Source organism: Streptomyces sp. NPDC042002 (assembly GCF_055588305.1).
This window is the reverse complement of record NZ_JBVJCT010000004.1, coordinates 152,692-381,937: the sequence shown is the minus strand read 5'-3', so window position 1 is coordinate 381,937 and position 229,246 is coordinate 152,692. Positions and strand designations below refer to the sequence as shown.

At 70.9% G+C, this 229,246-nt stretch carries 196 protein-coding genes, 1 tRNA gene and 4 pseudogenes (2 of these 201 running past the window's edge); 81 read left to right on the top strand and 120 right to left on the bottom strand.

The window, feature by feature from the left end; translation table 11 throughout:
• Together ACZ6KY_RS09370 and ACZ6KY_RS09365 are read left to right on the top strand one after the other, a co-directional pair.
• Positions 1-202, top strand: partial view of an ATP-binding cassette domain-containing protein gene (locus ACZ6KY_RS09370; RefSeq protein WP_469309695.1) — the 3' end only. The gene continues 824 nt to the left of window position 1, outside the view; only the last 202 of its 1,026 coding nucleotides appear in the window; the start codon falls outside the window, past its left edge; its stop codon occupies positions 200-202.
• On the top strand, positions 199-981 hold the full coding sequence (locus ACZ6KY_RS09365; RefSeq protein WP_469309694.1) for an ABC transporter permease: 783 nt from the start codon (positions 199-201) through the stop codon (positions 979-981). The genes ACZ6KY_RS09370 and ACZ6KY_RS09365 overlap by 4 nt, the downstream gene beginning before the upstream one ends.
• A gap of 105 nt (positions 982-1,086) precedes the next feature.
• Here ACZ6KY_RS09365 and ACZ6KY_RS09360 read toward each other — a convergent pair whose 3' ends face one another.
• From ACZ6KY_RS09360 to ACZ6KY_RS09345, 4 genes are read right to left on the bottom strand one after another with little or no spacing between them, the layout of a single operon-like run.
• Positions 1,087-1,902 (bottom strand): ABC transporter permease, encoded by an 816-nt coding sequence (locus ACZ6KY_RS09360; RefSeq protein ID WP_469309693.1) that lies wholly within the window; start codon positions 1,900-1,902, stop codon positions 1,087-1,089.
• A gap of 10 nt (positions 1,903-1,912) precedes the next feature.
• Positions 1,913-2,803: an ABC transporter permease gene (locus ACZ6KY_RS09355; protein ID WP_469309692.1), complete on the bottom strand. Its 891-nt coding sequence runs from the start codon at positions 2,801-2,803 to the stop codon at positions 1,913-1,915.
• 7 nt (positions 2,804-2,810) lie between these two features.
• A complete protein-coding gene (locus tag ACZ6KY_RS09350; RefSeq protein WP_469309691.1) occupies positions 2,811-4,019 on the bottom strand; it encodes an ABC transporter substrate-binding protein in 1,209 nt (402 codons plus the stop codon).
• A gap of 26 nt (positions 4,020-4,045) precedes the next feature.
• Positions 4,046-5,110: an ABC transporter ATP-binding protein gene (locus ACZ6KY_RS09345; RefSeq protein WP_469309690.1), complete on the bottom strand. Its 1,065-nt coding sequence runs from the start codon at positions 5,108-5,110 to the stop codon at positions 4,046-4,048.
• 122 nt (positions 5,111-5,232) lie between these two features.
• Here ACZ6KY_RS09345 and ACZ6KY_RS09340 point away from each other — a divergent pair, with 122 nt between their 5' ends.
• The gene (locus ACZ6KY_RS09340) at positions 5,233-6,051 is read left to right on the top strand and encodes a FadR/GntR family transcriptional regulator (protein ID WP_469309689.1); all 819 of its coding nucleotides are present in this window, start codon (positions 5,233-5,235) and stop codon (positions 6,049-6,051) included.
• Complete coding sequence (locus ACZ6KY_RS09335; RefSeq protein WP_469309688.1) at positions 6,008-6,787, top strand: PDC sensor domain-containing protein; 780 nt, start codon at positions 6,008-6,010, stop codon at positions 6,785-6,787. The genes ACZ6KY_RS09340 and ACZ6KY_RS09335 overlap by 44 nt, the downstream gene beginning before the upstream one ends.
• A 217-nt stretch (positions 6,788-7,004) precedes the next feature.
• Here ACZ6KY_RS09335 and ACZ6KY_RS09330 read toward each other — a convergent pair whose 3' ends face one another.
• A complete protein-coding gene (locus ACZ6KY_RS09330; RefSeq protein ID WP_469309687.1) occupies positions 7,005-7,664 on the bottom strand; it encodes an MmyB family transcriptional regulator in 660 nt (219 codons plus the stop codon).
• Positions 7,665-7,933: 269 nt separating this feature from the next.
• Between ACZ6KY_RS09330 and ACZ6KY_RS09325 the strand changes: the two genes are divergently transcribed.
• The 3 genes from ACZ6KY_RS09325 to ACZ6KY_RS09315 are packed head-to-tail and all read left to right on the top strand — an operon-like array spanning position 7,934 to position 10,393.
• The gene (locus ACZ6KY_RS09325) at positions 7,934-8,590 is read left to right on the top strand and encodes a helix-turn-helix domain-containing protein (RefSeq protein ID WP_469309686.1); all 657 of its coding nucleotides are present in this window, start codon (positions 7,934-7,936) and stop codon (positions 8,588-8,590) included.
• Positions 8,591-8,622: 32 nt separating this feature from the next.
• The gene (locus tag ACZ6KY_RS09320; protein WP_469309823.1) at positions 8,623-9,153 is read left to right on the top strand and encodes a toxin-antitoxin system, toxin component; all 531 of its coding nucleotides are present in this window, start codon (positions 8,623-8,625) and stop codon (positions 9,151-9,153) included.
• 13 nt (positions 9,154-9,166) lie between these two features.
• Positions 9,167-10,393: an MAB_1171c family putative transporter gene (locus tag ACZ6KY_RS09315; protein WP_469309685.1), complete on the top strand. Its 1,227-nt coding sequence runs from the start codon at positions 9,167-9,169 to the stop codon at positions 10,391-10,393.
• 112 nt (positions 10,394-10,505) lie between these two features.
• On the opposite strand, the gene ACZ6KY_RS09310 is transcribed toward ACZ6KY_RS09315, so the two are convergent.
• A complete protein-coding gene (locus ACZ6KY_RS09310) occupies positions 10,506-11,549 on the bottom strand; it encodes an alpha/beta fold hydrolase (protein ID WP_469309684.1) in 1,044 nt (347 codons plus the stop codon).
• 253 nt (positions 11,550-11,802) lie between these two features.
• On the opposite strand from ACZ6KY_RS09310, the gene ACZ6KY_RS09305 reads away from it, so the two are divergent.
• Positions 11,803-12,039 (top strand): hypothetical protein, encoded by a 237-nt coding sequence (locus ACZ6KY_RS09305; RefSeq protein WP_469309683.1) that lies wholly within the window; start codon positions 11,803-11,805, stop codon positions 12,037-12,039.
• Between the two features lie 456 nt (positions 12,040-12,495).
• Here ACZ6KY_RS09305 and ACZ6KY_RS09300 read toward each other — a convergent pair whose 3' ends face one another.
• The 4 genes from ACZ6KY_RS09300 to ACZ6KY_RS09285 all read right to left on the bottom strand — a co-directional run bounded on the left by ACZ6KY_RS09300 (position 12,496) and on the right by ACZ6KY_RS09285 (position 16,792).
• A complete protein-coding gene (locus ACZ6KY_RS09300) occupies positions 12,496-13,989 on the bottom strand; it encodes an FAD-binding oxidoreductase (RefSeq protein WP_469309682.1) in 1,494 nt (497 codons plus the stop codon).
• A gap of 323 nt (positions 13,990-14,312) precedes the next feature.
• Entirely contained in the window at positions 14,313-15,062 is a 750-nt protein-coding gene (locus ACZ6KY_RS09295; RefSeq protein WP_469309822.1) for a GNAT family N-acetyltransferase, read from the bottom strand.
• A 163-nt stretch (positions 15,063-15,225) separates the two neighbouring features.
• Positions 15,226-15,936 carry a 4'-phosphopantetheinyl transferase family protein gene (locus ACZ6KY_RS09290; RefSeq protein WP_469309681.1) on the bottom strand — a complete coding sequence of 237 codons (711 nt, stop codon included), beginning with the start codon at positions 15,934-15,936 and terminating at the stop codon, positions 15,226-15,228.
• Positions 15,884-16,792 (bottom strand): metallophosphoesterase family protein, encoded by a 909-nt coding sequence (locus ACZ6KY_RS09285; protein WP_469309680.1) that lies wholly within the window; start codon positions 16,790-16,792, stop codon positions 15,884-15,886. The genes ACZ6KY_RS09290 and ACZ6KY_RS09285 overlap by 53 nt, the downstream gene beginning before the upstream one ends.
• Before the next feature lie 252 nt (positions 16,793-17,044).
• Here ACZ6KY_RS09285 and ACZ6KY_RS09280 point away from each other — a divergent pair, with 252 nt between their 5' ends.
• Positions 17,045-18,232, top strand: coding sequence for an ATP-grasp domain-containing protein (locus tag ACZ6KY_RS09280; RefSeq protein WP_469309679.1), 1,188 nt, complete (start codon positions 17,045-17,047; stop codon positions 18,230-18,232).
• 134 nt (positions 18,233-18,366) lie between these two features.
• Complete coding sequence (locus tag ACZ6KY_RS09275; protein ID WP_469309678.1) at positions 18,367-20,055, top strand: carbohydrate binding domain-containing protein; 1,689 nt, start codon at positions 18,367-18,369, stop codon at positions 20,053-20,055.
• A gap of 112 nt (positions 20,056-20,167) precedes the next feature.
• Here ACZ6KY_RS09275 and ACZ6KY_RS09270 read toward each other — a convergent pair whose 3' ends face one another.
• From ACZ6KY_RS09270 to ACZ6KY_RS09255, 4 genes are all read right to left on the bottom strand, one after another.
• Positions 20,168-22,924: an alkaline phosphatase family protein gene (locus tag ACZ6KY_RS09270; protein WP_469309677.1), complete on the bottom strand. Its 2,757-nt coding sequence runs from the start codon at positions 22,922-22,924 to the stop codon at positions 20,168-20,170.
• Positions 22,925-22,928: 4 nt separating this feature from the next.
• Complete coding sequence (locus ACZ6KY_RS09265) at positions 22,929-24,314, bottom strand: ABC transporter permease (RefSeq protein WP_469309676.1); 1,386 nt, start codon at positions 24,312-24,314, stop codon at positions 22,929-22,931.
• Complete coding sequence (locus ACZ6KY_RS09260; RefSeq protein ID WP_469309675.1) at positions 24,311-25,252, bottom strand: ABC transporter ATP-binding protein; 942 nt, start codon at positions 25,250-25,252, stop codon at positions 24,311-24,313. The genes ACZ6KY_RS09265 and ACZ6KY_RS09260 overlap by 4 nt, the downstream gene beginning before the upstream one ends.
• Positions 25,253-25,614: 362 nt before the next feature.
• On the bottom strand, positions 25,615-26,952 hold the full coding sequence (locus ACZ6KY_RS09255; RefSeq protein ID WP_469309674.1) for a 6-phospho-beta-glucosidase: 1,338 nt from the start codon (positions 26,950-26,952) through the stop codon (positions 25,615-25,617).
• 372 nt (positions 26,953-27,324) lie between these two features.
• Between ACZ6KY_RS09255 and ACZ6KY_RS09250 the strand changes: the two genes are divergently transcribed.
• Positions 27,325-27,492 carry a hypothetical protein gene (locus ACZ6KY_RS09250; RefSeq protein WP_469309673.1) on the top strand — a complete coding sequence of 56 codons (168 nt, stop codon included), beginning with the start codon at positions 27,325-27,327 and terminating at the stop codon, positions 27,490-27,492.
• A gap of 49 nt (positions 27,493-27,541) precedes the next feature.
• On the opposite strand, the gene ACZ6KY_RS09245 is transcribed toward ACZ6KY_RS09250, so the two are convergent.
• Genes ACZ6KY_RS09245 through ACZ6KY_RS09230 form a run of 4 tightly spaced genes read right to left on the bottom strand, consistent with a single transcriptional unit; the run spans position 27,542 to position 31,332 of the window.
• A complete protein-coding gene (locus tag ACZ6KY_RS09245; RefSeq protein ID WP_469309672.1) occupies positions 27,542-27,997 on the bottom strand; it encodes a MaoC family dehydratase in 456 nt (151 codons plus the stop codon).
• The gene (gene menE / locus ACZ6KY_RS09240) at positions 27,994-29,520 is read right to left on the bottom strand and encodes an o-succinylbenzoate--CoA ligase (protein WP_469309671.1); all 1,527 of its coding nucleotides are present in this window, start codon (positions 29,518-29,520) and stop codon (positions 27,994-27,996) included. Before menE ends, ACZ6KY_RS09245 begins: the two co-directional genes overlap by 4 nt.
• Before the next feature lie 10 nt (positions 29,521-29,530).
• Positions 29,531-30,403: an amidohydrolase family protein gene (locus ACZ6KY_RS09235; RefSeq protein WP_469309821.1), complete on the bottom strand. Its 873-nt coding sequence runs from the start codon at positions 30,401-30,403 to the stop codon at positions 29,531-29,533.
• Between the two features lie 11 nt (positions 30,404-30,414).
• Complete coding sequence (locus tag ACZ6KY_RS09230; protein WP_469309670.1) at positions 30,415-31,332, bottom strand: SDR family NAD(P)-dependent oxidoreductase; 918 nt, start codon at positions 31,330-31,332, stop codon at positions 30,415-30,417.
• 256 nt (positions 31,333-31,588) lie between these two features.
• On the opposite strand from ACZ6KY_RS09230, the gene ACZ6KY_RS09225 reads away from it, so the two are divergent.
• Positions 31,589-32,017, top strand: a complete 429-nt coding sequence (locus ACZ6KY_RS09225; protein ID WP_469309669.1) for a MarR family winged helix-turn-helix transcriptional regulator — start codon at positions 31,589-31,591, stop codon at positions 32,015-32,017.
• On the top strand, positions 32,014-32,781 hold the full coding sequence (locus tag ACZ6KY_RS09220; RefSeq protein ID WP_469309668.1) for an IclR family transcriptional regulator: 768 nt from the start codon (positions 32,014-32,016) through the stop codon (positions 32,779-32,781). The genes ACZ6KY_RS09225 and ACZ6KY_RS09220 overlap by 4 nt, the downstream gene beginning before the upstream one ends.
• A 100-nt stretch (positions 32,782-32,881) precedes the next feature.
• Here the strand turns inward: ACZ6KY_RS09220 and ACZ6KY_RS09215 are convergent.
• Positions 32,882-35,645: pseudogene (locus ACZ6KY_RS09215) on the bottom strand (FAD/NAD(P)-binding protein).
• Positions 35,646-35,976: 331 nt separating this feature from the next.
• Between ACZ6KY_RS09215 and ACZ6KY_RS09210 the strand changes: the two are divergent.
• Together ACZ6KY_RS09210 and ACZ6KY_RS09205 are read left to right on the top strand one after the other, a co-directional pair.
• A complete protein-coding gene (locus ACZ6KY_RS09210; protein WP_469309667.1) occupies positions 35,977-37,272 on the top strand; it encodes a L,D-transpeptidase in 1,296 nt (431 codons plus the stop codon).
• Positions 37,273-37,513: 241 nt separating this feature from the next.
• Positions 37,514-38,914, top strand: a complete 1,401-nt coding sequence (locus ACZ6KY_RS09205; RefSeq protein ID WP_469309666.1) for a glycoside hydrolase family 16 protein — start codon at positions 37,514-37,516, stop codon at positions 38,912-38,914.
• A gap of 91 nt (positions 38,915-39,005) precedes the next feature.
• Here ACZ6KY_RS09205 and ACZ6KY_RS09200 read toward each other — a convergent pair whose 3' ends face one another.
• The gene (locus tag ACZ6KY_RS09200; RefSeq protein ID WP_469309665.1) at positions 39,006-39,914 is read right to left on the bottom strand and encodes a helix-turn-helix domain-containing protein; all 909 of its coding nucleotides are present in this window, start codon (positions 39,912-39,914) and stop codon (positions 39,006-39,008) included.
• Positions 39,915-40,060: 146 nt separating this feature from the next.
• Here ACZ6KY_RS09200 and tkt point away from each other — a divergent pair, with 146 nt between their 5' ends.
• From tkt to ACZ6KY_RS09160, 8 genes are all read left to right on the top strand, one after another.
• Positions 40,061-42,136: a transketolase gene (gene tkt, locus ACZ6KY_RS09195; RefSeq protein WP_469309664.1), complete on the top strand. Its 2,076-nt coding sequence runs from the start codon at positions 40,061-40,063 to the stop codon at positions 42,134-42,136.
• A gap of 19 nt (positions 42,137-42,155) precedes the next feature.
• Positions 42,156-43,325 carry a transaldolase gene (gene tal / locus ACZ6KY_RS09190; RefSeq protein ID WP_469309663.1) on the top strand — a complete coding sequence of 390 codons (1,170 nt, stop codon included), beginning with the start codon at positions 42,156-42,158 and terminating at the stop codon, positions 43,323-43,325.
• Positions 43,322-44,980: a glucose-6-phosphate dehydrogenase gene (gene zwf, locus ACZ6KY_RS09185; protein WP_469309662.1), complete on the top strand. Its 1,659-nt coding sequence runs from the start codon at positions 43,322-43,324 to the stop codon at positions 44,978-44,980. The genes tal and zwf overlap by 4 nt, the downstream gene beginning before the upstream one ends.
• Positions 44,977-45,912, top strand: a complete 936-nt coding sequence (gene opcA, locus ACZ6KY_RS09180; RefSeq protein WP_469309661.1) for a glucose-6-phosphate dehydrogenase assembly protein OpcA — start codon at positions 44,977-44,979, stop codon at positions 45,910-45,912. Before zwf ends, opcA begins: the two co-directional genes overlap by 4 nt.
• Complete coding sequence (gene pgi / locus ACZ6KY_RS09175; RefSeq protein ID WP_469309660.1) at positions 45,905-47,551, top strand: glucose-6-phosphate isomerase; 1,647 nt, start codon at positions 45,905-45,907, stop codon at positions 47,549-47,551. Before opcA ends, pgi begins: the two co-directional genes overlap by 8 nt.
• 7 nt (positions 47,552-47,558) lie before the next feature.
• On the top strand, positions 47,559-48,437 hold the full coding sequence (gnd, locus tag ACZ6KY_RS09170; protein WP_469309659.1) for a phosphogluconate dehydrogenase (NAD(+)-dependent, decarboxylating): 879 nt from the start codon (positions 47,559-47,561) through the stop codon (positions 48,435-48,437).
• 8 nt (positions 48,438-48,445) lie between these two features.
• The gene (locus ACZ6KY_RS09165; protein ID WP_469309658.1) at positions 48,446-49,057 is read left to right on the top strand and encodes a histidine phosphatase family protein; all 612 of its coding nucleotides are present in this window, start codon (positions 48,446-48,448) and stop codon (positions 49,055-49,057) included.
• Positions 49,058-49,263: 206 nt separating this feature from the next.
• Entirely contained in the window at positions 49,264-49,929 is a 666-nt protein-coding gene (locus tag ACZ6KY_RS09160) for a TetR/AcrR family transcriptional regulator (RefSeq protein ID WP_469309657.1), read from the top strand.
• 284 nt (positions 49,930-50,213) lie between these two features.
• On the opposite strand, the gene ACZ6KY_RS09155 is transcribed toward ACZ6KY_RS09160, so the two are convergent.
• Positions 50,214-50,663 carry a PPOX class F420-dependent oxidoreductase gene (locus tag ACZ6KY_RS09155; RefSeq protein ID WP_469309656.1) on the bottom strand — a complete coding sequence of 150 codons (450 nt, stop codon included), beginning with the start codon at positions 50,661-50,663 and terminating at the stop codon, positions 50,214-50,216.
• Positions 50,664-50,790: 127 nt separating this feature from the next.
• Between ACZ6KY_RS09155 and ACZ6KY_RS09150 the strand changes: the two genes are divergently transcribed.
• The 3 genes from ACZ6KY_RS09150 to ACZ6KY_RS09140 all read left to right on the top strand — a co-directional run bounded on the left by ACZ6KY_RS09150 (position 50,791) and on the right by ACZ6KY_RS09140 (position 54,116).
• Positions 50,791-51,372, top strand: coding sequence for a TetR/AcrR family transcriptional regulator (locus ACZ6KY_RS09150; protein ID WP_469309655.1), 582 nt, complete (start codon positions 50,791-50,793; stop codon positions 51,370-51,372).
• A gap of 92 nt (positions 51,373-51,464) precedes the next feature.
• Positions 51,465-52,859, top strand: coding sequence for an MFS transporter (locus ACZ6KY_RS09145; protein ID WP_469309820.1), 1,395 nt, complete (start codon positions 51,465-51,467; stop codon positions 52,857-52,859).
• A gap of 30 nt (positions 52,860-52,889) precedes the next feature.
• Positions 52,890-54,116: a serine hydrolase domain-containing protein gene (locus ACZ6KY_RS09140; protein ID WP_469309654.1), complete on the top strand. Its 1,227-nt coding sequence runs from the start codon at positions 52,890-52,892 to the stop codon at positions 54,114-54,116.
• A gap of 12 nt (positions 54,117-54,128) precedes the next feature.
• Here ACZ6KY_RS09140 and ACZ6KY_RS09135 read toward each other — a convergent pair whose 3' ends face one another.
• From ACZ6KY_RS09135 to ribA, 3 genes are all read right to left on the bottom strand, one after another.
• Positions 54,129-55,364: an MFS transporter gene (locus tag ACZ6KY_RS09135; protein ID WP_469309653.1), complete on the bottom strand. Its 1,236-nt coding sequence runs from the start codon at positions 55,362-55,364 to the stop codon at positions 54,129-54,131.
• Between the two features lie 247 nt (positions 55,365-55,611).
• Complete coding sequence (locus tag ACZ6KY_RS09130) at positions 55,612-55,746, bottom strand: hypothetical protein (RefSeq protein ID WP_469309652.1); 135 nt, start codon at positions 55,744-55,746, stop codon at positions 55,612-55,614.
• A complete protein-coding gene (ribA, locus tag ACZ6KY_RS09125; protein WP_469309651.1) occupies positions 55,743-56,450 on the bottom strand; it encodes a GTP cyclohydrolase II in 708 nt (235 codons plus the stop codon). Before ribA ends, ACZ6KY_RS09130 begins: the two co-directional genes overlap by 4 nt.
• Positions 56,451-56,489: 39 nt before the next feature.
• Here ribA and ACZ6KY_RS09120 point away from each other — a divergent pair, with 39 nt between their 5' ends.
• Positions 56,490-57,251 carry a creatininase family protein gene (locus ACZ6KY_RS09120; RefSeq protein WP_469309819.1) on the top strand — a complete coding sequence of 254 codons (762 nt, stop codon included), beginning with the start codon at positions 56,490-56,492 and terminating at the stop codon, positions 57,249-57,251.
• Between the two features lie 140 nt (positions 57,252-57,391).
• On the opposite strand, the pseudogene ACZ6KY_RS09115 reads toward ACZ6KY_RS09120, so the two are convergent.
• The 5 genes and pseudogenes from ACZ6KY_RS09115 to ACZ6KY_RS09095 form a co-directional block, all read right to left on the bottom strand.
• Positions 57,392-58,114 (bottom strand): annotated as a pseudogene (locus ACZ6KY_RS09115) (lysylphosphatidylglycerol synthase transmembrane domain-containing protein); the annotation flags it as partial.
• Between the two features lie 296 nt (positions 58,115-58,410).
• Positions 58,411-59,346: a class I SAM-dependent methyltransferase gene (locus ACZ6KY_RS09110; RefSeq protein WP_469309650.1), complete on the bottom strand. Its 936-nt coding sequence runs from the start codon at positions 59,344-59,346 to the stop codon at positions 58,411-58,413.
• Entirely contained in the window at positions 59,343-60,566 is a 1,224-nt protein-coding gene (locus ACZ6KY_RS09105) for a glycosyltransferase family 4 protein (RefSeq protein WP_469309649.1), read from the bottom strand. Before ACZ6KY_RS09105 ends, ACZ6KY_RS09110 begins: the two co-directional genes overlap by 4 nt.
• Entirely contained in the window at positions 60,563-60,961 is a 399-nt protein-coding gene (locus ACZ6KY_RS09100) for a 6-pyruvoyl trahydropterin synthase family protein (RefSeq protein ID WP_469309648.1), read from the bottom strand. Before ACZ6KY_RS09100 ends, ACZ6KY_RS09105 begins: the two co-directional genes overlap by 4 nt.
• A 137-nt stretch (positions 60,962-61,098) precedes the next feature.
• Positions 61,099-62,079, bottom strand: a complete 981-nt coding sequence (locus ACZ6KY_RS09095) for a zinc-dependent alcohol dehydrogenase (RefSeq protein ID WP_469309647.1) — start codon at positions 62,077-62,079, stop codon at positions 61,099-61,101.
• A gap of 108 nt (positions 62,080-62,187) precedes the next feature.
• Between ACZ6KY_RS09095 and ACZ6KY_RS09090 the strand changes: the two genes are divergently transcribed.
• The 5 genes from ACZ6KY_RS09090 to ACZ6KY_RS09070 all read left to right on the top strand — a co-directional run bounded on the left by ACZ6KY_RS09090 (position 62,188) and on the right by ACZ6KY_RS09070 (position 66,783).
• Positions 62,188-62,985 carry a CDP-alcohol phosphatidyltransferase family protein gene (locus tag ACZ6KY_RS09090; RefSeq protein WP_469309646.1) on the top strand — a complete coding sequence of 266 codons (798 nt, stop codon included), beginning with the start codon at positions 62,188-62,190 and terminating at the stop codon, positions 62,983-62,985.
• 213 nt (positions 62,986-63,198) lie between these two features.
• Positions 63,199-64,080, top strand: coding sequence for a DNA-3-methyladenine glycosylase family protein (locus tag ACZ6KY_RS09085; protein WP_469309645.1), 882 nt, complete (start codon positions 63,199-63,201; stop codon positions 64,078-64,080).
• Positions 64,081-64,241: 161 nt separating this feature from the next.
• Positions 64,242-65,417, top strand: a complete 1,176-nt coding sequence (locus ACZ6KY_RS09080) for an ABC transporter ATP-binding protein (protein WP_469309644.1) — start codon at positions 64,242-64,244, stop codon at positions 65,415-65,417.
• Positions 65,414-66,112 (top strand): ABC transporter permease, encoded by a 699-nt coding sequence (locus ACZ6KY_RS09075; RefSeq protein ID WP_469309643.1) that lies wholly within the window; start codon positions 65,414-65,416, stop codon positions 66,110-66,112. The genes ACZ6KY_RS09080 and ACZ6KY_RS09075 overlap by 4 nt, the downstream gene beginning before the upstream one ends.
• Positions 66,109-66,783: an ABC transporter permease gene (locus ACZ6KY_RS09070; protein ID WP_469309642.1), complete on the top strand. Its 675-nt coding sequence runs from the start codon at positions 66,109-66,111 to the stop codon at positions 66,781-66,783. The genes ACZ6KY_RS09075 and ACZ6KY_RS09070 overlap by 4 nt, the downstream gene beginning before the upstream one ends.
• Positions 66,784-66,930: 147 nt before the next feature.
• On the opposite strand, the gene ACZ6KY_RS09065 is transcribed toward ACZ6KY_RS09070, so the two are convergent.
• Genes ACZ6KY_RS09065 through ACZ6KY_RS09050 form a run of 4 tightly spaced genes read right to left on the bottom strand, consistent with a single transcriptional unit; the run spans position 66,931 to position 71,017 of the window.
• Positions 66,931-67,548 (bottom strand): GTP-binding protein, encoded by a 618-nt coding sequence (locus ACZ6KY_RS09065; protein ID WP_469309641.1) that lies wholly within the window; start codon positions 67,546-67,548, stop codon positions 66,931-66,933.
• A complete protein-coding gene (locus tag ACZ6KY_RS09060) occupies positions 67,499-67,930 on the bottom strand; it encodes a DUF742 domain-containing protein (protein WP_469309640.1) in 432 nt (143 codons plus the stop codon). Before ACZ6KY_RS09060 ends, ACZ6KY_RS09065 begins: the two co-directional genes overlap by 50 nt.
• Before the next feature lie 58 nt (positions 67,931-67,988).
• The gene (locus tag ACZ6KY_RS09055) at positions 67,989-68,462 is read right to left on the bottom strand and encodes a roadblock/LC7 domain-containing protein (RefSeq protein WP_469309818.1); all 474 of its coding nucleotides are present in this window, start codon (positions 68,460-68,462) and stop codon (positions 67,989-67,991) included.
• Positions 68,463-68,464: 2 nt separating this feature from the next.
• Complete coding sequence (locus ACZ6KY_RS09050; protein WP_469309639.1) at positions 68,465-71,017, bottom strand: ATP-binding protein; 2,553 nt, start codon at positions 71,015-71,017, stop codon at positions 68,465-68,467.
• 344 nt (positions 71,018-71,361) lie between these two features.
• On the opposite strand from ACZ6KY_RS09050, the gene ACZ6KY_RS09045 reads away from it, so the two are divergent.
• On the top strand, positions 71,362-72,321 hold the full coding sequence (locus ACZ6KY_RS09045) for an ABC transporter substrate-binding protein (protein WP_469309638.1): 960 nt from the start codon (positions 71,362-71,364) through the stop codon (positions 72,319-72,321).
• 100 nt (positions 72,322-72,421) lie between these two features.
• Positions 72,422-74,071 carry an aromatic amino acid ammonia-lyase gene (locus ACZ6KY_RS09040; RefSeq protein ID WP_469309637.1) on the top strand — a complete coding sequence of 550 codons (1,650 nt, stop codon included), beginning with the start codon at positions 72,422-72,424 and terminating at the stop codon, positions 74,069-74,071.
• Between the two features lie 154 nt (positions 74,072-74,225).
• On the opposite strand, the gene ACZ6KY_RS09035 is transcribed toward ACZ6KY_RS09040, so the two are convergent.
• Positions 74,226-75,743 (bottom strand): MFS transporter, encoded by a 1,518-nt coding sequence (locus tag ACZ6KY_RS09035; RefSeq protein WP_469309636.1) that lies wholly within the window; start codon positions 75,741-75,743, stop codon positions 74,226-74,228.
• Between the two features lie 380 nt (positions 75,744-76,123).
• Between ACZ6KY_RS09035 and ACZ6KY_RS09030 the strand changes: the two genes are divergently transcribed.
• Complete coding sequence (locus ACZ6KY_RS09030) at positions 76,124-76,702, top strand: TetR/AcrR family transcriptional regulator (RefSeq protein ID WP_469309635.1); 579 nt, start codon at positions 76,124-76,126, stop codon at positions 76,700-76,702.
• A 204-nt stretch (positions 76,703-76,906) separates the two neighbouring features.
• Here the strand turns inward: ACZ6KY_RS09030 and frc (ACZ6KY_RS09025) are convergent, their stop codons facing one another.
• Positions 76,907-78,163 carry a formyl-CoA transferase gene (gene frc / locus ACZ6KY_RS09025; RefSeq protein ID WP_469309634.1) on the bottom strand — a complete coding sequence of 419 codons (1,257 nt, stop codon included), beginning with the start codon at positions 78,161-78,163 and terminating at the stop codon, positions 76,907-76,909.
• Between the two features lie 65 nt (positions 78,164-78,228).
• Positions 78,229-79,980: an oxalyl-CoA decarboxylase gene (gene oxc, locus ACZ6KY_RS09020; protein WP_469309633.1), complete on the bottom strand. Its 1,752-nt coding sequence runs from the start codon at positions 79,978-79,980 to the stop codon at positions 78,229-78,231.
• 178 nt (positions 79,981-80,158) lie between these two features.
• On the opposite strand from oxc, the gene ACZ6KY_RS09015 reads away from it, so the two are divergent.
• Positions 80,159-80,797, top strand: a complete 639-nt coding sequence (locus tag ACZ6KY_RS09015) for an AMP-binding protein (protein WP_469309632.1) — start codon at positions 80,159-80,161, stop codon at positions 80,795-80,797.
• 127 nt (positions 80,798-80,924) lie between these two features.
• Here ACZ6KY_RS09015 and ACZ6KY_RS09010 read toward each other — a convergent pair whose 3' ends face one another.
• Positions 80,925-81,857 (bottom strand): LysR family transcriptional regulator, encoded by a 933-nt coding sequence (locus ACZ6KY_RS09010; RefSeq protein WP_469309631.1) that lies wholly within the window; start codon positions 81,855-81,857, stop codon positions 80,925-80,927.
• Positions 81,858-82,354: 497 nt separating this feature from the next.
• Here ACZ6KY_RS09010 and ACZ6KY_RS09005 point away from each other — a divergent pair, with 497 nt between their 5' ends.
• Positions 82,355-83,044: a GntR family transcriptional regulator gene (locus ACZ6KY_RS09005; RefSeq protein WP_469309630.1), complete on the top strand. Its 690-nt coding sequence runs from the start codon at positions 82,355-82,357 to the stop codon at positions 83,042-83,044.
• Positions 83,045-83,416: 372 nt separating this feature from the next.
• On the opposite strand, the gene ACZ6KY_RS09000 is transcribed toward ACZ6KY_RS09005, so the two are convergent.
• From ACZ6KY_RS09000 to ACZ6KY_RS08870, 27 genes are all read right to left on the bottom strand, one after another.
• Complete coding sequence (locus ACZ6KY_RS09000) at positions 83,417-83,968, bottom strand: beta-class carbonic anhydrase (protein ID WP_469309629.1); 552 nt, start codon at positions 83,966-83,968, stop codon at positions 83,417-83,419.
• A 323-nt stretch (positions 83,969-84,291) separates the two neighbouring features.
• A complete protein-coding gene (locus ACZ6KY_RS08995) occupies positions 84,292-85,806 on the bottom strand; it encodes a DUF885 family protein (protein ID WP_469309628.1) in 1,515 nt (504 codons plus the stop codon).
• Entirely contained in the window at positions 85,799-87,007 is a 1,209-nt protein-coding gene (locus ACZ6KY_RS08990; protein WP_469309627.1) for an ATP-grasp domain-containing protein, read from the bottom strand. The genes ACZ6KY_RS08995 and ACZ6KY_RS08990 overlap by 8 nt, the downstream gene beginning before the upstream one ends.
• A 3-nt stretch (positions 87,008-87,010) precedes the next feature.
• A complete protein-coding gene (locus ACZ6KY_RS08985) occupies positions 87,011-88,312 on the bottom strand; it encodes an MFS transporter (protein ID WP_469309626.1) in 1,302 nt (433 codons plus the stop codon).
• 48 nt (positions 88,313-88,360) lie between these two features.
• Complete coding sequence (locus tag ACZ6KY_RS08980) at positions 88,361-88,906, bottom strand: cupin domain-containing protein (protein ID WP_469309625.1); 546 nt, start codon at positions 88,904-88,906, stop codon at positions 88,361-88,363.
• Positions 88,903-90,114 carry an ATP-grasp domain-containing protein gene (locus ACZ6KY_RS08975; RefSeq protein WP_469309624.1) on the bottom strand — a complete coding sequence of 404 codons (1,212 nt, stop codon included), beginning with the start codon at positions 90,112-90,114 and terminating at the stop codon, positions 88,903-88,905. The genes ACZ6KY_RS08980 and ACZ6KY_RS08975 overlap by 4 nt, the downstream gene beginning before the upstream one ends.
• Positions 90,115-90,126: 12 nt before the next feature.
• Complete coding sequence (locus ACZ6KY_RS08970) at positions 90,127-91,392, bottom strand: ATP-grasp domain-containing protein (protein ID WP_469309623.1); 1,266 nt, start codon at positions 91,390-91,392, stop codon at positions 90,127-90,129.
• A gap of 67 nt (positions 91,393-91,459) precedes the next feature.
• Positions 91,460-92,638 (bottom strand): aminotransferase class I/II-fold pyridoxal phosphate-dependent enzyme, encoded by a 1,179-nt coding sequence (locus tag ACZ6KY_RS08965; protein ID WP_469309622.1) that lies wholly within the window; start codon positions 92,636-92,638, stop codon positions 91,460-91,462.
• Positions 92,639-92,641: 3 nt separating this feature from the next.
• Positions 92,642-93,463: a 2,3,4,5-tetrahydropyridine-2,6-dicarboxylate N-succinyltransferase gene (locus ACZ6KY_RS08960; protein WP_469309621.1), complete on the bottom strand. Its 822-nt coding sequence runs from the start codon at positions 93,461-93,463 to the stop codon at positions 92,642-92,644.
• An 8-nt stretch (positions 93,464-93,471) separates the two neighbouring features.
• Entirely contained in the window at positions 93,472-94,785 is a 1,314-nt protein-coding gene (locus tag ACZ6KY_RS08955) for a diaminopimelate decarboxylase (protein WP_469309620.1), read from the bottom strand.
• A 44-nt stretch (positions 94,786-94,829) separates the two neighbouring features.
• A complete protein-coding gene (locus ACZ6KY_RS08950; protein ID WP_469309619.1) occupies positions 94,830-95,528 on the bottom strand; it encodes a class I SAM-dependent methyltransferase in 699 nt (232 codons plus the stop codon).
• A 12-nt stretch (positions 95,529-95,540) separates the two neighbouring features.
• Positions 95,541-96,923 carry a hypothetical protein gene (locus ACZ6KY_RS08945; protein ID WP_469309618.1) on the bottom strand — a complete coding sequence of 461 codons (1,383 nt, stop codon included), beginning with the start codon at positions 96,921-96,923 and terminating at the stop codon, positions 95,541-95,543.
• A gap of 54 nt (positions 96,924-96,977) precedes the next feature.
• The gene (locus ACZ6KY_RS08940) at positions 96,978-98,585 is read right to left on the bottom strand and encodes a GMC family oxidoreductase (protein ID WP_469309617.1); all 1,608 of its coding nucleotides are present in this window, start codon (positions 98,583-98,585) and stop codon (positions 96,978-96,980) included.
• Entirely contained in the window at positions 98,585-99,463 is an 879-nt protein-coding gene (locus ACZ6KY_RS08935; RefSeq protein ID WP_469309616.1) for a TauD/TfdA dioxygenase family protein, read from the bottom strand. The genes ACZ6KY_RS08940 and ACZ6KY_RS08935 overlap by 1 nt, the downstream gene beginning before the upstream one ends.
• Positions 99,464-99,510: 47 nt before the next feature.
• The gene (gene asnB, locus ACZ6KY_RS08930) at positions 99,511-101,352 is read right to left on the bottom strand and encodes an asparagine synthase (glutamine-hydrolyzing) (protein ID WP_469309615.1); all 1,842 of its coding nucleotides are present in this window, start codon (positions 101,350-101,352) and stop codon (positions 99,511-99,513) included.
• Positions 101,353-101,620: 268 nt separating this feature from the next.
• Positions 101,621-102,331, bottom strand: coding sequence for a 4'-phosphopantetheinyl transferase family protein (locus ACZ6KY_RS08925; RefSeq protein ID WP_469309614.1), 711 nt, complete (start codon positions 102,329-102,331; stop codon positions 101,621-101,623).
• 13 nt (positions 102,332-102,344) lie between these two features.
• The gene (locus tag ACZ6KY_RS08920; RefSeq protein WP_469309613.1) at positions 102,345-103,625 is read right to left on the bottom strand and encodes a cation:proton antiporter domain-containing protein; all 1,281 of its coding nucleotides are present in this window, start codon (positions 103,623-103,625) and stop codon (positions 102,345-102,347) included.
• Positions 103,622-104,545, bottom strand: a complete 924-nt coding sequence (locus ACZ6KY_RS08915; protein ID WP_469309612.1) for a hypothetical protein — start codon at positions 104,543-104,545, stop codon at positions 103,622-103,624. Before ACZ6KY_RS08915 ends, ACZ6KY_RS08920 begins: the two co-directional genes overlap by 4 nt.
• Positions 104,546-104,604: 59 nt before the next feature.
• Positions 104,605-105,060, bottom strand: a complete 456-nt coding sequence (locus tag ACZ6KY_RS08910; protein ID WP_469309611.1) for a GNAT family N-acetyltransferase — start codon at positions 105,058-105,060, stop codon at positions 104,605-104,607.
• A 33-nt stretch (positions 105,061-105,093) separates the two neighbouring features.
• On the bottom strand, positions 105,094-106,020 hold the full coding sequence (locus ACZ6KY_RS08905; RefSeq protein ID WP_469309610.1) for a beta-ketoacyl-[acyl-carrier-protein] synthase family protein: 927 nt from the start codon (positions 106,018-106,020) through the stop codon (positions 105,094-105,096).
• Between the two features lie 75 nt (positions 106,021-106,095).
• Positions 106,096-106,377: a hypothetical protein gene (locus ACZ6KY_RS08900; protein ID WP_469309609.1), complete on the bottom strand. Its 282-nt coding sequence runs from the start codon at positions 106,375-106,377 to the stop codon at positions 106,096-106,098.
• Positions 106,367-107,281 carry a chlorinating enzyme gene (locus tag ACZ6KY_RS08895; RefSeq protein WP_469309608.1) on the bottom strand — a complete coding sequence of 305 codons (915 nt, stop codon included), beginning with the start codon at positions 107,279-107,281 and terminating at the stop codon, positions 106,367-106,369. Before ACZ6KY_RS08895 ends, ACZ6KY_RS08900 begins: the two co-directional genes overlap by 11 nt.
• Positions 107,282-107,345: 64 nt before the next feature.
• On the bottom strand, positions 107,346-108,302 hold the full coding sequence (locus tag ACZ6KY_RS08890) for an amidohydrolase family protein (protein WP_469309607.1): 957 nt from the start codon (positions 108,300-108,302) through the stop codon (positions 107,346-107,348).
• Positions 108,303-108,314: 12 nt separating this feature from the next.
• A complete protein-coding gene (locus ACZ6KY_RS08885) occupies positions 108,315-108,569 on the bottom strand; it encodes an acyl carrier protein (protein ID WP_469309606.1) in 255 nt (84 codons plus the stop codon).
• Complete coding sequence (locus ACZ6KY_RS08880) at positions 108,566-110,152, bottom strand: AMP-binding protein (RefSeq protein ID WP_469309605.1); 1,587 nt, start codon at positions 110,150-110,152, stop codon at positions 108,566-108,568. The genes ACZ6KY_RS08885 and ACZ6KY_RS08880 overlap by 4 nt, the downstream gene beginning before the upstream one ends.
• Before the next feature lie 547 nt (positions 110,153-110,699).
• Entirely contained in the window at positions 110,700-111,737 is a 1,038-nt protein-coding gene (locus tag ACZ6KY_RS08875) for a LuxR C-terminal-related transcriptional regulator (protein WP_469309604.1), read from the bottom strand.
• A 407-nt stretch (positions 111,738-112,144) separates the two neighbouring features.
• Positions 112,145-112,229 (bottom strand) — tRNA-Leu (locus ACZ6KY_RS08870).
• Positions 112,230-112,370: 141 nt separating this feature from the next.
• Between ACZ6KY_RS08870 and ACZ6KY_RS08865 the strand changes: the two genes are divergently transcribed.
• Complete coding sequence (locus tag ACZ6KY_RS08865; protein ID WP_469309603.1) at positions 112,371-113,702, top strand: DUF2254 domain-containing protein; 1,332 nt, start codon at positions 112,371-112,373, stop codon at positions 113,700-113,702.
• Positions 113,703-113,855: 153 nt separating this feature from the next.
• On the opposite strand, the gene ACZ6KY_RS08860 is transcribed toward ACZ6KY_RS08865, so the two are convergent.
• The 3 genes from ACZ6KY_RS08860 to sucC all read right to left on the bottom strand — a co-directional run bounded on the left by ACZ6KY_RS08860 (position 113,856) and on the right by sucC (position 117,681).
• Positions 113,856-115,454, bottom strand: coding sequence for an aldehyde dehydrogenase family protein (locus tag ACZ6KY_RS08860; RefSeq protein WP_469309602.1), 1,599 nt, complete (start codon positions 115,452-115,454; stop codon positions 113,856-113,858).
• Positions 115,455-115,597: 143 nt separating this feature from the next.
• The gene (gene sucD, locus ACZ6KY_RS08855; RefSeq protein WP_469309601.1) at positions 115,598-116,539 is read right to left on the bottom strand and encodes a succinate--CoA ligase subunit alpha; all 942 of its coding nucleotides are present in this window, start codon (positions 116,537-116,539) and stop codon (positions 115,598-115,600) included.
• A gap of 11 nt (positions 116,540-116,550) precedes the next feature.
• A complete protein-coding gene (gene sucC / locus ACZ6KY_RS08850; RefSeq protein ID WP_469309600.1) occupies positions 116,551-117,681 on the bottom strand; it encodes an ADP-forming succinate--CoA ligase subunit beta in 1,131 nt (376 codons plus the stop codon).
• A 166-nt stretch (positions 117,682-117,847) separates the two neighbouring features.
• Between sucC and frc (ACZ6KY_RS08845) the strand changes: the two genes are divergently transcribed.
• From frc (ACZ6KY_RS08845) to ACZ6KY_RS08835, 3 genes are all read left to right on the top strand, one after another.
• Positions 117,848-119,080, top strand: a complete 1,233-nt coding sequence (gene frc / locus ACZ6KY_RS08845) for a formyl-CoA transferase (RefSeq protein WP_469309599.1) — start codon at positions 117,848-117,850, stop codon at positions 119,078-119,080.
• A gap of 527 nt (positions 119,081-119,607) precedes the next feature.
• On the top strand, positions 119,608-120,996 hold the full coding sequence (locus ACZ6KY_RS08840) for an OFA family MFS transporter (protein WP_469309598.1): 1,389 nt from the start codon (positions 119,608-119,610) through the stop codon (positions 120,994-120,996).
• Entirely contained in the window at positions 120,996-122,402 is a 1,407-nt protein-coding gene (locus ACZ6KY_RS08835; protein ID WP_469309597.1) for an OFA family MFS transporter, read from the top strand. The genes ACZ6KY_RS08840 and ACZ6KY_RS08835 overlap by 1 nt, the downstream gene beginning before the upstream one ends.
• Positions 122,403-122,550: 148 nt before the next feature.
• Here ACZ6KY_RS08835 and ACZ6KY_RS08830 read toward each other — a convergent pair whose 3' ends face one another.
• The 4 genes from ACZ6KY_RS08830 to ACZ6KY_RS08815 all read right to left on the bottom strand — a co-directional run bounded on the left by ACZ6KY_RS08830 (position 122,551) and on the right by ACZ6KY_RS08815 (position 125,900).
• The gene (locus ACZ6KY_RS08830; protein WP_469309596.1) at positions 122,551-123,225 is read right to left on the bottom strand and encodes a GntR family transcriptional regulator; all 675 of its coding nucleotides are present in this window, start codon (positions 123,223-123,225) and stop codon (positions 122,551-122,553) included.
• 156 nt (positions 123,226-123,381) lie between these two features.
• Positions 123,382-124,329: a beta-ketoacyl-ACP synthase III gene (locus ACZ6KY_RS08825; protein WP_469309595.1), complete on the bottom strand. Its 948-nt coding sequence runs from the start codon at positions 124,327-124,329 to the stop codon at positions 123,382-123,384.
• A gap of 136 nt (positions 124,330-124,465) precedes the next feature.
• Positions 124,466-124,600, bottom strand: coding sequence for an MFS transporter small subunit (locus tag ACZ6KY_RS08820; RefSeq protein WP_453281428.1), 135 nt, complete (start codon positions 124,598-124,600; stop codon positions 124,466-124,468).
• On the bottom strand, positions 124,569-125,900 hold the full coding sequence (locus ACZ6KY_RS08815) for an OFA family MFS transporter (protein ID WP_469309594.1): 1,332 nt from the start codon (positions 125,898-125,900) through the stop codon (positions 124,569-124,571). The genes ACZ6KY_RS08820 and ACZ6KY_RS08815 overlap by 32 nt, the downstream gene beginning before the upstream one ends.
• A gap of 154 nt (positions 125,901-126,054) precedes the next feature.
• Here ACZ6KY_RS08815 and ACZ6KY_RS08810 point away from each other — a divergent pair, with 154 nt between their 5' ends.
• Positions 126,055-127,305 carry a 2-dehydropantoate 2-reductase gene (locus ACZ6KY_RS08810; RefSeq protein WP_469309593.1) on the top strand — a complete coding sequence of 417 codons (1,251 nt, stop codon included), beginning with the start codon at positions 126,055-126,057 and terminating at the stop codon, positions 127,303-127,305.
• Between the two features lie 248 nt (positions 127,306-127,553).
• Positions 127,554-128,417: a formate dehydrogenase accessory sulfurtransferase FdhD gene (fdhD, locus tag ACZ6KY_RS08805; protein WP_469309592.1), complete on the top strand. Its 864-nt coding sequence runs from the start codon at positions 127,554-127,556 to the stop codon at positions 128,415-128,417.
• 73 nt (positions 128,418-128,490) lie between these two features.
• Here fdhD and ACZ6KY_RS08800 read toward each other — a convergent pair whose 3' ends face one another.
• Positions 128,491-129,306, bottom strand: coding sequence for a LysR family transcriptional regulator (locus ACZ6KY_RS08800; RefSeq protein WP_469309591.1), 816 nt, complete (start codon positions 129,304-129,306; stop codon positions 128,491-128,493).
• A gap of 139 nt (positions 129,307-129,445) precedes the next feature.
• Between ACZ6KY_RS08800 and ACZ6KY_RS08795 the strand changes: the two genes are divergently transcribed.
• Complete coding sequence (locus tag ACZ6KY_RS08795; protein ID WP_469309590.1) at positions 129,446-130,174, top strand: SDR family oxidoreductase; 729 nt, start codon at positions 129,446-129,448, stop codon at positions 130,172-130,174.
• 51 nt (positions 130,175-130,225) lie between these two features.
• Here the strand turns inward: ACZ6KY_RS08795 and ACZ6KY_RS08790 are convergent, their stop codons facing one another.
• The gene (locus tag ACZ6KY_RS08790) at positions 130,226-130,768 is read right to left on the bottom strand and encodes an isochorismatase family protein (protein WP_469309589.1); all 543 of its coding nucleotides are present in this window, start codon (positions 130,766-130,768) and stop codon (positions 130,226-130,228) included.
• A gap of 461 nt (positions 130,769-131,229) precedes the next feature.
• Here ACZ6KY_RS08790 and ACZ6KY_RS08785 point away from each other — a divergent pair, with 461 nt between their 5' ends.
• Positions 131,230-133,065, top strand: coding sequence for an exo-alpha-sialidase (locus ACZ6KY_RS08785; RefSeq protein ID WP_469309817.1), 1,836 nt, complete (start codon positions 131,230-131,232; stop codon positions 133,063-133,065).
• Positions 133,066-133,208: 143 nt separating this feature from the next.
• Here the strand turns inward: ACZ6KY_RS08785 and ACZ6KY_RS08780 are convergent, their stop codons facing one another.
• Positions 133,209-134,315 carry a bile acid:sodium symporter family protein gene (locus ACZ6KY_RS08780; protein ID WP_469309816.1) on the bottom strand — a complete coding sequence of 369 codons (1,107 nt, stop codon included), beginning with the start codon at positions 134,313-134,315 and terminating at the stop codon, positions 133,209-133,211.
• Positions 134,316-134,486: 171 nt separating this feature from the next.
• Here ACZ6KY_RS08780 and ACZ6KY_RS08775 point away from each other — a divergent pair, with 171 nt between their 5' ends.
• The 4 genes from ACZ6KY_RS08775 to ACZ6KY_RS08760 all read left to right on the top strand — a co-directional run bounded on the left by ACZ6KY_RS08775 (position 134,487) and on the right by ACZ6KY_RS08760 (position 139,424).
• Positions 134,487-135,359, top strand: coding sequence for a LysR substrate-binding domain-containing protein (locus ACZ6KY_RS08775; RefSeq protein ID WP_469309588.1), 873 nt, complete (start codon positions 134,487-134,489; stop codon positions 135,357-135,359).
• A gap of 309 nt (positions 135,360-135,668) precedes the next feature.
• Positions 135,669-137,495: an AMP-dependent synthetase/ligase gene (locus ACZ6KY_RS08770; RefSeq protein ID WP_469309587.1), complete on the top strand. Its 1,827-nt coding sequence runs from the start codon at positions 135,669-135,671 to the stop codon at positions 137,493-137,495.
• Positions 137,496-137,764: 269 nt separating this feature from the next.
• Entirely contained in the window at positions 137,765-138,550 is a 786-nt protein-coding gene (locus tag ACZ6KY_RS08765) for an aldo/keto reductase (protein ID WP_469309815.1), read from the top strand.
• Between the two features lie 178 nt (positions 138,551-138,728).
• Positions 138,729-139,424, top strand: a complete 696-nt coding sequence (locus ACZ6KY_RS08760; RefSeq protein ID WP_469309586.1) for a glycoside hydrolase family 75 protein — start codon at positions 138,729-138,731, stop codon at positions 139,422-139,424.
• Between the two features lie 42 nt (positions 139,425-139,466).
• Here ACZ6KY_RS08760 and ACZ6KY_RS08755 read toward each other — a convergent pair whose 3' ends face one another.
• Both ACZ6KY_RS08755 and ACZ6KY_RS08750 read right to left on the bottom strand, forming a co-directional pair.
• On the bottom strand, positions 139,467-140,168 hold the full coding sequence (locus ACZ6KY_RS08755) for an SDR family oxidoreductase (RefSeq protein ID WP_469309585.1): 702 nt from the start codon (positions 140,166-140,168) through the stop codon (positions 139,467-139,469).
• A gap of 130 nt (positions 140,169-140,298) precedes the next feature.
• A complete protein-coding gene (locus ACZ6KY_RS08750) occupies positions 140,299-141,258 on the bottom strand; it encodes a class I SAM-dependent methyltransferase (RefSeq protein ID WP_469309584.1) in 960 nt (319 codons plus the stop codon).
• Positions 141,259-141,399: 141 nt separating this feature from the next.
• Between ACZ6KY_RS08750 and ACZ6KY_RS08745 the strand changes: the two genes are divergently transcribed.
• Positions 141,400-142,170 (top strand): phytanoyl-CoA dioxygenase family protein, encoded by a 771-nt coding sequence (locus ACZ6KY_RS08745; RefSeq protein WP_469309583.1) that lies wholly within the window; start codon positions 141,400-141,402, stop codon positions 142,168-142,170.
• A gap of 28 nt (positions 142,171-142,198) precedes the next feature.
• On the opposite strand, the gene ACZ6KY_RS08740 is transcribed toward ACZ6KY_RS08745, so the two are convergent.
• Positions 142,199-143,920 (bottom strand): glycoside hydrolase family 6 protein, encoded by a 1,722-nt coding sequence (locus tag ACZ6KY_RS08740; RefSeq protein WP_469309582.1) that lies wholly within the window; start codon positions 143,918-143,920, stop codon positions 142,199-142,201.
• Positions 143,921-143,930: 10 nt separating this feature from the next.
• Complete coding sequence (locus tag ACZ6KY_RS08735; RefSeq protein WP_469309581.1) at positions 143,931-145,415, bottom strand: cellulase family glycosylhydrolase; 1,485 nt, start codon at positions 145,413-145,415, stop codon at positions 143,931-143,933.
• Positions 145,416-145,670: 255 nt separating this feature from the next.
• Here ACZ6KY_RS08735 and ACZ6KY_RS08730 point away from each other — a divergent pair, with 255 nt between their 5' ends.
• The 4 genes from ACZ6KY_RS08730 to ACZ6KY_RS08715 all read left to right on the top strand — a co-directional run bounded on the left by ACZ6KY_RS08730 (position 145,671) and on the right by ACZ6KY_RS08715 (position 154,003).
• Positions 145,671-148,595 (top strand): glycoside hydrolase family 48 protein, encoded by a 2,925-nt coding sequence (locus tag ACZ6KY_RS08730; RefSeq protein ID WP_469309580.1) that lies wholly within the window; start codon positions 145,671-145,673, stop codon positions 148,593-148,595.
• Positions 148,596-148,759: 164 nt separating this feature from the next.
• Positions 148,760-151,420: a cellulose binding domain-containing protein gene (locus ACZ6KY_RS08725; RefSeq protein ID WP_469309579.1), complete on the top strand. Its 2,661-nt coding sequence runs from the start codon at positions 148,760-148,762 to the stop codon at positions 151,418-151,420.
• Between the two features lie 226 nt (positions 151,421-151,646).
• Entirely contained in the window at positions 151,647-152,198 is a 552-nt protein-coding gene (locus ACZ6KY_RS08720; protein WP_469309578.1) for a hypothetical protein, read from the top strand.
• Positions 152,199-152,551: 353 nt separating this feature from the next.
• Positions 152,552-154,003: an amidase gene (locus ACZ6KY_RS08715; protein WP_469309577.1), complete on the top strand. Its 1,452-nt coding sequence runs from the start codon at positions 152,552-152,554 to the stop codon at positions 154,001-154,003.
• A 222-nt stretch (positions 154,004-154,225) separates the two neighbouring features.
• On the opposite strand, the gene ACZ6KY_RS08710 is transcribed toward ACZ6KY_RS08715, so the two are convergent.
• A complete protein-coding gene (locus ACZ6KY_RS08710) occupies positions 154,226-155,170 on the bottom strand; it encodes a helix-turn-helix transcriptional regulator (RefSeq protein ID WP_469309576.1) in 945 nt (314 codons plus the stop codon).
• Positions 155,171-155,407: 237 nt separating this feature from the next.
• On the opposite strand from ACZ6KY_RS08710, the gene ACZ6KY_RS08705 reads away from it, so the two are divergent.
• Positions 155,408-155,860 (top strand): hypothetical protein, encoded by a 453-nt coding sequence (locus ACZ6KY_RS08705; protein ID WP_469309814.1) that lies wholly within the window; start codon positions 155,408-155,410, stop codon positions 155,858-155,860.
• Positions 155,857-156,348 carry a hypothetical protein gene (locus tag ACZ6KY_RS08700; RefSeq protein ID WP_469309575.1) on the top strand — a complete coding sequence of 164 codons (492 nt, stop codon included), beginning with the start codon at positions 155,857-155,859 and terminating at the stop codon, positions 156,346-156,348. The genes ACZ6KY_RS08705 and ACZ6KY_RS08700 overlap by 4 nt, the downstream gene beginning before the upstream one ends.
• Before the next feature lie 112 nt (positions 156,349-156,460).
• Here the strand turns inward: ACZ6KY_RS08700 and ACZ6KY_RS08695 are convergent, their stop codons facing one another.
• Complete coding sequence (locus ACZ6KY_RS08695) at positions 156,461-156,766, bottom strand: 4a-hydroxytetrahydrobiopterin dehydratase (protein ID WP_469309574.1); 306 nt, start codon at positions 156,764-156,766, stop codon at positions 156,461-156,463.
• Positions 156,767-157,266: 500 nt separating this feature from the next.
• Entirely contained in the window at positions 157,267-158,337 is a 1,071-nt protein-coding gene (locus ACZ6KY_RS08690) for an ADP-ribosylglycohydrolase family protein (protein ID WP_469309573.1), read from the bottom strand.
• A gap of 27 nt (positions 158,338-158,364) precedes the next feature.
• Here ACZ6KY_RS08690 and ACZ6KY_RS08685 point away from each other — a divergent pair, with 27 nt between their 5' ends.
• Positions 158,365-159,201, top strand: coding sequence for a helix-turn-helix domain-containing protein (locus tag ACZ6KY_RS08685; protein ID WP_469309572.1), 837 nt, complete (start codon positions 158,365-158,367; stop codon positions 159,199-159,201).
• 169 nt (positions 159,202-159,370) lie between these two features.
• The gene (locus ACZ6KY_RS08680) at positions 159,371-160,234 is read left to right on the top strand and encodes a helix-turn-helix domain-containing protein (RefSeq protein WP_469309571.1); all 864 of its coding nucleotides are present in this window, start codon (positions 159,371-159,373) and stop codon (positions 160,232-160,234) included.
• Between the two features lie 44 nt (positions 160,235-160,278).
• Here ACZ6KY_RS08680 and dnaK read toward each other — a convergent pair whose 3' ends face one another.
• The 6 genes from dnaK to ACZ6KY_RS08650 all read right to left on the bottom strand — a co-directional run bounded on the left by dnaK (position 160,279) and on the right by ACZ6KY_RS08650 (position 168,819).
• Positions 160,279-162,156, bottom strand: a complete 1,878-nt coding sequence (gene dnaK / locus ACZ6KY_RS08675; RefSeq protein ID WP_469309570.1) for a molecular chaperone DnaK — start codon at positions 162,154-162,156, stop codon at positions 160,279-160,281.
• Between the two features lie 142 nt (positions 162,157-162,298).
• Entirely contained in the window at positions 162,299-162,724 is a 426-nt protein-coding gene (locus ACZ6KY_RS08670) for an OsmC family protein (protein ID WP_469309569.1), read from the bottom strand.
• 176 nt (positions 162,725-162,900) lie between these two features.
• On the bottom strand, positions 162,901-164,637 hold the full coding sequence (locus tag ACZ6KY_RS08665; RefSeq protein ID WP_469309813.1) for a vWA domain-containing protein: 1,737 nt from the start codon (positions 164,635-164,637) through the stop codon (positions 162,901-162,903).
• A gap of 184 nt (positions 164,638-164,821) precedes the next feature.
• Positions 164,822-165,883, bottom strand: a complete 1,062-nt coding sequence (locus tag ACZ6KY_RS08660; RefSeq protein WP_469309568.1) for an ATP-binding protein — start codon at positions 165,881-165,883, stop codon at positions 164,822-164,824.
• Positions 165,884-166,055: 172 nt separating this feature from the next.
• Positions 166,056-168,173 carry a phage holin family protein gene (locus tag ACZ6KY_RS08655; RefSeq protein WP_469309567.1) on the bottom strand — a complete coding sequence of 706 codons (2,118 nt, stop codon included), beginning with the start codon at positions 168,171-168,173 and terminating at the stop codon, positions 166,056-166,058.
• A gap of 166 nt (positions 168,174-168,339) precedes the next feature.
• Complete coding sequence (locus tag ACZ6KY_RS08650; protein ID WP_469309566.1) at positions 168,340-168,819, bottom strand: recombinase family protein; 480 nt, start codon at positions 168,817-168,819, stop codon at positions 168,340-168,342.
• Between the two features lie 84 nt (positions 168,820-168,903).
• On the opposite strand from ACZ6KY_RS08650, the gene ACZ6KY_RS08645 reads away from it, so the two are divergent.
• Both ACZ6KY_RS08645 and ACZ6KY_RS08640 read left to right on the top strand, forming a co-directional pair.
• Entirely contained in the window at positions 168,904-169,677 is a 774-nt protein-coding gene (locus ACZ6KY_RS08645; protein ID WP_469309565.1) for an MBL fold metallo-hydrolase, read from the top strand.
• Positions 169,678-169,742: 65 nt separating this feature from the next.
• Positions 169,743-170,375 (top strand): DedA family protein, encoded by a 633-nt coding sequence (locus tag ACZ6KY_RS08640; protein ID WP_469309812.1) that lies wholly within the window; start codon positions 169,743-169,745, stop codon positions 170,373-170,375.
• A 122-nt stretch (positions 170,376-170,497) separates the two neighbouring features.
• On the opposite strand, the pseudogene ACZ6KY_RS08635 reads toward ACZ6KY_RS08640, so the two are convergent.
• The 4 genes and pseudogenes from ACZ6KY_RS08635 to ACZ6KY_RS08620 form a co-directional block, all read right to left on the bottom strand.
• A pseudogene (locus ACZ6KY_RS08635) lies at positions 170,498-170,764 on the bottom strand (MBL fold metallo-hydrolase); the annotation flags it as partial.
• Between the two features lie 68 nt (positions 170,765-170,832).
• Entirely contained in the window at positions 170,833-172,080 is a 1,248-nt protein-coding gene (locus ACZ6KY_RS08630; protein ID WP_469309564.1) for an aminotransferase class I/II-fold pyridoxal phosphate-dependent enzyme, read from the bottom strand.
• Between the two features lie 298 nt (positions 172,081-172,378).
• Complete coding sequence (locus ACZ6KY_RS08625; RefSeq protein ID WP_469309563.1) at positions 172,379-173,428, bottom strand: hypothetical protein; 1,050 nt, start codon at positions 173,426-173,428, stop codon at positions 172,379-172,381.
• A gap of 307 nt (positions 173,429-173,735) precedes the next feature.
• A complete protein-coding gene (locus ACZ6KY_RS08620) occupies positions 173,736-174,458 on the bottom strand; it encodes an ANTAR domain-containing response regulator (protein WP_469309562.1) in 723 nt (240 codons plus the stop codon).
• A gap of 158 nt (positions 174,459-174,616) precedes the next feature.
• Between ACZ6KY_RS08620 and ACZ6KY_RS08615 the strand changes: the two genes are divergently transcribed.
• Positions 174,617-175,762, top strand: coding sequence for a PAS domain-containing protein (locus ACZ6KY_RS08615; protein WP_469309561.1), 1,146 nt, complete (start codon positions 174,617-174,619; stop codon positions 175,760-175,762).
• 64 nt (positions 175,763-175,826) lie between these two features.
• Here the strand turns inward: ACZ6KY_RS08615 and ACZ6KY_RS08610 are convergent, their stop codons facing one another.
• The 4 genes from ACZ6KY_RS08610 to ACZ6KY_RS08595 form a co-directional block, all read right to left on the bottom strand.
• A complete protein-coding gene (locus tag ACZ6KY_RS08610) occupies positions 175,827-176,621 on the bottom strand; it encodes an RNA polymerase sigma factor SigF (protein WP_469309560.1) in 795 nt (264 codons plus the stop codon).
• Between the two features lie 346 nt (positions 176,622-176,967).
• Positions 176,968-177,546 (bottom strand): TIGR03086 family metal-binding protein, encoded by a 579-nt coding sequence (locus tag ACZ6KY_RS08605; protein WP_469309559.1) that lies wholly within the window; start codon positions 177,544-177,546, stop codon positions 176,968-176,970.
• Positions 177,543-177,785, bottom strand: coding sequence for a DUF6158 family protein (locus ACZ6KY_RS08600; protein ID WP_469309558.1), 243 nt, complete (start codon positions 177,783-177,785; stop codon positions 177,543-177,545). Before ACZ6KY_RS08600 ends, ACZ6KY_RS08605 begins: the two co-directional genes overlap by 4 nt.
• Positions 177,786-177,994: 209 nt before the next feature.
• Positions 177,995-179,614 (bottom strand): ABC-F family ATP-binding cassette domain-containing protein, encoded by a 1,620-nt coding sequence (locus tag ACZ6KY_RS08595; RefSeq protein WP_469309557.1) that lies wholly within the window; start codon positions 179,612-179,614, stop codon positions 177,995-177,997.
• Between the two features lie 103 nt (positions 179,615-179,717).
• Here ACZ6KY_RS08595 and ACZ6KY_RS08590 point away from each other — a divergent pair, with 103 nt between their 5' ends.
• From ACZ6KY_RS08590 to ACZ6KY_RS08580, 3 genes are all read left to right on the top strand, one after another.
• Positions 179,718-181,217: a phosphatase PAP2 family protein gene (locus ACZ6KY_RS08590; protein WP_469309556.1), complete on the top strand. Its 1,500-nt coding sequence runs from the start codon at positions 179,718-179,720 to the stop codon at positions 181,215-181,217.
• A 220-nt stretch (positions 181,218-181,437) separates the two neighbouring features.
• Positions 181,438-182,259, top strand: coding sequence for a class I SAM-dependent methyltransferase (locus tag ACZ6KY_RS08585; protein WP_469309555.1), 822 nt, complete (start codon positions 181,438-181,440; stop codon positions 182,257-182,259).
• Positions 182,260-182,302: 43 nt separating this feature from the next.
• Positions 182,303-182,473: a hydrophobic protein gene (locus ACZ6KY_RS08580; RefSeq protein ID WP_401330973.1), complete on the top strand. Its 171-nt coding sequence runs from the start codon at positions 182,303-182,305 to the stop codon at positions 182,471-182,473.
• 101 nt (positions 182,474-182,574) lie between these two features.
• Here ACZ6KY_RS08580 and ACZ6KY_RS08575 read toward each other — a convergent pair whose 3' ends face one another.
• From ACZ6KY_RS08575 to ACZ6KY_RS08560, 4 genes and pseudogenes are all read right to left on the bottom strand, one after another.
• Positions 182,575-183,303, bottom strand: a complete 729-nt coding sequence (locus ACZ6KY_RS08575; RefSeq protein ID WP_469309554.1) for a GvpL/GvpF family gas vesicle protein — start codon at positions 183,301-183,303, stop codon at positions 182,575-182,577.
• A 156-nt stretch (positions 183,304-183,459) separates the two neighbouring features.
• Positions 183,460-183,969 (bottom strand): annotated as a pseudogene (locus tag ACZ6KY_RS08570) (transketolase C-terminal domain-containing protein); the annotation flags it as partial.
• Positions 183,970-184,136: 167 nt separating this feature from the next.
• Positions 184,137-185,666, bottom strand: coding sequence for an NAD(P)/FAD-dependent oxidoreductase (locus ACZ6KY_RS08565; protein WP_469309553.1), 1,530 nt, complete (start codon positions 185,664-185,666; stop codon positions 184,137-184,139).
• Positions 185,667-185,775: 109 nt separating this feature from the next.
• Positions 185,776-186,285 carry a phage holin family protein gene (locus tag ACZ6KY_RS08560; RefSeq protein ID WP_469309811.1) on the bottom strand — a complete coding sequence of 170 codons (510 nt, stop codon included), beginning with the start codon at positions 186,283-186,285 and terminating at the stop codon, positions 185,776-185,778.
• Between the two features lie 154 nt (positions 186,286-186,439).
• Between ACZ6KY_RS08560 and ACZ6KY_RS08555 the strand changes: the two genes are divergently transcribed.
• Entirely contained in the window at positions 186,440-186,787 is a 348-nt protein-coding gene (locus ACZ6KY_RS08555) for a VOC family protein (protein WP_469309552.1), read from the top strand.
• Positions 186,788-186,922: 135 nt separating this feature from the next.
• Here ACZ6KY_RS08555 and ACZ6KY_RS08550 read toward each other — a convergent pair whose 3' ends face one another.
• The 11 genes from ACZ6KY_RS08550 to ACZ6KY_RS08500 form a co-directional block, all read right to left on the bottom strand.
• The gene (locus tag ACZ6KY_RS08550; RefSeq protein WP_469309551.1) at positions 186,923-188,899 is read right to left on the bottom strand and encodes a DUF5107 domain-containing protein; all 1,977 of its coding nucleotides are present in this window, start codon (positions 188,897-188,899) and stop codon (positions 186,923-186,925) included.
• A 140-nt stretch (positions 188,900-189,039) separates the two neighbouring features.
• Positions 189,040-189,588, bottom strand: a complete 549-nt coding sequence (locus ACZ6KY_RS08545) for a GNAT family N-acetyltransferase (protein WP_469309550.1) — start codon at positions 189,586-189,588, stop codon at positions 189,040-189,042.
• A 26-nt stretch (positions 189,589-189,614) separates the two neighbouring features.
• A complete protein-coding gene (locus ACZ6KY_RS08540; RefSeq protein ID WP_469309549.1) occupies positions 189,615-189,866 on the bottom strand; it encodes a LapA family protein in 252 nt (83 codons plus the stop codon).
• Between the two features lie 316 nt (positions 189,867-190,182).
• Positions 190,183-191,109 carry a S66 peptidase family protein gene (locus ACZ6KY_RS08535; RefSeq protein WP_469309810.1) on the bottom strand — a complete coding sequence of 309 codons (927 nt, stop codon included), beginning with the start codon at positions 191,107-191,109 and terminating at the stop codon, positions 190,183-190,185.
• A 121-nt stretch (positions 191,110-191,230) separates the two neighbouring features.
• Positions 191,231-193,204, bottom strand: coding sequence for a prolyl oligopeptidase family serine peptidase (locus tag ACZ6KY_RS08530; protein WP_469309548.1), 1,974 nt, complete (start codon positions 193,202-193,204; stop codon positions 191,231-191,233).
• 9 nt (positions 193,205-193,213) lie between these two features.
• Positions 193,214-194,518, bottom strand: coding sequence for a M20/M25/M40 family metallo-hydrolase (locus ACZ6KY_RS08525; RefSeq protein WP_469309547.1), 1,305 nt, complete (start codon positions 194,516-194,518; stop codon positions 193,214-193,216).
• Positions 194,511-195,344, bottom strand: a complete 834-nt coding sequence (locus ACZ6KY_RS08520) for a M55 family metallopeptidase (protein WP_469309546.1) — start codon at positions 195,342-195,344, stop codon at positions 194,511-194,513. The genes ACZ6KY_RS08525 and ACZ6KY_RS08520 overlap by 8 nt, the downstream gene beginning before the upstream one ends.
• Before the next feature lie 75 nt (positions 195,345-195,419).
• Positions 195,420-196,145 carry a class I SAM-dependent methyltransferase gene (locus ACZ6KY_RS08515; protein ID WP_469309545.1) on the bottom strand — a complete coding sequence of 242 codons (726 nt, stop codon included), beginning with the start codon at positions 196,143-196,145 and terminating at the stop codon, positions 195,420-195,422.
• A gap of 267 nt (positions 196,146-196,412) precedes the next feature.
• A complete protein-coding gene (locus ACZ6KY_RS08510) occupies positions 196,413-198,869 on the bottom strand; it encodes an ATP-binding SpoIIE family protein phosphatase (RefSeq protein WP_469309544.1) in 2,457 nt (818 codons plus the stop codon).
• A 224-nt stretch (positions 198,870-199,093) separates the two neighbouring features.
• Positions 199,094-201,484, bottom strand: a complete 2,391-nt coding sequence (locus tag ACZ6KY_RS08505; protein WP_469309543.1) for an MFS transporter — start codon at positions 201,482-201,484, stop codon at positions 199,094-199,096.
• Positions 201,485-201,708: 224 nt separating this feature from the next.
• Positions 201,709-202,152: an SRPBCC family protein gene (locus tag ACZ6KY_RS08500; protein WP_401331001.1), complete on the bottom strand. Its 444-nt coding sequence runs from the start codon at positions 202,150-202,152 to the stop codon at positions 201,709-201,711.
• A gap of 184 nt (positions 202,153-202,336) precedes the next feature.
• On the opposite strand from ACZ6KY_RS08500, the gene ACZ6KY_RS08495 reads away from it, so the two are divergent.
• The 3 genes from ACZ6KY_RS08495 to ACZ6KY_RS08485 all read left to right on the top strand — a co-directional run bounded on the left by ACZ6KY_RS08495 (position 202,337) and on the right by ACZ6KY_RS08485 (position 205,861).
• Positions 202,337-203,395: an Rv2578c family radical SAM protein gene (locus ACZ6KY_RS08495; protein WP_469309542.1), complete on the top strand. Its 1,059-nt coding sequence runs from the start codon at positions 202,337-202,339 to the stop codon at positions 203,393-203,395.
• A gap of 210 nt (positions 203,396-203,605) precedes the next feature.
• Entirely contained in the window at positions 203,606-205,195 is a 1,590-nt protein-coding gene (locus ACZ6KY_RS08490) for an alpha/beta hydrolase (protein WP_469309541.1), read from the top strand.
• Between the two features lie 153 nt (positions 205,196-205,348).
• Complete coding sequence (locus ACZ6KY_RS08485) at positions 205,349-205,861, top strand: GNAT family N-acetyltransferase (RefSeq protein ID WP_469309809.1); 513 nt, start codon at positions 205,349-205,351, stop codon at positions 205,859-205,861.
• A 172-nt stretch (positions 205,862-206,033) separates the two neighbouring features.
• Here the strand turns inward: ACZ6KY_RS08485 and ACZ6KY_RS08480 are convergent, their stop codons facing one another.
• Entirely contained in the window at positions 206,034-206,618 is a 585-nt protein-coding gene (locus tag ACZ6KY_RS08480) for an adenylosuccinate lyase (RefSeq protein ID WP_469309540.1), read from the bottom strand.
• Positions 206,619-206,987: 369 nt separating this feature from the next.
• On the opposite strand from ACZ6KY_RS08480, the gene ACZ6KY_RS08475 reads away from it, so the two are divergent.
• The 9 genes from ACZ6KY_RS08475 to pssA all read left to right on the top strand — a co-directional run bounded on the left by ACZ6KY_RS08475 (position 206,988) and on the right by pssA (position 217,936).
• Positions 206,988-208,793, top strand: coding sequence for a 3-hydroxyacyl-CoA dehydrogenase family protein (locus ACZ6KY_RS08475; protein ID WP_469309539.1), 1,806 nt, complete (start codon positions 206,988-206,990; stop codon positions 208,791-208,793).
• Positions 208,794-208,929: 136 nt separating this feature from the next.
• A complete protein-coding gene (locus ACZ6KY_RS08470; RefSeq protein WP_469309538.1) occupies positions 208,930-209,742 on the top strand; it encodes a TetR family transcriptional regulator in 813 nt (270 codons plus the stop codon).
• Positions 209,743-210,169: 427 nt separating this feature from the next.
• Positions 210,170-211,507 (top strand): crotonyl-CoA carboxylase/reductase, encoded by a 1,338-nt coding sequence (ccrA, locus tag ACZ6KY_RS08465; RefSeq protein WP_469309537.1) that lies wholly within the window; start codon positions 210,170-210,172, stop codon positions 211,505-211,507.
• Positions 211,508-211,516: 9 nt separating this feature from the next.
• On the top strand, positions 211,517-213,565 hold the full coding sequence (locus ACZ6KY_RS08460; RefSeq protein ID WP_469309536.1) for a protein meaA: 2,049 nt from the start codon (positions 211,517-211,519) through the stop codon (positions 213,563-213,565).
• A complete protein-coding gene (locus tag ACZ6KY_RS08455) occupies positions 213,562-214,536 on the top strand; it encodes an HpcH/HpaI aldolase/citrate lyase family protein (protein ID WP_365882031.1) in 975 nt (324 codons plus the stop codon). Before ACZ6KY_RS08460 ends, ACZ6KY_RS08455 begins: the two co-directional genes overlap by 4 nt.
• Before the next feature lie 5 nt (positions 214,537-214,541).
• On the top strand, positions 214,542-215,069 hold the full coding sequence (locus ACZ6KY_RS08450; RefSeq protein ID WP_469309535.1) for a MaoC family dehydratase: 528 nt from the start codon (positions 214,542-214,544) through the stop codon (positions 215,067-215,069).
• A gap of 2 nt (positions 215,070-215,071) precedes the next feature.
• The gene (locus ACZ6KY_RS08445) at positions 215,072-216,277 is read left to right on the top strand and encodes an acyl-CoA dehydrogenase family protein (RefSeq protein WP_469309534.1); all 1,206 of its coding nucleotides are present in this window, start codon (positions 215,072-215,074) and stop codon (positions 216,275-216,277) included.
• Between the two features lie 170 nt (positions 216,278-216,447).
• Positions 216,448-217,095, top strand: a complete 648-nt coding sequence (locus ACZ6KY_RS08440; protein WP_328552592.1) for a phosphatidylserine decarboxylase — start codon at positions 216,448-216,450, stop codon at positions 217,093-217,095.
• Positions 217,096-217,117: 22 nt separating this feature from the next.
• Complete coding sequence (pssA, locus tag ACZ6KY_RS08435) at positions 217,118-217,936, top strand: CDP-diacylglycerol--serine O-phosphatidyltransferase (RefSeq protein WP_339135874.1); 819 nt, start codon at positions 217,118-217,120, stop codon at positions 217,934-217,936.
• Positions 217,937-218,049: 113 nt separating this feature from the next.
• Here the strand turns inward: pssA and ACZ6KY_RS08430 are convergent, their stop codons facing one another.
• From ACZ6KY_RS08430 to ACZ6KY_RS08410, 5 genes are read right to left on the bottom strand one after another with little or no spacing between them, the layout of a single operon-like run.
• Positions 218,050-219,312 carry an ABC transporter substrate-binding protein gene (locus tag ACZ6KY_RS08430; protein WP_469309533.1) on the bottom strand — a complete coding sequence of 421 codons (1,263 nt, stop codon included), beginning with the start codon at positions 219,310-219,312 and terminating at the stop codon, positions 218,050-218,052.
• Entirely contained in the window at positions 219,309-220,382 is a 1,074-nt protein-coding gene (locus tag ACZ6KY_RS08425) for a branched-chain amino acid ABC transporter permease (protein WP_469309808.1), read from the bottom strand. Before ACZ6KY_RS08425 ends, ACZ6KY_RS08430 begins: the two co-directional genes overlap by 4 nt.
• A gap of 52 nt (positions 220,383-220,434) precedes the next feature.
• Positions 220,435-221,325 (bottom strand): branched-chain amino acid ABC transporter permease, encoded by an 891-nt coding sequence (locus tag ACZ6KY_RS08420; RefSeq protein ID WP_469309532.1) that lies wholly within the window; start codon positions 221,323-221,325, stop codon positions 220,435-220,437.
• Positions 221,322-222,185 carry an ABC transporter ATP-binding protein gene (locus ACZ6KY_RS08415; RefSeq protein WP_469309531.1) on the bottom strand — a complete coding sequence of 288 codons (864 nt, stop codon included), beginning with the start codon at positions 222,183-222,185 and terminating at the stop codon, positions 221,322-221,324. The genes ACZ6KY_RS08420 and ACZ6KY_RS08415 overlap by 4 nt, the downstream gene beginning before the upstream one ends.
• Before the next feature lie 7 nt (positions 222,186-222,192).
• Positions 222,193-222,999, bottom strand: a complete 807-nt coding sequence (locus ACZ6KY_RS08410) for an ABC transporter ATP-binding protein (protein WP_469309530.1) — start codon at positions 222,997-222,999, stop codon at positions 222,193-222,195.
• A gap of 180 nt (positions 223,000-223,179) precedes the next feature.
• Between ACZ6KY_RS08410 and ACZ6KY_RS08405 the strand changes: the two genes are divergently transcribed.
• Positions 223,180-224,403, top strand: coding sequence for a PucR family transcriptional regulator (locus ACZ6KY_RS08405; protein WP_469309529.1), 1,224 nt, complete (start codon positions 223,180-223,182; stop codon positions 224,401-224,403).
• 117 nt (positions 224,404-224,520) lie between these two features.
• Here ACZ6KY_RS08405 and ACZ6KY_RS08400 read toward each other — a convergent pair whose 3' ends face one another.
• Positions 224,521-225,672: a glycerate kinase gene (locus tag ACZ6KY_RS08400; RefSeq protein WP_469309528.1), complete on the bottom strand. Its 1,152-nt coding sequence runs from the start codon at positions 225,670-225,672 to the stop codon at positions 224,521-224,523.
• Between the two features lie 257 nt (positions 225,673-225,929).
• Between ACZ6KY_RS08400 and ACZ6KY_RS08395 the strand changes: the two genes are divergently transcribed.
• Positions 225,930-226,997 carry an ADP-ribosylglycohydrolase family protein gene (locus ACZ6KY_RS08395; protein ID WP_469309527.1) on the top strand — a complete coding sequence of 356 codons (1,068 nt, stop codon included), beginning with the start codon at positions 225,930-225,932 and terminating at the stop codon, positions 226,995-226,997.
• Between the two features lie 44 nt (positions 226,998-227,041).
• Complete coding sequence (locus ACZ6KY_RS08390) at positions 227,042-227,533, top strand: NUDIX domain-containing protein (RefSeq protein ID WP_469309526.1); 492 nt, start codon at positions 227,042-227,044, stop codon at positions 227,531-227,533.
• A gap of 110 nt (positions 227,534-227,643) precedes the next feature.
• Here ACZ6KY_RS08390 and ACZ6KY_RS08385 read toward each other — a convergent pair whose 3' ends face one another.
• A complete protein-coding gene (locus tag ACZ6KY_RS08385; protein ID WP_469309525.1) occupies positions 227,644-227,931 on the bottom strand; it encodes an SHOCT domain-containing protein in 288 nt (95 codons plus the stop codon).
• Positions 227,932-228,184: 253 nt separating this feature from the next.
• Between ACZ6KY_RS08385 and ACZ6KY_RS08380 the strand changes: the two genes are divergently transcribed.
• Entirely contained in the window at positions 228,185-228,613 is a 429-nt protein-coding gene (locus ACZ6KY_RS08380) for a DUF7144 family membrane protein (RefSeq protein ID WP_469309524.1), read from the top strand.
• A gap of 33 nt (positions 228,614-228,646) precedes the next feature.
• Here ACZ6KY_RS08380 and ACZ6KY_RS08375 read toward each other — a convergent pair whose 3' ends face one another.
• Positions 228,647-229,066: a DUF6325 family protein gene (locus ACZ6KY_RS08375; protein ID WP_469309807.1), complete on the bottom strand. Its 420-nt coding sequence runs from the start codon at positions 229,064-229,066 to the stop codon at positions 228,647-228,649.
• Between the two features lie 165 nt (positions 229,067-229,231).
• Positions 229,232-229,246, bottom strand: the 3' end of a protein-coding gene (locus ACZ6KY_RS08370; RefSeq protein ID WP_469309806.1) for a GAP family protein. Its footprint extends 630 nt past the window's final position; 15 of the gene's 645 nt are visible here — the last part of the coding sequence; the start codon falls outside the window, past its right edge — the gene reads right to left on this strand; it ends in the stop codon at positions 229,232-229,234.

Here is a 229,246-nt window from a genome sequence, read left to right as displayed (position 1 = left end):
CCTCGCGCTGCGCGTGGCGGGCGACGGCGGCCTCGACGCGCTGCGCGCCCTGATCGACCGGCTCGACACCGCCGGCATCCGGGCCGCCGACTTCTCCGTGCACACCCCCGACCTCGACGACGTGTTCCTCGCCCTGACCGGCGACGGCGCCACCAGGACCGGCACCAGCACCCCGTTTCACGTCAAGGAGACCCTGCGATGAGCACCCTCACCTACGCCGTGCACGACTCGATGACGATGCTGCGGCGCAACCTCAAGCACGCGCTCCGCTATCCGAGCGTGTCGCTCGGCTCCGCCATGATGCCGATCCTGATGCTGCTGCTGTTCGTGTACGCCTTCGGGGACTCGATCGGCGCCGGAATGGGCGGCGGCCGGGACGCCTACCTGGAGTATCTGACGCCCGGCATCATCGTCATGGGCGTGGCTGCCGGGGCGATGTCGACCTCGATCGCGGTCTGCTCCGACATGACCGAGGGCATCATCAACCGCTTCCGCACCATGAACATCACCCGCTCGTCGTTCATGACGGGCCACGTCGTCGGCAGCGTCATCCAGACCATGGTGAGCATCGTCCTGGTCGTGGGGTTCGCACTCGCCGTCGGTTTCCGCTCGGACGCGAGCCCGCTCGAATGGCTTGCCGCCACGGGCCTGCTCGCGGCCATCGCGTTCGCGGTGACCTGGCTGTCGGCGGCGCTCGGCCTGATCTCCAAGACCGTCGAGTCCGCCAGCAACAAGCCGCTGCTGGTCCAGTTCCTGCCGTTCCTCGGCTCCGCGTTCGTACCGGCCGACTCGATGTCTCCGGGCCTGCGCTGGTTCGCGGAGAACCAGCCCTTCACACCGATGACCGAGACGCTGCGCGGCCTGCTCTCCGGATCGGCGATCGGCGACAACGGCTGGATCTCGCTCGCCTGGTGCGCCGGCATCAGCCTGGTCGGCTATGTCTGGTCGCGCTCGCTGTTCAACAGCACCACCAAGCGCTGAGAGCCCGCCGTTCGACCTGCCCGCGAGGGGCGGCCGGAGTCCGTGCGCGACGGACCCCGACCGCCTCTTACTCGCATCAACCAGTGATCCAGCACAGGCAGTTCGTCAGCTCCGGCTCTCGGTGGCCGTGTCCGCGGACAGCCGCTGCGCCGCGTAGATCGGGATCACCGAGAGCAGGACGAGCACGGCGGCCACCACGTTCACGACCGGCGCCTGCCGGGGTCTGGTCATGTTGTTGAAGATCCAGATCGGCAGGGTCTCGATGCCGGGCCCGGCCGTGAACGTCGTCACGACGATCTCGTCGAAGGACAGCGCGAAGGCGAGCAGTCCGCCGGCCAGCAGTGCCGAGCGCACCAGCGGGAAGGTGACGTCGACGAAGGCCCGGAAGGTGTCCGCGCCGAGATCCATCGCGGCTTCCTCGTACGTGCCGGACGTACGGCGCAGTCGCGCGACCACGTTGTTGAAGACGACGACGATGCAGAAGGTCGCGTGGCCGACGATCACGGTGAACATGCCGAGTCCGACGCCGAGCGGTTCGAGCACCGTGCTGAACGCCGAGTTGAGCGCGATGCCCGTGACGATGCCGGGCAGCGCGATCGGCAGGACGACCACGAAGGAGATGGCGTCCCGGCCGAAGAACCGGTGGCGGGCGACCGCGAAGGCGATCAGCGTGCCCAGCACCAGCGCGATGGCCGTGGCGCCGAGACCGGCCTTGACCGAGACCCACAGCGCCGCGCGGGCGCCCTCGTTCTCCCAGGCGGTCGACCACCAGTGGAAGGTGAGCCCGGACGGCGGCCAACTGGCGCTGCGGTCCCGGTTGAAGGAGTTGACCAGGACGAGCGCGAGCGGCACGTAGATGAACGCGAAGCCGAGCCCGGCGGCGGCGCGCAGCGCGATGCGCGCGGAGCGGGAGAGTTGCACAGCGGGCTCCTCAGAGACTGCTCAGGGCGCCCGTGCGGCGCATCGCGAGGAGGTACACCACGATGACCACGACGGGGACCGTGCCGAGCGCGGCGGCCATGGGCAGGTTCAGTTCGATGTTGGAGTAGACGACGTTGCCGATGAGCTGGGTCTTGCCGCCGACGATCTGCACGGTGATGTAGTCGCCGAGGCTGAGCGAGAAGGTGAAGACCGAGCCGGCGGCCACGGACGGCAGGACCATCGGCAGCACCACCGATCGGAAGGTGCGGCTCGCCCCGGCCCCCAAGTCCGCTGACGCGTCGAGCAGGTTGGCGGGAAGCTGCTCCAGCGCGGTGTGGATCGGCAGGATCATGTACGGCAGCCAGAGGTAGGTCAGCGCGATGATCGCCGCCACCAGTCCGTACCCGGGTCCGCTCAGCCCGAACGGCTTCAACACCCAGTCCGCGAGGCCGCCTTGGGAGAGGATCAGCCGCCAGGCGTACACCTTGACGAGGTAACTCGCCCACAACGGCGTGAGGATGGCGACGACGAGCAGCGGGCGCCGTCCGGGCCTGGCGATGCGAGCGGTGTAGAAGGCGACCGGGAAGGCGATCACCGCGCACAGGGCGGTGACCGCGAGGGCGACGCCGACGCTGCGCAGGATCACCTGCCGGTACACGGGCGTGGTGAACAGCGTGTGGAAGTTGTCGGTCGACCAGACCTTCACGACCTCGGAAGTGAAGGAGTTCGTCGTCCAGAACGCCGAGACGAACAGCACGGAAAGCGAGCCCAGATAGAGCACCCCCAGCCAGAGCAGGGGTGCGGTCAGCAGCAGGGACAGCCGCAGCCGGGAGTGTCGGTGCAGTGTCCCCGCGAGCCGCCGGACGGGGGAGCGTCCGGCGGCCTGCGAGGTGGAGGTCATCGATCGATCAGCCCTTGATCTCGGTCCAGGCCTGGACCCACTTCGCGTACGGGACGCACTTGACGTCGGTGCGGCCGTCGAGGCACTGCTCGATGGGCGTGTTCCAGAACGCGATGTTCTTCCAGTAGCTCTCGTCGGTGGCGTGGAAGGTGTCGCAGAAGGTCTTGTCGCTGGTGTACTGGCAGGCCTCGGAGTTGGCGGGCGCCTCACCGAAGTACTCGGCCACCTGGGCGTTCACCTTCGGCGAGATGATCCAGTCCATCCACTTGTAGGCACAGTTGGGGTGCTTGGCCCTGGCGGAGATCATCCAGGTGTCGGACCAGCCCGTGGAACCCTCCTTGGGCACGAAGGCCTTCACCTTGGCGCCCTCGTCGGCCGTGAGGTTCGCGATGACCTGCCAGGTGGTGCCGACCACGGAGTCACCGCTCTTGAAGGCGGAGATCTCCTTGAGGTAGTCGCTCCAGTACTCCCCCACGTTCGCGCTCTGCTTCTTCAGCAGGGCGACGGCCGCGTCGAACTGCTTCTGGTCGAGCGCGTAGGGGTCCTTGATCTTCAACTCGGGCCTGGCCGACTTCAGATAGAGGGCCGCGTCGGCGATGTAGATCGGCGAGTCGTACGCGGTGACGTGACCCTTGTTCGCCGAGGCGTCGTCGAAGACCGCGGACCAGGACGTGGGGGCGGGGGTGACCTTCTGGGTGTTGTACATCAGGAGGTTGGCGCCCCGGCCGTGCGGGATGCCGTACATCTGGCCGTGGACGGAGTTCCAGGCGCCCTTCTTCAGGCCGCTGAAGACGTTCTTGTAGTTCGGTACGAGGCCGGTGTTGACCGGGGCCGCGTCACCCGACGCGATGAGGCGCAGGGAGGCGTCCCCGGAGGCGGAGACCGCGTCGTACTGGCCGGTCTTCATCAGCTTGACCATCTCGTCGGAGCTGGCGGCCACCTTGGAGTTGACCTGGCAGCCGGTCTGCTTCTCGAAGTCGCTGACCCAGTCGACCTTGGGGTCGTTGGAACCGTCCTCGACATAGCCGGCCCAGGCGATCAGGTTGACCTGTCCCTCGGTCTTGCCGAGCTTGGACTGCGCCTTGAGGTCGGGCGGGTTGAGGCCGGTGGCCCCGGAGGAGCCCGTGCCGGACGATCCGCAGGCGGTGGCCGCGAGGAGCACCGCGACGGCGGCGGCGGCCTTGAGGGTTGGGGTGAGGCGCACGGCGTACTCCATACGTGACGGGTGACTGAGCGGGAGAGTCAGCGGGGGTCGGGGACCTGGAAGGTGTGGCGGCGCTGCCACTGGAGCCGGACCCGCGTGCCGCGGAGGGCGGCGACGTCCTCGGAGGAGGTCTCCAGGTTCTGCTGGAGCGCGGTGAGGCGGCCGCCGACGTCGAGGTCCACCAGGAAGCGGGTGGCGTCGCCCAGATAGACGACTTCGGCGACGGTGCCGGTGGCGGTGGAGTGCTCCGGCCCGTCGGCGTCGACAGCCTCGGCGGGCTCCGCGGACTCGGCGGGCTCCTTGAGGACCCGGATCTTCTCGGGCCGGATGCTGTACGTGCCCGGGGCGCCGACGACCTGCTGCGCCGACTGCCCGTCGAGCAGGTTGGAGGTGCCGACGAAGCCCGCGACGAACCGGGTGGCGGGGCGTTCGTAGATCTCGGCCGGGGTGCCGACCTGTTCGATGCGGCCCTGGTGGAAGACGGCGATGCGGTCGCTCATCGTCAGGGCCTCCTCCTGGTCGTGGGTGACGAACACGAAGGTGATGCCGACCTCGCGCTGGATCGCCTTGAGTTCGACCTGCATCTGCTCGCGCAGCTTGAGGTCGAGGGCGCCGAGGGGTTCGTCGAGGAGCAGGACGCGGGGGCGGCCCACCAGGGCCCTGGCGAGGGCGACGCGCTGGCGCTGGCCTCCGGAGAGCCGGCCGGGGCGGCGTCGGCCGAACCCTTCCAGACGTACGTCGGCGAGCGCCTTGCGGGCCCGGACGAGCCGCTCGGCCTTCTTCACCTTGCGGACCTTGAGGCCGTAGGCGACGTTCTCCTCGACGGTCATGTGCGGGAACAGGGCGTAGTCCTGGAAGACGGTGTGGACGTCCCGTTCGAAGGGGGCGAGGCCGGTGACGTCCTGGCCGGCCAGTTCGATCCGGCCTTCGGTCGGGCTCTCGAACCCGGCGATCATCCGCAGCACGGTCGTCTTGCCCGAGCCCGAGGGGCCGAGCATCGAGAAGAACTCGCCGTCGGCTATCTCCAGATCGACTCCGGCCACGGCGGTCGTCTCACCGAACGCCTTTCGCAGGCCCTGGAGCCGGATCGCCTTTGCCTCCATGGGCGGGGAACCTTTCTGGTGCGGAGGTGCGTTGCAACACTGACCGGAAAGATATGAAGTCATAGTTCAAATCTCAAGACCCCATTAGAGTAAAGGTTGAGTCAACGCACAAGGTGGTGACCGTGAAGCAACACAGGGGCGACGGCGTTCGCAGAGCCGTCTTCACTCCCGTGGACAACCGCGCGCGCGTCGAGACGGTCGTACACCGGATCGGCGACGCCATCGAACTCGGGCTGCTCGCCGACGGTGAGCAGCTCCCCGGAGAGATGGAGCTGGCCGGGCAGCTCGGCGTGTCCACGGTCACCCTGCGCGAGGCCCTCATGGCCCTGCGGCAGCAGGGGCTGGTCACCACGCGGCGGGGTCGCGGCGGCGGCAGCTTCGTGTCGCTGCCCGAAGTACCGGGCGAGGAGCGTCTGTTGGCCCGGCTGGCCGACTGGAGCACAGAGGAACTGCGCGACCTGGGCGACCACTGGGCGGCCCTGTCCGGAGCGGCCGCGCGGCTCGCCGCGCAGCGGACGGAACCGGACGACCTCAAGGCGCTGCGGCGCACCCTGGACGACCTGGCGTCGGCCGAGGACGCCGCCGCCCGCAGCCGGGTCTACGGCCGCTTCCACGTCGAGCTCGCCGCGGCGGCGCAGTCCGCCCGGCTGACCCGTGAACAGGTCGTGCTCCAGACCGAGGTGGGCGCCCTGATGTGCCTCGTGCTCGGGGACGACGAATATCGCGAAGAAGTCGCCGACCGTCACCGCTCCGTAATCTCGGCCGTGCAAGATGGGGCCCACGATTCGGCCAGAGCACTGGCCGAGCGGTGCGTACAGGACTCGACGGCGCGGCTCATCGGCCTTCGCCTCTCGATGCCGCGCACCGTGTCAGGTCCGCGTCCACTGGAGGGCACCCATGAGCAGGAGCCCCGGCGCGGTCGGCGCGACGGCGACGCTTGACGCCACCGCCGAGGCGGCGGTCGCCGCGCAGGTCCGCTGCACGCTGGAAGCCGTCTTCGACGCCGTCGCCGACACGCGGGCCGATACGACCGCGCTGCTCACCCGCGTCGCCGCGCAAGGCCGCCGCCCCGCGACGGTGGATCTGGCGGCACTGCGTCCGGGCCTGCATCTGCGGCTCACCCGGCAGGAGTTGGTGTCGGGCGCCGGCTTCGTGGCGGCACCGGGCCTGCTCGCCGACGTACCGGCGTGGCTGGAGTGGTGGCAGCAGGGCTCCGACGGAGGCGTACGACCGCTGCTGCTCGACCTCGATCCGGCGCACTCCGCGTACTCGGACTACACGCACTGGGACTGGTTCGCCCTCCCCCGCGACAGCGGACAGCGCGCGGTCGCCGGGCCCTACGTCGACTACCTCTGCTCCGACGAGTACAGCCTGACCCTGTCCGCGCCGGTCCATGTCGACGGCCGGTTCGTGGGGGTCGCGGCGGCCGACGTGTATCTGCGGCACTTCGAGGGCGCGGTCGTCCCGCTCCTCCAACGGCTTCCCGGAGCCGCCTACTTGGTGAACGCGCGGGGGCGGGTCGCCGCGTCCGCCGACCCGGCCCATCTGACCGGATCACTCACCAAGGGACCGGACTTCGCGGCCGTGCTGGCGGCGGCCCGGCCCACGCGCTACGAGGACCTGCGGCTCGTCCCCTGCGACAGCGTGCCCCTCGTCCTCGTGATGCCGGCCGACTGAACGGTCCCTTCCCCGGGATCCCCGAGGTCCCCGGGAGGTCGCGGGAGCCTTCAGCGACGCGGGGCAAGAGGCGGGCGGGGCGTGCGCCAGCGACACAGCAGGGCGATTCAGCCCGGGCGCGGGCGTGCACCAGCGACACTGGCGGGTCGAGCCGGGCGCGGGCTCGCACCAGCGACGCAGGGCGGGTCGGGTCGCCGACTGGCACCTGCGCCGCGGGTCACACCGCTCGCAGCTCCGCCGCGCCGTTGCGTGTCTTGCGGGCCTTGCGCGGTCCGCCCGTGACCGGCCGGGCCTCCTCGCGCAACACCAGCGTCATCCGCGTATAGCCCATGTCCTGAAGGGACTTGGGGGTGTCGTCGACGATCCGGCAGTCCGTCCTGCCCCAGCGCGGATCGGGGTGCACCAGCGGGCGGACGGCGCCGTCGTGCTCGACCGCGCGCGGGCCGACCGCCTGGATCCAGTGCGGCAGGCCGTGTCGGTAGGCGGCGTCCATGATCGGGTCCTGGGCGATGTCCCGGCGGATCGACTGGAGTCCGCGGTCCTGGCCGTTCCGCTCCACCGCCGCCGCGAAGTGCGCGAGCATCGGCAGGCACCAACTCGACTCGTGCTCACCGAGGATCGACCCCGCGTCCGGATGGAACAGGACGAAGCGCAGGAAGTTGTCGCCCGGCATGGCGGTGGGATGCGCGCCGACGCCGGCGAAAAGTGTCTCGAACGCGGTGTTGGACAGAACGACGTCCCAGCGGTGGTCGAAGACGACGGAGGGGAAGGGGACGGCCTCGACCAGCGTGGCGTAGTCCTGGAGGTACGCCTGTGCTTCGAGACTCTCGGGGACAGGTCGCGGCTGGGACCGCTGCCTTCCTGCCTGGTACGCCATCGGGAGGTCACCCCTCTTGCCTCTGCGGCCTTCACGCGGCGCCCCGATCCTGCTGCCCCGGGACGGGCGTGTCAACTATCGTGGCATTTGGCGCTTGTTGACGGCTGAATCTCGCCACAGTTGTGGCGAGACCTGGATGTGAGTTCGAGCGAGGGGCTACGCTCCGGTTGGCTCCCCGGTCTTGCCGCCGGGATGGTTTCTGACCTTCGTGTCCACATGGTTCCCGAACTTCGTGAGAGCCACCTGAGAGAGACGTAGGAGATCTGTCGGTGACGGATGGCTTCGAGGTTCCGTGCGCCACGGCGACGGTTCTGCTGCAGGCCGTCGTGGCCAGGGTCACCGCACTCGCCGACCGGCTCGGCGTCCCGCACGCCGAAGTCTTCGACGTCCGGCGGCTGTCGGCCGAGTCCGGCGTCCCCGAACCCGTGGTGAGGGCCCTGCTCAACGGCCGCCCCGCAGGGGAACCCGACCTACAGGCACGGTTCCTGCAACGGCTGGACCTGCTGCGCCGTACCCGGCTCAAGCCCAACGGCCGCCGCTACACACAGCAGGAGATCGCGGACGGCGCCGGCATGTCGCGCCAGCAGGCGGGCGCCCTCATCAACGGCGACCGGCGTCCCACCATGGAGCACTGCGACGCCATCCAGCGCTTCTTCCGGGTGCACGCCGGGTTCCTCACGGCCGAGGACTCCGAAGCGCTCGTAGGCGCCCTCCAGCGCTCGGAACAGGAACTCCTGCAACGGCTCGCCGACCGCGAACGCGCGGCGGCCTCCGTCGCCCGCGATCCGCTGGAGCGGCTGCTCCTCGACCACGGCGTGCGCGGAATCGCCTGGCGGGCCGCCCAGTTGCCCACGGACCAGCACCGGGACAAGGTCGCGGAATGGCTGGACATGCTCCTGGAGAGCGTCAAGCGGCCAGAGTCGTGAGCCGGGGGAGACCAGTGGGCATCGGAAGGGAAATGCGCCGCCTGTGCGGCGAGTTGGTCTCGGAGCTGTCGCTCCCGGCGCCGGCGGCACCCGCCGACCTGTACACCGCGCTGTGCGGCGCGATGAGCAGACGTCGCGGCCGTCCCGTCCAGTTCCGTACGGCCGCCTTCCCGCCCGGCACCGCCAGCGGACTGTGGCTCGACATGGCCGAACAGGACCTCGTCGTCATCGAGGAACGCACCGCGCCCGACCACCAGTTGGTCATCCTCGGCCACGAGCTGTGGCACATGAAGGCCGGGCACTGCAGCCATCACGTCGACGGCGTGGCCGTCGCGGCACGCTTACTCGGCGACAGGGCGGACCTCCAGGCCACCGTCCTGAAAGTGGCCGCGCGCACCCGCTTCGACCTGTCCGACGAGAAGGAGGCCGAGAGCTTCGGGCTCCTTCTCGCCAGCAAGTGCCGCACCTGGCTGGCCGGTTCCTCGCTGCGCGGCCCGGTGCAGCGGCACGGTCTGGCCGGCCGCATCGAAGCTTCCCTGGGCTGTCGCGGGCCGCGGGGCTGAAGGTCCCGGCGCCATGGACGGATCCAGTTACTACACCCCGGCCGTCGCCATGGGCGCCGCGATCGCCTTCAAGGGGCCCGCGCTGCTGCGCGGCTGGCGCGACCCCCTGCTGCGCTCCGTGGGCGTGCTGCTCGCCCTCGCGGGCCTGGTGTTCCTCTTCGCGGCCCCGCCGACCATCGCCGCCGTCAACGACGTCACCGGGATACCCAACTTCTCCGCCCCGTTGGTCTACTGCCTGTTGAGTGCCTACAGCGCCTCCTGTCTGGTGCTGATCATCAACTGGCGCGGCGGACCACCCGAGGTGACCCGTCGGCTGTCACGCCGCTGGATCCTCGGGTACACCGTGGTCGGCGTGGCGCTGATCGTCCTGTTCGCCCTCGGGGACGCCCCCGAGGAGCGGCTGCGGGACCTCGACACCTACTACGCCAACACCCCGTTCATCCGCGAGATGATCGTGCTCTACCTCACGTCGCTCACCGTCGCCGGTGTCGCGATGAACTTCATGTGCTGGCGCTGGGCGATCCAGGTGCGCGGCCGGCTGCGCGCCGGGCTGGTGATCATCGCTTTCGGCTCCCTGTGCAACATCCCGTACTCCGCCGCCAAGTTCACCGCCGTGGTGGCCCGTTGGAACGGCGCGAACCTCGACGGCCTGAGCACCGACGTGGCGCCCATGCTGGCCTCCACCGGGGCCCAGATCACCGCCGTCGGCTTCTGTCTTCCACTGGCCTGGCGGCGCGTCGAGGACAGCTGGAACACCTGGTCGACCTATCGCAGACTCGGACCGTTGTGGCGCGAGCTGAGACCGGTCTCCGTACCGGAGGACCGCGCGGTGCGGATCTCCTGGTGGTCGCCTGCCGAACTCCAGGTCACCCAGCGGGAGTCCGACATCCATGACGGGATGCTGAGTCTCTACCCCTACTTCGACTCCGAGGTGCGCTCCCGGGCGTACGGCGCCGCGGTCGCGGCGGGCTCGTCCTCCGCCGAGGCGCATGCCCAGGCGGACGCCGCGATGGTGACGGTCGCGGTGCGGGCCCGGGCCGCCGACCCGGAAGGCCGTGTCATCAGCTCGGCGGAGGCGGCGGCCGCGCCGCCCGCGACCGGATCCCTGTTCGCGGGCACCGACGGTCCGCGCGACCTCGTGCGCATGTCCATCGCCCTGCGCCGGTCACCCGTCGTCGCCGCCGCGCGAGGACAGGCGACGACCAGATCGGAGAGCGACGCGCGCGAACCTGCGGGTTAGCCATGACGGGCGCCGCGCCTACCACTTGGCGCCGCCCCGCCGCCGCCCCGCCCGATACCGACGGCGGACGGCAGCACCGCCGGCCGACTTATCCGGCGCCCGCGTCAGAACCTCAGGTCGCGCTGCGTTCGCTCGCCTCGCGCAAGTCCCTTTCCACCGTGCGGTTGTGGACGGTGTCCGGTTGCCCCGCCGCCGAACCCGGGCGCCCGGCGCGCAGCAGCTCCCGCCAGTGCTCGCGGCTCCAGTCGGCCGGACTGGTGGTGGTCGTGAACTCCCTGACCAGGGCGAGGAAGCGCGCCGGATCGCTGTGGAAGGGGAAGTGACCGGCCCCCTCGAAGATCTCCAGGCGGCTGCCCGGCATGGCCTCGTGCGCCCCGTGGGCGTGCCGCACCGGCACCACGCTGTCCCGGTCCCCCCAGAGCAGCATGGTGGGCATGCCCTCGGTGAGATAGCAGCGGTCGAGCATGGTGACCGCCTGGCCGCGCCAGTCGACCACGGCCCGCAGTGTCCGGATGAACGCGCTGCGGGAGGTCGCGTCGGGCAGCGCGTCCACCAGGTTCACCAACTCCGGCGCGTCCTGGGCCAGATCGGTGTCGAGCAGGCGCATCAGACGTAAGAAGAGGCCCACTTGAAAGCGCATTCCGGGCAGTCGCAGGGTGGAGAGCATCAGATGGGCGCCCGGCAGCGACACGGCGCGCAGGACGGGGTTGACCTCACCCCCGACGCCGCCCGCGCTGACCAGGATCAACCGCTCGGTGCGCTCGGGGAACTGGTAGGCGAACTGCATCGCCACTCCCCCGCCCAGCGAGTGCCCGACCAGCGTGGCGGACTCGATGTCGAGCGTGGCCAGCAGATCGCGCACGCCGTTGGCGTAGGCGGCCACCGAGTAGTCGGCGCGCGGTTTGTCGGAGGCGCCGTGGCCGAGCAGGTCGGGGGCGATCACGGTGTGGGTACGGGCGAGGTCGGGGATCAGCTCCGCCCAGGTCGCGGAGGAGTCGCCTATGCCGTGGATCAGGACGAGCGCCGGACCCTCACCGGCCATCCGGTAGGCGCGCCGGTATCCGTGCACTACGCGGTGGTGCAGGCGCAGTTCTCCGTCACCGACCGAACGCAGCCGCGGTGTGCGCCGCGGCTGCCGAGGCTGTACGTCGACCACGGGCTGACCTCCCGTTCCCAGGCCGCCGCGAAGGCGGCTCACGAGCCGCCGGAATGACGGCTTCGGGGCCGTCCGGCAGACGGCCCCAGCTCTCGTCTCCAGCGTAGGGCCCCTGTTCCACAAGGGATTTCCGGGAGGTTTCGCCTCCGCTAAGCGGGCGAACCTCCCCGGACCGGAACTGGATTGTCAGTGGCGGACGGCAAGCTGGGGTCAGCACCAGTGTCACGACAAGCCGACCCGGGAGAGCCGTCCGATGCCGACCGCCGTACTGACCGAACACGAACGCGCCGCCGTGCAGGCCTATCTCCGCCTCCTCCAGACGGTACGAGCGGCCTTCGACGGCCCGCCGGACGGAGGCCGACCGCCCATGGTCCCGCCCACCGTGCTCGCCGAGGCGGAGCGGGCCCTGGAGGCGGCGGGCCTCGCGGGCAACGAGGAGGCGTTCTTCGAACTGCTGCACTACTGGTTCCCGGAACCGGACTGGACGTGAGAGGGGCCCGGGGAGCGGGTTGAGCATGAGCCCCGGTGACCGGGGACCGAGTCGGGCGTGAGCCCCACGGGCCGGTGGGACCGAGCCGGGCCTGCGACCCGTTCGCCGGAGCGGCCGGAGCGGGGTGAGGCGCGGGGCACGGCGTCCGGGCCGAGGCGGCCACGGCCCCCGGCATCCGGGGGCGTCCCGGCCATCGGACCGGGGCTCCGAGGCCGTGCGCGCAGGTTCGGATCCTGCCGGGAGAACCCACCATGTGCCAAAGACCCCGGTGCCGGCGGAAACGCCGAGGCCGGGGCCTTCTGTTTACGACGAGGGCGGGTGCTCAGCTGGTGCCGCACCCGCCGTCGTGGCCGTCCTTCATCCTCGGTCGGTGTCACCTCGTCCCGGCGCCGCCCCTTCGCCGGAATCGACTCGGCGCGGCCGAGCCGGAGTTGGACTTGGCGAGGTCCTCCTCCGTCAGCAGGACGCCGGCGGGATGCTCTGCTCGTACTGGAAGACGTTGCGGGGGTCGTACTTGGCCTTGACCCCGCGCAGCCGGTCGAAGTTGGGGCCCCAGTAGGCGGTTTCCCAGTCCTGCATTCCGATGTTCGGGACGTTGACGTAGGCGCCGTTCACGTAGGGCCGCAGTGCCTGGCTGAACTCGGCGATCCAGGCCTGGGCCTGTGAGGTGAGCTCGTCGCCGCTGCCCGCCTGTCCACGCGTCCCCCAGCCGGCGCCGGGCTCGGAGTAGAAGAGCGCGTCGCGGTGCGGGAATGCCGTGCCGCCGCGGGGGCTCCTGCGGACCGCCCCTCCGAAGGCCTGGGTGAAGAAGTTGCTGTCGTCCGTGGGCGCGTTTCGCATGAATTCGCCGATCAGGCTGATCGCCTTCCTCGGGAACGGCTCGGAGCTGAACTGCGAGAAGAACTTCCAGTTCGCGGGCTCGTCCTCGGTCGGAACCTGGAATCCCGCGAATACGTCGCCCCAGTTGCCGACCTGAGCCGTCACGTCGGGCCTGCCCACCGACAGAATCGGGTCCAGCAGCTCCTTCGCCTCCGCCTCCGTCCCTTCGGCGAGAACCCCGAACAGCAGGATCTGGCCCCGGTGGATCTCGAGCTGGGTTCCGAGCCGGTCGTCGGCGTCCAGCGCCGTGTGCTGCCACGCCTCGAAGACCCTGTGCAGGTCCTTGAGGCCGTCCCAGGTCGCCGTCACATAGGCGACGCTCTTGAGCGGAGCCGCCTTGTAGGTGAGGGACGTGACGATCCCGAAGTTGCCGTTTCCCGCCCCGCGGAGCGCCCAGAGCAGATCCTCGTGGCTCTTCGGATCCACGTTGATCACCCTGGCGCACTCGGCACCCGCCGCGACGACGATCTCGGCGCCCACGAGGCTGTCGCAGGCCATGCCGAGGTAGCGGACGAGGAAGCCGAAGCCGCCGCCGAGCGTCGCGCCGGACAGGCCTACGGTGCCCTCCGTTCCGGTGGTCACCGCGAGGCCCTTTTCCGCGAGCGCGGTCACCGCTTCCGACTGGCTGAGCCCGGCGCCGACCGTCGCGATACGCGTGGCCGAGTCGATGTGGACCGACTTCAGCTCGCTGACGTCGATCACGATGCCGTTGTCCACGTTCGACCAGCCCTCAAGGCTGTGGCCGCCGCTTCGTACCCGCAGCGCGACGTTGTGCTGCCGCGCCCAGGTGAGGGCGTTGACCACGTCCTGGGTCTCCTGGGCGTAGACGATGACCAGCGGGTAGTGCACGAAGAGTTCGTCCCAGCCGAGGCTCGCGTCCGCGTACCCGGGGTCGTTGGGACGCACGATCCGGCCTGTCAGCTTCGCCGGCCCGCACTTCATGCCTTCGGCCACGTCGGGGACAGCGCTCGCACCCGTGGCTTCGGCGGCCGCGACGCCCGGGAGGACGACCGCCCCGGCACCGGCGGCCGCCGTCACCTTGAGCAGTCCACGACGAGAAAAGTCTTGCATGGTCCGTGTCCTCTCGACCGAGCCACGCCAGAATTTCGGCAAAGAAAGCCTTGTCCGCCAACTGGCGCATTCGATCCCTTTTTGGGCAATTTCCGAGAGCCGCACAGTAACAAGAGCGGACCGTGACAGTGTTTGCTGACACGCCAGTTGAGGACGGTGCCGAATCATTGAACAGGGAAATATGTGAATGGCCGCCGATTGGCATCGGCGAACGCCGAACGCCGATCTCCGATCGCCTAATTGATGGTCGCGGATAGTATTTCCGGAAGCAATAACGGGCCGCTTGCTTTACCTGCGACCGCCGCCGTACGAGGCAGGCCGGATCAGGCGCCGCCCGGCGTCCATACGTACGGCGTCGCGGTGGTCGCGGCCCGGAAGCCGAGTCGTTCGAGGGTCGGGGCACTGTCCTCGGACGCGTCGACGTGCAGGTACTCGACTCCCCGGGCCACGGCGATTCGGGCTCGGGCCGCGATCAGTGCCCGGTAGATTCCGCGGCCCCGCCAGGCCGGCACGGTCGTACCGCCCCGGAGCCCGGCGAAGGCCGTTCCGGGGCTGAGGACCAGCCACGCGGCGGAGACGACCTCGCCGTCGGCCTCGGCGGCCAGGACGGCGATGTCGTCCGGTGTCCCCGCGACCTGCCCGCTCAGGAAACCGTGGAGTTGACGCCGGTCCATGCCCCACACGGTGGACTCCATCATCGCGATCCGGCGGATGTCGGCATCCTCCGCCGCCCGACGCAGCACGACGCCGGGCGGTACCACCGGCTCTGTCGCCGTGTCGGCCGCACGTCCGATCAGTACGGTCTCCGGATCCCCGGGAACGAAGCCGGCGGCCCGGAGTCGGTCAGTGAGGTCCGTCGGCATGTCATTGCCGCGGGTCTTCCACACGACCGCCTCACCCCGCCCGGCGAAGTAGTCGCGCTGCCGGACGATCAGCCGGTCCAGGTCGGCGCCGCCCGGTCCGAGGTCGCGCGGGGCGATGATGAACCCGCAGAAGTGCCCGACGACACGCAGGAGCGGTCCGTCCCGTTCGCTTCTGACCCCGGCCGGGAGTGCCGGGAGCACTCCCCGCATCTGCGCGTCGTACGCGGCCAGCAGCTTGTCGAGGTCGTTCGTGCCGCCGCTCGTGTCGTCGTGCGGAATGTGTGCCGTGAGGTCTGCCGCGATGTCGTCCGCCACGGTGTCGAGGGTACGCAACCGGGCGCCAACAGCCTTGATCTCGGGGCCAGTTCAGCGGTCAGAGCCGGACGCCGGACCGGACCGCGCGCGGCACCGTGACCGCCGTCGCGACCAACCCGTGCTGGACGGTCCAGCGTCCGTCGAAGGCCTGGACGGTCACGCCGTCCACCACCGGCCCCGGGACCAGGAGTTGGGCGCGGAAGCTCCCCGAGAGGCTGGGAGCGGCGGGCGTCGGGTCGAGGGAGATGTCGATGTCCGCCTCGGAGAAGTCCAGCCACCTGCCGGTGAGCGGGAACCACGCCTTGTAGACCGACTCCTTCGCGCTGAACAGCAGCCGGTCCCAGTGGACGGCGGGTGCGCCGGCGCCGAGGCGGTCCAGGCGGTCCGACTCGCCGGGCAGGGCGACGGCGTCCAGGACGTCGTCGGGGAGTGCCAGGTGGGGTTCGGCGTCGATGCCGAGGGAGGCCAGATCGGTGGCGCGGGCGAGGGCGGCGGCGCCGTAGCCGTCGCAGTGCGTCATGCTGCCGATGAGGCCCGCCGGCCACTGCGGGGCTCCGCGCTCGCCCGGCAGCACGGGGCCGGGCGTCACCCCCAGCTTCTCCATGGCACGCCGCGCGCAGACCCGCACGGTGGTGAACTCGCGGCGCCGCTTCCCCACGGCGCGCGTCAGGACCGCCAGCTCCTCGGGGTACAGGGTCGCGCCCTCGGCCGCGTCGTCACCGTGGCTCTCCACGGCCACGACCGACTCCGGAAGCAGTTCCTCCATCACCGGTTTTGACCTCCATCGGCAGAATGCGGCGCAGCGTGCCGGGCGGTTCCGGTCGCTTACGCCATTCTCGCGGATAACCCACCGACACCTCTTCGAAGCGGACACCCTCGTGCCAGGTGGTCCGGGGGATGTGCAGATGCCCGTAGACCATGGTCTCGACGCGGAACCTGCGGTGCCAGTCGGCGGTCGCCAGGGTGCCGCACCACATGGCGAACTCGGGGTGCCACAGGACGTCCATCGGGTGACGGTCCAGGGGGTAGTGGTTCACCGGGATGACGGGCAGGTCGTCGGGGAGTTCGGCGAGTCTGCGCTCGGTCTCGGCCACCCGGGCCCGGCACCAGGCCTCGCGGCTCGGATAGGGGTCGGGGTGGAGCAGGTACTCGTCCGCGCACACGATGCCGGTCTCGTGGGCGTACGCCAGCCCCTCGTCCTTGGTGGCGCAGCCCTGCGGCAGGAGCGAGTAGTCGTAGAGCAGGAAGAGCGGCGCGACGACGGCGGGGCCTCCCGGGCCGTTCCAGACGGGGTAGGGGTCCTCGGGCGTCGTGACGCCCAACTCCCGGCACAGGGAGACCAGATGCTCGTAGCGGGCCACACCGCGCAACTCGACGGGGTCCTTGGGGTGGGTCCACAGTTCGTGGTTGCCTGGCACCCAGACGACCTTGCGGAAGCGGGCGCCGAGCGTCTCCAGGGTCCACCGGATGTCGTCGACGATCTCCCCGATGTCACCCGCCACCAGGAGCCAGTCCTCGTCCGTCTCGGGGCGCATGTTCTCGACCAGGGCGCGGTTCTCGGCATAGCCGATGTGCAGGTCGCTGATGGCCAGCAGATTCCCGCCACCGCCGTCTGTCGGCCGCACGCGCCACCCCCGTAGAAAGGCGAATGCCAACACAAGAACACACGCGCCCGGCGCCGGACAAGGAGGCCCGGGCGGGCAGGTCGGTGAATCCGTAACATCCCTGTAGCAGCACCAGGGTCCCGCGACCCTTATGATCGCCCCAACACCACCGCTCGAATCTGCCTTGGCGTGCGACGGCTCGGTGTACCTCCCCTACCCCTGGCCGGGCCCGGCCCGCTCCGCCGTGCCCGCGAACCGTGAAAGGTGGCCTGCATGGGCTCTCGCGTACGCGTCTGGCTCAACCGCACGTACGCGGAGAACGTGTTCTTCATGGATCAGCTGCGGAGTAATCCGCAGCACCGCGCGGTCGAGATCCATGCCACCCACGGCGACGCCGACTCTCCCGTACTGGCCGCCGCCGACACCGCCGAGCCGGAGCCCGAGGGCCTGTCTCCGCGCGCCTATGTCGAGTACGCGCTCGACATGTGCGCACGCCGTTCCATCGACGTGTTCGTGCCGGTCCTGCACCAGGACGCGATCGTGGCGCAGCGCGCCGAGTTCGCGGCGCTCGGTACGGCGCTGCTGGCGCCGCCGACGGAGGCGGTCGCGGTCTTCCACGACAAGGCCACCGCGTACCAGGCCGTCGAGGCCGTGGGCATTCCGGTGCCCCCCTGGTGGCGGGTGCGCACGGAGGAGGAGCTGGTCGCGGCGGTCGAGGAGCTGGAGGCCGCGGGTCAGCGGGCCTGTTTCAAGCCCGCGGCCGGGGCGGGCGGTGTGGGCTTCCGGGTGATCACCCGCACGCCTTTCTCGCTGATGCACCTCAACGGGTTCCCGAGCGCGTACGTGCCGATGGACCTGGTCGTGGAGGCGCTGCGCGCGGCCGACGAACCGGTCGACTGGCTGGTGATGCCACACCTCGGACAGCCGGAGGTGTCGGTGGACTGCCTCACCGGTCCTGACGGCCGGGTGCGCATGGCGATCGGCCGCACCAAGAACGGCCGGCGCCGCGGTTTCACCCTCGACGACGCGTGGATCGAGCCCGCCCGGCTGCTCGCGGAGGCGTTCGGGCTGCACTATCTGTCGAACATCCAGTTCCGCATGTACGGCGACGAGCCGGTCCTGATGGACGTGAACACCCGTCCGGCGGGCGGGCTGCACCAGCTCTCCCAGTGCGGGGTGAACGCCCCTTGGGCGGCGGTGCAGTTGGCGCTCGGCGAGGAGACGGGCGAGGTGGTCCCGCCGTTCCTCGGACAGGACTACACGGTGGTCTCCGGGCTGCGTCCGGTGCGTCCGGTGTCGCTGCCGCCGCAGCGGGCCGACGCGCCCGTGCCGACGCTGTCCGCCGTGCCCGCGCCGATCGTGGAGTCCGCGTCCGTGCTGTCCGCCCCGGTCGAGACGGCCGCCGGCGCCGTTTCCGCCCAGGCCACCACGGCCGCGACAGCGGCCATCGCCCCCGCCTAGCCCGCCCTCACGCATTTACCGGTCTGGACCAATTCCGCTCAGTGTCTTGACAGCGGGATTGGTCCATACCAACTTGGTTGCGCACCTCTCTGCACTCCCGAACACCCCCATATCTCCAGGGAGATCGCGTGCGCATGACCATGCTCAGACGTTCCAGACATCGCCTCCTCGCTCTCCTGGGCACGGCCGCGCTGGCTCTCGCCGGTGCGGTCGCTCTGCCGAGTACGGCCGAGGCGGCCAACATCCTGTCCAACCCCGGCTTCGAGACGGGCAGCCTCTCCCCCTGGTCCTGTTCAGGCAACCTGGGTTCGATCGTCTCCACCCCTGTGCACGGCGGCTCCAAAGCCCTTGCGGGGGCGGCGAGTTCGAGTGACAACGCACAGTGCACCCAGACCGTCTCGGTCCAGCCGAACACGACGTACAGCCTCTCGGGCTGGGTCCGCGGCAGCTACGTCTACCTCGGTGTGGACGGCGGTGCCTCGAACTGGACGACGTCCACGTCGGCGTACAGCCAGCTCACCGTGCCCTTCACCACCGGCGCCTCGCAGACCAGCGTCAAGATCTACGTCCACGGCTGGTACGCGCAGGGCACCTACTACGCCGACGACATCAGCCTGGACGGTCCCGGCGGCGGTGGTGGCGGTTCCGACACCCAGGCGCCGACCGCGCCCACCGGCCTGACCTCCACCGGCAAGAGCTCCTCCAGCGTGTCACTGTCGTGGGGCGCGTCGAGCGACAACGTCGGCGTGACCGCGTACGACATCTACAGCGGCTCCAACCAGCTGCTCAGCGTGTCGGGCACGAGTGCCACGGTGAGCGGGCTGTCCGCGAGCACGGCCTACTCGTTCACCGTCAAGGCGCGGGACGCGGCCGGGAACACCTCCGCGGCCTCCAACTCCGTGAGCGTCACGACGGACGCGGGCGGCGGAGGCGGTGGCACCGGCTTCAAGCAGGCCGCTCCCTATCTGTACGAGGGCTGGGGCGACCCCCCGAACCCGACCACGGTGATGAGCGCGACCGGGATCAAGTGGTTCACGATGGCGTTCGTGCTGGACTCCGGCGGCTGCACCCCGGCCTGGGACGGGAGCCGCGCGCTGACCGGCGGCGTCGACCAGACGGCGATCAACCAGATCCGTTCCGCGGGCGGTGACATCGTTCCGTCGTTCGGTGGCTGGCAGGGCAGCAAGCTCGGCGCCAACTGCTCCTCGGCGAGCGCGCTCGCCGGTGCGCTGCAGAAGGTGATCGACGCCTACGGCCTCAAGGCGATCGACATGGACATCGAGAACACCGACGAATTCGAGAACGAGGCCGTCCAGGCGAAGATCCTGACCGCGCTGAAGACCGTCAAGGCCAACAACCCCGGCCTCAGGACGATCGTCACCTTCGGCACCTCGACGACCGGCCCGACCTACTACGGCAACCGGCTCATCGAGCAGGCGCAGTCCCTGAACGCGGGCATCGACGTCTTCACCATCATGCCGTTCGACTTCGGCGGCGGCTCCGACATGTACGGCAACACGGTCAACGCCGCCGAGGGGCTGAAGACCAAGCTGAAGTCGACCTTCGGCTGGGACGACGCCACGGCCTACTCCCACATCGGCATCTCCGGCATGAACGGTCTGTCCGACCAGCAGGAGAACACCACCCCGGCGATCTGGACCTCGATCCGCGACTGGGCGAACACCCACCACATCGCCCGGCTCGCCTACTGGGCGGTCAACCGTGACCGGTCCTGCCCCGGCGGCGGTGTGGTGAGCAACTGCTCCGGTATCAGCCAGAACACCTGGCAGTTCACGTCGATCACGGCCGGCTTCACGGGCTGAGGACGACGACAGCAGGACAACGCGTGGGACAACACGATGGGCCGTCCGGAGAATCCGGGCGGCCCATCGCGTCACGCACCTGCTTCAGCCGTCGCACGTCGTAAGCCGGCCGTCAGCCGTCGGACTCCGACGACGGGAGGTAGGCGCCCGGCACGTCCTGTGGCGCGAAGATCCGGTGCTCACCGGGGTACGGCTTGGTCCACCCGTGCGTCTGGTACCACGTGAAGTGGTTCATCTGCGCGGGGTTGGCGAAGTCGGGAATGGCGTTGGGCCCGGTCAGCCGCTGGTGCGACTTCCAGGTGTCCCACTTCGCCGCGAGCGCCCGCTCGGCCGCGGGCACCTTCGCCGAGGGCACCGGCGCCGCGCTGGGATCCTGCGGCGCCGGGGTGTCCACACCGCAGGAGGGCGGGGTCTTGAGGCCGTCGGTCAGCGAGGTCCGGTTGGGCAGCGCGGTGAACGGCGTGTAGTCCGCGTGCCGGGTGAACGCCGCGCTCATCGGGGTGGCGGCGCTGTCCTTCTGGTTCATCGGGTGGACCCCGAGGATCTGCTCGATGGTCCGGATCAGCGTGATCTGCGAGTAGTAGTGGCTGTCGACGACGCCGTGCCGGGCCCAGGGGCTGATGATCTGGATCGGGGCACGGTGGCCGTCCACGTGGTCGAGACCGGCCTGGGAGTCGTCCTCGACGACGAAGACCGCCGAGTCCTTCCAGTACTTGCTGTGCGAGATCTCGTCGACGATCCGGCCGGTCGCGAGGTCGTTGTCCGCGACCTGGGCGGCCGCGTTCGCCGGACCGCCGGTGTGGTCGCTGGAGAGCCAGAACATGTTCAGGTCCGCCGGCCCGTTCTTCTCGAAGTCACGCTTCCAGATCTCCTCCCGGTAGATGTCCGGGACGCTGGTGTCGAACTTCGGGAAGCCGTGCACGGACACGTCGTTGAGCGACGGGATCGGCGAGGACGAGTTCAGCGTGTACGCGGTGTCCTGCCCGGTCGACGCCATGTTCCTGGAGTCGCAGTACAGGTTCTGCCAGCTCGCGTCCGCCGGCTTGGTCAGGAACTGCTGGAACTCGCCGAAGTCCCGCGCCGACTTCCCCGTCGCCTGCGTGCCGGTCCACAGGAAGCCGGTCCGCTGGTGGCCGAGAGCGTCGTCCTCGGTGTCGTAACTGCGCAGGTACTCACCGGCCGAGGACTCGGTGTACTCCGGATCGTCCGCCTGCATCAGCCAGTTGTGGCCCTCGGCGGAGTTCGTGCCGATGTCGTACGTGTTGTCGTACAGCCCGAACTGCTTCGCCAGGGCGTGCTGGTTGGGCGTCACGTTCTCGCCGAACTGTGCCAGCGACGGGTCGCCGTCGCCTTCCGGGACATCCCCGAAGACCTGGTCGTAGGTCCGGTTCTCCTTGACGAGGAGGAAGACGTGCTTGATCGTCGAGGGCTCGCCGAGCCGCAGCGGGACGGGCACGGGCTTCGCGTGGCTCCTGCCCCTGGACTGCGTCACCGACCCGTGGGTCCAGCCGTTCTGCCGGAAGACCTTGGCCGTCTGCGCCCTGGTGACGCTGTCGTCCGGCAGCGTGAACCGCTGCACGCTCGACGTCGTGTCGTGGGTGCCGTGCCCGGTGCCGCTGATGGTCCGACGGGCGTCGACACCACGGGTGTTGGAGACGACCACGTCCTTGCCGACGGCGGCGATCTCCGCGGGGAAGTAGTCCGTCGGGAGCAGGCCGATGTACCGGACCGGATCCTGCGGGGCCCGGTACCGGTAGACGGCCACGGCGTCGGCGCGGCCGAGCGTCACCAGCAGATGACCGTCGTCGGTGAGCGTCACCGCGTCGGGCTCGTAGCCGACCGACGCCTCCGGCCACGGCTGGGTCGCGATGGTCTGTACGACCTCGTCCTTGACGGTGTCGATGACGGACACGTCGTTGGTGGCGGTGTCGGTGACGAACAGCGCCTTGTCCTTGGCGTACAGGGCGGTCGGGTGCAGACCGACGGGGATGCTCGCGACGGCGGCGGCCGGGTCCGCCAGGTCGATGACGCTGACGGTGCCGGTGGTGGTGGCCGCGGTGACCGGGTCGGCGGGCACCTGGGTGTTGTAGGAGTTGATCGTGGTGTCGCCGGCCTTCGCCGGACGGCCTCCCTCGTTGCTGACGTAGAGCTTGGTGCCCACCTCGGCCATGTCGCGCGGGGCGTTGCCGACGGTCCAGCTCTGCCGGACGGTCCCGGTCGCCGCGTCGATGGCGACCACCCGGTTCTGTCCGTTGACCGCGGAGTACACGGTGGAGCCGTCGGGCGAGAACACCGCCGCGCCCACCAGCGCGTGCTTGGGCCCGTCCGCCGCGATCGGGACGAACACCGGTTTGGCGACGCTGCCGTCCGGGTTCACGGTGAACCGGGTGTAGCCGTCGGTCTGGCCCAGCCAGAGCTGCGAACCGTCGGGCGAGTACGTGGGCCCTTCCTGGCCCACGCTGTTCCCGCTGATGCGCGGGACCGAGGACGCGGCGTTGCTGACGAGCTGCTGCACCTTCCAGTTCTTCAGGTCCACGATCGACAGGGCGCTCCCGCCGTCGGTGACCGAGGCCGCGAGGTGCGTGCCGTCCGGGCTGACCGAGGACGACATGATCTTTCCGTTGTCGACGACGAGCCGGTCGCCGTACGGGGCGATGTACTGGTCGCTGGAGACGACCTGGCCCCGGTCGGTGACCTGGCCGACCTGGTCGGTGCCGAACTGGCGCGTCTGGGCGAAGGCGGCCCCGGCGGCGACCAGGGCGAGGACGGTGGTGCCTGCCGTCACCAGAGGTATCCGTCTGCCGGTGTGTCTGCCGAGAAGGCCCTTGAGCCCCTTCTCGGCACGCCGGCGGCGGCGCGTTACCTGCATGGAGTCATCCCTTCGAGGTGGCCAGCAGGTCGACATTGCCGTCGAACTGCCACAGCGGGTTCGGTGCGTCCCCGGTCGGTGTGCGGACGAGGAAGTAGCCGTTCACCTCCTTCGGACCGTCGCCGTCGGCCATGTATCGGCCGTCCGGGGTGACATCGAGCTGGTAGACGGCCGTCCCCACCGCGTCGACGCCGGGAAGATGCCAGGAGACGACACAGCGCCAGTCGTTGCCCGGCCCCTCGGCCGCGACCTTGACGCTGCCCTTGTCGCAGCTCGCCGTGACCTTGAGCCGCGCCTCCGTGACGGCGGGGCGGTTGAGCTGCCGGGTCTGCAACCGGTAGAGGTGGGCGAACGCCGTCGCGGCCGACCGCTGCACCTTGTCCTGTTCGATCCCGGAGCCCGTGGCCCCCGTAGCGGCAGCGACGACCGCGACCGTCACGGCGGCCAGTCCGACGAGCGGCAGGACTCCGGCGGTGACCGCGCTGCGGCCCGAGCCGTCGTGCGCCGCGTCGGTGAAGTCGCGCCGCATGAACAGCACATAGGCCGACACGGTCGCGGTCACGGCCCACAGCAGGCTGACCCCGATGCCGATCAGGAGCGGGCCGAGCTGAGCGGGGCTGGTGAACAGACCGCTCCAGGCGATGAAGGCGTAACTGGGCAGCGCGAGGCGCACGGCGACGGGGAGCGGCAGCATCTGGGCGAGCTGCATCGCGAGCGCGACGAGCGCGGGCAGCAGCAGGCCCATCGGGGACCGGCCCAGAGTGATGGACCCGAGCAGGCCGATCGCGGCGAGGGCCAGAGTCGGGGCGAGGACGCAGACCCAGGCGAGCAGGACCTTGCCGGCGGCGTCCGCCGGTGTCAGGAGGTGTCCGTCGAGGCCGACCAGCGGCTGGTCGCCGACCGCCACGGCCCCGCCGGCCGAGCTGGAGGCGACCAGTCCGGCCACGAGCAGCAGGATGACGGTGAGGCCGGCCAGCGCCTTCGCCGCGAAGATCCGGCGCGGCGACCTGACGGCCACGAGCAGATGGCGCCAGGTGCCGAGCCGGTCCTCGGAGGCGAACACGTCGCCGGCGACGACCGAGGTCAGCAGCGGGAGCGCCCAGGTGCCCGCGAAGCCGAGCATCACGAGCGCTCCGGCCCACCCCGTGGCGTGCATCCAGCGGCCGAAGAGGGTGTCGACGGGGAGCGTGCTCTGTTGGCTCACCGCGGCGACGAAGAGCGCCGGCACGATCCAGCAGGCGAGGACCAGCAGCCGGATCCGCCACTGCGAGACGAGTTTGACCAGCTCGAAGCGGTAGACACGCGCGACCGAGACACGGGGGGCGGCGGCGACGGCTTCCTCCAGGCCCGGTGCTCCGAGGTCACCGTCCTCGGCGACGGTCGCTGTCATCTGCCGGTCTCCTTCTGCTCGGTGAGGGCGAGGAACGCGGCTTCGAGGGGCGACACCACGGGGGCGAGCTCGCGCAGCGCGATGCCCGCGCGCACGAGGCCCACGACCAGTTCGTCGACGGCGGGGACCAGCGCGCGTACGACGAGCGCGTCGGCGTCGTGCCGTGGTGCGGCGTCGTCGACGACACGGATCCCGGCCGTGCCGAGGGCCAGCAGGCGGGCGGCCCCGGGGTCGGAGGTCAGGACCCGGTAGTCGAGTTCACGGTTCTCGGAGGCCAGCTTGCCCAGCGGGCCGGTGAAGACGACCCGTCCTGTCGCGAGGATGGTGACCTCGGAGCACAGGGCCTGGAGGTCGTCCATGCGGTGGCTGGAGAGAACGACCGCGGTTCCGTTCGCCGCGAGCCGGTCGAGGACACCGTGCACATGGCGTTTGCCGGCCGGGTCGAGGCCGTTGGACGGTTCGTCGAGCACCAGCAGCCGGGGCTCGGTGAGCAGCGCGGCGGCGAGGCCGAGCCGCTGACGCATGCCGAGGGAGTAGCCGCGGGCCGGTTCGTCGGCGACGTCGGTGAGCCCGACCTGGTCGAGCACGTCGTCGACCCCGGCCGCCCGCGTGCCCTGGCCGCGCAGCGCGGCCAGGGCGGCGAGGTTCTGCCGGGCGGTGAGCGAGGGGTAGAGACCGGGCCCGTCCACGAAGCCGGCGACACCGTCGGGGGCGGCGAGCGCCCGCCGGAGCGGGGTGCCGAGGATCTCCAGGCGGCCTTCGTCGGCGACGGCCAGACCCAGCAGAAGACCCAGCAGGGTCGTCTTGCCGGCGCCGTTCGGTCCGACCAGGCCGTGGATCCGGCCTCGTGCCACATCCAGATCGACGCCGTCGAGTGCGACGACGTCGCCGAAGCACTTGGTGATCCCGCGAGCCCGGACGGCGAGGAGTCTGTCCATTGAGTCCCTTCCTTCGAAGCACTCGACGCACTCGAAGCACTCAGGGACCCTAGGGACGGTACACAACGCGGGCACAGGCACCTGGTTGAACACGCAGGAAACGGATCGTCAAGGCGTCGGCAAGTCCGGTGCGCAAAGCGGGTGTCATCGAGACGGACCGGGCAACGTCTGCGGGCGCCGGGTCCGCGAGGAGACCGGCGGAACCCGTCCGTGACGAGGCCGGCGGAACCCGGGTGGCTCAGCCGTCCGCCGGGCCGGGCACCGGAGGCGGGCATCCCGTGCCCGGGCCTCCCCGGTGCCCCGGACCCTCGCCGATCGCGGGCATACGCGGGTCCCGCACCGTAAGTCCTCGCGATCGAGGCCTACTTCAGGTACGCGAGGCCCGGGTGTACGGCCGTGTAGCCGTCGGCCAGTGCGCGTGCCACGTTCACGGAGTCGACGAGCGGGTGCAGGGCGAAGGCCTTCACCGCCGTCGCACGGGACCCCGACTCGGCGGCCGAGAGCACCTCCCGCTCCACCGCCTTGACCGCGCACACCAGTCCGGTGGCGTGACCGGGCAGCGGGTCGACGGCGACGGGGTGCGCGCCGTTGGCGTCGACCAGGCAGGGCACCTCGATGACGGCCTCGGCGTCGAGGACGCTGAGCGTGCCGCGGTTGCGGACGTTGAGGATCAGGGTGGTTCGTTCGTCACGGGCGATGGCCCGCATCAGGGCGAGCGCCACCTTCTCGTAGCCGCCGGAGAGGTCGTCGTCGTCGCGTTCTCCGGCACCGGCCGCGTCCCGGTTCTCCGCCATGTAGGTGGCCTCGCGCTCGGCCCGGGTACGGTCCCAGGCGGTCAGGGCCGCGGCATCGGGGCGCTTCATCTCGTCGTAGAACCGGGCCTGTTGGTCGCGCAGGAACGCGCCGCGTGTCATGTCGGCCCGCTGGTAGGCGCGGACGGTCTCGCGGTTGAAGTAGTAGTAGTGCAGGTACTCGTTGGGGACGGCGCCCAGCGACTGGAGCCACTCCGGGCCGAAGAGCTTGCCCTCCTCGAAGGAGCCGAGCAGCCCGGGGTCGGCGAGCAGTCGCGGGAGTTCGTCGCGGCCCGCGACGCGCAGGCCGCGTACCCAGCCGAGGTGGTTGAGTCCGACGTAGTCGATCCACGCCTCGCGCGGGTTCGCGCCGAGGACCTTGGCGATCCGGCGTCCGAGGCCGACCGGCGAGTCGCAGATGCCGATCACGCGGTCGCCGAGGTGGCGGGACATGGCCTCGGTGACCAGTCCGGCCGGGTTGGTGAAGTTGATGACCCAGGCGTCGGGGGCGAGCCGGGCCACGCGCCGCGCGATGTCCACGGCGACGGGCACCGTGCGCAGGCCGTACGCGATGCCGCCGGCGCCGACCGTCTCCTGGCCGAGGACGTCCTGGGCGAGGGCGACGCTCTCGTCCGCCGCACGCCCCTCCAGGCCGCCGACGCGGATCGCGGAGAAGACGAAGTCGGCGCCGCGCAGGGCCTCGTCGAGGTCGGTGGTGACGGTCACCTCCGGGGCGTCCGGGTCCCCGGCCGCCTGCTCGGCGAGGACGCGGGCCACGGCGGAGAGCCGTCCGGCGTCCAGGTCGTGCAGCACGACCCGGGTGACGCGGCCCTCGGCGCGGTCCCCGAGGAGCGCCCCGTACACGAGCGGGACGCGGAATCCGCCGCCGCCCAGAATGGTCAGCCTCACGCAAGTACCACCTTCGCAGTTCGTGCGGGGACGCAGGCCGCGCGGCGAGGGAGCACGCCACGACCACCTGTCTCACCCGCGTCTTCCAGGAAGCAGCCTGCCACCGCGGCCACGGGCTCGTCCGTCACCACCCCGTCGAGTCCCCGGGGCGAGGACCCCCGTTCTCGCCGTGTCGCACGCGACGGGCGGCGGTACCGGCGAGCCCGCCGACCACTGGGCCGCCATCGAGCCGGCCCCAGGGCCGCGACTTCGTCGACGACACCCGGCTGCTGTGCGCCTCGGACGACAGCTCTCGCGCACTCCTCCCCGAGGACCGGCCGCTGCTCCGGGTCGGCCTGGAGCGGAAGGTGGACGGCCGGCCGGTCACGGGGCATGTCACCAGATCTCTTCGCCCTGCCGCAGCGCAGCCTGTGCGCGGACGGGACGTACGAGGCTGAGGGCGTCGACTACGACACGGCGAGCGGGACGCCGCGCGCCGCGGTGGTCCAGCCCGGCACGTGCGACGTCGCCACCTCCGTGTACGCGTACCAGCTCAGGTAGAAGGCCGATGCGGAGGGGACCCGGAGCACCGCCGGGACAGCCCTCGGCCTCAGACGTAGAACCGCGACAGGCTCTGCAGGACGGCGGCGGGTTTGCCGCCGCCGTCGATCTCCACCGTGCCGTCGACGGCGATCTGCACTCCGCCCGGCACGTCCTCGACCGAGGCGAGCCGCGCGACCAGCCGGATGCGTGAGCCGGCCTTCACCGGGGCGGGGAAACGCACCTTGTTCAGGCCGTAGTTGACCTTCGTGGTGACGCCCTCCACCTCAAGGAGCTCGGTGAAGAGCGGGATGAAGAGGGAGAGGGTCAGATAGCCGTGGGCGATGGGCGCCCCGAACGGACCCTCGGCCGCGCGCCGCGGGTCGACGTGGATCCACTGGTGGTCGCCCGTGGCGTCGGCGAAGGTGTCGATCCGCTCCTGGGTGACCTCGGTCCACTCACTGGTGCCGAGGTCACCGCCCGCGAGCTTCCTGAGTTCGTCGAGGCCGTTCACGGTGATGGTCATGCGTTTCCCTGCCTGGTGCGGTAGCCGGTGCCGTAGCGCGTACGGACGCGGGATTTGAGGAGCTTTCCGGAGGCGGTGCGCGGCAGTTCGTCCACGACGACCACCGACTTGGGGATCTTGTACTTGGCGAGGCGGCCGGAGAGCGAGGCGAGGACCTCGTCCGGGTCCAGTTCGACGCCCGTACGGGCCACGACGACCGCGCGGGGGACCTCGCCCCATGTGTCGTCGGCGACACCGATCACGGCGCACTCGACGATGCCGGGGTGGGCGAGGAGGAGGTCCTCGATCTCGACGGGATAGATGTTCTCGCCGCCCGAGATGATCATGTCCTTGATGCGGTCCGCGATGAAGACATAGCCGTCGTCGTCGACGCGGGCGGCGTCCCCGCTGCGGAACCAGCCGTCGGTGAAGGCCGCGGCCGTCTCCTCGGGCAGCCCCCAGTAGCCGGGCATGACATGGGGTCCGCGGACGACGACCTCCCCCGTCTCTCCCGCGCCGACCTGGGTGAAGTCCGGCCGCACCACCCGGACATCGCTGAAGAAGTGCGGGACACCCGCCGAACCGGCCTTGGTGACCGCGTGTCCGGCGTCCAGGAAGAGGGTGCCGGGCGCGGCCTCGGTCATCCCGTAGCCCTGGAGGAAGGTGAGCCCGCGTTCCTGGTACGCGGCGATGAGCGGGGTCGGCACGGGTGAGCCGCCGCAGGTGAGGATGCGCAGGGAGGACAGGTCGGCGTCGGCCCAGCGGGAGTGGCGGGCCACCCGGTCGAACATCGTGGGAACGCCGAACATGAAGGTGATCCGGTGCCGTTCGATCAGGTCGAAGGTGGCCGCCGGGTCGAAGGACTCGGTCAGGACGCAGGTGCCGCCCTTGAGGAACACCGGCAGGGTGAGCATGTTCAGGCCCGCGGTGTGGAACAACGGGGCCGAGACCAGGGCGCGTTCGTCGGATGTCAGGTCGTGGTCGACGAGGACGTTGACGGCGTTCCAGGCGAGGTTGCCGTGGGTGAGCATCGCTCCCTTGGGGCGGCCCGTGGTGCCCGAGGTGTACATGATGATGCAGAGGTCATCGGCGGTGACCGGCTGGTCGATCGGCTCGTCGGGCGCGTCGGCGATCAACTCCTCGTAGGAACTCCCCACTTCGACGGACGTGCGCACATCGGTGCCGTCCGGCGGCCCGGCGGCGAGCCCGGTCGGGGCCGGTGCGTGGACCAGGGCCCTGGCACCCGAATCGGCGAGCTGGTAGGCGATTTCGGGACCGGCGAGGCGCGGGTTGAGCGGCACGAAGACGGCGCCGAGCAGGCCCGCGGCGAACAACGTCTCCAGGTATGAGGGGTGGTTGGGGCCCAGATAGGCGATCCGGTCCCCGCGCCGGACGCCCTGGGCCCGCAGGGCGTGCGCGAGTCTCGTGGTCCGGGTGTGCAGTTCGGCGTAGCCGATCGCGCCGTCGCCGTGGATCAGGGCGGTGCGGTGCGGGGTCTTGCGGGCCCGGCGTGCGGGCCACGACCCCAGTCCCTCGTTGCGCATCGGACGCCCCTTACGGTGTGAGCCCGAGGAGCCGGGCGGCGTTCTCCTTGAGGATCTTCGGCCGGACCTCGTCCTTGATCGGAAGCTTCTCGAAGTCGGCGAGCCAGCGGTCCGGGGTGAGGACGGGGTAGTCGGAGCCGAAGAGGACCTTGTCCTTGAGCAAGGTGTTGGCGTACTGCACCAGTTGGGGCGGGAAGTACTTCGGCGACCAGCCCGACAGGTCGATGTGCACGCCCGGCTTGTGCGTGGCCACGGCGAGGGCCTCGTCCTGCCAGGGGAAGGACGGGTGCGCCAGGATGATCTTCAGGTGCGGGAAGTCCGCGGCCACGTCGTCCACATGGAGCGGATTCGAGTACTTGAGCCGGATCCCGCCGCCGCCCGGCACTCCGGCGCCGATGCCCGTCTGCCCGGTGTGGAAGAGGGCGATGGTGCCGGTCTCCTCGATGACCTCGTAGAGGCCGTACGCCACGGAGCGGTCGTCGGGGAAGAAGCCCTGGATGCTGGGGTGGAACTTGAAGCCCTTCACCCCGAACTCCTCGACCAGCCGCCGGGCCTGGCGTACCCCCGCCTTTCCCCGGAAGGGGTCGATGGAGGCGAAGGGGATCAGCACGTCCGGGTTGGCGGCGGCCGCTTCGGCGACCTCCTCGTTCGGGACGGGCTCGGTGCCGGTGGCGGACTCGGCGTCCACGGTGAAGATCACGGCGGCCATCCTCCGCTCGCGGTAGTACGCCGCCGTCTCCTCCAGGGTCGGCTTCCGCTTGCCCTCGACCTTGAAGTAGGCGCTGGAGGCGTCGTGCAGACGGTCGTCGAGCGAGGAGCGGCCCTTGGAGGACACCTCGGCGTGGGTGTGGACGTCGATCGCGACGAGCTCGTCCGGGTTCATGGGAGGAGTCATCACGCCTCCGCCGTCTTCGGCGCGGGTATCCCGACGGTCTGCGGTTCGGCGCCGAGGGAGCCGGCCCAGACGTCGGCGAGCGCCTCGGGGGTCCAACCACCGTCCGCGTAGGCCGACTTGATCTCCTGCGGATGCGACCACAGGGCGACCTTGTCGCCGCCGATGCCGATGGCCTGGCCGGTGATCCCGCGGGCGGCCCCGGAGGCGAGGAAGGCGACCAGCGCCGCGCAGTCCTCGGGGGTGCCGAAGCCCTCGCCCTTGCGCAGGAAGTCCGGAAACGGCGTGCCGTCGCGCAGGGCCTCGACGTACGGGGCGAACGCCGGGATCGTCTCGGTCATCGCGGTGGCCGCGACGGGCACGATCGCGTTGACGGTGACGCCCGCGCGGGCCAGCTCCATCGACCAGGTGCGGGCCATGGCGGCGATGCCCGCCTTCGCGGCGGCGTAGTTCGTCTGCCCGAAGTTGCCGCGCTGTCCGGCGGGCGAGCCGACCAGGATCAGGCTGCCGCCCTCGCCCTGTTCGCGCATCCGCACGGCGGCGGCGCGGGCGCAGGTGAAGGTGCCCCGCAGATGCGTGGTGATCACCGCGTCGAAGTCGTCGTCGGTCATCTTCCACAGGACCTTGTCGCGCAGGATGCCCGCGTTGGTGACGAGGATATCGAGCCGGCCGAACTCCCGTACGGCGCGGGCGACGAGCCGGTCGGCGGCCTCGGCCGTGCCGACCGCGACAACCTCCGCGACGGCCTGGCCACCGGCCTCGGCGATGGACTTCACGGCCTGCTCGGCGACGTCCTCGTCGATGTCGTTGACGACGACGCGGGCGCCGACCGCCGCGAGGGCACGGGCGTAGGCCAGTCCGAGGCCACGGCCGCCGCCGGTGACGACGGCGGCCTTGCCGGTGAGATCGATGGGAGGCAACGAGGGGTCCCTTCACGTGGTGCGGGCGCTCGCCCGGAGCGCGGCTGCCCGCAGGAGGTGACGTCGAGATCGAAGCTAAGAGCAATAGTTGTCGACGTCAATAGTTGTTGCCATCCGGTCCATACGGCATGCTGAGTCCGTACGTCCGAACCGCCCCCGCCCGGGGCCAGGCCCCAGGGAGCCCGTCATCGCAGGTCAGCAGCGCGCCGCAGAACACCCCCGAGGCCCTGTCCGCATCGACGCCGAGGAGCCGTGGATGCGCGGCCTGCACGCGGACACCGGCTATCTGCTGTACCGGCTGGGCCTGCGCTCGGGCCAGTTGTTCAACGCGTTCCTCCAGGAGTCCGGGCTGCGGCTGCGCCACTACGCGCTGCTGCGGTTCCTCGCCACCTCCAAGGGCGCCTTGCAGCGGGAGCTGAGTTCGCGGCTCGGCTACGACCCGAGCGCGATCGTCGGACTCGTCGACGATCTGGAGAAGCTCGGCTTCGCGGAGCGCAGGCCCTCTCCCGATGACCGCCGCAGCCGGATCGTCGTTCTGACCGCGGGCGGCCGTGCCTTCCTGCGCGACACGGACGAGGCCGGGCTGCGCGTGACGAACGACCTGCTCCAGCCGCTGGATCCCGCCGAGCGGGAGACCCTGCACGCGCTGCTCCAACGGATCGCGGACGCCGAACTGAACTCATGACCCCCCTGTCCGCCCCCGGTCGCCTGCTCGCCGTGCTCGCCGCCTTCGACCACGAGCACACGGCGCTGTCCCTGACGGACATCAGCCGCCGGGCCGGCCTCAGCCTCACCACCGCCCACCGGCTGGTGGCCGCGCTCACCGAGTGGGGCGCGCTGGAACGGGACGCGGACGGCGTGTACCACGTGGGCCTGCGCCTGTGGGAGGTCGCGGCGCTCGCCCCGCGCGGTCTCGCGCTGCGGCAGATCGCCCTGCCGTACCTGGAGGACCTGTACGAAGCGACGCACGAGAACGTGCAGTTGGCGGTCCGTGACGGCGCCGAGGTCGTCTACATCGAGTGGATCGCCGGGCGTTCGTCGGTCGGTGTACGCATTCAGGTGGGCGCCCGCTGGCCGCTGCACGCGACGGGCGTCGGCCTCGCGCTGCTCGCGCACGCGCGGCCCGCGTTCCAGGACGCCTACTGCGCGGGTCCGTTGACCGCCTACACGCCGTACACGATCACCGATCCCGCCCGTCTGCGGCGCGCTCTGGCCGAAGTCCGGCGTACCGGCGTCGCCGTGAGCACCCGTCAGGTGACCGACGACGCCCTGTCGGTGGCCGCGCCGGTGCGCGGTCCGGACGGCTCGGTCGTCGCGGCCGTGTCGCTCGTCGTGCCCGAGGCCCACGCGCAGGTACCGGCGTTGATCCCGGCGATACGGCTGGCGGCCCGCGGAGTCTCCCGGGCCCTCGGCTGGCGCCCGACGGCCGGGACGGAACCGCACGCCTGACCCGGACGCGGGCGCGGACGCACCCGGCGGGAACGCGGGCACGGGCGGTGTCGCCGTCACGCGACGGCAACACCGCTGGGCAGGCCACGCGTGCCTTGCCTCAGTCGGGCAGCGCGGCCAGCAGGCGGCGGTCACGGGGTGCGTGGCCGCGGTCGAGGCGGGTGTCCAGGAGGCGGGGGGGGGGCGCCCCCCACACCCCCCCCCCCCCAAACCCCCCCACAAGCCCCCCCCCCCCCCCCCCCCCCCCCCCCCCCCCCCCCCCCCCCCCCCCCGACCAGGGCGTACAGCAGGGTCTCCTCGACGACCTCGCGCTGGGCCGCGCTGCCGCCGACCCTGCCGAGAACGGGGAGGAGCGCGGCCAGACCCCGGGCGGCTTCGTGGAAGCGTTCCTCGACGAGGGCGGCGAACGCCTCGCAGAGGGGGACGACGACCTCGCGCTGCACGGGGTCGGCCCCGGCGGCGTGGTCGCGCAGCCGGCGCAGCGCCGCGAGGTCACCGGCGGTGGTGAGGGCGACCGCCGCGTGCAGAGCGGTGAAGGCGGTCGCGGGCCGTTCCACGATCTCGCGGGCGACGCTGTCGAGGACGTCCGCCGCCGGTACCCGCCCCCGCCAGCTGTCGCTGAGCCGGGCCCGCCAGAGCAGCGACCCCGAGTCGACCAGGGCGCGTACGCCGGTCACCCGCCCCGGCGCGAGCTGGGCGAACCAGCGTCTGCGGACGGCGGCGGGGTCGTCCAGGGCCAGTTCGTGCAGCGCGATGTGCCAGGAGAAGTGGGCCCGGTGGACGGCGCCCCGTCCCTGCCCCGACACCCAGGCGTCCAGCCAGTCGCGGCCCGACTCGTGGGCCCCGGACTCGTAGTGGACGTGGGCGAGTGCGTGCACGGCGTGTCCGGAGGCGGGCTCGACGGCCAGCGCCCGCCCGGCCAGCTCGGCGGCCTCGTCGTGGCGGCCCTGCTCCTGGCGCAGGAAGGCGAGCAGCGAGGCCGGGAACCAGTGGCCGTCGTAGGCGGGCGAGGCTCGCTCGACCAGGCTCGACGCGTGGGCCGTGCCGAGGTCGTTGACGCCGGAGAAGGCGATGGTGGGCACGGCGGCGGCGAGCGCCAGCGCGTCGGCGGGGTACGCGGCGAGGTGCCCGAGCAGGGCGCCGGTGCCTCCGTCCGGGGAGTCGCCGTGCACGCGGCGGGTCACCACGTCGACGAACGAGCGCTCGCGTTCGTCGGCCCGTTCCCGCGCGCAGCGCTGCGCGTCGGCCAGCGCCCTCGGTACGTCGACGTCGGCGCCGCACTCATGGCCGAGCAGGGCGAGGGCCGCGTGCCCGAGGGCGAAGCCGGGGTCGAGCGCGACGGCGCGCGCGAAGGCGTCCTCGGCGCCGGCCCTGACCTTGAGGACCCGTTCGAGGCCGGTGCGGTGGGCTGCCGCCGCCTCGGCGTGAGTGGACAGATGAAGCCCGTGCGCGTCGAGGGGCCGGCGGCGGGCGGGGCGTCGCAGCGGAGTCAGTGGCGCGAGCAACTGCTCGGCCAGGTCGGCGGCTTGGACGCGGATCTCGGGGACGGCGGTCGTCTCCCACAGTTCGCCGCGGCGCGGGGCACCGAGGGTGAAGACGGGCAGAACGGTCCGGCCCTCGGCGTCGAGGAGTCGCCCGTCACGGGTCGCGACGCCCAGGCCGAGCGGGCCGGGCACGGCGGCCCCCGTGTCGAACAGCGAGCGCCACAAGGGGTCTTCGGGGCGCGGTCCGGGTCCGGTGCAGTCGATCACCCAACCGGCCGTGAGGTGAAGGCCGTTGGAGAGCGTGACCAGCACGGATCCGTCGGGCCGCGCGACGGCGTCGGTGATCCCGCCCGTGTGCACACACAGCCGCCTGGCCGTACGGGCGCGGGCCAGCGACTCGGCCGTCGTCGGTGCCATCCGGTGGCGGTGGGTGTTCCAGAGCGCGCCCTCGTGCCGCAGGAACGCGGCACGTTCCTCGGGTGTGAGGCTGCGCCACAGGCGCGCGGTGTGCGGGCGCAGGCTGTCGAGCGCGGGACGCCAGTCACCATGGGCGCGCACGGCGCGGCCGATGTGGCGGTAGACGGTCCGGCGCAGCGTGGACAGGGTCGGCGCGTCGAGCCCTTCGGGCGCGGCCATCGCCGGGGCGGGGCTCAGGGCGTGCGGCTGTGGCAGCAGACCGGTGCGGGACAGGGCGTGCACGGTGCGTCCGGGACGGTCGAGGCTCAGCGCGAGGTCGACCGCGGTGAGCCCGGTGCCCACCAGCAGGACGTCCGCGCTCGCACCGTCGCCCGCGCCGCCCTCCGCGCGGGCGGCCGGTTCGGCGAGCGGTCCGTCGAGGGCTCCCGGTGCCCAGGGTGACCCGATGAACCGTTCGGAGGTACGGAGTCCGGGCGGCGCCCAGTCGCCGGTCGTGGCCGCCGGTCCGGTGGCGAGGACCACGCTGTCGGCCGACAGGCTTCCCCCGTCGGCGAGTCGGAGCTCCAGCCTGCCGTCCGGAGTGCGCGCGCAACCCTCCCCCCTGGTCCGCAGCCGGTGTACGGCGACGGTGCCGTGCGCGTGGACGATGGCCCGGGCCAGGGTGTCGGCGAGGTAGGCGCCGTAGCGGTAGCGGGTGGCGAAGTCGGTTCCCCTGACGGTTGGTTCGCCGTGCCGGCACAGCCAGCGGGTGAAGTGGCCGGGGTCGTCGGGGTAGCAACTCATTCCGCCGGCGGGCACGTTCAGCCGGTGCCGGGGGTCGGTGGTGGCGTACGCGGTGCCGCGTCCGGCCTCCGGGGCCGGGTCGACCAGGACGAGGTCGAGGGGTGTGCGGCGGCGGGCGGCCGTCTCGCACAGCTGCACGGCGGTGAGCGTGCCGGCGGCGCCCGCTCCGACGATGGCCACGGTGTGCCGCTCACGGGCTGGACTCACGGATACCTCCGGCGTGGTCTGTCGCGGAACCGGCAAGCGGAACTTCTCCTTCGCTCGTGCGGCCGGAGAGGCCCCGAAAGGGCTCCCGGAAGGGGGATCTCACGGAGAACTCAGGGATCCGGTAGGGCGCTTCATACTCTGTTCACAATCCGGGGCGGCCCGGCAACCGTGGATTCAGGCCGTCTCTCCAGACGTCTTCACCGAAATCTCAGGTGGGGGCAGCCGGATTCAAAGAATCAACCCATGGAAGTCGCGCAGGATGCACCCTCGGTGGTGGTGAGCGAAGACCGAGGAAAGGTGTTCCGTGGGCGTCCCTGAGATATCGAACCGGCCCGAGTCCGTACCGGGGGACCCGGGACGGGCGCGGCCACGTCCGGGGCGTCCGGCCTGGTCACGGCGGGGAGTCCTCGCGGCCGTGAGCGCGGCCGTACCGGCTCTCGCGCTGAGCGGGTGCGGCGACGCGGCGGACGCCGCCGATGGGAAGGGTGCGACGGCGACCAGCGGCACCGGGACGGGAACGAAGACGAAGACCCAGGTCAGGACGCCGACCGTCACCGTCTCCCCCGCCGACGGCACGAAGAGGGCCGACTTCACCCGCCCGGTCGAGGTCTCCGTGGCGGACGGCACGCTGTCGACGGTCGAGGTGTCCGGCAATGACGGTTCCGCACTGGCCGGATCCTTCGACGACGACCGTACGCGGTGGACCTCCGCCAGGAATCCGTACTCGGGCACCAAATACACGGTGACGGCGAAAGCGGCGGGCGCCCCGGAACACACCGCGTCCTTCGTCACGAAGTCCCCGGGCGAGACATTCGCGGGCTATTTCACGCCGGAGGCGAATTCGACCTCCGGCGTCGGCATGCCCGTGTCGATCAGCTTCACGAACCCCGTGACGGACCGGGCGGCCGTCGAAAAGGCCATCACGGTGACAGCGGAGCCCGCGGTCGAGGTGGTCGGCCACTGGTTCGGGAACACCCGGCTCGACTTCCGTCCCGAGCGGTACTGGACGGCCGGCACGAAGATCACACTGAGCCTGCGCCTCAAGGACGTCGAGGGCGGAGACGGCGTCTACGGCGTCCAGTCCAAGGACGTCACCTTCCACATCGGCCGCCGCCAGGTGAGCACCGTCGACCTCGCGAAGAAGACCATGACGGTCGAGCGGGACGGGGCGACCCTCGCCCGCTATCCGGTCAGCGGCGGCGCGGCCGACCACACCACCTGGTCCGGGATCATGGTGATCAGCGAGCGGTTCGAGGAGACCCGGATGGAGTCCTCGACGGTCGGACTCGGCGACGAGTACGACATCGCGGACGTACCGCACGCCCAGCGCCTGACCACCTCCGGCACCTTCATCCACGGCAACTACTGGGCCTCGCCCTCGGTCTTCGGCAACGGCAACACCAGCCACGGCTGCGTCGGCCTGCACGACACGAAGGGCGCGGACGACAGCTCCGTGCCGGGCTACAGGTTCTACGAGAGCTCGATGCTCGGTGACGTGGTGATCGTCGAGAACTCGGGCGAGCGGACCGTCGAAGCGTCGAACGGCCTGAACGGCTGGAACCTGTCATGGGCCGACTGGAGGGCCGGGAGCGCCCTTTGACAGCCGCACCCCAGGGACGGTCCTCAACTGGCCGTACCAGCAAGCCACTTCGAAGCGCCCCCTTCTTTCACGGCGTGAACTCCCTTACGGCGAAAGGACTTTCTCGGCTTCACCTCTTGACGACCGGAGTGACAGAGAGCACATTGGCCGCGCAGCTGCTGTGAGAGCGCTCTCAATGGCCATGGGAGCGCTCTCACACCCCCACCCGCGCACCCCACACTCCGTACGCGAAGAGGCACCCATGAGTGAAACTTCCGGCACACCCAGACGCGGCTCCGTCCGGCGCGTGCTCATCGCCGTGTTCGGCACGCTGAGCCTGGCGGCGGCCGCCGCCACCGCGGCCACCCTCCCCGCGAACGCGTCAGCCCCCACACCCCCCACCGGCTGGTCCCAGGTCTTCCTCGACGACTTCAACGGGGCCGCGGGAAGTGGCGTCAACACCGCCAACTGGCAGTACACGACGGGCACCAGCTACCCGGGCGGGCCCGCCAACTTCGGTACCGGCGAGGTCGAGACGATGACCTCCAGCACCAACAACGTCGCCCTGGACGGCAGCGGCAACCTGCTGATCACCCCGCGCCGCGACGCCTCGGGCAACTGGACCTCGGGCCGCATCGAGACCACGCGCACCGACTTCCAGCCGCCCGCCGGGGGCAAGCTGCGCATCGAGTCCCGGCTGCAGATGCCGAACGTGACCGGCGCCGCCGCCAAGGGCTACTGGCCCGCCTTCTGGGCGCTGGGCGCGCCCTACCGCGGCAACTACCAGAACTGGCCGAGCGTCGGTGAACTGGACATCATGGAGAACGTCCAGGGCCTCAACACCGAGTGGGCCACGATGCACTGCGGCACCAGCCCGGGCGGTCCGTGCAACGAGACCACCGGCATCGGCAACAACACCCCTTGTACCGGGACGACTTGTCAGGCCGGTTTCCACACGTACGCGATGGAGTGGGACAAGTCGACGAGCCCCGAGGAGATCCGCTTCTACCTCGACGGTGTCAACTTCCACACGGTGAAGGCCAACCAGGTCGACGCGACCACCTGGGCGAACGCCACCAACCACGGCTACTTCATGATCCTGAACGTCGCCATGGGCGGCGGCTTCCCTGGCGCCTTCGGCGGCGGTCCGGACAGCGGCACGGTCCCCGGCCACCCGCTCGTCGTCGACTACGTGCAGGTTCTCCAGTCGGCCGGCAGCGGCGGTGGCACCACTCCGCCGCCCACCGGCAACCGTGACGCGTACAGCTCCATCCAGGCGGAGTCGTACGACGGGCAGTCGGGCGTCGTCGGTGAGACCACCACGGACAGCGGCGGCGGCCAGGACATCGGCACGATCGCCAACGGCGACTACGCGCTCTACAAGGGGGTCAACTTCGGCTCCACGGCGGCCACCCAGTTCTACGGCCGGGTCGCGAGCGGCGCGGCGAGCGGGGTCAGCGGCCTGGTCGAGGTGCGCCTCGACAGCCGTACGAGCACTCCGGTCGCCAGCTTCGCGCTGGGCAACACCGGTGGCTGGCAGTCCTGGAGGACCGTGCCGGCGAACATGAGCTCCGTCACCGGGACCCACGACGTCTATCTGACCTTCACCAGCGGCCAGCCCGCGGACTTCGTGAACGTCAACTGGTTCGACTTCGGGCACTGAGGGTTCGGACCCCGTCCGCCCGGCACCGGGCGGCGGTGAGCCCCGGCCGCACGGCCGGCTGAGCGGGGCGGACCCACAAGGTCCGCCCCGCTCAGCGCAGTTCGGCCCGGAAGGCCACCGGGGTCGCCCCCGTGTGCTGGTGGAAGAACTTCGAGAAGTTGGCCGCGTCCGGGAAGCCCACCGCGACCCCGATCCGTCCGATCGGCATGTCCGTGTGGGCGAGGAGCCGCTTGGCCTCCAGGACGACCCGCTTGTCGATGAACCCCTTGGGCGTCTCGCCGGTGGCGGCGCGCACCGCGCGGACCAGGGTGCGGCGCGAGTATCCGAGGGTGTCGGCGTAGGCGCTGACGCTGTGGTTGACGGCGAAGTCCTTCTCGAGCGCGTCACGGAACCGGGTGAAGGTGGTGTCCGTGTGATCGCGGGCCGCCTCGGCCGAGCTCGCCGCGAGATGGGCGAGGCGCAGCAGGAACGCGGTGAGCGAGTGCCGCAGCACCGAGGTGTGCAGGCTGAGCGGCAGCGTGGTCGTGTCGACGTACTCGCGCTCCAGCTGGGTGAGCGCGTGCTCCAGGGCGGCCAGCCGGGCGGAGTCGGGGCGCAGCAGCGGGGGCAGGTCGTAGCGGTAGAGGCCGGTCGCCTCGACGGTCGCGCGGGGAAGGAAGCCGGGCTGCATGGTCAGCACGGTGCCGCGGTAGCGGTCGGTGCTGGAGAAGCGGTGCACCTGACCGGGCCGGATCCACAGGATGTCGCCCGCACGGGCCTCGTGCTCGGCGAAGTCGATCATGTGCCGGACGGGTCCCTCGTGGAAGAGCATCACGACGTGGAAGTCGATGCGGTGCACGCGTTCCAGCGGGGCGTCGGCGTGCCAGGTGCGCCCGGTCCCCATCGCGCCGACCTGCATGCCTACCCCGGACAGGCTCAGATCGGCCGGGAAGGGGAAGGTCCTGATCCCGTCCTGGCCGCCTTCGCTCCCGGTACCGCCTTGGGTGGTTCTGTCTGCCATGTCCTTCTCGCGTCGGCTCGCCACGACTCTGCGTGTCCCACTTTCACCGAAGGCTGACACACGGGCACCTTCCCCAGCAAAAGTCTGACTTTTAGGTTTGAACGCGCAGACCTACTTGCAGCCCATTCCGTGAGGACTTCTTGAAGATGAGTACGCAGAGCTCCGACGGAGTCACCTGGACCGAGCTCGACCGCCGCGCCGTCGACACCGCCCGCGTTCTGGCCGCCGACGCCGTGCAGAAGGTCGGCAACGGTCACCCCGGGACCGCGATGAGCCTGGCCCCGGCGGCGTACACGCTCTTTCAGAAGGTGATGCGTCACGACCCGGCCGACCCGGAGTGGACCGGCCGCGACCGCTTCGTCCTCTCCCCCGGCCACACCTCGCTGACCCTCTACACCCAGCTCTTCCTGTCGGGTTATGAACTCGGCCTCGACGATCTGAAGGCGTTCCGCACCCACGGGTCCAAGACGCCCGGACACCCCGAGTACGGGCACACCGCGGGCGTGGAGACGACGACAGGGCCGCTCGGCCAGGGTGCCGCGAACGCGGTGGGCATGGCGATGGCCGCCCGCTACGAGCGCGGCCTGTTCGACCCCGAGGCCCCCGAGGGCGAGTCCCCCTTCGACCACACCATCTGGGCGATCGTCTCGGACGGCGACCTGGAGGAGGGCATCTCCGCCGAGGCATCCTCGCTCGCCGGCCACCAGAAGCTCGGCAACCTCGTCTTCGTCTACGACGACAACCACATCTCCATCGAGGGCGACACGGCGACGGCCTTCTCCGAGGACGTGCTGGGGCGCTACGAGTCGTACGGCTGGCACACGCAGCGCATCGAGCCCGCCGCCGACGGCGACATCGACGTGCACGCCCTGTACGCGGCGCTCGAAGCGGCGCGGGCCGAGACCGGGCGCCCCTCCATCATCGCGATGCGCACGATCATCGCCTGGCCCGCCCCGAACGCGAAGAACACCGAGGCCTCGCACGGCTCGGCGCTGGGCGCCGAGGAGATCGCCGCCACCAAGCGGATCCTGGGCTTCGACCCGGAGCGGACCTTCCAGGTCGACGCCGAGGTGCTGGCACACGCCCGTCAGGCACTCGACCGGGGCGCCGAGGCGCACGCCGCCTGGGACAAGCGGATCGGCGTCTGGCGCACCGAGCGGCCCGAGAACGCGAAGCTCTTCGACCGGATCGTCGCGGGCCAGCTGCCCGAGGGCTGGGAGACCGCGCTGCCGGTGTTCGACGAGGGCACGTCCGTCGCCACCCGCGCCGCCTCCGGCAAGGTCCTCCAGGCGCTCGGCGGTGTGCTCCCCGAACTGTGGGGCGGCTCCGCCGACCTGGCCGGCTCGAACAACACCACGATCGACAAGACGTCCTCCTTCCTCCCGAGGGGCAACCCGCTGCCGGAGGCCGACCCGTACGGCCGCACGATCCACTTCGGCATCCGCGAGCACTCCATGGCCGCGGAGATGAACGGCATCGCGCTGCACGGCAACACCCGTATCTACGGCGGCACCTTCCTGGTCTTCTCCGACTACATGCGCAACGCCGTGCGTCTCTCCGCGCTGATGCAGCTCCCGGTGACGTACGTCTGGACACACGACTCCATCGGTCTCGGCGAGGACGGCCCGACACACCAGCCGGTCGAGCACCTCGCCTCGCTGCGCGCCATCCCCGGCCTGAACATCGTCCGCCCGGCCGACGCCAACGAGACGGCCGTCGCCTGGGCCGAGATCCTCAAGCGGCACGCCACGAACCCGGCCCCGCACGGCCTGGCGCTGACCCGTCAGGGCGTGCCGACCTACCCGGCCAACTCCGACGCCGCGCGCGGCGGTTACGTCCTGCGGGACTCCTCCACCGGGACCCCGGACGTCCTGCTGATCGCGACCGGCTCCGAGGTGCGGCTCGCCGTCGCGGCGCGCGAGCTGCTGGAGGCCGAGGGGGTGGGCACCCGAGTGGTGTCGATGCCGTCGGTCGAGTGGTTCGAGGAGCAGTCCCCGGAGTACCGGGCGAGTGTCCTTCCGCCGTCCGTGAAGGCCCGCGTGGCGGTCGAGGCCGGGATCGGTCTGACCTGGTACCGGTACGTCGGTGACGCGGGACGCATCGTCTCGCTGGAGCACTTCGGCGCCTCGGCCGACGCCGGGACGCTGTTCGCCGAGTTCGGCTTCACCGCCGAGAACGTCGCCGCCGCCGCGCGGGAATCCATAGCCGCCCTGCGCGGTTGATCCGTTCGCACGAAGGAAGATGATCACTGTGACCGAAGCGACCGCGCCCGCGGTAACCCTGAAGCGCCTCTCCGACGAAGGCGTCTCCATCTGGCTCGACGACCTCTCCCGCAAGCGGATCGAGTCCGGCAACCTGGCCGAACTCGTCGCCACCCGCCATGTGGTGGGCGTGACCACCAACCCGTCCATCTTCCAGGCCGCCATCGGCTCCGGCGAGGGATACGAGCGGCAGCTCGCCGACCTCGCCGTGCGCGGAGTGACCGTCGAGGAGGCCGTCCGCATGATGACGACCGCCGACGTGCGGGCCGCCGCCGACATCCTGCGCCCTGTGTTCGAGGCGACCGGCGGCCGTGACGGCCGGGTCTCCATCGAGGTCGACCCCCGACTGGCCCACCGCACCGCCGCGACGATCGCCGAGGCCAAGCAGCTCTCCTGGCTGGTCGACCGCCCGAACGTGATGATCAAGATCCCGGCGACGAAGGCCGGACTCCCGGCGATCACCGAGGTCATCGGCCTCGGCATCAGCGTCAACGTCACGCTGATCTTCTCCCTGGAGCGCTACCGCGAGGTCATGGACGCCTACCTCGCGGGCCTGGAGCGGGCGCGGGCCGCGGGCATCGACCTCGCCGGCATCCACTCCGTCGCCTCCTTCTTCGTCTCCCGGGTCGACAGCGAGATCGACAAGCGGCTCGCGAAGGCCGGCACGGACGAGGCCCTCGCGCTCAAGGGCCGGGCGGCGCTCGCCAACGCCCGTCTCGCCTACCAGGCGTACGAGCATGTGTTCGGCTCCGCCGACGGCTCGGCGGAGGGCGGCGCCCGCTGGACCGCCCTCGCCTCCTCCGGCGCCCAGAAGCAGCGCCCCCTGTGGGCCTCCACGGGTGTCAAGGACCCCTCGTACAAGGACACCCTGTACGTCGACGAGCTGGTCGCGCCGGGCACGGTCAACACCATGCCGGAGGGGACGCTGAACGCCACCGCCGACCACGGCGACATCCACGGCGACGCGGTGACCGGCGGCTACGCCGAGGCCCGTGCCGACCTGGCCGCGGTCGAGGCGCTCGGGATCTCCTACGACGAGGTCGTCGGGCAGCTGGAGGACGAAGGCGTCTCCAAGTTCGAGGCGGCCTGGGAAGATCTTCTCGACGCGGTGGCGACCTCGCTGCGCGGCAAGGGAGTCGAGGGGGAATGACCAAGGGTGAGGCACTTTCCGACGGCAGCCCGCAGGGTGCGGCCACCGCGCCGCAGGGATCTGGTGACGCGTCCGTGGAACCGGGCGGCCTGACGCCCGAGGCCCTCGCCGAGGCGCTCGGCGTCCCGGCGGCCGACTGGGACAACCCGCTGCGCGACCCCCGCGACCGCCGGCTCCCCCTGATCGCGGGCCCCTCCGGTCTGGTCATCTTCGGTGTCACCGGCGACCTGTCCCGCAAGAAGCTGATGCCGGCCGTGTACGACCTCGCCAACCGGGGTCTGCTGCCGCCGGGCTTCTCGCTCCTCGGGTTCGCCCGCCGTGAGTGGGAGGACCAGGACTTCGCGCAGGTGGTGCACGACTCGGTGCGCGAGCACGCGCGGACCGAGTTCCGCGAGGAGGTCTGGCAGCAGCTCGCCGAGGGCATGCGGTTCATCCCGGGCGACTTCGACGACGACGCGGCGTTCAAGCAACTGCGGGCTTCCGTCGAGGAGCTGGACGCTTCCCGGGGCACCAGCGGCAACTACGCCTTCTATCTCTCCGTACCGCCGAAGTTCTTCCCGAAGGTCGTCCAGCAGCTCAAGAAGCACGGTCTCGCCGACGCTCCCGAGGGTTCCTGGCGGCGCGCGGTCATCGAGAAGCCCTTCGGCCGCGACCTGGCGAGCGCGCGCGAGCTGAACCGGATCGTGCACGACGTGTTCGACCCGGACCAGGTGTTCCGGATCGACCACTACCTCGGCAAGGAGACCGTCCAGAACATCCTGGCGCTCCGCTTCGCCAACCAGATGTACGAGCCCGTCTGGAACCGGTCGTACGTCGACCACGTCCAGATCACGATGGCCGAGGACATCGGCATCGGCGGCCGGGCCGGCTACTACGACGGCATCGGCTCCGCCCGGGACGTGATCCAGAACCACCTCCTCCAGCTCATGGCGCTGACCGCCATGGAGGAACCGGCCGCCTTCGACGCCGAGTCGCTGCTCGCCGAGAAGCTCAAGGTCCTCAGGGCGGTGAAGCTGCCGGAGAACCTGGGCGAGCACACCGTGCGCGGCCAGTACGCGGCGAGCTGGCAGGGCGGCGAGAAGGTGCGCGGCTACCTGGAGGAGGACGGCATCGACCCCCGGTCGACGACCGACACCTACGCGGCCGTCAAACTCCAGGTGGACAACCGCCGTTGGGCGGGCGTCCCGTTCTATCTCAGGACCGGCAAGCGCCTCGGCCGGCGGGTCACGGAGATCGCGGTGGTCTTCCAGCGCGCCCCGCACTCCCCGTTCGACTCCACCGCCACGGAGGAACTCGGCGCGAACGCGATCGTCATCCGCGTCCAGCCCGACGAGGGCATGACGGTGCGCTTCGGATCGAAGGTGCCGGGTACCTCGATGGAGATCCGGGACGTCACCATGGACTTCGCGTACGGCGAGTCGTTCACCGAGTCCAGCCCGGAGGCGTACGAGCGGCTGATCCTGGATGTCCTGCTCGGCGACGCCAATCTCTTCCCCCGTCACCAGGAGGTGGAAGAGTCCTGGAAGATCCTCGACCCGATCGAGGGGTACTGGGACACGCACGGCAAGCCCGCGCAGTACCCCTCGGGCGGTTGGGGCCCGAAGGAAGCCGACGAGATGCTCGCACGAGATGGACGGAGCTGGCGCAGGCCATGAAGATCGACCTGACCGACACCACGGCAAGCAAGATCAACAAGGCACTCGTACGGGGGCGCCGGGCCATCGGCACCCCCGCCGTGGGCATGGTCCTGACGATGGTCATCGTCACCGACGAGGAGAACGCGTACGACGCGATCAAGGCGGCCGAGGAGGCCTCCCGCGAACACCCCTCGCGCACCCTGGTGGTCATCAGGCGCGTCGCCCGCACCCCGCGCGACCGCACCAACTCCCGTCTGGACGCCGAGGTGCGCGTCGGTTCCGACGCGGGCACCGGCGAGACGGTCGTCCTGCGGACGTACGGCGACGTGTCCGACCACGCCGACTCGGTGGTCCTGCCGCTGCTGCTGCCGGACGCCCCGGTCGTCGTCTGGTGGCCGGTGGACGCGCCCGACAACCCGGTCAAGGACCCGCTGGGCGCCCTCGCGCAGCGCCGGATCACCGACATGTACGCCGTCGAGGCCCCGCTCCAGGCGCTGGACGCCCGCGCCGCCTCCTACGCGCCGGGCGACACCGACCTGGCGTGGACCCGGCTCACGCCGTGGCGCTCGATGCTGGCGGCGGCCCTCGACCAGGCCCGTACGAAGGTGATCTCGGCGACCGTCGAGAGCGAGGCGCAGAACCCGAGCGCCGAACTGCTGGCCCGCTGGCTGGAGGCCCGCCTCCGGGTCAAGGCCGAGCGCGTCGTCACCGCCGGCCCCGTGGTGACCGCCGTCCGGCTCGGCACCGGGAACGGCGAGATCGTGATCGACCGCCCCGAAGGCCCGCTGGCGACCCTGACCCTGCCCGGTCAGCCCTCGCGCACCCTCGCGCTGAAGGTGCGCTCCACCTCCGAGCTGATCGCCGAGGAACTGCGCCGCCTCGACGCGGACGAGATGTACGCCATCGCCCTGCGCGGCGAGGCCCACAAGGAGACCCCCCGTCATGTCTGACTACCCCAAGCCCACCCGGCGTCCGGAGTGGGTGGCCCTGGAGGACCACCGCGCGACCGCGCTGCTCCACCCGCGGCTGCGTGACCTGTTCGCCGCCGACCCCGCCCGCGCCGAGCGCTATGCCGTACAGGTCGGCGACCTGCGGATCGACTACTCCAAGCACCTGGTCACCGACGAGACGCTGGCGCTGCTCCAGGAACTGGCCACCGCCACCGACGTGTTCGGGCTGCGGGACGCGATGTTCCGGGGCGAGAAGATCAACGTGACCGAGGACCGCGCGGTGCTGCACACCGCGCTGCGCGCGCCGCGGGACGCGGTCGTCGAGGTCGACGGGGAGAACGTCGTGCCGGCCGTGCACGCCGTGCTCGACAAGATGGCCGACTTCGCCGAGCGGGTCCGCTCGGGCGAGTGGACCGGACACACCGGCAAGCGCATCAAGAACATCGTCAACATCGGCATCGGCGGCTCCGACCTCGGCCCGGCGATGGCGTACGAGGTGCTGCGCCCGTTCACCGACCGCTCGCTGACCGTGCGGTTCGTGTCGAACGTGGACGGCGCTGATCTGCACGAGGCCGTGCGGGACCTGGACCCGGCGGAGACGCTGTTCGTCATCGCCTCGAAGACGTTCACCACCATCGAGACGATCAGCAACGCCACCTCGGCGCGCGCCTGGCTGCTGGCCGGACTCGGTGAGGAGAAGGCGGTGGCGCGGCACTTCGTGGCGCTGTCGACGAACTCCGAGAAGGTCTCCGGCTTCGGGATCGACACGGCCAACATGTTCGAGTTCTGGGACTGGGTCGGCGGCCGTTACTCCTACGACTCGGCGATCGGTCTCTCGCTGATGATCGCGATCGGCCCGGACCGCTTCCGCGAGATGCTCGACGGTTTCCATCTCGTCGACGAGCACTTCCGCACGGCTCCCGCGGAGTCCAACGTCCCGTTGCTGCTTGGCCTGTTGGGCGTCTGGTACGGCAACTTCCACGACGCGCAGTCGCACGCCGTGCTGCCGTACTCGCACTACCTGTCGAAGTTCACGGCCTATCTCCAGCAGCTCGACATGGAGTCCAACGGCAAGTCCGTGGACCGTGACGGGCGTCCGGTCGAGTGGCAGACCGGTCCGGTGGTGTGGGGCACGCCCGGCACCAACGGGCAGCACGCGTACTACCAGTTGATCCACCAGGGCACGAAGCTGATCCCCGCCGACTTCATCGGTTTCGTCAACCCGGTCGCTGAGCTCAGCGACGAACTGGCGGCGCAGCACGACCTGTTGATGGCGAACTTCTTCGCGCAGACGCAGGCGCTGGCCTTCGGCAAGACCCCGGACGAGGTACGCGCCGAGGGGGTGCCCGAGGAGCTGGTGCCGCACAAGACGTTCGAGGGCAACCACCCCACGACCACCATCCTCGCGGCTGAACTCACCCCTTCGGTCCTCGGCCAGCTCATCGCCCTCTACGAGCACAAGGTGTTCGTCCAGGGCGCGATCTGGAACATCGACTCCTTCGACCAGTGGGGCGTCGAACTCGGCAAGGTGCTCGCCAAGCGCGTCGAACCCGCCCTCACCGAGGGCGCCGACGTACCCGGTCTCGACCCCTCCACGGCCGCCCTGGTGGCCGCTTACCGCTCCCTCCGAAAGAAGTGAACTGACAATGCAGCTCGGACTCATCGGTCTCGGCAAGATGGGTGGCAACATGCGCGAGCGCATACGCCGCGCGGGACACACCGTCATCGGCTACGACCGCAATCCGGACCTCGCCGACGTGCACAGCCTCCCCGAACTCGTGAGCAAGCTCGAAGGCCCGCGCGTGGTCTGGGTGATGGTGCCGGCCGGCGCCCCCACCCAGTCCGTCATCGACGAACTCGGTGACCTGCTGGAGGCCGGCGACACGGTCGTGGACGGCGGCAACTCCCGCTGGACGGACGACGAGAAGCACGCCGAGGAGCTGGCGGCCAAGGGCATCGGCTTCGTCGACGCGGGCGTCTCGGGCGGTGTCTGGGGCCTGGAGAACGGCTACGCGCTGATGGTCGGCGGCGACGCCGAGACCGTCGAGAAGGTGCGGCCGGTCTTCGACGCGCTCAAGCCGGAGGGCGACTTCGGCTTCGTGCACGCCGGCAAGGTGGGCGCGGGCCACTTCTCCAAGATGGTCCACAACGGCATCGAGTACGCCATGATGCAGGCCTACGCCGAGGGCTGGGAGCTCCTGGAGAAGGTCGACTCCGTCACCGACGTACGTGAGGTGTTCCGCTCCTGGCAGGAGGGCACCGTCATCCGCTCCTGGCTGCTCGACCTCGCCGTGAACGCCCTGGACGGCGACGAGCACCTGGACAAGCTGCGCGGCCACGCGGAGGACTCCGGCGAGGGCCGCTGGACCGTCGAGGCGGCCATCGACAACGCCGTTCCGCTGCCCGCCATCACGGCGTCCCTCTTCGCGCGCTTCGCGTCCCGCCAGGACGACTCGCCGCAGATGAAGATGATCGCGGCCCTGCGCAACCAGTTCGGCGGCCACGCCGTCGAGTCGGCGAAGTAGGCCGGACCATGGGCGATCTCATCCTGGTCCGCCACGGAGAGACCGAGTGGACCCTGACGGGACAGCACACCAGCTGGACCGATCTTCCGCTCACCGGGCACGGTGAGGAGCAGGCCAAGTCCCTTGCGCCGTTCTTCGCCGGGCACTCCTTCGCCCAGGTCCTCACCAGTCCGCTGGGCCGCGCGGTCCGGACCGCCGAACTCGCGGGTCTGTCCGGCGCGCGGATCGACCCCGATCTGCACGAGTGGGACTACGGCGGCTACGAGGGGACCACCACCATCGCCATCCACCGGGCCCGGCCCGACTGGGTGCTGTGGGACGACGGGGTGCCGCCCGGACCGGACGGCCATCCCGGCGAGTCGCCCCGCGAAGTGGGAGTGCGCGCCGACCGGGTGCTCTCCCGCGTGGACGCCGCGCTCTGCGACCACCCCGGTGATGTGGTGCTGGTGGCGCACGCGCACTTCCTGCGTGTCCTCACGGCCCGCCGGCTGGGGCTGCCGCCCGAGTCGGGGCGGCTGTTCCAGCTCTCGACCGGGACCGTCAGCCGGCTCTCCACCGAGCACGGCGATCCGGTGATCGCCACGTGGAACGAACCGGGAACTTCCGTCACAGTCCGCTAGTTTCTGCGGCGCTGTTCGAAGACGCTGTTCGAAGGCACTGTCAGAAGGTGCTGTCAGAGAGCCGAAGAGTTTTCCGGTCCGCCCGCTCGGGCGGACCGGGACTCCTGACCACGCGACGCCCCGCTCGTCCCGCCGCGCGAAAGTCCATGTCGGCACGCCCTGCTTCTAGAATCGCGGACACCGACCGTCTCGCCCGAAGGAACCCGATGACCAGCGTCGAAGAGCCGGCACGACCCAGCGGGCGGGTCCGCGACGCCGCCCGCACCAAGGCCGAGATTCTCGACGTGGCGACCCAGGAGTTCTCCCGCGCCGGCTTCGCGGGCGCCCGGGTCGACGAGATCGCCGCCCGCACCAGCACCACGAAGCGGATGATCTATTACTACTTCGGCGGCAAGGAGCAGCTCTTCACGGCCGTCCTGGAACGCGCCTACTCGGTGATCCGGCAGGCCGAACAGGAACTGGACGTCGAGCATCTGGACCCGGTCGCGGCCATCCGCCGGCTCGCCGAGCTGACCTTCGACCACCACGAGGCACACCCCGACTTCATCCGCCTGGTGACCATCGAGAACATCCACGAGGGCGAACACCTCGCCGCCTCCGAGGAGTTGGGCACGATCGGCTCGCCCGCGCTCGACGTGATCGGCCGGATCCTGGCGACCGGCCGTAAGTCGGGCCTGTTCACCGCCGATGTCGACGCCGTGGACCTGCACGCGATGATCAGCGCCTTCTGCTTCTTCCGGGTCTCCAACCGCCATACGTTCGGCGCCCTGTTCGGCCGCGATCTGATCGCACCCGACCAGCGGGAGCACTATCGCGCGATGCTCGGCGACATGGTCATCGCCTATCTGACCGCGGACCGCGCGGCGGACTGAGCGCGGGAAGATCCTTCGGCGCGACCCCTTCGCACCCGGGAAACACGGGCGCGCCATCCCCGGCCACCGGCTACGACGGGAACATCCGCACCCTGTAGGACATTTGGTACGACGTCACACCGGGCCCGACGATCACCATCCCCGAAACGCTCGCGTCTGCGGCACCCTTGGGAGTGAGACTCCGCGCACCCCGGCCGGATTCAGGGGCGGCCGGTGTGCGCGGAGCCCTCGCCGGACGCCTGAGCCCGGCACGCGGACCGCGGATCGGCGCGGGGAACCAGGGATCAGCGCCCGGGAATCCCGTACGCCCGCTCCACGTGCAGCCGCAGGACGAGCCGGCCGTCGCGGACCATGGCGGCACGGTATTCGTCCCAGTCGGGGTGTTCGCCGAGGACGTCCCGGTAGACCCGGATGAGTTCCTCGACGGTCTCGTCGTGCGGATCCCCGGCGACGGGGGTCAGGTCGGCCGTGCCCTCGACGACCGTGTACGCCCACCGGTCCGCGCTGGTCACGTGGTACGAGGCCCGCGGGTCCCGGCGCAGGTTGCGGGTCTTGGCGCGGTCGTCGGTGAGCGAGACGCGGATGACCCCCTCGTCGGGGTAGTAGACGTGGCTGACGTTCGACAGCTGCGGCCGGCCGTCCTTCTTGAGGGTGACGAGCACCCCGCCCTTGTACTCGGAGAGCAGCTTGAGCAGTGCGTCCTGCGTGGCGTCCTGGGTCGCTTCCTCAGTCATACGAGTGTCAACGCTCCGGATCCGGCACGTCATTCCGCGCCCGCGGGCTCCCTTGCTCGATTCGTCACCCGGCCCGTCGACGGACACGTCGGTAGACAGTGTCCACTCCGCCTGGTAGACACTGTCTATGAGTGAGCTGGAGGCCCCTGGCCTGAGGACGCGCCTGATCGACGTCGGAGTCGGTCTCGTGACGACGGAGGGCGCGCAGGCGCTGACGCTGCGGGAGATCGCCCGGCGGGCGGGGGTCTCGCACGGCGCCCCGCGCCGCTACTTCCCGACCCACCTCGAACTACTGTCCGAGATCGCGCGCCGCGGCTTCACCGACCTCCAGGACCGGGCGGCACAGGCCGCCGGTGTCAGCGGGACCGGCCCCCGTGCCCGGCTCACCGCCCTGGCGAAGGTCTACCTGGACTTCGCGCTGTCCCAGCGCGGCATGTACGAGCTGATGTTCCGTCACGACCTGTTGGAGAGCGACCGGTTGGGGCTCCGCGAGACCAGCCTGCCCCTGTTCGGGGTGCTGGTGGACCTCGTCGGCCGGGTGCGCCCGGAGGCCGACGCCCAGGTCCTCGCGGGTGCCCTGTGGGCGAACCTGCACGGCATCGCCCAACTCTGGGGCTGGGGAAGCCTGAAGCTCACCACGGGTGCCGACGACTACGTACCGCTGCTGCACGCGGCGCTCGACGCGCACCTCGGACCGGAGGAGCGGTGAACACATCCGGCTCGGGCGGCACGGCCCACCGTCCCGGCACGGCGACCACAACGGCCACGCAGCATCCCGCTCCCTCGGTCGCGCACCGCCGGATCACCCTCGCGAGCAGTGTCGTCGGGGCCGTGATCGTCGCCCTCGACGGCACGGTCCTCACCGTCGCGCAGCCCACGCTGCAACGCGACCTCAACGCCTCGTTCGCGCGGGTCCAGTGGACCAGCACCGGGTATCTCATCGCGGTGGCGGGCCTGTTGGTGTTCTCGGGACGCCTCGGGGACCGCTACGGGCATCAACGGGTCTTCGCCCTCGGCATCCTGGGCTTCGGGGCGGCGTCGGCGGGGATCGGCCTCGCGCCCGGGATCGGCTGGGTGATCGCGCTGCGGGTCGCCCAGGGCGTCTTCGGCGCGCTCCTGCAACCGGCCACGCTCGGCATGCTGCGCGCCGCGTACCCGCCCGACCGGCTCGGAATGCCCATCGCGCTGCGGACGAGCGCCATCGGTCTCGCCGCGGCCGCCGGTCCACTGGTCGGCGGCGCGCTGGTCGGCCACTTCGGATGGCGGTCCGTCTTCCTCCTCAACGTGCTGCCCGCGCTGGCGATGGGCACGGTAGCGCTCGGCGTCCGGGCGCCGGCCGGCCCGGAGACCGGGACCGTCCGCCCTGCGGCGGCCGACGGCCTCGATGTGCCGGGCGCCTGTCTGCTCATGGTGGCCCTGGTCGCCCTGGTGCACACGCTGGTCGCCGTACCCGACACCGGCTGGACCACGGCGACCGCGGCCGGCCTGGCCGTGGTGGCCGCCTCGGGCGCCGCGTTCGTACGCCGGGAACGCCGTGCCGCGAGCCCTCTGGTGCCGTCCGAGGTCCTGGGCTCGGCGACGATCGGCGCGGCGCTCGGCATTCTGGTGGCCGCGTCGGCCGCCATGCTCGGCACGCTGTTCGTCGCCAGCTGCTTCCTCCAGCGGACCCTGGGTCTCGACCCGCTGGAGACCGGCCTGCGGGCCCTGCCGGGCGGCGTGATGATGGTGCTCGGCGCGCCTGTCGCCGCCGTCCTGCTGCGTAGGCTGGGCCCGCGGCGGACCACCGTGGCCGGAACGCTCGTCCTCACGCTCGGCGTCCTGCTCCTGGCCCGGCTCGACGAGACATCGACGGCCGTGCCCGTCGCAGCCGGCTTCCTGCTGCTGGGCGCCGGTTTCGCCACGGTGATGGTGACCGCGACGGCGGTCGTCGTGCGGCACGCGTCCGTGGCGTCGGCCGGTGTGGCGGGCGGCTTGCAGCAGACGGCGATGAACGTCGGGCCCACGCTGGGGATCGCGGTGGCGGCCACGCTGATGGCCGTGACACCCGGTGCCGCCGTCGGTCCCCCGCTGACCGTGCTCGCGGCGTTCTCCGCGGCGGGAATACCGCTCGCCCTGGGGCTTCCGGGGCACAAGAACACCGTGAGCACCGTCCAGGGGAGCCCGGACGACGCCTCACCAGTCCGTTTGGGACGATGAAGGACACGAGCCGCAGCCCGGAGGAGAGCCATGGGACATCTGCGACAGGAAGTCGAGCCGGAATCGGTGGGCCTCGACGCCGGGGCGCTGGACCGACTCGACGGGCACTTCGCCCGTCTGGTCGACGACGGCCGGCTGCCCGGCTGTCTGGTCGCCGTCTCCCGGCACGGACAGGTCGCCCACCTCACCACGTACGGCCGACGCGACCGTGCGGCCGGACTCCCGGTGGAGAGCGACACGTTGTGGCGGATCTACTCCATGACCAAACCGGTCACCTCGGTCGCCGCGCTGATGCTCCTCGAAGAGGGCCGCCTCGGACTCGACGACCGGGTGGCCGACTTCCTTCCGGCCTTCGCCGAACCACGGGTGTACGTCGGCGGGAAGGGATCCGGCACGAGAACGAGACCGGCCGAACAGCCCCTTCTGATCCGCCACTTGCTGACCCACACCGCGGGCCTGACCTTCGGCTTCTACCACGCGCATCCCGTCGACGAGCTCTACCGGGACGCCGGTCTGGAGTCCTCGGTGGCACCGGGCGCCGACCTGGCCGAGACCTGCGAGGTGTACGCCCGGCTGCCGCTCCAGTTCGAGCCGGGCACGCAGTGGAACTACTCGGTCGCCACCAATGTCCTCGGCCGTGTCATCGAGGTGGTGTCCGGACAGGCCCTCGACGACTTCCTCCACCAGCGCGTCCTCGGCCCGCTCGGGATGACGGACGCCGGTTTCCAGGTCACCGACGAACAGGCGGTCCGACTGGCCGAGTTGTACGGAGAGGACGGCGAGGGAGAGCTCACGCCGATCGCCGGGCTCCCCCTGCGCGGCCGGCCCCGCTTCCTGTCCGGCAGCGGGGGAATGGTCGCCACGGCCCACGACTACCACCGCTTCATGGAGATGCTCAGGCGCCGCGGCGAACTCGACGGAACGCGTCTGCTCCGCCCCGAGACCGTGGACCTGATGGCGTCCAACCACCTGCCAGGCAACGCCGACCGCCGCTCCTTCGGCAGCCCCGTCCACCAGGATCCCGGCAACGCGGGCCTCGGTTTCGGCCTGGGCGTCTCCGTCGTGGTCGACTCCGCGCTCACCCGGGCTCCTTCCAGCGAGGGCGCGTTCGGCTGGAGCGGAGTGGCCACCACGACCTTCTGGGTCGATCCCCGGCGCGACCTGACCGTGCAGTTCCTGAGCCAGCTCCGGCCGACGGCTTCCCACTCGGTCTTCCCCGAGCTCAAGCGGCTGGTGCACGAGGCGGTGCGGGCCTGACCGCCGCCCTGTTCAACCGGGCTTCCGGACGGTCCGGTTGACGCGGTACACGTCCCGTACGCACAGGTTGAGCACCGTGACGGCCACGATCACGCCGGCACACACCAGGAGCACCTCGCGGTCGGACCAGGCGCCCGCGGCCAGGGCGGCCAGCAGGTAGCCGAGCGGAATCGCGCAGCGCTCCCCGACACTGTTGAAGGAGGCGGCCCTGCCCAACTCGTTCTCTGGTATGTGCAGTTGGAAGGCGGTGGTCCACGCGACGATCGCGACGTCGAGACCGACGCCCGCGATGAGCGCGGCGAACAGGAGGGCGGGCAGGGGCAGTCCGAGCCCCATTACCGTCAGCGGCAGAAAGAGCAGGGAGGCGGCACTCACGGCGACGACGAGGAGCCGGTACGGCTTCCACCACAGGCACACCAGCGCGCCCGCGAGCAATCCGAGCGCGAACGCCCCCTGCACCAGGCCCCAGGAGCTCGCGCCGGAGTACAGCCGTGCGGCGAGGACCGGTCCGAGCATCTGGAATCCGGCCAGCCAGGCGGCGACCACGACCATCCCGGCCACCGTGTACGTCCACAGCCAGGTACGGGAACGGAATCCGGCCCAGCCCGTCCGCAGATCGCTCAGGGCGCTGTCCACGGTGACAGGGGCCTCCAGGCGCAGCCCGTACAGCAGCAGGGCCGCGATCAGGAACGTGAGGGCGTCCCAGGCCAGCGCCCATCCCGGTCCGCAGAGCGCGACGACAACACCGCCCAGGACGGGCCCGAGCACCCGTACGGCGTTGCTCGGCAGCCTGACCAGCGCGTTGGCCCGCTGCAGTTGCTCCGGCGCCACGAGCTGGTTCACCACGCCTTGACCTGCGGGGACGGTGAACGCCACGGCGACTCCCGAGAGGAAGCCGCAGGCGGCGATGGAGCCGGTCGAGGCCGTGCCGCTCAGCACGACGACGGCGAGCGCGCCTTGTGCCGCCGCCGCGACCAGGTTGCCCGCCAGCAGGATCCGGCTGCGGGACATCCGGTCCGCGAGCACCCCGCCCACCAGCAGGAAGGCGACCGTCGGCACGGTGTTCACGGCCAGCACCACACCGAGTGATCCGGCTCCGCCGCCCTCCCCGATCACCGCGTAGGCGAGCGCGAGCGGCGCCATCGCCGATCCCGTCGCCGAGACCAGATTGGCCAGCACGAACCGCCGGAAGGCGGCGCTGCGCCAGGGTGCCGTCGGGTCCGTCGGCACCTGCGCCGCCGTCTTCATGGTCCTCCCTCACCGAATCGACGGCCTCGACGGCGACGCCGGGCTCCGCCGCGAGGCCCTGCGCCGCCCGTGCCCGCCGACCGGGGTGCGGACTCCACAGCCGTACGGACTACAGCTCGCGCGCCCGGGCGACGGCCCGCGCCCGGGCGAGGGCCCGCGTGCCGGAGCCGAGCAGGCCCGGTTCCGGCTGTCGGCGCCGGCCGGCGCGTCGAAGCGACCGCGCCGGCCGCGGCGGTGCGCGGGCTCGTCACCGGGGTCCCGCGGTGCCGTCACCGAGCGCGGTGACGGCCACGCGCCGCGAGGCGGTCGCCACGTCGGTGTCCAGCGGTCGCGTCACCTGATCGCGCGAGAGGAACAGCGGGGCCGGGCCGTCCTCCGTCACTCCTCAGTGATGACCGTCTTCGCCGATTCGCAGAAGATCGCCTTGGTCCACTCCTCGCTGTCCAGGTGGGGCAGGTAGTGGTCGAGGCGCTCCCGCTTGGTCAGCAGGTAGGTGAGGTTGTCCTCGCACGGCGGTATCAGGAGCGGCACCTGCTCGGCGACCTTGATGCCGTGGCGCAGCAGCGACTCACGCTTGCGCGGGTTGTTCGACAGCAGCCGTACGGACCGTACGCCGAGGTCGTGCAGCATCTCCGCCGCCACCCGGTAGTCGCGGGCGTCCACCGGCAGTCCGAGGGCGAGGTTCGCCTCGACGGTGTCGAGCCCCTCCGCCTGGAGCTTCATCGCCTTCAGCTTGGCGAGCAGGCCGATGCCCCGGCCCTCGTGGCCCCGGAGGTAGACGAGGACGCCGCGGCCCTCGGCCACGATGGCGCGCAGCGAGGCGGTGAGCTGGGGGCCGCACTCGCAGTGCTGCGATCCGAAGGAGTCGCCGGTGAGGCACTCGGAATGCAGCCGGGTAAGGACGTCCCCTTCCTTGAGGGTGTCCAAGTCGCCGTAGACGAGAACGACTTGTTCCTCGCCCCGGTCGTGGTCGAGGTAGCCGACGGCGTGGAAATCGCCGTACTCGGTGGGCAGGGGGGCAATCACGACTCGTTCGACACCTGTGAGGTGGGCATTCCCGCCGAGTACGCCAAAGTTATCTGTCATGATCTGGTTCCTAAGCAGAGTCGAAAGGGCCGTGAAAACATGAGTAGTTCGGGAACGCGAGCGACGGTGTCCGGTGTGCTGTCACTGGACACCACGGAGGATGTCCGCGAGCGGGGGGCCGGTGTCGCCCGCCAGGTCGCCGTCCTTCCCGTCGGCAGCCTCGAACAGCACGGGGCCTACCTGCCCTTGACGACCGACACCCTGGTGGCGTGCGCCATCGCGCGGGAGATCGCGGACACCTATCCGGTGCATCTTCTTCCTCCGGTGACGATCTCCTGCTCGCACGAGCACGCCGCATGGCCGGGCACCGTCAGCATTTCCTCCGTCACCCTGTACGCCGTGGTCCGGGACATCGCCGCCTCGTTGCGGCGATCGGGCGTCGACACCCTGGTGGTGGTCAACGGACACGGAGGGAATTACGTACTCGGCAACGTGGTCCAGGAATCCGCGGGCACCGGTACGCGTATGGCGCTTTTCCCGGCCATGGAGGACTGGGAAGGCGCGTGTGAACGGGCCGGTGTGCAGACGTCGTTGCTCACTGATATGCACGCGGGAGAAATCGAGACGTCCATTCTCCTGCATGCCCATCCGGAATGCGTCAAAGACGGTTATGAGACCTCCGATTTCGTCGCCGACGACCGTCGGCATCTGCTCACCCTCGGCATGTCGGCCTATACCGAGTCCGGGGTCATCGGCCGTCCCTCGATGGCCGGCGCCGAGAAGGGGAAGGAACTCCTCGCCGGGCTGGCCGAGGCCTTCGGAGCGTATTTCTCCTTGGTGACGTCCGAGACGCTGCACTGATCGGGCCCTCCCGCGCTCTCCTCGCGGGGGCGCCGGAGAGCGGCACCCCACCGGACGACCAGGACCACGGCCCCGGGCAGGCTCGCCGCGAAGCTGAGCACTCCGTAGATCACCGCGACGGTGAGACCCATGCCGGCGCCGAGCCCGGCGGCGCCGAACGCCCAGGCGGTGGCGCCCTCGCGGGGACCCCAGCCGCCGACGTTCAGCGGCAGCCCCATCGCGAGCAGGGCGAGCAGCGCGAGCGGCATCAGCCGGACGACGGACGCGGTGGATCCGGCGGCCCGCGCGGCGAGGACGAACATCGCCAGGTGACCGGCGAGCACCATCACCGACGCGAGCGTCACGCCGGGCCAGCTGCGCCGGGCCAGCAGAGCGCCCCGCGCCTCGACGAGCGCGCCGCGGACCGCGCGGTAGCGGCCGGAGCCGGAGGGGGCCCGGCGCCTGCGGACGACGGCGACGGCCACCGCGCCGCACACCGAGACGATCGCGAGGATCAGCGCGACCTCGCGGGACTGCGTGAGGGCGGGTGACGGCTGGGTGAGCAGCACCGCCGCGCCGACGGCCACCAACACGGCTTGTCCCGCGGTGCGTTCGAGCACCACCGCGCGTACGCCCCGGCCGATGTCACCGGTGCTCTGCCCGTGCCGCACGGCCCGGTGCACATCACCGAGGACTCCGCCGGGCAGCGCGGCGTTCAGGAACAGCGCGCGGTAGTAGTCGGCGACGGCCGCGCCCAGCGGGAGCCTGATGCGCAGCTCGCGTGCGACCAGGCACCAGCGCCAGGCGCTGAACACCGTGGTGAGCAGCCCGATCCCGATCGCCGCCGCGAGTGTGGTCCCGTCGATCCGCCGCAGCCCGTCCACGAACACCCCGGTACCCAGCCGCCAGAACAGCACTCCGAGGATGAGGACGCCGGCGACGGTGCCGAGGTGCTTGCGGACACGACGGAACGCGAGCCGGGCCCGGGAGCCCACGGAGGTCTGGCCTGCGGCGGGGCTCCCGGACTTCCCGGCCGGGGACTCCGGGACGACGCCCGCGGGGTCCGGTGCCCGCGAGGCAGGCGCACCGGACTCCGCGGGGCTGTTCAGGGGCGGGCCGTCGAGGTGCGGGGTCGCGGCCGTCTGCTCGGGGTCCGCGACCACCGTCTCCAGGCCCGCGCTCACACCGCACCCCCGGACGGGTGGGGCAGGGCCAGCACGTCGCTGTGGTGGACGACCACGCGCAACTCGCCCGCGGCGCACGCCGTCAGGCGGGACTCGAGGTACGACTCGGCCCGGGCCGCCAGTTCGGGGCGCTGTTCCACCGCCGCGCCGACCCAGCCGCGCAGCCACTCCGCGGTGAGGGCGGCCTCGTCGGGGCCGAGGCGCCAGGGGCTCGGGTGCACCCGTACGGTGGCGCCGTAGCGGGCGAACGCCTCGCAGGCGGCCGTGATGGCGTCCGGGCCGAGCAGTTCACCGCGCCGCTGGTGGGTGTTGAACGCCTCGGCGATCTCGGCGTCCAGCGGGTCGGCCGGGGTGAGTTCGACCCGGCCGGCGACGGACAGCGTCAGCAGGGCCGGGACACCGGCGCCGGCGCAGGCCGCCGCGAGCCGGTCGATCTCCTCGGTGGTGAGCACGTCGAGCAGTGCCGACGCGGTGACCAGGGCGGCGCCGGCCAGGGCGTCCGCGGTCAGCCTGCCGATGTCACCGCGCTGGGTGGTGACGGCGACGTGGCTGCCGTCGGCCGCCGCCTTGGGCGCCCCGACGGTGGCGAAGTGCAGCAGGTACGGGTCCCGGTCGTGCAGGATCCAGTGCTGGGCGCCGTCGAGCCGGGGCGCCAGCCAGCGGCCCATGGAGCCGGTGCCGCACCCGAGGTCGTGGATGACCAGGTCGCCGCCGCGCACCGGGCGGTTGGCCAGCCGGATGCGCAGCGGGTCGAGCAGGTCGGCCGCCCGCGCGGCGGCGTCGGCGGGTTCGCGCAGCTGGAGCCACTGGGGCGCGTAGCGCACCTCGTCGGCGTCCGGATCCCCGACTCGCTGACCGGGCACGCCGGACCTCACCTTCTCCTCGGGGATGCCGGAGTCCGGCCCGCTCGCGGGAGTCGTCGCGGTACTCACGCCGCCCTCCGGGGTTCCTGGGGCAGTCGGCCGAGCACGCCGGCCAGGCTGCGGGCCGTGGTCGCCCAGCCGTCGAGCGCGGCGCGCCGTCCGCGGGCGGCGGCCTTCAGACGGCGGCGCACGTCGGCCTCGCCGAACCAGCCGCGCAGTTCGGCGGCGAGCGCCGCCGGGTCCTCCGGGGGGACGAGGATGCCGGGCACTCCGCCGTCGGGGGCGCGTCCGACCGCCTCGGGCAGACCGCCGACGTCCGTGGCGAGCACGGGGATGCCGCGGGCCAGGGCCTCGGTGACGGCCATGCCGTAGGTCTCCGCGTACGAGGTGAGGACCATGAGGTCGGCGGCGGCGTAGCTCGCGTCGAGTTCGGCGCCGGCCTGCGGTCCGGCGAGGTGCAGCCGGTCGCCGAGACCGTGCTTCGCGATCAGGGAGCGCAGGTGGTCGACGTAGGCCGGGTCCTGGCCGAGGCCGCCGACGCAGACGCAGCTCCACGGCAGGTCGGTGACGGTGGCGAGGGCTTCGACGAGCCGGTGCTGGCCCTTGCGCGGGGTCACGGCGGCGACGCACAGCAGCCGGGAGACGCCGTCGGTGCCGGAGGCGAGCGGCGCGATGTCGGCGCCGGGCGCGGCGGCATGGACCCGGTCGGGGGCGAGGCCGTGGTGGGCGACGAGCCGGCGGACGGCCCATTCGCTGGTGGCGACGACGGCCGACACGGCCCGCAGGGTCGTACGTTCCAGGGCGTCCAGCTCGGCTGCCACGGCGGGCTCGAGTCCGGTCTCGTCGCCGAGCGGCAGGTGGACGAGGACGACGAGACGCAGCCGGTCGGCCTCGGGGGCGACGATCTCGGGGACTCCGCAGGCGACGATCCCGTCGAGGAGGACGACGGTGCCGTCGGGCAGGTCGGCCAGCGTCCGGGCGAGTTCCGTACGGGCGGCGACGCCGGGGCGGGGCCACTCACCGGGGACGACGTGCCGGTGGACCTGCCAGCCGAAGCCGGGCAGATCCAGGCAGAGCCGGCGGTCGTAGGCGTTGCCGCCGCTCGGCGCGGCCGGGTCGTCGACGCCGCCCGGCATCACGAAGTGCACGGAGCGCAGGGACATGGGAATGATCTCGGCGTTCTTGATGGCCGCGTTCTGTACGGGCACGTAGTTCAGGGCACCCGGTCCGGCGGCCGTGGCGGCACGGCCGGACGATGGGGACGCCTTGTCCAGGGTCACGTCGGTCACAGGGCACGCTCGTAACTCGCCCAGGCGATGTGCGACTCGTGCAGGGTGACGGTGATACCCGTGAGGCCACGGGCACCCTCGCCGAGGGCTCCGGCGTGGACGCGGCTCGCGAGCCGGTCGGCGATGACCTTGGCCAGGAACTCGGTCGAGGTGTTGGTGTCCTTGAAGTCCGGCTCGCTGTCGAGGTTGCGATAGTTCAACTCGCTCACGACGGCGCCGAGCTCCTGCGTGGCCAGTCCGATGTCGACGACGATGTTGTCGTCGTCCAGCTCGGGGCGGCGGAAGGTGGCGTCCACCAGGAACGTCGCCCCGTGCAGGCGCTGCGCGGGTCCGAAGACCTCGCCACGGAAGCTGTGGGCGATCATCAGGTGATCGCGGACGGTGATGCTGAACAACGGACGACCCTCCAGGTGCGGTGCGTCTGATCCCCTGCCGGGATCACGTCGTGTAGTACGGCTGCCCGGTTCACCTTGTTCAGCCGCCTGTCGCCCTTTCTTAGGAGTCCGTAGAGGTCAGGCCGGTTCTCATCGGCTCAAACGTCTTCGTAGGCGACTCGGTGGCACAGGGCGGGTATCGATCCGGAGGCCAGCTTCCCCATCACGTCCGGTAGTTCCCGGAAAGCGCACTCGCCGGTGACCAGGGCGTCGAAGGCCGGTTCGGCGAGGAGTTCGAGGGCGAGCGCGAGACGGTCGGCGTACGTCCTACCGGCCCGGCCCGAGGGGGAAACGGAACCCACCTGGCTGCTGCGCAGGGTCAGCCGACGGGAGTGGAAGGCCTCTCCGAGCGGCAGGCTGACCCGGCGGTCGCCGTACCAGCTCAGCTCGATGACGGTCCCCTCGCGGGCGAGCAGGTCCAGGGAGCGGGTGAGTCCGGCCTCGGTGGCGCTGGCGTGCACGACGAGGTCGAGTTCGCCCTCCGCGTCCTCGGGGAGCGCGAAGTCGATGCCGAGCGCGCTTGCGACGGCCGCGCGCGCCGGGTCGGCGTCGACGAGCTGGACCCGCACTCCGGGGAAGCGGGCGAGCAGCGCGGCGACCGAGCAGCCGACCATGCCGCCGCCGACCACGGCGATCCGGTCGCCGATCAGCGGGGCGGCGTCCCACAGGGCGTTCACGGCGGTCTCGACGGTGCCGGCGAGGATGGCGCGGGAGGCGGGCACGGACTCGGGTACGACCGTCACGGCGCTCACCGGGACGACGTAGCGCGTCTGGTGCGGGTAGAGGCAGAAGACCGTGCGCCCGAGCAGATGCCCGGGTCCTTCCTCCACCCGGCCGACGCTCAGATAGCCGTATTTCACGGGCGCGGGGAAATCCCCGTCCTGGAACGGCGCGCGCATCGAGGCGTGCTGGTTCTCCGGGACTCCCCCGCGGAACACGAGGGTCTCGGTGCCTCTGCTGACTCCTGAGTACAGCGTACGGACCAGTACCTCGCCCTCCGTGGGCGCGGACAGGGTGACATCGCGGATCTCGCCGTGGCCGGGCGACGCGAGCCAGAAGGCGCGAGCTGTGAGTTCCATGAGCGTCCCCCTGAACGATTCAGCAGATCTTCACGTACGGAGCAGTGACAAGTCGCGCACACGGTACGCGGCGTTGATCGAATCTGTCATTCGGCCGGAGGATCTGCGGTGGCCCTGAACAACATGTACGGCGCGAGGCTCCCCCAGCAGGAGACCACGGTGGGAGCCGGCGTGCAGCTCCTGCTACTGGCCCTGCTGGGCACGGCGATCGGGATGGGGCCCGCGGGCTGGCTGACCGGTCTGGCCTTCGCGATCGCCACCTGGGCGGTGCTCACCCGCGCCCTGCGGCGCTCGCAGCCCCGTTCCTTCGGACCCGCCAACCGGGTCACGCTCGGCCGCGCGATCCTGGTGGGCGGCGTCACCGCGCTGGTCGCGGACTCCTTCCAGAGCTCGCCGCCGGTGAGTCTGCTGGTCGGTCTGACGGCGGTCGCCCTGATCCTGGACGGCGTCGACGGCAAGGTCGCCCGGCGGACCGGCACGTCCTCCGCCCTGGGCGCGCGCTTCGACATGGAGGTGGACGCGTTCCTGATCCTCGTGCTGAGCGTGTACGTCGGCATGTCGCTCGGTCCGTGGGTGCTGCTGATCGGCACCATGCGGTACGCGTTCGTCGCGGCGGCCCGGGTGCTGCCGTGGCTGAACGGCGAGCTGCCGCCGAGCATGGCGCGCAAGACGGTGGCGGCCCTCCAGGGAGTCATCCTGCTGGTCGCGGGCGCGGGGATCCTGCCCTACGACGCGCAGCTGACGGCCGTGCTGACGGCCCTCGCGCTGCTCGTGTGGTCGTTCGGCCGGGACATCGCGTGGCTGTGGCGGCAGGGCGGACAGGCGCCCGCGGAGCGGACCCCGGAGAACGAGCGCACGCGGGAACTGGTCGGCGCGGGCTCGGCCCCCGCTGGTTCCGAGAGCTGATCATCGGCCCGTGCGGGTCCCGCCTCGGCGGGGTGACACTCAGCAGCTGATCGCGACGCCCCGCGTCACGCGGTCGTCCCGCTCCCCCTTTCCACCTTCCACGTCGGTCATCCGGACACAGAACCGTCGGAATAGTTGACGGAAATTGTCAGGTATTGCCTCCACCGTGGTGCGCACGGACACGGCGAAGGTGTCCCGAGCGGGAGGTTGGACATGGCGCGGCACATGGTCGAGTTCGAGGTGGCGGGTCCCTGGTCCCTGGAGAACAGCAGGGAGTTCTGGGAGGAGATGGCCCCCGTGCCACCGGCCGGGGCCGGGGGTGAGGGCGCGGCGCTGCGTACGGTCTTCCACACCGACGCCGACTGGCACCAGGTCGCGGCGGAGGTGACGCAGAGCGGGTCCACCGCGCGGGTCGCGGTCGCGGGGGACGGCGACCTGGACGCCGCCGCCGAGCAGGTGCGCCGCTTCCTGTCCCTGGACGTCGACGCCCGCGGCTGGCCCGCCGTCGGCGACCGCGACCCGGTGATCGGCCGGATCCAGGCGCGCAGGCCGGGACTTCGCCCGTGCGGCTTCCATTCTCCGTACGAGGCGGCCGGCTGGGCGGTGCTGACCCAGCGCACCGGGATGAAGGCGGCCCGTGGCATGCGCGACGGCCTCGTCTCCGGCTACGGCGCCGGCGGCGCGTTCCCGGCGCCCGCGGCCCTGCTCCGGCTGGACGCCGAACTGCCCTGGCGCAAGACCGAATACCTGCACGCCGTCGCGCGGGCCGCTCTCGACGGAGTGCTGGACGGCGCCCGACTGCGGTCCCTGGAACCACGGGACGCGATGCGCCAGGTCCAACAGGTCAAGGGCCTGGGCGCCTTCGCCGCCGAACTCGTCGTCGTCCGCGGCGCGAACCACCCCGACGTCCTGCCGACCCGGGAACGCAGGCTCGCCGCGGAGATCACCGAGCAGTACGGGCCGGAGCGCGAACCGGCGGAGATCGCGGAGGACTGGCGGCCGTACCGCACCTGGGCCGCGCTCCATCTGCGGGTCCGGCGCGGCGAACGCCTGGGCGCCGAAAGGACACTTACGACAGAGACGCCCACGGGATGACGGACGTCCGCCGCACCCGGGCGCGCCGAGGGAATTCGGACGTCTGCCCGACTTTCACGAACTGTCATCACCGGGAACGAACATCAACTGGCTAGACTACGCACCCTCGTGCACGTGATCGCGCCACGCGCGAGCAAAGCCGTTCCGAAGGGTTTCGACGCTTGATAGCCATCGAAGATGTCAGCAAGCGATACGCCGACGGCACGGTGGCCGTCGATCGCCTGTCCCTCCAGATACCTGACCACTCCATCACCGTTCTCGTCGGACCTTCGGGCTGCGGCAAGACCACCACGCTCCGCATGATCAACCGCATGGTCGAGCCGAGCGGCGGCACGATCAGCGTCAACGGCGAGGACATCCGGAGCAAGCCGGTCAACGCCCTGCGCCGCTCCATGGGTTACGTCATCCAGAACGCCGGTCTCTTCCAGCACCGGACGATCCTCGACAACATCGCCACGGTGCCCCGGCTGCTCGGCTGGTCCAAGCAGCGCGCCCGGGACCGCGCGGCGGAACTGATGGAACGGGTCGGCCTCGACCCGGCCATGGCCCGCCGCTATCCGTACCAGCTCTCCGGCGGCCAGCAGCAACGGGTGGGCGTAGCGCGAGCGTTGGCGGCGGACCCGCCCATCCTGCTCATGGACGAGCCGTTCTCGGCGGTCGACCCGGTCGTCCGCCGTGGCCTGCAGGAGGAGTTGCTGCGCATCCAGGGCGAACTGGGCAAGGCCATCGTCTTCGTCACCCACGACATGGACGAGGCGATCACCATCGGCGACCGTATCGCCGTACTGCGCACGGGCGGCAGACTCGCCCAGTTCGCCACCCCCGACGAGATCCTCTCGGCGCCGGCCGATCCGTTCGTCGAGCAGTTCCTCGGCGCCGACCGGGGTATCCGCGGTCTGTCGTTCCTCTCCACCCGCGATCTCGAACTCGACCGCTCCCGGGTCTTCCCCGTCGGATCCGACTGGCGGGAGATCGCCGGACGCGACCCGGAGGGAACACCCGTGCTGGTGACCGACGCCGACGGCAAACCGCTCGGCTGGGCCGACCCCGGCGCCTGGGACGGAGACATCAAGGACCTCGAACCGTACGGACCGAGCTTCGAGGCGGGCCGTGACTCGCTGCGGGTCGCCCTGGACCGGGCCGTCCTCTCGCCGACCGGCCGGGCGGTCGCCGTCGACGCCTCCGGAAAGGTGCTCGGGGTCGCCGGACAGGAGACGGTCGCCGCGGCGATCCGGGTGGCCCGGCAGCGACGGGCGGCGGACGTCCCTCAGGACGCGTCGCCGGTCAAGTCCGGAGATGCCTCGCAGGAGACCTCGTCGGCGAAGGCCGGGCGATGAACGGGTTCTTCGACATACCGAGCTCCCTCCAGCACGGCTATGGCGGCCTGATCGCCATCCATCTGCAGGAGGCGCTGGTCCCGGTCCTGGCGGGACTCCTGCTGGCGCTGCCCATCGGCCTGTTGTGCGTCCGGTTCGACTGGCTCTACGGGCCGGTGCTGTGGACCTCGACGGTTCTCTACGCGATCCCGTCGATCGCCTTCTTCGTGGTGCTCATCGACTACACCGGGCTGTCCCAGCTGACCGTGATGATCCCGCTGTCCCTGTACAGCCTCGTCGTGCTCGTACCGGCGGTCGTCGACGGCATCAACTCGGTGCCCGAGGAGACGAACGCCGCCGCCTCGGCCATGGGCATCGGTCTCGCGCGCCGCTACCTCCAGGTCCAACTGCCCATCGCCGTACCGGCGATCATGGCCGGGCTGCGGGTGGCCGTCGCCTCCAGCATCAGCCTGGTGAGCGTCGGCGCGCTGATCGGCAACCAAGGGGCGTTCGGAAACCTGCTGACCATCGCGCAGTTGTACGGCCGTCCCCGGCTCGCCGTGACCGCGGTGGTCACCACCGCCGCCCTCGCGATCGTGATCGACGCCCTGCTGGTCCTGCTGCGCCGGGTCCTCACCCCCTGGCAGCCGCCGTCCGGGGGCGCGGCCGGACGCTCCGGGGCCACCGCCGCCCGTATCCCGGAGGGCGCCTCGTGAACGTACTCAACTTCATGCAGTCCTTCTTCAGCGACGGCTCCCACTGGCACGGCTACGACGGCATCCCGCAGCGCGTGTGGGAGCACGTCCAGTACACGGCCGCGGCCCTCGCGATCGCCGCGGCCATCGGTCTGCCGATCGGCCTGCTCACCGGACACACCGGGCGCGGCGGCAACGCGCTGGCCTTTCTGGCCACCGGCGCCCGCGCGCTGCCGACCTTCGGGCTGCTGGTCCTGATGTTCGTCTGGCTGGGTCTCGGCATCGTGCCCGTGATGATCCCGCTCGTGGTGCTGGCGATCCCGCCGGTCCTCATCACCACCTACGAGGCGATCCGCACCGTGGACCCCTCCCCCGTCGACGCCGCCCGCGGCATGGGCATGCCGGAGACGCGGATCCTGTTCCAGGTCGAGGTCCCGGCGGCGCTGCCGCTGATTCTCAGCGGGCTGCGCTCGGCGACGATCCAGATCGTCTCGACGGCCACGATCGCGGCCTATGTGTCCCTCGGCGGGGTCGGCCGCTACATCCTGGACGGCCTGTACCAGCACAACTACGAGAAGGTCGTCGGCGGAGCGGCCCTCACGGCGCTCCTCGCGCTGCTCGTCCTCGTGCTGTTCTGGGGCGTCGGCAAGGTGACGGTCTCCCCCGGCGTACGCAGACGCCGGGCCGCGTAGCGGTACCGCCAAGCAGCGGTACCACCACAACGGGGACGGCCTCCGGGCCGTCCCCGTCCACGTCCCCGCCCGATCCCGTCTCCGTCTCCGGAACAGGCTCCACAGGGCAGAGTCGGCGAGGCTCAGCCCCGCCGGGTGGCGGGCGGCTCATCGCCGGCGTTCGGCCCTGGCGAGGGCGTGTTCGAGGACGACGAGCAGGGCGTCGCGGACGGATCCGCGGTCGCGGGCGTCGAACACGGTGAGCGGGACGTGGTCGGCGACGTCGAGGGCCCACCGTACGTCGTCCAGGTCGTGTTCGAGCTTGCCGTCGAAGGCGTTGACGGCCACCGCGAAGGGGATCTCGCGGTGCTCGAAGTAGTCGACGGCCGCGTAGCAGTCGTCGAGCCGTCGGGTGTCGACGATGACAAGCCCGCCGAGCGCGCCCTCGACGAGGTCGTCCCACATGAACCCGAACCGCTCCTGGCCGGGGGTGCCGAACAGGTAGAGCTTCAGGGTCGGGTCGAGGGTGACGCAGCCGAAGTCCATGGCGACGGTCGTCGTCACCTTCTCCGGGGTGTGGGTGAGGTCGTCGACGCCGGCGGCGACCGAGGTGATGGACGCCTCGGTGGTCAGCGGCTCGATCTCCGAAATGGCCCCCACCGTCGTGGTCTTGCCCACGCCGAAGCCGCCCGCGATCACCATCTTCACCGGCAGCGGCGGCCTGGGCCGCTCGTCGTCAGCCCTCACGGATCGCGCCCCGGGAGTCGGGGATAGCTCGGAGACCATCGATAACCCTTCGCAGAACAGTGACATCGCGGTTGGAGTGCACCTGCGGTGCGTACAGGGCCAGTTGACCGTCGGCGCGCAGATCGTCGGCGAGTACCCGGATCACATTCAAGTGCATCCGGAGTTTCGCCGCGATCTCCGCGAGCGACTGCGGCTCACGGCAGACCATGATGATGTCGCGGTGCTGGTCGAAGACGAAGGCGTCCAGCGCCGCCAGTCCCACGTCGGTGGCCACCACCTGCGTCTCGATCGGGATCGGCGGTACGAGACTGTCTCCGCCCGCGATCCGCCCCGCGGTCAGCAGGAACGGCCGGACGACCGAGGCGGGGCGTTCCCCTCCCCATTCGGCGTCCCGGCCGGCCGATGGCTCGCCGGACGTCATCACGTCCTCCCCCTTCACCTCGCCGGGCGTCACCGGTCATGTGACGCGCCGTCGGACGTCAACCGGTCGGTGCGATACCCACGGTGTTCTTCAGCTCCATCACCAGCTGCGGGCTCAGCACGGCGCCGGCCCGGTTGGCGAAGAGGGTCATCTCGTACGCGATGTTGCCGAGCTTCGCCTCCTTCGAGGCGACCACCCCGAGCACCGCTCCCGCACCGAGGGCGGACACCAGGACGTGCCCCTCCTCCAGGTCGATGATGACCTTGTTGAGGCTGCCGAGGCCGTAGTTGCCGGAGGCGCCCATGGCGAGGCTGGTGATGCCGGAGACGATCGCCGCGAGCCGCTCGGAGTCGGCCTGGCCGCGCAGTTGGGAGACCGCGATGAGCAGCCCGTCGGAGGAGACACCGATGACGTCGACGACCCCGGCTGTCTCGGTGGCGAATCGATTGAGCAGCCAGTTGAAGTCGGCGGCGGCGGTCCTGACGTCCGTCGTGGGTTCCGCTGTCCGGGACTCCGGCTCGCCTGTCCACATGGTCACGTGCTCATGCCTTCCGGGGAAGAGGGTCTTCTGTTCAGGGTGTTGGGTGCGGCCGGGCCGTCGGGCCTGCCGCCCGGCCGGGTCACCCCGGTCGCGTGGTCCTCGTTCGCGCTCTCGCGCTCGGCCCGCAGGACGGCTGCCTCGAACTCGTCGAGCTCGGAGCGCGCCGCCTCCGCGTCCGTGGGCTGCCAGGAGGGCGGCCTACGGTGGGTGGGCGGCTCCTTGGGCCTGGGCAGCCGGCTCGACGCCGTGCCGGCCGACAGGGTCGCCCCGCGCACCCGGCGGCGCAGCGGCCCGGCGTCGCCGGACCGCGCCGGGCCCGTGGGTCCCTGGTCGGCGCCGGGCCGGGTGCCACCGTGCGTCGTCGCGCGCTCGGCGCCGGTCTCCGTCGCCGGTTCCGAGCGGCGGGCATGGCCGGGGGAATCGTCGGTCTGGGACCACGCGGGCACCCTGCGGGGCAGGCCCACGGGTCCGGGCGGCGCCTCGACCCGCGCCGGGCGCGGCTCGCTCGGGCCGGAACGGCGCGCGGGCGGCTGCATACGCGGGGCGCGCGCCGCGGAGGGGCCCGGGTCGCCGAGCACGAGGTGCGCCGTGGGTACCGCGACGGTGGCGGTGACGCCGCCGCCCGGGGTACGGGACAGGACGACCTCGATGCCCCAGCGCCGGGACAGGCCGCCGACCACGAACAGACCGAGGACCTCCGTCGGCGCCAGGTCGAGGCGTTCGCGCCGGATCAGCCGGGCGTTCTCCTGTTCCAGCCGCTCGGGGCTCATGCCGAGTCCGTGGTCGATGATCTCGACGAGGGCGCCGCCCCCTCCGTGCCGTGGCCGCAGGACCACTTCGACACCGCTGGTCGCCGGGGAGAACATCACGGCGTTCTCCAGGAGTTCGGCGAGCATCAGCGTCAGGTCGCCGACGATGTCGGGGACGACGGTGACATCGCCCTCGGCGTGCGGGGTGACGCGCTGGTAGCCCTCGATCTGGCCGAGCGCGGCCCGGACGATGTTGCTGAGCCGCATCGGTTCGGTGTTGAGGCCGGTCTCACTGATGCCGGCGAGCAGCATGAGGCTGTCGGCGTTGCGCTGGAGACGGACGGCGATGTGGTCGATGCGGTAGAGCCGGTCCAGCACCTCGGGGTCGGTCTCGCCGCGCTCCACGGAGTCGATCAGGGCGAGTTGACGGGCGGTCAGGTTGCTGACCCGGCGGCCGACGTTGCCGAACATCTCGGCGATGTTGCGCCGGCTGACGACCTGGCGTTCCAGCAGCGCGCTCGCGGTGAGCTGAACCTGGTTGAAGGCTTCGGCCAGTTCACCGATCTCGTCGCGCACCGGCACGGGGACGGCTTCCAGTCGCGGCGGGCTCGCGTCGTCGGAGTCGTCGTCGGCGACGCGGGCGAGCTCGCTCTCGGCGGCGCCTGCCACGTGCTGGGCCGCCGCCGTGAGGCTGCGCACGGTCCGCACCACGGAGCGGCGGGTCAGTACGGAGAAGAGCAGCCAGGCGGCGAAGGCGAGGAGGCTGCCGACGATCAGCCAGGCGACCCGCCACCAGGCGGTGTTCGACGCGGACTGGGCGTCCGCGGCGATCCCGCCGATCAGCGACTGGACGATCTTCAGCCGGTTGTCGGCCTGCCGCTCGTAGGTGGGACCGGCGAGCAGCGCCTCGTCGAGCGCGGTGCGCAGCTGCGTCGCGTTCTCGGCGACCAGCGCTCCGGTGTCGACCTGGAGCGCGGCCCAGTGCTGGGTGATGACGCTCTGGTACGGGCTGTGCTCGATCTCGGCGAGGTCGGTGCCCTGTTCCGGGCCGGCGAACCGGGTGAACCGCTCGGCCTGGTAGGTGTACTGGTCGTAGTCGCCGACGGCGCCGGTGAACTCGATGAGCGCGTTGGCGTCGCGGGTGCGGGCGGCGAAGACGCTGGTCTCGAAGGAGGCGTGGGCGGTGTCGGCACGCAGCAGCGCGTCGAGCAGATTGCCCGCGGACGCGGAGGACTCGCTGCCCGACTGGCCGAGACCGAGGCCGTCGATGAGGCCTTCGATCACCGATCCGTACGCCGGGTCGATGTTGTCGGCGGGGATCGGCCCCTGCTCGACGGTCGTGCGGAGGCTGTCCAGGCCTTCCAGTTCCTTCAGCGCCCCCGCCTCGCCCTCGGGCAGCCGGTCGCTGTAGGCGGCCCGGACGGCTTCGATGCGGGTGCCGACCTTGTCCTGCGCGGCGAGATAGGCGGCGGTGTCGGGCGGGCTCTCCCCCGGGCGTGCCGCCTCGTAGCGCAGGGAGACCAGGAGTGCCTGCCGGTGCTCGGTCTGCACGGCGTCGATGAGCTTGGTCACCTGCGCGCTGTCCCGCACGAGTTGGGCGGTATCGGCGGCGGACCGGGCCCGGTCCATTTCACCGGAGACGACATAGGCGAGCATCGCGGAAATGACGGCGAGCGGCACGATCACCAGAACATTGAGTTTCCGGCGGAAAGGCCAACGGTCCAGCAGGGATGGTGTCCGGCCGGTCCGAAGAGCCGTGGACGGCTGCTCCGAGGCGGCTTTTCTGTGCGCGGGCACCCAACCTCCTTGACTTCATTCCCCGTTGGAAGCCCATAGGCAGGCCTGCGTGGATCAATGGTCACGAACAGCGCGATCGGGCCGACAAGTGGAAGGGGGCCCTCGACGCGGCCAACACTAGCGGCTGCCGTAAGAGTACGGCCATGATCAACCGAAAAGTGGCACGCGGGGACGCCTGGTTCGCTCTGGTTTCGGTCACGTTGCGCCTACGGGCTGAAGCTGTACGGTCCCCTTCAGTGATCTATTCGTGTCTTGACGGTAGTTGAGGCGGCTCGATTGGATCGTCAGGACCGTCACCACCCATGCCCTCCGGCCACCACCGCCCCACCGATCGCCAAGTCTGGATGACCAACGTGACCATCGTCAGAAGCACTCGAACCTCCGCAACCTACGCCGTTTCCCTGCTGGTTGTGGCCACGGCCGCGCTGACGGGCTGCGGTTCCTCCAACGACTCAGGCGGCAAGGACCCGTTGAACGGCGACGCCGCCAAGGGCGGGACGGTCGTTGTCGGTTCCAACAACTTCGCCGAGAGCATCCTGCTCGCCGACATCTACGGCGAGGCCCTCAAGTCCAAGGGCATCAAGGTCAGTTACAAGCTGAACATCGGCAGTCGCGAGACCTCGTACGGCCTGATCAAGAACGGTACGATCACGGTCCTTCCGGAGTACAACGGCGCGCTGCTCGCCTACCTGGACGCCAAGGCCGCTCCGACGTCCCTCGACGAGACCAACCAGGCCATATCGGCCAAACTCGACCCGAAGCTCTCCCTGTTGATTCCGTCCGCGGCCCAGGACAAGGACGCGATCGCCGTCAACGAGGCCACGGCCAAGAAGTACAACCTCACGGGCAAGTCGGCCATCACCGACCTGACCAGCGTGGCGAAGGACCTGGTCATCGGGGGGTCCCCGGAGTTCCAGACCCGACAGCAGGGCCTCAAGGGACTGAAGTCCGTATACGGCCTCGATTTCAAGAGCTTCAAGGCACTGGACGCGGGCGGTCCGCTCACCGTGGCGGCCCTGAAGGGCAACAACATCCAGGCCGGGGATCTCTTCACGACGGACCCCGGAATCAGCAAGAACAAGTTTGTCGTGCTGCAGGACCCCAAGAATCTTTTCGGATTCGAGAACGTAACTCCGCTGACATACAAGAGCGATCTGCCGGCGGCCGGAGTTTCCGTTCTCAACGACGTTTCCGCGAAGCTCGACACGGAAACCCTGGTGAAGCTCAACAGCGACGTGCAGGTCGGCAGCAAGGACCCGCTGGACGTGGCGAAGAACTGGCTGGCGTCGGCGGGTCTCAGCTGACGTCGGCGCCGGCAGCCGGCTGACGGGTGCCTGCGGGCCGGGGGGCCTTCCCCCCGGCCCGGCCTTCCGACGGCGTACGGCCAAGGAGTGAACGTCCGTCATGCTCAAGCGCCCGGCCGACGCGGCCACCGGCGGCCCGGCCGGCGGCACCGCACCACCCGGTGCGGCCCTCCACGGCCGGGGTCTCGATGCCGCCACGGTGACCAGGATCGCCGACGGAGCGTCGCCACCCTCCTTGCGTCCGGCGGCACTTGAGGCGATGGAGCGCACCCGGCGCGCGGCACACCGCCTGGCGGCGGAGGGCGCCCGGGTCTACGGGCGCAGCACCGGCGTGGGAGCGCACCGAGGCCTCACCGTCGAGGAACACGACGGCGCGGGCCACGACCTGCGGCTGCTGCTGAGTCACGCGGGCGGTGTCGGCGAGCCGCTGCCCGCGCGCCAGGTCCGCGCGATGATGGTGGTGCGGGTCAACCAACTTCTCGCCGGGGGCTCGGGGTTGGGTCCCGAGATCGCCGTGGCCGTCATGGACGCGCTCCGGGCGGGAGTGCATCCCCTGGTCCCCGAGTACGGGTCCGTCGGCACCGGTGATCTGACGGCACTGGCCCAGTTGGGGCTCGCCCTCTTCGGCCACGGCACCTGGCTACGGGACCGGGCGGGCTCCGAGAATCCCTTTCCTGTGCGTCCCTTCTCCGGGCGCCCGTTCCCCGAGGGTCCGTTCCCCGAGGGTCCGTTCCCCGAGGGTCCGTTCCCCGCGATTCTGTCCATTCAACGCGGGGACGCGCTGGCCCTGTTGAGCAGCAACGCCCTCACCCTCGGACAGTCCTCGCTCGCCTGCCACGACCTCGGCATCCCGCTCCGCGCCGCACATCAGGTGGCCGCGCTCTCCCTGCACGCGGTGAACGGCTCCCTGGAGCCGTACGCGCCCGAGGTCCACGAAGCCCATCCGCACCCGGCGATCGCACGGGTGGCGGCCCGCGTCCTGGAACTGCTCGGCGTGGCTGCCGGGAGCGGCACGGCCGTACCGGGGCTGCCGGGCGGAGCGCCCGCACGCGTGCAGGATCCCTTCGGCTTCCGCTGCTTCCCGCAGGTTCACGGCCCCGCGATGGAGGCGTGGTCGGGCCTGGAGCGGGTGCTGACGATCGATCTCAACTCCGCCACCGAGAACCCCCTCATCGGCTGGGACGAGACCACGGGCGCTCCCGTCGCACGGCATCACGGCGGCTTCTTCACCGCGCCGCTCGTCCTCGCGCTCGACCAACTGGGCCTCGCCGTGCTCGGCACGGCCCGGCTGTCGGCGGCCCGGCTGTCCGCCCTCGGCCGCCCCGAACTGACCGGGCAGCGCTCCTACTTGGCAGACGCCTCCTCGGCCGGGTCGGGAATGATGATCCTGGAGTACAGCGCCGCCTCCGCCCTCGCCGAGATACAGGCGTGCGCCACTCCGGCCGCGCTCGGACATGTGGTGCTGTCCCAGGGCATGGAGGAGGCGGCGACCTTCGCGACCCAGGCGGCCCGCAAGTCGCTGCGGCTGGCAGGGGCCTACCGCCTGGTCCTGGCCTGCGAACTCGTCGCCGCCGTAAGGGCGTTGCGGCTGCGCGGCACTCCGCCCGCACCGGACACGCCGGCGGGCCGCGCCTACGTCCGCGCGGCGGCGGTCCTGGACCCGGACATGCGGGACCGCCCCCTCACGGACGATGTGACGGGGGCGGCTGCGCTGCTGGACGAGTTCGCGGAACCCACCGGCGACGACTGAGGATCCGGTCCCGGCGGCCGGCAGGTCACCCCGGGCCCGGAGCAGCGCCGGGCCCAGGTCACCAGGGCGGCTCCGGCCACGGGTCCTGCACCGGAACACAGCCGGTGCCGGACCCGCCCCGTGCGCTCCCCGCCCCGCGCCGTCCGGGGTGCCGTCAGTTCCGCGTACCCGGCATGACGGCCTCGGCCTCACCGTCGGCCGTCTCGGCGGAATCTGAAGCGAAACCGGAACCGGAAGCAGCACCGGCACCGGCACCGCTGCTCATGGTGCGCCCCGAGGCCCGGGGCGCGCCGGACAGTCGTACCGCCCGCTGGGCGGGGACGAGGAGTGCGGCCAGTGCGGCGGCCAGGCAGAGCAGGGCGAGCAGGGTGAACCCGTGGGTGTACCCGGACTCGTACGGCAGGCCCGAGGACTGGAGCCGGCCGGTCACCAGGACGCTGGTCACCGCGGCGCCGATGGATCCGCCGATGGTGCGGATGTTGGCGTTCATCCCGGTCGCGGCGCCGGTCTGTTCGGGTGGGACGCTGCCGACGATGAGGTTGGCCATGGCGGCGAAGGCTAGTCCGATGCCGAGGCCGAAGACGCCCGCCGCGAAGGCGACCTGCCACGGCCGGTCATGCCAGAGCACGAGGATTCCACAGGCGACCGCGCCGAGCGCCGCACCGGCGACCAGCAGCTTCTTGGCGCCGAGGACGGGCTCCAGCCGGCCGCTCAGCACGCCCGAGCAGAACATCGCGAGCAGCATCGGCAGCATGAGCAGTCCGGCCGAGGTCACGCTCGCGCCGAATCCGTAGCCGGCCGAGCTCGGGGTCTGGACGAACCCGGGGAGGAAGGTCCAGATCGCGTACATGCCCGCGCCGAACAGCAGCGCGGCGGTGTTGGTGGTCCACACGGCGGGCAGCCGCATGATGCGCAGGTCGATGAGCGGGCTGCGGGAGCGCGCCTCGGAGCGCAGCCAGAGCGCGAGGAGCAGCACGGCCACGGCGAACAGACCGATCACCTTGCCCGATCCCCAGCCCCAGTGGCTCGCCTGGCTGAGGGGCAGCAGCAGCGCCACGAGCCAGCCCGACAGGAGGACCGCGCCGAGCCAATTGACGTTCCCCTGGGCTCGGTTGGGCGACTCGGGGACGTAGCGCAGGGCGATCAGCGCGGTGACCGCGACGACGGCGACGGGGATCCAGAACAGCCAGCGGTAGTCGAGCGCGGTCACGATCGGACCGGCCGCCACCATGCCGACTCCCCCTCCGGCGGCGATCACGGCGGACAGGTTGCTGATGCTGCCGCTCACCTGGGACGCGGCGAACTCGTCCCGGATGATGCCGAAGGACAGCGGGAACAGGGCGCCGCCGATGCCCTGCACGACCCGGGCGACGATCAGTACGCCGATGGTGGGCGCGAGCGCGGCGAGCAGACAGCCGGCCAGGACGGCCAGGAGAACGGCGACGAGGGTGCGCTTCTTGCCGATCAGGTCGCCGACCCGCCCCAGGATGGGCGTGAAGATCGAGGCGGACAGCAGATAGGCGGTCATCACCCAGGTCGCGGTGGACTGGGAGGTGTGCATCGCGTGCTGGACGGTCGGCAGGGCCGGCGCGATCAGCGATTGCAGCATCGCGAACACTCCGGCACCGGTCGCGAGGACCGCGAAGGTGAGACGGGTGGACGAGCGGGGCATGAAAAGCCTCTCCGGACAGGAATGCGGCCGAGGTCGTCGGGCCACGGTCGTACGGGACGGACGTGATGGGCGCAGTGCATGGGTGGCGCGGCGCGGCGTCTGGCACACCGACGGCCGCGAGGGCGCTCGCGGAGTGGAAGGTCACCGAGCGGACTGTCACCGAACGGACGGTCGCTGAACGGACGGTCAGGGGGTAGGGCTGTGCGGATCGGTCACCGCGCGGCCCGCCGAAGGTCGAGGACGGGGGTACGAGCGCGTCGGCTGCGCGTGCGGCCGCACGCGTCCACGCCGAACGCACCCCGACTGGTAAAGTGGAGGTACCCCTCCACTGTAGCGGAGGCACACCTCCGCTTCAACCTCGATCCAGCCGGGAGGCAGCAGTGACGGCACAGCCGTTCCCCGTCAGCGAGATCGTCGCGTCCCGGCGCCCGCACCGTAAGGACGCGGCCCGGAACTACGACGCGCTGCTGGCTGCCGCCCGCGAGGCGTTCGCGGAGAGCGGCGCCGAGGCCTCCCTGGAGGACGTGGCCCGCCGCGCGGGCGTCGGCATCGGCACGCTGTACCGGAACTTCCCGACCCGCCGCCATCTCTTCGAGAGCGTCTACGCGGGCGAGGTGGACGATCTGTGCCGGATCGCGGAGGAGGTCGCCGACCAGGAACCATGGGTGGCACTGACGTCATGGCTGCGCCGCTTCGTGGACTACACGGTCACCAAGCGGGCCATCCGCGAGGCCCTCAACGGCGAGTCGGAGATCTTCCTGGCCTGCCGGGAATCGATGTACGCGGCCGGCGGCCCCCTCTTCGAGCGCGCCCAGAAGGCCGGCGAGGCGCGGGCCGACATGGACTTCGACGACCTGCTGCGCATGGTCTCGGGCATCACCGCGACGAACTTCCTCGACGACGCCCAGCGCGACCGCGTCCTCTCGGTGGCACTGGACGGGGTCCACGCCCCCCGCTGACCGGATGGACCTGTCGGGGTCCGCGCCACCGCCTGGACGCACGGGCTCGTGGCCGTGTGACCGGCGGACACCGTGCCGTGGGGCGCGACACCTGACCCCCTTGACGCCCGTGCCCCGCGAACGGATGCCGTTCGCGGGGCACTTGGGTATGCGGAGCACTTGGGTTCGGGGGCACTCGGGCGTGCGGGACGGTTGGGCGCCGGGTCAGGCGACGACCTTCCCCTCGTGCAGCTTCCGGATGGCGTCCGCGTCGTAGCCGAGATCCGCGAGCACCTCGTCGGTGTGCTCCCCGAGCAGTGGCGCGCCGGTGATCTCGGGCTTGAATCCGGAGAACTTGATCGGGCTGCCCACGGTCAGATAGGTGCCGCGCTCCTTCTGCTCGACCTCGACGATCGTGCCGCTCCTGCGCATGTCGGGGTCCTCGGCGAGCTCCTTCATGCTGAGGACGGGCGCGCAGGGCACGTCGAAGGTGCGCAGGATGTCGACGGCCTCGTACTTGGTCTTGTCCGCCAGCCACTTCTCGATCTCGCCGAAGACGCCCATGATGTGCGGCTGACGGGCCACGGCGGTGTCGTACTCGGGATCCTCGGCCCACTCCGGCCGGCCGATGGCCTCGCAGGTGCGGACCCAGTTCTGTTCCTGGACGGTGAAGTAGATGTAGGCGTTGGGGTCGGTCTCCCAGCCCTTGCACTTCAGGACCCAGCCGGGCTGTCCGCCGCCACCGGCGTTCCCCCCGCGCGGTACCGCGTCGCCGAACTCGCCGTTCGGGTACTGCGGGTACTCCTCCAGGTAGCCGACGCGCTCCAGGCGCTGCTGGTCGCGCAGCTTGACCCGGGTCAGGTTGAGCACGGCGTCCTGCATGGACACCGAGACCTTCTGGCCGAGCCCGGTCGCGTCGCGCTGGATGATCGCGGTCAGCAGGCCGATCATCAGGTGCATTCCGCTGTTGCTGTCGCCGAGGGCCGAGCCGCTGATGGTGGGCGGTCCGTCCCAGAACCCGGTGGTGGAAGCGGCGCCGCCGGCGGCCTGGGCGACGTTCTCGTAGACCTTGAGGTCGTTCCACTTGGACTCGTCGTTGAAGCCCTTGACGGAGCCGAAGATCAGGCGCGGGTTGAGCGCGTGGATGTGCTCCCAGCCGAGGCCCATCCGGTCCATGGCGCCCGGCGCGAAGTTCTCCACCAGGAGGTCGGCCTCGCGGATCAGCTTCTCCATGACCTCCTTGCCCTCGGGGGACTTGGTGTCGATGGCCAGGGACCGCTTGTTGCTGTTCAGCATGGTGAAGTAGAGGGCGTCGAGGTCGGGGATGTCACGGAGTTGACGGCGCGTCACATCGCCTCCGGCGACGCGCTCGACCTTGATGACGTCGGCGCCGAACCATGCGAGCAGCTGCGTGCACGCGGGACCGGCCTGGACGCCGGTGAAGTCGATCACCTTGATTCCGGCGAGCGGCTTTTCACTCATGGTGGATTCCTTCTCGTGAATGATCTCGGTGCGTAAGCCGGCTGTGGAGGACGGGAGTTCGGGGATCACTTCCTGGCCGGCGTGATGGTGCCGACGGTGATGCCCTTCGGGTTCAGGTGCGCGATGTGGCCGCTCTCGGTCCCGGCGGAGGGGTCGATCACGCAGTCGATGAGCGCCGGACCGCCGGAGGCCAGCGCCTCGGTGAGCGCGGCGGTCACCTCGGCGGGCGTGGTGGCGCGGTAGCCCTTGCCGCCGAACGCCTCGATCATCCGGTCGTGCCGGGCCGCGAGCATCAGGGTGGTCGGCGCGGGTGCGTCGTCGAGGGGGTTGACGTCGTCGCCGCGGTAGACACCGCCGTTGTTCATGACGACCGTGACGACGGGCAGCCCGTAGCGGCAGATCGTCTCCAGCTCCATGCCGCTGAACCCGAAGGCGCTGTCGCCCTCGACGGCCACGACCGGGGCGCCGCTCTCGACGGCGGCGGCGATCGCGTAGCCCATGCCGATGCCCATGACACCCCAGGTGCCGCTGTCGAGGCGGTGCCGCGGCACGTGCATGTCGATGACGTTGCGCGCGATGTCCAGCGCGTTCGCGCCCTCGTTGACGATGTACGTCTCCGGGCGCCGGCGCACGACGTCCCGTACCGCCTTGAGGGCGCCCATGAACTGCATGGGGTGCGGGTCGGCCTTCAGTCGCTCCGCCATCCTCGCGACGTTCCGCGCCGACCGCGCGCCGAGTTCCTCGCGCCAGGCGGCGGGCGCCACGATCCGGCCGGGCTTGGCGCGCTCGGCGATCACGTCGAGCACCGACTCGATGTCTCCGACGAGGGGGGCCGCGATGGGCTGGTTGCTGTCCATCTCCCTCGCCTCGATGTCGACCTGGATGAACCGGGCGTCGGGGTTCCACTGCGGTGCCTCGCCGTGGTTCAGCAGCCAGTTGAGGCGGGCGCCGACGAGCATGACGACGTCGGCCTTCTTCAGGGCCAGCGAACGGGCGGTGGCCGCCGACTGCGGGTGGTCGTCGGGCAGCAGGCCCTTGGCCATCGACATCGGGAGGTAGGGGATGCCGGTGGACTCGACGAACTCGCGGATGCGGTCGTCGGCCCGCGCGTACGCGGCGCCCTTGCCGAGCACCACCAACGGCCTCTCGGCGCCCGCGAGCAGCTCGATCGCGCGGTCGACCGCCTCGGGTGCCGGCAGCTGGCGCGGCGCGGGGTCGACGAGCCGGCTCAGTGTCCTCGCGCCCGCCTCCGCGTCCATGATGGAGCCGAGCACCGCGGCGGGGATGTCGAGATACACACCGCCGGGGCGCCCGGAGACCGCGGTGCGCAGCGCGCGGGCGATGCCCCGGCCGATGTCCTCCACGCGGCCCACCCGGTAGGCGGCCTTGCAGAACGGCTGCGCGGCGGCGAGCTGGTCCATCTCCTCGTAGTCGCCCTGCCTGAGGTCGACCAGGTGCCGCTCGCTGGAGCCGGAGATCTGGACCATGGGGAAGCAGTTGGTGGTGGCGTTGGCCAGCGCGACCAGACCGTTGAGGAAGCCCGGCGCGGACACGGTCAGGCAGATGCCGGGCTTCTTCGTGAGGTAGCCGGCCGCCGCGGCGGCGTGGCCCGCGTTGCTCTCGTGCCGGAAGCCGAGGTAGCGGATGCCCCGCGCCTGCGCGAGGCGGGCCAGGTCCGTGATCGGAATGCCGACGACCCCGTAGATGGTGTCGACGTCGTTCATCCTCAGCGCGTCGACGACCAGGTGGTACCCGTCGGTGAGCTCGGTCGTCACGTCGGCGTTCGCCGCGGTCTCCGGAGTCGAGGGGGCGGTCATGGTCCGAGGTCCTCCTTGGGCGGGTCCTGCCTCTGCGCCTGCTCCTCCCACCTTCCGCGGCCCGCTCGCCCCCGTCCAAGACCCATCGGCGACCAGCCGATAAACACCGTCTATCGACGGCAGGTCCGGGCCTCGCGACTCCCTTGACAGACCGCTGCTATCGGCCGTTCGCCAGTACGTGTCGGACGTGCGCCGGGTGCCGCCGCAGGCTCGCGGCGGGCCGCTTCGCCGAAGCGGTGAGCCGCCGCGGCGGAGGACGACGCTTCATCGAACTGGCGTGAGGGGGTGGGGTCATGGCAGTTCCGGCCGCGGCATCGGTGCGCGACGCGGACAGGTACCGGCCCCCGGCGGTCACGGGACTCGCCGGTCTCCTGGACCGGCAGGTGCGCGAACGCCCGTACGCCCGTGCCCTGATCGTCACCGGGGACCGGGTGCCTCTCTCGTACCGGGCTCTCGACGCCCTGGCGGACGGCGTGGCGGACGGCTCGGCGCGGCCGGGCTGCGCCGGGACGACGCGATCGGTCCGATCGGTGCCAACACCGCGGAGTTCGTGGTGGCGTTGCCGGGTGCGGCGCGGGCCGGTGCGGTGGTCGCGCCGCCGCACCCCGCGCTCCCGGGACCGGAGTTGTCCGCCCGGCTCGACGCTCTCGGCGCATCCGCCGCTCTGATCGGTCCGCCGGTGGCCGACGGCACCGCGGGTTCCCACCTGGCCGCTGCGGGTGGAGGCCTCCCGGGCGGGGACGGCGTCGGTCGTGCTCGACACCGCCGCCCGGGTACGTCAAGTAAGCCGCTCGGCACGGGAGTTGTCACCGGATGACGCTCCGCCGTGTCACCGCACGCGACGCTCGTGCCGCCGTGTCACCACACACGACACTCGCTCCACCGGGTCAGCCCGAGCACTGCTCGCTCCACCGAGTCAGCCCAGGCGCTGCCCGCTGCCGCCGTCACCGCACGCGACGCTCGTGCGGCAGGGGCTGCCCGAAGAAGTCGTCCAGCGCCAGGCCCGTCGCCGCGTTCACGAAGGCCCGCGCGGCGACCGAACCCGGGGTCGCCGCGTGGATCGCCACCGAGACCTGGGCGCCCGCTTCCGGATCGACCAGCGGCAGCGCGCGCGTCCTGCCGACCACCGGCATCGCGCGCAGCCAGGTGTGCGGAACGATGCTGGCCCAGTCGCCGCCGCCGACATGGGCGTAGAGCGCGGCGATGGAGTCCGTCTCCACCTGGGGCGTCACCACGAAGCCCTTGTCCGCGAAGACGCCGTCGATGATCTGGCGGATGCGCATGTCGGGGGTGAGCAGCGCGAGCGGCAGTTGGGCCGCGTCCGCCCAGGTCATGGCCGAGGTCTGGGACATGAGCTGGTCGTCGGAGACCAGCAGCATGTACCTCTCCTGGTAGAGCGGGACCACCTGAAGGCCCTCCTGGTCGCCCGGATCGAAGTGGGCGATGGCCACATCGAGCTCGAAGTCGCGGAGCTGGCGGTGGAGTTCCTTCGTCGACAGACGCGAGCGGACCTGCACCTTGGCCAGCGGGTGCGCCGCGCAGAACGCGGCCACGGGCATCGCCAGGGTCGTCGAGGCCGTGGGGTCCGTCCCGAGGCGGAGCGTCCCGGTGATGCCCGACTGCACGGCGGCCACCTCGGCCTTGAACGCGTCCTGTTCGGCGAGGATCCGCTTGGCCCATACGACGAGCCGTTCGCCTTCGGGTGTGAGGCCCTGGTAGTTGTGCCCGCGGTTGATGAGCGTGACGTTCAACTCCCGCTCCAGCTTGGCGATCGCAGCCGAGAGCGCGGGCTGCGAGACGTAACAGGATTCCGCGGCCCGCGCGAAGTGCCGCTCCCTGGCCACCGCCACGAAGTACTCGAGCTGCCGGAACAGCATGAACGACTCCTCTCTCACCGGCACCACGCACCGGCACCGCGGACGGACCGAACGCCTGGCCCGTGATCATCCCGAGCGCACCGAGCCTGCCTCGCTCCGCCTTCCGTCACGCGGGTCCCCGGCGACGCTTGCGGGAGACTGGGAGGCTACCCCATACAGGCTTTTGCATACAGAACTCAATCGGACTCAATCCCGTTCAGGAGAAGGCGACTTGGCCGCGCGGGAACGCGACTCGGCTGCGCGGGAGCCGGCACTCGGCCCCGCGGAAACGAGGAGGAACGAGCGGGTCGGCAGGGCCGCGCACGCCTGCGACCTGCCGCAAGACCGGCGTCGGGCGACGCGGACGGCGCGCCCGGCCGACCGGGGACCGCTCCCGAAACAGCCGCCATCTTGCATACCAAAACCTGTATGCTGACGCGGCCGCCGGCAACCCTCTCGGCGGCCACCTCTCGGCAGAGCCGTCGGCCCCGCGGGCGCGGTGGCAGAACGGGGCTCCCATGCGTGAGGCACTCACCGCCGCCGCGTCCCGGCGCGTCACCCGCCCGGCGCCGCTGCGGCAGGCCGTGTACGACGCCCTGACCGAGCTGATCGTCAACGGCTCGCTCAAGCCCGGCCAGCACCTCGTCGAGGCGGAGCTCGCGGAACACCTCGGGGTCAGCCGCCAGCCCGTACGCGAGGCGCTGCAACGACTCCAGACCGACGGGTGGGTCGACCTGCGCCCCGCCCAGGGCGCCTTCGTCCACTCCCCCACCGAGGAGGAGGCCACCCAACTCCTCGGTGTCCGCGCGGTCCTTGAGACCTACTCGGCCCAACTCGCCGCGCAGCACGCCAAGCCCGAGGACGTCGAACGGCTCTGGGAGCTGCACCAGGAAGGCGTCGACGCCCTCGCCGCGGGCGATGTCGAGCGGCTGGTCGCGGCCAACACCGCCTTGCACGCCTTCATCACCTCCATCGCCGACAACGCCGTACTGGCCGAACTGATCGCGGGCGTCAGCCAGAAGGTGCGCTGGTACTACACGCCGATCGCCCGGCCGCGCGGCAAGGAGGCCTGGAACGAGCACGCCCAGCTCATCCGTGCCATCGCCAAGGGCGACGCGGACCGCGCCGGCGAGGTCATGCGCAAGCACACCGAGCGCACCACCGGCTTCTACCGCAAGCAGCTCGCCGCCAGGGCGCCCCGGAGCTGACCGGACGAACCCTCGCGCGGGACTCGTCACGCTGTCCGCCGGTCACCTCGCCGGCCGGGCCGGGGTCACGTCGACGCGAGGGAGTCGGCGAAGCGACGGCCGGCGGCCACCTCGCCACACCCCCAGGAACCTCCGCGCGATTCGATGGCGGCCACCCGGCGAAGTGGGACGCGAGCACGGTGGCGGTCCCGGAGGTGAATCCCAAGAGGGACGGCCCAGGGAGGGGATCGAGACGCGCCTGGGCGTCGGCTACCGGCCCGGTCTCTCACGCGAAGGGAACGGCCGAGGCCGCCGCCCGACGAGCCTTGCGCGCACGGCAGCTGAGGCCCCCTTGCCGCGGACTCCCGCCCGACCGCAAGAGGGCTGGAAACCTCAGGCTCGCGGCTCGATCTCCCGCAGCAGCCCCGTCGTGACGTCGAAGACGAAGCCCCGCACATCGTCGGTGTGCGGCAGGAACGGTGACGTGCGCACCCGCTGCATCGACTGCCGTACGTCCTGATCGACGTCCCGGAAGGCCTCCACCGCCCAGGCCGGCCGCTGCCCGACCTCCATCTCCAGCTCGTGCCGGAAGTCCTCGGTGAGACTCTGCAGGCCGCAGCCGGTGTGGTGGATCAGTATGACGCTGCGGGTGCCGAGCGCGCGCTGGCTGATCGTCAGGGAGCGGATCGTGTCGTCGGTGACGACACCGCCCGCGTTGCGCACGGTGTGGCAGTCGCCCAGTTCGAGACCGAGCGCGGCGTGCAGGTCGATCCGGGCGTCCATGCAGGCCACGACGGCGACCCGCTGGACCGGGCGGGCACCCATGCCGGGGTCCACGAACCCGGCGGCGTACGCGCGGTTGGCCGTCACGAGCCGGTCGATGACCGTCCCGCCGTCCGGAAGACGGTTGTCGGACTGGGCGAGACGGGGAGTTGGAGTCGACATGGTGGGCTACCTCACTCCGGTCGATATCGAAAAGACCACTCGTCACGTCGCGAACACATGATCGCAAGCACGCGGTCTCGCCCACAGACGGAACGCCGTGGACTCGACCGCATCGGTGAGCATTCCCACGGGGTGCCTCATCAGGCACCCATCCGGCGCCCATCGCGGACCGGGGCACCCGGGGGCCCGGGGAGCCACGTAGCGATGCGCGGCACATGATGCATACAGTATGGAAACTGGGCTACGGCCCGGAAGGGCGCACAAGCCGCTGGAGCGGTGAGCCCGGTCGGCTCGGGACCGGCACGCTCCCGAGCCGACCGGGCTCAGGCGGCGAGGTCGCCGACCACCGCCCGTTCGATCAGGCCGATCGGGGGCATGCCGAGCCCGAGCAGGGCGTCGTGGAATCGCCGGTGCGTGTAGGAGTCCCCCCAGCTCCGCCGCGCGAGTCGGCGCACCCGCCGGATCTCCAGCTTCCCCAGCGTGTAGCGGCCGTAGGTCGCCTCGACAGTGCCGCGCCCGGCCTCACCGAGGGCCGCCGTACCGCGCAGGAAGGCGTCCTCCTCGAAGCGGGAGGCGGCATCCGCGACCGAGAGAGCGCCGGTGTGCAGGCCGATCGAGCAGGCGAGACGGGTCACGCGCAGCAGCGCCTCGACGGCCGTCCCGATGACATAGAGCGGGTCGCCCGCCCGGAAGCGCTCCTCGACGAGGAGTTCCTCGGTGTAGTGCGCCCACCCCTCGACGAACGCGGGCGACTCCAGGGAGCGGCGCACATCGCTGGTGAGCGCCCGCAGCGCGCGGCCGTGCGCGTAGTGACCAGGGGTCACCTCGTGCACGGTGATCGCGGGCAGCGAGGTACGGCTGAACACCGCGAGCCAGTCCGCGGCCTCCTCCGCCGACCACGCGGGGTCGGGGGGCACGATGTAGTACCAGCTGGGGGCGTCGGGCTCGTAGGGCGCCGACCACGACATCATCGCCTGGGCGAACGCGCGCGAAGGCGGAGCGGGTCCGACCTCGCAGACCCCGCCGGGATCCCCGATCAGGTTCCTGCCGACGGAGAAGGCCGTGATCTCACCGATGAGGGCCGAGGCTTCCTTGAAAACGCCCTCGGCGGTGTCCGGGTGGTCGCGCAGCAGTGCGGGCACCACCTCGGCGGCCCTCTCCCCGGGAGCGTGCCGCTCGACGGCCTCCGCCAGCAGCGCGCGCAGCCTCGCGCGCTCCCGCTCCGCGGTCTCGGTCAGCTCGGTGAGGTCGAAGGCGACGCCCTCCCCCGCGCCGAGCAGCCGCAGGAACAGGTCGGATCCCAGAGCGGCCGACGGATCGCCGTCCCGCGCGGCCTTCTCGACATGGGCGGTCAGCCGCCGCACCGCCGCGAGCGCCCCCGGGTCCCGCACTCCCGACGCGAGGCCGCGGACCGCGGGCAGCGACGCGGTGGCGACCGGTGCCGACACCCGGTCGAGGGCTTCGAGCGCGTTGTCGACCGCGTCCGGCCAGAGCGCGAGGTGCCGCTCCCTGGCCCGCCGGCGCTCCTCGAAAGGCGCGTACTCCCGGTCGTAGCACGCGAGGTCCATGGCGGCGACGTGCAGGAGCGGGTCCCGGCGGTGCACCTGCGCTTCGGCGAACCGGATGCGCAGGCCCTCCTCGTGGGTCTCGGTCACCGCGGCGTCGAACGCGTCGCCGGGCAACGGGCCGATGCCCAGTTGTGCGAGCGCGGCGGCCACCCCGGCGGGCGACAGGTCCTGGACCCGGGCGTCGTAGGCGTGCGCTCCGACGTACTCGCGGGCCCGTGCGAAGTCGAGGTCCAGAGCGGCGCGGACGCGCCGGTCACCTGGCTCAGCCATGCCGTGCGACCTCTCCGCCGTGCCCGGTCGTCACCACGAGGGTGCGCCGGACGTAGTCGAGTGCGCTCTCCAGTTCCGCCCGGTCCTCGGCGGCGAGCACGACCTGGCCGACCCGCTCGCCCGATGAGCGGGCCGGGGCGATGACGTCGCCGGGACCGACCGTCACCTCGGCGTCCACCACACAGGGGTGAGCGAGGATGCCGTCGAAGCCCTCGACCGCGGTGACCACCCCGGTGTTCCCCGTGGGCAGGTAGCTCGCGGAGTACCGGACCGGCCCCCGAGGCGGCTCCGGCAGCTCCATGCCGAGCGCCATCCGGACCACCATCTCGTACCAGTCCACGTCGTACGCCAGCGCGAGCAGATCCATGAGCCGGTCGCCCGGGGTGCGGACCGCGACCTCCATGACGGCGGGTCCGCGCTCGGTGAGCCTGAACTCCAGATGGACGATGCCGGTCCGCATGCCCAGGGCTTCGACGACGTCCGTGCCGAGTTCGGAGACGGTCACCCGGGTGGCGTCGTCCACCTCGACCGCCGTACGGTGTTGCGTCTCCACGAAGTACGGCGGCCCCGTGGTCTCCTTCGCGGTCAGGTTGGCGAACCAGACCTTTCCGTCCCTTACCAGCGCCTCCCAGCTGAACTCCGGTCCGGACACCGCCTGTTCGACCAGGAGCCTGCCCTCGCAGGCGCGTCGCGCCGCGGTCTCGTCGTACGCCCGGGCGTCCTGGACGAGCTCGACCCCCGCGCTGCCCGCGGAGGACAGCGGCTTGACGACCACGGGGAAGTGCTCCCCGGCCCAGGCGTCGGCGTCGACGAGCCGTTCGGTCACCAGATAGGCGGGCTGGCCAATGCCCGCGGCCGCGAACCGGGCCCGCTGGAGCGCCTTGTTGCGCGACAGCGTCGCCGCCCTCAACGAGGGTCCCGGCAGCCCCAGTTCGTCCTGGATCAGTGCGGCGGCCAGCACATGCGGCTCGCTGAAGGCCACCACCCCGTCCGGCCGGGCGGTACGTACGGCCGCGCTCGCGGCTTCGGCCCACAGTTCGTCCGAACCGCCGCGGCACACGGTGATGTCGTCGACCTCACCGGCGAGCGACTCCGCCCGCTCGGCCGTCTCGACGGCGTGCACCAGGACACCGAGCCGCCGGGCCGCAGCGGCGTAGGGCCGTCCCGTCAGTCCCACTCCGACCAGCAACAGCCTCTGCATGGGTCAACTCTCCTGTGATTGCTTCATCGCGGTGCCGGGCGCCGGATCCCCGGGCGTCGATTCGTCCGCGATGGTGGTGGTCAGAATCCGTCCCGCCCGGCCCGCGATCACCACGACCGCGAGACCGGTGAGGACGAAGCAGGCGGCCAGGCCGGCCCAGCCCGCGTCGCCGGTTCCGATCACCGACCAGGTGAGCAGCGCGGGTCCCGCGGCGGAGATGCCGCTGGTGCCGAGTTCGTAGACCGACAGGTAGTACCCGCGCTGGTCCTCCGGGGCCAGCGCGTAGGACAGCCGCCACGCGCCGACCGACTGCCAGATCTCGCCCAGCGTCAGGGCGACGGTCGCGGCCACGATCAGGACGGTCGCCCACACCGGTCCGGTGCGGGCGCTCAAGGCCAGCAGCAGGCAGCACCCGGCCAGGCACCAGCCCGACCACTGCTGGCGCCTGGCGGCGCTCGGCAGGTCCGAGGAGCCACCGCTCAGCCGGACCTGAAGAACGATGACCAGGACCGTGTTGAGTACGACGACGGCTCCCACCACGACGGAAGGGGCCTCGGTCTTGGTCACGACCCACAGGGGAAGCGCCACGGTGAGCAGGACGGAGTGCAGGAAGAGCACTCCGTTGAGCCCGGCGAGCGCCAGGAACAAGGGGTTGTGCACCTTCATGACGGACGTGCCGGCGCGCTGACGGCCGGTCGTCACGTTCGCCGCCGCGGGCAGCCGGGACAACAGGACCGCGGCCGCGAAGAACGTCGCCGCGTCCGCGAACACGAGACCGGTGAAGGCCGTCGCGCTGTTCGTCACCAACGCCACCGAAGCGAGCACCGCGCCCAGGCTGAAGCCGACGTTGCGGACGGAGGCGATCACCGCCATGGTCCGCACCCGCGTCCGCTCCCCCTCCACGGCGCCGACGATGCCCTGGACGATCGGGCCTCCGCCCCACTCCGCTATGCCGATGAGGAAGGCCACCACGAAGAAGACCCCGGGCTCGCGGGCGAAGGGGTACACGACGAAGCACACCCCCCGCCACGAGTACAGGGCCACGATGGCGCGTTTGCCGCCGATCCGGTCCGCCAGCCGGCCCACCGGGACCATGCCGAGGAATCCGGCGAGACCGGCGAAGGTCAGCCCCAGACCGATCTGAACGGTGGACAGTCCCAGCACCCGGGTGAAGAACAGGGCTGAGCCCGCGATGAACAGACCCGTGCCGACGGAGTCGACGAACGACGCCGCGATGAGCCGCCGGGCGCTGTGTCCGGCGGGCAGCCACGACCGGAAGCGGGCTCCGAGGTTCCTGTTGCTCATGTCGTTGCTCTGCTTCCTCCGCACGGCGTGCGGACGGCCGGGCGGCGGTCAGGAGTCACGGACGGCGCCGATGCCCACGAAGCACATGAGGGCCGCTCTCTCGCCGCGGTTGTGCCAGGCGTGGCGGGTTCCCAGCTGGACGACGCAGGTTCCCGGGGTCACCAGGACCTCGTGGCCGTCGTCCAGTTCCAGGTGCAGCTCGCCCTCCAGGCAGACGGCGTAGTCGAGCGTGTCGGTGGTGTGCATCCCGGTGTCGCCGGGCTCGAACACCTCTCTCAGACCGGGCAGTTTCTCGTCGAGCTCGGCGACCAGCTCGACGGGATCACCGACCGGACCGGAAGTGGTGGACGCGGGCTCGTACCGCGCGAAGAGCAGGCGCGTACCACCGCTGCCCGCGAAGAAGGGCAGGGTCCTGGGCTGCCGGGGTCCGGTGCCGACGGTGGCGCCGCCGTCCTCCGTGCCCCACAGCAGAAAGAACTCCGAGCCCGGATAGGCGCCCACGGTGACCGGCGGGACGGTTTCGTCGGTGAGGACCGCGGAGACGCCGTCGGTGGTGCGGGCGGCGACCACGAGGCGAGGCTGGAGATTCGTCACGGGCCCTCCGCCGGTGCCACGGTCACCGAGGCGAAGAAGTCGGTGAGGAACCGTTCCAGTACGCGTGCGGGCGCGGGCCCGACGACACCGGCGATCGGCACGTCGGAGTCCGCGTACGTGATGACGCCCTTGATCGGCTCGTCGGCTCCCCGCTGGAGCCAGCGCAGGACCACGGGATCGTCCCGGAATGCCTTCTCGCCCTCGATACGGCAGTACCGCGAGCCAAGGGTGTGCCCCGGTACCGCGAACCAGCCGTACCGCTCGTCCGGACCCGCGACCCGTACGGGGGGACGCTCGCCCGGCCCCTCCACCATCAGCCGGACCTGGGCGGACGGCATGTGCACCCCGGTCGCCAGCTCGAACGTGTCGACCACGTCGGCGCCGCCGACCCGTGCCCCCACTTCCAGGAAGGCGAGACCTTCGGGGGTCTCGAACGCCTCCAGGTGGAAGGGGCCGTCGTCGATGCCGACCGCGCGCAGACAGTCGAGGGTCCATTCGACGGTCTCCGGCACCGTGTCGATCTGCACCGAACCCAGCGGTCTGCCCTGCGCGTACTCCAGGCAGGTACCGACGTACCGGCTCGTCTGGACGGCGACGGGCTCGCCCGCCGCCAGCAGTCCGTCGACGTGGATGACGGGCCCCTCGACGAACTCCTCGATCTCGAATGCGTCGAGGTCTCCCGGCAGACCGCCGCCGCGCGCCGCCGCCAGCGCGTCGGCCACCGTCCGGTACGCCGAAACTCCCTCGCTGGACGCGCCGCGGAGCGGCTTGAGGATGGTGCGGCCACTCCAGGGCAGCGCGGTCGCGCCCTCGGCCAGTGCCGTCGTCAGCGGGGCGCAGTGCGGAGTCCGCAGTCCGGCGGCCGCGACCGCCGCCTTCATGACGAGCTTGTCCCGGGCCGGCATCACGTCGGCGACCTTCGGGCCCGCGACTCCCAGCGCCTCGCGCACCTCGGCCGCCGCGAGCAGGTCGTACTCGGACAGTGTGACGACGAGGTCCGGTTTCGGGAGACCGGCGACCGCCGCGAGCACCTCGGTCGCGGTGTCACCGGTGCCGGGACGTTCGATCCGGCGGGCCGGCACGCCCTCGGGGAGGGTGGCCAGCCGGTCGGGGGCACTCACATAGGTGACCTCGTGCGCCGTGTGGTCGATGGTCTCGGCGAAGCGCACGAACGAGTCCGGTATGCGGTGCATGACAAGGATGTGCATGAACAACCTTTCCTACTCGGCGGATTCACGGGCGGCCGAGGGCTCGCCGACGGACAACCGGAGCGCGTTCTGCGCCCGGTCGAGAGCGGCTTCGCAGGCCTCGGCGGTCGAGGCCACCGCCGTCGCCAGCGCGATCCGCCCGTCGATCAGGCCCTTGCGAGGCGGGGAGACCACCTCTCCGCGGCCGACCAGCGGCTCCAGCCGGTCGATCTCCGCGGGCAGCCCGGCCCGGTCGAAGTCCACCGACTCGATCACCGTGTCGTTCCGCTGCGGGTAGAAGAACCGCACCCCGGCGAAGGCGGCTTCCGACGGAGCCGTCACCGGGGGCCTGCCGCAGGCCACATCGGCCGCGGCCAGCCCCGGATCCACGCCCGAGGCGCGCATGCCGAGGTACGGGATGAGGTCGCCGCCCAGCCGCCCGTTGACCTCGATCAGCTTCGGGCCGTCCGGAGTCAGCTTGAGTTCTGTGTGCGTCCACCCGTCCGTGACGCCGAGGGCCAGGTGAATGCCGGTCAGCGTGCGCAACAGGTCCGGGTCCGACAGCAGGGGGTCGGCGCCGCTCACCCGGTGCCCGGTCTCCTCGAAGTACGGCGGGAAGCCGACCTCCTTGCGGCCCACGAAGACCGGAGCGACCCGGCCCTCGAACACGGCCGAGTCGACACTGATCTCCGGCCCCGCCAGGTACTCCTCGACCAGGACCACCCGGTCGAAGTCGGGCGTGTGCGGGACCGGGACGTCACGCGTGGCACTGAACTGGTCGGCCAGTTCGGCGGCGTCCCGCACGAGCACGACCCCTTGACTGCCGCCTGCGGCACGGGGCTTGATCACCACGGGATAGCCGAGGCGGTCCGCCGCGGCCAGCGCCTCCTGGAGATTCCCCACCAGTTCGAACGCCGGCTGGGGGAGCTTCTCGGCCTCCAGCGCGGTCCGGGTCGCGAACTTGTCGCGGCAGCGGTGCACCGCCGCGGCCCGGGTGCCCGGCAGCCCGAGTTCCTCGGCGACCAGGGCCGCCTGCACGATGTGTTCCTCGTGCCAGCTCATCACCCCGGACACCGGCTGCTCGGCGGCGATCCGCCGGGCGGCGGCCAGGACGGACCGCGCGCCCGTGTCCGGCACCACCGTGCCGCCCGCCAGATAGGGGCGCTCCCAGCCGGGCGCGACGGAATCGATGAGGTGAACGCGGTATCGGGTGGCTATCGAACGCAGCAAGTACTCGCGGTAGCGCTGGAGACCGCTGGTGATCACCAGCAGCAGCGGCTTCTCCTCGGGGCGCGTCATGGGGAGGTGTCCTTGGGGTCGAGGATGGATGGTCGGTCCGCGTCGCCGGTACGACGACGAGCCCCGCTCAGGGGGCACCTGCGGCCATGGCGCGGCGAAGGCGCTCCAACGCCTCGCGCATCAGGGGCTGTTCGTGAACGAGGGCGATCCGAAGGCGGCCCGTGCCCGGGTTGGCTCCGTCGCTCCCCTCGGCCCCGAGGTAGCGGCCCGGCATGACCGAGAGGGCACTCTCGCGCCACAGGTGACGGGCGGTGGCCTCGTCGTCCTCCACCGGCAGCCAGAGGAAGAATCCTGCCTCGGCCCGGTGGTAGCCGGGGACGTCCGCCAACCGCGCGTCCGCGAGGTCCCAGTTCCCGGCCAACGCCCGCCGTGTCCGCAGCACATGGGCCTCGTCCCGCCACAGTTGCGCCGCCACGGCACAGACCGGCAGCGGGGTCGACACCCCGCACACCTGGTTGTAGTACCCGTAGTCGGAGACGGTCTGCGGGTCGCCGGCCGCGAATCCGCTGCGCAGCCCCGGCGCGCCGGAGCGCTTGGACAGACTGTGCAGTACGAGGAAGCGCCCCGGCTCCACCATCCTCCGCTCCACGAGGGAGAGGTAGCCGGGCGGAGCAGCCCCGAGGAACAGGTCCGTGTAGCACTCGTCGACGATCAGGAGGGCCCCGGCCGCGGCGGCGGTCTTCGCCACGTCCTGGAGGAAGGACTCCGGGAGGATCTCGCCGCCCGGGTTGCCCGGATTGCACACGAGGATCGCGGCGACGGGGGCACCCGCCGCGGCGACGGCATCCCGGACGGGGCCCGGATCCTTGCCGTCGAGGCCGTAGTACACGGGCCGGGCGCCCGCCGCCACGGCGGCGGCGTGGTACGTCGGGTAGAAGGGGTTCGGCATGACCACCACCGCCTCACCGCCGCCCCGGACCTGCCGCACGGCACGGTCCACGGCGACGGCCACGGCCTGCTTGGTCCCCGGAGTGGGTTCGACCGCGAGGTCCCCGCCCGACAGGATCTCCCGTACGCCGAAACGGCGTTCGAGCCACCCGGTGTACGCCGTCCGCAGCTCGGCGGTACCCCCGAGCTGCGGATAGCGGGTCCACCCCTCGGCTGCGACCAGGGGTGCGACGTCGGCCCCCAGGGCCTCCAGCCGGGACTCGCCCAGGTGGAGCTGGATCGGGTCGAGCCCCGGCGGCGTGGGAATGCCGAGCTGCAGGTCACGCAACCGTGCGAAGGCGCCGCGTACAAGGTTCATCGCTCAGTCCCGCACCAGATCGTTCAGCGCGGTCTTGCCCCGGGTCCGCTCGTCCGCGTACTTCACGATCACCGCGGCGTAGGTCGAGATCTCCGGCCGACCGGGGTCGGTGCGCGCGCCGGCGACGACCACCGCGTCCTTTGGCACCTCGCCCCGGAGCACCTCGCCTGTCGCCCGGTCGACGATGGGCGTGGACGCTCCCAGGTACACGCCCATGCCGATCACGGCTCCCCGGCGGACCCGGACGCCTTCCGCGACCTCGCTGCGCGCGCCGATGAACACGTCGTCCTCGATGACGACGGGGTTGTCGCCGATGGGTTCGAGCACGCCGCCGATGCCCGCGCCTCCGGAGATGTGGCAGCGCTCTCCGATCTGCGCGCAGGAGCCGACGGTGGCCCAGGTGTCGATCATGGTGCCCGCGCCGACGTAGGCACCGATGTTCACGAAGGACGGCATGAGCACGACCCCGGGCGCGACGTACGCGCCGTGCCGGACGACCGCCCCCGGAACCACCCTGATCCGGGACTTCTCGAAGTCGGACTCCTGCCAGGCCTCGAACTTCAGGGGCACCTTGTCGAAGCTCTTGGGCCGGCCCGTACCGGAGTCCGCCAGGGCGTTCCGCTGCGCGGGGAAGGAGAGGAGGATCAGCTTCTTGACGAAGGTGTCGGCGGCCCAGTTCCCGTCCACCGGGTTCGCGGCCCTCAGCTCACCCCGGTCGAGGGCGTCCAGGCCCGCCTCGATGTGCGGTGCGAGCTCCGCGAGATCCGCGCCCGTCAGTTCGCCACGGCGTTCGAAGGCGCTCTCGATCAGTGCTCTGGAATTCATGCTGCCGCTCACCCCTGTGCTCCGTGTTCTGTCCGTGCCGCCTGCGCGTACTGCGCGGCCGGCGCCGCGGAAGGGCCCGTCGCCGTGCTCAGGACCGGCACCGGCCGGGGCCGCACCGTGGCGAGGTAGTCGTCGAAGCTCTCGGCCCGGCGGATCTCGACGACATCGCCGTCCGTGGTCAGCAGGAGCTCCGCCGGCCTCAGCCGCCCGTTGTAGTTGAAGCCCATCGCATGGCCGTGGGCCCCGGTGTCGTGGACGATCGCGATGTCCCCGTCCCGGGGGTCGGGGAGTTCTCTGTCGACCGCGAATTTGTCCATGTTCTCGCAGAGCGCGCCGACCACGTCGAACCGCGATGCGGGGCGTTCGCCCGCGAAGGGAAGGCTCAGGTGGTGGTAGGCCCCGTAGAAGCCGGGGCGCATCAGCGCGGACATCGAGGCGTCCACGCCGACGATCTCCCGGCCCTTGCTGCAGCGGTTGATCACGCTGGTCACCAGCACGCCGTGCGGCCCCGTGACATAGCGCCCGCACTCCATCACGATCCGGGGACTCGACCGCGGGAAGCAGCGGCGGCGCGCCGCGAGGATCGCGTCCGCGTAGACCTTGAAGTCGAGCGCCTGGTCCTGCGGACGGTAGGGGATGCCCAGGCCGCCGCCCACGTTGACGTATTCGAGCTCGATGCCGGCCGACTCCGCGACCCTGGCGCCGAGTTCGATCACGTCCACCGCGGCCCGGACGGCCCGGTCCACGTCCAGCTCGTTGGCGCTGATCATGCCGTGAATCCCGAAGCGGGTGGCGCCGCGCCGCTTCGCCTCTCGGTAGGCGTCGGCCAGTTCGGGGACCGGCACCCCGAACTTGGTCGCCGCCGCGTCCCCCATGAGACGCGAGCCCGCGGCGAGACCGTGCGGCGAGACCCGGAAGGCGACCGTCTCCGGCAGGGTGTCGGCCTTGGCGAGGAACGAGCGGTCGTCGAAGGTGACGAGCGCCCCGGCCTTGAGCGCGAGCTCGTACTCCGCCACCGCGGTGTTGTTGGAGGTGAACACCACGTCGCGGCCTTGCGCACCGACGCTCTGCGCCAGCTCCAACTCGACCGGCGAGGCGCAGTCGAGCCCGCTCCCCTCGGCCAGCAGCAGCGACAGGATGTGCGGGTTAGGCAGTGCCTTGACGGCGAAGTACTGGCGGTAGGGCTCTCCTTCGAAGGCCGCCGCCATGGAGCGGTGGGTGTCGACGATGCCGCGGGCGTCGTAGATGTGGAAAGGAGTGCCGTGACCTGCCACGATCTCCTTGAGCAGCGGTAGCAGACGCCGCGAGAACCCATCCGGCATGGGCAAGGTGGTTCCCCCTCTGATGTGGGACGGGTGTCCCGTCCTTACGGAACGCGCACGATGCAGATCGTGCGGTTGCGCATACCGCTGATGGGCCGCATGTACGGGAAGTAGTAGCTCTCCACCGTCAGGTATCCGAGGTCGGCGAGTCGCGCCTGGAGGTAGTCCTTGGAGATGAACCAGAAGTCCTCCACCCGCTCGTGGGGGGCGAACGCCACCTGGGAGTCCTGGGGCGCGTCGTTGGAGAACACCAGGACGGTGCCGGACTTCAGGCCGAGGTCCGCCAGTTTGGCGAGCGCGGGGGCCATCTCCTTCTCGCTGTCGAAGAGGTGGCCGAGGAAGCCGTCCGCGTAGATGGCGTCGGCGCCGGCGACGTCCGAGGGGAGCAGCGTGTAATAGTCGGCGGCGAACGCGTCGACGCCCTTCTGCCGGGCCAGTTCGACGGCCTCCTCGTTGAAGTCGATGCCGCGGACCACCCGGTTGAGGCCGGCTATCACTCCCTCCACCGCCGCGTTGCCGCAGCCGATCGAGAAGACACTCGCCCCGTCCTCCGTCAGGGAGAGCAGCTTGAGCGCCATGTGCGAGCGGTACTCGGGCACGTAAGTGGACGGGGTGATGGAGTCGTTGAAGGCTCCGCCCTTCTCCCATATGGCGTAGATGCTCGCCTCGTCCTCGCCCACGGAGCGCTGCGCCGTGTAGTAGTCACGGACCCGGTCGAGGTCCTGCTGCGTCTCAGCGATCATCGTGTTCCTCTTTCAGGCAACCGGGGTGGCGGCGGCGTAGACGTGCTCTTGGGTGTATTCGACGGACTTGAGGGGGGTCCGGCCGAGCTCCTCGACCAGGGCCGCCAGCGGAGCGGCCGTGGACGGTCCGAAGGACCGGTGCAGCCGGACGGCCCTCTCGGCCTCTCCGGCGAGCAGGGTGTCGGCCAGGACGCGGGCCAGCGAGCGCAGACCCGCCAGGACGGTGGAGGAGTCACCCACGAGGCGAGGTCCGTTCTCCCGGCTCACCTCAAGGGCCCCCAGCTGGGCGAAGTAGGAGAGCTGGAGGAACATGCCGTCGCTGTCGGGGAAGTGGCCGAGGCCTCGGTCGAGATACCGCAGGCACTCCGCCAGGTAGTACGCGACGCAGTCCGCGGGGTCGATGCCGAGGCGCGGCGCCCACACGTCGGCGAGGATCAGGATGCCGAAGACATCGGCCGCGACCTCCTGGAGGACCACCGAGGCCCAGCGGTCGGACGAGTTCAGTTCCTTGAAGTCGGTGGCCGGCCGGTGGACGAAGTGGCCCAGCTCGTGACTGAGGACGCCCAGGGTGGGAATGGCCGCGAAGCGCGGGTCGGCCGGGTCGAGTTGCGCGTCGGCCGTGAGGAACTTCGCCGCCAGGGGCGCCGAGACGCTCTCCAGCAGCGCCCTGTGGGTGTTGCCGAAGTAGTAGGTCTTCTTGAAGGGCGAGTACTTCACGCCCTCGTCCTCGGGGAGGAAGTACGCGATGTGCTTGGGATGGAGGTTGCCCTCGCCCGCCATGAAGAACAACTCGGCCACCCCGAAGGCCGGCAGATCGCCGATCCGCAGGTCGGCGTGGAGCCGCTTCAGATAGGCGGCCGCCTCGTCCTTCTCCGCCAGGGCTTGCGCGACCAGAAGCCGGCCCTCCTCGACACCCCGGCAGCCGAACGCCGTCGGCAGCCCTCTGGTCTCCTTGCCGTACCAGGTGGAGACCTGGCCGGCGACAACCGTGAACTCCTCTTCCAGGGAGGCGAGTTCCTGAAGGATGGTGTCGTCGTAGCCGTCCTGGACGGCGTTCGCGCGGAGCTCGATCGCCCGCCGGTCGGCCTTGCCCGGCAGGTGCTTCCCGAGGTCGCGCATGGCCTCGGCGACCGGCAGCGGGTCGTTGAAGCGGCGGCGGGCGGGAATGCCGATCTCCTTCACGCGCAGCCACTCTGCCTCGACGGCCGACTTCAGGACCGCCAGGCTCTGACGGAATCCGTCCCCGAGGCGGGGGGTGGCGTCGGCGAGGTCCAGGCAGCTCAGCGTGTAGGCGTCGGCCGGCGGCCAGAAAGCGCTGCGGTGCGCGCGGTACGAGCCGGTCCTGCCGAGGTTGTGTTCGTAGTCGAAGCGATCGGCCGTGCGCTCTTCAGGCATTGAACTCCCCATTCTGGAAACGGGCATGGGCGAAGCGGGGCGGGCGCTTCGCCGCTACGCCCGGGTCTGCTCTCTGAGGTCCTCCAGGACCATGGCGGCCCCTTTTTCGCCGATCATCATGCTCGCGGCGTTCGTATTGCCCGAGACCATGGCGGGCATGACGGACGCGTCGATGACCCTGAGGCCGTCCACACCGTGCACGCGCAGCCGTTCGTCGACCACCGCTCCGGGGTCGTTGCCCATGCGGCAGGTGCCGACCGGGTGGTACGAGGTGTCGCCGTGGGCCCGGGCGTAGGCGAGCAGTTCGTCGTCGGTGCGCACGTCGTTGCCCGGCGTCAGCTCGAACGCCCGGTACTTGTCGAGGCTGGGCTCCTCCATGACGCGTCGGCCGATGCGCATTCCGGCGATCAGCGTGGCGCGGTCGAGTTCCGTGTCCAGGAAGCGCGGCCGGATCGACGGGGGCGTCAGGGCGTTCCGCGAGCGGATGTGGATGGAGCCCTTGGACTCCGGGCGGAGCGGGTAGACGCCCAGCGTCATTCCGGGAGAGGTGTCCAGCCGTCTGCTGGAAGCCTCGCCGTAGCTGGCCGGGGCGAAGTGGAACTGGATGTCGGGGCGGGTCTCGGTCTGCGAGGACCGGACGAACCCGTACCCCAGCGCGATGGGCAGGCTGAGCAGCCCGCGGCGCTCCCGTACGTACTGCGTGATCTCACGGGCCAGTCCCAGTCCCCTGGAACGCTCGTTGAAGGTGATCGGCCGGCGGACCCGCCAGCGCAGCCGGGCCGCGAAGTGGTCGCGGAAGTTCTCGCCGACACCCGGCAGATGGTGCACGACCGGCACCCCGGCCTGGCCGAGGACGTCCGCCGAGCCGACTCCGGAGAGTTCCAGGAGCTGCGGGGACTGGACGGTCCCGGCGCTGACGATCACCTCTCTGCCGCAGTCCGCGGCGCGCTCGGTGCCGCCGGCCCGGAATCTCACACCGGTGCATCGCCGTCCGTCGAACCGCAGGGACGTGACGTGCGCGTCGGTGACCAGGGTGAGGTTCTGCCGCCTCCTGGCCTTCTTCAGGTAGGTGCCGCCGGCTGAGGAGCGCCGGCCCTCCTCGTGGTTGACCTGGTAGTAGCCGAAACCCTCCTGGTCACCGGAGTTGTAGTCCGGGTTCTCCCGGTAGCCGGACTTGACGGCCGCCATGAGGAAGGTGTCGGTCAGCTCGTCGCGGTCACGCGGCGGTCCCACCGAGATCGGGCCGCTCCGGCCGCGGCTCTCGCCTTCGAGGTCGAAGGCGCGCTCCATACCGCGGAAGTAGCCCACCACGCCGTCCCAGGACCAGCCGGGGTTGCCCATGCCTTCCCAGTCGTCGTAGTCCTCGCGCTGCCCCCGTACGAAGATCATTCCGTTGATCGCGTTGGAACCCCCGAGCAGGCGCCCGCGCGGAATGCTCACGCTCCGGCCGTCGATGGTGGGGTCGGCATCGGTCTCGAAGCACCAGTCGTACTTCGGGTTGCCCATCAGGACCGTCTCGGCGGCGGGGATGCCGAGCAGCGGGCTGCGCCGCTCGCTCCCCGATTCGAGCAGCAGCACCCGGACCGACGGGTTCTCGGTCAGCCGTCCGGCCAGCACGCAGCCCGCGGCTCCCGCGCCGACGATGATGTAGTCGTATCGCATCACTTGTCAGCCGCCTGTGGGGCGTGCTCCGGCCCCGCGGGGAGTCGCCGGCCCGCGATGGTCGTCCGGTGCATGAGCCTGCGGTGCTCGACATGGTCGTAGTACGTGGCCCTGTGCATCGCGCTTCGGTTGTCCCACAGGACGATGTCACCGACCTGCCACTGGTGGCGGTACGTGAAGCGCGGCTGCACGGAGAACTCCTGCAAGAAGGTGATGAGCGGCGCGCTCTCGTCCTCGGACAGGCCCTCGATGCGCCACGGCACGTTGCCGCCCGCGTAGAGCGCCTTGCGCCCGCTCACCTCGTGGACGCGGACCAACGGGTGGGTGATGTCGATCCACTCGGCGCGCTCCCGCTCGGTGGGCGCCGGGCGGTCGGGGTAGTTGTACGGCCGGGACCGGACACGGCTGATGACGACCTTGAGGTCCTCGATCCGCTCCTTGACGGCCGCGGGAAGGGCGTCGTACGCGGCGATCATGTTGCCGTACCACGTGTCTCCACCCACCGGGGGAACCTCGCGGGCGTACAGCATGGAGCCGACCGGCGGGTCCGCGAGATAGGCTCCGTCGCTGTGCCACACCCGCCCGCTGTAGGCCGAGCCGATCGGCTTACCGTCCTTGGCGATGTTCGACAGGATGAGGATCTCGGGGTACTCGCTGTCGTTGAACTGCGAGCGGGTGTAGGCGTAGACCTCGCCGAAGCGCCGGGTGAATTCGATGTGTTCGGCGGGCGTCATGTCCTGGCCGCGGAACAGAAGAATCGTCGTATCGATCCAGGCCTGGTAGATCCGGTCGAAGTCCCGGTCGGATATCCGACCTGTCACGTCGACTCCGCGGACTTCCGTACCGATTCCGTCGGTGATGGGGACGAGTTCAAGCATGAAGGGAGACTCCCTGGAGTTTCTACTATGACGTCAGACGATCCCGGTCAGGGCAGAGCCACCTGGTACTCGTCCATCCAGTTGCGCATTTCGACCAGTTGAATGAGCAGGGCTGCCTGGTTGGAACCACCGGGTAGTTCACCGCGTACCGCGTTGGCGCTGATCTGCTGGATCAGACCGCCGAGCCCTTCGCCGTCGAACATCCACGACAGCGGGGAGGCCTTGTCGTTGACGATCCACGACGCCTCACGGATGAGCTCCTGGTCGTACACGGGGTTCTGCACATGCGGATAGGCGCTCTTCTTCCGGTTCACCGTGCTCGCCGGAAGGACGTCCGCCATCGCCGCCTTCAGCAGACCCTTCACCCCGCCCCGGGACTTCAGCTCCCAGGGCACGTTCCACACGTACTCGACGAGCCGGTGGTCGCAGAACGGAACCCGCACGTCGAGTCCGTGGGCCATGCTCATGCGTTCCTTGCGGTCGAGGATCACCGCGAGCGGCCCGGACAGCCCCAGATAGAAGACCTCCCGCAGCCGGGCGTCCTCGGGACTCTCGCCGGCAAGACGCGGAACGTTTCCCAACAGCTCGGAGTAGCGGGCGCGTTCGTCCTCCTCCGGGTCGATCTCGGCCGTCAGCTCGGGCGACAGGAAGCGCGACAGCCGGGGCCCGTCGCCGAGCCAGGGGAAGGTGTCGCGGCCCACCACGTCCTGCTTGAAGAAGTACGGATAGCCGCCGAAGACCTCGTCCGCGGCCTCACCCGTCAGTGCCACCGAGCAGTTGCGCCGGATCTGGTCGAAGATGAGGTACATCGACGCGTCGAACTGGCCCCAGCCCGGCAGGTCGCGGGCGCGTCGCGTCGCGGGGATGACATCCAGCAGGTCCTGCACCGCGGCCGTGAGGGTGGTGTGCCGGGTGCCGATGAACTCGGCGGCCGCAGCGGCGTACGGGGCGTCGATGTCCGGCCGGAGCTCGGTCGACACGAAGTGCGCCGGATCGCTCTCGAACTGGACGCAGAACGTCTCCAGTTCACTGCTCGGATCGTCCTTGCGCAGCGCCCGCATCGCCAGCGCGGCGACGGAGGTCGAGTCGATGCCGCCGGAGAGCATCGCTCCCAGCGGGACGCCCGTGACGAGCTGCCGGCTGACCGTGTCGTCGAGCAGCTCGCGCACCCGGTACGCCGTGCGCTCGAAGGAGTCGCGGTGCGGCTCACTGACGAGCTCCCAGTAGCGGCGCCGGGCGAGTCCTGTCCGCGTGTACGTCAGCACATGCGCGGGCGGCACCTCGTGCAGCCCCTTCAGCGGGGTCTCGCCCGGCAGGCTCAGCCGCGGCTGGAGGACGATGGGGAGCTTGGAGACGTCCAGTCGCGCCTCGAAGCGCGGGTTGGCGATGATCCCCTTGGGTTCCGAGGCGAAGAGAATTCCGCCGGGATATTCGTAGTAGTAGAGCGGCTTGACGCCCATACGGTCGCGGCCCAGGTGCAGCCGGTGGTTCCTGCCGTCCCAGATCGCGAAGGCCAGCGCTCCGTTGAGGCGGTCGGCGAATTCGGCTCCCCAGAGGAGGAACGCCTGGAGGAGGGCCTCGGCGGTGGAACCGTTCCTGAGCTCACCGCCCGCCGCCTCGATGTCCCGCCTGAGCTCGTCGCGGTTGTAGACCTCGCCGGCATGGGCCACGTACACCGTGCCGCGGCCGGTCTCGGCCCGTGCGGGCCGCACGTCTTCGGCCGATCCCGAGGCGGCCAGGCCCCGGTGTCCGATACCGGCCCGCGTGGACAGCCACACGTCCTGGGTGTCCGGTCCCCTGAACCGCATCGCCTCCGTCATCGAATGCAGAATGCGACCCTGTTCACCGAGATCACGCCGGAAATCGATCCAGCCCACCACGCCACTCATCCACTTCACCTCCTGGGTAGTCGAAGAACTCTTCATCGGTGTCAAGAAACGTGCGTGCGTCGGGACGGCGAAGGGTGGAGATCCACCGGAAGGAAAGAGCGGCCCACTACCCGGGTTCTTCTCGGCCAGGAGAATTCGGCACCTGGAATAACGGTGCCAGACGGGCTGCCGGACGAGTTCGTCGTCTTGGTGCATCAAGTTGCCATGCAGCTTGATGCACCAAGGAATCAAGGGCATCAAATCGGACATAGGTCTCTTCGCGGCTGCCTCACACGGCGGGTGTCCTCACGGCCACCGCCGTGCCGACCGTCCCCTGGCCAGGACGGCCGAGGATCCGCCAGCGCCCGGCGAAGCCGTCGATCCGCACGCCGGCCACCACCGGCCCCGGGACCCGCAGGGCGGCGGCGAACGTCCCGCGGTCCGCGTCCAGCGCGATCTCGCAGTCCTCGAACCCCAGCCACCGCCCGGTCAGCGGGAACCACGCCTTGAAGACGCTCTCCTTGGCGCTGAACAGGACCCGGTCCCAGGCCACTTCGGGGTGCGAGCCGGCGAGCCCCGCCAGAGCCCTTCGTTCCTCGGGCGAGGTCACCGCCCGCTGGACGCCCGTGGGCAGCGAGGCGTGTGGTTCCGCGTCGATGCCCACGGACGCGACCGCACCACCGCGCGCCACGGCAGCCGCCCGGTATCCCTGACAGTGGGTCATCGCGCCGACGACGCCCCGCGGCCAGCGCGGCGCGTTCCTGGCCCAGTCGGCCCCCTCCTGACAGGGCAGGACAGGGGCCGACGGCACGCCCAGTCTGAGCATGGCGGTGTGCGCGCACATCCGTACCGTGGCGAACTCCCGTCGTCGTTCCGCGGATCCGGCCCGCTCCATGAGCGCCCGCTCCTCGGGGAACAGTTCGAAGGCCGGCGGATCCGCGAAGGCCTCGACGACCTCGACCGGCGCGGGCAGCAACCCCGCGAGGAGCGTGTGCCGCACCACTCCCACGGTTCTACCGGACCGTCCGCCGCGCCTCGCCCGACTGTTCCGACGGCACCAGGACCTCCGGTTCCAGCTGCGCCTGTACGCCGGTCCCACCGCCCATGAGCCACCTCAGCAGCGGCCCTGTCATGGCCGTCGTCACCACTGCCATGAGCACGAAGAGCGAGTAGAGCCGTTCGTTGATGAGCCCCGCCTCCAGCCCGATGCTCAGCGCTATGAGCTCGGTGAGTCCCCGGGTGTTCATGAGGGTGGCCAGCACAGCGGCGCCACGCGATGAGAGTCCCTGCGACCGGGCGGCGACCCAGGTGCCCGCGAACTTCCCGGTGACCGCGACCAGCATGATCATGCCCAGCTGGAGCAGTCCGGAGGAGCCGATCCGCGAGAGGTCGACCTTCAGCCCGGCGACGATGAAGTAGACCGGCAGAAGCAGGCCGGTGGTGTACCGCGTACGGTGCAGCAGGGCTTCCTGGACGTCGGCGCGCCGGGGACGCGGCATGACGAGACCGAACAGGAACGCCCCGATCACGAAGTGCAGCCCGAACAACTGGGTCACCGCCGCCGACGCCAGCGCACCGGCGACCACGAGGACGAATCCGCCGGGCGAGGTCAGTCCCTCGGGCCCCTGTCCGTCCAGGACCCTCTTCAGCAGGGGGCGCACACAAGTGATCAGCACCAGCGCGTACGGGACCATCAGGAGCACCGTCCAGTGCTCCTGTCCCCGCACACCCGCGAGGGCCTGGATGCCGGCGAGAGCCGTCCATGCGGCGAGATCGCATATCGCCGCGGTGGACAGTGCCATCGCCCCCAGCCATGTGCCGTTCATCCCCCGGTCGTCGAGGATCCGGGCGAGTACCGGGAACGCCGTGACGGACACCGCGACACCGATGAACAGGACGAAGGCCGTCCGGTTGGCGGGCGCGTAGTCGCGGATGAGGAACCAGGCGAGCAGCAGACCGAGGCCGAACGGAACGAGGGTGGAACCGGCGACGGTCGCACCGGCGACCCGCCCGGAGCCGCGCAGCCTTCCGAAGTCGAACTCCAGGCCCACCACGAACATGAACAGCACCAGTCCGAGATTGGCTAGTGCGGTGAGATAGGGCCGCACCTCCACCGGGAAGAGCGTGTCGGCGACAGCGCCGTGGAACAGGGTGGGGCCGAGCAGGACGCCCGCCACGATCTCCCCGATGACCGACGGCTGGCCGAGCGCCTTCGCCAGCCGCCCGACGGCCCGCGCCACCACGATGATCAGGGCGAGATCGGCAAGCAGGATCGCGACATCGATCTCCGTCATACCGGCTCCCGGGCCTCGTCGACGGCCTTGAGCCGGAGCAGCAGCTCCTGCTCGTCCGCCTTCAGTCCGCGGCAGACGTCGGTCAGCCGGCCCGGATCCACGGAGCCCGTCACCTTGCCGAGCAGCAACTGGTTCATCACGTCCTCGGCCTGCCTCACGATGCGGTCGACGACGGCTTCGACGTCGGGGGCCGCGCATGTGCGGCGTATGTACTCGCCCAGCCCGGCGCGCGTTCCCTGGTAGACCGAGAAGGCGTCGTGCAATGCCGCGACGGCCCGCTCCGGCGCGATCCAGGGGCAGGAAACGAGCTCGCCGACGTCCGACAGCAGGGTGTGGCTGTCCTGGTAGCGCTCCAGGAGGCGGGAGAAGGCGTGCCGGGTCTCGATCCCGGCCTCCTGCGCGTCGAAGGGTTTGGTCGTGAAGTACCTGATGCGACGCAGCTCGCCGTTGTCGAAGCCGGCCGCGATCAGTTCCTCGGGGTAGGTGTACGCACAGAGCAGACTCGCCGGGTTGTCGTCGAGGAGCGACCACTCGGCGGCCTTCGGGTCGTACCCCTTCAGCAGAATCGTGTGGACCAGATGCTTCGTGGTGTACTCGGGGCAGTGCGGCCAGTAGAAGACGTCCCCCACGAGGACGGCGTACCCCTCCTGGGACACCACGTCCAGCAGCAGGCTCCGGGCATCGGCGTACGTCTCGAATTCCACTTCCTCGCGGACGATTCCGATTCTCGCCAGATCGTCGCGGTCGAAGAATCCGCTCTCGAAAGAGTACTTGGGACGTTGCTCCCTGATGATTTGCTGGAGGATGTCGTCCGTGCTGATCAGACACCGATGGAACAGCTGGTGCACCTGCGGTTCCCGCTCGGCGAGCATCACGAGCGACTGACGCTGGTAGCAGTTCAGGAACAATCGGCTGTACAACCCTCTGTCATAAGGATACGCAATGCCCTTCACGTACAGCCTCCCCTTCAGGGTTCAAGCTAGATAGGTCTCGTCATGAATGCGCTGTTGGGGTCTTCTTTGTAGTCCGCGAAAGGCTCGCAGTACTCGAACTCGAACTTCTTGTACAGCGCACGGGCCGGGACGAAGAATTCGGTCGAACCGGTCTCCAGGCTGAGCCGGTTGAAGCCCATCCGGCGGGCCTCGGAGATGATGTGGCCCAGCAGTTGAGAGGCGATCCCGCGGCGCTTGCACGCGGGATCGGTGCGCATCGACTTGATTTCCCCGTGGCCGGCGCCGATTCGTTTCACGGCGCCGCAGCCCACCAGGGCGCCGTCGTCCCTGGCCGACCAGAAGGTGACCTCAGGGCTGCGCAGTCCCTCGAGGTCGAGGGCGTGCTTGCTCTCCAGCGGCGTGATGTCCCGCATTTCCTGGACGTGTTGCTCAAGAAAATCGGCGATCTCGCTGCCGGACAGGTCGTCGACCGAAATCTCCATGCCACTCACCTTGTTCCATGTCGTCCCCATGGCTCAGGTCCCCACCAGCAGCCCGCACGCGAAGAATCCGGGTGCCGACGACTGAGCCAGATATGTCTTCCCCGGACGGATCCCCACACGGCCGTGATAGTCGGCGAGGTTGATCATCCAGTCCGAGTTCCCGCAGTGCCCGTACGCGGACAGTGTCCCGGCGAAATGCAGTGACTCCCGGTCGAGACCCGCGATCGCGGAGTTGAACAGCGTCACCGGCGCGTAGAGATTCGTCGGGAACACCTTCGTGACGTCCTCCAGCCGTCGGTCGGCCCGTTGGAGGACCCTGGCCAGCGAGTCCCGCGCCACCTTCTGCCTCGACATGAAGGAATCCCGGCCGAGGAGTCCGGCGTGGTCGACGCCGACGGCGGTCGAGGCCAGCTTCAGCAGGCCCGCGCCGCCCCTGCTGACCAGGCAACTCACGACCGCGTCGCTGAACAGCGCGAAGGATCTGACACGACCGCTGTCCTCGGGGAGGAAGTCCAGCGAGACGAGGACGACGTTGTTCACCTCATCGTCGGAGAACAGCTCCCAGGCCTGCCGCAGAGCCGTCAGCGAACTGCAGCACTGCTGGAAGGAGACGACGGCGGGAACGCAGTTGACCAGGCCCAGGGCATCCAGCACCCGGACGGCGAAGTCAGGACCGAGCGCGCCCAGCCGGACATCACTGGTCGCGAAGACGATACGGTCGACGTCCTCGGGCTGGACGGAACCGTCCCGCAGGGTCTGCCGCACCGCCTCGAGAACATAGTCCTCGACGGGGCCCGACATCGTGCGGAAGGTTCCGCAGCCCATGGCCGCGAACTCCGTGTCGGGCGACTCGGCCCGCCACAGCGCCTCGAAGTCCGTGATGTCCTCGGGCTTGCGCTCCAGGTCGCCGAAAACGCACGCGAACGAGCCGATGCCGACGCCCTCGTGCTCAGTGGCCATGACGCACCGGACCCGCCGGGCCCGGACCGACGGCCGCAAGGACCGTCGGTTCCGGGTCGCGCCGAAGGACGGGGATCACGCGGTCGCCCGCACGGAGCCGAGCTCGTCGATCTCACGTATGACGGAGACGATGCCCTCGATGTCGCCGAGCCTGGACACCCACTCCGGCTGGAGCTGCACGCTGTCGTTCGCGCGCTCCTTGATGTAGTTCACGATCACCAGGATGATGTTCAGCGAGCTGATCCCGAGCTCTTCCCTCGTCGTCGCCCGCGCCACGTCCTCGTATGTCACATCCTTGGTCATCGGCTGTGTCGCGAGGAACTCGGCAAGGTTCTTGCGGTATTCGTCAGCGCTCATCGGATTCGACCTTCTTGAAGGCGAAGCCGTTCAGGTTCTTCTCGTGGATCCGGTTGTGCCCGTACGTGTCCTCGCCGGAGACAAGGACACTGCCGTGGTAGTCGAGGCTGATCGTGTCGCCGAACTCGCTCAGGCTGTCGACGTTCTCGTACACCTTCACCGAGGGCGACACATAGCGTGAGGCGAATCCCAGACGCGTGGTGTCACTGACGTTCGGCAGGGAACCGTGGATGCACTTGGCAAGGAAGATGACGAACTGGCCCGGCTTCATCTCCATTTCGAAGACTTCTTCGTCGTTCGGATCCCAGTCGCTGTCGAGCTTGAGCTCCGCGTAGTCGTATCCGAAGAAGTCGTGGGACTTGCTCTCCACGTTCCGCGAGAGCGGCTTGCTCTCGTCGTAGTACCACCTCTTGTGGCTGCCGGGAATGTAACGCAGACAGCCGTTCTCCTTGCCCGCCGGGGAGAACGCGGTCCAGACAGTCAGCTCCTGTGTCAACATCTCGCTCTCCTCGGTGTACTTGAGGGAGGGAGCGGCCGAGGTGGTGGTCTCACCGACCACGAACGTCTCGACCTGGTGCCAGCCCGTGCCGGCCTCGCCCGGCGCCTTCTTGAAGATGTTCGTCTTCCAGCACAGGATGTCGTCGCCGATGAGGCTGCGGAGCTTGTGGATGATCTCCGGCCGGCCGACGTGCTCGGACAGCGTGTTGCAGTCCAGGTGACGGTCGTAGTTGATGATCGTCGAGTTGTGCGGCTTGTTCTCGGAGGTGACCATCTCGATCATGGCCTGGTTCCACAGCAGCGGAGCCTGGCCCTCCTCGTAGAGGTCGAACGGACCGACGAAGCCGTTCTCCTTGAAGAATTCCACCTGTTCGTCGGTCAGTCCGAGGAACCCGGTTTCCGTCACGCTTTCAGTCACCTTCATACCCTTCGTTGATCGTGCGAGAGGATCGGTGCGGCCGGGCCGGCGGTCAGCCGCCACCCGTGCCGGCCACCGTCGACTTCAGCTTGTTCTTCCCGAGCAACCGCGCCGCGTTCTTGTGGAAGAAGAGGTCCCGGTCGGCAGAGGACATACCCTCCGGGAAGGCGCCTTCCTTTTCGAGCTTCTCGACCAGGCTCAACTGGCGGCCCTGGAGCCGGAACACCGGCCAGTCGGTACCGAAAATGATCTTGTGATTGATTCCCCGCCGGAACAGCTTGTTCAACGCCTCGACGCCGAAGGCCTCATAGCCGCTGACATCCACATAGATATTCGGCCGGTTGTTGCACAGCATGGCCACCTCGTCCGGATAGTGAACGCTTCCGTGCGCCAGCACGAAATCGATACCGGGGAAGTCCCTGGCCGCCTTGTCCACGAAAATGGGCTGCGCGATCTCGAAATCGAGTACGGGCGACGTGGCACCGATGTGCGACAGGACGGGCAGCGCGTACTGCGCGCATATCTCGTAGTACGGGTAGAGGAGTTCGTCCGACAGTTTGTATCCGCACGGCGGGTACAGCTTCATCCCGTCGAAGCGGTAATCGACGATCGCCTTCTCGAAGAGCGCCAGACCGTCCGCACCCCACCTCGGATCCACGCCCACCAGCACACGGAACCGGCCCGGATGGCGTTCGACGACCACCCTGTGGTGCTCGATGAGCTCCTCGATGGTGTGCGTGCTGTCCTTGAGCGCATAGGTGAAGTCCGGCAGCAGCAGAACCGATTCCGCTATCCCGGCCTCGTCCATCTGCCTGACCAGCTCGTCGCAGAGCGGATCCGTCAGCGTTCCCGCGTGCATTCTCGCGACCTTCTCCCGGGTCACGGGCAGGCCACGGCTCTCCAGCGCCACGGTCATGTTCTCGACGACGCCGTCCTGGAACGACTTCGGAAAACACATTTCGGAGGCGATATGACTGTGGAAGTCGATGATCGTTGGGGAGTCGCTCATGGAACCGGCCTCTCAGCTCTGCCGTACGATCTTGATGATGTCCGACACGAATTCGGCTCCCACGAACCGTTCCACCTGGCTGAAGGCGTCGATCCCCGCCTTCTCCTCCAGGACGAAGACGATGCTCATGAGTCCGAGCGAGTCGATGCCCAGGTCGCCGCGCAGACTCTTCTCCGGCGTGACCCCTTTCTTGGCCGCAGCCTTCGAGATCACACTCGCGATGAGCCGGCAGATCTCGTCGTCGCTCACATGGCCCTTGTCCATCATCCCGCCCGGGTGCTCTCGCTGAATATTCTTCGCATGACCGCGCTTCTGTCGACCTTCAGGTTTCTCGTCAACAGACCGTCCTCGACCGTCAATTCGGTCTCCGGCCTGAAGACGACTTCCGCGATCCGGTGGGAGGCTTCCCGCTTCTTGTTCGACTCGCTGACAAACGACTCCACCTCGGCCGTGCGCTCGGTGGACTGCCAGTCGTCGAGCCACACGACGCAGGTCAGCCTCCCCTCCTGGCCAGGCGAAGCCACCATCGCCTTCTTGATCCGGCAGCTCTTCTCCACCGCCAGCTCGAGCTCCTCAGGGTTGATCTTCACCCCGCTCCGCGTGACGATGACGTTCTTCTTCCGGCCCACGAGCCGCAGGAATCCCGAGCGGTCGAACCGGCCCAGGTCCCCGGTGGCCACCCTGCCTCCGGGCAGGAAGACCGAACTCTGGGTCTCCTCCCCCGCGAAGACATAGCCGAGGCACTGCGGTTGCTCCGTGGCCACGACCACTTCGCCGTCGTCGCCGATCTCGACACGAATCCGGTCGACCGGCCGGCCGGCGCTGCGAATCCGGTGCCTCTTCGGCAGGTTGAACGAGATCCAGCCGATCTCGGTGCTCCCGTAGACCTCGAACAGCGGAGCGCCGAGCTGCTGGAAGAGCTTGACCGTCCGGGGCGGAACCGGGGCGGAACCGGTGAGCATGAGACGGACACGCGAGCCGTACATGCCCATCCACTTGCGCCCCAGCCTCACCCGCAGCCGACGGCTCGCCCGGCCCGGGGCGACGCGGTGCAGAGCGGCCGCGAGGAGGTAGGGAATCCTGTCGCGCCCACTGCCGGAGTTGACCCTGTTGTACGCGATCTCGAAGAACGAAGGCGGTCCGAGGATGATCGTCGGCTCGAACTCCTTGAGCTTCTGGAACATCCGCTCCGGAGCGACGACCGTCGCGTCGAGACCGTATCTGACAGCCGTGTACATCAGGTACCGCTGCTGGAAGTTGGAGAACGGCATGACAATGAGCAGGTTGTCGCTCTCGTTGACCTCCCATGCCTCCGCGGACGTCCGCATGGTGTTCTCGACACCCTTCTTGGACATCAGCAGGCCCTTCTTGCTCCCCGAGGTTCCGGAGGAGAAGGCGATGGAGAAGACATCCGCGGCCGGCGCGAGCCGGCCGCCGCCGCTTGACGGGACCCTCTTCACGAAGGACAGAGGCCGCTTCTCCAGCAACCCGACTCCGTCGGGAGGCGGGGAGTCGACGGGCGGCCCCTTGGTGAGCAGCACCGCCGAGAGCTGGTACTTCTCGGCGAGCTCGGCCGCCTCCGCCTGCCGCTCCACGGGCAGCGCGACGACCACGCACTCCAGACCCAGCAGGGCGAGGTCCGCGAGAACCCATTCGTAGGAATTCGGGCCGGCCACTCCTACGAGATCTCCGGCCCCGACACCGCAGTCACGCAGCTCCGACATGAGTCGCAGCACATCGTCGTATACTTCCGGAAAGGTCTTGGTGACCGATTTCCCGTCCACGGAGAAGAAGCGCATCCGCCGGTCCGGGTATGCCGGAAGATTCCTGTAAAGACCGTTTATTGACAATGATGTTCCTTGGCTCGACCGCCCGGCTCCCGGAAGCGGAGTCGACGAGTGACCGGATCGCTCATCCCCAGCCGGTGTCGTTGGCAGCCGCGGCCGCCGCCTCCCGCGCAGGAGGCTGCTGGGCCTCTGCCGTCCCGCCCGCCATCAGAACGGCCAGCGAGGCCGTACAACTCACCACAAGCATCTTGCCGAAGCGCTTCAAAGCCCGCCCCCACGCGTTCCGTTGATCAGCCTTCCTCGACATCCCAGGTCGCTTGCGACGCTGCAACGACCGGGAGTTGACCTGCCCTCAAGGTGCCATCACCGAGGGCTGGTTGGGCTTGTCACAGCCGAGCATCAAGCTGCATGGCAGCATGATGTCTGCCGAACGAAAGCGACATAGTCTGCGATATCTCGCCGCTCGGTACGTGATGTCATGGGCGGAACCGGCGGGCACCGACAAGCCGGTGCCGACAGTTCACGCGAGGTCGGTCGAGCGGCACGGCTCGACTGGGAGCGAGCCTCGGCGGAGGCGACTGCGCTGGCGCGTCCGCCGGAACCGCGCGGACTACTCCTGGACGGCCAGCAGATAGCCGGCCTGAAAACGGCTCGCGGCGCCAAGTCCGGTCATGATCTCGGAGACATGGCGTCGGCAGGTACGCACGGACATGCCCAGTCGACGCGCGACGGCCGCATCCGTCATACCGGCTGTGAGCAGCCTGATGATGGCTTCCTTCAGATCGTCCGTGGTCTCCGGCTGGGTGTCGGAATCGACCGAGAAGGGCTCGGCCGCCAGCCACAGCCGTTCGTACGCCTCGACCATGAAAGCCACGACGTGCGGGTCCCTGATGAAGGCGGCGGAGTCCGGAGCGTCGGAGACCGCGAACATCGCACACTCCCGATCGAAGATCAGGAACCGCATGAACTGGTCGTCGAGTGTGCGCACTTGCGCACCGAGGCGGGTCACTTCCTGGACGTAGGAGTGGGTGCCCCGGCTCGAACGTGCCGTGTGCTGATAGAGGATGCGCATCTTCACCCCCCTTTGGAGAGTGTCGTAGTCGCGCGGCGCGGCCTCATTGAGCACACTCTCCTTTCGCCCACCCCCGGGCTGCGCGGTCAGGATCTCCTTTCTGCACTTCGCCGAGAGCTCGGCGATGGCTACCCGCACGTCGGCGAGGTTGTCGATGAGTTCGACCTGCCGACGGTTGCCGCCCGCGGTCAGATGGGCATCGAACGCCGGAAGGAAGGACATCAGTCGCCGCCGGGTCTCCTCCGCCCGCACCCGCCGGGTACGTATCTCCAGCTCCAGCGGACCGAGCACCCGGCTGACCGCCTCGTCGGGTGCCACCGCGACGAGCCCCCACCCCGGCCGGTCCCGCAGGAGGCCCATCTCGGTCAGCGCGGCCAGTGCGAGGCTGGTGTCCCCGACCGGAAGATTGAGCTGTAGGGCCACCTCCTCGACGTTAATTTCTTCGCTGACGTCCCGACTGAGCACAAATTCATACAGCCTCCGCATGCATTCGTCTTCGAATGAACTCGACTCCAGGTATGCCTTCGATTCCATCTCATCCCCTTCTGCCTGCGTCGCGGATTTGATGCAGGGCACCTCTCACTCGAGGTGAGCGTAGGGGCTGGCAGATGTTCGCGTAAAAGCGGGTCTGTACGATAACTGGCGTAACTCCCGAGCTGGAAGCGAGAGTTGATGACCGACGTGTTACGTGACGTCGGGGCCGGGAGTCGCCGTGGACGGGCTGGACGACGGCCCGGTTGCCGAACTGACGGCCCGAAGCCGGGCCGGCGGCGCGCACCTGGCCACCTTCGTCGACTGCCCGAACGTGAGGGTCGGGACGGCCGGGCCGCCGACCGATTCGGCCGGGCCCCCGCCACGCGAGTGACACACCCGCGGCGCCCCGCTCCCCGAAGGTCCCGGGAACGACGAAAAACCGGTGAGTCATATGACTCGACCGGTTATTCGTGAACGCTTCGGGACGGTCTCGCGAACGTCCCCGTCTGTGTCCGAGGGGGGACTTGAACCCCCACGCCCGATAAAGGGCACTAGCACCTCAAGCTAGCGCGTCTGCCATTCCGCCACCCGGACTAGGTGTCTGCCGCCTGGCCGGGGGTGTTCCCCGCGGCGACATGGACAACAATACCAAGGTTTCGGAGTGCCTTTCACCTGCATATCCGGGCTCCGGAGCGGGTCCGCGGGGCGGCGTGGGGGTGCGCTTACAGTCTCACCATGGGCGACTGGATGACTACCGGGGGTTTGCGGGAAGGGCGGCGGCCGAGGGCGCTGTCGCCGTTGCGGGAGCATCTGAGGGACACGTTCTGGTTCGCGCCCACCATGGCCATGGTGCTGGTCTTCGTGGTGTGGGGGTTGGCCACCGAGCTCGACACCGCGATCGTCGAGGCGCTGCGGAGGGCGCACGACTACGACACGCTGGACGATCTGCTGCGTCTGGCCGACGACGCGAAGACCGTGGTCACCGTGGTCAGCTCGGCGATGATGACCTTCATCGGTGTGGTCTTCAGCATCTCGCTGGTCGCCGTCCAGATGGCGAGCGGGCAGTTCAGTCCCCGCGTGGTGCGGATCTTCGTGCGGAGCCGGATCACCAAGGCCACGTTCGCCGTCTTCCTCGCGACCTTCCTGCTGTCGCTCCTGGTGCTGACCTCGTACGAGGGGCAGGCCGAAGCGCGGAAGGTGACCTCGGTCCCCCTGGTCCAGTCGGTTCTGACGCTCCTGATGCTGGGGCTCAGCCTCCTGCTCTTCGTGCTGTACGTGAACCAGACGCTGCGGCTCATGCGCGTCAGCCATGTCATCGACCGCATCACCCGGGAGGCGTTCAAGGTCGTCGCGCGCATGCCGGTGGCCCGCTCGTCCGGCGAGGAGAACACACTCGGGCCCGAGACCGCCCGGGTCGTCCACCACGGGCGGGCCGGCGTCCTGCGGGACGTGAACATCGCCCGGCTGGTGAAGGCGGCCCGGCAACAGGGTGTCGTCCTGCGGCTGATCCCGCGGATGGGGGACTTCGTCGTACCGGGCACGCCGCTGCTCGCGGTGCACGGAGGTCCCGCCCCCGCGGGGCGGTCGCTCAGCTACACGGTGTCCGTCGGGGTGGAGCGCACCTTCCACCAGGACTTCGCGTTCGGGCTGCGGCAGCTCTCCGACATCGGGCTGCGGGCGCTGTCGGCCGCGGTGAACGACCCGACCACGGCCGTGCAGGCGATCGACCGCATCGTGCAGTTCCTGGCCGCCGTCGCCGGCCGGCCCCTCGACGCGGCGCTCCATCGCGACCGGCGCGGGAGCGTGCGGCTGGTGCAACCCGTACCGGGCTGGACCGAGCTGGTCGATCTCGGGTTCGCCGAGATCCGGGCTTGCGCGATCGGCAGCCCGCAGGTCACCCGGCGCATCATCGCCGGGCTCGACGATCTGGCCGCGATCGCTCCCGCGGACCGCCGCGAGCCACTGCTCCGGCACCGCGCGCTGCTCATCGAGGCCGTGGAGCGGTCGGGCCTGGAGGCGTCGGACCGTGCCTTCGCGCTGCGACCGGACCGGCAGGGCATCGGGTAGCCGACGCGGCGCGTTGGGCGGCCCCGCCCCGGTGGGACCCGGCACACCCGTCCGTCCCGTAGGGCGGCGCCCGATGACGGACGCCGCCCACTCCCACCTCATGAGGCTCACCGGACCCGCCAGGCTCACCCGGCGGCCCTCACCGAGGTGGGCTCACGGCATCAAGTGGTACTCCGGAAAGTTCCCCGGCAGCCGCTCCCCCGCCGGGCCCTGGGTCACCGCCCGTACGAGCAGTTCCCCGCCCACGAACGCGCCGCGCCACGACGCGCCGAAGCCGCCGAAGAGTTCGTCGCGGTCGCCCCGGGACCGGGGCCTGTTGTGTCCGACCTTGAACGCGCGGATCTGCGGGGCCAGTCGGGTGTACGTCGCCTCGTCGTCCGTGGACAGGGTGGCGACCAGCGCTCCGTTCGACGCGTTCATCGCGGCGAGCAGTTCGGCCTCGGTGTCGACCAGGACGATGGTGTCGACCGGGCCGAAGGGTTCCGCGTGGTGCAGCGGCGAGGACGGCGGCGGGTTGAGCAGCGTGACGGGCTGGACGTACGCCGACGTGTCCTGGCCGGGCAGGAAGCGGGTGTCGGACAGCCTGCCGCGGTGCAGCGGGACGGCGCCCCGGTCGATGGCCTCGGCGACCTGGTCGTGCAGTTCCTTGGCCTTGGCCGCGTTGATGACCGGGCCGAAGTCCAGCGACGGGTAGGGGTCGTCGGGGTGCTCGACGGCGAGGGGGTGGCCGGTCCGCAGGGTGCGGACGGCCGGCAGGTACGCGGCGAGGAAGTCGTCGAACAGGTCGCGCTGGACGACGAAGCGCGGGTAGGCGGTGCAGCGCTGCTTGCCGTAGTCGAAGAGCTTGGGGACGACCGCCGTCAGGGCGTCCCAGTCGGTGTGGTTCCAGATGCCCCAGGTGTTGAGCCCCTCCTGTTCGAGGACATGGCGCTTGCCGAGGTCGGCGACGGCGGTGGCCACCGCGGCGCCGGTGTCCCGGCCGCCGACGAAGGAGACACAGCCGATCTCGGGCGCGCGCACGAGCGCCTCCGACAGCTCACCTCCGCTGCCGCTGACCAGGGTGACGGGGACGCCTTCGCGCACGGCGAGCGCGCAGGCCAGCGTGAGACACGCGACGCCGCCGTCGGTCGGGGTCTTGGCGATGACCGCGTTGCCCGCCAGCGCCTGGACCAGCATGGCGTGGACGAGCACGCTCATCGGGTAGTTCCAGCTCGCGATGTTGGACACGGGTCCGTCGAGCGGGGCCCGGCCCTCCACCATGGGCTCGATGCCTTCGACGTACCAGCACACGCCGTCGATCGCCCGGTCGACGTCGGCCTGGGCCAGCCGCCAGGGCTTGCCGATCTCCCAGACCAGCAGGAGGGCGAGCAGTTCACGGTGTTCGGTGAGGGCGTCCAGTGTCGCCGCCACGCGGGCCCGGCGTTCCGCGAGGGGCACATGGCGCCAGGCCCGGTGCTGGTCGAGGGAGGCGCGGACGGCCTGCCGGGCGGTGGCGCCGTCGAGCCGGGGCGGTCCCGCGATGGGGCTGCCGTCGACGGGGCTGGTGGCGGGCAGGGCCCGGCCGTCCGCCTGCCAGCCGGAGTTCCAGAGGTTGAGCACCCGGTCGTCGCGGAACGCCTCGGGGGCGACGGCGAGGCACCGCCGCCAGGCGTCGGTCCAGGACGTACCGGACTTGAGGACGAGGGGGGTGGGGTTGAGGGGGCCGAGATCGAGGGGGGTGGGGGTGACAGGGATGGGGTCGAGGGTTGTCATGGGTGTCTCCGCTCTCGGTGCACAGTCGGGGGCGGGGGGCCCGGCTTCTGCCGATCGGCAGGTCGTACGGGCCCGCGCGAACAGTCGTCGCGTACGTAAGGGGAAGGTAGTGAGGTCGTACGGCTTCCGGCAGTCACCTCACGTCAACTATGAGTGACATCACTCCGGGTCGCCCGCTCCTCCAGCCGGGCCAGGACCAGCCGTGCCGTCTCGGCCGGGGTGCCGCCCACCCGCACCCCGGCCGCCTCCAGGGCCTTCTTCTTGGCCTGGGCGGTGCCCGCGGAGCCGGAGACGATGGCGCCGGCGTGGCCCATGGTGCGGCCCTCGGGGGCGGTGAATCCGGCGATGTAGGCGACGACCGGCTTGGTGATGTGATCGCGCACGAAGGCGGCCGCCCGCTCCTCGGCGTCGCCGCCGATCTCCCCGATGAGAACGATCAGCTCGGTGTCGGGGTCGTCCTGGAAGGCCGCCAGGCAGTCGATGTGAGAGGTGCCGACGACGGGGTCTCCGCCGATGCCCACACAGGTCGAGAAGCCGGTGTCACGGAGTTCGTGCATGAGCTGGTAGGTGAGCGTGCCGGACTTGGAGACCAGGCCGACGCGTCCCGGCTTGGTGATGTCGGCGGGGATGATGCCCGCGTTGGACTGTCCTGGGGTGATGAGGCCGGGACAGTTGGGGCCGATGACACGGGTGCCCCGGCCGGCGGCGTGCGCGCAGAAGGCGACGGAGTCGTGGACGGGGATGCCCTCGGTGATGACGACGGCGAGACCGATCCCGGCGTCGGCGGCCTCCAGCACGGCCGTACGGGCGAAGGCGGGCGGCACGAACACGACGCTCACGTCCGCGCCGGCCGCCTCGATCCCCTCGCGCACCGACCCGAAGACGGGGACGCTCGTGGGGGCGCTCCCCAGGCCCTCGGGGTGCCGGGGGACGTCGAACTCGACCGTCCGTCCGGCCTTGCGCGGGTTGACGCCGCCGACGACGTTCGTGCCGGCCGCGAGCATGCGCCGGGTGTGTCTCATGCCCTCGGCGCCGGTCATGCCCTGGACGAGGACCTTGGACTCCTTGGTGAGAAAGACGGCCATGTCCCGCTCCTTCAGGTGGTGTTGGCGAGCCGGGCCGCGAGCCGGGCGGCTTCGTCCATGGTGGTGGCCTGGTGCACCAAGGGGTGCGCGCGGTCGCCGAGTACGGCGCGGCCCCGAGCCGCGTTGTTGCCGTCGAGCCGGACCACCAGCGGCTTGGTCGGCCGTACGGTGTCCAGGGCCCGCACGATGCCTTCGGCGACCGCGTCGCAGGCGGTGATCCCGCCGAAGACGTTGACGAGGACGGCCCTGACGTCCGGGTCGGACAGCACGACGGAGAGGCCGTCGGACATGATCCGCGCGGACGCCCCGCCGCCGATGTCGAGGAAGTCGGCGGGGCGGGCGCCGCAGCCCGCGACCACGTCGAGGGTCGACATGACGAGGCCCGCGCCGTTGCCGATGACGCCGACCTCGCCGTCCAGCTTCACGTAGTTGAGACCCCTGGCCGCGGCCGCCGCCTCCAGCGGGCCCGCGTGCGGGTCCTCCTGCTCGCCCCAACGCGCTTGCCGGAAACGGGCGTTGTCGTCGAGGGTCACCTTGCCGTCGAGGGCCAGGAGCTGCCCCTGGGTGGTACGGACGAGCGGGTTCACCTCGACGAGGAGTGCGTCCTCGCGCGTGAGCACCTGCCAGAGCCGTATGAGAATGTCGGCGGTCCGCGGTGGCAGGCCGGCCGCCCGTACGATCTCGGTCGCCTTCGCCGAGGTGACTCCCTCCGCCGGGTCGACCGGGACGCGCGTCACCGACTCCGGCCTGGTCGCCGCCACTTCCTCGATCTCCGTGCCGCCCTCGGCGGAGGCGATGGCGACGAAGCGTCCGGCGGCACGGTCGAGGACGTACGAGACGTAGAACTCGCTCTCGATGTCCACGAGTTGGGCCAGCATCACGGTGCGGACCGGGTGGCCCTCGATGTCCATGCCGAGGATCCGGCGCGCTGTCCGCTCGGCGGCGGCGGGGTCCTCGGCGAGCCGCACACCGCCCGCCTTGCCGCGCCCGCCGGTCCTGACCTGGGCCTTGACGACGACCCGGCCGCCGAGCCCGCGGGCGATCACGCGCGCCTCCCCGGGCGAGTCCGTGACCTCGGCGCGCGGCACCGGGATGCCGTACTCCTCGAAGAGTTGCCGCGCCTGATGCTCGTACAGGTCCACGATTCGGCTCCTGTCCTGAAAGTGGTGCACGACCCCTGGACATCACCCGTCGAATGCGGGATAACAACCTTCATACAGTATTCGTCGACTGTATGCAATGTACGAACCTGGGCCCACGGCCGACGGCATCGGGGCGGCTCAAGGCAACGGACAAGTGAGGTGACCTGTGACGACCAAGGCTCTCGAAGGCATCCGCGTCCTGGACATGACGCACGTTCAGTCCGGGCCCTCGGCCACCCAGTTGATGGCCTGGCTCGGCGCCGACGTGGTCAAACTGGAGGCGCCGTCCGGTGACATCACCCGCACCCAGCTGCGGGACATCCCGGACACCGACTCCCTCTACTTCACCATGCTCAACAGCAACAAGCGCAGCATCACCCTCAACGCCAAGACCGAGCGCGGCAAGCAGCTCCTGACCGAACTGATCCGCCGCTCCGATGTCATGGTGGAGAACTTCGGCCCCGGCGCGATCGACCGGATGGGCTTCACCTGGGACCGCGTCCGCGAGATCAACCCGCGGATCGTCTACGCCTCCATCAAGGGCTTCGGGGACGGCCCTTACACCGGCTTCAAGGCGTACGAGGTGGTCGCGCAGGCCATGGGCGGCTCCATGGCCACCACCGGTTTCGAGAACGGTCCGCCGATGGCCACCGGCGCCCAGATCGGTGACTCCGGCACGGGCGTCCACGCCGTCGCCGCGATCCTCGCCGCGCTCCTCCAGCGCACCCGCACCGGACGCGGCCAGCGCGTCAACGTCGCCATGCAGCACGCCGTCCTCAACCTCTGCCGGGTGAAGCTGCGCGACCAGCAGCGGCTCGCGCACGGGCCGCTCGCCGAGTACCCCAACGAGGACTTCGGCGACGAGGTCCCGCGCTCGGGCAACGCCTCCGGCGGCGGCCAGCCCGGCTGGGCCGTCAAGTGCGCGCCCGGCGGCCCCAACGACTACGTCTACGTCATCGTCCAGCCCGGCGGCTGGAAGCCGCTCACGCGGCTGATCGGCCGCCCCGAACTCGCCGAGGACGCCGAATGGGCCACCCCGCAGGCCCGGTTGCCCAAGCTCGCCAAGATGTTCCAGCTCATCGAGGAGTGGACCACCACGCTGCCCAAGTGGCAGGTGCTGGAGCGGCTCAACGCCGAGAGCATCCCGTGCGGACCGATCCTGTCCACCAAGGAGATCATCGAGGACGCGTCGCTCGCCGCCAACGACATGGTCGTCGAGGTCGAGCACCCCGAGCGCGGCTCCTACGTCACCGTCGGCAGCCCGCTCAAACTCTCCGACTCCCCCGTCGACATCACCGCCTCCCCGCTGCTCGGCGAGCACAACGAGGAGATCTACATCGGCGAACTCGGGCTCGGTGACGAGGAATTGCGGCTGCTGAAGGCGGGCGGGGTGATCTGAGACAGCGGCTCAGGACCGGGTGGCGAGGGTGCGGACGCTCCTCGACGGCGCCCGACGCGAAGGGCGCCGCGCGCTGACGGCGCCGACGGCAGGCTGGTCGCCGACGGTCCGGGAGTGGACCTGCACCGGCTGCGGCGCCGTCCACGACCGCGATGTGACGCCGCCCGCCGCACCGTACCGAAGGATCCAAGGTCGCCGCGGGACGTGCGGCGACCCAAACGCCTGCGGAGGGTAAGCAAGACCCTCCGCGCGAGCGAAGGACGTCACCCGATGAAACAGGAACCCGGCTCAAGGCGAGCCGTCCCATCGACGCGCGCGGCAGGGATGTCGGGGGGCCGCTCATGACATGAGTGTGCGCGGGGGGGGGGGGGGGGGGGGGGGGGGGGGGGGGGGGGGGGGGGGGGGGGGGGGGGGGGAGCCCCCCCCCCCCCCCCCCCCCCCCCCCCCCCCGGGACCCGTGAGCGCACGAAAGGCATTTGGCAGGGGGCGCTGACCAGATCTTTCGACGCAAGGGGTGCTCGATCGACATGACAATCACCGACTACTCGACTGCGGTCCCTCATCGGGAGGTGAGGGACCGCCACGGCCGCGTGTACCGGGTCGGCGAGACCGACATCGACATCATGGGCCGCGGACGCGCGTGGATGGTCTTCCTGCCCTGGGTGGGCATGCTGGGCGTCAGCTCCGCCGCGTACGCGTTCACCTCGGCCGAGGACACACTCCACGAGGCCCGTCCGTGGAGCAGCGGACACATCTTCTGGCTGATGGGCGTCTGGATCTTCTTCCAGGCGGCCGTGGCCTTCCCTGCCGGGCGACTGCGTGAGAGCGGCAGGCTCCCCGCCCGTACGGCGATGCTGCTGGGCGCGCTCGGCACCCTGCTCGGCTATCTGTCCCTGGCGTTCGCGCCGCATGTGACGGTCGCCTGTCTCGGCTTCGGCGTGTGCGGCGGCATCGGCGCGGGTCTCGTCTACGCGACCTGCGTGAACACGGTCGGCAAGTGGTATCCGGAGCGCAAGGGCGGCAAGACGGGCTTCGTCAACGGCGGTTTCGCCTACGGGTCCGTGCCCTTCGTCTTCCTGTTCACCTCGTACCTGGATCCGGGCGACTACCGGGGCGTCCTGGTGGGCGTCGGTCTGCTCTGCTGCGCCCTGGTCGCGGTGGCCGGCTGGTTCTTCGAGGACCCGCCGAAGGGCTGGTGGCCGGCCCACGTGGACCCGCTGAAGGTGCCGGACGACCCGAAGATCCGGCGGGCGCTGGAGAAGAACCCGCCGTCGGTGAAGCAGTACACCCCCAGGGAGGCCGCGCGGACCCCCGTGCTCTGGATGATGTGGCTCTGTCTGCTGTGCACGGCCGGGATCAACATCTTCGGCATCGCCTTCCAGGTGCCGTTCGGCAAGGACATGGGCTTCGCGGGCGGGATCGTGGCCACGGCGATGTCCCTGAAGGCCGTCGTCAACGGCACCGGGCGCGGGGTCATCGGCTGGATATCCGACCGCTTCGGGCGGCGCCGAACGCTGATCGTCGTGTGTCTGGTGCTGGGTTCCGCCCAGTTCGGTGTCCTGGTCTCCGGCCGGCTGGGCAGCATGCCGTTCTTCCTGTTCTGCTCCATGGTCTCCGGCTTCGGCGGCGGCGCGATCTTCCCGCTGTTCGCGGCCATGACGGCGGACTACTTCGGCGAGAACAACAACGCCTCCAACTACGGGATGGTCTACAGCTCGAAGCTCGTCTCGGGCCTCGTGGGCTCCGGCATGGGCGCGGTCGTCGTCGGCGCGTGGGACTACCACGGCGCCTTCGTGCTCGCCGGGTCCGTCGGCCTGGCGTCCGCCGTACTGGCCCTGTTCCTCAGGGCACCGGGCCGGCCGCGGGCCCGCGGCATCGTTCCCAATCCGCACCCGCTCGGCGAGGAGATGGCCTGATGACGACGGAACCCATCGCGGAGAAGGACACGCCGGACGACCCCGGCGCCCCGGGGCGCGCGTACCGGGAGGTCACGGACGCCCGGGGCCGTGTCTACCGGGTCGGCGAGACGGACCGGGACATCCTGGGCCACTCACGGAAGTTCATGGTGTACCTGCCGTGGGCCGCCATGATGGCCATCAGCGTCTTCGAGTACGCGTACGGCTCGGCCGAGGACACCCTGTCCCACGCCCACGGCTGGACGCAGAGCAACACCTTCTGGATCCTGAGCATTTGGGTCTTCTTCCAGGCGGGCATAGCCTTCCCCGCCGGCTGGCTGCGGGAGAAGGGCATCCTGACGGCCCGCAAGGCCATGTACACGGGCTCGGTCATGTGCGCGGTCGGCTTCCTCGCGCTCTCGCACCTGAGCAACGTCCTGCTGGCGATCCTGGGTTTCGGGGTCATCGGCGGCGTCGGGTCCGGCCTGGTGTACGCGACCTGCATCAACATGGTCGGCAAGTGGTTCCCCGAACGCCGGGGCGCGCGGACGGGATTCGTCAACGGCGGATTCGCGTACGGCTCCCTGCCGTTCATCTTCATCTTCAACTACGCCTTCGACACGGCCAATTACCACCGCGTACTGGACCTCATCGGCTGCTACGTGATGATCGTGGTGCTGTCCGCCGCGTTCTTCTTCAAGGACCCGCCGAAGAACTGGTGGCCCGCGGACATCGACCCGCTGACGTACGGCGGTTCCGCGAAGGGCGCCGCGAGTCTGTCCAAGAACCCTCCCGCCGTGAAGCAGTTCACCCCCAAGGAGGCCGTCAGGACCGGCATGCTCCCGCTGATGTGGATCGCGCTCGTGATGACGGCGGGTGTGTCGATCTTCGGGATCTCCTTCCAGGTCGACTACGCCAAGGACGTGGGATTCGGCCCGCTGGTGGCGGCCTCGTCGATGGGCGTGATGGCCGTCGTCAACGGCGTCGGCCGGGGCGTGGTGGGCTGGCTGTCCGACACCTGGGGCCGCAAGCGGACCCTGGTCTTCGTCATCCTGGTCCTCGGGCTCGCGCAGTTCGGCGTGATCTGGGCCGGTGACATCCACAGCGAGGCGCTGTTCCTGTTCTTCGCCTTCCTCTCCGGGTTCGGCGGCGGGGCCTTCTACCCGATGTTCGCGGCCCTGACCCCGGACTACTTCGGTGAGAACTACAACGCCACCAACTACGGGCTGGTGTACAGCGGAAAGCTGGTCAGCGGTCTGTTCGGCGGCGGGCTCGGCTCGATGGTGGTCGCCGCCTGGGGCTACGACGGCGCGTACGCGCTGGCCGGCGGCATCTCCATGGTGGCGGCCGCGGTCGCCCTGCTGCTGCGGCAGCCGGGGCGCAGCACGGCGGACACCACGGCACCACGGCCACAACCGGTCGGCTGAGCACGAGCCTTCCTCACGAGGGTGGCCCTCTCCGCGACCTGGCGGAGAGGGCCACCCTCGGATGCGTGCGTGCGCCGGTCCCTGCCGGCGTCCCCGCCCGGCTCGCGCAGCGCCGGACGAAGTGGGTGGGGCGGGTCCGCTCGCGGGACTACTTCTCGCGGTCGTGGTACATCTTCCGCGTGTGCTCCGTGTGGGCCCGCATGACCGCGGTGGCCCGCTGTCCGTCGCGTTCCGCTATCGCGGCGATCAGTTCGCGGTGTTCGGTCCAGGACTGCAGGCCGCGCTGCCGGGCCACCGGCGTGTAGTACCAGCGGACCCGGCGGTCGACCTGCGCGGCGAGCTCGGCGAGGACCGTGTTGCCGGCGAGCTCCATGACCTTGGCGTGCAGCCGCGCGTTCATCGCGACCGCGGCGTCCACGTCGTCCTCGGCGACCGCCCGCTCGCCCTCGGCGCACAGGGCTTCGAGCGCGCCGATGGCGGCGGTGCCCGCGTTGGCGGCGGCGAGCCGGGCCGCTTCGGCCTCCAGGAGCGTACGGACCGTGAGGAGCTGGTCCGCCTCCTCCTCGGTCGGCTCGTGCACGAACGCGCCCTGGGCGGGACGCAGATCGACCCAGCCCTCGGTGCTCAGCCGCTGGAGGGCTTCGCGCACGGGCTGCCGGGACACGCCGAGATGGCCGGCGAGTTCGCTCTCGACGAGGTGCTGGCCCGGCCGGAGGGCGCGGGTGGTGATGAGTTCGAGCAGCGCCTCGTAGACGCGGTCACGGAGCGGACCGGGCCGTTCGAGCTTGGGTACCGCTCCCTGAGGCAGTCCTGTCGACAACATCACGGTCCCTCCTGGGCAGCGCCGTCGCCGCGATAGGAAAGTCGATTGTCCATTGTCTTTCGCCTACAGTCTACGGCGCGCAAACGCATGGCAGGCAGAGGAGTCGGGCTTGTCACACCCGGGGACGCGAGGGCCGGACGAGCGGCTCGGGCCGTCTCACGGGCAGCGGACGACCTGGCCCGCGTAGGAGAGGTTGCCGCCGAAGCCGAACAGCAGGACCGGGTCGCCGGTGGAGATCTCGCCGCGCTCGACGAGCTTGGAGAAGGCGAGCGGGATGCTCGCGGCTGAGGTGTTCCCGGACTCGACGACATCGCGCGCGACGACGGCGTTGACCGCGCCGATCTTCAGGGCGAGGGGTTCGATGATGCGCAGGTTGGCCTGGTGCAGGACGACTCCGGCGAGGTCCTCGGGCACGAGGCCGGCCCGCTCGCAGGCCTTGCGGGCGATCGGCGGGAGCTGGGTGGTGGCCCAGCGGTAGACGCTCTGCCCCTCCTGCGCGAACCGCGAGGGGGTGCCCTCGATGCGTACCGCGTTGCCCATCTCGGGCACCGAGCCCCACAGCACCGGTCCGATGCCGGGCTCCTCGCCCGCGGGGCAGGCCTCGACGACGGCGGCCCCCGCGCCGTCCCCGACGAGGACGCACGTGGTGCGGTCGGTCCAGTCCGCCACGTCGCTCATCTTGTCGGCGCCGATGACCAGCGCCCGGGTCGCGGCACCGGCGCGCACGGCGTGGTCGGCGGTGGCGAGGGCGTGGGTGAAACCGGCGCAGACGACGTTGACGTCCATCGCGGCCGGCGAGGGGATGCCGAGGCGGGCGGCGACCCGGGCGGCCATGTTCGGGGAACGGTCGACGGCCGTGGAGGTGGCCACGAGGACGAGGTCGATGTCGCCGGGCGTCAGACCGGCCGAGGCGAGCGCCTTGGCGGCGGCGTGCGCGGCCAGCTCGTCGACCGGTTCGTCGGGCCCGGCGATGTGGCGGGTCCGGATGCCCACGCGGCTCCTGATCCACTCGTCACTGGTGTCGACCAGGCCCGCCAGGTCCTCGTTGGTGAGTACCTTGGCGGGCTGGTAATGGCCGACGGCGGCGATCCGTGAGCCGTTCATGAGTGGTCCCCCTCGTGCTTCGGGTAGCGGGATCCACCAGTCTGTTCCGTGACTCACGGGTACGACGGCAGGTGATGCCACAGGATTGCGACGCCAGGCTTGTCGGCTTCTGTCAGGCCCTCGGAAGCCCGAACACCTACCCCGAGAACAGTTGCGTCGCCTTCTGTACGAGCTCGTAGAGGCCGTAGCACAGGGGTGCGCCCACCCACAGCCAGGCGAAGGCGATCAGCGCTCGCCGGTCAGGCGGACTCGGGCTGCTGTCGTGCGACATCGGCGGCCTCCCTCGGTGCGGGGATGTGGTGGCGGGCGTGCACGGGCCGTACGAACTCGTTCGCGGCGAAGCCGACGGCGAGCAGCCCGATCATGATCAGGAACGACAGTTCGTACAGGGACGCGCCGTGCTTGCCTGCCGCCTTCTGGTGGTCCGCGATCCGGTTCACGATCAGCGGGCCGAGGACGCCGGCGGTGGACCAGGCGGTGAGCAGCCTGCCGTGGATGGCGCCGACCTGGTAGGTGCCGAACAGGTCCTTCAGATACGCGGGGATCGTGGCGAAGCCTCCGCCGTAGAAGGAGAGGATCACCAGCGCGCTCAGGATGAACAGGGGTTTGGAGGAGTCCCCGAGCCAGGCGATGAGCGCGTACATCAGGGCGCCGACCCCGAGGTAGACGCGGTAGATGTTCTTGCGTCCGATCAGGTCGGAGGTCGAGGACCAGCCGATGCGGCCCGCCATGTTCGCCGCGGACAGCAGGGCGACGAACCCTGCGGCCGCCGAGACGGACACCGGCGTGGAGGTGTCCCCGAAGAAGTCAGTGATCATCGGGGCGGCCTTCTCCAGGATGCCGATGCCCGCGGTCACGTTCATGCAGAGAATGATCCACAGGCACCAGAACTGCGGGGTGCGGACGGCGTTCCGCGCGGAGACCTGGACCCCGTCGAGCGCGCTCGGCCCGGACACGGCCGGTTTCTCGCCGCGCGGCACGCGGACCAGGAGCACACCGAGCGTCATGAACACGGCATACGTCAGCCCGTGCACGAGGAACGCGAGCGCGATCCCCGAGGAGTCCGAACCGAACGACTTCAGCATCTGGGCGGACCACGGCGAGGCGATCAGCGCGCCGCCGCCGAATCCCATGATCGCGATGCCGGTGGCCATCCCGGGCCGGTCCGGGAACCACTTGATCAGCGTGGAGACGGGCGAGATGTAGCCGATGCCGAGACCGGTCCCGCCGACGAAGCCGTAGCCGAGGACGATCAGCCAGTACTGCTCGGTGGCGGCGCCGAGCGCGGAGATGAGGAAGCCGGAGGAGAAGCAGACGAGGGCGACGGTCATCGCCCAGCGCGGACCCTTGCGCTCGACGAGCGTGCCGCCGAACGCGGCCGACAGGCCGAGCATCACGATCGCGAGCTGGAAGGGCAGCGCGCTCTGGGTTCCGCTGAGGCCGAGCGCGGATTCGAGCGGCGGCTTGAAGACGCTCCAGGCGTAGGCCTGGCCGATGGAGAGATGGACCGACAGGGCGGCCGGCGGGACGAGCCAGCGGCTCCAACCGGGCGGTGCGACAGGAGGGCTCATGATCCGGGACGATAGGAAGCGGTCGCTCGGCTGTGAAGCGGCGTGACGCGAACTCGTCGACCGTATGCGATGAGCGGTATCCCTGACGCGACGAACGGTCACGGGGCGGGCCTGAGGGCGAGCCCGGCCGGACACCGCCGGACCCGGGAGGGCCGTGTCGTCGACGGTCCGGCACGCGGTCGTACGGACCGCGGGGCCCGGTCGGACACCGCCGGGCCCGGGATCCGGCCGTGTCGTCGACGGTCCGGCGGGCGGTCGTGACGGTCCGGCGGGCGGTCGTACGGACCGCGCCCCGCGGACACCGTACGAACGGCTCCTGATACCCCTGCCGTCGTCCCACCCCTTGCCCCCGCCCATTCCATCCTGTAGACAATATTTCGTCGACAGAGTTCGGAAGTTCCTCGGTACCCTCGACCGAACGGAGCGCCACACAGTGAGAGTCGCAGTTCTCGGCGCCGGTGCGATCGGCGCCTACGTCGGCGCCGCTCTGCACCGCGCGGGCGCCGACGTGCATCTCGTCGCCCGTGGACCGCATCTGGCGGCCATGAGGCAGCACGGCGTCCACGTCATCAGCCCGCGCGGGGACTTCACCGCGCGCGTCCACGCCACCGACGACCCGGCCGACATCGGCCCGGTCGACTACGTCTTCCTCGGCCTGAAGGCCAACTCGTACGCGGCGTGCGGGCCGCTCATCGAGCCACTGCTGCACGGCACCACGGCGGTGATCGCCGCCCAGAACGGCGTTCCCTGGTGGTACTTCCACCGGCACGGCGGACCCCACGACGGCCATCGCGTGGAGAGCGTGGACCCGGGCGGCGCGGTCAGCGCGGTGCTGGCGCCGGAGCGGGCCGTCGGATGTGTCGTGTACGCCGCCACCGAACTGGAGGGACCGGGCGTCGTCCGTCACCTCGAAGGCACCCGGTTCTCCCTCGGGGAACCGGACCGGTCCGTCTCGGCGCGCTGCCGGGCGTTCAGCGACGCCATGCGGGACGGCGGGCTGAAATGCCCGGTCGAACCGGACCTGCGCAACGACATCTGGCTCAAGCTGCTCGGCAACATCTCCTTCAACCCGATCAGCGCGCTGGCCCGTGCCACGATGCGGCAGATGTGTCTGCACGGCGGAACGCGCAAGGTCATCGAGATCATGATGACCGAGACGCTGGCCGTCTCCGAGGCCCTCGGCTGCGAGGTGGGCGTGTCCATCGAGCGGCGTCTCGCGGGTGCCGAGCGCGTCGGCGACCACCGCACCTCCACGCTCCAGGACCTGGAGCGCGGCAAGCCGCTGGAACTCGACGTGCTGCTCGCGGCCGTCGTGGAACTCGCGGAGATCACCGGGGTACCGGTGCCGACACTGCGTACGGTGTACGCCATCTCGGATCTGCTCGCGCTGCGGACGGCGGCATGAGCGCGGAGCGGGCCGCCGACGGCCGGGGCCGGGGGCGGCCCGCTCCGCGCGTACGGGACCACCGGACCGCGGCGCGTGCAGGTGTCCGGACCGTGGCGCGCATGCGGGTCCGGCCCGCGGCGGGCATGCGGGACAATGAGGACGTGAAGGTCGCCTCCCCGCCCGACGATCCGGTGACCCGCACGGCAACCGCCGCAGGAAGGGCCGATCCGGCCGGCCGCACGTACGGAAGCGGGACTGATCACGTCATGGGACGAGTCACGGAACGACGCAAGGTGATCCGTGTCCGGGACGGTGCCGTGAGCACCCGCCCGGACACGCTCGTCGCCGAGGAACCGCTGGAGATCCGTCTCAACGGCAAGCCTCTGGCGATCACCATGCGCACCCCGGGCGACGACTTCGCGCTGGCCGCGGGCTTCCTGGTGAGCGAGGGGGTGCTGGGCCGGGCCGACGAGCTGCAGAACATCGTGTACTGCGCGGGCGCCACGGTGGACGGCTCCAACTCGTACAACGTCGTCGACGTACGGACGGCGCCCGGTGTCGTCATCCCCGACATCTCGCTCGAACGCAATGTGTACACGACGTCGTCGTGCGGTCTGTGCGGCAAGGCGAGTCTGGACGCGGTCCGTACGACCGCCCGCTGGACCATCGACGACACGGAGGGCGGCACCACTCCCCCGGTGCGGCTGGAGCCCGACCTGCTCGCGGTCCTCCCCGACCGGCTGCGCGCGGCCCAGCGGGTCTTCGACCGGACCGGGGGCCTGCACGCGGCGGCGCTGTTCACCGAGGACGGCGAGCTGGTCGACGTACGGGAGGACGTGGGCCGGCACAACGCGGTCGACAAGCTGGTCGGCCGCGCCCTGCGGAACGGTACGCTCCCGCTCTCCCGGACGGTCCTGCTGGTCTCCGGCCGGGCCTCCTTCGAGCTGGCGCAAAAGGCGGTGATGGCGGGCATCCCGTTGCTCGCGGCGGTCTCCGCTCCGTCGTCGCTGGCCGTCGACCTGGCGGCGGAGACCGGCCTGACCCTGGTCGGCTTCCTGCGCGGCGCCAACATGAACGTGTACGCGGGCGAGCACCGCATCGCCCTGCGGGCCACGGCCGCCCAGGGCTGACACCGGCTCCCCGCGGCACGGCGGCGGGGCCCCGAACGGCGGGGAGCGCCCCCTGCGCCGGCGGGGCCCCGCCTCAGCCCCGAACCTCCGCGACCTCGGCGAACGCGGCGATCAGGGGCGTGCGACGACTGCTGTCCCAGGCCAGGAACACCTGGTCGGGCGGCGCGTCCGTGACCGGTACGTACGTGATGTCCGGGCGTGAGTACTGCTCGGCGACGGACTCCGGCACGAGGGTGATGCCGGCCCCGCCCGCCACGCGCTCGAACTTCTCCTCGATGGTCCGGATCGGCAGATCGTCCGGCCCGGGGTCGGAGTAGCGCAGCCAGGTCTCGCCCTCCAGGTCGGCGAGGGCGAGTTCCTCCTTCCCGGCGAGCCGGTGGACCGCCGGGAGCATCGCGACCCGGGCCTCGTCGAACAGGGGCAGCAGCGCGAGTCCCCGCTCCTGGATCGGCCGGCGGACGTAGGCGAGGTCGACGGTCCCGTCGAGGATCAGCTGTTCCTGGTCGTCCCATTCGACTCGGCGCGCCTGGACGTCGACGTCGGGATGGGCGGCACCGAAGGCCCGCAGGGCGTGGGTGACGACCACTCCTGCCCGGAAGCCGACGACGAGCCGGCTCGGGCCGCGCGCCGCCCGCCGTACCCGGCGTCGGGTCGCATCGGCGGTGGCGAGCAACGGGCGTGCGTCGTCCAGGAGTTGGCGCCCCGCCGAGGTCAGGGCCACACCGCGGCTGTCCCGTTCGAGGAGCACGGCGTCCAAGTCCTTCTCCAGTGCCCTGATCTGACGGCTCAGCACCGGCTGGGCGATGTGCAGCCGCTCCGCCGCGCGCCCGAAGTGCAGCAGTTCGGCCACCGCCACGAAGTAGCGGACCTTGCGCAGGTCGAGATCCATGACCGCCCTTCCGTCGTAGCACCGACGATGCCTTCAGGGTATCGCCGACGCCGAAAGAGGTCTTGGACGGCGGGGCACGGCCACGAGCAGGCTTGGAGGCACCGGGACGGACCCGGGAATTACGCGGAAGGGAACCGACATGGGTCACAGAGGTCTGCGAGGACAGCGGGTCGTCGTGATCGGCGGCACGGCGGGCATCGGGTTCGCGGTGGCGGAGGCGGTCGCCCGCGAGGGGGCCGAGGTGGTGGTCGCCTCGCGGCGCCCGGAGAGTGTGGACGCCGCCCTGGAGCGGCTGCCGTCGGGCGCGCAGGGGCATGCGCTGGACGCGACCGACGAGGACGGCGTCCGCGGCCTCTTCGGCCGGATCGGCGATTTCGACCACCTGGTCTACACGGCCGGTGAGTCGCTGCTGCTGGGGAGTCTCGCCGAGTCCGATCCGGCGCGGGCCAGGCGCTTCCTGGACACCCGGCTGTGGGGCGCGTACACGGCCGTCAAGTACGGTGCCCCGGCGATCCGCGAAGGCGGCTCGGTCGTCCTGACCACCGGCACGGCCGGGCGCCGGCCGATGCCGGGGACCAGCGTCGCGGCGAGCCTGTGCGGGGCGATGGAGTCGCTCACCCGTGCCCTGGCCCTGGAGCTCGCGCCGATCCGGGTGAACGCGGTCTCGCCGGGGGTGGTCCGCACCGGGCTGTGGCGGGACCTGCCGGAGGAGGACCGCGACGGACTGTTCGCGTCCGCCGCGGCGTCACTCCCCGTCGGCCGGGTGGGCGAGCCGGAGGACATCGCCGAGGCCTATCTCTATCTGATGCGCGGGGGCTACAGCACCGGCTCGGTCGTCGTGGCCGACGGGGGCGGCGTACTGGTGTGAGCCCCCGCGCGTCCACCGCGAGGCCCTCGGCCTCGACCGCGCCGGTGCGGCTCATCCCGCGATGAGCCGCACCTCACCGGCGGTCACGACCGTGCCGAGGCGCGGGAAGTCCAGGCGGACGGAGGCGTCGTGCTCGGGAGCGGTGAACGCGGCCATCGCGTCCTCGACGAAGACCAGGTCGTAGCCGAGGTCGCCCGCGGCGCGCGCGGTCGACTCGACGCCGAGGTTGGTGGCGATTCCGCCGAACACCAGGGTGGAGACACCGTGTTCGCGCAGCCTCTCGTCCAGCCCTGTGCCCTGGAAACCGCCGATGGTCCGCTTCACGATCTCCAGATCACCGTCCGCGACCAGTCCGGCGACGAGTCCACTGCCGGGCGGCTGCTCCGGGACCCCGGACCGCTCGACCCGGATGAGCACGACGAGCGCGCCCGCCTTCCGGAAGGAGGCCGCCAACTCCTCGGCGGTGGCGAGGACTTCGGTCCCCTTGTGCGGCGCCAGGGGCAACGCCACGATGCGCTCCATCAGATCGACGAGCACGAGGGCGGTGCGCGCCGGGTCGAGAGCGAGGCGGGGTTCGGCTTCGGGTGCGGTCATGACGGAACGTTAGCCCGCATCAGCCGTCCGTACCGGAAATCCGGATCAACAAGCCAGTGAACTGCTCTTCGCCGAGCGGACACATGAGCGCGGAAATCTGGCGTGGACACAACCGATGCACGCTTCTTGTGGGGTGCGTGAGGGCCCAAGTAGCGTCTGCGGCGCGAACGTTGGACGTGGGATGTCCAGAGAATCCGGATTGCCCAGCCGCCGTACGAAGGGCAGGTCGCACCATGCCGTCACGCCTCCGCACCCGTCTGAGATCCATCTTCGCCGCCCGCCCGGGACCCGGCGCCCGTACTCGCCCGAGCCCCGCCTTACCCACCCGCCGGGGGGACGGCTCCCGCACTCGCCCGGCCCCCGCCTTGTCCCCCCGTCCGGAGGGCCGCTCCCGCACCCGCCCGAGAGCCGTCTTCGACCTCCGTTCCGGGCCCGGCTCCCGCTCCCGCCTCAAAGCCGCCCTGACCGCCGCTCTCAGCATCGCCGCGCTCGTCGCGCTCCCGGGCACCGCACGGGCCGAACCAGCCACTACGGGCGGCGAGTTCGAACAGCAGGTGTTGTTCAAGGCCTCCCAGGATCCGGGCTACGCCTGCTTCCGCATCCCGTCCGTCGTGCGGACGACCGAGGGAACGCTGCTGGCGTTCGCCGAGGGTCGCGTCCTCAACTGCGGCGACGCGACCGACATCGACATCGTGGTGAAGCGCTCCAGCGACGGCGGGCGCACCTGGAGCCCGCTCCAGGTCGTCAACGACGGAGGCGGGAACACCCACGGCAACCCCACACCGATCGTGGACCGCGAGACCGGCCGGATCGTGCTGGCGGAGACGTACAACACGGGCCGTACGGACAGCGCGAGCTGCGCGGTGCCGTGCGACCGCACCCCGCATCTCCAGTACAGCGACGACGACGGACTCAGCTGGTCGCAGCCGCGCGACCTGAGCGACGAGATCCTGCCCGCGAACTGGAACTCCTGGTACGCCACCGGTCCGGTGCACGGCATCCAGCTCACCCGCGGCCGGCACGCGGGACGCCTCGTCTTCGCCGTCAACACCGAGACCTGGAACGGCAGTCGGGTCACCGCCAACAACGCCGCGCTCATCACCAGCGACGACGGCGGCGACCACTGGGACATCGGGGCGACCGACACCTGGCCGATCGCCGACGACGGCACCTACCGGCAGAAGCCGTCGGAGATGACGCTCACCGAGCGCACCGACGGATCGATCCTGGTCAGCGGTCGCGAGCAGGACGGCACCGACCTCGGGCACCGCACCCAGGCGGTCAGCAGGGACGGCGGCGACAGCTTCGTCTCCCCCTTCCGTGACATCCCGGACCTCTACGCGCCCCAGGTGCAGGGCTCGACCCTGCGCGTCGGCGACCGGATCCTGCTGTCCTGCCCCGCCGACCCGGACCGCCGCCGGACCATGATGATCCGCTCCTCCTACGACGGCGGACGCACCTGGGACAGCGTGGACCGCGGAACGGTCGTCACGACCGACTGGTCCGGCTACTCCGACCTGGTGCGCGTCGACGGCGACGCCGTTGGCCTGGTGTACGAGGGCGGCGCGGTCGACGCGCGCGACGAGATCCGCTTCGCCCGCTTCACCGAGGACTGGCTCCAGCCGCGCCGGGGCCCTGACCCGACGACGGCCGACCTCGCGCCGTTCACCCGGCGGGCAGCGGTCCTCGGCGGCGCGGGACGGACGGCGGGCGTCCTCGGGGACGCGATGGAGTTCGACGGCGTCGACGACGCCGTACGGCTGCCGTATCAGGACCGGCTGCCGCTGGGGACGAAGGACTTCACGGCGTCCCTGTGGTTCCGCTACACGGCCACCAGCGGTGAGCAGCCGCTGCTGTGGATGGGCGGGATCGGTACGACGCAGCCGCAGGTGTGGCTGCGCGGGGAGCCCGCGTCCAACCGGATCACCGGGCTCATCACCACCAGAAACGGCGCGGCGGCCCCGGCCACGGCGTTCGTGCGCACCGCGGGCGCGTTCAACGACGGCCAGTGGCACCATCTGGCGCTGCGCCGCGGCGGGGGACAGCTCACGCTGTTCATCGACGGGACGACGGTCAGCACGGCGGACGTGCCCGGATCGGTGAGCCGGAACTCGCCGTTCGGGGTGCACATCGGCCAACGGATGGACAGCCGGGCGTACTTCACCGGCGCGATCGACGACGTTCGGGTCTACGACCGGGCGTTGAGCGACGACGAGCTGTCGGCGCCGCCCTCGCGACAGGTGACCCGGGACACCGTCCTGTGGCTCCCCCTGGACCGGGTGAGCGGGGACCACTGACGTCCCGTCCGTGCCCGACGACGCACGAGCGCGGCGGCGGAACGGGACCGGGCTCGGCATCCCGCCGGCCCTGGTCCCGGCGGCCGTGCCGCTCACCGTCCTCCCGGACCACGACCGGGAGGACGGTGGCCCGTGCCGTGCCCTCAGCCGGAGCGTGTCCCTGTACCGACCGCGGTTCGTGACGTCGCGGCCGGGGAGACCTGGGACCTGGCGGACCCGTCCGTTCCGGCCGCGGGACCGCCCCTGCCCGTCGTCCCCCCGGTCCCGGACCGCTGGTTCGGACCGGCCGGACCGGACTCGCCGGTCACCTCGGGGTCGCGGGCGCGGCGTTTGGCGATCACCGCGCACACCATGAGCTGCATCTGGTGGAAGAGCATCAGCGGAAGCACCGCGAGCGAGGCGTGCGCGCCGAACAGGACGCCGGCCATGGGAAGTCCGGAGGCGAGCGACTTCTTGGACCCGGCGAACTGGATGGCGATCCGGTCCTCCCTGCCGAAGCGCAGGGCCTTCGCGCCGTACCAGGTGAGGAGGAGCATCACGCCGAGCAGCAGCGCCTCGACGACGAGGAGTCCCGCCAGCCGGACGGCGCTCACCTGGTGCCAGACGCCCTGCACCATGCCCTCGCTGAACGCGGTGTACACGACGAGCAGGATCGAGCCGCGGTCGACGTAGCCGAGGACCTTCTTGTGGCGGGTGATGAAGGCGCCGATCCAGGGGCGCAGCAGTTGCCCGGCCATGAACGGCACCAGCAGTTGCAGCACGATCCTGACGACCGAGTCGGCGGAGAACCCGCCGCCGCCGTTGCCGAGGAGGAGCGCCGCCAGCAGCGGGGTGACGACGATGCCCGCGAGCGACGAGAAGGAGCCCGCGCAGATCGCGGCGGGCACGTTGCCGCGGGCGATCGAGGTGAAGGCGATGGACGACTGGATGGTCGACGGGACGAGGGTGAGGAAGAGGAGGCCGGTGTAGAGGTCGGGCGTCAGGAACACCGGCTCCAGTCCGCGGGCGGCGAGGCCGAGCAGCGGGAACGCCACGAAGGTGCAGATCAGCACCGTGCCGTGCAGCCGCCAGTGTTTGAGTCCGTCCACCGCCTCACGGGTGGACAGGCGCGCGCCGTACAGGAAGAAGAGGAAGGCGATGGCGGCCGTGGACGCGCCGGAGGCGACGTCCGCCGCCGTACCGCCGGCCGGGAACAGGGCGGCGAGGCCCACCGTCCCGAGCAGCAGCAGGATGTAGGGGTCGACCGGCATCCAGCTCGGCCACTTCAGGCGTTTCACGGTGCTCCACTGCTCGGTTGCTCGGTTCGGTGCGTCTGATCGTCGTCGGCGGATCGTGCCCTCTCCATCGTCCTCTCCCGGACTGCGATCGGGAATCCGTCATACCGCTCTGACTGTCATCACGTATCGCGATAACGTGGAGGTGTGTACGACCCGTCCCAGCTGCGTACGTTCCTGGCGGTGGCCCAGACGCTGAGCTTCACGCGGGCCGCCCGGCGGCTGGGGGTGCGCCAGTCCACGGTCAGCCAGCATGTGCGCCGGCTGGAGGACGCGGCCGGGCGGCAGTTCTTCTCGCGCGACACGCACTCCGTCGAGCTCACCGAGGACGGCGAGGCGATGCTCGGGTTCGCGCGGCGGATCCTGGAGGTGCAGGAGCAGGCGACGGCGTTCTTCGCCGGGACACGGCTGCGCGGCCGGCTGCGGTTCGGCGCGTCCGAGGACTTCGTACTGACCCGGCTGCCGGAGATCCTGGAGGGGTTCCGCTCCGACCATCCCGAGGTGGACCTGGAGCTGACGGTCGAGCTGTCCGGCACCCTCCACGAACAGCTCGCCGCCGGGCATCTCGACCTGGTGCTGGCGAAGCGGCGGCCACAGGACCCGCGCGGCGAGCTCGTCTGGCACGACCGTCTGGTGTGGATCGGCGCCCAGCGGCTGCGGCTCGACCCGGACCGCCCGGTCCCGCTGATCGTCTACCCTCCCCCGGGCATCACCCGCGCGCTCGCCCTCGAAGCCCTGGAGCGCCAGGGCAGGCCGTGGCGCATCGCCTGCACCAGCGGCAGTCTCAACGGCCTGATCGCGGCGGCCCGCGCCGGTCTCGGCGTGATGGCCCACTCACGGGGACTCGTACCGCCCGGCCTGGTCCGGGTGCCGGAGCGAGCGGGGCTCCCGGAGCTCGGCGAGGTCGACTTCGTACTGCTGCACGGCCACCGGCGGCCGTCCGCGCAGGGAGCCGCGGACGCGCTCGCGACGGCGATCCTCGCGGGCGGGGACCGGCTGCACGGAGGGCCCCGGAGCTAGCCGCTCGACCCTTGTCCGGAGGCGTGGCGAGAGGCGGGGCGGGGTCCGCACCGGCCGCGGAAGCAGATGTTCCGATTCCACTCCCGGCAGCCTCGCGTTCCGGCGCCGGGTCGTAGCGATTCCGTGGAGATTACGGACCCGAAACCTACGGAGCCGTAAGGAGTTCTGTCCTACCCTTCCCCTTGTGCGGGCATTTCCACGGCTGACCTGTGTGGACACCGCGCCCCTCGCCGGTTCGAGCCCCCTCCCGTCCGGTCGAGCGGTGGGGTAGCTTTCACGGCGCTGTGCGGAGCGCCACGAGGAGCGGTATTGCGCGAGTTCACCAACCCCCCGTTGGCGTCGGCGCCGCCGGTGGGCGGCCTGGCCGACGTCGTCTTCGACCATGCCCAGGAAGACCCGCTCCACATCGCGCTCGGCCGCAAGGACGAGCAGGGACAGTGGCGCGACGTCACCTCGGCCGAGTTCCGGGACGAGGTCCTGGCGCTCGCCAAGGGCATGCTCGCCCAGGGCATCCGCTTCGGCGACCGGGTCGCGATCATGTGCCCCACCCGCTACGAGTGGACGCTCTTCGACTTCGCCCTGTGGACGATCGGCGCCCAGGTCGTGCCCGTCTACCCCACCTCCTCCGCCGAGCAGGTCTTCTGGATGCTGCACGACGCGCAGGTGTCGGCGGTCATGGTGGAGCACGAGGACCACGCGATGACCGTCGCCACGGTCGTCGACCGGCTCCCCCAGCTGCACAAGCTGTGGCAGCTCGACGTGGGCGCGGTGCACGAGCTGTACGAGGCGGGCGCGCACCTCGACGACGAGGTGGTCCACCGGCACCGCCGCGCGGTCACCCCCGAATCGATCGCGACGATCATCTACACCTCGGGCACCACCGGACGCCCCAAGGGCTGTGTCATCTCGCACGCGAACTTCATGTTCGAGGCGGACACCGTCATCACCCGCTGGGAACCCGTCTTCCACTCCAAGCGCGGGGACGAAGCGTCGACCCTGCTGTTCCTGCCGCTAGCGCACGTCTTCGGGCGGATGGTGCAGGTCGCCGCGTTCCGCGGGAAGGTGAAGTTCGGGCACCAGCCCCAGCTGAACGCCTCCGCGCTGCTGCCGGACCTGGCCGCCTTCAGACCCACCTTCTTCCTGGCCGTGCCGTACATCTTCGAGAAGGTCTTCAACGCCGCCCGCCGCAAGGCCGAGAAGGAAGGCAGATCCGGCCCCTTCGAGAAGGCCGTCGACGTCGCCGTGCGCTACGCGGACGCGATCGAGTCCAAGGCCTGGGGCATCGGTCCCGGCCCCTCGGCGGCCCTGCGCATGCAGCACCAGGTCTTCGACAAGCTCGTCTACTCCAAGGTGCGGGCCGCGATGGGCGGCCGGGTCAGGCACGCGATGTCGGGCGGCTCGGCGATGGACCGGCGGCTCGGGCTGTTCTTCGCGGGCGCGGGCATCACCATCTACGAGGGGTACGGGCTCACCGAGTCCACGGCCGCCGCGACCGCCAACCCGCCCGAGCTCACCCGGTTCGGCACCGTCGGACAGGCGATCCCCGGTACCACCGTGCACATCGCGGACGACGGCGAGATCTGGCTGCACGGCGGCAATGTGTTCCAGGGCTACCTCAACAACGACAAGGCCACCGACGCCACCCTGCACGACGGCTGGCTGGCCACCGGGGACCTCGGGTCCCTGGACGAGGACGGCTACCTCACGATCACCGGGCGCAAGAAGGAGATCCTGGTGACCTCCGGCGGCAAGAGCGTCTCGCCGGGCGTGCTGGAGGAGCGGGTGCGCGACCACCCGCTGGTCGCGCAGTGCATAGTGGTCGGCAACGACCGGCCGTACATCGCGGCGCTCGTCACCCTCGATTCCGAGGCCGTCGAGCACTGGCTCCAGATGCGCGGCAAACCGCCGCTGTCCGCCGGCGATCTGGTGCGCGACACCGATCTGGAGACCGAGGTGCGGCGCGCCGTGGTCGCCGCGAACACGCTGGTCTCGCAGGCCGAGTCGATCCGTACGTTCCGGATTCTGGCCAACCAGTTCACCGAGGAGCACGGTCTGCTGACGCCGTCGCTGAAGCTGAAGCGCCGGGCGATCGAGAAGGCGTACTCGACGGAGGTCGAGGCGCTCTACCGGACGTAGTCCCGGGCGGGCGGGCCCGGATCCTCGCCGAGGCCGGGCATCACGACGACTTCGCCCCTCCTTCCGCCGGCTCGCCTCCGGCTTCCCTCCGGTGTCTCTGGCGCGATCGATCGGATCATTTCAGCCAATCTTCGATTCCTCGGACCGGGAGCCCGGTCAGGAATGCATCACGGCCCGTGATCGTTAACCATACGAGTACCATCCGACGACTGAAGGATCGAGAGCTCGTGAGCAAGGTCCCCCCGATCATCCTGAACAACGGCGTCGAGATGCCGCAGCTGGGCTTCGGCGTCTGGCAGGTGCCGGACGACGAGGCGGAGCGAGCGGTCGCCACGGCGCTGGAGTCCGGGTACCGCAGCATCGACACAGCGGCGATCTACGGCAACGAAGAGGGCACCGGCAAGGCCGTCATCGGTTCCGGCATCGCCCGCGAGGAGCTCTTCGTCACCACGAAGCTCTGGAACAGCGACCAGGGGTACGACTCCGCGCTGCGCGCCTTCGACACCTCGCTGGCGAAGCTCGGCCTGGACTATGTCGACCTGTACCTGATCCACTGGCCGACGCCGTCCCGGGGCACGTACGTCGACACGTTCAAGGCGTTCGAGAAGATCTACGCGGACGGCCGCGCCAAGGCCATCGGCACCTCGAACTTCCACCCGGAGCACCTGACGAAGCTGATCGACGAGACGTCCGTCATCCCGGCCGTCAACCAGATCGAGCTGCACCCGCACCTCCAGCAGCGCGCGGCCCGCGAGTTCCACGCCGAGCAGGGCATCGCGACCGAGGCCTGGTCGCCGCTGGGCCAGGGCAAGGGCCTCCTGGAGGTCCCGGCGATCGTCGCCATCGCGCAGAAGCACGGCCGCACGCCGGCGCAGATCGTCCTGCGCTGGCACCTCCAGCTGGGCAACATCGTGATCCCGAAGTCCGTGACGCCGGCCCGGATCAAGGAGAACATCGACGTCTTCGACTTCTCCCTGGACACCGAGGACATCGCGGCGATCTCGGCCCTGAACGAGGACCGCCGGCTGGGCCCGGACCCGGCCGCCTTCGGCTGACCGACCCGCCCGCACCACGCGGCCGCCGGCCCGGATGCCCACCGCATCCGGGCCGGCGGCCTTTTCGCGTCCTTGGACCGGACCAACTCGGCCACAGGTCTTGACGCGGTCATGCAAGGAGGGCCACTTTGTACGGCAACCCGGTAAGGAAAGTTTCCTAACAGAAGGGTCCCCCACAGTGCGCACTCGAACACTGACCCTGTCCACGGCCGTCGGCGCGGCGCTGCTCGCCGTCGCCACGCTCCCGGCCAGCGCCTCCGGCACCGCCAGCCCCCGCTCGGCACAGGAGGGTTCGGTCAGCGCGTCCGCCCTCCTCGCCAAGGTGACGTCCTGTTCGCAGATATCGAGCGGCAAGTACAAGACCGACGACGAGACTTCGGCCACCGTCCCGGTCTGCGGCAAGAACGGCGCCGTGTTCTGGAAGGCCGACATGGACATCGACTGCGACGGCCAGATCACCAGCAAGTGCAGTGCCGACACCGACCCCTGGTTCCAGGACGACACCGCCTTCCACCAGTCCAACGGCCAGCCGCTGCGCGCCGACTCGCTGCCCTACGTCGTCGTGCCGAGCACCAGCAGCATCTGGAAGTACACGAGTTCGGGAATCAAGGGTGGCGGTGTGGTCGCCGTCGTCTACAACGGCAAGGTCGAGTACGCGGTGGTCGGCGACACCGGACCGACGAAGATCATCGGTGAGGCGTCGTACGCCACGGCGAACGCGCTGGGCATCGACCCCGACCCGGAGACGGGCGGGGCCGATTCGGGCGTGACGTACATCCTGTTCAAGAACTCGCAGGTGTCCCCCATCGAGAGCCACAGCGCGGCCGTGTCACTCGGGGACTCGCTGGCCGAACAGTTCCTCGCGAACAACTGAGCACCTGTCCGGCGGGACGCCCGTCGCCCCGCCGGGCACGGATCAGACGGGCTGGCCGATCGGGCGGACGACGACCGTGTTCACGTCGACGCCCGTCGGCTGTCCGACCGCCCAGACGATCGAGTCGGCGAGCTGGTCCGCCGTCAGCAGGTGCCCCGGCGGGAGGCTGCCGTAGCTGTCCCAGAACGGCGTCTCCACACGGCCGGGCGAGATCAGGGTCACGCCCACGCCGTACTCGGTGACCTGGCGCCTGGTGTTCTCGGCGAGCCCGGTCACCGCCCACTTGGTCGCGCCGTAGATGTTGCCGGGCGTGTTCACATGCCCGGCGACACTGCCGATCAGCACGATGCGGCCACGGGTCTCCTTCAGCGCGTCGATGGACGCCCTGATGAGCAGCGCGGGCCCCAGCACGTTGGTGAGCACCATCTCGGACCAGCCGGCGGGGTCGCCCTCCGCGACCGTGTCATGGGTGGCGAAACCGGCGTTGGCGACGACGGTGTCGAGCCGCCCGAACTCCTTGAGTGTCGCCTCGACCGCCGCTCGCACCTGGTCGTACTCGGCCGCGTGTCCGACGACCGTCAACAGCCCCCCGGGGTTGCCGAGTTCCTCGGCGAATCCACGCAGCCGCTCCGCACCGCGACCGGTGACGGCCACCCGCTGCCCGGCGTCGAGCAGCCGACGGGCGACCGCGGCCCCGATACCGCTCCCGCCTCCGGTGATGAGCGCGACAGGAGAATCGGTCATGGTGTACCCCCAGAGTCGTCCGGCCGGGCGTGGGCCCGACTGTACGGCGGACTACCGGAGTTCATCACTTGGAGCACGCTCGATGTCAAGGCCCGCCTGGCGTCCCCGCGGCCGGGTGACGCTCACCGGGCTATTCCGGCTTGACTCCCACATACACCGTCATCGCCGTCAGGACGAACACGTCCGAGCGGTGGTGCACGCTCGCCTTGTCGTCCGGGTCGAGGAGCCGGTCGAGCGTGGCGAGGTCCTGCGCGTCGAGCCCTTCGGCGAGGCCGTCCCGGCGGCGGGTGAGGACGGTGACGACGAAGGCACGGGCCTCGTCCGAGAGCGGGGCGGGGAGGTCGAGGAGGAAGGTGCGGGTCGCCGTGTGGCGCAGGCCGACGGCGGTGAGCAGAGCGGGCCAGTCCTCCGTCTCCGCCACCGCTCCGGGCAGCTCGGCCCGCATGCGGGTGAACCACTCGTCGTGCACCGCGTCGATGCGGGCCTCCAGGCCGGGCCGGCCGATACCGGTGTCGCGCGGGAGGAAGCGCGTGGGCAGGCCGCCCTCCAGCAGGGCGAGCATGCCACCGGGCGCCAGGCCCCGGACGAAGCCGGTCAGAGCGGCCCGCTGGTCACCCACGTGATGCAACGACCTGCTGGCCCACAGCAGATCCGCGGGGTACTCCAAGTCGCCCACGCCATCGGAGAGTTCGGCCTCGATCGTGCCGAAGCGGTCGGCGACACCGAGCCGCTCGGCGCGGGCGCGGGCCTCCGCGAGCAGGGGCTCGGCGCCGTCCACGGCGACGACCCGGGCACCAGGGAACTTCTCGGCGAACAGACAGGAGATGACCCCGGGGCCACTGCCCGCGTCCACGATCAGTCCCGGCTCGGGCCGCTGCTCCCGCAGCCACTCGGCCGCCTGGACATACGCCGGGGTGAACAGCTCAGCCTCCTGCACCAGCATGGGCAGCATCTGGGAGAAGTCCATGTGGGTGTGATCGTGACCGTGGTCGTGGCTCCGCGCGGGGCCGTGGTGGTGGCCGCGATCCTGCGCCGGGCCTTGCTGGTGCGCCGGGCCGTGGCCGCTGCCGTGGTCGTGGTCCTGTGCCATGCGACAAGCCTCTCTCTCGGGATGAGGACAGCGTGCGCCGCCGCTCCCGGAAACGGCCAGTCGTGTTGCTCGAACGGCAAAAAGAGAGCGCCGCCGGAAAACCGGATGCGCCCGCGAGGACCCGTCATCGAGCATGGCCGCATGGACGACGTCATGCTGGAGCGCTTCCTGGAGGACGGCTTCGTGCGGATCGAGGGCGCCTTCCCGCCGCGGGTCGCCGCGGACTGCGTCCGGCTGCTGTGGGAGGAGACGGGCTGCTCCCCGGACGATCCCGCCACCTGGACCGAGCCCGTGCGCTGGATCTCCGGGATGGCCCAGGGGCCCTTCGCCGCCGCCGTCAACTCACCCGCCCTGCATGACGCGTTCGACCTGCTGCTCGGGGAGGGCCGCTGGGAGCCGCGTTACTCGCTGGGCAGTTTCCCGCTGCGTTTCCCGCACGAGGAGGAACCGGACGACGCGGGCTGGCACATCGAGGGAAGCTATCTGCCCGAGGGCGCGACCTGGTACCACACCAATCTGCGTTCCAGGGATCGCGCGCTGCTGATGCTGTTCCTGTTCACCGAGGTGGGCCCCGAGGACGCGCCGACCCGGATCCGTGTCGGCTCGCACCTGGACGTGCCGCCGCTCCTGGAGCCCTACGGGGAGGACGGTGTCTCGGGGCTGGACATCGCGCCGCGGCTGGTCGAGGCGTCGGCGCACCGGCCGGTCGCGTACGCCACCGGCCGGCCCGGCGACGTATACCTGTGTCATCCGTTCCTGGTGCACGCGGCACAGCCGCACCACGGGAGCCGGCCGCGGTTCATGGCGCAGCCGCCGCTGTCCCCGGCGGTGCCCCTGGAGCTGGAGCGGGCCGACGGGGACTACTCGGCGGTGGAGTTCGCGATCCGCCAGGGGCTGGGGAAGGGGAACTGACCCCTGGCGGACGCGCGCGGTCAGCCGGTCACAGGGCCGGGTACGCGTTCTTCATGAGCTCCTGGAACTGGGCGGAGAACCAGTGCCCGGAGAGCGGGGCGCCTGGCAGCGCGCCGGAGAGGTTGTTCCCGTTGCGGGCGTTGCCCGTGTACGTCGGGTCGCACATCCGGTCGAAGCCCTTGCCCTCGTCGTTCGCGATCGCCGTGCTGGAGCCGTCGGACTCGCCCGGAGGCTTCATCCAGACATAGGCGTCGATGCCGGCCGCCGGTGCCGCCTGCGGCCGCTCGCCGAGGCCCGCGCCCGACTGGTTGCACCAGTTGCCGATGTGGATACGGCGGTCGTAGCGTCCTCCGTCGACGTAGGTGTCGACGCTGGTCGTCGCGCCGGGTCCGGCGGGCCGGGCGGTGCCGCCCCAGCCGTTCCTGGAGGTGTCGATCAGCATGCCGATACCGGAGTTGAAGCCGACCGAGACGAGTTCGGTGCGGAAGGCCTGCGCGAAGGAGAGCTCGTCGACATAGCGGTTCCAGTCCACCCACTTGGACTGGCGCACCGAGGTGCCGTTCACCGTGTCGTTGATGGTGAAGTTGTTCTCCTTCAGGGCGCTGTAGTTCGCCGTGTTGGTGATGAAGCCCTGGACGTCGTCGACCGTCGCGCCCTCGGCCGTCGCCGCCTGCTTGAAGATGTTGGCGGCGGGGGCGAAGTTGTCGTCCCAGCCGAGCCATCCGTGGTGGCCGGCGTCGAGGTAGTTGTAGACGTTCGGGATCGCGCCGAGTTTGGCGAGCGCGTAGCCGACGCCCTTCACGTAGTTGCCGTTGGCGAGCATGGTGTCGCAGTTCGCGGTGGCGGTGGCGCGGCTGCCGGTGTTGGTGACGAGGTTCGGCAGCGAGTCGATCTCGATGGTGGTGACGATGCGCAGCGAGGCGTACTTGCTGTCGGAGAGGATCGCCGCGATCGGATCGATGAACTGCGTCTTGTACTTGTCGATGTCCGTCGCGCCGAGTTCGCCGTTGGAGGCGAGGGCTGCGCAGTCACGTCCGGGCAGGTCGTAGACCACGAGCTGGACGACCTCTTCGCCGGTGCCCTTCTGGGCGAGCGCCGCGTCGAGGTGGGCGCGCAGGCCCATGCTGGTGGACGAGCCGCTGATCGCGGCGATCCGGTCGAGCCAGACGCCGGTGGGCTGGTTGGAGATCCGGCTGCCGCCGGTCTCGGCGGCGGCCTTCGCCGACCACTCCGGGTTCACGTACACCTTGGCGCCGGCGTACGGGTTGTCGACCTTGCCGGAGGGGTCGGTGCCGCCTCCGCCTCCCCCGCCGCCGCCGCTGCCGTCGTCGACGTTGCAGGTCACGCCGTCGAGCGTGAAGGCGGTGGGCAGGGCGTTGGTGCCGCTGTAGGAGCCGTTGAAGCCGAAGCTGACCGAACCGCCCGTGGCCAGCGTGCCGTTGTAGGTCTCGTTGTTCGCGGTGACGGCGGTGCCGCTCTGGGTGAGTTTGGTGTTCCAGTAGCTGGTGACCTTCTGATTGCCGGCGTAGGCCCACTTCACCGACCAACTGGACTTGGCGGCACTGTTGTTGGTGACGGTGACGGCGGCGGTGAAGCCGGTGTCCCACTGGCTCTGCACCTTGTAGTCGACGGTGCAGGGGATGGAGGCGACGGCGTTGGTGCCGACGTCGGCGGGAACGGCCGAGGCGGCGCCCGTTCCCGCGGCGATCAGGGCGAGTGCCCCGAGAAGTGCTGTTCTTGCACGGCTCATGTGCGGTTCCTTATCCGTTGAGGGCGCGCAGGTGGTCGCGCAGCCCGATGCCGTAGGAGGTCGGAGTGCCGTCGTAGTTCGAGATCAGCGACGGGCCGGAGGAACAGTCCCAGGTGTTCCAGGTCCAGCCGAGGTACGAGAGCCCCCGGTCGTCGAACCACTTCATGACGGTGTCGACGAAGGAGTGGGAGCAGGTGTTCTCCCCGATCTCCCCCGCCACGAGCGGTACTTGGGCCGCGACCGGGGCGAGTGTGGAGGTCCAGCAGCTCTCGCTCGCGCAGGTGTTGAAGTTGTAGCCGTGGTACGCGGCGACGAGATTGCCCGTCGGGTCACTCGGTTCGTACGTCAGCCACTGGCTCAGGTCGTTGGAGTAGGCGAGGCCGCCGGCCAGGATCAGGTTCTTGGCGCCGGTGCCGCGTACCGAGTCGACCAGGCTCTGCATTCCGGCGACCTGGTAGGAGATGCCGGGGCAGGTGCCGCCGTCGCGCCAGCAGGTCCACGCCTGGGTGGTCGTGGAGGTCGCGCGGTCCGGGTAGGGCTCGTTGAACAGGTCGAACGCGACGGCCCGGTCGTCCTTGAAGGTGCTCGCCACCGAGGCCCAGAAGGACGGGGTGTACTGCGCGTCGGGCATCGGCTTCTGGCAGGTGGCGTGCACGTCGGAGCAGCCCGCCGAGTTGCCCGTGTACTGGCCGTACGTCCAGTGCAGATCGAGGACCGGGGTCATGCCGTGCGCCTCGACCTTGGCCACCAGATCCTTGACCGCGGCGATGTAGTTGGCGCCGGCGTACTCCGGCTTGATGTTGGACAGGCCCAGCCAGCACTCCTCGTTCAGCGGGATCCGGACCGTGTTGACCTTCCAGTCGGCGATCGCCTTGACGGAGGCGTCGTCGACGGGACCGTCGAAGAAGCCGTAGCCCTGGACGCACATGAACTCGCCGCCGGAGCGGTTGACTCCGAGCATCCTGCGGGTGGCTCCGGCGGAGTCGACCAGCTTGTTGCCCGAGACGTGCAGTTCCGGCGCCTCACCGCCGGTCGGCGGCGGGTCGGTCGGGGTGGGTGTGGGCGTGGGCGTCGGCTGGGCGTCCACATTGCAGGTGGTGCCGTTGAGCCGGAAGGCCGTCGGCACCGCGTTGCTTCCCGACCAGGAGGCGAGGAACCCGGCGCTGACGCTCGCGCCGGTCGCCAACGAGCCGTTCCAGCTCTCGTTGGACGCGGTCACCGTCGTACCGGACTGGGACCACTTGGCGCTCCAGCCCTGGGTGACCTTCTGGCCGCCGGAGAAGTCGAAGCCGAGACTCCAACCGCTCAGCGCGGCCATGTTGTTGGTGATTTTCACGGCGCCCTGGAAGCCGGTGTCCCACTGGCCGGTGACCGAGTACTCCACCGTGCACGCGGGTGTGGCTCCCGAAGCCGTGACGACCGGCGCGACGGCCGTGCCCACGAGGGCGACCGCGGCGCCGATCACTAAAAGTGACAAACGCGGGGGGTGACGCATGAAGCGACTCCTTGCAGCTCTGACGCGCCTTGATCGACACGTCGACTGATGGAACCGCTCCCACTGGTGCCGATGAAGCTAGCGCCAAGTTCCGTTGTTGGACAGAGGAGTCGCACTGTTGATCAATCGAATCATTTCGACTCTTCAAGCACCTTGACCCCTCACACCCCTCTCTCCAATATGGGAGCGCTCCCACTGGTTCAAGGCTTGTTGCTCCTCCCCCCATTCTCCGAGCCGCAAGGAGGAACCAGCACCATGGATCCCAGCCCTCGATGGAGACGTCGTCGCAGCTCGCGGCGCCTGTGGACCGCCGTAGTGGCGGCTCTCGCCCTGCCGCTCGCGACTCTGGCGACCGGTACGACTCCCGCACACGCGGCCTCGGTTCAGTGCAGTGTCGACTACAAGACCAACGACTGGGGCTCCGGCTTCACGGCGGATCTGACGATCACCAACCGGGGCACGGACGCGATCAACGGCTGGACCCTGACGTACGACTACACGGGCAACCAGGCGCTCACCAACGGCTGGAACGGGACCTGGTCCCAGTCCGGCAAGACGGTCACCGTGAGGAACGCGGCGTGGAACGGGACGATCGCCGCCGGGACCGCCGTGACCGCCGGCGCCCAGTTCACGTACAGCGGCACCAACACCGCCCCCGCCTCCTACGCCGTCAACGGCACCACCTGCGCCGGCGCGCACCAGCCACCGGTCGCCGTGCTGACCAGCCCCGCGGCGGGCGCCGTCTACACCCAGGGCGACGCCGTCCCGCTGGCCGCGACCGCGGCGGCGGCCGACGGGGCGACCGTCTCCAAGGTCGAGTTCTACGACGACACGACCCTGCTCGGCACCGACACCAGCTCGCCGTTCACGCTGTCGGCGTCCGGGCTGGCCGTCGGCAGTCACTCCATCCTCGCGAAGGCGTACGACAGCCTGGGCGCGTCGGCGGAGTCCACGCCGGCCGGCATCACGGTCGCCGCGGGACCCGCGATCGTCGCCTCCCCGACCCAACTCGGCGTCCAGCAGAGCAAGTCGGGCACGTTCACGGTGAAGCTCTCGACCCAGCCGAGCGCGAACGTGACGGTGGCGGTGGCCCGCACGGACGGGAACACCGGGCTGTCCGTCACGGGCGGTTCGAGTCTGGTCTTCACCCCGGCCAACTGGAACACGGCCCAGACGGTGACCGTCACCGCCGACGCCTCGGGCACGGGATCCGCGACCTTCACAGCTTCGGCGACCGGTCAGGCCAAGGCCACCGTCACCGTGACGGAACTGGCCGCGACGAAGGCGTACGACGCGCGTTTCCTGGACCTCTACGGCAAGATCACCAACCCGGCGAACGGCTACTTCTCCCCCGAGGGGATTCCCTATCACTCGGTGGAGACGCTGATCGTCGAGGCGCCTGACCAGGGCCACGAGACGACGTCGGAGGCGTACAGCTACCTGATCTGGCTCCAGGCGATGTACGGGAAGGTCACCGGCGACTGGTCGAAGTTCAACGCCGCGTGGACGACCATGGAGACGTACATGATCCCCACGCACGCCGACCAGCCGACGAACTCCTTCTACAACGCGTCCAAGCCGGCCACCTACGCGCCGGAGCTGGACACCCCGAACGAGTACCCGGCCAAGCTCGACACCGGTGTCTCGGTCGGCCCGGACCCGATCGCCGCCGAGCTGAAGAGCGCGTACGGCACGGACGACGTGTACGGCATGCACTGGCTCCAGGACGTGGACAACACCTACGGCTACGGCGATGAGCCCGGCAAGTGCGAGGCGGGTCCGACCGCCACCGGGCCGTCGTACATCAACACCTTCCAGCGCGGTGCGCAGGAGTCGGTGTGGGAGACGGTGCCGCAGCCGACCTGCGACGCCTTCAAGTACGGCGGGAAGAACGGGTACTTGGACCTCTTCACCGGGGACTCCTCGTACGCGAAGCAGTGGAAGTACACGGACGCTCCGGACGCCGACGCGCGTGCGGTGCAGGCCGCGTACTGGGCCGACGTGTGGGCCAAGGCCCAGGGCAAGAGCGCCGATGTCTCCACCACCGTCGGCAAGGCGGCGAAGATGGGCGACTATCTCCGCTACGCCATGTACGACAAGTACTTCAAGAAAATAGGCAATTGCGTCGGCCCGACGACCTGCCCGGCGGGAACCGGCAAGGACGCCTCGGACTATCTGATCTCCTGGTACTACGCCTGGGGCGGCGCGAACGACACCTCGGCGGGCTGGGCCTGGCGCATCGGCTCCAGCCATGTCCACGGCGGCTACCAGAACCCGCTGGCCGCCTACGCGCTCAGCACCAACGCCGACCTCAAGCCCAAGTCGACGACCGGCGCCTCGGACTGGGCCACCTCACTGACCCGGCAGCTGGAGTTCTACCGCTGGCTCCAGTCGAACGAGGGCGCCATCGCGGGCGGCGCGACCAACAGCTGGGCAGGCCGGTACGCGACGCCTCCGGCAGGGACGCCGACCTTCTACGGCATGTACTACGACCAGCAGCCGGTGTACCACGACCCGCCGTCCAACCAGTGGTTCGGCTTCCAGGCGTGGTCCATGGAGCGGGTCGCCGAGTACTACCAGCAGACGGGGAACGCGAGCGCCAAGGCGGTCCTCGACAAGTGGGTCGCGTGGGCGCTGTCCAAGACCACGATCAACCCGGACGGCACCTACCAGATCCCCTCCACCCTCCAGTGGTCCGGCGCCCCGGACACCTGGAACGCGTCGAGTCCCGGCGCCAACAGCGGACTTCACGTCACCGTCGCCGACTACACGAACGACGTCGGGGTGGCCGCCGCGTACGCCAAGACCCTGTCGTACTACGCCGCCAAGTCCGGCAACACCCAGGCGAAGACGACGGCGAAGGCACTCCTGGACGGCATGTGGAACAACTACCAGGACGGTCTGGGCATAGCCGTCCCGGAGACCCGCGCCGACTACAACCGCTTCAACGACAGCGTGTACGTGCCGAGCGGCTGGACCGGAACGATGCCGAACGGCGACGCCGTCAACTCCTCCTCGACCTTCGCCTCGCTGCGGTCCTTCTACAAGAACGACCCGGCCTGGTCGAAGATCCAGAGCTATCTGGCGGGCGGCGCCGCGCCCTCCTTCACGTACCACCGGTTCTGGGCGCAGGCGGACATCGCCCTCGCCATGGGTTCGTACGCGGAGCTTCTCGAATAGTCCCCGCTGTGGCTCCGGGTACGCGGCCCTGTCCCTGACGGCAGGGCCACCGGCCGGGCGGTCCCTCACCGCACTGAGGGCCGCCCGGCCATCATGCTCTCCCTCCCCGACTCCGGCTCATTTCGCCCTCTTTCCCCCCGATCTTTCCCGGAGAGGACCCCACCGTGCGAAGAACCCGCATCCTCACGGCCGTACTCGCCCTCGCCGCCGGGCTGCTGGCCGGCACCCCGCCCGCACTGGCCGCGAGCACCCCCAGGACGACGGTCGCGGCCGACACGTACACCTGGAAGAACGCCCGGATCGACGGCGGCGGCTTCGTCCCGGGCATCGTCTTCAACCGCACCGAGAAGAACCTCGCCTACGCCCGTACGGACATCGGCGGCGCCTACCGCTGGGTCCAGGCGTCGAAGAGCTGGACCCCACTGCTCGACTCGGTCGGCTGGAACGAGTGGGGCCACTCCGGCGTCGTCAGTCTCGCCTCCGACTCCGTCGACCCGGACAAGGTGTACGCGGCGGTCGGCACGTACACCAACGGCTGGGACCCGACCGACGGCGCCGTCCTGCGCTCCGCCGACCGGGGCGCGAGCTGGCAGAAGGCCGACCTGCCCTTCAAGCTGGGCGGCAACATGCTCGGACGCGGCATGGGCGAGCGGCTGGCCGTCGACCCCAACAGGAACAGCGTGCTGTATCTCGGCGCGCCCAGCGGCAACGGCCTGTGGAAGTCCACTGACTCCGGCGCGAGTTGGTCGCAGGTCACCGGCTTCCCCAACGTCGGCGACTACGTACAGGACGCGACCGACACCAGCGGTTACGCCTCCGACAACCAGGGGATCGTCTGGGTCACCTTCGACGAGTCGACCGGCACCTCGGGAAGCGCCACGCAGACGATCTACGTGGGGGTCGCGGACAAGGACAACGCGGTCTACCGCTCGACGGACGGCGGCGCGACCTGGTCCAGGATCGCGGGCCAGCCCACCGGCTACCTCGCCCACAAGGGCGTTCTCGACGCGGTGAACGGCTACCTCTATCTCGCGTACAGCGACACGGGCGGCCCGTACGACGGCGGCAAGGGCCAGTTGTGGCGGTACGCGACCCGGACCGGGACGTGGACGAACATCAGCCCGGTGGCGGAGGCCGACACCTACTACGGCTTCAGCGGGCTGACCGTGGACCGGCAGCACCCCGGCACCGTGATGGCGACGGCGTACAGCTCCTGGTGGCCCGACACCCAGATATTCCGGTCCACGGACAGCGGCGGCACCTGGACGAAGGCGTGGGACTACACGTCGTACCCGAACCGCTCGAACCGCTACACGATGGACGTCTCGTCCGTCCCCTGGCTGACCTTCGGCGCGAATCCCTCACCGCCCGAGCAGACCCCCAAACTCGGCTGGATGACCGAGGGGTTGGAGATCGACCCGTTCGACTCCGCCCGGATGATGTACGGGACGGGCGCGACGATCTACGGCACCGAGAACCTCACCGACTGGGACAGCGGGAGCCAGTTCACCGTCAAGCCCATGGTCCAGGGCCTGGAGGAGACGGCCGTCAACGACCTCGCCTCTCCCCCGTCGGGCGCTCCCCTGCTCAGCGCCCTCGGTGACATCGGCGGCTTCCGGCACACGGATCTCACCAAGGTCCCCTCGATGATGTACACCTCGCCGAACCTCACCACCACGACCAGCCTCGACTACGCCGAGTCCAATCCGAACACGGTGGTCCGCGTCGGCAACCTCGACTCCGGTCCGCACATCGGCTTCTCGACGGACAACGGCGCCAACTGGTTCGCGGGCAGCGACCCTTCGGGGGTCACCGGCGGCGGGACGGTTGCTTCGGCCGCGGACGGCAGCCGCTTCGTGTGGAGCCCGGCCGGCACCGGGGTGCAGTACACCACCGGGTTCGGTACGTCGTGGTCCGCGTCCAGCGGAATCCCCTCCGGCGCGGTCGTCGAGTCGGACCGGGTCGACCCGAAGACCTTCTACGGCTTCAAGTCGGGCAAGTTCTACGTCAGTTCGGACGGCGGTGCGACCTTCACGGCGTCCTCGGCCGGGAACCTGCCCAGCGGGGACAGCGTGCGCTTCAAGGCGCTGCCCGGCACCAAGGGCGATGTGTGGCTCGCGGGCGGCGCGAGCGACGGCGCGTACGGGCTGTGGCACTCGACTGACGGCGGCGCGAACTTCGCCAAGCTGTCGAACGTCGAGCAGGCCGACACCATCGGCTTCGGCAAGGCGGCGCCCGGCGCCTCGTACCAGACGCTCTACACGAGCGCGAAGATCGGGGGCGTCCGCGGGATCTTCCGCTCCACGGACAAGGGCGCGACCTGGACGCGCATCAACGACGATGCCCATCAGTGGGGTTGGACCGGCGCGGCCATCACCGGGGACCCGCGGGTCTACGGGCGGGTGTACGTCGCGACGAACGGGCGCGGGATCGTCTACGGCGACAGCTCGGACACCGGGGACGGGGGCGGGGGCGGCGGTACGGACCCGACGCCTCCGCCGACGGGGGCCTGCACGGTGACGTACAAGATCACGAACCAGTGGCCGGGCGGTTTCCAGGCCGACGTGTCCCTCGCCAACACCGGTTCCGCCCCCTGGACCGGCTGGACACTGGGCTGGACCTTCCCTGACGGCCAGAAGATCACCCAGCTCTGGAACGCCGACTACACCCAGTCGGGCACGACCGTCACGGCGAAGAACCTGACCTGGAACGCGAACGTGGCACCGGGTTCCACAGTGGGCTTCGGCTTCACGGGGAACTGGACGGGAGCGAACACGAAGCCGGTGTCCTTCAAGCTGGGGGACCAGACCTGCGCGGTGAGTTGACCTTCCGCCCTCCACTCTCAGGGGCGCGTGTCCGCCGGGCACGGGCCCCTGAACGAACAATTCGGGGGGCTGGAGACCGTCGCGGCATGTCACGGGAAAGCCGGATCGGAGCGGCTTCGCCCCACCCAGCATGATCACAACTACGTCACCACCTTCACTTTCCGCTCACACTCTCTTCACATCGCCCGATACCGTCACCCCACCACGAACCATCCCTGGGGGGACCATGTCGTACAACCAGCAGCCGCCGTTCGGATACGGGCGGGCACCCGTGCCGCCCGGGCCCGCACCGCAGCCGGCCAGACCCCGTTGGGCGCGCAAGCGCTACGTGCTGCCCACGATCGCCTTCGCGTTCCTCGTCGGCATCGGCGCCGGCGGCAGTGACAGCAGCGGCAAGGACAGCGGCCAGAAGAACAACACCACGAAGGCCGCGGCCGCCACGGTGCGGCCCGCCCCCACCGTCACCATCACGGCGACGGCGACCGCGACCGCGACCGCGAAGCCGAAACCGGCACCGACGGTGACCGCGACGAAGACGGTCAAGGTGAAGGTCACCGTCACCGCGAGAGCCGCCTCCGGCAGCGGCTCCGGTGGCAGCAGCGGCAGCGGCAGCGGAACCAGCGTCAGCACCTGCTCGATCACCTCCAACGCCGGCAACTGCTACTCGGCGGGCCAGTACTGCCGCAACAGCGACCACGGCGCCAGCACGACCACCGCGGGCGGCACCAGGATCACGTGCTCGTACCGGTCCGGCGGCTGGCGCTGGACGTACAGCTGACGTCGACGCCGTCACCTGCGGACAGCCCGCCCGCACTTCCCGCGCCAGGCCCCTGGAGACCCATGGACAGCGGAGTCGAAGCACCGCGAAGACCATGACGGAACCTCATCGACGGCGGCATCCTTGTCGCCGTCCCGGCCGTCCAGTCAGCGACCTGATGTCCGAGAGCGGCACACCTGGCCCGGCGGGCCCCTCGGGGCCGCCGGGTCCGGTGGGGCATCCCGGTCCTCACGGGGCGCCCGGTCCGGCCGGCGTCTTTGGCCGGAGACGAACATGACGAGTATTGAGACATCCATTCCGTTGCGCGAAGCGACATTTCATGACCTGTTCCAGAGGCCGATACGGTCGGATTCATGGAGTGGAATTTTCAGACGGCCGAAGAACTCACGGCTGCCTTACGTGCCGGTGAAGTGACCTCGACAGAACTGACCGACGCCGCGATCGCCCGTATCGAGCGGGACGACAAGGCGATCAACGCGGTCTGCGTGCCGGACTTCGACCGCGCGCGGGCCGCGGCACGCGGTGCCGACCAGGCGCGCGCCCGCGGCGAGGACCGGCCGCTGCTCGGCATACCGGTGACGGTCAAGGAGTCCTACAACATCGCCGGGCTGCCCACGACCTGGGGCATGCCGGTACACCGGGACCACATGCCGGCCGAGGACGCGGTGCAGGTGTCGCGGCTCAAGGCCGCGGGCGCGGTGGTGCTCGGTAAGACCAATGTCCCCTTCGGGCTGCAAGATGTGCAGAGCTTCAACGACATCTACGGCACCACCAACAACCCCTGGGATCACGGTCGAACGCCGGGTGGTTCCTCCGGCGGATCAGCGGCGGCCCTGGCGTCCGGATTCGGGGCGCTGTCCATCGGCTCCGACCTCGCCGGCTCGTTGCGCACCCCCGCACATTTCTGCGGTGTCTACGCACACAAGCCCACACTCGGGCTGGCGGCGGCCCGCGGCATGGTCCCGCCGCCCGGGCCGGCCCTGCCGGTCGAGCACGACCTCGCCGTCGTCGGCCCGATGGCGCGCACTGCCCGCGACCTCGCGCTCCTGCTCGACGTCATGGCCGGACCTGACCCGCTGACGCTCGGCGTGGCGCACGACTTGACGCTGCCGCCCGCGCGCCACGAGCGGCTCGGGGATTTCCGGGTCCTGGTCCTCGTCGAGCATCCGCTCATTCCGACCGGGGCCGCTGTGCGGGCGGGCGTGAACCGGGTGGCCGACGCCCTTGTCGAGGGCGGCGCGCGCGTCGAACGGCACAGTCCGCTGCTGCCCGATCTGACCGAAGCCGCGACGCTCTACACGCAGTTGCTGTTCTCTAGCTCCGTCGCGCGCTTTCCCGTCGAAGCGTACGAGGAACTGCGGGCCCGCGCCGCCGGACTGAGCGCGGACGACCGGAGTCTCGAAGCGGCACGGCTGCGCGGCATGGTGTTCAGCCACCCCGACTGGATCGAGGCGAACAGCCGTCGCGAACTCCACCGCCACGGCTGGCGGCAGCTCTTCGCCGAGTTCGACGCGGTGGTGTGTCCCATCACTCCCACTCCCGCGTTCCCGCACGACCACAACCCCGATCCGAGGGAACGCCGGATCGACATCGACGGCGTCGAGTACCCGTACTTCGACCAGCTCGTCTGGGCCGGTCTGCCCACCATGCCCGGCCTGCCCGCCACCGCCGTGCCGGCGGGCCCCTCCCCCGAGGGTCTGCCGGTGGGAGTTCAGCTCATCGGTCCGATGTTCGAGGACCGCACCCCGCTGCGGCTGGCCGAACTGCTCGAGCAGAGGATCGGCGGCTTCCAGGCACCGAAGTAGGGCGTGTTACCCGGGTGTCCGCGGATCTCCCCAGAGCGGTCGGACCCTGAATTCGGCGGCCGTCCGGACGAGTCGGACGGCCGCCAGGGCCGAGCCGATCGCGCGCCTGCGGTGCTGCCGTCGCGGGTGCCGCACGATGGATACCTCCTGACAGGACAGACTGCTTCTGCCCTGTCAGTTCCCGCCTACCGCAAGGGAGTCGCCGCTCGCGGCACGTGCTCTCTACGCGTATCTGCGGGCCAGTTCGGCGACGGTTCCGGCGATGCGGGCGCGCAGTTCGGGCGGTTCCAGGACTTCGATCGCCGTCCCGAGCCGCAGGAAGTCGTCGTGGGCCTGGTTCTCGGACTCGATGGGAACCGTGGCGAGCGTCCAACCACCCTTTTCCGTGCGCCCGTTGGCCGCCACCGCCTGCGCGGCGGGACCGCTCAGCCGGGTTCCGGGCGCGATCCGCACGACCGCCTCCGCGCGGTGCAGCCGCTCGTGGAAGTCCCGCTGGTACGCGGTCCAGTGCGCCGCCAGATCGAATTCCTCGGGACGGGTGAACTCCTCCCCGGAGGCGGTGAGTTCGAGGATCTGGTCCACCCGGAAGGTGCGCGGCCCCGGGCCGGCGACGACGTACCAGCGACCCGCCTTCAGGACGAGACCGTACGGCTCCAGGCGCCGCTCCACGTCGGTGGGTTCGCGCCAGCGGCGGTAGAGGATGTGCAGGACACGGCCGTTCCACACGGCGTCGGCGACGGCGGAGAGATACGGGGTCTCGTCGGCGTCCGCGTACCAGCCATACGCGTCAAGGTGGAAGCGGCCGCTGACCCGGTCGGCGTGCACGCGCAGTTCGGCCGGGAGGGCGGCGCGCACCTTGAGCTGGGCCGCGGCGAGCACCGAGCCGAGACCGAGTTCGGCGGCGGGTCCGGGCACCCCGGCGAGGAAGAGCGCCTCGGCCTCCTCCGTGGTGAGGCCGGTGAGGCGGGTGCGGTAGCCGTCGAGCAGCCGGTAGCCGCCCGCGTGTCCCGCGTCGCCGTACAGCGGGACGCCCGCCGCGCTCAGTGCCTCGACGTCCCGGTACACGGTCCGGACCGACACCTCCAGTTCCTCGGCGAGTTGGGCCGCGGTCAGTCTGCCGCGGGTCTGGAGCATCAGCAGGATCGAGATGAGACGGCTGGACTTCACTGACATATGGTGTCAGTGAAGCGGGCTTAGCGTCCTGCCATGGCTTCAGCGAACTCCACGACTTCTCCAGCCGCCGGTACGTCTCCGGACGCCGGCACTTCCACTGACGCGGACACTTCTACGACCGTCGGCACTTCCACGGCCTCGACCGGCTTCGCGACCTCCACAGCGGCGGCGGCCTCGGCGCCTTCCGGGACCTCCGCGGCCTCCGTCGGCTTCAGGGAGAAGTTCCTGACCGTGCCGCCGCCCATCGAGGTGGCGGGGCGGCGGATCAAGCGGTACCACGTCACCGCGGACCCGGCCGGGATCGAGCCCGAGGTCGAGCGGGCGGCGTACGCGATGCTGCCGCGACTGCTCCCCGAGCCGGACGGCACCCCGCCCGCCACGTTCGTCGTCCTGCACCGGGGCGGCGACGACGGCGCCTACTTCAACGCGTACAGCTGGGTGTGGGACAACGTCCTGCACTTCCAGTGCGCCGCCGCGGGCCAGCCGGTGCTGGGCTGCCCCGACCGGGACCCGGCCCGCTTCATCATCCCGGACCTCCCGTGGATCGGCTGCGTCTGGGAACTGCCGCCGATCCTGCACGAGCGGGACGCCTGGGTGCGGCACCTTCTCGCCTCCGAAGTACCCGACCTGGAGGCCTACTTGACCGACTCGCTGCCTGAAGGAACCACGGGAGACCGCGCATGAGCAACGGCCGGGCCAAGGCCGCCGCCCTCCGCGACTTCGACTTCCTCCACGGAGACTGGGACGTCGTCAACCGCCGCCGGACCGACTTCCTCGACCCGGAGAGCGACTGGGAGGAGTTCGCGGCTGTCAGCCACTGCTGGAACCTGTTCGGCGGGGCGGCGAACATCGACGAGATCGACGTACCGAGCCAGGGGTGGACCGGGCTGACCCTGCGGCTCTTCGACGTGGAGACCGAGCAGTGGTCACTGAACTGGTCCTCCAGCCGCAGCGGGAAGCTGTTCCCGCCGGTGCTCGGACGGTTCGGGTCGGACGGGCGGGGCGAGTTCCACGGCGACGACACCCATGACGGGAAGGACGTGCGGGTGCGGTTCGTGTGGTCGGGGATCTCGGAGACGACGGCTCGCTGGGAGCAGGCGTTCTCCCTGGACGGGGAGAACGCCTGGCTGACCAACTGGACCATGGAGTTCACGCGAAGGACGGCCGTCTGACCACGGCCCCGGAAACGGGCCTGGGCCGCACCGCTCGCGGCCTGGCCGTGCTCGGCGGCGTACGCCGTGACGCGTTCCGCCCTGTCCGGGCGTGCGCGGTGCGCCACAGAGGTCAGTTCGCCCCGTGCCCCGGCGCGAGTTCCTCCACTCTGCGGGCGAGATCGAAGTCGAGCGCGGTGACGGCGCCGCCGACGCTGTGCGTGTTCACGGTGAGGGCGATCGTGTTGTAGCCGAGGGTGAGGTCGGAGTGGTGGTCGAGCTCCTCCTGCACCTGGGCGATGTGCACGACCATCGCGGTCGCCGCGAAGTGCGAGCCGAGCCGGTAGGTACGGGCGAGCCGGTCACCCTCCAGCGACCAGCCGGGCAACTCCGCCAGCCGTTCCTCGGTCTCCTTCTGCGCCAGCGCTTCGACGGCCATGGACTGTGTCCCTTCGTACGGCGGGTGAGATGTCCGGGGTGGGGCGATGGGCTCGGGGTCAGGCCTTGCCAGCGTGCCACAGCCGCACCCGGCAGGCAGGGCACGAGCGGCGCGGCTCACCGGCGGGCTGCCCGGTTGCCGCGTCGGCGGCCCCGGCCGGGGTGGCCCGGCGGTGGCCCAGGCCGGGGTGCCTCGACGACGGTCCCGGTCCGGGCGACTCGGCGGTGGCCCAGGCCAGGGTGGCCCGGCGGTGGCCCGTCCCTGGGTCGTTCGCCGGCGGCCCAGTCCAGGGCGGATCGGCGACAGCCGAGCCCACGGAGGCTCGTCGGCGACCCGGCCCAGAACAGTTCGCCGACGACCCGGCCCAGGACGGCTCGCCGGCGGCCGAGCCCAGGGTGGCTCGGCGATGAAGGCCCGGGGCGGATCGCCAGCGGTGGCCGGGCGGTGGACGTCCTTCGTCCGGCGGCGGGGCGCCGGGGCGGTCCCCGCCGGCCCGGGGCTCACCGTCGTACGCACTCCGTCGCGAAGTCGTCCGCCAGGAGCGTGATCGTGGCGCGCCCCTCGATCCGCTCCAGCCACTCCTGGGGGAGCCCGTGGTCGCCGTGCCGGGCGCCGAGGAGGTTGCCGCAGATCGCGCCGGTGGAATCGCTGTCGCCGGAGTGGTTCACGGACAGGAGCAGGGCGTCGGTGACGCGGGGCACGGCGAGGGCGCAGTAGACGGCGATGGCCAGGGCCTCCTCGGCGATCCAGCCGGCGCCGAGGGACTCGGCCTTCTCCGCGGTCGGAGCGCCTTCGGAGGCGAGGTCGAGGGCGCGGTTCAGGGCGGCCGTGGTCTCCTCGTGCCCGGGGTGGCGGGCGAGCAGCCGCAGCGCACGCAGGACGGCGCCCTCCAGGGAGTCCCCGGAGACGAGGTGGGCGACGATCGCCGCGAGGGCTCCTGAGGCGTAGTACCCCGTGGGGTGGCCGTGGGTCATCTGGGCACAGCGGGCGGCCATGCCGAACGCGGTGTCGGCCGGGGCGCGGGTGAGCCCGAACGGCGCCGAGCGCATGACCGCGCCGCACCCCTTGGAATCCGGGTTGACGGGCCCGGGCGGGCCGAGCTCGCTCATCGGGTCGGGACAGTGGTCCCGCTGTCTGAGCCCGGAGAGGCAGGCGTTGCCGGGTGCCCGGCGTGCGTACAGCCAGGTCTGCGCGGCGAGTCCGCCGTGGACGTCCGGGCCGGGTGCCGGCTCGGTCTGTGTGTCCAGCCACCGGCCGTACGCCCAGCGCACCAGCCGGGACCAGCCGCCCCCGATGCCCTTGAGCCGCTCGCGGGCGTGCGCCTGCTGAAGACCCTCCACCGTGAACAGCGTCATCTGGGTGTCGTCGCTGATCCGGCCCACCACCCCGTCGGCGTCGGGGACGGGTCCGGTCACCCCGCGCGGTCCGTGCGCGGCGCGGATCCGGTCAAGGGAGTCGAACTCGACGGGGTAGCCGAGGGCGTCGCCGAGCGCGCCGCCCAGCAGACAGCCGCGGACGCGTGCCCGGTAGAGGGCCTCCGCCTCCCAGGACAGGTTCCACAAGTCGTTCACGTGCCACTCCTCGACTACGGTCCTCGTATGCGCATTGTCCCGTCTCGTCCCGCCGCCGTCTCAAGTGCCTCCGCCGAGAAGGGTGTCGGACCGCTGCTGCGCGGCTGGCGGGAGGAGCGGCGGGTGAGTCAGCTGGAACTGGCGCTGCGGGCGGGCTCCTCGGCCCGGCACATCAGTTTCGTCGAGACGGGCCGCGCCCGCCCCAGCGAGGAGATGGTGCTGCGGCTCGCCGAACACCTCGACGTGCCGGTACGCGAGCGCAACGCGCTGCTGCTCGCGGCCGGTTACGCCCCGCACTATCCGGAGACCCCGCTCGACGACCCCTCGATGGACGCGCTGCGCGAGGGCGTGGAGCGGCTGATCCAGGGCTACGAGCCGTATCCGGCGCTGGTCGTCGACGCGACGTACGACGTTCTCGCCGCGAACCGCGGCATCGCCATGCTGCTGGACGGCGTCCCGGAACGGCTCCTCGTTCCGCCGCTGAACGCGATGCGGCTGACCCTCCACCCGGAGGGCCTGGCGCCGCGCATCCGCAATCTGCGCGCGTGGCGGGACCATCTGCTCGCCCAGATGGACCGGCAGATCGCGCTGCGCCGTTCGCGGCCGCTGCGCGCGCTGTACGAGGAGGTGGCGGCCTATCCGGTCCCGGACCGGGACGCGGCCGAGGACGACGAGCCGTTCGGGCCCGCCCCCCGCTTCGCGCTCCCGATGCGGATCGAGCACGACGGCCGGGTGCTGTCGTTCATCTCGTCCATCTCGACGTTCAACACCCCGATGGACGTGACGGTCGCCGAGCTGGCCATCGAGACGTTCCTCCCGGCGGACCCGGCGACGGTCAAGTACCTTCATTCACGGCATTCGTGATGGTCCATCACCGTCCGTGTGCCGATGATCCAGCAGCCGAGTGCGGTACACGTCAGGATCACCGGCCAGTCAAATCGCCCTGGATGCCGATGTGTTGGGGCCAACCTCCGATGGTTCTCCACGGACATGGCACACTGCACGCATACTTCGGCGCGTGGGGAGGCGTGGCGTGAGTGAGCGGCGACCAGCGCCCACAGTCGGGCAGGTGGTTCTGGGGCGACGGCTGCAGGAGCTGCGCGAGGCCGCGGGCCTGAAACGGGAAGAGGCGGCACGCGTACTGCGGGTCGCCCCGGCGACCGTACGGCGCATGGAGATGGCCGAGGTCGCCCTCAAGATCCCGTACGTGCAGGTGCTGTTGACGACGTACGGTGTGGCCGACGACGAGGCGGACGTCTTCGTGGCGCTGGCCGAGGAGGCGAACGAGCCGGGCTGGTGGCAGCGGTACCACGACGTGCTGCCGGACTGGTTCAGCATGCACGTCAGCCTGGAGGGCGCGGCCCAGCTGATCCGCTCGTACGAACCGCACTTCGTGCCGGGGCTGTTGCAGACCGAGGAGTACGCGCGGGCCGTGCTGGAGGCCGGGACGGTCGGGCAGACGGGCCCCGACGCCATCGACCGGCATGTGGCACTGCGTATGAAGCGGCAGGCACTGCTCACCCGCGAGAACCCTCCCCATCTATGGGTGATCATGGACGAGACGGCGTTGCTGCGCCCGGTGAGCATCCGGGGTGAGGTCATGCGCGAGCAGATGGACCGGCTCCTCGAATGGGTCGAGCTCGATCATGTGACGCTCCAGGTCGCGGAGTTCGCGGCCGGCCCGCACCCGGGGACGTACACCTCCTTCGCGCTGTTCCGCTTCGCCGAGCGGGAGCTGCCGGACATCGTCTACAGCGAGTACGTGACCGGCGCCCTGTATCTCGACGCGCGCGAGGAGGTGGCCCTGCACCTGGAGGTGCTGGACCACATGTCGGCCCACTCCGCCTCCGCCCAGCGCACCAAGGAACTCCTGCGGGAGTGCCGCGAGCGCTACTGAGCGGGCCCCGGACCGGGGGCCGGGCAGGTCACCACTCAACACGCCTAGGCGGCGCCGTCCTTGGCGGTACCGTCCCGCTCCTCGTCCACGATCTCCGCGTCCACCACGCCCTCGTCCTCGCCCGGGGCGTGCTCGGTGGGCGGCTGGTCCTCCGGCGACGACTGCTGCTGGACCCGGGCGTACATGGCCTGGCCCATCTGCTGGCTGACGGTGGCCAGTTTCTCGATGGCGCCGCGCAGGGCCGCGGTGTCGGTGGAGGAGTCCTCCAGGAACTGTTTCAGTTCGGCGGCCGCCGAGGCGACCTCGGCCTTCGTGTCGGCGGGGACGCGCTCGTCGTTCTCGCGGACGAACTTCTCCGTCTGGTAGACGAGTTGCTCGCCGTGGTTGCGGGTCTCGGCGGCCTCCCGGCGGCGGCGGTCCTCCTCGGCGTACTGCTCGGCCTCGCGCACCAGGCGGTCGATGTCGTTCCTGGGCAGCGCCGAGCCGCCGGTCACGGTCATCTTCTGCTCGCGTGCGGTGGCCAGGTCCTTCGCCGAGACGTGCATGATCCCGTTGGCGTCGATGTCGAAGGCGACCTCGATCTGCGGGACCCCGCGCGGCGCGGGCGGCAGACCGGTGAGGTCGAAGACTCCGAGCTTCTTGTTGTACTCGGCGATCTCGCGCTCGCCCTGGTAGACCTGGATGCCGACCGAGGGCTGGTTGTCGGCGGCCGTCGTGAAGATCTCCGAACGCCGGGTGGGAATCGTGGTGTTGCGCTCGATCAGCGTGGTCATGATGCCGCCCTTGGTCTCGATGCCGAGGGACAGCGGGGTGACGTCGAGGAGCAGCACGTCCTTCACGTCTCCCCGGATCACCCCGGCCTGGAGTCCGGCGCCGACGGCCACGACCTCGTCCGGGTTCACGCCCTTGTGCGGGTCCTTGCCGGTGAGTTCCTTCACCAGGTCGGTGACGGCGGGCATCCGGGTGGACCCGCCGACCAGGATGACGTGGTCGACGGCGGACAGCTTCACGCCGGCGTCCTTGACGGCCTGGTGGAAGGGGGTCTTGCAGCGGTCGAGCAAGTCGGCCGTCAGTTCCTGGAACTGGGCCCGCGTCAGTTTCTCGTCGAGGTGCAGCGGGCCTTCGGCGGTGGCGGTGATGTAGGGCAGGTTGACGTTGGTCTCGGTGGCGGAGGACAGCTCGATCTTGGCCTTCTCGGCACCCTCGCGCAGCCGTTGCAGCGCCATCTTGTCGCGTCCGAGATCGATGCCGTGCGCGGCCTTGAAGCGCTGCGCGAGGTGTTCGAGGATCCGCTGGTCCCAGTCGTCGCCGCCGAGCCGGGTGTCCCCGTTGGTCGCCTTGACCTCGATGACACCGTCGCCGATCTCCAGGAGCGAGACGTCGAAGGTGCCGCCGCCCAGGTCGAAGACGAGGACGGTCTGCTCCTCCCCGCGGTCGAGCCCGTACGCCAGGGCGGCGGCCGTCGGCTCGTTGATGATCCGTAAGACCTTCAGGCCCGCGATCTCGCCGGCCTCCTTGGTGGCCTGGCGCTGCGCGTCGTCGAAGTAGGCGGGCACGGTGATCACGGCGTCCGTGACGTCCTCGCCGAGATAGGCCTCGGCATCCCGTTTCAGTTTCTGCAGCACTCGCGCGGACAGTTCCTGCGCGCGGTACCGGGTGCCGTCGATGGTGCCTTTCTCGGGAAACCGCCAGGTCACATCGCCCATGTACCGCTTCACGGACCGCGCGGTGCGGTCCACGTTCGTCACGGCCTGCCGTTTGGCGACCTCGCCGACCAGCACCTCGCCGTTCTTGGCGAAGGCCACCACCGAGGGCGTGGTGCGCGCACCCTCGGCATTGGCGACGACCGTGGCCTCACCCCCTTCCAGGACGGCCACCACCGAGTTCGTCGTACCGAGATCGATTCCGACCGCACGTGCCATGTCCGTCCCCTTCCGCCAGGGCTCTGCCCGCCCTCAAGCACAAGACGCGCGTTCCCGCTTGTCAATGGCGCGGACGGCCTGGCGGGGGCGGACACGCCGATGCCGCGCCCCCACGGGAGGACGCGGCATCGGCGTACGGGCGTCAGGCGAGCTTCGCCGACAGGGTGATCGTCGTGCCGGTCAGGGCCTGGCTGACCGGGCAGTTCTTCTTGGCGTCCTCGGCCGCGGCGACGAAGGCGTCGTTGTCGATGCCCGGAACCGTGCCCTCGACGGTGAGGTGGATGCCGGTGATGCCCTCGCCGGGCTGGAAGGTGACATCGGCGTTGGTGAGGAGCTTGGTGGGCGGGGTGCCGGCACCCGCGAGGGCGTGCGACAGCGCCATGGAGAAGCAGCTGGAGTGGGCGGCCGCGATCAGTTCCTCGGGGCTGGTCCTGCCGTTCGCGTCCTGGGCCCGCGACGCCCACGTCACCGGCTGCTGGCCGATGCCGGAGGAGTCGAAGGTGACGACGCCGTTGCCCTCGAGCAGGTTGCCTTCCCACACGGTGTGTGCGGTGCGCGTGGTTGCCACGATGATTCCTTTCGGGTGTGGTCCCGTTGCCGGGGTCCGTGTCTCCCATCCGATCACACCTGGGCCCGGTACACCCCGCGGATCGGGTGGCGACCTGCCGGGGCGTGTCCGGGATTTCCCCGACGAGGTCCGGGAAAGGGTCTGCTGACGTACCGTCGCCGGGGCGCCGGGGGGGGTCAGGTCACGTGGAAGACCGGTCCGCGCGCGGTGAACGGGAGCCGTGCGCTCTTCGGAATCAGATAGGCGTGCTCGCGCCGCACCCGCAGCACGTCACAGTATCCGTCCGTGATCACCAGGACGGGCGCGCCCGGCGGGAAGTCGTCGGCGCGGTGCAGCAGATCGATGCCCGGTTGCAGCACCGTGCCGCCGCGCCCGTGCACCCGCACGCGTCCGGCGATCTCCGTGACGGGCAGATAGCCCGCGTCGTGCGGGGCGGCGTCGCAGAACACCACGCGGGCGGCCGGTACATCGCGGGCCTCGGCGTACGAGGCGATGGCGCCCAGCGCCTTGCCGAGCAGGGTGCGGTCCATGGAGCCGGAGGTGTCGAGCACGACACCGAAGGTGCAGCGGGCGATCTCCTCGGGCGGGAACCAGCGTCCCGCGCGCGGGATGTCGGGGGTGGCCGCCTGCCGACGGGAGGGACGCGCGTACGACCGCAGGGGCTCGGGGCGGGGCACGAACTCGTCGAACCAGCGGGCGAGCCGGGCGTCCCAGGGCAGCGGCGGATGGCTGAGCGCGCGGATCTCCTCGACCAGGCCGCCGGGCAGGAAGCCGCGCTCCTGCTGCTGGTGCAGATCGAGACCCCGGGCCAGACCGCGGCGGTAGAACTCGTCGAGGTCGACATAGTCGCGCGGCGAGCCGAGCGGGCCGCCCAGGATGTCGCCCGCTCCCTTGCCGCGCAGCGTGGCGAGGCGGCGCATCCGGCGCAGATCGCCGGCGATCCGGTCGTAGACCTCCTCGGCCGAGAGGTCCTTCAACTCCGCGTCGTACAGCAGCCCGTCGGGCATCGTGCCGATCTGCATCTCGCGCAGCCAGCCGTTGATCACATAGTCGGCGGCGATGTTGAAGAGGTACCGGTCACGGGTGCCGGTGCGGTCGCCGTGGCGCAGGGCGGCGTGCAGCATCTCGTGGGCGAGGACGAACCGCCATTCCTCGTCGCTGAATTCGCGCAGCGGATTGACGTAGATCTCGGCCGCGTCCGTGTCGACGGCGGCGACGGAGATGCCGTAGGCGCGGGCGATCTCGGCGTCGGCGACGAGGGTGACGCCCGCCGCGACGCCACCGAGCAGCGGGTAGGACGAGACGAACCAGCTCAGCGCCCGCTCCCAGGGCTGGAGCCGGGTCGGCCCTCCGCGCATGGAATCGCGCCGGCCGCCCGCCACGTCCATCGCGTCGGCCATGGTGCGGGTCAGCGCGTGCGCGAAGGCCACCTGCCAGTCGGGCGGGGTACCGCCCATCCAGGTGTTCCAGGGCACCAGCACCTGGTCCGGGTCGCCGCCCGCCGTACCGCAGTGCTCGTACATGGGCGGGATGCCGTCGCGGCGCCAGCGCGCGGCGAGCCGTTCCTCGTCGCCGTCCGGGTAGGAGGCCGGAAGGTTCTCGGGGGTCAGGCCGACCGGGAAGCCGAGCAGGAAGCGGTTCACCACCACGCAGCGGGCCGCGAGGTCGAAACGGTCCGGCTGCTCGCGCGTCCCGGCGCCGGCCGGGACATGGCCGAAGCCCAGATGGATGACGGCGTGGGCCACGGCCCAGGCCCAGGCGGCGGGTTCGGCGCGGAGGGTGTGGTTGGCGTGCACGGTCCCGTCGGAGTCGACGGCCACCAGTCCGTTCCGGGGAGCTGTGGCGCACGTCTCCTGCCGGCAGGTGCTGAAGCCGATGGCGGCCAGCGCGCGGTTGGCCCGCACGAGCCGCATGCCCTCGGCGAACGCCTCGGCGGCGGGATCGGGCCGGTCCTTGGCCTTGGGGTCGGCCTTGCGGGCGCGGCTCACCGCACGGCCCCCGCCGCCTTGGCCGCCCCGACGACCCCAGCCGCTCCGGTCACTCCGGCAGCCCCGGCCACCTCAACGAACGTACGCGGGTACGGAGTTGTACGGGAACTCACTGGCGCGCCTCCACCAGGCGCGGCATGTCCCGGGCCGCCTCCACCAGGAACCAGGCGGGCAGGACGGGATTGCCGTCGGGGTCGGACACGATGACGCTCTGGGCGACCTCGACGGAGATCTCGGCGAGCTGGACGAGCAGGGACTTGGCGCGGTACGCGGTCTGGCGGGCGTTCGCCGAGAGGTGTTCGCGGCTGGCGGGCAGTTCCTTGACGAGCCGGCCGCGGAAGGACTCCGCGAGGTAGTAGAGGAGGTCGCGGTCCTCCACGCGGGAAGGCCAGCGGGCGTCACCCTTCAGGATGGCCTCGATGCCGAACCGGCTGCGCACGATCTTGACGTAGCCGCAGAAGGCGACGGCGTGCGCGGGCGTCAGCGTGCCATGGGCGATCACCTTCAGGGTCCCCTCGTCGACCTCGGGGCCGAAGGAGCCCAGCGCGTCGGACAGCATGTGCCAGGAGCGCGGCGTGGAGAACGGCTCCTCCGTCTTCGGCGGCCTGGACCACAGATGGTCGGGCCGGTCGGTGAGGTGGTCAAGCACCCAGGGGTGGATGTCGTTCGCGGCCGCCCAGACGAGCCAGTCCTTCGGGGAGGCCTCCAGGTGGACGTGCGTGAGGCGGTTGACCAGGGCCGAGGCGATCGGGCGGGCCAGCGCGTTGTCCGTCGAGCGGTTGCCCGCGCCGATCACGATGGAGCCCTTGGGCAGCTCGTAGTCGCCGATGCGGCGGTCCAGGATCAGCGAGTAGAAGGCCTTCTGCACATCGGGCGTCGCCGCGTTCAGCTCGTCCAGGAACAGGCAGTACGGCTCGTCGCGGGCGATCGCCTGCGGCGGGCAGAAGACGGAGCGTCCGTCGCGGATCTGCGGCACGCCGATCAGGTCCTCCGGCGCCAGCTGCGTGCCCAGCAGGCTCACGCACTCCAGCCCGAGCGATTCGGCGAACTCCCGTACCAGGGAGGATTTTCCGATGCCGGGGGCGCCCCAGAGGAAGACCGGCCGCACGGTGGCGAGACCGAGCAGCAGCTCCGGGATGCGGGCGGGAGTGACGGTGACGGCTGCCTGCACAGGCGAGCTCCTTGGGGGCGTTCGAGAGAGGCGCGCAGAGGCGCGGTGTCCGATACGCACAGTGTGGGCACGGAGGTCCACCCACCGCCTCCCATTTTCGAGGCGCGATCCCGTCGCCCGGCCGCCCCATCAGTCCGCCGCTCGGCCACCGGGGCACAGGAGAGCGTCCCGCTCAGGCGGCCTGCTCGTCCGGGCGGGCCGGCAGCGGCACTTGGGGGCCGTCGCACTCGCGCAGCCAGCGCCGCAGGACGTCGTGCACCCGCTCGGCGCCGACGAGTTCGGTGTCCGCGTCGACGAAGTCGGTGGCCGGGCCGGCGAGTTCGGTGGCCGGGCCGACCGGTGTGGACAGGGCGACCGGCGAGAGCAGGAAGGGTCTCCCCTGGGCGCCGCCGAGTCCGCCGTGCGAGCCGATCTGCTCCTCGAAGGCGAGGACTTCGCCCTCGGCGGGGTCGTACGAGGAGTTGACCATGATGTCCGCGGCGTGCGCGAACGAGTGCGTGCGCCGCACGGCGTCGGCGGCGCCGGGGCCGAAGTCGGCCAGCGGGCCCGGGTGTTCGTCGTCGAGGTGGTCCACGGGCACCTCGACTCCGTGCGCGCCGAGCACGAGGCCGCCGTACTCCTCGCTGCGGACCAGGAGGAAGCCGACGCCGGGGTGGTTGGCGAGCGTGGAGAGCAGCGCGGGGTGGCGGCGGTCGATCTCCTCCCGGCTCATCCGGTGCGGAACGTCGGGGAAGGAGACGAGGCCGAGGTTGCCGGAGGCCAGGACGAGGGGCTCGGAGCGGCGCCCCGCCGGTCCGCGGCGCTCCTCTCGCTCCTCGACCGGCCTGCGCAGCGCGGCTCGTACGGCGGTCCGCGCCTCGGCACCGCTGTGGGTCCGCCGGGCCTTGCGGGGCACGGGCAGCCCGCAGCCGGCCCGGACCAGATTGCCGAGGCTGAGGCCGTAGCGGGTCAGGAAGGTCTCCCCCGGGCTCTGGCCGTGGTCGGAGAGCACGACGATCCGGTACGGCCGCGGGGCGTGCTCGGCGACCTTCTCGATCAGCGCGAGCGACCGGTCGAGCCGCTCCAGGATCTTCCCGGCGTCCCGGCTCCGCGGCCCGGAGTGGTGCGCCACTTCGTCGTACGCCACCAGGTCCGCGTAGACCGCGTTGCGCCCGGCGAGCATGTCTCCGATCACCGCGGCGACCACGACGTCCCGCTCGACGACGGTCGCGAAGGCGCGGATGAACGGGTACAGCCCGCCGCGGTCGACGCGGGGCCGTCGCCGCTCGATGCGGGCCCGGGTGGACTGGCCCGTCTCTCTGAGGACTTCGGCGACGAACGACATCGCCGTACGGACGGCGTTGGCCGGGTCGGAGAAGTACGCGAAGTAGCCCGCCCGTGAGCGGTTGTCCCGTCCCCTGCGCGCCGCCACGGACAGCACGAGGGCGAGCTCGTCGGCGCCGCCGCTGAAGAGGTTGCCGCGGCTCGCGCCGCCGACGGTGAGCAGTCCCCCGTCACCGGTGCGCGCGACGGCCCGGCGCTGCAGCTCCGCGGCGCTGGTCGGCCGGTTGCAGACCATGACCTCCTGGGTGTCCTTCTCGTACCACCGGAAGGCCGGGACGTCGTGGTTGGTGCCGTGCAGGATGCCCAGCTGGCTGGCGCCGGTCTGGCTGGACCAGTCGGTGCGCCACGAGGTGAGCCGGTGGGTGGGGCGGGGCCCGCTCAGCCATCGGGCCGCGGTCGGCATCAGCCCTTTGCCGATCGCCTCGCGCAGCACGTCGTGCCCGACCCCGTCGAGCTGGAGGAAGACGACACCGTGCGTCGAGGGACCGGGCCGCCCGGCCAGGCGTCGGCGGCGACGGTCGGCGAGCCGGTAGAGCCGGCGGCGGTACGCGTCGTCGTCCCGCACGGCGAGGGCGCCGCCGGTGGCCGAGGCGACGGCGGACATCACGGCGGCCACGACCACGGCGGTCTCGGGGGCCGCCTCACCGTGCCCGGAGGGGTTGAGCCGCAGGGCGATCAGCAGCAGCGAGCCGTTCAGGAAGAACACGAGCAGGCCGAGCACCAGGGCGGGCACGAGCAGCAGGGCCCGCACGAGCAGCGGCCACACCAGCGACGACAGGAGGCCGAAGACGCCCGCGCCGGCCGCCGCGGTGACGGCGATCCGGGTCGCGCTGTCCCCGCTGTCCGACTGCAGCCGGAAATCGGGCAGCACACCGGCGAGGACGAGCATCGTGACCGTGGACACGGCCCACACCGTGATACTCCGCCCCGCCGCGCCGGCGACGCGCCGCCAACGTCCTCCGTCCACGCCCAGTCCACCTCACGTCCCGCCCGCCCGGTCCACGCGGCCTGCTCCCACCCTGTCACAACGGCCGGAGATCCCCAGAAGTCCCCAAAAGCCGCAAGGAGTCCCCCCGCGCTTCCCTCAGGGCTCCCCGCAGGACTTCCCTCAGGGCTCTGCCACCGGGGAGAGCTCAGCGGCCGTCGTATCCGGCCGTCGGCATCGACAGGCGGCGGTGGACCCGGGCCTTCATCTGGGCGTCGTACGACGGTTCGGCGGTGCCCACGGTCTCGACGCGCACGCCGCGGCGCACGCACTCTGCGGTGAACTCCTCGACCGAGGCGAGCGCGCGCTCCAGCACCCGGCGGCTGGGCGCGACGAACAGATCCACGAGGCCGGCCTCGACGTCCGCCCACAGGCTGCGGTGGTCGGGGCGCAGACCGCGTACGAGGAGTTCCCGGGTGACGACGTAGCCGTGTTCGGCGGCCCAGCGGGCGCACATCGCGTGCTGGCTGCGGGAGTCGACGAGGAAGGGGTCCGCGTCGAGTTCCTCCAGCGGTGTCAGGCTCGCGATGGCCGTGACGCGAAGCGACGGAGGGCGCGACGCGGGGCCGATCCACTCGTGCGAGCGCTTGAGGGCGGGCGTGCCGGAGGCAGCGCGTGCGTCTCTCATGGCGTCCCCCTCACCTCCGGGTTTCGCCGCAGACCCTACTCCTGCCCGTAGGCTCGGGGGGAGTCGTGCGAAGGAGGCAAAGAGGTGCCGGTGGAGATCACCTGGTGGGGGCACGCCACCTGCACGCTGGAGGACTCCGGGACACGCGTGCTCACCGATCCCCTCTTCGCGCGCCGGCTCGCGCACCTGCGGCGCAGGCGCGGGGCGCCGCCCCCTCCCCCCGCGGCGGTCGCCGACGTGGCACTCGTCTCCCATCTGCACGCCGACCATCTGCATCTGCCGTCGCTGGCGCGGCTGGCCCCGGGTACCCGGCTGCTCGTGCCGCGCGGCGCCCCGCGCTCGGTGCCCGGACTGCGCAGGCTGGACCATCTGCGGCTCACCGAGGTCGCGCCCGGTGATCGCACCCGGGTCGGTGACCTGGTCGTCCGCACGGTTTTGGCGCGGCACGACGGACGGCGGCTGCCGATCGGACCGCACCGCTCCCCCGCCGTGGGGTACGTGGTGGAGGGCGAGTCGCGGACGTACTTCGCCGGGGACACGGGGCTGTTCGCGTCGATGGCCGAAGAGGTCGGGGATGTCGACGTGGCGCTGCTGCCGGTGGGCGGCTGGGGTCCGTATCTCGGGGAGGGGCATCTCGACGCGGGGCGGGCCGCCGAGGCGCTCGCCGCGTTGGGGCCGCGCAGCGCTGTGCCGGTGCACTACGGCACGTTGTGGCCCATCGGGATGGATGCCGTGCGCCCCCATGAATTCCATGCGCCGGGTGAGGAGTTCGTGCGCCTGGCCGCCGAACGTGCGCCCCAGGTGGCCGTGCACCTGCTGGGGCATGGCGAGAGCGTGCGTCCGGAGGCCGCTCGGTGATCCCCTGGCCCGCCGCGGGCGCGGTGGTTCCCGCTTTCCTCCAGTCGGCCAAGGGCGCCGCACCGGTGGTGTTCCTGTCCGCCGCGGCCCCGGCCGTGCCGCCGGATTCCACTCAGCAGGCGATCGGATATCCGTCCCTGTTCCTGCTGGTGCTGATCGGCGCGCTGGTGCCGGTGGTGCCGACGGGTGCGCTGGTCAGTTCGGCTGCGGTGGTGGCCTTCCATCGGACGTCGACGTCGCCCTTCGCGCTGTTGACGGTGTTCCTGGTGTCCTCGGTCGCCGCGTTCCTCGGCGACATATCGCTCTACTGGCTCGGCCGGCGCGGCATGGGCTCGAAGAACGGGTCGCGCTGGCTGGAGGCGATCCGGGAGCGTGCCCCCGAGGACCGGCTCGCCCAGGCGCAGCGGAAGCTCGCCGACCACGGCATCGCGGTCCTCGTCCTGTCCCGCCTCGTGCCGGCGGGCCGCATTCCGGTGATGCTGGCCTGTCTGCTGGCGAAGATGCCCCTGCGCGTCTTCGCCCGCGGGGACATCCCGGCCTGTCTCGCGTGGGCGGCCACCTACCAGATCATCGGCATCCTCGGCGGCTCGCTCTTCCCTGAGCCCTGGGAGGGCGTGGTGGCGGCGGTGGCACTGACCCTGGCGATCGGCGCGGCGCCGAGTGTGTGGCGCAGGTTCCGCGGGACGCCGCCCTCGTAGGGACCCGGCCGCTTCTCCAGGAGGGGGCGCAGTCGCTTCCCGTCAAGGCGACGTGGACGCTTCCGTCCGTCGCCCCCGTCCGGACGGTCTGGGGGATATCCCGTGCTTCCGAAGCGCGGTCGCTCCAGTACCCGGGAGCCTCCCACTGCCAGATCCCAGAGGTTCTCCCGGGCCAGGCCCGCCCGTTCCCAGGCGGCCCGCACTCGCCGCAGGGGCTCCAGTACCGGTTCCGCCGAGAGCACGAACGTGCCCCAGTGCATCGGTGCCATCCGCCGGGCGCGCAGGTCGACAGCCGCTCGCACGGCTTCTTCCGGGTCGCAGTGCACATCGCTCAGCCACCAGCGGGGGTCGTAGGCGCCGATGGGCAGAAGGGCGAGCGCCGATGCCGGGGCGGGTGGGGGCGCGGGATCGCCGGTGTCCTGGGTCGTCGTGCTCGTGGCCGACTCGGACTGCTGCGTCATCGAGGAGACTCCCATCGCTGAGCGTCGTCGCGGAGATCGTCGAAGGCCGACCCCAACAGGGTCAACGCGCTGTGCACATGCGGCAGTTCCAGGGGCGACGGGGAGGTGAGGGATTCCTCCCGCTCCTCGTCGGTGGAGCCGAGCAGCGGCCCGGTGCCCAGGCGGACCCGCAGCGCGGCGAGGTCGTCGCCGAAGCGGTGTCCGCCCGGCGCGGGCATGCCGAGCCGGGCGGAGAGGTAGTCCTCCAGGTCCTGCGCGTCGCCGACGCCGTGCGCGCCGAGGGCGGAGCGGAGCGGGCCGAGGTCGACGTACAGGTGCCGGCCGGCCTGCGGGGGGCGCACGACGGCACCCGCGGCGCCCACCGCGCGCTGCGCGGCGTCGGCCACCCGCGCGTGCAGGCGTACGGCGGCGGTGAGCCGTTCGGTGATCGCGGCGGGCTCGCCGAGCGCGTACGCGGCCGCCGCGGCGACCGGTTCGGCGACGCGCGCGCCGAGCACGGTGAGCACGTCGAGGACGCGGGAACGCAGCAGAGCGCCCGCGTCGTTGCCGGGGAAGCGGGCGACGGCGGCGGGCCAGCCCTGCGGCAGGAAGGCGCCCGCGAGGTCGGTGATCACGGTGACGTCGTCGGGGAGCATCTCGGCGGGGCTGAGCAGCACGGTGTCGTGCGGCCGGTGCAGGGTGTCGCGCCAGGTCTCGTCGCTGACGATGTGCAGTCCCTCGCCCGCCGCGACCTCCACGATCTCGTGCACCACCTCGGGCGGTGCGACGGTGGCGGTCGGATCGTCGGCCACGGACAGCAGGAGCAGGCGCGGGTCGCCGCCCTCCGCTCGCACTCTGCGGACGGTCTCCAGGAGGGCGTACGGATCCGGGACTCCGCCGCACTCCGCGGGCGTCGGGACGTGGAACACGGTTCTGCCGAGCAGGCGTGCCTGCGGCGCCCACCACGCGGCGCACGGGCGGGGCGCGAGGACGTCGCCGCCGAGCGCTCCGGTCAGGGCCAGCAGCAGCGTGGGGGCTCCGGGGGCGGCCACCACCCGGTCGGGTGCGGCGGGCAGTCCGCGCCGGTTCCAGTAGCCGCGGGCGGCGTCGAGGAGCGCGGGGCCGCCGCCGAAGAGGCCGGTGTCCGAGCGGTCCGCGGCGGCGGCCAGCACGGCGCGGAGTTCCGGCAGCACGGGCAGGCCCTGATCGGGCAGCGGTGGCCCGTACCGGACCGGTCCGTGGCCTTCCGGGGCCGTCCGCCGCATACCTGCCTCCGCACCGTGGGTGCTGCCGTTCGCTGTTCCGGAGCCTGCCCGTCCGTACGGTTCCGGGTGCCTTCGTCCCCTCGTACAGCCCACTTCACGCGGATCGCCGGCCCATGCCGTGGACCGCTCAGTACGCAGAGGCATGCCGTCCCATGAACGCTCGCGTCCGTGCTCTGGTCCCTGCCCTCGTCCGTACTCTGCGGAACGCTCCTGCCCGTCCTCTTGTGCGTGGCCTTGCGCATGTGCCCGTCACATCGTCACCTGCCGCGCCGTCGGCCGGCACCGTGCCGCCTCCCGGCTACGCCCGTCGGCGGCGCAGCCGGTGCAGCCTGTACCCGGCCGCGCCCAGGGCCCCGGTGATCAGGGCGCTCCCGACGATCAGAGCCGGCACGGAGTCGGTGAACACACCGCCCTCACCGGCCTGTACGCCACGCTGGACGGTGGGCGGACGCCCACCGTCGCCGGTGCCCGTGCCCGCGCCGGAATCGGAGCCGGTCCCGCTGTCGGGGCCGTGCGTCGCCGTGGCACCCCGGCCCACGGAGTACGAGGCTGTCCACTGTCTCCCCTGACCGCCTGGCGGCGCGGGACAGACGCCGTCCACGTTCCACGGCCCGTCGGCACCCCCGGCATCCGGGCCGGTCTTGTCCGGGCCTGCTTTGTCCGGGCCCAAGGTGTCGGGAGCCGCGGTGTCGGGACCCACCGAGTCCGGGCCCACCGTGTCGGGGCCCACCGTGTCCGGACCCACGTCATCCGGGCCCACGGTGTCCGGACCGACCGTCTCCGGACCTACGGCGTCGGGGGTCAGCGGGTCGGGGACCGCGGGGTCGCCTGCGACGGGAGCGGGTGCCAGGGCGTCGGGGGCGACGGTGTCCGAACCCCCGGAGGCCGGGCCCACCGCGTCCGCGCTCGCGGCGCCGGGATTCTTCGCGTCGGAGCCGCCTGACGCGCCGGGGCCCGCCGCGCCGGGGCTCACCCCGTCGGAGCCGCGCCCCGCGTCGGACCCCGGCGTGACGGAGTCCGCCGCCGTGTCGGGAGCCGCGCCGGACCCGCCGGACGAAATGTGGGCCGTGCCGCTGTAGGAGGCGGCGCCGACGGCGCTCGGGTCGGTGCCCTCGACCCGGTGCAACTGGACCTTGCCCTCCTGGAAACCCCGGGAGCTGGCGTCGATGAAGTCGGGCGGGGTCCCCCCGATCGCGTCGCAGGTGACCGTGATGGTGAGGGTGCCGCCGGGTTCGACGGAGCCCGGGCTGACCTCCGCGGCCGGATCCGCGGACGCGCCCGACGCGGCGGCGCCCAGGGCGGCGCCGGCCAGGGCGGTGGCGTACAGGACACGGGCGGTACGGCGCATGAGCGGGGCTCCTTCGGCGGGGCTGCGGTCCGAGGGCCACGGCCGTCGTGTCCCTCGGGCCCATCAGAGCCCGCCGTCCCGCCGGGCGCGAACGGCCGGGCACCATTCGCGGGAAAACAGGGGCCCGAGCGGGTGACACCGCGGTGCTACGGCGACCGGCCCCCGGCGTACGCCGACGCCGCCGTACAGAACCCACCCCAACCGCGACCCGTACGACACTCGCCTCCGCAGGCCGTACGACAGCCGCCCCCGCAGCCGTACGCCACCCACCGCCGCCGTCCGCACACCGGCCGACGCCCGTCCGCCGTCAGCCGGCCCGGGGCACCAGTTCCTTCTTCAGGTCCAGTCCGTGTCCCCGCTTGTCCACGACGGCCGCGGCGACGTCGGACAGTTTGCGGTTGGTGCCCTGGGAGATCCGGCGCAGGACGGCGAAGGCCCGGTCCGCGTCGCAGCCCAGGACGTGCATGAGCATGCCGCAGGCCTGGTCGACGACGGGCCGGGAGCGCAGCGCGGCCCCCAGTTGGTCGAGTTCGGTGAGCGCCGCGCGGTACGAGCGGTCGCGGACCAGGCAGGTCGCGGTGTGGTCGCCGAGCGTGCGGGCGGCTCCGTGCCTGGCGCCTTCGAGGGCGCCGGGCCGGAAGCTGTAGAGGCTGAGGGTGACGGTCAGCCCGGAACGGCGAAAGGGGATGGTCACGCTGGAGCGCACCCCCGCGTCGAGGGCCACGGCCCGGTAGCCGGGCCAGCGCTCCTCGACCAGCAGGTCCGCCGAGTCGACGGGTTCGCCGCGTTCCAGAGCGGCCGGGATCGGCCCGTCGCCGGAGCGCAGCTGTACCGAGACGAGTCCGGCGAGGTCGGGGTGGGTCACCGCGGCGGGCCGTTCCGTGCCTCCCCCGGACACCAGGCTGCTGGCACCGCAGCAGTCCGTGACGCAGCGCGTGGCCTGCTCGGCGAGTTCCGAGAGCCTCCTCCCGGGAAGGGCCGACTCGGGTGATTCCGGCCCCGGACCGCCCAGTTGATCAGTTTCGGGCATGGCTCACTCCTCCTCTCCCCCCGCCTTCCCGCTCGACCGCGGCGAAAACGAGCACTCTCACCCAGGCCGGAACGGAGTGCCCCCACCTGCGCCGGACAAGTCCCGCGGGTTCCAGCCCCGCTCCCCACGGCACGGCTCGGCCGCGTTACGTTGATCGCATGGCGCAGACGGACGAATTCGGTGAAGAACTCGCGGATTTCGTGCGCCGCGTCTCGGAGTTGAAGGCGGCACGGTCCGTGCCCGCCCAGGAACTGCCGACGGTGCTCGACGCGGCGATCTTCGAACTCGACCATGTGGCGGAGCAGTTGTGGCCGGAGTTCCAGCGGCTGTCCGCGGCCGGTCCCGCCGGGATCGGCTCCGTGGACCGCCAGGAGCAGCAGCTCCTGAAGGCGCTGTTCCAGCGGGTGCCGGTGCCGGTCGTGCTGGTGGACCGCGAGAGCGTGGTGCGCCGGATGAATTTCGCGGCGGCCTCGTTCACCGGTGTCCGGGCCGGTTACGCCACCGGCCGGCCGCTGACCGGGTTCCTCGCGCACGCCGACCGGGCCGCGTTCCGCTCGCAGGCGGCGGCGGTGGCCCGCGGCGAGGGCGACCGCGGGCTCACCGTGCGTCTCCAGCGGGAGCCGTCGGTGCCCGTGCGGGTGACGCTGGCCGCGCTGCGGCCCAGCGGGGAGCCGCGGACCGCCGTACTCGTGGTGCTCCAGCCGGTGGACGAGGCGAACCCGTCGCCCTTCCCGGGCACCTCGGGGCGAGGTGCGCCGGAGCGGACGGTGCCGAGCCTGTCCGCGACCACCCGGCACGCGGCGCTGATGGACCTGCTGGACGCCATGACCACGGCGCTGCTCGGCGGTCCGGACGGCGACCGTTCGGCGGTGCTCGACCGGGCGGCCGGAGTGCTGCACGGGCGGTTCGCGGACTGGGTGGTGGCCGACACCGGGGACGGACGGCTGTCCCGTACGGCGGTCCTCGGCCCGTCCGGGTACGACGAGGAGGCGGCGGCCGTGGCCGCGCAGGATCCCGCCGCGTGCCCCCTCGTCGCCGAGGCGGTACGCGGCGGGTCCACGGCTCTGCAGGTGCGCCCCGAGGATCCGGACGCCTTCGGCCTCGACGCCTCGGGCGCCCCGGTCCTCGTCCGCGCCGACGTGACGTCCCTGCTGTGTGTGCCGCTGCCCGGCGCATCCGGTTCCGTACGTGGGGTGTTGACGCTGTTCCGGACCGGCGGCCGGCTCGCGTTCTCGATGGCCGAGGCGCAGGCGATGGACCTGATGTCCCGTCACATCGCCCTGAGGCTGGGATGGTCGGACTGAACCTGACGGTCCCTGGGCCTCCGGCGGACGTCCGCCGGGCCCCCTGCCGGCGACGGCGTCGCGGCTAGGCCGCGTCGCGCATGATCTGGTCGCGCAGCTGGGTACAGCAGCGGCTGATGAGGCGGGAGACGTGCATCTGGGAGATGCCCAGTTCGTCGGCGATCCGGCTCTGGGTCATGTCGCTGAAGAACCTCATGTAGAGGATGGCGCGTTCCCGCTCGGGCAGGGCCTGGAGCCGGGGCTTGACGGCCTCGCGGTCGATGACGGTGTCGAGGGCCGGGTCGGCCGAACCGAGGGCGTCGCTGAGGGAGTAGCCGTCCTCGCTGCCCGGCAGTTCGGCGTCCAGGGAGAGCGCGGTGAAGCTCTCCAGGGCCTCAAGGCCCGCCAGGACGTCCTCCTCGCTCATGTGGGCGTGCTCGGCGATCTCGGCGACGGTGGGCCGGCGGCCCGAGATGGTCTGGGACAGGTCCTGGCTGGCGAACCTGACCCGGTTGCGCAGGTCCTGGACCCGGCGCGGCACGTGCAGGGTCCACATGTGGTCGCGGAAATGGCGTTTGATCTCGCCGGTGATCGTCGGCACCGCGTAGCTCTCGAAGGCGTTGCCGAGCTCGGGGTCGTAGCGGTCGACGGCCTTGACCAGACCGAGCGCCGCGACCTGGCGCAGGTCCTCGTAGTTCTCGCCGCGGCTGCGGAAGCGTCCCGCGAGCCGATCGGCCATCGGCAGCCAGGACTCGACGATCTCCGCGCGGAGCGTGTCGCGCCGCTGCCCCGGGGGGAGCTCGGCGAGCCTGCGGAATGCCTCGGTGGTGTCGGGGGCGTCGTCGTGCGGATGGTGCGTCGCGCTCGCTTGAGTTCGCATGGTGCGTCGCAACTCCCTTGATGGTGCCGTGTGATGGACAGTCATCGTGGGAACGCACCCGTACGCCGGACGGGTACACCCATGGCGCGGATAGCCGCTCCCACGGACGTGCCTCCTGTCCGAAGCACTGCAACAGCGTCTGCCCCGCGCCATGCGGGACAAACACCTTCCTATTGTCTCCCGCGCCGGACCGCGCGTCCTCTCGGGGCCGGGGACGACCGTGACCTCACCACGTGGCGGTCACCGATGATGACCGCGTACGCACAGTGGGTGCGCGGGCGTCGGCGCGTACCCCGCGTCCGAGCGCGCCCCACCCGTCCCGCGCCGATCCGGACGGCACGCGTGGTCAGGGGCGGCGCCCGACCAGGCAGAGCAGTTTCGTCTGGACGTCGGCGCCGGGCGGTGGTTCCTCCGGGCCCGCGAAGAGTCCGCTCCTCTCCAGTTCCGCCGCGTGCGGGGTGACCTCCCTGACCGCGAAGGAGAGCAGTTCCTCGGGAAGTTGTTCGTCGGCGCCGATGACGCGGGACAGGTCCCAGGTGTGGACCGTCAGGTCGGTGACCAGTTGGGCGCAGTAGTCGGCCGCCTGCATGTCCCCGAACGAGAGATGGACCGTGCGGTCGAGCGCGCCGGGCTCGGCGAACACGGCGCGGGAGGTGTCGGCCACGGTGTCCCAGGCGGCGACCGGGTCGGGGCCGAGCAGGTCGCGCTCCAGGCTGTCGCCGACGGAGTCGACGGTGGCGCCGTCCCGGACCAGTGCGGGCACCCACGCCTGCTCGGAGACGAGGTGGCCGACGAGGTCGCGCACGCTCCAGGCGGTGCACGGCGTGGGGTCGTCCCACTGGTCCGCGCGGATCGCGTGGATACGGCGGCCGAAGAGCTCCAGGGCCTCCGCCTGCCGGGTCAGGACCGGGTCCGGGTCGGTCATGCCGGCGGCACCCCCGCGGGTCCGCGCTCCCGGGCGCCGTCCCGGGTACGGCCCGCCGAGACGGGCCGGCGCGGGTGGCGGCGCAGATACTCGCCCTCCAGCTGGGCCATGCGCACGTTGTGGGTGTGCAGCGCGTCGTTCGAACCGTGCAGCAGCGTGTCGTGGCGGGTGCGGTGGATGGCCTCCAGCTCTCTCATCAGCTGCTGGTCGTCCAGCCGGTCCGGGTCGACTCCGGTCATGGTGCTACCCCGCTCGTCGTGGCCGTCGGTGCGGTCCGGGCACCCGCCCCGGGCAGACACCGCCCCGAGCGGCGTCCGGGAGGGAGCCATGGACCGAGACCTACTCACCCCACTCTACGAACATCCGGGGTGCCGGGCCTCCCCGGGACGAGCCCGGCTGCCGGCCCCCCGGCGGGGCTGCCCCGCGAGAACCCGCCGTTCCAGGCCGTCTACCGGGCCCGCTCCACCCGGCGCTCGTCCCACACCGGTTCCTGCGTCTCCCGTACGCGGCCGTCCGAGCCGAAGACCAGGTAGCGGTCGAAGGAGCGGGCGAACCAGCGGTCGTGGGTGACCGACAGGACCGTCCCCTCGTACGCTTCGAGGCCCTCCTGAAGGGCCTCCGCGGACTCCAGGTCGAGGTTGTCGGTCGGCTCGTCCAGGAGCAGGGCCGTCGAGCCCTCCAGTTCCAGGAGCAGGATCTGGAATCGCGCCTGCTGGCCGCCCGACAGCTTCTCGAAGCGCTGCTCTGCCTGCGCGGTCAGCTCGTAGCGGCGCAGCCGGGACATCGCGGCTCCGCGGTCCTGCGAGTGCTCGGACCACAGGATGTCGAGGAGCGTGCGGCCTTCCAGTTCCGGGTGGGCGTGGGTCTGCGCGAAGTGGCCGGCCACCACGCGGGCGCCGAGCTTCCACTCGCCGGTGTGCGCGACGTCGCCGCCCGCGAGCAGCCGCAGGAAGTGCGACTTCCCCGAGCCGTTGGAGCCGAGGACGGCGACGCGCTCGCCGTAGTAGATCTCCAGGTCGAAGGGCTTCATCAGGCCGGTGAGCTCAAGTCCCTTGCAGGTCACGGCCCGTACTCCGGTGCGCCCGCCGTGCAGCCGCATCCTGATGTCCTGCTCGCGCGGCGGCTCCGGAGGCGGTCCGGCCTCCTCGAACTTCCGCAGCCGGGTCTGCGCCGCCGCGTAGCGGGACGCCAACTCATGGCTGATGGAGGCCGCCTGACGGAGATTCAGCACCAGCTTCTTGAGCTGCGCGTGCTTCTCGTCCCAGCGCCTGCGCAGTTCCTCGAAGCGCGCGAACCGCTCCTTCCTGGCCTCGTGATACGTGGCGAAACCGGCGCCGTGCACCCAGGCGTCCGCGCCGGCCGGGCTGGGCTCGACGCTGATGATCTTCTGGGCGGCGCGGGAGAGGAGTTCACGGTCGTGGGAGACGAACAGCACGGTCTTGCGGGTCTCCTTGAGCCGCTCCTCCAGCCAGCGCTTGCCGGGCACGTCGAGATAGTTGTCCGGTTCGTCGAGGAGCAGCACCTCGTCGGTGCCGCGCAGCAGCGCCTCAAGGACCAGCCGCTTCTGCTCGCCCCCTGACAGGGTCCGGACCAGCCGCCACTGCGCCTTCTCGTAGGGGACGCCGAGGGCGGCCGTCGTGCAGATGTCCCAGAGGGTCTCGGACTCGTAGCCGCGGACCTCGGCCCAGTCGGACAGCGCCTGCGCGTAGCGCAGCTGCGCCGCCTCGTCGTCCACGGTCATCATCGCGTGTTCGGCCGCGTCCACGGCCTTCGCCGCCTCGCGGATCCGGGGCGGGGCCACGGAGACGAGCAGCTCCCGCACGGTCGTCTCGTCGCGTACGGAGCCCACGAACTGGCGCATCACGCCGAGCCCGCCGCCCACGTTGACGGTCCCCCCGTGGGGTTTGAGCTCCCCGGAGATCAGCCGCAGCAGGGTCGTCTTCCCGGCGCCGTTGGGCCCCACCAGGGCGACGACGGCCCCCTCCCCCACCCGAAACGACACATCGCCGAGCAGCGCCCTCCCGTCGGGAAGGTAGTACTCAAGGTGTGCGGCTTCGAGATGTCCCATGGGCAGGCATTCTCCGGGGAGCGGGGGTGCGGGGCAAACGCGTATGTGGCCGAGGGCCCGGCGCGGGGGCGGGAACCGCCTGATCCGGGGTAGACGGACCCGCATGACACCGACCCCAGATGTCGACCTCACCGCCCTCGTGCCGGGCCGGCACGCCCTTCGGGACCGCCTCCTGGCCGTGGACTGCCGGATCTTCGAGGCGGTCGCCGCGCGGCACTGGCCGGGCGGCGACCCCGTGCTGCCGCGGCTGAGCCGCGGGGCGAACCATGGTGTCCTGTGGTTCGCGACGGCCGCCGCCGTGGCGGCGAGCCGCACTCCGCGGGCCCGCCGGGCCGCCGCACGGGGTGTCGCCTCGCTCGCCCTCGCCTCCGCCACCATCAACACGATCGGCAAGCGCTCGGTGCGCCGCACCCGCCCCGGCCTGGACCCGGTCCCCGCCGTCCGGCGGTTGAAGCGGCAGCCGATCACCACGTCGTTCCCGTCGGGGCACGCGGCCTCCGCCGCCGCCTTCGCGACCGGGGTGGCGCTGGAGTCCCGCGGCTGGGGCGCGGCCGTCGCGCCCCTCGCCGCGGCGGTCGCGCTGTCCCGCGTCTACACCGGCGTCCACTTCCCGAGCGACGTCCTGGCCGGCGCGGCCCTGGGCGTCGGTGCCGCGTACGCCGTACGCGCGCTGGTGCCCACCCGGGACCAGGTGACCCCGCCCGGCCGGCCGCGCACCGACGCTCCCGCGCTGGCCGAGGGCGAGGGCCTGGTCATGGTGGCCAACACGGGCTCGGGCAGCTCGGAGCGGGTCGGCGCGCTGGCCGACGCGCTGCCGCGCGCGGAGATCGTGGAGTGCGAACCCTCCGACATACGGGAGGAGTTGGAGAAGGCGGCGGCCCGTGCCCGGGTGCTGGGCGTGTGCGGCGGCGACGGCACGGTGAACACCGCGGCCGAGGTCGCCCTGCGCCACGGCATCCCCCTCGCCGTCCTGCCGGGCGGCACGCTCAACCACTTCGCCCACGACCTCGGCGTGGAGGGCGAACGCGACCTGGTCCGCGCCCTCCAGGAGGGCGACGCGATCCAGGTGGACGTGGGCCGGTTCGCGTCCGGCGGCACGGAGGGCATCTTCCTCAACACGTGCAGCCTGGGCATCTATCCGGAGCTGGTGCGTGAGCGGGAGAACTGGTCCAGCGTGATCGGCAGCTGGCCCGCGGGCGTACTGGGGGCGCTGCGCGTGCTGCGCGCCGACCATCACCCGCTGCGGGCCGAACTGGACGGCCGTACCCACCCGTTGTGGCTGCTGTTCGCCGGCAACGGCACCTATCACCGGATGGGCCTGGCACCCGCCCGCCGCTTCGACCTCGCGGACGGCCGCCTCGACGTACGCATCGTGCACGGTGGCAGCCATCCCGCGGTGCGTCTGCTGGCCGCCGCCTTCGCGGGCCCGCTCACCCGCTCCCCCGCCCACGCGGCCGTACGGGTGGGCCGGCTGCGCATCGAGGGCGTCGCGCCCGGCACCCTGCTCGCCTACGACGGTGAAGTCACCGAGGTGAGCGGCGAGGTGACCCTGCGCAAGAGCCCCGGGGCGCTGACCGTCTACCGCCCCCTTCCCGCGCGCTGACGGCCGTCCACGCCCGCATGCGCCGACGCCGTCCACACGCGCGGTCGGACGCCGGCGCCCCGGCTCCACCGACCTCCTGTCCGCACAACACCCCACCCCCGCTGTCCACATGGCAAGATGCGGGTCTCATCATTCGACATGAGCGCGTACGGTGACGGCATCGCCTCGGGGAGTGCGTACACGCCCGGCGAGGCCTCGTACGACGAGAAGGGGAACGGTCATGTCGAAGGCGCGGGAGACCGCCGTCTACACCCACGGCCACCACGAGTCGGTGATGCGCTCGCACACCTGGCGCACCGCCGCCAACTCGGCGGCGTACCTGCTCGACTCGCTGAAGCCGCACATGAGGATCCTCGACATCGGCTGCGGGCCGGGCACCATCACCGCCGACCTGGCGGAACGGGTACCGGACGGGCAGGTCACCGGCGTCGACCACGCGCCCGGCATCCTGGACCAGGCACGCCAGGTGGCGGCCGGACGCGGCCTGCGCAACGTCGAGTTCGCGGTCGCCGACGTCCACGCGCTCGAGTACCCGGACGACACGTTCTGCGTGGTCCACGCCCACCAGGTGCTCCAGCACGTGGGCGATCCGGTGCAGGCGCTGCGCGAGATGTACCGGGTCACCAGGCCGGGCGGGTTCATCGCCGTCCGCGACGCGGACTACTCGTCCATGACCTGGTACCCGTCCGCGCGGGGCATGGACGACTGGCTGGACCTGTACCTGCGGGTCGCCCGCGCCAACGGAGGTGAGCCCGACGCGGGCCGGCGTCTCAAGTCATGGGCACTGGCAGCCGGGATCCGGGACATCACCGCCACGTCGAGCACCTGGACCTTCGCCACCGAGGACGAGCGGGAGTGGTGGAGCGGTCTGTGGGCGGACCGCACGCTGGCCTCGGCGTACGCGGAGCGCGCGACGGAAGGGGGTCACGCGACCCCGGAGCAGCTGCGGGCGGTGTCGGACGCGTGGCGGCAGTGGGGGCGGCAGGAGGACGGCTGGTTCTCCGTACTGCACGGAGAAATTCTCTGCCGAAAGGAAGTCTGATCCCGCGATATCGGGCAACACGGAACGCAGGAGGTCAAAAACTATGGTTCCCATCCTGCTGGTCCTGTTGCTCGCCCTGGTTCTCTTCGGCGCGGGATTCGCGCTGAAGATTCTGTGGTGGATAGCGCTGGTGGTCATCGTCCTCTGGCTGCTCGGATTCCTGATGCGCGGCACGAGTGCTTCTGGAGGCAGGGGTCGCTGGTACAGGTGGTAGGCCTTCCTCTTTCGGGAGGAGAGGCCGTTGGCGGCCCGAGGTCCAGGACGGTTCTGGACCTCGGGCCGCGCTTCGTGCCGCTCACCGGGTGAGGGACACGGTCACGTCGCACCCCTCGTAAAGCCCGTGAGGCCCGTGAACCCGGTGAGTCCCGTGGAACCCGTGAAGGAGTACGCCGCCCACGGCCCCGTCAGCTCCACCCGTACCCCGGGCTCCGCGCGCGTACTTCCGTTCACCCGCTCCACGAATTCCTCCGACTCCGCGCGCGGCACGAGATAGGCGGCGTCGAACACCTCGGTATCCGCCCCCTCGGAAGGCACCGGACCGCGCGGGGTACGCAGCCGCGTTTCGTCGGAACACCGGGAAAGGGTGCCGTGCAATCGGCGCGTGAATTCATCCGCGCGTTCCAGGGTTTCCCCGGAACGCGCGGAAGTCACGGGAACGTGCACCTTCACGTCCCATTCCACCCGCCCGTCGAGCCGGTCGAGGGTCCGCAGGAAGTCCTCCTCGCGTTCCTCCATCATCACGCGTACGCCGCTGTCGTCCCGGAGCACGGTGGCGAGCCGGAGCGGCAGCGGGCTGGTGACGGCGGTGAGCGCGTCGATGACAGCCTGATGGGCGCGAGCCGTCGCCTCCAGCCACTGGACGTCCTCCAGTCGTCGGCGCAGCGGTTCGGCGGCGAATTCCGGCTCCGGAACCGGTCCGACCACCGCGATCAGGTCGCCGTGCCGCAGCAGCTTGGGCGGGACGCCCGCGACCCCGGTCAGCTCGGCCGACAGCGCCGCCTCGAAGGGGCGGCAGATCGCGTAGACATAGCGCAGAACGCTCATGGATCTCCTCCCGCGGTTCCACTCGCCCCGGCTCCGTGAGCCGGTCGGCTGAGCAACCGGCCGGCTGAGCCCGAAGGCCGGGCTCGCCCCGTCCGCCGGGCGGGAACGCCGGCCCGCACGATCGGCGTACCGACCATGGTGCCCTCCGGTCTCCGGTCAGCGCACCACGGCCGTCTCCACCAGCAGCCGGGCCGCCGCCGCGATCGACTCGGCGTCGATGCCCGCGGCGTGCAGCTGCCCGGCCGGGCTCGCGGAGCCCGGCATCCCACGGACGGCGAGGCGCACCAGGCGGGGCACGGGACGGCCGTCGGTGAAGGCGTCGAGCACCGCGTCCCCGATACCGCCCTCCTCCCGGTGGTCCTCGACGGTGACGAGGCGGCCGGTCTCCTCGGCGGCCTCGCGCAGGGTCGCCCGGTCCACGGGCTTCACCGAATGGAGGTGGATCACGCGGACCTGGACGCCCGCGCGGTCGAGTGCCTCCGCGGCGGCCAGGGTCTCGTGAACGGTGACGCCCGCGGCGACGAGCTTCGCGGTCCGGTTGGCGTCGCACGGGTACGACACGGTCGAGCCGTACACGGCCCGGAACATCACCAGGTCCTCCAGACCCATCCGGGAGGGCCCGTCCCGGCCGATGGAGACGCCCGCGTGCGGGCCGACGAGGTTGACGGGGTGCTGAGGGCGTTCGAAGCCGTGGCGCGGATGGTTGGCCGGCGGGACCGCCATCAGATCGGCGGCGGACATCGACGACGTCGGATGCCCGGAGCCCGCGGCATCGGCGGCTCGAACACTGTCTACGCCCAATTGCTGCGCCAGATCGATGAGTTGGCGCGTATTCATGATTCTTCTTCCGAGCGGCTCGCGGTCCCTGAACGGCTCGGGAGTGCGTCGTCCGCGCCCGGCGCGTCGGGTGCATCCGATGCACCCGGCGTGTGCGGTACATCCGGTGCGTCCGTTGCCACACGTGCCGCAGGCACCGCGGGCGCCGCAGACGCTTCGGGAGTTTCAAGGACTTCGGGGGCTTCGGGGGCTTCATGCGCTTCCCCTGCCGCGGGTGCTCCCGGCACCCGCGCCAGCTCGGGCGAGGCGGTGTCGAGTGGCACCGACCACGAGCGGACCAGGCCCAACTGCACGGCCTGGCGCGGCAGTACGGCGTCCAGGAGCCAGTCGGCCGCGACCCGGACCCGGTTGGCGGGCATGGCGGCGAGGTGGTAGCCGCGGGTGACGGCTGCGGCCGGCAGCCCCGACAGGGGGATGCCCAGCGGATTGGCCGCGGCCTTGACTCCTCCGAGGTCGACGGTGAAACCCAGGTCACGGTGGCGGTAGGCGCGGCGCTCGCCGATTCCGAGCGAGGCGGCGACGTTGCGGCCGGCGATCCTCCCCTGCCGCCAGGCGTGCTGGGCCGTCATCGGCGTGTACTGACCGGGCCGCTCCAGGTCGGGCACCGCCGCCGCGTCCCCGCAGGCGAACACCTCAGGATGGCTCGGTACTTGGAGATGGGGATCGACGAGGAGCCGCCCCCTCTCGAGGGGCCGCCCGAGTCCCTCGACCAGCGGATCGGGCCGTACTCCGACACACCACACGAGCGTCCGGGTGTCGACGAACTCCCCGTCGCTGAGCCGGACTCCGTCGGGGGTGGCCTCCTCGACCGAAGTCTTGGCGCGCACGTCGACGCCACGCCGGCGCAGCACACGAGCGGCGGTGCGCGAGAGCCTCTCGTCCAGTTCGGGCAGCACGCGCGGGGCGACGTCGAGCAGCAGCCAGCGCGGTCGGGTTCCTTCACGCAGTGACTGCTTGCGCGCCAGCGCGTCGGTGAACAGCTTTCCCTGGGCGGCGACTTCGGTCCCGGTGTATCCGGCGCCGACGACCACGAAGGTGCGGCGCGCGGCGCGGATCTTGGGGTCGTCCGAGGCGGCGCCGAGCTCGATCTGCCGGGTCACGTGGTCCCGTAGGTACAGCGCTTCGGGCAGCCCTCGGAAGCCGTGCGCGTGCTCGGCGACACCGGGTACGGGAAGCAGTTTGTTCACGCCGCCGACGGCGACGACGAGACGGTCGTACGTCAGTGTGCCGCTGTCGCCCTCCGGGCCGCTGTAGCGCACGGTGTGCGCGTCGAGGTCGATCCCGTCGGACTGTGCCTCTCCGAGCACGAGGCGTACGTGGGGCAGCGTGCCGGAGAGCGAGACGGTGACGCGGCGCGGCTCCAGGACACCGGCGGCGACCTGGGGCAGCAGCGGGAGGTACAGGAAGTAGTCGGTCGGGTTCAGCAGAGTGATGTCGGCCTCGTGCCGGACCAGCCGCGACAGGACGCGGGCCGTCCGGTAGCCGGCGAAGCCGGCACCGACGATCAGAATGCGGGGTCGACTCACGGTGCTCCTCTGGCGGAATCGCTCGTCGTACGGGGCTTTCCGCGTCCCCCCGGGCGAGGTGCCCAAACGTGGGCACCTCAGACTTTTCGCAAGCCTTCGGGGGTCCGGGTCATCGCGCTCGGCGGAGCCACACCTCGGGGTCGTCCGAGAGACCCGAGCCGGCACCCGAGCCCATGCCGGCGCCCGTGCCAGGGACATCGGGCGTCCCGGACTGGATCGGCGGATACAGCAGGCCCATGCCGCCGGGCGGGGAGGCGGGCGGGCCGCCGCCGATGACCCGGCCGGGCGGGGCGAGCTCGTGCGCGTGTGCGGTCGTCGGCCGGGGCACGGACGGCCGGGCCATGCGCCGCAGCACGTGGGCGACGGTTCCGAGCACCCCGGCGGCGATCAGCGCGGCGGCCCAGCCGGGCAGCACCGACGCGAGCGCCAGACCGAGGGCGAGGACGAGAGCGGCGCCCGCGTACAGCGCGGCGCCTCCCGAAGCGGCGTACAGGGCGGCCGTCCGGCGCTGTTTGCGCGTCTGCTCACGCAGTTCGTCCCGGATGGTCTCGCGGGCCACCATGGTGAGTTCGTCGACGAGTTCCTTGTCCAGATGCTCCAGATGTTCCAGGTGCTCGATGCGCTTCATGGTGTTCGGGTACCCGGCCGACCGGACGAGTAACGAACGGAAGCAGCGAACGGATAGGCCCCGGGAACGAGCGCCGGAACCAGCACCGGCGGCGTTCGGCCGAAAGGGCCTCCCGCTCCGGCCACCCCCAACTAGGCTCGTCCTCATGGAGATTCTGGGAGCCACGCTGCGCGTCTGCGTCGACGACCTGGAGGCCGCGATCCCCTTCTACGAACGGCTCGCGGGCGGCAGAGCGCTCCGCTTCGAGCGCGGCGGTGTGTCGGTCGCCGCGATCGGCTGCTTTCTGCTGATGAGCGGGCCCGAGTCCGAACTCGACGTACTGCGCAAGGTCGCGGCGACCATCGCCGTCAAGGACGTCGAGGAGACCGGCCGGGTCCTCACCGGCCTCGGTGCCCGTGTCGTCGCGGGCCCCTTGGAGACACCCGGGGGCCGCAACCTCATCGCCGTGCATCCGGACGGGTCGGTGTACGAGTACGCGGACCGCCGGGGCTGAGACACGGTCGCACCGGACCTGAGACGCGACGGACCTGACGCGACGGACCTGACGCGAAGGGCCTCGGACGCGAAGGGCCTCGGGTGTCCCACTCCACGGTGGGGTGGGACACCCGAGGTCGTGAGCGGGGCAGGCTCAGATCGTGGACGGTGGCCGCATGCGGAAGTCGTAGCGCGCCGGCAGCGGCTCGTCGCTGAGCCGGGACCACAGCCGGTCGATGGTCTCCGCTCCCTCCCGCAGATCGGCGGCCTCGAAGCCCGCGTCGAAGATCGCCCGCGCGTCCTCGCGACGGCCCTCGGCGAGCAGCAGCCCGGCCTCGACGAGGCGGAACCGGCCGCGGTCCCGGGTGGCGGGGCGCAGCCGTTCCCACACGGCCCGCGCGTCCGCCGGGCGGCGGGCCGTCAGCAGCGCCTCGATGGCCTCGCGGCCGAGGGCGGCGGTCGCCGCGGTCCACCGCTCCCCGTCGTCGCGCCGCTCCCGGCACAGGTCGTCGAAGGCCTCGGAGTAACGGTCGGCGGCGCGCTCGTGGTTGCCGGCCTCCTGGTCGGCGACGGCGAGACAGCGCAGCAACGGCCAGAGCGACGGCGCGAGTTCGAGCGCTCGCTCCCAACTCCGCACGGCCTGGGCGACATCACCGGCATGCCACTGGGCGACTCCGAGGTGGTACTCGGCGATCGGTACGGCGGGCGCCGTCTCCAGCATGTCGCGCCAGTGCGACGCCACCAGTGTCTCGCCGGGCGGCCCGACCCGCCGGGGCTCCGGGAACGCGCCGGAGCGCAGCAGTTCCCGCCACGGCGCCTGGTCCTCGCCGAGCGTGCTCTCGTCGAAGGGCGTACCGGGCAACTTGTGGGCGGCGCGCAGCACTTCGAGCGCTCCCCAGCCGGATCCGACGGCGAGGACCTCACCGGGCTCGGTGTCGGCGTGCGGCAGCCAGGCGGCGTACGCGGCGTCGACCGTGTCCCGGGAGAGGGCGCTCTCCAGCCCGTCCTCGACGTCCGCGCGCGCGGCCTCCCAGTCCGCCCCGTGCGCCGTCTCCGCGCTCACGGACAACGGCCCGTAGGCCTCCAGCCAGGAGACGTCGCTCTCGGCTTCGAGCCGCACGTGTTCGAGCTGGGTGCGGGCGAGTCCGGCCTGGATCTCGCAGTACCCGCCCGTCCCCGGCTCGGTGAGCCACTCCTGCCAGCGCCGCCCGCCGGGCCCCGAGCCCCAGACGAACAGCTTGCGCCCGCGCAGGACGTCGGTGGACGTCTGGACCAGCCCCGCGCCCGCGTCGTCGACCGCGGCGATCCAGCGGCGCCGCCCGTCGGGCACCTCGTAGAAGTAGTCGGCGGGGAAGGTGCTGCCCAGCGGGTACGTACGGTCGATCCCGTCGTACGCCGGCACGGGAACCCGGCGGAGCCGGCGCTCGTAGCCGAAGTGATAGGCCTCCTCGGCCGGGGCGAGCACCCGGCGCTCCTCGGGGACCGCGATGTTGGACCACCAGTACAGCGGGGCGGGCTTCTCGTGCGGGTTGCGGACGCGGACGCCGACGTACAGGAAGTCGGAGCCGTCCGGCAGCCACAGGTCGACCTGGAAGGGGAGGTCGCGCAGCCGTTCCCACTCCCACAGCCGCAGCATCTCGCCGCCACCGGGGGCGGGAACGCGGGCGGCGTGGACGGGTGAGCACGACAGGGTGGTGTGCCCGGTGGCCCCGATGTTCCACTCGATGCCGCCGGAGAACCAGGCGCCGTTGAGGGCGAAGCAGGCCGGCTGGAGCACCGGGTTGCTGTAGAGGAGTTCCGTCGCGGAGGGTTTGTGGAAGAGCGAGACGATACGGCCGCCGAAGCCGGGCAGCACGGTGGCGCGCAGCCGGTCGTTCTCGATCACGATCGTGTCGAGTTCGCGGAGCGGCCGTTCTCGCTCGTACCCGTCCCGTATGCGCTCCGGCAGCACGCTGCGCAGCGGCTCGTACCCGATCTGCCGGGCCATGTCGCGCGGCAGGCCGACGCGGTCGCGGTCGTCGATGGTGTGCGTCTCGTCGAGGGGCCGCAGGGGCGGCAGCGGGTTGCTCGGGCCCAACTCCGCCGCCGGGAGGGTCAGTACGTCACGTCGGATCGTCGTCACGATGACCATGGAACATGGTCATCGGCCTGCTGACCAGGGTATCCGCTCGTCAGGTTCGGGTCAGGATTCCGCAAAGGCGCCGACGACCGGGTCCGCGAGGAACGCTCTTTCCCCGGCGGCGCCCACCCGGACCCGCGCGCGAGCGGTCGTCAGCGGGGTGTGACCATCTCCGATGTGATCGCCCACCGCTCGTGGTCCCGCCAGGCACCGTCGATGTGGATGAAGGCCGGCGAGAAGCCTTCGAGCCGGAAGCCGCAGCTCCGGGCGAGTGCGATCGACGCCGCGTTGCCGGGCTGCACGTTGATCTCCAGCCGGTGCAGGCCCATCTCACCGAAGGCGTGGCGCACGACGAGGCCGAGCCCCTCGGTCATCAGCCCCCGCCCCGCGGCGTGCGCGAAGGCGCCGTAGCCGAGGGCACCGCACAGGAAGCCGCCCTCGACGATGTTGTTGATGTTGATGAAACCGGCGATCCCCCCGCCGTCCCGCTCGCAGACGAGGAACCCGGCCTTGGTCGGGTCCTCGATGAGCCGCCCCGCGTAGACGGCGTAGGCGTCGACGCTGCCGGGCGGGAAGAGCCACGGCTGGTGGAGGCTCTTGCTCTCCCTGGCCCGCGCGGTGAACTCCGCACCGTCCGCGAGGGTGAAATGCCGTATGCCCACGCGGGGACCCTCGGCGAGACAACCGGCGTTCTGAGGCATCCCGTCACCTTACGCGAGCAGGTGTTTCAGCGTCTGCGTCGCGCGGCGTACGCACCGCACACCGCGCCGATCAGCCCGGTGGCGAGCAGCGCCACCCACAGCGGCATGATCACCTCGGGGACGAGAAGCCGGATCCTGGTGCTACGGGTGTTCTCGAAGATGAAGATCAGGCCGAGAGCGGCCAGCACCAGGACGGCGACCCTGGCGGGCGTCAGCGGCCCTTCCCGGGTGCCCTGGCCGCCGCTCGTACCGGCCTTCTTGGAGGTCTTCGGGCTCATGCGCCCAGCCTGATCCAGAAGACGCCGGTACGCGCGGCGAGAGCATCCTCCGGGTGACTACGGTGACCCCGCCGACCACGGCGACCGGCGTGAGCGGGGCCACTCACCCCGGCAACCGAAAGCGCCGGGGTGCCGGTGTCCCCCGAGCCACGCCCCGACTACGCCCGCCGCGACCCGCGAACAGCGAGGATCCTGTCCGGGACGCGACCGTGAGCGAGGCACGACCGCGGAGGGAGTGCGCCCTGGACGAGGCACGGCCGCGGACAAGGCGCGACCGCCAACGGGCCGCGCCACTGAGCGGGGCGCGCCCCTTGCGTCAGAGCAGCGCCGGCTCGTCCAGGGTCAGTGTCCCCGCGTCCGCGTCGAGTTCGGCGCGGAGGCCGAACGGCATCGTCAGCGACCCCTCCGCGTGCCCGAACCCGAAGTGCTCGACGACCGGAACACCGAGCGCGCCGAGCCGGTCGGCGAACACCGCGCGCAGTCCGTCGTACGGTCCGCAGTCCACCCAGGAGCCGAGCGCGACCCCGGCCACCCCGTCGAGCCAGCCGGTGCGCAGCAGTTGCGTCAGGATCCGGTCCAGCCGGTAGGCCTCCTCGCCGACGTCCTCGATCAGGAGCAGCCCGCCCCGGGCGGAGACACGGGCGTGCGGTGTACCGAGTTCAGCGGCCAGCAGACTCGCGCAGCCGCCGAGCGTGACCCCGCGGGCTCGGCCGGGCACCAGCGCGACGGCTTCCGGGGAGGCGATGGTCCGCACCGACTCGGGTTCGAGGAGGGTGGCCCGCAGATGCTCCTGCGACCGGGTGTTCTTCAGGAAGTCGACGGCGGCGACCATCGGCCCGTGCAGGGTCGCGAGCCCCACCCGCGTGGCGAACGCCTCGTGCAGTGCGGTGATGTCGCTGAAGCCGAGGAAGACCTTGGGGCCCGCCGCCCGGATGGCGTCCCAGTCGAGCAGGTCGATCATGCGCTGGGCGCCGTAACCACCACGGGCGCACAGCACCGCGGCCACGTCCGGGTCGCACCAGGCCGCCTGGAAGTCGGCGGCCCGGTCCGCGTCCGTCCCCGCCAGGTAGCCGAACTCGGCGTGCCGGTCCAGGACATGAGGGGCCACGACCGGATCGAGGTCCCAGCCGCGCAGGATGTCGAGGCCGGCCTCCAGCCGCTCCTCGGGGACGGGTCCGCTGGGCGCGACGACCGCGATCCTGGCCCCGGCGGCGAGCCGCGCGGGTCGGGTCAGGGCGGTGATCGGTGCGGTCGTTCGGGTCACTCGCGCTGCTCCAGTTCCTGGTGGTCCATCCGGTCGCGGTCGGGTCGCACCGGGTCCCTCGAAGGGCTCCGCCCGGTCCGCTCCCCGACGGCCGGCGGCCTCACTTGGACAGCTCCAGCGTGGGGATGCCGGGCGGGTTCAACGCGAAGACCTGCGCGTACAGGGAGAGTTCGGACTCCAGGGCGCACACCATCGTCTCGACGCGCCGGAAACCGTGGCCCTCCCCCTCGAAGGCGATGTAGGCGTGCGGGACACGGCGGCCCCGCTCCTCGATCCGGGCCAGGAAGCGCTCGCACTGCACGGGCGGGCAGACGGTGTCCTCGAGTCCCTGGAGCAGCAGGAAGGGCGCGGTGATCCGGTCGGCGTGCGTGGACGGCGACCGCTCCGCGTACCGGCCCGGCACCTCGGCGATCGGACCGACCAGCGATTCCAGGTACTGCGACTCGAAGTCGTGGGTCTCGCCCGAGGCCCATTCGGTGAGGCCGATGACGGGATAGAGGATCGTGCCGCAGGCGTAGACGTCGGTGGTGGCCAGCGAGGCGGCGGCGGTCAGGCCGCCCGCGCTGCCGCCCCGGATCGCGAGCCGGCGCGGGTCGGCGGTGCCCTCTTCGGCGAGCGCGAGCGCGACCGCCGCGCAGTCCTCGACGTCGACGACACCCCACTGTTCGCGCAGCAGGGTGCGGTACTCCCGTCCGTGGCCGGTCGATCCACCGTAGTTGACCTCGGCCACACCGATCCCGCGGGAGGTGAAGTAGGCGATCTCCAGGTCGAGGACGAGGGATGACCGGCTGGTGGGGCCGCCGTGGACCCATACGACGTACGGCGGGAGTTCGTCGCCGAGGCCGACATGGTCGGGGTGGTGCGGCGGGTAGACGTGCGCGTGGACCTCGCGTCCGGCGGGGCCGGTGAAGGTGCGGATCTGGGGTTCCGGATAGTACGCGGGGTCGACCGGGTCGTCGTGCGCGGCGCCGATCACCCGGGCCCGCCCGGTGGCGGCGTCCAGTTCGACGACCTCGGGGGCGCTGCGAGGGCTGGCTCCGACGCCCACGATCCTGCTGCCGTGCACGGCGAGCGTCGACGCGAACTCGGTCCAGGGGCCGGCCGTGTCGACGAGCTCGCCGGTCTCCGGGTCCAGTATCCCGAGCGCGGTGGCACCCCGTCCGTGGACGACGGCGACCAGGCCGGTGTCCAGGGGGGCGAACCAGCGTTGTCCGACCTTCCAGAGGGGACCGCCGAACTCCTCCTCGCGCGGACAGACGGCGACCGCCTCGCCGTCCGCGCCGAGCCGGTGGAGGTTCCACCAGCCACTGCGGTCGCTGACGTAGAGCAGGGTGCCGTCGGCCGCCCAGTCGGCCTGTGCGACGGACTCCTCCGGGCCGCCCGCGACGGGCCGCGCGGCGGACAGTGTGCCGTCCTCGGTGACATCGGCGAGGATCACCTCGGTGCCGTCCCACGGCATCCGCGGGTGGTCCCAGGCGAGCCAGGCCGCCTGCCGCCCGTCGGGCGAGAGCCGGGGCCCGGTGACGAACCGGTGCCGCCCGTCGGACAGCTGCCGCACCGCTTCCCGGTCCTGGGCCGCCGAGCCGTCCAGCGGCACCGCGACGACGGCCCGGCGCAGGTCGGTGGGTCCGTCCCCGGTGAACTCCTCCATGACGCACCACACTTCGCCGCGCTCAGCCCGCAGTTGCGGGTCCACCCAGCGAAGTCCGCCGCCCACCGGCGAGAGGGGGGTCAACGGGCGCGGCTCGGCGCCGGGTTCGCAGCGGTAGAGGCGCTGGTCGTCGAAGTTGACGAAGACGACCAGCGGGCCCTCGGGGCGCATGACCCCCGCCCAGGGGGTGCCGCCGTACTCCATGACGCGACTGCGCACGTTCCAGGGGGCCGGGAGCACCTGCTCCTCGGTGCCGTCCGTCTTCCGCCGGACGAGCGTGCGCCGCCCGCCCTCGGTGGGCCGGGGCTCGGTCCACCATGCCTCGTCGCCGACGAAACCGACGGACTCGGGATGCCCGTCGTGCGCGGCGGCGAGCGTCGCGTCGATCGGCGAGGGCCATGAACCGTATGGCGTGGTCTGCATCTCGTCCCCCTAGGCCGTGCGCAGAAAGCGGTCGAGAACGCGGACGCCGAAGTGGAGCGCTTCGACCGGGACGCGCTCGTCGACTCCGTGGAACAGTGCCTGGTAGTCGAAGCCCTCCGGGAGCTTCAGCGGCGCGAAGCCGTAGCCGGTGATGCCGAGGCGGGAGAACTGCTTGGCGTCCGTGCCGCCCGACATGCAGTACGGCACGACATGGCCCTCGGGTGCGAACTCCTCGACCGCAGCGCGCATCCTCGCGTACGTCGGCGAGTCCAGCGGCGCCTGGAGGGCCACCTCGTGGTGATGGAACTCCCACTCGACGTCGGGTCCGGTGAGCCGGTCCATCGTCGTGCGGAACTCGTCCTCGCCGCCGGGCAGATATCTGCCGTCCACGTAGGCGACGGCCTCTCCCGGAATCACGTTGATCTTGTAACCGGCGCTCAGCATGGTCGGGTTGGCGCTGTTGCGGACGGTCGGCTCGACGAGCGCCGCGGCCGGGCCGAGCTTGCGCAGGAGGGCGTCCACGTCGTCCAGCCCGCCGTCCACGCCGTACAGGGCGGCGAGTTCGGTCAGGGCTGCCCGCACGGTCGGGGTGATGCGCAGCGGCCATTCGTGGGCGCCGATGCGGGCGATCGCGGCGGCGAGGCGGGTCACCGCGTTGCTCCGGTTCACCTTGGAGCCGTGGCCCGCGCGTCCCCGCGCGGTGAGCTTGAGCCAGCCGGTGCCGCGCTCGCCCGCCGCGATGGGATACAGCTGCCGGCCGCTGCCGTCGTGGAAGGTGAACGCCCCCGACTCGCTGATGCCCTCGGTGCAGCCCTCGAAGAGTCCGGAGTGCTTGTCGGCGAGGAAGCCCGAGCCGTCCTCGGCGCTCGCCTCCTCGTCGGCGGTGAAGGCGATGACCAGGTCGCGCCGGGGCCGTACGCCCTCGCGGGCCCAGGCCCGGACGACCGCGAGGATCATCGCGTCCATGTTCTTCATGTCGACCGCGCCGCGTCCCCAGACGACGCCGTCGCGGATCTCTCCGGAGAACGGGTGGACGCTCCAGTCCCCGGCCTCGGCGGGCACCACGTCCAGGTGACCGTGGACGAGCAGCGCGTCGGCGGACGGGTCGGTGCCCTCCAGCCGGGCGACGACGTTCGTACGCCCCTTGGCGCGCTCCAGGAGGGTGGGTTCGAGGCCCGCCTCGGCCAGCCGCTCGGCGGCGTACTCGGCGGCCGGGCGCTCCCGGCAGTCCCCGCCGCCCCGGTTGGTCGTGTCGATCCGGATGAGGTCGGAGGTGAACCGGACGACCTCTTCGAGTGCCCGTGCGTCAGCCATACTGCTCCTCCACCGCGGCCGAGACGATCGTGGTGACCGCCTTGAAGGTCCGAATCCCCTCGTACATCGTGTCGCTGGTGTACGCGATCTTCCGCTCGCCGGTCCTGTCGACACCCGGTACGACGGTGGCGGCCATCGCCAGGTGCTCGGCGTCGAACTCAAGGGCGATCGTGAACGGGCCGCCGACGACCGGCTCGTGCCGCACCGCCAGCGCCGCCGCCTCCTTGGCCGCGGCCCGGATGTCCGCGGCGGTCCTGGCCGGTGTGCGGCACACGGCCGCGTACCGCGAGACATGGTCCTTCACGGCGACCTTCAGCGCCTCGGGCGCGTACCCGAGGGCGTCCTCGCACGCCACGTCGTCGCCGGTGACCAGCACGACCGGCACGCCGTACTCGGCGACGACGTGGGCGTTGAGCAGCCCTTCACTGGCCCGTGTGTCGTTGATCCACACGCCCGTGATGGAGTTCGCCAGATAGGTGTGCGCGAGGACGCCCTCCATGCCCGCACCCGCGTGGTAGCCGACGAACGCGATGCCGTCCACGTCACCGTGCTGCACGCCCTCGACCATGGACAGCGACTTGTGCCGCCCGGTGAGCATCTCCGCTCTCTCGTCGAGCCTCTCCAGCAGCAGGTTCCGCATGGTCCAGTGGGCTTCGTTGATCAGCACCTCGTCGGCGCCGCCGTCGAAGAAGCCGAGCACCGCGGCGTTCACGTCCGAGGTGAACAGCGCGCGGCACCGCTCCCACTGGGGAGTCCCCGGCAGCACGTCGGCCGGCCAGGTCACACCCGTGGCGCCTTCCATGTCGGCGCTGATGAGGATCTTCATGCCCGAAACCGTACGCGCTTCGGCCTGGGCCCGGCAGAGCCTGTGGACAACTCTCACCGGTCCAGACCACTGTTGTCACCCGGAGCGTCCGGCCACCAGCCACCGCGACGGAAGTTCGATGGGGGTGCCCTCGGGCGTGTGCTCGGTCGTGACGAGCGGGAGTCCGCCGCTCGCGAGGACCGTGAGGCCGGCGTGCCGCAGGTACTCGGGGACGGCCGCGTCCGCCACCTCGCCGGGGGCGATGCCGTGCCGGAACACCGGGGCCAGTTTGGCCGGAGGACCGTCCTGGCTCTGGGCCAGCCCGCGCAGGAGCGGACCGGCGGCCTCGGCGAGCTCGACGAGGAAGAGCAGGCCCCGCTCCCCCACCAGAGTGGCCAGGCCGTCCGCCAGCGCCTGCCGGTCGTCCGGCTCGGCCTGGTGGAGCACGCCGCGCATATAGACGTTGGCGTCGCCGAGCTCCGCGTGCAGCGCCTCGGCCTCGGTCTTGTCGGCCGCGTCGAGCAGCCGGTACCGGGCCAGGCCCGCCGGGTCCGCGGTGCGCGCGTGGTCGAGCGCGGCGGGGGCGAGGTCGGTGCCGACGACCTGCGGGAACCGGTCGGCGAGGTAGCGGGTCTGGGTGCCGTTGCCGCAGCCGACGTCCACGAGGGGCAGGTCGGGTGCCGTCAAGTGCGGCTCGAAGAGGGCGAGGTGGACCGCGGCCGTGAGCGCGGGCTCGGCGTCCCAGAAGACCCCGCCCTGTTCGCCGGGGGCCTCGCGCCAGAAGCCCTCCCAGGCCCCTCTGTACCGACTGTTCACGCTCATGCCCGCTCCCGGGGTCGTGATCGCGCCCGCCGGGACCCGGCGGGCCTGATCGGTCTATCGCGCCCGGCGTGCGGCGACAAGCGGACGGCGCGTTCCTTCACCGCTCATTCGAACCCCGTACGCCTTCGCACGCCGGCCCTTCTCCTGGCGCGCGGGCGTCACCGGCGCGTGGCCGCATCGCGGGGGCGTGTCCGTGACGCGGGCGCGTGGCCGCATCGCGGGAACGAACCGTCCGCCGGGGGAACATGGCGGCGGGAGGAAGCCAACTCAGCTGCGCGGAAGGGTCAGTTCGAACCACACGGTCTTGCCCGCGCCGGTGCGGCTGGCTCCCCACTCGCGGGACAGTGCGCTGACGAGCCGTAGACCGCGTCCGAACTCGTCGCCGGGGCCGGCGCTGACCAGCATCGGGAGCGTGTGGTCGTCGTCGTCCACCTCGCACAGCAGGGTGTCGCCGCGAACGAGCCGCAGTTCGATCCGGTGGCTGTGCGCATGGCGTATCGCATTGGTGACCAGCTCGCCGACCATCAGCTCGGCGTTGTCGGCGAGAGCGGGCAGGTCCCAGACGTGCAGCTGTTCGCGGACCACGGAGCGCGCCCGGCCGACCTCGACCGGGTCGAGCATCAGACGCCATTCGGCGACGTCCTCGGACTCGATTCCGTTGAGCCGGGCCATCAGCAGGGCGACATCGTCCTTGCGCCCGCCGCGGGTGTTGAGCGCGCGGATGATGGTGTCGCAGGCGTGGTCCATGGAGGCGGCCGGGTGGGCGGCGGACTCGCAGAGGGTGGCGAGGCCGACACCGATGTCCTCGCCGCGCACCTCGACCAGTCCGTCGGTGCACATCACGAGCCGGTCGCCGGGCTCCACGCTCACACGAACCGTTTCGAAGGGCACTCCGCCGACCCCGATGGGCGCCCCGGTCGGCAGATCGAGCAGCTCGCTGCGGCCGTCCCCGGCACGGACCAGGACCGGCGGGATGTGGCCCGCGTTGGCGAGGTGCAGCTTTCCGGCGATCGGGTCGTAGACGGCGTACAGGCAGGTCGCGAGGTAGTTGTCGCCGAGACGCTGGGCGAGGTCGTCGAGGTTGCGCAGCAGCTGCGCGGGTGGCAGGTCGAGCGCGGCCATGGTCTGTACGGCTGTGCGTAACTGGCCCATCATCGCTGCGGAGTTGAGGCCGTGGCCCATGACGTCCCCGACGACCAGGGCGGTGCGCGAACCGGGCAGTTTCACCGAATCGAACCAGTCGCCGCCGACCCGTCCGAGGAGCGTTCCCGGCAGATAGCGGGTGGCGATGTCGCAGCCGGCCATGCGGGGCGCGATGGTCGGCAGCATGCTGTCCTGGAGGGTCTCGGCGACGCTCTCCTGGTACGTGTACATGCGCGCGTTGTCCAGCACCAGGCCCGCGCGGGCGGCCAGTTCGGCGCCGGTGACCCGGTCCATGTCGTTGAACTCGACGCGCTCCGGGTGACGCAGCAGGACCATGAACCCGAGCACCACGTTGCGGGCCTTGAGCGGCACGACCAGCATGGAGCGGTCGGTGATGAGCGGCCTGATGTCGCGCTTCTCGAACTGCGCGGCGATCATGTGCCCCAGCTGCTCGCTGATGCGTGGCACGAGAACGGGCTCACCGGTGGTCATGCACTGGAAGAACGGTGTGTGCGCCGGGAAGGGCATGGCCTCGCCGACGGGTACGACATCGTCCCAGCGGCCCGGCTCGTCCGTGTGCTCCAGGGCGACCCGGTGCCACATGGTGGTCGTGTCGGGCACGCCTTCGGGAAAGCCCTCACCGGCGACGACCTGCTCACGCAGATACGTTCCCGCCACATCCGTGAAGCGCGGCACGACGGCCCGGCTGACCTCCAGAATGGTCCGCGACAGGTCGAGGGAGGTTCCGATCCGGCCGCTGACCTCGTTCAGGAACTCAAGGCGCTCCCGTACGGCGACGTACTCGAGGTCCTCGCCCTCGTCGTCCCGGAGGTCCGGCGTCACGGGCGTGCCGGAGGCCGCCGCCCGTACCGCCCGCTCGCGACGCGCCTTGCGTTCCGCGCGCCTCGGCACTCCCCAGTCGGGGGTGACGGGCACCCGGTCGTTCTGGCTGAACTCCAGTACGGGATAGCCCAGTTCAAGGACCTGCGAAACGATGCGGGCGCTTTCGCCGACGCTCATGCTGGGCAGGATCTCGGGAAGCCGGCGGGCCAGTTCCTCGGAGCCGGGGAAGTCGGTGTGCAGCGCGAAGCCGGGCGCGATCCGCTCGAAGGAGGCGTCGTCGTCCTCGTGCCGCGTCGCGGTCGCGTCGGCGGCGAGCACGAGCAGCCGCTCCTGGCCAGGTCCCACGAGGGGGTAGGCCCACCACAGGACGTCGGTCCGGCCGGGACCCGTCGTGGTGAGCCGGGCGCGTCCGGCGGCCGGGTAGGAGAGCCGCCCGCCCAGGGAGGACTCCAGGCCGGGGCCGAGTCCGTCGTATGTCGCGTAGGCGCCGAAGGGGGCCGCGTCCGCGTCATCGGGGAGCGCGCCGGAGACGGGGAGCAGGTCGACGGCGTGCCGTCCCAGCGCTTCTTCCTTGGGGGCGCCGAACAAGCGCCGCGCGCCGCTGCTCCAGTGGGAGACGAGCCCGTCGCGGTCCACGACGACCACGGCCAGCGGGATGCGGCCGGCGGCGGCGTGCCCCGTCGCACCGTCCCCAGCTCCGCGGCTGGGAGCTGCGCCCACTTCGGTGCCACGGTCCATGGCCCAGGCCCTCTCTCCCCACGGCTCCGCAAGATCTGTGCCGCCTTCACTACCGTACGGCGGCCGTCCGTCGCGATGTGTGGCAATAGGGGAATTGACCTCCGTGGGGGCGGCTCCGGCGCGCGGCGCGCCCCTCGGGACACCGGCTCACCCGGTCAGCCCGGCCCGCACGCCCTGATCGCGAACCCGGCTGCCCGCGTGCCCGGATCGCGCGTGACCCTGTGTCAGTCCTCGTGCCCCAGTTGCAGGTCCCGTTCCGTCCGGCCGCCGCCGGCGACCTGGAGCACGGTGGCCACCGGCGGATAGCCCGCCGCGATGACGGTGTACTCGCCGGACGACAGGTCGATGAACCGGAACGTTCCGTCAGGGCCGGTGGTGAGGGTGTCCACCACATTGCCCGCGGCGTCGAGCAGCGTCACGCGCGCGTCCTCGACGGGCCGTCCGCCGCCCGCCCGGACGGTGCCGCGCAGCACGGCGCCACCGGCGAGTTCGACGTCCTGGCGGGTCTCCCTGGCCGCCTGGACGGTCACCGGGAGCGCGGCCGGACGGAACGCGGGCGCTCCGGCGGCGAGGGTGTACTCGCCGGCCACCAGTTCCGTGATGACGTAGCCGCCCTCGCGTCCGCTGCGGGTGGTGGCCACCACCTCGCCGTGCACGTTGGTGAGGGTGACGGTGGCCTCCCGGACCGGGGTGCCGTCCGCGGTCAGCACGCTGCCGGCGAGGCGCCCCGCGCCGCCGAGCACGACGTCGAGTTCCACCGGCCGTTCGCCGACGGTCACCGAGACGGCCTGCGGCTGGTGGCCCCCGGCCGCGGCGATCAGCACGTACGAGCCCGCGCCGGGCGTGGACAGCGCGTACCGGCCGTCCTCTCCGCTGGCACCCCGTCCGATCTGCTGCCCCCCGATGTCGATGAGGGTGAGCGCGGCGCGCGCCACGGCGGTGCCGTCGGGGTGCTGCACCGTGCCGCAGACGGGGATCCCCGCGGCGTATCCCGAACGGGCCTGCGGAATCCGGTCGTTCATCTGCCCGGCCTCCGGGCCGGCGGTGGATGCGTTGTGGGACACCAGCGGTTTCTCCTTGAGGAAGAAGGCGATGAACAGGCCGAGGACGAGTACCGGTACGAGGTAGAGGAAGATCCGCGGCATGGCGTCCGCGTAGGCGCCGATGTACTGGTCCCGCAGAGCGGCGGGCATCGCGTGGACGAGCTGTGGCGTGATGGACTCGGAGTCCGGGGTCGCCCCGCCCGCGCGCGTGGGGAGGCGGTCGGCGAGCGCGTCGGCCAGCCGGCCGGCGAAGAGCGTGCCGAAGACGGCGGCTCCGACGCTGCCGCCGATCTGCCGGAAGAAGTTGTTGGCGCTGGTCGCGGTGCCGAGGTCGGCCGGACGCACGGAGTTCTGCACCGCGACCACCAGGACCGGCATCACCATGCCGATGCCGATGCCGAGGACCGCCATCCAGATGCTGTAGTGCAGCCGGGAAGTACCGGCGTCGAGGCGGGACAGCAGCCACATGCCGACGGCCGAGAGGGCGCAGCCGAGAACCGGGAAGACCTTGTAGCGGCCGGTGCGGCTGATGAGCTGCCCGGAGACGACGGAGGCGACGACGATCCCGCCCATCATGGGGAGCATCAGGAGCCCGGACTCGGTGGCACCGGCACCGTCGACCATCTGAAGGAAGGTGGGGAGATATCCGGCGGCTCCGAAGAGCGCGGCCCCGACGACCAGACCGACGAGCGCGGTGACGTTGAAGACGGGGTCCCTGAAGAGCCGCAGTGGGATGAGGGGTTCGACCGCGAAGCGCTCGACGACGAGAAAGAGCACCGTCGTGGCGACCGCGCCCGCCGCGAGTCCGAGGACGACGCCCGAGCCCCAGGCGTACTCGGTGCCGCCCCAACTGGTCAGCAGGACCAGGCAGGTCGACGCGGCGGCGAGGAGCAGCACTCCGAGGACGTCGACCCGTCCACGGACGGCGGGCTTCGGCAGTTTCAGTACGACGGTGACGACGGCCAGCGTGACCAGTCCGAAGGGCACGTTGACGTAGAAGCACCACCGCCAGGACAGATGGTCGGTGAAGTAGCCGCCCAGCAGGGGGCCGGCGACCGAGGCGAGCCCGAACGCGGCGCCGATCAGCCCCATGAACCGGCCGCGTCGGCGCGGCGGCACGATGTCCGCGATGATCGCCTGCACGCCGATCATGAGGCCGCCGGCGCCGATGCCCTGGACCGCGCGGAAGGCGATCAGCTGGTCCATGGTCCGCGCCCGTCCGGCGAGCGCCGAGCCGATGACGAAGACGAGGATGGCGAACTGGAAGACGCCCTTGCGGCCGTAGAGGTCGCCGAGCTTTCCGTAGACCGGGAGTCCGACGGTGGAGGTGAGCAGATAGGCGGTGATCGCCCAGGACATCCGGTCGAGGCCGTGCAGCTCTCCGACGATCTTCGGGAGGGCGGTGGCCACGATCATCTGCTCGAGCGCGGCGAGGAGCAGGGCCGGGATCAGCCCGCAGAAGATCAGCCGCACCTGGCGCGGGGCCGGCCGGACGGGCCCGGCGGCCACCGGAGCGGGCTTCGGCGCGGGTGCGACGACCGGTTCGTCCTGCACCAGAGTGATCCCGCCCACGTACCGCTCCCCTCGTCGCGCACCGCACAATTCTCGCTAATCGCGACAACTGCGAGCAAGCGTGACGAGTTACGGCGTACCGTCGCGCGAGAGGGAGTTCCACTCGAACCGGTGAGGGCACAACACGCCCTCGGGAGCGGCCTCTTGGCGGCCGGACCCGCCAAGTCGCCGTCCGGGAGCCGCGTCCCGGCCCCCGGGAGCCGGGTTCTTCCCGGTCGGCGGCGTTACTTCTCGGTCTGTGTCGCGAGGTTGGCGAGCAGGGCGTCGTAGATGCGGCCGAGGCCCTTGGGCGCGAAGGTCCGCTCGAAGAAGCCGCCGATGCCGCCCGCGCCGTTCCAGACGCTGGTGACCACGACGCGCGACTTGCCCTCGCCGGCCGGGGTGACCCGCCAGGTGGTGACCATGGAGGAGTTGCGGTCCTTCTCGACGAGCTCGCCGTCGGTGGGCTCGCTCACCTCGAGCAGGCAGTCACGGACGCGCTTGCTGGTGGCCTGGAGCTTCCAGTGGACGAGGGTGCCCTCGCCGTCGCCGCCCTCGCGCACCTCGTACTCGCTGAAGTGCTCGGGCAGCAGCTTCGGGCGCGTGCCGCTGTAGTCGGCCAGGGCGTCGAACACCGCCTCCGCGTCCGCCGCGATGACCCGCTCCGTCGTCGCCTCGACCTGCGCCATGGCACTTCCTCCAGCACTTGGTTCCTCGGGGGTGTGCGGTCAGCCAACCACCCGGCGCCCCGGCCGCCCAAATCGGGGTGCCCGTGGGGTGCGGGCGGCAGCGGCGGGGCGCCACGGGAAACAGGGTCGCACGATCAAGGGAACATGTGTTCTATTCTCTGTCCAGTGCTATCGAGGAGGCGCCATGCGCTGGGAGAACCTGACCGCGGACCCCGCCGGGGGCCCCGCCCGGGACGCCGCCCTGTTCGGCGCGGACGCGGTGACGACGCGAACGTTCGACACTCCGGAGTTCAGAGGGATCACGTTCCACGAGGTCCGGGCGCGGTCGATCGTGAACCGGGTGCCGGGGGCGTCCCGCATGCCCTTCGAGTGGACGGTCAACCCGTATCGGGGCTGCACGCACGCGTGCGTCTACTGTTTCGCCCGCAAGACGCACAGCCATCTGGACCTCGACACCGGACTCGACTTCGACTCGCAGATCGTGGTGAAGGTCAACGCCCCGGAGCTGCTGCGCCGTCAGCTCGCCTCGCGCCGCTGGCTCGGCGAGCACATCGCGATGGGCACCAACGTCGACTGCTACCAGCGGGCGGAGGGCCGTTACGCGCTGATGCCGGGCATCATCGCGGCCCTGCGCGACCACGCGAACCCCTTCTCGATCCTGACGAAGGGCACGCTCATCCTGCGCGACCTCGCCCTCCTGAGGCAGGCCTCCGAGGTCACCGACGTCGGGATCTCGGTCTCCGTGGGCTTCACCGACACCGAGCTGTGGCGCACCGTGGAACCGGGCACACCGGCCCCGGAGCGCCGTCTGGACGTCGTCCGCACGCTGACGGACCACGGCATCGGCTGCGGCGTCCTGATGGCCCCCGTGATCCCCTTCCTGGGCGACCACCCCGGCCAGCTCCGCGCCACCGTACGGGCCGTCGCGGCCTCGGGAGCGACCTCGGTGACCCCGCTGGTGCTGCATCTGCGGCCCGGCGCCCGCGAGTGGTTCATGGCCTGGCTGGGGCGCCACCACCCCCACCTCGTGCCGCGCTACGAGCGGCTGTACGCGGAGGGCGCCTACGCCCCGAAGTGGTACCAGCGCCGGATCACCCGTCAGGTCCACGAGCTGGCACAGGAGTACGGCATCGGCCCCACGCGCGCGGGAATGCCGCGCCGGATCACCGCCCCCGAACCCGCGGCCACCACGGTGCCGTCGGCACCCGCGGCACCCGAACCCACCCAGCTGACGCTGCTCTGACGACCCACCACGGCGGGCTGTCGCACGCCTCCCCGAAGGCGTCGGATCCCTGGCGGCTCGCCGGGGCCGCTTCTGACGGCATCCGAGCGCATCCCGCGACCCAATCGGGTCGAGTCTTGCCAGAACGCGTTCTTCCAGGACCCCTTTCCGGGACGATACGGCGAAGGCCGTGGCGTGCACGGCTCAAAATCCTCCGTCCTGGGAGGCCTTGTGAAGAAACGCGCAGCTGCTCTGTGCGGGGCGGCCGCCGTGCTGGCCGGGATGATCACCTCGATCCCCGCCGACGCGAGCGCCGGCTCCGCTGCCGCACCGCGCACCACCTCCACCCCGACCGCGAAGCCCGTCTGGAAGAAGTGCGGTACCAGCGACTACCCGACGCTCCAATGCGCGTCCCTGAAGGTGCCGCTGGACCACACGAACCCCTACAGCGAGCGGATCACCCTCGCCCTGTCCCGCGTCCCGCACACCGCGAAGACGTACCAGGGGCCGCTGCTGGTCAACCCGGGCGGTCCCGGCGGCAGCGGGCTCACGCTGGCCGGATTCGTCGCCTCCGCGCTGCCCAAGGCCGTGGCGGCGCAGTACGACGTCATCGGTTTCGACCCGCGCGGTGTCGGCGCGAGCAAGCCCGCGCTGGACTGCGAACCGGGGCGCTTCAAGCCCGTCCGTCCTGACACCGTCCCGAGCACCCGGGCCATCGAGAAGGCCAACCTCAGCCGCGCCAAGGCCTTCGCCGAGGCGTGCGGCACGAAGTACGCGAAGCTGCTGCCGTACATGGACACGGTGAGCGCGGTCCGCGACATGGACTCGATCCGTGGCGCCCTCGGCGCCAAGAAGATCAACTACTTCGGCTACTCGTACGGCACCTACCTGGGAGCCGTGTACGCCAAGCTCTACCCGCAGCGGGTGCGCCGGCTGGTCCTGGACTCCATCGTCGACCCGACCGGTGTCTGGTACGACGACAACCTCGGCCAGGACTACGCCTTCAACGACCGCCACCTGGCGTTCCTGGCGTGGGTCGCCAAGAACAACGCGGTCTACAAGCTCGGCACCGACCCGGCCAAGGTCGAGGCCAAGTGGTACGCGATGCGCGCGGCGCTCGCCAAGAACCCCGCGCAGAAGAAGGTGGGCGCCTCCGAGCTGGAGGACACCTTCATCCCGGGCGGCTACTACAACGGCTACTGGCCCTACCTCGCCGAGGCGTTCGCCTCCTATGTGAACAGCAAGAACTCGGACGCGCTGGTCGAGGCGTACGACAACTTCGGCGCCGTCGACGCCTCCGGCGACAACGGCTACAGCGTCTACACGTCGGTGCAGTGCCGTGACGCGTCCTGGCCGCGCGACTGGCGCCAGTGGCGCGAGGACAACTGGGCCGTGTACGACAAAGCGCCGTTCATGGCCTGGAACAACGCCTGGTACAACGCGCCGTGCGCGTTCTGGCCCACGGACTCGCTCCGGCCGGTGAACATCTCCAACCGCCACCTGCCGCCGACCCTGCTGTTCCAGGCGACCAACGACGCGGCCACTCCCTACGAGGGGGGCGTCACCGTCCATCACCAGCTGAGCGGCTCCAGCCTGGTGGTCGAGCAGGGCGGCGGGAACCACGGCATCACACTGAGCGGCAACGCCTGCCTGGACAAGTACCTGGCGACGTATCTGACCAACGGCAAGGTGCCGCACGGTACCGGCGAGGCCGACGCGGTGTGCAAGACACTGCCCGACCCGAAACCGCTGACCATGAAGGCCGCGTCCGCCCCCTCGCGGGGTTCGACGCTGCACGGACTGCTCGGCTACCGGGGCTGAACCTCCCCCGCAGCGACGCCCGTCGGGGGCGTTGTCGGACCCATGGTCCACGATGGACCCATGAGCAAGCCGGCACGAATCCCCGCCCCCGACGGGCTCGCCCCCGCCGCCCTCGCGGCGGCGGGCCCCGCGAGCGGGGTCCGGGTCCGTGAGATGACCCTCGACGACTGTCCGCGGGTGGCCGAGATCCGGGTGCGTGGCTGGCAGAGCGCGTACAAGGGGCTGATACCGCAGTCGTATCTGGACGGGCTCGGCGTGGCCGAGGACGCGGCGCGCCGCCGACGCAACCTCGAACAGGGCGACGGCGGCATCGTGAACCTGGTCGCGGAGCGGGACGGCGAAGTGGTCGGCTGGGCCTGTCACGGACCGCACCGGGACGGCGAAGTCCGCGCCGGGGACGTCGAGTTGTACGCCATCTACGTGCATCCCGACGTGCTGGGCCAGGGTGTCGGGCGCGCCCTTCTGCGGGAGTCCGCCGGCCGCTGCGCGGCGGCCGGGCACGAGCGCGTGCTGCTGTGGGTCCTCAAGGAGAACACCCCGGCCCGCAGCTTCTACGAACGGGCCGGCTTCCTCCCCGACGGCGCCGAGGAGCCCTTCGAGGCGGGCGGCGTCGCCGTACCCGAGGTGCGCTACGCGCGCGTGCTGACCGGCACGGGACTCGACTGACGGACCGCCGGTTCGAGTCGAGGCCGGGCTCGGCCGAGGGACAGCCGGTCGGGGCTCGCACCGGGCTCCGCCTGTGGACGCGGGGTGCGGTCTGACGGCGGACCGCGTGGCAGGCACCGGTACACGCGCGCTATCGGCCGACGCGAGCCGAGGGACGTACGAGCGGGTGCGCCTAGACCTGTTCCTTGGGCAGCCGGGCCAGCGCGCGTACGGCCGTCTCCGCGAGTGCCGGGTGGGCCAGCGCTTCGTTCAGGACCGGTCTCGCACGGGCGTCGCCCAGGACGCCCAGACCTTCCGTGCACGCGAGGGCGACCTTGCGGTACGGGTCGTGCGGGCGCAGCCGGCGTTCCAGGGTGGTGATGAGCGCGGGCACGGCCTCGGGCGCGCGGAGTTCGACCAGCAGCCGTACCGGCTGGAGCGCGTAGGCGATCCGCAGTTCGTTCGTGGCGAGTGCCGCGGCGGCGCGGGCCGTACGCGGGTCGCCGAGCCGGGCCAGGGCCTGTGCGGCGGACGCGCAGCGCTGCGGGTCACGGTGGTTGAGCAGCAGGACGAGCGCCTCGAAGGCCCGCCGGTCCCCGGCCGTGCCGAGCCGGAAGGCTGCCAACTCCCGCGCCCAGAGCGGCTGTCCGGGCTCGGTCAGCGCGGCGGCCAGCACGTCGGGATCCTCGGTCGCCGCGAGACGTTCGTACGTCGTCGAGTCCCCGGCCCCGGCCTCGGCCCGCAAACGCTCCGTGAGTGATCGCAACGCTTCGTCCATGGGCCGAGCTTAGGCAAGCCTGTGAGGTGCGGGGACGTACATCACAAAGTCGGGGGCTGGCGCGCTCGTTACTGACGGGTTAAGCTCAGACGAGCGAGTTACCCACTCGCGTCGAACCTCACGGTGGCCTGGTGACGCAGCCACCGCGAGAGCAGTCGGTTCGGTACCTCAGGTACCTCAGTACGACATGGCTCCGGGACAGGGCCGGTCGGCTTTCACCGCCCATGGGCGCCCGTTCTTCGGCGCTCGGGGACGGCACCGGGCGTGTGCGCTCGTCAGCCCGGAAACACCCGCAACCTCCGCACGGCGTGCGCCTGTCGGCGTACCCGCGTGCGCTCCTCAGTCGTCACCACTTCCAGGAGTCCCGCGATGGCCACTCCCCTGTCCGACACCCCTCTGTCCCCGCTGCGGACCGTCGCCGTCATCGGCCTCGGCACCATGGGCACCGGCATCGCCGAAGTCCTGGCCCGCGCCGGCCGTGACGTCATCGGCATCGACATCAGCGAAGCCGCGGCCGCCCAGGCCGTGGCCACCCTCGAAGCCTCCACCGCCCGCGCCGTGCGACGCGAGCACATGAGCGACGCGGAGCGCACGGACGCCCTCGCCCGCTTCCGTACCTTCACCGACCTCGCGGCCGCCGCCGACGCCGACCTCGTCATCGAGGTGACCCCGGAGTCGTACGACATCAAGCAGCAGGTCTTCCGGGCTCTCGACACCATCGTGCGCCCCGAGACGATCCTCGCGACGGGCACCAACGCGCTGTCCGTGACGCGTCTGGCCGCGGACTCGGCCCACCCCGAGCGCGTGCTCGGCCTGCACTTCTTCAACCCGGCGCCCGCGATGAAGCTCGTCGAGGTCGTCTCCTCGGTGCTGACCGCTCCGACGGCCGTCGGAGCGGTCACCGACCTGGCGCTCGAACTCGGCAAGGAGCCCGTCGCGGTCGGCGACCGCCCCGGTTTCGTCGCCGACGGACTGCTGTTCGGCTACCTCAACCAGGCGGCCGCGATGTACGAGGCGAAGTACGCCTCCCGCGAGGACATCGACGCGGCGATGAAGCTCGGCTGCGGGCTGCCCATGGGCCCGCTCGCGCTGCTCGACCTGATCGGCGTGGACACCGCGCGGACCGTCCTGGAGGCGATGTACTCCGAGTCGCACGACCGGCTGCACGCCCCCGCGCCCATCCTCAAGCAGCTCAGCGAGGCGGGCCTGACCGGGCGCAAGTCCGGCCGCGGCTTCTACTCGTACGAGGCCGCGGGCAGCGACGCGGTCGTGCGGGACGCGCTGACGCCGCTGGAGGGGGCCGTCCTGGCACCGGGCCGCACGGTCCGCTCGGTCGGCGTCGCGGGCTCCGGCACGATGGCCTCCGGAATCGCGGAGGTCTTCGCGAAGGCCGGGTACGAGGTCGTCCTCGCGGCCCGCACGGAGGAGAAGGCGGGGACCGCGAAGGCCCGTATCGGCAAGTCGCTGGCCCGCTCCGTCGACAAGGGCCGCATGACGGCCGAGGCGGCGGCGCGGACCCTGGAGCTCATCACGCCGACCGGCAGCTACGACGACTTCGCCGAGGTCGATCTGGCGCTGGAGGCGGTCGCCGAGGACCTGGAGGTCAAGCAGCAGCTCTTCGGCGTCTTCGACAAGGTCTGCAAGCCCGGCGCGATCCTCGCCACCACCACCTCCTCGCTGCCCGTCGTCGCCTGCGCCCGCGCCACCTCGCGCCCGCAGGACGTGATCGGCATGCACTTCTTCAACCCGGCCCCGGCGATGAAGCTCGTCGAGGTCGTGCGGACCGTGCTGACCGCGGACGACGTGCACGCCACCGTGCGCGAGGTCTGCGCGAAGATCCGCAAGCACCCGGTGGACTGCGGTGACCGGGCCGGCTTCATCGTGAACGCGCTGCTGTTCCCGTACCTGAACAACGCGATCAAGATGGTGCAGGAGCACTACGCCTCGCTGGACGACATCGACGCGGCGATGAAGCTGGGCGGCGGCTACCCGATGGGGCCCTTCGAACTGCTCGACGTGGTCGGGCTCGATGTCTCGCTGGCCATCGAGAAGGTCCTGCACCGCGAGTTCCGCGACCCGGGCCTGGCCCCCGCGCCGCTCCTGGAGCACCTGGTGGCCGCGGGCTGCCTTGGCCGCAAGACGGGCCGCGGCTTCCGCGAATATGCCCGCCGCTGAGCGTCCGGGCGACCGGCTCGCGGACGACGCCGACTGGGGCGGCCTGCTCGGCCCCGCCGGACACCCCCCGCCCATCCTGGGCGGGGGGATCCCCGGACATGCACGCTCTCCTGCGCGGATGCAGTACGTTCGGGGCATGCCCCAGCCCGCCAAGTCCTCACGTACGCCAGCCACGCCCGACGCGCCGGAGAGCGCCGCGGGCAGCCGCGCGGCGGCCCAACGGCTCAAGATGCGCCGGGAGCTGGCGGCCGCGGCCATGGAGCTGTTCGCGGCCAAGGGGTACGAGGCGACCACCGTCGACGAGATCGCGGCCCAGGCCGGGGTGGCCCGCCGCACCTTCTTCCGCCACTTCCGCTCCAAGGAAGAGGCGATCTTCCCGGATCACGACGACACCCTGATCCGGGCCGAGGCGGTGCTCAACGCGGCGCCCGCGCACGAGCATCCGCTCGACACCGTGTGCCGCGGCATCAAGGAAGTCATGAGGATGTACGCGGCCCAGCCGGAGATCTCCGTCTCGCGCTACAAGCTGACGCGCGAGGTGCCGACGCTGCGTGAGGCCGAGATCGCCTCGGTGGCCCGCTACGAGCGGCTCTTCACCCGCTACCTGCTGGGCCACTTCGACGAGCACGCGCACGACGACGACGCCAACGACGATCCGCTGCTCGCCGAGGTCGCCGCGTCGGCCGTGGTCACGGCCCACAACCACGTCCTGCGGCGCTGGCTGCGGGCGGGCGGCCAGGGCGATGTGGAGACGCAGCTGGACCACGCGTTCGCCATCGTCCGCAAGACCTTCGGCACCGGGATCGGCGCGGGACGGGAGACCGCGCCGCGATCGGCGCCGGCGTCGTCCTTCACCGAGGGGGACGTGCTGGTGACCGTGGCCCGTGTCGACGCTCCGCTGGACCAGGTGATGCGCACGATCGAGCAGGCGCTCAAGGAACGGTCGTAGCGCCTCGCCGTCCAGGGACGGCCCACTTCTCCGACCACCCGCCGGACACGCTCACTTCGAGCGCGTCCGGCGTTTTTTGTGCCCTGGTTTGAGCGCTTTGCGGCCCGATCTGATCGATCATCGCTCACGTGTTACGTAAAGATTTCATCTGAGCGCAACTAATGGCACTCCGTGCCTTGCCACGTGACACGGCGTGCCATACGTTGAAGGAGTCCGGGCGGCCGGCGTGCAGAGACCATTCGTACGCCGGCTGTCCCCGCAAGCCCCATGGCCTGCGCGCCCGGACGCCTGCGTCACAGGCAACCTCCTGCGCCAACCACAGCGCTGCCACAGCACCACCTCCGCCGAACCGACGGCACACCCCTCAGCAGCACCGACGTAACCCTCAGCGTTCCCCCTCAGAACGCGCATCGCCGGAGGCAACACCGTGAAGGAAATCCTGGACGCGATTCAGTCGCGGACCGCCACGTCCGCCGACTTCGCCGCAATTCCGCTCCCCGAGTCCTACCGCGCGATCACCGTGCACAAGGACGAGACGGAGATGTTCGCCGGGCTCAGCAGCCGCGACAAGGACCCCCGCAAGTCGATCCACCTGGACGACGTGCCGGTGCCGGAGCTCGGCCCCGGCGAGGCCCTGGTCGCCGTCATGGCGTCCTCCGTGAACTACAACTCGGTCTGGACGTCGATCTTCGAGCCGGTGTCGACCTTCGGCTTCCTGGAGCGCTACGGGCGCCTCAGCGAGCTCAGCAAGCGCCACGACCTGCCGTACCACATCATCGGCTCGGACCTCGCGGGCGTCGTCCTGCGCACCGGCCCGGGAGTGAACTCCTGGAAGCCCGGCGACGAGGTCGTCGCGCACTGTCTGTCCGTCGAGCTGGAGTCCTCCGACGGGCACAACGACACGATGCTCGACCCCGAGCAGCGCATCTGGGGCTTCGAGACCAACTTCGGCGGCCTCGCCGAGATCGCGCTCGTCAAGTCCAACCAGCTGATGCCCAAGCCGGACCACCTGAGCTGGGAGGAGGCCGCGGCTCCCGGACTGGTGAACTCCACCGCGTACCGGCAGCTGGTCTCCCGCAACGGCGCCGGCATGAAGCAGGGCGACAACGTGCTCATCTGGGGCGCGAGCGGCGGACTCGGCTCCTACGCCACGCAGTTCGCGCTCGCCGGCGGCGCCAACCCCATCTGTGTCGTCTCCAGCGAGCAGAAGGCGGAGATCTGCCGGAAGATGGGCGCCGACGCGATCATCGACCGCAACGCCGAGGACTACAAGTTCTGGAAGGACGAGCACAACCAGGACCCCAAGGAGTGGAAGCGCTTCGGCAAGCGGATCCGCGAGCTGACCGGCGGCGAGGACGTGGACATCGTCTTCGAGCACCCGGGCCGCGAGACCTTCGGCGCGAGCGTCTACGTCACCCGCAAGGGCGGCACCATCGTCACCTGTGCCTCGACCTCGGGCTACAACCACGAGTACGACAACCGCTACCTGTGGATGTCGCTGAAGCGGATCATCGGCTCGCACTTCGCGAACTACCGCGAGGCCTGGGAGGCCAACCGCCTCGTCGCCAAGGGCAAGATCCACCCGACGCTCTCCAAGGTCTACTCCCTGGAGGACACCGGGCAGGCCGCCTACGACGTGCACCGCAACCTCCACCAGGGCAAGGTCGGCGTGCTCGCGCTGGCGCCCCAGGAGGGCCTGGGCGTGCGCGACGAGGAGAAGCGCGCCCAGCACATCGACGCCATCAACCGCTTCCGGAACATCTGAGGTCCATCCATGACAGAGCGTCAGACCGCAGAGGTGCGACGGGAGAAGGACCGGCCGTGGCTCATGCGCACGTACGCCGGCCACTCCACCGCCGAGGCGTCCAACGAGTTGTACCGGCGCAACCTCGCCAAGGGGCAGACGGGGCTCTCCGTGGCCTTCGACCTGCCGACGCAGACCGGCTACGACCCCGACCACATCCTCGCCCGCGGCGAGGTCGGCCGGGTCGGCGTGCCGGTCTCGCACCTCGGTGACATGCGCCGGCTGTTCCAGGACATCCCCCTGGAGCAGATGAACACCTCGATGACCATCAACGCCACCGCCATGTGGCTGCTGGCGCTCTATCAGGTCGTCGCCGAGGAGCAGGGCGCCGACATCACCAAGCTCCAGGGGACGACCCAGAACGACATCGTGAAGGAGTACCTCTCGCGGGGGACACACGTCTTCCCGCCGGTGCCCTCCCTCCGTCTCACGACGGACATGATCACGTACACGGTCAACCACATCCCCAAGTGGAACCCGATCAACATCTGCAGCTACCACCTGCAGGAGGCGGGCGCCACACCGGTCCAGGAGGTCGCGTACGCGATGTCCACCGCGATCGCCGTCCTGGACGCGGTGTTCGCGTCCGGGCAGATCGCCGAGGACCGCAAGGGCGAGGTCGTGGCCCGTATCTCCTTCTTCGTGAACGCGGGCGTCCGCTTCATCGAGGAGATGTGCAAGATGCGGGCGTTCGGGCGGATCTGGGACAAGATCACGCGCGAGCGGTACGGCATCGAGGACCCCAAGCAGCGGCGCTTCCGGTACGGCGTCCAGGTCAACTCCCTCGGCCTGACCGAGGCGCAGCCGGAGAACAACGTCCAGCGGATCGTGCTGGAGATGCTGGCCGTCACCCTCTCCAAGGACGCCCGCGCACGCGCCGTCCAACTGCCCGCCTGGAACGAGGCGTTGGGCCTGCCCCGCCCGTGGGACCAGCAGTGGTCGCTGCGCATCCAGCAGGTGCTGGCGCACGAGAGCGACCTGCTGGAGTACGAGGACATCTTCGAGGGCTCGCACGTCATCGAGGCCAAGGTGGCGTCCCTCGTCGAGGAGTCGCTGGCCGAGATCGACCGCATCGAGGCGATGGGCGGCGCGATGGCCGCCGTCGAGTCCGGCTATCTGAAGTCGCAGCTCGTCTCGTCGCACGCCGAGCGCCGCGGCCGTATCGAGGGCGGCACCGACAAGATCGTCGGCGTCAACATCTTCCAGTCGACCGAGCCGAACCCGCTCACGGCCGACCTGGACGCGGCGATCATGACGGTCGACCCCGCGGTCGAGGCCCGGGTGATCTCCGCGCTGGGAACCTGGCGCGACACGCGCTACCAGCCGCCCTTCAACCACCCGCGCCCGTGCAAGGCGCTGGAGCGGCTGAAGGAGGCCGCGAAGGGCACCGCCAACCTCATGGAAGCCACCCTGGAGTGCGCCCGCGCCGGTGTCACGACCGGCGAGTGGGCCGGGGCCCTGCGCGAGGTGTTCGGCGAGTTCCGCGCCCCGACCGGCGTGTCGTCCGCACCCGTCGCGGTCACCGCCGAGGAGGGCACCGCTCTCGCCCTGGTGCGCCGCAAGGTGGAGCTGACCGCGAAGGACCTGGGCGTCGGCAACCTCCGGTTCCTGGTGGGCAAGCCGGGCCTGGACGGGCACTCCAACGGCGCCGAGCAGATCGCCGTGCGGGCCCGCGACGCCGGGTTCGAGGTGGTCTACCAGGGCATCCGGCTCACCCCTGAGCAGATCGTGGACGCGGCCGTGGCCGAGGACGTGCACGCCGTCGGCCTGTCCATCCTGTCCGGTTCGCACGCCCAGCTGGTGCCGGACGTCCTGGAGAAGATGCGCACGGCCGGCGCGGGCGACATTCCGGTGATCGCGGGCGGGATCATCCCGAACGCGGACGCCGAACAGCTGCGGGCCGCGGGAGTGGCCGCGGTCTTCACACCGAAGGACTTCGACATCACCGGAATCATCGGCCGTATCGTCGACGAGATCCGGAAAGCGAACAAGCTCGACCCCCTGGAGGTCCCCGCATGACCAGCCCCGTTCCCCAGGTCAACCGCCTTCGTCCGCGGCGCTCCTGTCTGGCCGTACCGGGCAGCAACCCGCGCTTCCTGGAGAAGGCCCAGGGGCTCCCCGCGGACCAGGTCTTCCTCGACCTGGAGGACGCGTGCGCGCCGCTGGCCAAGCCCGACGCCCGGCACACCATCGTCAAGTTCCTCAACGAGGGCGACTGGACCGGCAAGACCCGGGTCGTGCGCGTCAACGACTGGACGACCGAGTGGACGTACCGCGATGTCGTCACGGTGGTCGAGGGCGCGGGTCAGAACCTCGACTGCATCATGCTGCCGAAGGTGCAGACGGCCGAGCAGGTCGTAGCCCTCGACCTGCTGCTGACGCAGATCGAGAAGACGATGGGCTTCGAGGTCGGCAAGATCGGCATCGAGGCGCAGATCGAGAACGCCCAGGGCCTGAACAACGTCAACGAGATCGCCACCGCCTCGCAGCGCGTGGAGACGATCATCTTCGGCCCGGCCGACTTCATGGCGTCGATCAACATGAAGTCGCTGGTCGTGGGTGAGCAGCCGCCCGGCTACCCGGCGGACGCCTACCACTACATCCTGATGAAGATCCTGATGGCGGCGCGCGCCAACAACCTCCAGGCGATCGACGGCCCCTACCTCCAGATCCGCAACATCGACGGCTACCGCGCGGTCGCCCAGCGCGCCGCCGCCCTCGGCTTCGACGGCAAGTGGGTGCTGCACCCGGGTCAGGTGGAGGCCTCCAACGAGATCTTCTCCCCCTCGCAGGAGGACTTCGACCACGCCGAGCTGATCCTGGACGCGTACGACTACTACACGTCCGAGGCCGGCGGCAAGAAGGGCTCCGCGATGCTCGGCGACGAGATGATCGACGAGGCCAGCCGCAAGATGGCCCTCGTCATCTCGGGCAAGGGCCGGGCCGCCGGCATGCAGCGCACGACCACGTTCGAAGCCCCGGAGGCCTGAGCACCATGCAGTTCGGACGCACCTACGAAGAGTTCGAGGTCGGGGCGGTCTACAAGCACTGGCCCGGGAAGACGGTCACGGAGTACGACGACCACCTCTTCTGTCTGCTGACCATGAACCACCACCCGCTCCACATGGACAGCAACTATGCGGAGAAGACGACCGATTTCGGCAGGAACGTCGTCGTCGGGAACTACATCTACTCGCTGCTCCTCGGCATGTCCGTGCCGGACGTCTCGGGCAAGGCGATCGCCAACCTGGAGGTCGAGTCACTGAAGCACGTGGCGCCGACCTTCCACGGCGACACGATCTACGGCGAGACCACGGTCCTCGACAAGACCCCCTCCCGGTCCAAGTCGGACCGCGGGATCGTCTACGTGGAGACCAAGGGCTACAAGCAGGACGGCACGCTGGTCTGCGTGTTCCGCCGCAAGGTGATGGTCCCCACCGAGACGTACATCAAGGAGCGCGGCGGCGAGCAGCCCGGCCGGCCCGAACCCACCGCACCCGCGGACAAGAAGACGGAGAAGTAGTCATGGCACGACTCGCCCAGACCGCCGGTCTGACCGACGTCCAGCAGGAGATCCTCTCCACCGTCCGCGATTTCGTGGACAAGGAGATCATCCCGGTCGCGACCGAGCTGGAGCACCGCGACGAGTATCCCCAGGCGATCGTCGACGGCCTGAAGGAGCTGGGCCTCTTCGGGCTGATGATCCCCGAGGAGTACGGCGGCCTGGGCGAGTCCCTCCTGACGTACGCGCTGTGCGTCGAGGAGATCGCCCGTGGCTGGATGTCGGTCTCCGGCATCATCAACACCCACTTCATCGTGGCGTACATGATCAAGCAGCACGGCACGCAGGAGCAGAAGGACCACTTCCTGCCCCGCATGGCGCTCGGCGAGACGCGTGGCGCCTTCTCGATGTCGGAGCCGGCGCTCGGTTCGGATGTGTCGGCGATCACGTCGAAGGCGGTGAAGGACGGCGAGGAGTACGTCCTGAACGGCCAGAAGATGTGGCTGACGAACGGCGGATCCGCGAATCTGGTGGCCGTTCTCGTCCGGAGTGACGAAGGACACCCCGAGGGCACGGCGCCCCACAAGTCGATGACGACCTTCCTGGTGGAGAAGGAGCCCGGCTTCGGAGAGGTCCGCCCCGGCCTCACCATTCCCGGGAAGATCGACAAGATGGGCTACAAGGGGGTCGACACCACCGAACTCATCATGGACGGACTGCGCATTCCGGCCGATCGCGTACTCGGCGGAACCACCGGCCGAGGGTTTTACCAAATGATGGACGGAGTCGAGGTCGGCCGCGTCAATGTCGCGGCCCGTGGCTGCGGTGTCGCGCAGCGCGCGTTCGAGCTCGGCGTCTCATATGCCCAGCAACGTCACACTTTCGGCAAGCCGATCGCCCAGCACCAGGCGATCCAGTTCAAGCTGGCCGAGATGGCTACCAAGGTCGAGGCCGCCCATGCAATGATGGTGAACGCGGCCCGCAAAAAGGACTCCGGGGAACGAAACGACCTCGAAGCAGGGATGGCGAAGTACCTCGCCTCCGAGTACTGCAAAGAGGTGGTGGAAGATGCTTTCCGGATCCACGGCGGCTACGGCTTCTCCAAGGAGTACGAGATCGAGCGCCTCTACCGTGAGGCGCCGATGCTGCTGATCGGCGAAGGTACCGCCGAGATCCAGAAAATGATCATCGGGCGCCGACTGCTCGAAGAGTATCGACTCCAGGGCTAGATGTCCGGGTTCGGGGTGTTTTCTTCGCGAAGAAGATCACACCCCGTCAGCACTCTTCGGCCGTCGACTCCGCATCTTGGCTTGCCCAGTTGCGGTCTGCGACCGGTACGATCGCGTGAAAGCCGCCGTCCCCCGTTCGAGCGCGGCATCATCCGCTACGAAGGTCATCCATGCCCCACAGCCAAACCTCTGCACCTCGCGGCCGGGTCCGCCTCGCGCGCGGAGCATCGCCGTGGCTTCTCCCGACCGTTGCCACCGCAGCACTCAGCCTGGCCCGTTCGCGCCGTTCCGGCGCGGCCAAGGCCGTGGCCGTACCCGTCACCGCGCTCGCGGCCGGGATGCTGTGGTTCTTCCGCGACCCCGAGCGTGAGATCACGCAGGGCCGTGTGATCTCGCCCGCCGACGGTGTGGTGCAGAGCATCATGCCGTGGAAGGACGGACGCACCCGTGTCGCGATCTTCATGAGCCCGCTCAACGTCCACGTCAACCGCGCGCCTCTCTCCGGCACGGTGACGTCGGTCGAGCACATCCCCGGTGGGTTCGTCCCGGCGTTCAACAAGGAGAGCGAGAACAACGAGCGCGTCGTCTGGCACTTCGACACCGAGCTCGGTGACATCGAGATGATCCAGATCGCCGGCGCGGTCGCCCGTCGCATCGTGCCCTACATCCCTCAGGGCACGAAGGTCGAGCAGGGTGACCGGATCGGTCTGATCCGCTTCGGCTCGCGCGTGGACATCTACCTCCCCGAGGGTGTCGAGGTCGACGTGGAGGTCGGTCAGAAGACCGTGGCTGGGGTGACTCGAATTGACCGTGATTGATCCCGAGACACAGGCCGGCTGGGTGCCGGAGGCCGATGAGCTGGACGACGAGGAGGAGATGCCCCTCTCTCTCCGCCTCTCGATAGCGGACACGCTCACCCTCGGCAACGCCACCTGCGGCTTCATGGCGGTGTACTTCACCACCACCGGCATCCTGATCCCGCACCTCACGGGCAGCGACGAGTCGGGCATGGCCCGTCACTCCGCCGCCACGGCCGTGATCCTGATGCTCTGCGCCGCGATCTTCGACCTGTTCGACGGTCTGGTGGCCCGCAAGCTGCGCTCCTCCCCCATGGGCGCCGAGCTGGACAACCTGTCGGACCTGATCAGCTTCGGTCTCGCACCGGCGTACTTCGTGCTGGTGTACGGCATGGTCGCGGACGACGCGTACCAGAAGGTGGCCGCGGTCGGAGCGATCGTGGTGCTCCTGGCCGTGGTGCTGAGGCTCGCGAGATTCTCCTGCGTCACGGTGAAGGACGGCACGTTCCAGGGCATGCCGAGTCCCTTCGGCGCCCTGACGGTGGTCTCCATCATCCTGCTCGAGCTGCCCTTCGTCGCCACGCTCATGGCGATCATGGGCACCGCCTGGCTGATGGTGAGCCGGGTCGAGTACCCGAAGCCGCGCGGTCGCCTCGCGGTCGCGATGCTGTCCTGGATCGTGCTCTCGATGGGTCTCCTGGCGGCGTGGGCGTTCGACGCCCCCGGCGGCCAGCTGCTCCTCCAGACCGGCTGCGCGCTGCAGCTGGTGATGGGCGCGGTGATCCCGCTGTTCGCCACGGCCCGCCGGGTGAACAACTTCCGGGGCAACCGCCGTGAGGCACGAGCCGCACAGCTCCCGTAACACCCCGTACGTCACGAAGGGCCCCGAACCACACGGTTCGGGGCCCTTGTGCGTGGGCGGAGCCATCGGCGCCGTCGGGCGCGCCCTTCGCGCCCCGCGCGGGAGCGAGGGGGTCAGGCGGCGGGCGTGTATCCCTGGGCGACGGACGAGGCCTCGGCCTCACGGACGACCTTCATCCCGCCCACGGCGTTCTTGTCGGGCTGCAGGATGACACTCTCCTTCGACGAGGCGGACTTCGGGTCGGTGAAGTTCTGCGGGACGCCGAACCCCGGGTCGAACGCGCCGATGGTCAGCAGGGCCTTGTCGACACCCTCGCGGGTGAGGTCCTTGGCCGCGCAGGCCTTCTTCAGCGCCTCTCCGAACGCCGACGCGGCCGTCCAGCCGGCCACCACGCCGTTGTCCAGGGAGTCCTTCGGGTAGGCGGCCCGGTAGTCCGCGACCAGCTTCTTCGCCTTCGGGGTGTCCGCGCCGATCGGCAGCGAGGGGTTGGCCACGTAGTAGTTCGCCTCCAGGGCCGGGGCCGCCGCGGTGGCGAGGAGCTGCGGGGCGAACGCCGAGTTGTTGCCGATGACCGGCACATCGAACTTGAGGGCCGCCGCGACCCCGACGAGCGAGGCCGCCTGCCGGGGGCCCGCGCTGATCACGACGGCCTTCACCCCGGCCTTCTTCAGGGCGACGACCTGGGCGGTCATGTCGTTGTCCGTCGGCTTGATCTTCTGCTCGACGACCTTGAGCCCCGACTGCTTCGCCATGTACCGGGAGCCGGTCAGCGCGTTCTCGCCGTAGTCCCCCTCGAAGTACACATGGCCGATGCTGTCGCCCTTCTTGAGACCCTTCTCCTTCATCAGGAAGTCGATCGCGTTGATCGTCTCGATGTCGTACGTGGAGCCGATGGGCCGGATGTACGAGCTGCCCAGCAGGGTGGCCGACCAGGCCTGCGGCAGGACCAGGCCCTTGTCCTGGCCGTCGATGCGCTGCTTGACGGCCGCGACGAAGGGCGAGCCGATGAACTGGGTGAAGCCCAGTACCTTCGGCGCCAGCTCCGTGTAGCCGGAGACGGCCTTCTGCGGGTCGTATCCGTGGTCGCGGACCGTCAGCGCCAGCTTGTAGCCACAGACCCCGCCGGCGGCGTTGATCTGCTTCACGTAGAGCTGCTGGGCCTGGGTGACGCTCTTGCCCAGGGTCGCGTAGACACCGCTCATGTCGGTGAGCGCTCCGAGGGTGATCGTCTTCCCGGAGATCCCCTCGCCGGTCTTCACCCCGCCGGCCACCCGCTTGTCGGCGTTGTCGTCCTTGGCCTTGGAGCTGCATCCGGCCAGTACGAGCAGGGCGGCCAGCGCCCCGGCGGCCAGCCGCGCGGTGTGTGTCGTTCTCATCGTTCCTCCCCTGGAGTGGCCCCGGGACGGGGCTTGACGCGACGCCGGGCGGTCACCCTGACCAGGCCGCCCGGAAGAAAGAGCACCACCGCCACGATGGCGGCGCCGTACAGGTACCTGGCCGCCTCGCCGGGCGCGATCCCGCCCGTGCCCGGGTCGGAGACCAGGGGCAGGGTGTCGCTGTAGCGGGTCAGCAACTGCGGCAGCAGCGAGACGAAGGCCGCCCCGACGACCGCCCCGGCGACCGAGCCGAGCCCGCCGATGACGATCATGGCGAGGTAGTCGAGCGAGAGCGTGATCCCGAAGTAGTCGGGCACCGTCCGCTGGAAGACCAGGGCGAGCAGCACCCCGGCAAGACCCGCGTACATCGAGGACAGGACGAAGACGGCGGCGCGGTACCGGGCGACGGGCACGCCGATCACCCCGGCCGCGATCCGGTGGTCGCGGATCGCGTTCATCGCCCGGCCGGGGCGGCCGCGCAGCACCCCGCGGGCGAACAGCCCGCAGCCGAGGAGCAGCACCAGACCGACGTACCAGAGCTTCTCGGCCGAGCCGAACGGCACGTCGGCGACGACCAGCTCACGGTCGTCGAAGGTGAGACCGAACAGGCTGAGGGGCGGTACGTCGCGGCCGTTGAAGCCGCCCGTCAGATCCCGGGCGTTGAACAGGACGTGCTGTCCGATGAAGATCAGGGCGAGTGTCGCGATGCCGAGGTAGGCGCCGCGCAGCCGTCCCGCGATCGGGCTGAACAGGCCGCCGGCGATCCCGGAGACGGCCACGGCGAGCACGGCCGCGAGCCAGGTGGGCAGTCCCAGACCGGTCAGTCCGTCGCCCCCGTGGGCGGCGAACACGCAGTAGCCGTACGCACCGACGGCGAGGAAGAAGGCGTGTCCCATGGAGAGCTGCCCGGTCGCGCCGGTGAGGAGGTTGAGGCCGATCGCGCCGATCGCGGCGGCCATCGCGAAGAGACCGGCCTCCAGCCAGAAGCGGTCGACGTAGAAGGGCAGCGCGAGCAGCAGGACGGCGCCGGCGGTCCCGATCGCGGTCCGGGCGCCGGGCAGCCGGATCACGCGGTGGCGGACGGGCCGGGGTGGGCTGCCCGCCTCGTCGCGGGTGAGGACCTCAGACACGGGCGAGCTCCTTCGTGCCGAACAGCCCGGCGGGCCGGATGAGCAGGATCGCGACCATGACCACGTACGGCGCGAGATCGCCGAGGCCGCGCCCGAGGAAGGTGAGGTCGCTCTGGTAGCCGGTGGCCATGGATTCGGTGACACCGACGAGGAGACCGCCGACCAGCGCGCCGGTGGTCGAGTCGAGGCCGCCGAGGATCGCCGCGGGGAACGCCTTGAGCGCGGCCAGCGAGGTGGCGCGTTCGAGGCCGGGGGTCGGGAAGACGGTCAGGAACAGCGCGGCGACGGCAGCGAGACCGCCCGCCACGGCCCAGGCCCCCAGCGACACCCGGCCGAGCCGGACTCCCATCAGGGCGGCGGTCTCCGGGCTCTCGGCGGCGGCGCGCATCGCCACGCCCCAGGACGTGTAGCGGAAGGCCAGCAGGAAGACGGTGATGAGCAGGGACGCCGTGACGAACGCCGCGATGCGGGTGTGGGCGACGGAGACCGGCCCGACGGTGAGGACGGCGTTGCCCCAGGGGTCGCCCATCACCAGGACGTCCGTGCCGATCCGGCGGGTCAGCTCGGTGGTGAGCAGGATGTCGACGCCGATGGTGACGATGGCGAGGACGCTCTGGTCGGTACCCCGGTAACGGCGGATGACCAGGAACTCCACGGCGGCCCCCACGAGCGCGGCGCCCGCGACCCCGGCGAGCAGCGCGGGCCAGAAGCCGATGTCGTCGTGGAGGGTCGCGGTGACATAGCCGCCCGCGAGCAGCAGGGAGGCGTGCGCGAAGTTGACGACCTCGGTGGCCCGGAAGATGACGACGAAGCCGAGCGCGATGAGGGCGTAGACGGAGCCCAACGACAGCCCGTTGAGCAGGAGTTCGGCGAAGGTGCTCATGAAGCGGTCTCCTCTGGGTCGGCGCTCCCGCCCAGATAGGCGCGTACCACCGCCGGGTCGTTCTGTACGTCCGCGGGGGCGCCGTCGGCGATACGGCGCCCGAAGTCCAGTACGGTCACGGCGTCCGCGAGCCGCATCACCACCCCCATGTCGTGTTCCACCAGCACGATCGAGATGCCGAGGCTGTCGCGGACTCCCGCGACGACCGCGGCGGTACGGCGGCGTTCGTCGGCGGTCATGCCCGCGACGGGTTCGTCCAGGAGCAGGACCCGCGGTTCCATGCACAGGGCCCGGGCGAGCTCGGCGAGCTTCTGCTGTCCGTACGGGAGCGAACCGGCGGGCCGGTCGAGCTGTCCCTCCAGGCCCACGAACTCGGCGATCTCCCGGACGCGTTCGCGGTGCCGCCGGTCCTCGCGGGCCGCCGAGGGCAGCCGCAGCCCGGCGGCGAGGAATCCGGCGCGGGTCAGCCGGTGCCGGCCGAGCAGCAGGCAGTCCTCGACGGTGGCGTGCGGGGGCAGGGCGAGGTTCTGGAAGATGCGGGCCACGCCCAGCCCGGCGATGCGGTGGGGCGGCAGGCCGGTGAGTTCGTGCTCCCCGAGGCGGACGCTTCCGGCGGCGGGCCGGCAGACACCGGACAGCACGTTGAAGCAGGTTGACTTTCCCGCCCCGTTGGGGCCGATGAGGGCGTGCACGGTGCCCGGTCGCACGGTGAAGCTCACCGCGTCGAGCGCGGTCAGCCCCGCGAAGCGGACCGTCACGTCCCTGATGTCGAGCGAGGGAATGTCCGAGGGCGCGGTCGCCAGGCCGGTCACCGACGCCTTGCCCGGCGCGGGAGTCGCCGCGCTGTCGCGTTCCGTCATGGTGGGCTCATCCCTTCCAGCGGGACAGGGACGGGAGGGCGCCGCGCGCGGGAGCCCCGTCGGCGGCGGCGTCCTCGTCGACCACGCCGAGATAGCGGCGGCGCACCTCGTCGGAGGCGGCGAGTTCGTCCGCGGGGCCGGACAGGGTCACTTCGCCGACCTCCAGGACGTAGGCGCTGGAGGCGAGTCGCAGGGCGAGGGCGGCGTTCTGTTCGACGAGCAGGACGGAGGTGCCCTGTTCGTTGATCTCCCGCACGGTGTCGGCGATGCGCGCGGCCATCAACGGGGCGAGTCCCAGCGAGGGTTCGTCGAGCAGCAGCACCCTGGGGGCGCCCATGAGCGCCCGGCCGACCGCGAGCATCTGCTGCTCCCCGCCGGACAACAGCCCCGCCCGCTGCTGGGCACGGTCGGCGAGGACGGGGAACAGTTCGTGCACGCGCCGCAGGGCACGCGCCCGGTCGACGCGGCCGCCGGTGGAGCCGAGTGCTCCGGCGCGCAGATTGTCCGCGACCGTCATCCGGCTGAACACCCGGCGTCCTTCCGGGACTTGGGACACCCCGGCGGCGACCACCCGGTCCGGTGGCAGCCGGTCCAGCGGTCGGCCGCCCAGCGTGACCGTGCCGCCGGTGACCGCTCCCCCGTGGAAGGAGAGAGTCCGGCACACCGCCCGCAGCAGCGTCGACTTGCCCGCGCCGTTGCCGCCGAGAACCGTCACCACGGTTCCCTCCGGTACCTCCAACGACACGTGACGCAGTGCGCGTACGGGCCCGTATCCGACCGACAGTTCCCGCACGAGCAGAGCGGAACCGCCCATGGCATCTCCCTTGTCCTCGCTCGGTGTGGCGCTCACCTCAGCACCGGCGGACACCTCCGTCCACGGGCTGCGGCCGATACGCGGCGGGAGCCCACCGGTGGTACCCGCCCGTTGTGCATGTGCACAACACCGCGTGTCAGGGGCCTGTGCGACCCCGTGTCCGGGTGGGATCCTCCGGCCATGGGAGGGCGCAGACCGCGGACCGGTCATGACTGGAAGCTGCTCGCGGAGTCGTGTACGGCTCTGCTGGAACGGCTGCCCGAGCTCGTCGACGAGCACGTCAGGCAGCTCACCGAGTACTCCCCCGTCTACGGACAGGTGCTGCCGTACGACCAGCAGTGGCGGGAGGCGGAGACCGCTATGCGCATCGGCATCAAGGCGATCTCCGCGCCCCGGGACTCACCGCGCCGCGATCTGGAGCACGCGGAGGAGGCGGGCCGGCGGCGGGCCCAGCAGGGCCTGCCGCTCGAACTCCTCGTGCACGCCTACCGTGCCGCGGGCTATCTGGTGTGGGACGCGCTGATGGAGAGCGCGGCGGGCCGGGAGCCCGAACGGCTCGCGGTGCTCATGCGGTGCGCCACGATGGTGTGGTCGGCCGTGGACGCGCAGGCCGCGACCGCGTCGGAGTCCTACCTCGCCACGGAACGGGAGCTGCGGCGGCGCACCGACGAGCAGTTGCAGGCCCTGCTCGACGCCCTGCTGGAGGGCCAGGAGGCACCGGGGCTCGCGGCGCGGGCGGCGGCCGGGCTCGATCTGCCCGAGCACGGCCCGTACGCCGTCGTCGTGCTGCGGACGGAGCGCCACGACGGACGGGACGTCTGCGTCCGGCCGATGGTGGGGGCGGGGCTGCGGTTCATCTGGCGGATGCGGGCCGACTGCGAGATCGCGGTGGTGGCGCTGGACGCCGGACAGGGCCTCGACGGAGTGGCCCGGCTGCTGGACGGGCGGCGCTCGGGCCCGGGCGGTATCAGCCCCGTGGTCTCGGGTCTGGGCGAGCTGGGGCGGGCCCGGCGGTGGGCGGAACTGGCGCTGCGCACCTGTCCGCCGGACGCGACCGGTGTCGTACGCCTCGATCAGCGGATGCCGACGGCGCTCGTCGTGAGCCAGCCGGAGCTGGCGGGCCGGCTGGTGTCGGACGTGTTCGGGACGTTGCTGGAACTCGAACCGGGCGACCGGGCCGTGCTGATCGAGACGCTGGACATGTGGCTGGCCTGCGAGGGCTCCGCGGGACGGGCGGCCGGACGCCTGTACTGCCACCGGAACACGGTCTTCAACCGTCTGCGCCGGCTGGAACAGCTGACATCGCGCTCACTGGCCCGCCCGCGCGACCTGATCGAGATGACCTTGGCCCTGGACGCCTACCGGTTGGCGGGCGCGGCGGCGGCCTCGGGAACGGGACGGTGAGACGACAGCGGCCTTACGACGGAGAGGGCGGCGGACCTCCCTCGCGCCGGGGGAACGACGGACGGCCCTCGGACCGAGGAAGCGATCCCCCGGGCCTCAGCCCTCAGCCCTCAGTCCTCAGACCAGGAAGTCCCGCCCGATGTTCTCCGCCACCCGTTCCAGGATCGGACCGGCGTCGGAGACGCACTTCGCGATGTCGGGCTCGACCTCGGTGAGGGGGTACGCCCGCCGGATGCCGGCCCTGCCGAGCGCCTCGGGCCGGAGCGCGAGGCGGCCGCAGACCGCGACGACCTCCTTGCCCGCGGCTCGGGCGGCCGCCGCGACCCCCGCGGGCGCCTTGCCGTGCAGGGTCTGTTCGTCGAGTGACCCCTCACCGGTGATCACCAGCGTGGCGCGCTCCAGCGCGGGCGCGAAGCCGAGCACGTCGAGCATCACCTCGATGCCGGGCCGGAAGCGGGCGCCAAGGACCAGAGCCCCGTAACCGACCCCGCCCGCGGCGCCCGCGCCGGGCGCGGCGGCGTACCCGGCGGCCTTCGGCCCGATCTCCTTCTCCAGGACGCCGGCGAAGTGGGCGAGGGCGATGTCCAGCACCGCCACGTCGTCGGGACCCGCGCCCTTCTGGGGCCCGTACACGGCGGGCGCGCCCTTGGGGCCCGTCAACGGGTTGTCCACGTCGCTGGCGAGGACGAGGTCGACCGCGGCGAGCCGGTCGTCCAGGCCGGACAGATCGGCGCTCGCCACGTCCGACAGCGCGCCGCCGCCGGGAGCCACCGGTTCACCGTCCGCGTCGAGGAAGCGCGCGCCGAGCGCGGACAGCATGCCCGCGCCGCCGTCCGTCGTCGCGCTGCCGCCCACGCCGAAGACGATGATGCGCGCACCGGCGTCCAGCGCGGCGCGCAGCAGTTCCCCGGAGCCGTACGTCGAGGACGAGAGCGGTGCGAAGACGCCCCTGGGCAGCCGCTGCAACCCGCTCGCCTCGGCCATCTCCACGACGGCGGTGTCCCCGCGCAGCGCGAACGCGGCGGTCACCTCGTCGCCCAGCGGTCCGGCGACGCGCACCTCGCGGCGCTCGAAACCGGCCGCGACCGCCGCGTCGACGGTGCCGTCGCCGCCGTCGGCCACGGGCAGCGACTCGACCACCACCTGCGGCGCGACCCGGCGCAGTCCGGCCGTCACCCGCTCGGCGACCTGTACGGCCGTCAGCGACCCCTTGAACTTGTCCGCGGCGATGAGCACACGCGGGGTCCGATCCACTACAGCGTCCGCCACCTTGCATTCCCCTTGCTTTCCGGGCCTTGCACACGTCAAGGCAGTCGCGCCGTTGCGACCTTAACCGGAGGGAGCCCCCGTCGTCATGCCCCTGCCCAGCCTGCGGGACGGGCCCCGGGACCGGCCCGGGGACCGGTCGCCGCGGGGGTGCCCAGCACCGAGCAGCGACGGCACCGGCGGCCTCGGGGGCTCCCGGAACACCCGATTCCGTACCGCCCCGGCGCGCGTGCGCGCGCGGAATTGGGTAGACCGGAGCCATGACCCCTGTGGGCACCGACCTCACCGACCGCGTCCTCGGGGGCTGGCTCGGCCGGATCGCGGGCAACATGCTCGGCAAGCCGGTCGAGCAGGGCGACCACTGGACGCGGGACCGGATCGACCGCTATCTGCGGCAGGCCGCCGCCCTGCCCCTGACCGACTACCTTCCCGGACCCGCCGACGACGGCGCCGGGGGCGAGTTCGAGCTGCGGCCCGAGTGGCGCAGCTGCGTGCGCGGCCGTATCCACGGCAGCTGCCGCGACGACGACGTGGACTACGCGATCCTCGGACTCGACCTCCTGGAGACGCACGGCTTCTCGTTCAGCACCGAGCAGGTCGGTGACCTGTGGCTGCTGCGCCTTCCGTATCTCCAGACGTTCACGGCGGAGCGGGCCGCGTACCGCAACCTCGCCCAGGGTCTGAAGCCTCCGGTGACGGCGACGTACGAGAACCCGTACCAGGAGTGGATCGGCGCGCTGATCCGCGCCGATGTCTACGGCTGGACGTCCCCGGGGCTGCCGCGGCGGGCCGCCTCCCTGGCCCGCCGGGACGCCGTCCTCTCGCATACGGGCAACGGCGTCTACGGCGCGATGTGGGCGGCGGCGCTGATCTCCGCGGCCTTCACCGCGCCGTCCGTCCGGGACGCGCTGGACACGGCGCTCACCGTGATCCCCGCGAGCAGCCGGCTCGCCCGCGCCGTGCGCCGGGTGCTCACGCTCCACGAGACCCGGATGACCTGGGAGGACACGCTCACCACGGTGTCCGAGGAGACCGCCGGGATGGGCTGGATCCACACGGTCCCGAACGCGGCGGTACTGACCGCCGGGCTGCTGTACGGCGACGGCGACTTCACCCGCACCATCGCGCTGACCGTCCGCGGCGGTCTGGACACCGACTCGAACGGCGCGACCGCGGGTTCCGTCGCGGGCGTCCTGTGCGGGGCGGAGGCGATTCCCCCGCAGTGGAAGGACCCGCTGGAGGACACCGTGCGCAGCGCGGTGTTCGGCTTCGACGGGGTACGGATCAGCGAGCTCGCGTCACGCACGGTCGCGCTGGTCGAGGCCTGAGCCGGAGCCGGTGAACGCCCGGTCCCGCTCGTTACCCTTCCTGAGTGACCACTTCGGACTTCGCCGCATACATCGCCGGCCTGCCCCGTGTCCTCGTCGGGGCCGCCGCCCTCTTCCGCGACGCCGAGGGGCGGGTGCTGCTCGTCGAGCCGAACTACCGCGAGGGCTGGACGCTGCCGGGCGGAACGGTGGAGTCGGACGACGGGGAGAGCCCACGGCAGGGCGCGCGCCGCGAGACGGCCGAGGAGATCGGCCTCGACGTGGAACTCGGACGGCTGCTGGCCGTCGACTGGGTGCAGGGCTCGACGCGCCCGCCGCTGGTGGCGTATCTGTACGACGGCGGGGTCCTCGGCGAGCGGGACCTCAAGGCGATCCGGCTACAGGAGGAGGAGCTGCTGTCCTGGCGGCTGGTGCCGCGCGAGGAACTGGCCGCGCTTCTGCCGGGTGCCTCGGGCCGGCGCGTCCTCGCCGCACTCGACGTCCTGGCGGAGAACTCGGGAACGGCGGAACTGGAGAACGGCCACCGGGTCGGCTGACCCCGGGTTCCGTTCACACCCCGGCGGCCGAGGACTGATCCCTCGGCCGCCGGGCCTGTCTTCTCGTCGTGGTCTCGTCGAGGGTTTCTCGTCGAGGGGTCGTGCGCGGGTCAGCCGAGGATCCTGCGCTTCTGTTCGTCGAACTCGGCTTCGGTGAGCACGCCCTGGGCCTTGAGGTCCCCCAGTTGCTTCAGTTGGTCGATCTTGCTGGTCATGTCGTCGGCCGGCGCGGCGGGCGCCGGCGCGGGCGCGGCGGCGGGCGGAGGCTCCTGGTACTGCTGCGGGGCTTCCTGCTGGGCCCAACGCCCCTGTTGACGACGTGACACACGGTTCGAGACGGCGGTGGCCGTACCGGCCACAACGGCGGTGCGGGCGACCCCGCGGAGGAGACCTGGCACGGTGGTTTCCTTTCCGGCACGAGGCAAAAGAATGAGCCCGAAAGGGATTCGACCCCTTGTACGCGCCGAATTCGTTCTCAGCGCACCGGGCAGGTCCATTGGAGCACCGAACGGAATCGTCCGCACATCGAGCTCGGCCTCACCAGGCGTGATTTCCGACGATCTGCCGGACCGTCATTCCCATGGCAAGCTGAAATGTGGGCCACCGACCGTCGCCCGGTCGGTGGCGAGGCCTACGCAGGAGGAGCTCGCAATGGCTACGACGGGTATGCACCGGCAGGGAACCGCCGGAAGTACGGGAGCGTGGGTGTCCGGTTGGACCGCCTTCGCCGCGGTCATGATGATCTTCGGCGGTGCGATGGCGATATTCCAGGGCATCGCCGCCATCGCCAAGGACAGCGTGTTCGTCACGACCAGCAACTACGTCTACAGCTTCAACCTCACCAGCTGGGGATGGATCCACCTCACCCTCGGCGTCCTGGTCGTCCTCGCCGGCATCGCCGTGTTCCGCGGCATGCTGTGGGCCCGCGTCGTCGGCATCACCCTCGCGGGGCTGGCCATGGTCGCCAACTTCATGTGGCTGCCGTACTCCCCCGTGTGGTCCAGTGTGCTGATCGCCATCGACGCCTTCGTCATCTGGGCGCTGTGCGTCGGGTCCGGCCGGGACGCCCGTACCGAGTAGCCGGCCCCGCCCTCCGAGGGTTCTCCGAACCGGCTATCCGGCATCCGTGTCTTCGAGGGCGGCGAGCACGGCCGGTACCGGGATGCGCCCGGAGGCGACCATCTGGGCACCGCCGCGGCGCAGGGCGGTGGCGAAGGGCGCCGCCCACACGTTCTCGTAGACCAGGATCCCGGCGGAGTTGCCGGGCTCCAGGGCCCTCCCGGCTTCCTCGATGTCGTCCTCGCCCAGCAGACCGGAGGACGCGCCCTGGAAGACGGCGAGGTCGAGCGCCCCGTCTCCGTCGAAGTCCGCGATCTCCATGCCGGCCACGGATCCGTCCTTGTCCTTTCTCACGAACAGAAGGTCGAGGATCCGAATGACGCCGCGGTCCACCAGATCCACCAGGATCGGAAATCCCTCGCCGGTCATTCGGTTACCGGGAAACTCCACGACCACATAGTCGATCGGTCCCATCTCGACGAATTCGTCTTCGCTCACGGCTTCACCCCTGCTTGGTCATGGTGGTCCCCCTGCCCCTCGGTCAATGTCATTGCAGCACCGGACGGAAGCCGCCGCACTTCGGTACGACGGCTCCCCGTACCCCGTGAACAAATGGAGCCGGTGGGACCGTTCGGGTGTTCACGCGGTCAGCTG

Bases quoted from the DNA above. Each gene is read 5' to 3' on its own strand.
- ACZ6KY_RS09225 (WP_469309669.1), top strand. From the start codon at position 31,589: ATGCGCGGCCTGCACGCGGACACCGGCTATCTGCTGTACCGGCTGGGC.
- ACZ6KY_RS09320 (WP_469309823.1), top strand. From the start codon at position 8,623: ATGCGCCGCCTGTGCGGCGAGTTGGTCTCGGAGCTGTCGCTCCCGGCG.
- ACZ6KY_RS09330 (WP_469309687.1), bottom strand. From the start codon at position 7,664: ATGGCGTACCAGGCAGGAAGGCAGCGGTCCCAGCCGCGACCTGTCCCC.
- ACZ6KY_RS08450 (WP_469309535.1), top strand. From the start codon at position 214,542: ATGCAGTTCGGACGCACCTACGAAGAGTTCGAGGTCGGGGCGGTCTAC.
- ACZ6KY_RS08865 (WP_469309603.1), top strand. From the start codon at position 112,371: ATGGGCGACTGGATGACTACCGGGGGTTTGCGGGAAGGGCGGCGGCCG.
- ACZ6KY_RS08975 (WP_469309624.1), bottom strand. From the start codon at position 90,114: ATGCACATCCTTGTCATGCACCGCATACCGGACTCGTTCGTGCGCTTC.
- ACZ6KY_RS08890 (WP_469309607.1), bottom strand. From the start codon at position 108,302: ATGAGCGACTCCCCAACGATCATCGACTTCCACAGTCATATCGCCTCC.
- ACZ6KY_RS08510 (WP_469309544.1), bottom strand. From the start codon at position 198,869: ATGGACCGTGGCACCGAAGTGGGCGCAGCTCCCAGCCGCGGAGCTGGG.
- ACZ6KY_RS08830 (WP_469309596.1), bottom strand. From the start codon at position 123,225: ATGTTGTCGACAGGACTGCCTCAGGGAGCGGTACCCAAGCTCGAACGG.
- ACZ6KY_RS08520 (WP_469309546.1), bottom strand. From the start codon at position 195,344: ATGAAGATCCTCATCAGCGCCGACATGGAAGGCGCCACGGGTGTGACC.
- ACZ6KY_RS08500 (WP_401331001.1), bottom strand. From the start codon at position 202,152: ATGGCGCAGGTCGAGGCGACGACGGAGCGGGTCATCGCGGCGGACGCG.
- pgi (WP_469309660.1), top strand. From the start codon at position 45,905: ATGTCTGACTACCCCAAGCCCACCCGGCGTCCGGAGTGGGTGGCCCTG.
- ACZ6KY_RS08460 (WP_469309536.1), top strand. From the start codon at position 211,517: ATGACAGAGCGTCAGACCGCAGAGGTGCGACGGGAGAAGGACCGGCCG.
- ACZ6KY_RS08755 (WP_469309585.1), bottom strand. From the start codon at position 140,168: ATGACCGATTCTCCTGTCGCGCTCATCACCGGAGGCGGGAGCGGTATC.
- ACZ6KY_RS08485 (WP_469309809.1), top strand. From the start codon at position 205,349: ATGACCCTCGACGACTGTCCGCGGGTGGCCGAGATCCGGGTGCGTGGC.
- zwf (WP_469309662.1), top strand. From the start codon at position 43,322: ATGACCAAGGGTGAGGCACTTTCCGACGGCAGCCCGCAGGGTGCGGCC.
- ACZ6KY_RS08940 (WP_469309617.1), bottom strand. From the start codon at position 98,585: ATGCGATACGACTACATCATCGTCGGCGCGGGAGCCGCGGGCTGCGTG.
- ACZ6KY_RS08580 (WP_401330973.1), top strand. From the start codon at position 182,303: ATGGTTCCCATCCTGCTGGTCCTGTTGCTCGCCCTGGTTCTCTTCGGC.
- ACZ6KY_RS08575 (WP_469309554.1), bottom strand. From the start codon at position 183,303: ATGAGCGTTCTGCGCTATGTCTACGCGATCTGCCGCCCCTTCGAGGCG.
- ACZ6KY_RS09270 (WP_469309677.1), bottom strand. From the start codon at position 22,924: ATGCAGGTAACGCGCCGCCGCCGGCGTGCCGAGAAGGGGCTCAAGGGC.
- ACZ6KY_RS09245 (WP_469309672.1), bottom strand. From the start codon at position 27,997: ATGACCATCACCGTGAACGGCCTCGACGAACTCAGGAAGCTCGCGGGC.
- ACZ6KY_RS08745 (WP_469309583.1), top strand. From the start codon at position 141,400: ATGGACGACGTCATGCTGGAGCGCTTCCTGGAGGACGGCTTCGTGCGG.
- sucD (WP_469309601.1), bottom strand. From the start codon at position 116,539: ATGGCCGTCTTTCTCACCAAGGAGTCCAAGGTCCTCGTCCAGGGCATG.
- ACZ6KY_RS08780 (WP_469309816.1), bottom strand. From the start codon at position 134,315: ATGCCGGTCGACCCCTACATCCTGCTGCTGCTCGGGACGGTGGGCCTC.
- ACZ6KY_RS09150 (WP_469309655.1), top strand. From the start codon at position 50,791: ATGAGTGAGCTGGAGGCCCCTGGCCTGAGGACGCGCCTGATCGACGTC.
- ACZ6KY_RS08445 (WP_469309534.1), top strand. From the start codon at position 215,072: ATGGCACGACTCGCCCAGACCGCCGGTCTGACCGACGTCCAGCAGGAG.
- ACZ6KY_RS08695 (WP_469309574.1), bottom strand. From the start codon at position 156,766: ATGGCCGTCGAAGCGCTGGCGCAGAAGGAGACCGAGGAACGGCTGGCG.
- ACZ6KY_RS08665 (WP_469309813.1), bottom strand. From the start codon at position 164,637: ATGCGGCTCGTGCGGGCCAACCGCGCGCTGGCCGCCATCGGCTTCAGC.
- ACZ6KY_RS08840 (WP_469309598.1), top strand. From the start codon at position 119,608: ATGACAATCACCGACTACTCGACTGCGGTCCCTCATCGGGAGGTGAGG.
- ACZ6KY_RS08730 (WP_469309580.1), top strand. From the start codon at position 145,671: ATGGATCCCAGCCCTCGATGGAGACGTCGTCGCAGCTCGCGGCGCCTG.
- ACZ6KY_RS08615 (WP_469309561.1), top strand. From the start codon at position 174,617: ATGGCGCAGACGGACGAATTCGGTGAAGAACTCGCGGATTTCGTGCGC.
- ACZ6KY_RS08860 (WP_469309602.1), bottom strand. From the start codon at position 115,454: ATGACAACCCTCGACCCCATCCCTGTCACCCCCACCCCCCTCGATCTC.
- ACZ6KY_RS08720 (WP_469309578.1), top strand. From the start codon at position 151,647: ATGTCGTACAACCAGCAGCCGCCGTTCGGATACGGGCGGGCACCCGTG.
- ACZ6KY_RS08515 (WP_469309545.1), bottom strand. From the start codon at position 196,145: ATGAGCGTGAACAGTCGGTACAGAGGGGCCTGGGAGGGCTTCTGGCGC.
- ACZ6KY_RS09095 (WP_469309647.1), bottom strand. From the start codon at position 62,079: ATGGAACTCACAGCTCGCGCCTTCTGGCTCGCGTCGCCCGGCCACGGC.
- ACZ6KY_RS09045 (WP_469309638.1), top strand. From the start codon at position 71,362: ATGACCAACGTGACCATCGTCAGAAGCACTCGAACCTCCGCAACCTAC.
- ACZ6KY_RS08750 (WP_469309584.1), bottom strand. From the start codon at position 141,258: ATGGCACAGGACCACGACCACGGCAGCGGCCACGGCCCGGCGCACCAG.
- ACZ6KY_RS09260 (WP_469309675.1), bottom strand. From the start codon at position 25,252: ATGGACAGACTCCTCGCCGTCCGGGCTCGCGGGATCACCAAGTGCTTC.
- ACZ6KY_RS08625 (WP_469309563.1), bottom strand. From the start codon at position 173,428: ATGCGCCGTACCGCCCGTGTCCTGTACGCCACCGCCCTGGCCGGCGCC.
- ACZ6KY_RS08995 (WP_469309628.1), bottom strand. From the start codon at position 85,806: ATGGCTGAGCCAGGTGACCGGCGCGTCCGCGCCGCTCTGGACCTCGAC.
- ACZ6KY_RS08970 (WP_469309623.1), bottom strand. From the start codon at position 91,392: ATGACGCGCCCCGAGGAGAAGCCGCTGCTGCTGGTGATCACCAGCGGT.
- ACZ6KY_RS08470 (WP_469309538.1), top strand. From the start codon at position 208,930: ATGCCCCAGCCCGCCAAGTCCTCACGTACGCCAGCCACGCCCGACGCG.
- ACZ6KY_RS09250 (WP_469309673.1), top strand. From the start codon at position 27,325: ATGTCACCAGATCTCTTCGCCCTGCCGCAGCGCAGCCTGTGCGCGGAC.
- ACZ6KY_RS09165 (WP_469309658.1), top strand. From the start codon at position 48,446: ATGGGCGATCTCATCCTGGTCCGCCACGGAGAGACCGAGTGGACCCTG.
- ACZ6KY_RS08820 (WP_453281428.1), bottom strand. From the start codon at position 124,600: ATGTCGCACGACAGCAGCCCGAGTCCGCCTGACCGGCGAGCGCTGATC.
- ACZ6KY_RS08405 (WP_469309529.1), top strand. From the start codon at position 223,180: ATGGGAGGGCGCAGACCGCGGACCGGTCATGACTGGAAGCTGCTCGCG.
- fdhD (WP_469309592.1), top strand. From the start codon at position 127,554: ATGGGACGAGTCACGGAACGACGCAAGGTGATCCGTGTCCGGGACGGT.
- frc (WP_469309634.1), bottom strand. From the start codon at position 78,163: ATGAGTGAAAAGCCGCTCGCCGGAATCAAGGTGATCGACTTCACCGGC.
- ACZ6KY_RS08905 (WP_469309610.1), bottom strand. From the start codon at position 106,020: ATGGCCACTGAGCACGAGGGCGTCGGCATCGGCTCGTTCGCGTGCGTT.
- ACZ6KY_RS08530 (WP_469309548.1), bottom strand. From the start codon at position 193,204: ATGCAGACCACGCCATACGGTTCATGGCCCTCGCCGATCGACGCGACG.
- dnaK (WP_469309570.1), bottom strand. From the start codon at position 162,156: ATGGCACGTGCGGTCGGAATCGATCTCGGTACGACGAACTCGGTGGTG.
- ACZ6KY_RS09085 (WP_469309645.1), top strand. From the start codon at position 63,199: ATGGCGCGGCACATGGTCGAGTTCGAGGTGGCGGGTCCCTGGTCCCTG.
- ACZ6KY_RS09160 (WP_469309657.1), top strand. From the start codon at position 49,264: ATGACCAGCGTCGAAGAGCCGGCACGACCCAGCGGGCGGGTCCGCGAC.
- ACZ6KY_RS09275 (WP_469309678.1), top strand. From the start codon at position 18,367: ATGACCATGCTCAGACGTTCCAGACATCGCCTCCTCGCTCTCCTGGGC.
- ACZ6KY_RS09135 (WP_469309653.1), bottom strand. From the start codon at position 55,364: ATGAAGACGGCGGCGCAGGTGCCGACGGACCCGACGGCACCCTGGCGC.
- ACZ6KY_RS08420 (WP_469309532.1), bottom strand. From the start codon at position 221,325: ATGAGCACCTTCGCCGAACTCCTGCTCAACGGGCTGTCGTTGGGCTCC.
- ACZ6KY_RS08455 (WP_365882031.1), top strand. From the start codon at position 213,562: ATGACCAGCCCCGTTCCCCAGGTCAACCGCCTTCGTCCGCGGCGCTCC.
- ACZ6KY_RS09280 (WP_469309679.1), top strand. From the start codon at position 17,045: ATGGGCTCTCGCGTACGCGTCTGGCTCAACCGCACGTACGCGGAGAAC.
- menE (WP_469309671.1), bottom strand. From the start codon at position 29,520: ATGCGCAACGAGGGACTGGGGTCGTGGCCCGCACGCCGGGCCCGCAAG.
- ACZ6KY_RS08525 (WP_469309547.1), bottom strand. From the start codon at position 194,518: ATGGCTGACGCACGGGCACTCGAAGAGGTCGTCCGGTTCACCTCCGAC.
- ribA (WP_469309651.1), bottom strand. From the start codon at position 56,450: ATGACAGATAACTTTGGCGTACTCGGCGGGAATGCCCACCTCACAGGT.
- ACZ6KY_RS08595 (WP_469309557.1), bottom strand. From the start codon at position 179,614: ATGGGACATCTCGAAGCCGCACACCTTGAGTACTACCTTCCCGACGGG.
- ACZ6KY_RS08540 (WP_469309549.1), bottom strand. From the start codon at position 189,866: ATGAGCCCGAAGACCTCCAAGAAGGCCGGTACGAGCGGCGGCCAGGGC.
- tkt (WP_469309664.1), top strand. From the start codon at position 40,061: ATGAGTACGCAGAGCTCCGACGGAGTCACCTGGACCGAGCTCGACCGC.
- ACZ6KY_RS08910 (WP_469309611.1), bottom strand. From the start codon at position 105,060: ATGGAGATTTCGGTCGACGACCTGTCCGGCAGCGAGATCGCCGATTTT.
- ACZ6KY_RS08955 (WP_469309620.1), bottom strand. From the start codon at position 94,785: ATGCCGGATGGGTTCTCGCGGCGTCTGCTACCGCTGCTCAAGGAGATC.
- ACZ6KY_RS08610 (WP_469309560.1), bottom strand. From the start codon at position 176,621: ATGCGAACTCAAGCGAGCGCGACGCACCATCCGCACGACGACGCCCCC.
- ACZ6KY_RS08630 (WP_469309564.1), bottom strand. From the start codon at position 172,080: ATGCGGCGGACGGCCCCGGAAGGCCACGGACCGGTCCGGTACGGGCCA.
- ACZ6KY_RS09295 (WP_469309822.1), bottom strand. From the start codon at position 15,062: ATGCGGGGAGTGCTCCCGGCACTCCCGGCCGGGGTCAGAAGCGAACGG.
- ACZ6KY_RS09350 (WP_469309691.1), bottom strand. From the start codon at position 4,019: ATGGAGTACGCCGTGCGCCTCACCCCAACCCTCAAGGCCGCCGCCGCC.
- ACZ6KY_RS08440 (WP_328552592.1), top strand. From the start codon at position 216,448: ATGCCCCACAGCCAAACCTCTGCACCTCGCGGCCGGGTCCGCCTCGCG.
- ACZ6KY_RS08900 (WP_469309609.1), bottom strand. From the start codon at position 106,377: ATGAGCGCTGACGAATACCGCAAGAACCTTGCCGAGTTCCTCGCGACA.
- ACZ6KY_RS08480 (WP_469309540.1), bottom strand. From the start codon at position 206,618: ATGGACGAAGCGTTGCGATCACTCACGGAGCGTTTGCGGGCCGAGGCC.
- ACZ6KY_RS09060 (WP_469309640.1), bottom strand. From the start codon at position 67,930: ATGACGTCCGGCGAGCCATCGGCCGGCCGGGACGCCGAATGGGGAGGG.
- ACZ6KY_RS09300 (WP_469309682.1), bottom strand. From the start codon at position 13,989: ATGCAAGACTTTTCTCGTCGTGGACTGCTCAAGGTGACGGCGGCCGCC.
- asnB (WP_469309615.1), bottom strand. From the start codon at position 101,352: ATGAGTGGCGTGGTGGGCTGGATCGATTTCCGGCGTGATCTCGGTGAA.
- ACZ6KY_RS08825 (WP_469309595.1), bottom strand. From the start codon at position 124,329: ATGAACGGCTCACGGATCGCCGCCGTCGGCCATTACCAGCCCGCCAAG.
- ACZ6KY_RS09305 (WP_469309683.1), top strand. From the start codon at position 11,803: ATGCCGACCGCCGTACTGACCGAACACGAACGCGCCGCCGTGCAGGCC.
- ACZ6KY_RS09075 (WP_469309643.1), top strand. From the start codon at position 65,414: ATGAACGGGTTCTTCGACATACCGAGCTCCCTCCAGCACGGCTATGGC.
- ACZ6KY_RS09010 (WP_469309631.1), bottom strand. From the start codon at position 81,857: ATGCTGTTCCGGCAGCTCGAGTACTTCGTGGCGGTGGCCAGGGAGCGG.
- ACZ6KY_RS08765 (WP_469309815.1), top strand. From the start codon at position 137,765: ATGCCGCAGCTGGGCTTCGGCGTCTGGCAGGTGCCGGACGACGAGGCG.
- ACZ6KY_RS08945 (WP_469309618.1), bottom strand. From the start codon at position 96,923: ATGCCTGAAGAGCGCACGGCCGATCGCTTCGACTACGAACACAACCTC.
- ACZ6KY_RS08585 (WP_469309555.1), top strand. From the start codon at position 181,438: ATGTCGAAGGCGCGGGAGACCGCCGTCTACACCCACGGCCACCACGAG.
- ACZ6KY_RS09205 (WP_469309666.1), top strand. From the start codon at position 37,514: ATGAGTGAAACTTCCGGCACACCCAGACGCGGCTCCGTCCGGCGCGTG.
- ACZ6KY_RS08495 (WP_469309542.1), top strand. From the start codon at position 202,337: ATGCGCTGGGAGAACCTGACCGCGGACCCCGCCGGGGGCCCCGCCCGG.
- ACZ6KY_RS08545 (WP_469309550.1), bottom strand. From the start codon at position 189,588: ATGCCTCAGAACGCCGGTTGTCTCGCCGAGGGTCCCCGCGTGGGCATA.
- ACZ6KY_RS08735 (WP_469309581.1), bottom strand. From the start codon at position 145,415: ATGCGTCACCCCCCGCGTTTGTCACTTTTAGTGATCGGCGCCGCGGTC.
- ACZ6KY_RS08795 (WP_469309590.1), top strand. From the start codon at position 129,446: ATGGGTCACAGAGGTCTGCGAGGACAGCGGGTCGTCGTGATCGGCGGC.
- ACZ6KY_RS08790 (WP_469309589.1), bottom strand. From the start codon at position 130,768: ATGACCGCACCCGAAGCCGAACCCCGCCTCGCTCTCGACCCGGCGCGC.
- ACZ6KY_RS08620 (WP_469309562.1), bottom strand. From the start codon at position 174,458: ATGCCCGAAACTGATCAACTGGGCGGTCCGGGGCCGGAATCACCCGAG.
- ACZ6KY_RS08990 (WP_469309627.1), bottom strand. From the start codon at position 87,007: ATGCAGAGGCTGTTGCTGGTCGGAGTGGGACTGACGGGACGGCCCTAC.
- ACZ6KY_RS08600 (WP_469309558.1), bottom strand. From the start codon at position 177,785: ATGACCGGAGTCGACCCGGACCGGCTGGACGACCAGCAGCTGATGAGA.
- ACZ6KY_RS08590 (WP_469309556.1), top strand. From the start codon at position 179,718: ATGACACCGACCCCAGATGTCGACCTCACCGCCCTCGTGCCGGGCCGG.
- ACZ6KY_RS08430 (WP_469309533.1), bottom strand. From the start codon at position 219,312: ATGAGAACGACACACACCGCGCGGCTGGCCGCCGGGGCGCTGGCCGCC.
- ACZ6KY_RS08700 (WP_469309575.1), top strand. From the start codon at position 155,857: ATGAGCAACGGCCGGGCCAAGGCCGCCGCCCTCCGCGACTTCGACTTC.
- ACZ6KY_RS08835 (WP_469309597.1), top strand. From the start codon at position 120,996: ATGACGACGGAACCCATCGCGGAGAAGGACACGCCGGACGACCCCGGC.
- ACZ6KY_RS09220 (WP_469309668.1), top strand. From the start codon at position 32,014: ATGACCCCCCTGTCCGCCCCCGGTCGCCTGCTCGCCGTGCTCGCCGCC.
- ACZ6KY_RS09035 (WP_469309636.1), bottom strand. From the start codon at position 75,743: ATGCCCCGCTCGTCCACCCGTCTCACCTTCGCGGTCCTCGCGACCGGT.
- ACZ6KY_RS08380 (WP_469309524.1), top strand. From the start codon at position 228,185: ATGGCTACGACGGGTATGCACCGGCAGGGAACCGCCGGAAGTACGGGA.
- ACZ6KY_RS08715 (WP_469309577.1), top strand. From the start codon at position 152,552: ATGGAGTGGAATTTTCAGACGGCCGAAGAACTCACGGCTGCCTTACGT.
- ACZ6KY_RS08395 (WP_469309527.1), top strand. From the start codon at position 225,930: ATGACCCCTGTGGGCACCGACCTCACCGACCGCGTCCTCGGGGGCTGG.
- ACZ6KY_RS09140 (WP_469309654.1), top strand. From the start codon at position 52,890: ATGGGACATCTGCGACAGGAAGTCGAGCCGGAATCGGTGGGCCTCGAC.
- ACZ6KY_RS08740 (WP_469309582.1), bottom strand. From the start codon at position 143,920: ATGAGCCGTGCAAGAACAGCACTTCTCGGGGCACTCGCCCTGATCGCC.
- ACZ6KY_RS09355 (WP_469309692.1), bottom strand. From the start codon at position 2,803: ATGACCTCCACCTCGCAGGCCGCCGGACGCTCCCCCGTCCGGCGGCTC.
- opcA (WP_469309661.1), top strand. From the start codon at position 44,977: ATGAAGATCGACCTGACCGACACCACGGCAAGCAAGATCAACAAGGCA.
- ACZ6KY_RS09005 (WP_469309630.1), top strand. From the start codon at position 82,355: ATGCGTGAGGCACTCACCGCCGCCGCGTCCCGGCGCGTCACCCGCCCG.
- ACZ6KY_RS09120 (WP_469309819.1), top strand. From the start codon at position 56,490: ATGAGTAGTTCGGGAACGCGAGCGACGGTGTCCGGTGTGCTGTCACTG.
- gnd (WP_469309659.1), top strand. From the start codon at position 47,559: ATGCAGCTCGGACTCATCGGTCTCGGCAAGATGGGTGGCAACATGCGC.
- ACZ6KY_RS09000 (WP_469309629.1), bottom strand. From the start codon at position 83,968: ATGTCGACTCCAACTCCCCGTCTCGCCCAGTCCGACAACCGTCTTCCG.
- ACZ6KY_RS09265 (WP_469309676.1), bottom strand. From the start codon at position 24,314: ATGACAGCGACCGTCGCCGAGGACGGTGACCTCGGAGCACCGGGCCTG.
- ACZ6KY_RS08815 (WP_469309594.1), bottom strand. From the start codon at position 125,900: ATGAGCCCTCCTGTCGCACCGCCCGGTTGGAGCCGCTGGCTCGTCCCG.
- ACZ6KY_RS09155 (WP_469309656.1), bottom strand. From the start codon at position 50,663: ATGACTGAGGAAGCGACCCAGGACGCCACGCAGGACGCACTGCTCAAG.
- ACZ6KY_RS09365 (WP_469309694.1), top strand. From the start codon at position 199: ATGAGCACCCTCACCTACGCCGTGCACGACTCGATGACGATGCTGCGG.
- ACZ6KY_RS08985 (WP_469309626.1), bottom strand. From the start codon at position 88,312: ATGAGCAACAGGAACCTCGGAGCCCGCTTCCGGTCGTGGCTGCCCGCC.
- ACZ6KY_RS08965 (WP_469309622.1), bottom strand. From the start codon at position 92,638: ATGAACCTTGTACGCGGCGCCTTCGCACGGTTGCGTGACCTGCAGCTC.
- ACZ6KY_RS09040 (WP_469309637.1), top strand. From the start codon at position 72,422: ATGCTCAAGCGCCCGGCCGACGCGGCCACCGGCGGCCCGGCCGGCGGC.
- ACZ6KY_RS09335 (WP_469309688.1), top strand. From the start codon at position 6,008: ATGAGCAGGAGCCCCGGCGCGGTCGGCGCGACGGCGACGCTTGACGCC.
- ACZ6KY_RS09055 (WP_469309818.1), bottom strand. From the start codon at position 68,462: ATGTGGACAGGCGAGCCGGAGTCCCGGACAGCGGAACCCACGACGGAC.
- ACZ6KY_RS08920 (WP_469309613.1), bottom strand. From the start codon at position 103,625: ATGACGGAGATCGATGTCGCGATCCTGCTTGCCGATCTCGCCCTGATC.
- ACZ6KY_RS08605 (WP_469309559.1), bottom strand. From the start codon at position 177,546: ATGACCGACCCGGACCCGGTCCTGACCCGGCAGGCGGAGGCCCTGGAG.
- ACZ6KY_RS08950 (WP_469309619.1), bottom strand. From the start codon at position 95,528: ATGATCGCTGAGACGCAGCAGGACCTCGACCGGGTCCGTGACTACTAC.
- tal (WP_469309663.1), top strand. From the start codon at position 42,156: ATGATCACTGTGACCGAAGCGACCGCGCCCGCGGTAACCCTGAAGCGC.
- ACZ6KY_RS08935 (WP_469309616.1), bottom strand. From the start codon at position 99,463: ATGCTTGAACTCGTCCCCATCACCGACGGAATCGGTACGGAAGTCCGC.
- ACZ6KY_RS08885 (WP_469309606.1), bottom strand. From the start codon at position 108,569: ATGATGGACAAGGGCCATGTGAGCGACGACGAGATCTGCCGGCTCATC.
- ACZ6KY_RS08550 (WP_469309551.1), bottom strand. From the start codon at position 188,899: ATGGTCATCGTGACGACGATCCGACGTGACGTACTGACCCTCCCGGCG.
- ACZ6KY_RS09315 (WP_469309685.1), top strand. From the start codon at position 9,167: ATGGACGGATCCAGTTACTACACCCCGGCCGTCGCCATGGGCGCCGCG.
- ACZ6KY_RS09065 (WP_469309641.1), bottom strand. From the start codon at position 67,548: ATGGTCTCCGAGCTATCCCCGACTCCCGGGGCGCGATCCGTGAGGGCT.
- ACZ6KY_RS09345 (WP_469309690.1), bottom strand. From the start codon at position 5,110: ATGGAGGCAAAGGCGATCCGGCTCCAGGGCCTGCGAAAGGCGTTCGGT.
- ACZ6KY_RS08555 (WP_469309552.1), top strand. From the start codon at position 186,440: ATGGAGATTCTGGGAGCCACGCTGCGCGTCTGCGTCGACGACCTGGAG.
- ACZ6KY_RS08685 (WP_469309572.1), top strand. From the start codon at position 158,365: ATGCGCATTGTCCCGTCTCGTCCCGCCGCCGTCTCAAGTGCCTCCGCC.
- ACZ6KY_RS08650 (WP_469309566.1), bottom strand. From the start codon at position 168,819: ATGAGAGACGCACGCGCTGCCTCCGGCACGCCCGCCCTCAAGCGCTCG.
- ACZ6KY_RS08375 (WP_469309807.1), bottom strand. From the start codon at position 229,066: ATGGGACCGATCGACTATGTGGTCGTGGAGTTTCCCGGTAACCGAATG.
- ACZ6KY_RS08800 (WP_469309591.1), bottom strand. From the start codon at position 129,306: ATGGATCTCGACCTGCGCAAGGTCCGCTACTTCGTGGCGGTGGCCGAA.
- ACZ6KY_RS08415 (WP_469309531.1), bottom strand. From the start codon at position 222,185: ATGACGGAACGCGACAGCGCGGCGACTCCCGCGCCGGGCAAGGCGTCG.
- ACZ6KY_RS08410 (WP_469309530.1), bottom strand. From the start codon at position 222,999: ATGGGCGGTTCCGCTCTGCTCGTGCGGGAACTGTCGGTCGGATACGGG.
- ACZ6KY_RS08475 (WP_469309539.1), top strand. From the start codon at position 206,988: ATGGCCACTCCCCTGTCCGACACCCCTCTGTCCCCGCTGCGGACCGTC.
- ACZ6KY_RS09235 (WP_469309821.1), bottom strand. From the start codon at position 30,403: ATGAACCCGGACGAGCTCGTCGCGATCGACGTCCACACCCACGCCGAG.
- ACZ6KY_RS09200 (WP_469309665.1), bottom strand. From the start codon at position 39,914: ATGGCAGACAGAACCACCCAAGGCGGTACCGGGAGCGAAGGCGGCCAG.
- ACZ6KY_RS08960 (WP_469309621.1), bottom strand. From the start codon at position 93,463: ATGAATTCCAGAGCACTGATCGAGAGCGCCTTCGAACGCCGTGGCGAA.
- oxc (WP_469309633.1), bottom strand. From the start codon at position 79,980: ATGACCGCCCCCTCGACTCCGGAGACCGCGGCGAACGCCGACGTGACG.